This window comes from Pseudohongiella sp. O18, assembly GCF_021729085.1.
Taxonomy (GTDB): domain Bacteria; phylum Pseudomonadota; class Gammaproteobacteria; order Pseudomonadales; family Pseudohongiellaceae; genus Pseudohongiella.
Map to the genome: position 1 here is coordinate 519,042 of NZ_JAJSAR010000001.1, position 230,686 is coordinate 749,727.

The 230,686-nt window shown below is 54.8% G+C and carries 196 protein-coding genes, 1 other RNA gene and 1 pseudogene (2 of these 198 only partly in view); 96 read left to right on the forward strand and 102 right to left on the reverse strand.

Features of this window, described 5'->3' with window-relative positions:
* The 3 genes from ahpC to LVD14_RS02375 all read left to right on the forward strand — a co-directional run.
* Window positions 1–19 carry the final stretch of an alkyl hydroperoxide reductase subunit C gene (gene ahpC, locus LVD14_RS02365; RefSeq protein ID WP_237132429.1) on the forward strand. The gene continues 545 nt to the left of window position 1, outside the view, so the window shows 19 of its 564 coding nt (coding positions 546–564); its start codon lies beyond the left edge, outside the window; its stop codon occupies window positions 17–19.
* A gap of 113 nt (window positions 20–132) precedes the next feature.
* Window positions 133–1,686 carry an alkyl hydroperoxide reductase subunit F gene (ahpF, locus tag LVD14_RS02370; RefSeq protein WP_237132430.1) on the forward strand — a complete coding sequence of 518 codons (1,554 nt, stop codon included), beginning with the start codon at window positions 133–135 and terminating at the stop codon, window positions 1,684–1,686.
* Window positions 1,687–1,690: 4 nt separating this feature from the next.
* Complete coding sequence (locus tag LVD14_RS02375) at window positions 1,691–2,803, forward strand: GGDEF domain-containing protein (protein ID WP_237132431.1); 1,113 nt, start codon at window positions 1,691–1,693, stop codon at window positions 2,801–2,803.
* 69 nt (window positions 2,804–2,872) lie between these two features.
* Here LVD14_RS02375 and LVD14_RS02380 read toward each other — a convergent pair whose 3' ends face one another.
* From LVD14_RS02380 to LVD14_RS02415, 8 genes are all read right to left on the reverse strand, one after another.
* Complete coding sequence (locus tag LVD14_RS02380) at window positions 2,873–3,760, reverse strand: SMP-30/gluconolactonase/LRE family protein (RefSeq protein WP_237132432.1); 888 nt, start codon at window positions 3,758–3,760, stop codon at window positions 2,873–2,875.
* Between the two features lie 26 nt (window positions 3,761–3,786).
* Window positions 3,787–4,515, reverse strand: a complete 729-nt coding sequence (locus LVD14_RS02385; protein WP_237132433.1) for an SDR family oxidoreductase — start codon at window positions 4,513–4,515, stop codon at window positions 3,787–3,789.
* A gap of 132 nt (window positions 4,516–4,647) precedes the next feature.
* A complete protein-coding gene (locus tag LVD14_RS02390; RefSeq protein ID WP_237132434.1) occupies window positions 4,648–6,018 on the reverse strand; it encodes an efflux RND transporter periplasmic adaptor subunit in 1,371 nt (456 codons plus the stop codon).
* A gap of 1 nt (window position 6,019) precedes the next feature.
* Window positions 6,020–9,163 (reverse strand): efflux RND transporter permease subunit, encoded by a 3,144-nt coding sequence (locus LVD14_RS02395; RefSeq protein ID WP_237132435.1) that lies wholly within the window; start codon window positions 9,161–9,163, stop codon window positions 6,020–6,022.
* Window positions 9,164–9,375: 212 nt separating this feature from the next.
* A complete protein-coding gene (locus LVD14_RS02400) occupies window positions 9,376–11,187 on the reverse strand; it encodes an ABC transporter ATP-binding protein (RefSeq protein ID WP_317622690.1) in 1,812 nt (603 codons plus the stop codon).
* Window positions 11,188–11,348: 161 nt separating this feature from the next.
* Window positions 11,349–12,080 carry a class I SAM-dependent methyltransferase gene (locus LVD14_RS02405; RefSeq protein WP_237132437.1) on the reverse strand — a complete coding sequence of 244 codons (732 nt, stop codon included), beginning with the start codon at window positions 12,078–12,080 and terminating at the stop codon, window positions 11,349–11,351.
* Window positions 12,081–12,316: 236 nt separating this feature from the next.
* On the reverse strand, window positions 12,317–12,505 hold the full coding sequence (locus tag LVD14_RS02410) for a hypothetical protein (protein WP_237132438.1): 189 nt from the start codon (window positions 12,503–12,505) through the stop codon (window positions 12,317–12,319).
* A gap of 91 nt (window positions 12,506–12,596) precedes the next feature.
* Window positions 12,597–13,826, reverse strand: coding sequence for an FAD-dependent monooxygenase (locus LVD14_RS02415; protein WP_317622691.1), 1,230 nt, complete (start codon window positions 13,824–13,826; stop codon window positions 12,597–12,599).
* 120 nt (window positions 13,827–13,946) lie between these two features.
* Here LVD14_RS02415 and LVD14_RS02420 point away from each other — a divergent pair, with 120 nt between their 5' ends.
* Both LVD14_RS02420 and LVD14_RS02425 read left to right on the forward strand, forming a co-directional pair.
* Complete coding sequence (locus LVD14_RS02420; RefSeq protein ID WP_237132440.1) at window positions 13,947–14,414, forward strand: MaoC family dehydratase; 468 nt, start codon at window positions 13,947–13,949, stop codon at window positions 14,412–14,414.
* Between the two features lie 68 nt (window positions 14,415–14,482).
* On the forward strand, window positions 14,483–14,923 hold the full coding sequence (locus LVD14_RS02425; protein ID WP_237132441.1) for a DUF1499 domain-containing protein: 441 nt from the start codon (window positions 14,483–14,485) through the stop codon (window positions 14,921–14,923).
* Here the strand turns inward: LVD14_RS02425 and ubiH are convergent.
* Together ubiH and pepP are read right to left on the reverse strand one after the other, a co-directional pair.
* Window positions 14,907–16,136 (reverse strand): 2-octaprenyl-6-methoxyphenyl hydroxylase, encoded by a 1,230-nt coding sequence (ubiH, locus tag LVD14_RS02430; RefSeq protein WP_237132442.1) that lies wholly within the window; start codon window positions 16,134–16,136, stop codon window positions 14,907–14,909. The two genes, LVD14_RS02425 and ubiH, sit on opposite strands and share 17 nt — an antisense overlap.
* Window positions 16,137–16,222: 86 nt before the next feature.
* Window positions 16,223–17,554 (reverse strand): Xaa-Pro aminopeptidase, encoded by a 1,332-nt coding sequence (gene pepP, locus LVD14_RS02435; RefSeq protein WP_237132443.1) that lies wholly within the window; start codon window positions 17,552–17,554, stop codon window positions 16,223–16,225.
* A gap of 113 nt (window positions 17,555–17,667) precedes the next feature.
* On the opposite strand from pepP, the gene LVD14_RS02440 reads away from it, so the two are divergent.
* The 6 genes from LVD14_RS02440 (at window position 17,668) to LVD14_RS02465 (ending at window position 21,837) form a co-directional block, all read left to right on the forward strand.
* Window positions 17,668–17,883 carry a TIGR02449 family protein gene (locus tag LVD14_RS02440; RefSeq protein ID WP_237132444.1) on the forward strand — a complete coding sequence of 72 codons (216 nt, stop codon included), beginning with the start codon at window positions 17,668–17,670 and terminating at the stop codon, window positions 17,881–17,883.
* Window position 17,884: 1 nt separating this feature from the next.
* Window positions 17,885–18,208, forward strand: coding sequence for a cell division protein ZapA (locus LVD14_RS02445; protein WP_237132445.1), 324 nt, complete (start codon window positions 17,885–17,887; stop codon window positions 18,206–18,208).
* A 58-nt stretch (window positions 18,209–18,266) separates the two neighbouring features.
* Window positions 18,267–18,444: non-coding RNA, 6S RNA (gene ssrS / locus LVD14_RS02450), on the forward strand.
* A 23-nt stretch (window positions 18,445–18,467) separates the two neighbouring features.
* Entirely contained in the window at window positions 18,468–19,094 is a 627-nt protein-coding gene (locus tag LVD14_RS02455; RefSeq protein WP_237132446.1) for a 5-formyltetrahydrofolate cyclo-ligase, read from the forward strand.
* A gap of 482 nt (window positions 19,095–19,576) precedes the next feature.
* On the forward strand, window positions 19,577–20,515 hold the full coding sequence (gene imuA / locus LVD14_RS02460; RefSeq protein WP_237132447.1) for a translesion DNA synthesis-associated protein ImuA: 939 nt from the start codon (window positions 19,577–19,579) through the stop codon (window positions 20,513–20,515).
* Window positions 20,509–21,837 carry a hypothetical protein gene (locus LVD14_RS02465; RefSeq protein WP_237132448.1) on the forward strand — a complete coding sequence of 443 codons (1,329 nt, stop codon included), beginning with the start codon at window positions 20,509–20,511 and terminating at the stop codon, window positions 21,835–21,837. The genes imuA and LVD14_RS02465 overlap by 7 nt, the downstream gene beginning before the upstream one ends.
* Window positions 21,838–21,872: 35 nt before the next feature.
* On the opposite strand, the gene LVD14_RS02470 is transcribed toward LVD14_RS02465, so the two are convergent.
* Complete coding sequence (locus tag LVD14_RS02470) at window positions 21,873–23,081, reverse strand: HD-GYP domain-containing protein (RefSeq protein WP_237132449.1); 1,209 nt, start codon at window positions 23,079–23,081, stop codon at window positions 21,873–21,875.
* A gap of 102 nt (window positions 23,082–23,183) precedes the next feature.
* Here LVD14_RS02470 and LVD14_RS02475 point away from each other — a divergent pair, with 102 nt between their 5' ends.
* Entirely contained in the window at window positions 23,184–24,101 is a 918-nt protein-coding gene (locus LVD14_RS02475) for a DMT family transporter (RefSeq protein ID WP_237132450.1), read from the forward strand.
* 18 nt (window positions 24,102–24,119) lie between these two features.
* On the opposite strand, the gene LVD14_RS02480 is transcribed toward LVD14_RS02475, so the two are convergent.
* From LVD14_RS02480 to LVD14_RS02490, 3 genes are all read right to left on the reverse strand, one after another.
* Window positions 24,120–27,341: an error-prone DNA polymerase gene (locus tag LVD14_RS02480; protein WP_237132451.1), complete on the reverse strand. Its 3,222-nt coding sequence runs from the start codon at window positions 27,339–27,341 to the stop codon at window positions 24,120–24,122.
* A 75-nt stretch (window positions 27,342–27,416) separates the two neighbouring features.
* Window positions 27,417–28,292 carry a hypothetical protein gene (locus LVD14_RS02485; protein WP_237132452.1) on the reverse strand — a complete coding sequence of 292 codons (876 nt, stop codon included), beginning with the start codon at window positions 28,290–28,292 and terminating at the stop codon, window positions 27,417–27,419.
* Window positions 28,293–28,329: 37 nt separating this feature from the next.
* Window positions 28,330–29,358 carry a hypothetical protein gene (locus LVD14_RS02490; protein ID WP_237132453.1) on the reverse strand — a complete coding sequence of 343 codons (1,029 nt, stop codon included), beginning with the start codon at window positions 29,356–29,358 and terminating at the stop codon, window positions 28,330–28,332.
* Between the two features lie 383 nt (window positions 29,359–29,741).
* On the opposite strand from LVD14_RS02490, the gene LVD14_RS02495 reads away from it, so the two are divergent.
* The gene (locus LVD14_RS02495) at window positions 29,742–30,728 is read left to right on the forward strand and encodes an LLM class flavin-dependent oxidoreductase (protein ID WP_237132454.1); all 987 of its coding nucleotides are present in this window, start codon (window positions 29,742–29,744) and stop codon (window positions 30,726–30,728) included.
* Here the strand turns inward: LVD14_RS02495 and ovoA are convergent.
* A complete protein-coding gene (ovoA, locus tag LVD14_RS02500) occupies window positions 30,694–33,057 on the reverse strand; it encodes a 5-histidylcysteine sulfoxide synthase (RefSeq protein WP_237132455.1) in 2,364 nt (787 codons plus the stop codon). The two genes, LVD14_RS02495 and ovoA, sit on opposite strands and share 35 nt — an antisense overlap.
* A 77-nt stretch (window positions 33,058–33,134) precedes the next feature.
* On the opposite strand from ovoA, the gene LVD14_RS02505 reads away from it, so the two are divergent.
* Complete coding sequence (locus tag LVD14_RS02505) at window positions 33,135–34,274, forward strand: pyridoxal phosphate-dependent aminotransferase (protein WP_272907153.1); 1,140 nt, start codon at window positions 33,135–33,137, stop codon at window positions 34,272–34,274.
* 4 nt (window positions 34,275–34,278) lie between these two features.
* Complete coding sequence (gene queG / locus LVD14_RS02510; RefSeq protein ID WP_237132456.1) at window positions 34,279–35,340, forward strand: tRNA epoxyqueuosine(34) reductase QueG; 1,062 nt, start codon at window positions 34,279–34,281, stop codon at window positions 35,338–35,340.
* On the opposite strand, the gene orn is transcribed toward queG, so the two are convergent.
* Window positions 35,330–35,872, reverse strand: a complete 543-nt coding sequence (gene orn / locus LVD14_RS02515; protein WP_411268262.1) for an oligoribonuclease — start codon at window positions 35,870–35,872, stop codon at window positions 35,330–35,332. The two genes, queG and orn, sit on opposite strands and share 11 nt — an antisense overlap.
* Window positions 35,873–35,967: 95 nt before the next feature.
* Here orn and rsgA point away from each other — a divergent pair, with 95 nt between their 5' ends.
* Entirely contained in the window at window positions 35,968–36,987 is a 1,020-nt protein-coding gene (gene rsgA, locus LVD14_RS02520; RefSeq protein ID WP_237132458.1) for a small ribosomal subunit biogenesis GTPase RsgA, read from the forward strand.
* 34 nt (window positions 36,988–37,021) lie between these two features.
* Here the strand turns inward: rsgA and motB are convergent, their stop codons facing one another.
* Both motB and motA read right to left on the reverse strand, forming a co-directional pair.
* On the reverse strand, window positions 37,022–37,969 hold the full coding sequence (motB, locus tag LVD14_RS02525) for a flagellar motor protein MotB (RefSeq protein WP_237132459.1): 948 nt from the start codon (window positions 37,967–37,969) through the stop codon (window positions 37,022–37,024).
* 24 nt (window positions 37,970–37,993) lie between these two features.
* On the reverse strand, window positions 37,994–38,845 hold the full coding sequence (gene motA / locus LVD14_RS02530) for a flagellar motor stator protein MotA (protein WP_237132460.1): 852 nt from the start codon (window positions 38,843–38,845) through the stop codon (window positions 37,994–37,996).
* Between the two features lie 166 nt (window positions 38,846–39,011).
* Between motA and asd the strand changes: the two genes are divergently transcribed.
* Entirely contained in the window at window positions 39,012–39,863 is an 852-nt protein-coding gene (gene asd, locus LVD14_RS02535; RefSeq protein ID WP_237132461.1) for an archaetidylserine decarboxylase, read from the forward strand.
* 62 nt (window positions 39,864–39,925) lie between these two features.
* Window positions 39,926–40,243 (forward strand): pyrimidine/purine nucleoside phosphorylase, encoded by a 318-nt coding sequence (locus LVD14_RS02540; protein ID WP_317622178.1) that lies wholly within the window; start codon window positions 39,926–39,928, stop codon window positions 40,241–40,243.
* Between the two features lie 94 nt (window positions 40,244–40,337).
* On the opposite strand, the gene ilvA is transcribed toward LVD14_RS02540, so the two are convergent.
* On the reverse strand, window positions 40,338–41,855 hold the full coding sequence (gene ilvA, locus LVD14_RS02545; protein ID WP_237132462.1) for a threonine ammonia-lyase, biosynthetic: 1,518 nt from the start codon (window positions 41,853–41,855) through the stop codon (window positions 40,338–40,340).
* A gap of 157 nt (window positions 41,856–42,012) precedes the next feature.
* Between ilvA and rpiA the strand changes: the two genes are divergently transcribed.
* The gene (gene rpiA, locus LVD14_RS02550) at window positions 42,013–42,687 is read left to right on the forward strand and encodes a ribose-5-phosphate isomerase RpiA (protein ID WP_237132463.1); all 675 of its coding nucleotides are present in this window, start codon (window positions 42,013–42,015) and stop codon (window positions 42,685–42,687) included.
* Between the two features lie 88 nt (window positions 42,688–42,775).
* On the opposite strand, the gene LVD14_RS02555 is transcribed toward rpiA, so the two are convergent.
* Both LVD14_RS02555 and LVD14_RS02560 read right to left on the reverse strand, forming a co-directional pair.
* On the reverse strand, window positions 42,776–42,985 hold the full coding sequence (locus LVD14_RS02555) for a cold-shock protein (protein WP_237132464.1): 210 nt from the start codon (window positions 42,983–42,985) through the stop codon (window positions 42,776–42,778).
* Window positions 42,986–43,187: 202 nt separating this feature from the next.
* The gene (locus LVD14_RS02560) at window positions 43,188–44,579 is read right to left on the reverse strand and encodes an FAD-binding oxidoreductase (RefSeq protein ID WP_411268263.1); all 1,392 of its coding nucleotides are present in this window, start codon (window positions 44,577–44,579) and stop codon (window positions 43,188–43,190) included.
* A 127-nt stretch (window positions 44,580–44,706) separates the two neighbouring features.
* Between LVD14_RS02560 and serA the strand changes: the two genes are divergently transcribed.
* The gene (serA, locus tag LVD14_RS02565; RefSeq protein ID WP_237132465.1) at window positions 44,707–45,936 is read left to right on the forward strand and encodes a phosphoglycerate dehydrogenase; all 1,230 of its coding nucleotides are present in this window, start codon (window positions 44,707–44,709) and stop codon (window positions 45,934–45,936) included.
* Between the two features lie 98 nt (window positions 45,937–46,034).
* Window positions 46,035–46,763, forward strand: a complete 729-nt coding sequence (locus LVD14_RS02570) for a GAP family protein (RefSeq protein WP_237132466.1) — start codon at window positions 46,035–46,037, stop codon at window positions 46,761–46,763.
* Between the two features lie 148 nt (window positions 46,764–46,911).
* Here LVD14_RS02570 and fba read toward each other — a convergent pair whose 3' ends face one another.
* Genes fba through tkt form a run of 4 tightly spaced genes read right to left on the reverse strand, consistent with a single transcriptional unit; the run spans window position 46,912 to window position 52,262 of the window.
* Entirely contained in the window at window positions 46,912–47,955 is a 1,044-nt protein-coding gene (gene fba, locus LVD14_RS02575) for a class II fructose-bisphosphate aldolase (protein WP_237132467.1), read from the reverse strand.
* Between the two features lie 31 nt (window positions 47,956–47,986).
* Window positions 47,987–49,171, reverse strand: coding sequence for a phosphoglycerate kinase (locus LVD14_RS02580; RefSeq protein WP_237132468.1), 1,185 nt, complete (start codon window positions 49,169–49,171; stop codon window positions 47,987–47,989).
* Between the two features lie 42 nt (window positions 49,172–49,213).
* On the reverse strand, window positions 49,214–50,242 hold the full coding sequence (gene gap / locus LVD14_RS02585) for a type I glyceraldehyde-3-phosphate dehydrogenase (RefSeq protein ID WP_237132469.1): 1,029 nt from the start codon (window positions 50,240–50,242) through the stop codon (window positions 49,214–49,216).
* Between the two features lie 16 nt (window positions 50,243–50,258).
* On the reverse strand, window positions 50,259–52,262 hold the full coding sequence (gene tkt, locus LVD14_RS02590; RefSeq protein WP_237132470.1) for a transketolase: 2,004 nt from the start codon (window positions 52,260–52,262) through the stop codon (window positions 50,259–50,261).
* Between the two features lie 168 nt (window positions 52,263–52,430).
* Between tkt and LVD14_RS02595 the strand changes: the two genes are divergently transcribed.
* The 6 genes from LVD14_RS02595 to LVD14_RS02620 all read left to right on the forward strand — a co-directional run bounded on the left by LVD14_RS02595 (window position 52,431) and on the right by LVD14_RS02620 (window position 58,166).
* The gene (locus tag LVD14_RS02595) at window positions 52,431–53,435 is read left to right on the forward strand and encodes an ArsR/SmtB family transcription factor (RefSeq protein WP_237132471.1); all 1,005 of its coding nucleotides are present in this window, start codon (window positions 52,431–52,433) and stop codon (window positions 53,433–53,435) included.
* A gap of 42 nt (window positions 53,436–53,477) precedes the next feature.
* Window positions 53,478–54,635, forward strand: a complete 1,158-nt coding sequence (metK, locus tag LVD14_RS02600; protein ID WP_237132472.1) for a methionine adenosyltransferase — start codon at window positions 53,478–53,480, stop codon at window positions 54,633–54,635.
* 40 nt (window positions 54,636–54,675) lie between these two features.
* Window positions 54,676–56,055, forward strand: a complete 1,380-nt coding sequence (gene ahcY / locus LVD14_RS02605) for an adenosylhomocysteinase (RefSeq protein ID WP_237132473.1) — start codon at window positions 54,676–54,678, stop codon at window positions 56,053–56,055.
* Window positions 56,056–56,198: 143 nt separating this feature from the next.
* A complete protein-coding gene (gene metF, locus LVD14_RS02610; protein ID WP_237132474.1) occupies window positions 56,199–57,044 on the forward strand; it encodes a methylenetetrahydrofolate reductase [NAD(P)H] in 846 nt (281 codons plus the stop codon).
* Window positions 57,045–57,059: 15 nt separating this feature from the next.
* The gene (locus tag LVD14_RS02615; RefSeq protein WP_237132475.1) at window positions 57,060–57,788 is read left to right on the forward strand and encodes a 16S rRNA (uracil(1498)-N(3))-methyltransferase; all 729 of its coding nucleotides are present in this window, start codon (window positions 57,060–57,062) and stop codon (window positions 57,786–57,788) included.
* 69 nt (window positions 57,789–57,857) lie between these two features.
* The gene (locus LVD14_RS02620) at window positions 57,858–58,166 is read left to right on the forward strand and encodes an antibiotic biosynthesis monooxygenase family protein (RefSeq protein ID WP_237132476.1); all 309 of its coding nucleotides are present in this window, start codon (window positions 57,858–57,860) and stop codon (window positions 58,164–58,166) included.
* A 163-nt stretch (window positions 58,167–58,329) separates the two neighbouring features.
* Here LVD14_RS02620 and LVD14_RS02625 read toward each other — a convergent pair whose 3' ends face one another.
* Window positions 58,330–59,559 carry an ammonium transporter gene (locus LVD14_RS02625; protein WP_272907202.1) on the reverse strand — a complete coding sequence of 410 codons (1,230 nt, stop codon included), beginning with the start codon at window positions 59,557–59,559 and terminating at the stop codon, window positions 58,330–58,332.
* Between the two features lie 67 nt (window positions 59,560–59,626).
* A complete protein-coding gene (glnK, locus tag LVD14_RS02630) occupies window positions 59,627–59,965 on the reverse strand; it encodes a P-II family nitrogen regulator (RefSeq protein ID WP_237132478.1) in 339 nt (112 codons plus the stop codon).
* Window positions 59,966–60,263: 298 nt separating this feature from the next.
* On the opposite strand from glnK, the gene LVD14_RS02635 reads away from it, so the two are divergent.
* Entirely contained in the window at window positions 60,264–60,521 is a 258-nt protein-coding gene (locus tag LVD14_RS02635) for an accessory factor UbiK family protein (RefSeq protein WP_237132479.1), read from the forward strand.
* Here the strand turns inward: LVD14_RS02635 and LVD14_RS02640 are convergent.
* From LVD14_RS02640 to LVD14_RS02655, 4 genes are all read right to left on the reverse strand, one after another.
* Window positions 60,454–62,028, reverse strand: a complete 1,575-nt coding sequence (locus LVD14_RS02640; protein ID WP_237132480.1) for a YifB family Mg chelatase-like AAA ATPase — start codon at window positions 62,026–62,028, stop codon at window positions 60,454–60,456. The genes LVD14_RS02635 and LVD14_RS02640 overlap by 68 nt on opposite strands.
* A gap of 272 nt (window positions 62,029–62,300) precedes the next feature.
* Window positions 62,301–62,831 (reverse strand): hypothetical protein, encoded by a 531-nt coding sequence (locus LVD14_RS02645; protein WP_237132481.1) that lies wholly within the window; start codon window positions 62,829–62,831, stop codon window positions 62,301–62,303.
* Between the two features lie 41 nt (window positions 62,832–62,872).
* A complete protein-coding gene (locus LVD14_RS02650) occupies window positions 62,873–63,433 on the reverse strand; it encodes a hypothetical protein (protein ID WP_237132482.1) in 561 nt (186 codons plus the stop codon).
* Window positions 63,396–65,111, reverse strand: coding sequence for a putative bifunctional diguanylate cyclase/phosphodiesterase (locus LVD14_RS02655; RefSeq protein ID WP_237132483.1), 1,716 nt, complete (start codon window positions 65,109–65,111; stop codon window positions 63,396–63,398). The genes LVD14_RS02650 and LVD14_RS02655 overlap by 38 nt, the downstream gene beginning before the upstream one ends.
* 195 nt (window positions 65,112–65,306) lie before the next feature.
* Here LVD14_RS02655 and rep point away from each other — a divergent pair, with 195 nt between their 5' ends.
* Window positions 65,307–67,334 (forward strand): DNA helicase Rep, encoded by a 2,028-nt coding sequence (gene rep / locus LVD14_RS02660; RefSeq protein WP_237132484.1) that lies wholly within the window; start codon window positions 65,307–65,309, stop codon window positions 67,332–67,334.
* Between the two features lie 80 nt (window positions 67,335–67,414).
* Here the strand turns inward: rep and LVD14_RS02665 are convergent, their stop codons facing one another.
* The 9 genes from LVD14_RS02665 to LVD14_RS02705 all read right to left on the reverse strand — a co-directional run bounded on the left by LVD14_RS02665 (window position 67,415) and on the right by LVD14_RS02705 (window position 79,799).
* Window positions 67,415–67,783, reverse strand: coding sequence for a c-type cytochrome (locus LVD14_RS02665; RefSeq protein ID WP_237132485.1), 369 nt, complete (start codon window positions 67,781–67,783; stop codon window positions 67,415–67,417).
* 85 nt (window positions 67,784–67,868) lie between these two features.
* Entirely contained in the window at window positions 67,869–68,315 is a 447-nt protein-coding gene (locus LVD14_RS02670) for a c-type cytochrome (RefSeq protein ID WP_237132486.1), read from the reverse strand.
* A gap of 144 nt (window positions 68,316–68,459) precedes the next feature.
* Complete coding sequence (locus LVD14_RS02675; RefSeq protein WP_237132487.1) at window positions 68,460–69,152, reverse strand: hypothetical protein; 693 nt, start codon at window positions 69,150–69,152, stop codon at window positions 68,460–68,462.
* 11 nt (window positions 69,153–69,163) lie between these two features.
* Window positions 69,164–69,949 carry a SapC family protein gene (locus LVD14_RS02680; protein ID WP_237132488.1) on the reverse strand — a complete coding sequence of 262 codons (786 nt, stop codon included), beginning with the start codon at window positions 69,947–69,949 and terminating at the stop codon, window positions 69,164–69,166.
* Between the two features lie 94 nt (window positions 69,950–70,043).
* A complete protein-coding gene (locus tag LVD14_RS02685) occupies window positions 70,044–71,579 on the reverse strand; it encodes a class I SAM-dependent methyltransferase (protein WP_237132489.1) in 1,536 nt (511 codons plus the stop codon).
* 146 nt (window positions 71,580–71,725) lie between these two features.
* Window positions 71,726–74,506 (reverse strand): beta strand repeat-containing protein, encoded by a 2,781-nt coding sequence (locus LVD14_RS02690; RefSeq protein ID WP_237132490.1) that lies wholly within the window; start codon window positions 74,504–74,506, stop codon window positions 71,726–71,728.
* Between the two features lie 324 nt (window positions 74,507–74,830).
* On the reverse strand, window positions 74,831–76,285 hold the full coding sequence (locus tag LVD14_RS02695) for a tetratricopeptide repeat protein (RefSeq protein ID WP_237132491.1): 1,455 nt from the start codon (window positions 76,283–76,285) through the stop codon (window positions 74,831–74,833).
* A 71-nt stretch (window positions 76,286–76,356) separates the two neighbouring features.
* Window positions 76,357–78,360, reverse strand: coding sequence for a CHASE2 domain-containing protein (locus LVD14_RS02700; RefSeq protein ID WP_237132492.1), 2,004 nt, complete (start codon window positions 78,358–78,360; stop codon window positions 76,357–76,359).
* Between the two features lie 2 nt (window positions 78,361–78,362).
* Complete coding sequence (locus LVD14_RS02705) at window positions 78,363–79,799, reverse strand: FecR domain-containing protein (protein WP_237133401.1); 1,437 nt, start codon at window positions 79,797–79,799, stop codon at window positions 78,363–78,365.
* A 187-nt stretch (window positions 79,800–79,986) separates the two neighbouring features.
* Between LVD14_RS02705 and LVD14_RS02710 the strand changes: the two genes are divergently transcribed.
* The 4 genes from LVD14_RS02710 to LVD14_RS02725 all read left to right on the forward strand — a co-directional run bounded on the left by LVD14_RS02710 (window position 79,987) and on the right by LVD14_RS02725 (window position 85,424).
* On the forward strand, window positions 79,987–80,688 hold the full coding sequence (locus tag LVD14_RS02710) for a Crp/Fnr family transcriptional regulator (RefSeq protein WP_237132493.1): 702 nt from the start codon (window positions 79,987–79,989) through the stop codon (window positions 80,686–80,688).
* A 147-nt stretch (window positions 80,689–80,835) separates the two neighbouring features.
* Window positions 80,836–82,554: a type I secretion system permease/ATPase gene (locus LVD14_RS02715; protein ID WP_237132494.1), complete on the forward strand. Its 1,719-nt coding sequence runs from the start codon at window positions 80,836–80,838 to the stop codon at window positions 82,552–82,554.
* 124 nt (window positions 82,555–82,678) lie between these two features.
* Window positions 82,679–83,989: an HlyD family type I secretion periplasmic adaptor subunit gene (locus LVD14_RS02720; RefSeq protein WP_237132495.1), complete on the forward strand. Its 1,311-nt coding sequence runs from the start codon at window positions 82,679–82,681 to the stop codon at window positions 83,987–83,989.
* Window positions 83,990–83,996: 7 nt separating this feature from the next.
* The gene (locus LVD14_RS02725; protein ID WP_237132496.1) at window positions 83,997–85,424 is read left to right on the forward strand and encodes a TolC family protein; all 1,428 of its coding nucleotides are present in this window, start codon (window positions 83,997–83,999) and stop codon (window positions 85,422–85,424) included.
* Between the two features lie 21 nt (window positions 85,425–85,445).
* Here LVD14_RS02725 and LVD14_RS02730 read toward each other — a convergent pair whose 3' ends face one another.
* The 9 genes from LVD14_RS02730 to LVD14_RS02770 form a co-directional block, all read right to left on the reverse strand.
* Complete coding sequence (locus LVD14_RS02730; RefSeq protein ID WP_237132497.1) at window positions 85,446–86,921, reverse strand: matrixin family metalloprotease; 1,476 nt, start codon at window positions 86,919–86,921, stop codon at window positions 85,446–85,448.
* Complete coding sequence (locus LVD14_RS02735; RefSeq protein ID WP_237132498.1) at window positions 86,921–87,550, reverse strand: hypothetical protein; 630 nt, start codon at window positions 87,548–87,550, stop codon at window positions 86,921–86,923. Before LVD14_RS02735 ends, LVD14_RS02730 begins: the two co-directional genes overlap by 1 nt.
* 35 nt (window positions 87,551–87,585) lie before the next feature.
* Window positions 87,586–88,461 carry a dTDP-4-dehydrorhamnose reductase gene (rfbD, locus tag LVD14_RS02740; protein WP_237132499.1) on the reverse strand — a complete coding sequence of 292 codons (876 nt, stop codon included), beginning with the start codon at window positions 88,459–88,461 and terminating at the stop codon, window positions 87,586–87,588.
* Window positions 88,461–89,024: a dTDP-4-dehydrorhamnose 3,5-epimerase gene (gene rfbC, locus LVD14_RS02745; RefSeq protein WP_237132500.1), complete on the reverse strand. Its 564-nt coding sequence runs from the start codon at window positions 89,022–89,024 to the stop codon at window positions 88,461–88,463. The genes rfbD and rfbC overlap by 1 nt, the downstream gene beginning before the upstream one ends.
* A gap of 59 nt (window positions 89,025–89,083) precedes the next feature.
* Window positions 89,084–89,983, reverse strand: coding sequence for a glucose-1-phosphate thymidylyltransferase RfbA (rfbA, locus tag LVD14_RS02750; protein ID WP_237132501.1), 900 nt, complete (start codon window positions 89,981–89,983; stop codon window positions 89,084–89,086).
* 4 nt (window positions 89,984–89,987) lie between these two features.
* Window positions 89,988–90,911 carry an NAD-dependent epimerase/dehydratase family protein gene (locus LVD14_RS02755; RefSeq protein WP_237132502.1) on the reverse strand — a complete coding sequence of 308 codons (924 nt, stop codon included), beginning with the start codon at window positions 90,909–90,911 and terminating at the stop codon, window positions 89,988–89,990.
* Entirely contained in the window at window positions 90,908–91,735 is an 828-nt protein-coding gene (locus LVD14_RS02760) for a glycosyltransferase (RefSeq protein WP_237132503.1), read from the reverse strand. The genes LVD14_RS02755 and LVD14_RS02760 overlap by 4 nt, the downstream gene beginning before the upstream one ends.
* A 118-nt stretch (window positions 91,736–91,853) precedes the next feature.
* Window positions 91,854–92,666: a hypothetical protein gene (locus LVD14_RS02765; RefSeq protein WP_237132504.1), complete on the reverse strand. Its 813-nt coding sequence runs from the start codon at window positions 92,664–92,666 to the stop codon at window positions 91,854–91,856.
* 107 nt (window positions 92,667–92,773) lie between these two features.
* Entirely contained in the window at window positions 92,774–93,544 is a 771-nt protein-coding gene (locus tag LVD14_RS02770; RefSeq protein ID WP_237132505.1) for a PIG-L deacetylase family protein, read from the reverse strand.
* 115 nt (window positions 93,545–93,659) lie between these two features.
* Between LVD14_RS02770 and LVD14_RS02775 the strand changes: the two genes are divergently transcribed.
* Together LVD14_RS02775 and LVD14_RS02780 are read left to right on the forward strand one after the other, a co-directional pair.
* Entirely contained in the window at window positions 93,660–94,463 is an 804-nt protein-coding gene (locus LVD14_RS02775) for an ABC transporter permease (protein WP_237132506.1), read from the forward strand.
* Window positions 94,463–95,698: an ABC transporter ATP-binding protein gene (locus LVD14_RS02780; protein ID WP_237132507.1), complete on the forward strand. Its 1,236-nt coding sequence runs from the start codon at window positions 94,463–94,465 to the stop codon at window positions 95,696–95,698. The genes LVD14_RS02775 and LVD14_RS02780 overlap by 1 nt, the downstream gene beginning before the upstream one ends.
* Before the next feature lie 47 nt (window positions 95,699–95,745).
* On the opposite strand, the gene LVD14_RS02785 is transcribed toward LVD14_RS02780, so the two are convergent.
* The 13 genes from LVD14_RS02785 to LVD14_RS02845 all read right to left on the reverse strand — a co-directional run bounded on the left by LVD14_RS02785 (window position 95,746) and on the right by LVD14_RS02845 (window position 109,185).
* Entirely contained in the window at window positions 95,746–96,828 is a 1,083-nt protein-coding gene (locus LVD14_RS02785) for a general secretion pathway protein GspK (protein WP_237132508.1), read from the reverse strand.
* Window positions 96,825–97,496 (reverse strand): prepilin-type N-terminal cleavage/methylation domain-containing protein, encoded by a 672-nt coding sequence (locus LVD14_RS02790; RefSeq protein ID WP_237132509.1) that lies wholly within the window; start codon window positions 97,494–97,496, stop codon window positions 96,825–96,827. The genes LVD14_RS02785 and LVD14_RS02790 overlap by 4 nt, the downstream gene beginning before the upstream one ends.
* An 8-nt stretch (window positions 97,497–97,504) precedes the next feature.
* Window positions 97,505–97,867, reverse strand: a complete 363-nt coding sequence (locus LVD14_RS02795; protein ID WP_237132510.1) for a PilW family protein — start codon at window positions 97,865–97,867, stop codon at window positions 97,505–97,507.
* A 25-nt stretch (window positions 97,868–97,892) separates the two neighbouring features.
* Window positions 97,893–98,396 carry a GspH/FimT family pseudopilin gene (locus tag LVD14_RS02800; protein ID WP_237132511.1) on the reverse strand — a complete coding sequence of 168 codons (504 nt, stop codon included), beginning with the start codon at window positions 98,394–98,396 and terminating at the stop codon, window positions 97,893–97,895.
* Window positions 98,374–98,781, reverse strand: a complete 408-nt coding sequence (gene gspG, locus LVD14_RS02805) for a type II secretion system major pseudopilin GspG (protein WP_237132512.1) — start codon at window positions 98,779–98,781, stop codon at window positions 98,374–98,376. The genes LVD14_RS02800 and gspG overlap by 23 nt, the downstream gene beginning before the upstream one ends.
* A 20-nt stretch (window positions 98,782–98,801) precedes the next feature.
* Entirely contained in the window at window positions 98,802–100,967 is a 2,166-nt protein-coding gene (gene gspD / locus LVD14_RS02810; RefSeq protein ID WP_237132513.1) for a type II secretion system secretin GspD, read from the reverse strand.
* A 71-nt stretch (window positions 100,968–101,038) separates the two neighbouring features.
* Window positions 101,039–102,241 carry a type II secretion system F family protein gene (locus tag LVD14_RS02815; RefSeq protein ID WP_237132514.1) on the reverse strand — a complete coding sequence of 401 codons (1,203 nt, stop codon included), beginning with the start codon at window positions 102,239–102,241 and terminating at the stop codon, window positions 101,039–101,041.
* On the reverse strand, window positions 102,238–103,728 hold the full coding sequence (locus tag LVD14_RS02820; RefSeq protein WP_237132515.1) for a GspE/PulE family protein: 1,491 nt from the start codon (window positions 103,726–103,728) through the stop codon (window positions 102,238–102,240). Before LVD14_RS02820 ends, LVD14_RS02815 begins: the two co-directional genes overlap by 4 nt.
* Entirely contained in the window at window positions 103,728–104,315 is a 588-nt protein-coding gene (gene gspM / locus LVD14_RS02825; RefSeq protein ID WP_237132516.1) for a type II secretion system protein GspM, read from the reverse strand. Before gspM ends, LVD14_RS02820 begins: the two co-directional genes overlap by 1 nt.
* Complete coding sequence (locus LVD14_RS02830; protein WP_237132517.1) at window positions 104,312–105,577, reverse strand: PilN domain-containing protein; 1,266 nt, start codon at window positions 105,575–105,577, stop codon at window positions 104,312–104,314. Before LVD14_RS02830 ends, gspM begins: the two co-directional genes overlap by 4 nt.
* Before the next feature lie 91 nt (window positions 105,578–105,668).
* Entirely contained in the window at window positions 105,669–107,765 is a 2,097-nt protein-coding gene (locus LVD14_RS02835) for a GGDEF domain-containing protein (RefSeq protein WP_237132518.1), read from the reverse strand.
* A gap of 53 nt (window positions 107,766–107,818) precedes the next feature.
* On the reverse strand, window positions 107,819–108,463 hold the full coding sequence (locus LVD14_RS02840) for a thiol:disulfide interchange protein DsbA/DsbL (RefSeq protein ID WP_237132519.1): 645 nt from the start codon (window positions 108,461–108,463) through the stop codon (window positions 107,819–107,821).
* Window positions 108,464–108,573: 110 nt separating this feature from the next.
* Window positions 108,574–109,185, reverse strand: a complete 612-nt coding sequence (locus LVD14_RS02845) for a c-type cytochrome (RefSeq protein ID WP_237132520.1) — start codon at window positions 109,183–109,185, stop codon at window positions 108,574–108,576.
* A 171-nt stretch (window positions 109,186–109,356) separates the two neighbouring features.
* Here LVD14_RS02845 and yihA point away from each other — a divergent pair, with 171 nt between their 5' ends.
* A complete protein-coding gene (yihA, locus tag LVD14_RS02850; RefSeq protein WP_237132521.1) occupies window positions 109,357–109,980 on the forward strand; it encodes a ribosome biogenesis GTP-binding protein YihA/YsxC in 624 nt (207 codons plus the stop codon).
* On the opposite strand, the gene polA is transcribed toward yihA, so the two are convergent.
* On the reverse strand, window positions 109,974–112,745 hold the full coding sequence (gene polA / locus LVD14_RS02855; protein ID WP_237132522.1) for a DNA polymerase I: 2,772 nt from the start codon (window positions 112,743–112,745) through the stop codon (window positions 109,974–109,976). The genes yihA and polA overlap by 7 nt on opposite strands.
* A 137-nt stretch (window positions 112,746–112,882) precedes the next feature.
* On the reverse strand, window positions 112,883–113,815 hold the full coding sequence (locus LVD14_RS02860) for a zinc ABC transporter substrate-binding protein (protein WP_237132523.1): 933 nt from the start codon (window positions 113,813–113,815) through the stop codon (window positions 112,883–112,885).
* A 163-nt stretch (window positions 113,816–113,978) separates the two neighbouring features.
* Between LVD14_RS02860 and znuC the strand changes: the two genes are divergently transcribed.
* Together znuC and znuB are read left to right on the forward strand one after the other, a co-directional pair.
* Complete coding sequence (znuC, locus tag LVD14_RS02865; protein ID WP_237132524.1) at window positions 113,979–114,746, forward strand: zinc ABC transporter ATP-binding protein ZnuC; 768 nt, start codon at window positions 113,979–113,981, stop codon at window positions 114,744–114,746.
* Window positions 114,739–115,527 (forward strand): zinc ABC transporter permease subunit ZnuB, encoded by a 789-nt coding sequence (gene znuB / locus LVD14_RS02870; protein ID WP_237132525.1) that lies wholly within the window; start codon window positions 114,739–114,741, stop codon window positions 115,525–115,527. The genes znuC and znuB overlap by 8 nt, the downstream gene beginning before the upstream one ends.
* On the opposite strand, the gene LVD14_RS02875 is transcribed toward znuB, so the two are convergent.
* Window positions 115,524–116,195, reverse strand: coding sequence for an SCO family protein (locus tag LVD14_RS02875; protein WP_237132526.1), 672 nt, complete (start codon window positions 116,193–116,195; stop codon window positions 115,524–115,526). The genes znuB and LVD14_RS02875 overlap by 4 nt on opposite strands.
* 33 nt (window positions 116,196–116,228) lie before the next feature.
* Window positions 116,229–117,134 carry a heme o synthase gene (cyoE, locus tag LVD14_RS02880; RefSeq protein WP_237132527.1) on the reverse strand — a complete coding sequence of 302 codons (906 nt, stop codon included), beginning with the start codon at window positions 117,132–117,134 and terminating at the stop codon, window positions 116,229–116,231.
* A gap of 305 nt (window positions 117,135–117,439) precedes the next feature.
* On the opposite strand from cyoE, the gene LVD14_RS02885 reads away from it, so the two are divergent.
* The 6 genes from LVD14_RS02885 (at window position 117,440) to LVD14_RS02910 (ending at window position 123,292) form a co-directional block, all read left to right on the forward strand.
* Window positions 117,440–117,979, forward strand: a complete 540-nt coding sequence (locus tag LVD14_RS02885) for a hypothetical protein (RefSeq protein WP_237132528.1) — start codon at window positions 117,440–117,442, stop codon at window positions 117,977–117,979.
* A gap of 329 nt (window positions 117,980–118,308) precedes the next feature.
* Window positions 118,309–119,676, forward strand: coding sequence for a c-type cytochrome (locus LVD14_RS02890; protein ID WP_237132529.1), 1,368 nt, complete (start codon window positions 118,309–118,311; stop codon window positions 119,674–119,676).
* Window positions 119,677–119,746: 70 nt separating this feature from the next.
* Entirely contained in the window at window positions 119,747–121,510 is a 1,764-nt protein-coding gene (locus LVD14_RS02895; RefSeq protein WP_237132530.1) for a cbb3-type cytochrome c oxidase subunit I, read from the forward strand.
* Window positions 121,507–122,139, forward strand: a complete 633-nt coding sequence (locus LVD14_RS02900; RefSeq protein WP_237132531.1) for a cytochrome c oxidase subunit 3 — start codon at window positions 121,507–121,509, stop codon at window positions 122,137–122,139. Before LVD14_RS02895 ends, LVD14_RS02900 begins: the two co-directional genes overlap by 4 nt.
* 55 nt (window positions 122,140–122,194) lie before the next feature.
* Window positions 122,195–122,881: a heme-copper oxidase subunit III family protein gene (locus LVD14_RS02905; protein WP_411268243.1), complete on the forward strand. Its 687-nt coding sequence runs from the start codon at window positions 122,195–122,197 to the stop codon at window positions 122,879–122,881.
* Between the two features lie 60 nt (window positions 122,882–122,941).
* On the forward strand, window positions 122,942–123,292 hold the full coding sequence (locus tag LVD14_RS02910; protein WP_237132532.1) for a cytochrome C oxidase subunit IV family protein: 351 nt from the start codon (window positions 122,942–122,944) through the stop codon (window positions 123,290–123,292).
* Here LVD14_RS02910 and LVD14_RS02915 read toward each other — a convergent pair.
* Window positions 123,289–123,954, reverse strand: a complete 666-nt coding sequence (locus tag LVD14_RS02915) for a hypothetical protein (RefSeq protein WP_237132533.1) — start codon at window positions 123,952–123,954, stop codon at window positions 123,289–123,291. The genes LVD14_RS02910 and LVD14_RS02915 overlap by 4 nt on opposite strands.
* A gap of 1 nt (window position 123,955) precedes the next feature.
* Window positions 123,956–124,627, reverse strand: a complete 672-nt coding sequence (locus tag LVD14_RS02920) for an SURF1 family protein (protein WP_237132534.1) — start codon at window positions 124,625–124,627, stop codon at window positions 123,956–123,958.
* A 99-nt stretch (window positions 124,628–124,726) separates the two neighbouring features.
* Between LVD14_RS02920 and LVD14_RS02925 the strand changes: the two genes are divergently transcribed.
* Window positions 124,727–124,936, forward strand: coding sequence for a DUF2909 domain-containing protein (locus tag LVD14_RS02925; protein WP_237132535.1), 210 nt, complete (start codon window positions 124,727–124,729; stop codon window positions 124,934–124,936).
* 93 nt (window positions 124,937–125,029) lie between these two features.
* Here LVD14_RS02925 and LVD14_RS02930 read toward each other — a convergent pair whose 3' ends face one another.
* The 5 genes from LVD14_RS02930 to LVD14_RS02950 all read right to left on the reverse strand — a co-directional run bounded on the left by LVD14_RS02930 (window position 125,030) and on the right by LVD14_RS02950 (window position 131,783).
* Window positions 125,030–125,956: a cytochrome c oxidase subunit 3 gene (locus tag LVD14_RS02930; RefSeq protein WP_237132536.1), complete on the reverse strand. Its 927-nt coding sequence runs from the start codon at window positions 125,954–125,956 to the stop codon at window positions 125,030–125,032.
* 34 nt (window positions 125,957–125,990) lie between these two features.
* Window positions 125,991–126,557 carry a cytochrome c oxidase assembly protein gene (locus tag LVD14_RS02935; protein WP_237132537.1) on the reverse strand — a complete coding sequence of 189 codons (567 nt, stop codon included), beginning with the start codon at window positions 126,555–126,557 and terminating at the stop codon, window positions 125,991–125,993.
* Window positions 126,558–126,609: 52 nt separating this feature from the next.
* A complete protein-coding gene (ctaD, locus tag LVD14_RS02940; protein WP_237132538.1) occupies window positions 126,610–128,214 on the reverse strand; it encodes a cytochrome c oxidase subunit I in 1,605 nt (534 codons plus the stop codon).
* 5 nt (window positions 128,215–128,219) lie between these two features.
* Complete coding sequence (gene coxB / locus LVD14_RS02945) at window positions 128,220–129,368, reverse strand: cytochrome c oxidase subunit II (protein ID WP_237132539.1); 1,149 nt, start codon at window positions 129,366–129,368, stop codon at window positions 128,220–128,222.
* A gap of 321 nt (window positions 129,369–129,689) precedes the next feature.
* Complete coding sequence (locus LVD14_RS02950; RefSeq protein ID WP_237132540.1) at window positions 129,690–131,783, reverse strand: M3 family metallopeptidase; 2,094 nt, start codon at window positions 131,781–131,783, stop codon at window positions 129,690–129,692.
* 82 nt (window positions 131,784–131,865) lie between these two features.
* Here LVD14_RS02950 and LVD14_RS02955 point away from each other — a divergent pair, with 82 nt between their 5' ends.
* Window positions 131,866–132,402 carry a gamma carbonic anhydrase family protein gene (locus LVD14_RS02955; protein ID WP_237132541.1) on the forward strand — a complete coding sequence of 179 codons (537 nt, stop codon included), beginning with the start codon at window positions 131,866–131,868 and terminating at the stop codon, window positions 132,400–132,402.
* On the opposite strand, the gene aroE is transcribed toward LVD14_RS02955, so the two are convergent.
* The 4 genes from aroE to dprA are packed head-to-tail and all read right to left on the reverse strand — an operon-like array spanning window position 132,381 to window position 135,943.
* Window positions 132,381–133,226, reverse strand: a complete 846-nt coding sequence (gene aroE / locus LVD14_RS02960) for a shikimate dehydrogenase (protein ID WP_317622692.1) — start codon at window positions 133,224–133,226, stop codon at window positions 132,381–132,383. The genes LVD14_RS02955 and aroE overlap by 22 nt on opposite strands.
* Before the next feature lie 15 nt (window positions 133,227–133,241).
* Complete coding sequence (gene hemF / locus LVD14_RS02965; RefSeq protein ID WP_237132543.1) at window positions 133,242–134,180, reverse strand: oxygen-dependent coproporphyrinogen oxidase; 939 nt, start codon at window positions 134,178–134,180, stop codon at window positions 133,242–133,244.
* 22 nt (window positions 134,181–134,202) lie between these two features.
* On the reverse strand, window positions 134,203–134,778 hold the full coding sequence (locus LVD14_RS02970; RefSeq protein WP_237132544.1) for an L-threonylcarbamoyladenylate synthase: 576 nt from the start codon (window positions 134,776–134,778) through the stop codon (window positions 134,203–134,205).
* A 22-nt stretch (window positions 134,779–134,800) separates the two neighbouring features.
* A complete protein-coding gene (dprA, locus tag LVD14_RS02975; protein WP_237132545.1) occupies window positions 134,801–135,943 on the reverse strand; it encodes a DNA-processing protein DprA in 1,143 nt (380 codons plus the stop codon).
* A gap of 154 nt (window positions 135,944–136,097) precedes the next feature.
* Here dprA and def point away from each other — a divergent pair, with 154 nt between their 5' ends.
* The 5 genes from def to LVD14_RS03000 all read left to right on the forward strand — a co-directional run bounded on the left by def (window position 136,098) and on the right by LVD14_RS03000 (window position 141,946).
* Entirely contained in the window at window positions 136,098–136,610 is a 513-nt protein-coding gene (gene def / locus LVD14_RS02980) for a peptide deformylase (protein ID WP_237132546.1), read from the forward strand.
* A gap of 9 nt (window positions 136,611–136,619) precedes the next feature.
* Window positions 136,620–137,630 carry a methionyl-tRNA formyltransferase gene (fmt, locus tag LVD14_RS02985; RefSeq protein ID WP_237132547.1) on the forward strand — a complete coding sequence of 337 codons (1,011 nt, stop codon included), beginning with the start codon at window positions 136,620–136,622 and terminating at the stop codon, window positions 137,628–137,630.
* Entirely contained in the window at window positions 137,627–138,985 is a 1,359-nt protein-coding gene (gene rsmB / locus LVD14_RS02990; protein ID WP_237132548.1) for a 16S rRNA (cytosine(967)-C(5))-methyltransferase RsmB, read from the forward strand. Before fmt ends, rsmB begins: the two co-directional genes overlap by 4 nt.
* A gap of 115 nt (window positions 138,986–139,100) precedes the next feature.
* A complete protein-coding gene (gene trkA, locus LVD14_RS02995; protein ID WP_237132549.1) occupies window positions 139,101–140,474 on the forward strand; it encodes a Trk system potassium transporter TrkA in 1,374 nt (457 codons plus the stop codon).
* 20 nt (window positions 140,475–140,494) lie between these two features.
* Window positions 140,495–141,946, forward strand: coding sequence for a TrkH family potassium uptake protein (locus LVD14_RS03000; RefSeq protein WP_237132550.1), 1,452 nt, complete (start codon window positions 140,495–140,497; stop codon window positions 141,944–141,946).
* A 35-nt stretch (window positions 141,947–141,981) separates the two neighbouring features.
* Here LVD14_RS03000 and LVD14_RS03005 read toward each other — a convergent pair whose 3' ends face one another.
* Window positions 141,982–142,887: a lysophospholipid acyltransferase family protein gene (locus LVD14_RS03005; RefSeq protein ID WP_317622693.1), complete on the reverse strand. Its 906-nt coding sequence runs from the start codon at window positions 142,885–142,887 to the stop codon at window positions 141,982–141,984.
* Between the two features lie 100 nt (window positions 142,888–142,987).
* Here LVD14_RS03005 and glyQ point away from each other — a divergent pair, with 100 nt between their 5' ends.
* From glyQ to LVD14_RS03025, 4 genes are read left to right on the forward strand one after another with little or no spacing between them, the layout of a single operon-like run.
* Window positions 142,988–143,911, forward strand: coding sequence for a glycine--tRNA ligase subunit alpha (gene glyQ / locus LVD14_RS03010; RefSeq protein ID WP_237132552.1), 924 nt, complete (start codon window positions 142,988–142,990; stop codon window positions 143,909–143,911).
* Between the two features lie 24 nt (window positions 143,912–143,935).
* Window positions 143,936–146,014: a glycine--tRNA ligase subunit beta gene (gene glyS, locus LVD14_RS03015; RefSeq protein ID WP_237132553.1), complete on the forward strand. Its 2,079-nt coding sequence runs from the start codon at window positions 143,936–143,938 to the stop codon at window positions 146,012–146,014.
* A 6-nt stretch (window positions 146,015–146,020) separates the two neighbouring features.
* Window positions 146,021–146,575, forward strand: coding sequence for a D-glycero-beta-D-manno-heptose 1,7-bisphosphate 7-phosphatase (gene gmhB / locus LVD14_RS03020; protein ID WP_237132554.1), 555 nt, complete (start codon window positions 146,021–146,023; stop codon window positions 146,573–146,575).
* A 26-nt stretch (window positions 146,576–146,601) separates the two neighbouring features.
* Window positions 146,602–147,318 carry a lysophospholipid acyltransferase family protein gene (locus LVD14_RS03025; RefSeq protein WP_237132555.1) on the forward strand — a complete coding sequence of 239 codons (717 nt, stop codon included), beginning with the start codon at window positions 146,602–146,604 and terminating at the stop codon, window positions 147,316–147,318.
* 35 nt (window positions 147,319–147,353) lie between these two features.
* Here LVD14_RS03025 and gyrB read toward each other — a convergent pair whose 3' ends face one another.
* From gyrB to dnaA, 4 genes are read right to left on the reverse strand one after another with little or no spacing between them, the layout of a single operon-like run.
* A complete protein-coding gene (gene gyrB / locus LVD14_RS03030) occupies window positions 147,354–149,774 on the reverse strand; it encodes a DNA topoisomerase (ATP-hydrolyzing) subunit B (RefSeq protein ID WP_237132556.1) in 2,421 nt (806 codons plus the stop codon).
* A gap of 20 nt (window positions 149,775–149,794) precedes the next feature.
* Complete coding sequence (recF, locus tag LVD14_RS03035) at window positions 149,795–150,934, reverse strand: DNA replication/repair protein RecF (RefSeq protein WP_237132557.1); 1,140 nt, start codon at window positions 150,932–150,934, stop codon at window positions 149,795–149,797.
* 20 nt (window positions 150,935–150,954) lie between these two features.
* The gene (gene dnaN / locus LVD14_RS03040) at window positions 150,955–152,061 is read right to left on the reverse strand and encodes a DNA polymerase III subunit beta (protein WP_237132558.1); all 1,107 of its coding nucleotides are present in this window, start codon (window positions 152,059–152,061) and stop codon (window positions 150,955–150,957) included.
* Window positions 152,062–152,109: 48 nt separating this feature from the next.
* Window positions 152,110–153,690, reverse strand: a complete 1,581-nt coding sequence (gene dnaA / locus LVD14_RS03045) for a chromosomal replication initiator protein DnaA (RefSeq protein ID WP_411268245.1) — start codon at window positions 153,688–153,690, stop codon at window positions 152,110–152,112.
* A 382-nt stretch (window positions 153,691–154,072) separates the two neighbouring features.
* Here dnaA and rpmH point away from each other — a divergent pair, with 382 nt between their 5' ends.
* The 26 genes from rpmH to LVD14_RS03175 all read left to right on the forward strand — a co-directional run bounded on the left by rpmH (window position 154,073) and on the right by LVD14_RS03175 (window position 191,691).
* Window positions 154,073–154,207: a 50S ribosomal protein L34 gene (gene rpmH, locus LVD14_RS03050; RefSeq protein ID WP_237132560.1), complete on the forward strand. Its 135-nt coding sequence runs from the start codon at window positions 154,073–154,075 to the stop codon at window positions 154,205–154,207.
* 21 nt (window positions 154,208–154,228) lie between these two features.
* A complete protein-coding gene (rnpA, locus tag LVD14_RS03055; RefSeq protein WP_237132561.1) occupies window positions 154,229–154,600 on the forward strand; it encodes a ribonuclease P protein component in 372 nt (123 codons plus the stop codon).
* A 13-nt stretch (window positions 154,601–154,613) separates the two neighbouring features.
* The gene (gene yidD, locus LVD14_RS03060; protein WP_411268246.1) at window positions 154,614–154,868 is read left to right on the forward strand and encodes a membrane protein insertion efficiency factor YidD; all 255 of its coding nucleotides are present in this window, start codon (window positions 154,614–154,616) and stop codon (window positions 154,866–154,868) included.
* A 13-nt stretch (window positions 154,869–154,881) separates the two neighbouring features.
* Complete coding sequence (gene yidC, locus LVD14_RS03065) at window positions 154,882–156,600, forward strand: membrane protein insertase YidC (protein WP_237132562.1); 1,719 nt, start codon at window positions 154,882–154,884, stop codon at window positions 156,598–156,600.
* A 5-nt stretch (window positions 156,601–156,605) separates the two neighbouring features.
* Window positions 156,606–158,003: a tRNA uridine-5-carboxymethylaminomethyl(34) synthesis GTPase MnmE gene (mnmE, locus tag LVD14_RS03070; protein ID WP_237132563.1), complete on the forward strand. Its 1,398-nt coding sequence runs from the start codon at window positions 156,606–156,608 to the stop codon at window positions 158,001–158,003.
* A 396-nt stretch (window positions 158,004–158,399) separates the two neighbouring features.
* Entirely contained in the window at window positions 158,400–160,304 is a 1,905-nt protein-coding gene (mnmG, locus tag LVD14_RS03075; RefSeq protein ID WP_237132564.1) for a tRNA uridine-5-carboxymethylaminomethyl(34) synthesis enzyme MnmG, read from the forward strand.
* 40 nt (window positions 160,305–160,344) lie between these two features.
* On the forward strand, window positions 160,345–160,962 hold the full coding sequence (gene rsmG / locus LVD14_RS03080; RefSeq protein ID WP_237133404.1) for a 16S rRNA (guanine(527)-N(7))-methyltransferase RsmG: 618 nt from the start codon (window positions 160,345–160,347) through the stop codon (window positions 160,960–160,962).
* Window positions 160,963–160,982: 20 nt separating this feature from the next.
* Window positions 160,983–161,762 (forward strand): ParA family protein, encoded by a 780-nt coding sequence (locus LVD14_RS03085; protein ID WP_237132565.1) that lies wholly within the window; start codon window positions 160,983–160,985, stop codon window positions 161,760–161,762.
* Between the two features lie 60 nt (window positions 161,763–161,822).
* Window positions 161,823–162,728, forward strand: a complete 906-nt coding sequence (locus LVD14_RS03090) for a ParB/RepB/Spo0J family partition protein (RefSeq protein WP_237132566.1) — start codon at window positions 161,823–161,825, stop codon at window positions 162,726–162,728.
* Window positions 162,729–162,837: 109 nt separating this feature from the next.
* The gene (locus LVD14_RS03095; protein WP_237132567.1) at window positions 162,838–163,224 is read left to right on the forward strand and encodes an ATP synthase subunit I; all 387 of its coding nucleotides are present in this window, start codon (window positions 162,838–162,840) and stop codon (window positions 163,222–163,224) included.
* Window positions 163,225–163,255: 31 nt separating this feature from the next.
* Complete coding sequence (gene atpB, locus LVD14_RS03100) at window positions 163,256–164,119, forward strand: F0F1 ATP synthase subunit A (RefSeq protein ID WP_237132568.1); 864 nt, start codon at window positions 163,256–163,258, stop codon at window positions 164,117–164,119.
* Between the two features lie 70 nt (window positions 164,120–164,189).
* Window positions 164,190–164,435 (forward strand): F0F1 ATP synthase subunit C, encoded by a 246-nt coding sequence (gene atpE / locus LVD14_RS03105; protein WP_058023436.1) that lies wholly within the window; start codon window positions 164,190–164,192, stop codon window positions 164,433–164,435.
* A 55-nt stretch (window positions 164,436–164,490) separates the two neighbouring features.
* Window positions 164,491–164,961 carry a F0F1 ATP synthase subunit B gene (gene atpF / locus LVD14_RS03110; RefSeq protein WP_237132569.1) on the forward strand — a complete coding sequence of 157 codons (471 nt, stop codon included), beginning with the start codon at window positions 164,491–164,493 and terminating at the stop codon, window positions 164,959–164,961.
* Window positions 164,962–164,972: 11 nt separating this feature from the next.
* Complete coding sequence (locus LVD14_RS03115) at window positions 164,973–165,509, forward strand: F0F1 ATP synthase subunit delta (protein ID WP_237132570.1); 537 nt, start codon at window positions 164,973–164,975, stop codon at window positions 165,507–165,509.
* Between the two features lie 25 nt (window positions 165,510–165,534).
* The gene (gene atpA / locus LVD14_RS03120; protein WP_237132571.1) at window positions 165,535–167,079 is read left to right on the forward strand and encodes a F0F1 ATP synthase subunit alpha; all 1,545 of its coding nucleotides are present in this window, start codon (window positions 165,535–165,537) and stop codon (window positions 167,077–167,079) included.
* A gap of 36 nt (window positions 167,080–167,115) precedes the next feature.
* The gene (atpG, locus tag LVD14_RS03125; RefSeq protein ID WP_237132572.1) at window positions 167,116–167,976 is read left to right on the forward strand and encodes a F0F1 ATP synthase subunit gamma; all 861 of its coding nucleotides are present in this window, start codon (window positions 167,116–167,118) and stop codon (window positions 167,974–167,976) included.
* A gap of 63 nt (window positions 167,977–168,039) precedes the next feature.
* Window positions 168,040–169,443 carry a F0F1 ATP synthase subunit beta gene (gene atpD, locus LVD14_RS03130; RefSeq protein ID WP_237132573.1) on the forward strand — a complete coding sequence of 468 codons (1,404 nt, stop codon included), beginning with the start codon at window positions 168,040–168,042 and terminating at the stop codon, window positions 169,441–169,443.
* A 76-nt stretch (window positions 169,444–169,519) separates the two neighbouring features.
* Window positions 169,520–169,933, forward strand: coding sequence for a F0F1 ATP synthase subunit epsilon (locus LVD14_RS03135; protein WP_237132574.1), 414 nt, complete (start codon window positions 169,520–169,522; stop codon window positions 169,931–169,933).
* Between the two features lie 88 nt (window positions 169,934–170,021).
* Window positions 170,022–171,398, forward strand: a complete 1,377-nt coding sequence (glmU, locus tag LVD14_RS03140) for a bifunctional UDP-N-acetylglucosamine diphosphorylase/glucosamine-1-phosphate N-acetyltransferase GlmU (protein WP_237132575.1) — start codon at window positions 170,022–170,024, stop codon at window positions 171,396–171,398.
* Between the two features lie 21 nt (window positions 171,399–171,419).
* The gene (gene glmS / locus LVD14_RS03145) at window positions 171,420–173,255 is read left to right on the forward strand and encodes a glutamine--fructose-6-phosphate transaminase (isomerizing) (RefSeq protein WP_237132576.1); all 1,836 of its coding nucleotides are present in this window, start codon (window positions 171,420–171,422) and stop codon (window positions 173,253–173,255) included.
* A gap of 234 nt (window positions 173,256–173,489) precedes the next feature.
* Window positions 173,490–174,062 (forward strand): RNA polymerase sigma factor, encoded by a 573-nt coding sequence (locus LVD14_RS03150; RefSeq protein WP_237132577.1) that lies wholly within the window; start codon window positions 173,490–173,492, stop codon window positions 174,060–174,062.
* A gap of 32 nt (window positions 174,063–174,094) precedes the next feature.
* On the forward strand, window positions 174,095–174,754 hold the full coding sequence (locus tag LVD14_RS03155) for a hypothetical protein (RefSeq protein WP_237132578.1): 660 nt from the start codon (window positions 174,095–174,097) through the stop codon (window positions 174,752–174,754).
* 175 nt (window positions 174,755–174,929) lie between these two features.
* On the forward strand, window positions 174,930–176,309 hold the full coding sequence (locus LVD14_RS03160; RefSeq protein ID WP_237132579.1) for a peroxidase family protein: 1,380 nt from the start codon (window positions 174,930–174,932) through the stop codon (window positions 176,307–176,309).
* Between the two features lie 29 nt (window positions 176,310–176,338).
* The gene (locus LVD14_RS03165; protein WP_237132580.1) at window positions 176,339–176,863 is read left to right on the forward strand and encodes a hypothetical protein; all 525 of its coding nucleotides are present in this window, start codon (window positions 176,339–176,341) and stop codon (window positions 176,861–176,863) included.
* Window positions 176,860–180,153, forward strand: coding sequence for a CHAT domain-containing tetratricopeptide repeat protein (locus LVD14_RS03170; RefSeq protein ID WP_237132581.1), 3,294 nt, complete (start codon window positions 176,860–176,862; stop codon window positions 180,151–180,153). Before LVD14_RS03165 ends, LVD14_RS03170 begins: the two co-directional genes overlap by 4 nt.
* Window positions 180,154–180,372: 219 nt before the next feature.
* Window positions 180,373–191,691, forward strand: a complete 11,319-nt coding sequence (locus LVD14_RS03175) for a hypothetical protein (RefSeq protein ID WP_237132582.1) — start codon at window positions 180,373–180,375, stop codon at window positions 191,689–191,691.
* 98 nt (window positions 191,692–191,789) lie between these two features.
* On the opposite strand, the gene LVD14_RS03180 is transcribed toward LVD14_RS03175, so the two are convergent.
* A complete protein-coding gene (locus LVD14_RS03180; protein WP_237132583.1) occupies window positions 191,790–192,671 on the reverse strand; it encodes an SIS domain-containing protein in 882 nt (293 codons plus the stop codon).
* Between the two features lie 59 nt (window positions 192,672–192,730).
* Here LVD14_RS03180 and LVD14_RS03185 point away from each other — a divergent pair, with 59 nt between their 5' ends.
* On the forward strand, window positions 192,731–193,891 hold the full coding sequence (locus tag LVD14_RS03185) for a GNAT family N-acetyltransferase (protein ID WP_237132584.1): 1,161 nt from the start codon (window positions 192,731–192,733) through the stop codon (window positions 193,889–193,891).
* Here the strand turns inward: LVD14_RS03185 and LVD14_RS03190 are convergent.
* Genes LVD14_RS03190 through LVD14_RS03200 form a run of 3 tightly spaced genes read right to left on the reverse strand, consistent with a single transcriptional unit; the run spans window position 193,859 to window position 195,980 of the window.
* Window positions 193,859–194,692 (reverse strand): response regulator, encoded by an 834-nt coding sequence (locus LVD14_RS03190; protein ID WP_237132585.1) that lies wholly within the window; start codon window positions 194,690–194,692, stop codon window positions 193,859–193,861. The two genes, LVD14_RS03185 and LVD14_RS03190, sit on opposite strands and share 33 nt — an antisense overlap.
* A gap of 1 nt (window position 194,693) precedes the next feature.
* Window positions 194,694–195,467, reverse strand: coding sequence for a peroxide stress protein YaaA (yaaA, locus tag LVD14_RS03195; protein ID WP_237132586.1), 774 nt, complete (start codon window positions 195,465–195,467; stop codon window positions 194,694–194,696).
* 21 nt (window positions 195,468–195,488) lie between these two features.
* The gene (locus tag LVD14_RS03200; protein ID WP_237132587.1) at window positions 195,489–195,980 is read right to left on the reverse strand and encodes a DUF4265 domain-containing protein; all 492 of its coding nucleotides are present in this window, start codon (window positions 195,978–195,980) and stop codon (window positions 195,489–195,491) included.
* A gap of 61 nt (window positions 195,981–196,041) precedes the next feature.
* Here LVD14_RS03200 and LVD14_RS03205 point away from each other — a divergent pair, with 61 nt between their 5' ends.
* Complete coding sequence (locus LVD14_RS03205; protein WP_237132588.1) at window positions 196,042–196,407, forward strand: hypothetical protein; 366 nt, start codon at window positions 196,042–196,044, stop codon at window positions 196,405–196,407.
* 46 nt (window positions 196,408–196,453) lie between these two features.
* Complete coding sequence (locus LVD14_RS03210) at window positions 196,454–196,849, forward strand: acyl-CoA thioesterase (RefSeq protein WP_237133405.1); 396 nt, start codon at window positions 196,454–196,456, stop codon at window positions 196,847–196,849.
* 77 nt (window positions 196,850–196,926) lie between these two features.
* On the opposite strand, the gene LVD14_RS03215 is transcribed toward LVD14_RS03210, so the two are convergent.
* The gene (locus LVD14_RS03215) at window positions 196,927–198,270 is read right to left on the reverse strand and encodes an L-cystine transporter (protein ID WP_237132589.1); all 1,344 of its coding nucleotides are present in this window, start codon (window positions 198,268–198,270) and stop codon (window positions 196,927–196,929) included.
* 116 nt (window positions 198,271–198,386) lie between these two features.
* Window positions 198,387–200,603 carry a DNA helicase II gene (uvrD, locus tag LVD14_RS03220; RefSeq protein WP_237132590.1) on the reverse strand — a complete coding sequence of 739 codons (2,217 nt, stop codon included), beginning with the start codon at window positions 200,601–200,603 and terminating at the stop codon, window positions 198,387–198,389.
* 135 nt (window positions 200,604–200,738) lie between these two features.
* On the opposite strand from uvrD, the gene LVD14_RS03225 reads away from it, so the two are divergent.
* Complete coding sequence (locus tag LVD14_RS03225) at window positions 200,739–201,926, forward strand: acyl-CoA dehydrogenase (protein ID WP_237132591.1); 1,188 nt, start codon at window positions 200,739–200,741, stop codon at window positions 201,924–201,926.
* Between the two features lie 48 nt (window positions 201,927–201,974).
* Here LVD14_RS03225 and mdoH read toward each other — a convergent pair whose 3' ends face one another.
* Both mdoH and LVD14_RS03235 read right to left on the reverse strand, forming a co-directional pair.
* Entirely contained in the window at window positions 201,975–204,092 is a 2,118-nt protein-coding gene (mdoH, locus tag LVD14_RS03230) for a glucans biosynthesis glucosyltransferase MdoH (protein WP_237132592.1), read from the reverse strand.
* Window positions 204,080–205,690: a glucan biosynthesis protein gene (locus LVD14_RS03235; RefSeq protein WP_237132593.1), complete on the reverse strand. Its 1,611-nt coding sequence runs from the start codon at window positions 205,688–205,690 to the stop codon at window positions 204,080–204,082. The genes mdoH and LVD14_RS03235 overlap by 13 nt, the downstream gene beginning before the upstream one ends.
* Window positions 205,691–206,139: 449 nt before the next feature.
* On the opposite strand from LVD14_RS03235, the gene LVD14_RS03240 reads away from it, so the two are divergent.
* The gene (locus tag LVD14_RS03240; protein ID WP_237132594.1) at window positions 206,140–207,810 is read left to right on the forward strand and encodes a hypothetical protein; all 1,671 of its coding nucleotides are present in this window, start codon (window positions 206,140–206,142) and stop codon (window positions 207,808–207,810) included.
* A complete protein-coding gene (locus tag LVD14_RS03245) occupies window positions 207,810–208,583 on the forward strand; it encodes an FkbM family methyltransferase (protein WP_237132595.1) in 774 nt (257 codons plus the stop codon). The genes LVD14_RS03240 and LVD14_RS03245 overlap by 1 nt, the downstream gene beginning before the upstream one ends.
* Window positions 208,584–208,608: 25 nt before the next feature.
* Here LVD14_RS03245 and LVD14_RS03250 read toward each other — a convergent pair whose 3' ends face one another.
* Complete coding sequence (locus tag LVD14_RS03250) at window positions 208,609–209,454, reverse strand: class I SAM-dependent methyltransferase (protein WP_237132596.1); 846 nt, start codon at window positions 209,452–209,454, stop codon at window positions 208,609–208,611.
* Window positions 209,454–210,515, reverse strand: a complete 1,062-nt coding sequence (locus LVD14_RS03255; RefSeq protein WP_237132597.1) for a glycosyltransferase family 4 protein — start codon at window positions 210,513–210,515, stop codon at window positions 209,454–209,456. Before LVD14_RS03255 ends, LVD14_RS03250 begins: the two co-directional genes overlap by 1 nt.
* Before the next feature lie 122 nt (window positions 210,516–210,637).
* On the opposite strand from LVD14_RS03255, the gene ribA reads away from it, so the two are divergent.
* From ribA to LVD14_RS03275, 4 genes are read left to right on the forward strand one after another with little or no spacing between them, the layout of a single operon-like run.
* A complete protein-coding gene (gene ribA, locus LVD14_RS03260) occupies window positions 210,638–211,261 on the forward strand; it encodes a GTP cyclohydrolase II (protein WP_237132598.1) in 624 nt (207 codons plus the stop codon).
* 4 nt (window positions 211,262–211,265) lie between these two features.
* Complete coding sequence (locus LVD14_RS03265) at window positions 211,266–212,000, forward strand: RibD family protein (protein ID WP_237132599.1); 735 nt, start codon at window positions 211,266–211,268, stop codon at window positions 211,998–212,000.
* Window positions 212,001–212,008: 8 nt separating this feature from the next.
* Entirely contained in the window at window positions 212,009–213,010 is a 1,002-nt protein-coding gene (locus LVD14_RS03270) for a zinc-dependent alcohol dehydrogenase (RefSeq protein WP_237132600.1), read from the forward strand.
* A gap of 53 nt (window positions 213,011–213,063) precedes the next feature.
* A complete protein-coding gene (locus LVD14_RS03275) occupies window positions 213,064–213,444 on the forward strand; it encodes a 6-pyruvoyl trahydropterin synthase family protein (RefSeq protein WP_237132601.1) in 381 nt (126 codons plus the stop codon).
* On the opposite strand, the gene LVD14_RS03280 is transcribed toward LVD14_RS03275, so the two are convergent.
* Both LVD14_RS03280 and LVD14_RS03285 read right to left on the reverse strand, forming a co-directional pair.
* Window positions 213,429–214,484 (reverse strand): lysylphosphatidylglycerol synthase transmembrane domain-containing protein, encoded by a 1,056-nt coding sequence (locus LVD14_RS03280; protein WP_237132602.1) that lies wholly within the window; start codon window positions 214,482–214,484, stop codon window positions 213,429–213,431. The two genes, LVD14_RS03275 and LVD14_RS03280, sit on opposite strands and share 16 nt — an antisense overlap.
* A complete protein-coding gene (locus LVD14_RS03285) occupies window positions 214,481–215,296 on the reverse strand; it encodes a CDP-alcohol phosphatidyltransferase family protein (protein ID WP_237132603.1) in 816 nt (271 codons plus the stop codon). Before LVD14_RS03285 ends, LVD14_RS03280 begins: the two co-directional genes overlap by 4 nt.
* Window positions 215,297–215,556: 260 nt before the next feature.
* Between LVD14_RS03285 and LVD14_RS03290 the strand changes: the two genes are divergently transcribed.
* Window positions 215,557–216,615, forward strand: coding sequence for a hypothetical protein (locus tag LVD14_RS03290; RefSeq protein WP_237132604.1), 1,059 nt, complete (start codon window positions 215,557–215,559; stop codon window positions 216,613–216,615).
* Here LVD14_RS03290 and ubiA read toward each other — a convergent pair.
* The 8 genes and pseudogenes from ubiA to LVD14_RS03330 form a co-directional block, all read right to left on the reverse strand.
* Window positions 216,612–217,496 carry a 4-hydroxybenzoate octaprenyltransferase gene (ubiA, locus tag LVD14_RS03295; RefSeq protein ID WP_237133406.1) on the reverse strand — a complete coding sequence of 295 codons (885 nt, stop codon included), beginning with the start codon at window positions 217,494–217,496 and terminating at the stop codon, window positions 216,612–216,614. The genes LVD14_RS03290 and ubiA overlap by 4 nt on opposite strands.
* 79 nt (window positions 217,497–217,575) lie before the next feature.
* A complete protein-coding gene (locus tag LVD14_RS03300) occupies window positions 217,576–218,877 on the reverse strand; it encodes an HDOD domain-containing protein (RefSeq protein WP_237132605.1) in 1,302 nt (433 codons plus the stop codon).
* The gene (gene recG, locus LVD14_RS03305; RefSeq protein WP_237132606.1) at window positions 218,870–220,960 is read right to left on the reverse strand and encodes an ATP-dependent DNA helicase RecG; all 2,091 of its coding nucleotides are present in this window, start codon (window positions 220,958–220,960) and stop codon (window positions 218,870–218,872) included. The genes LVD14_RS03300 and recG overlap by 8 nt, the downstream gene beginning before the upstream one ends.
* Before the next feature lie 18 nt (window positions 220,961–220,978).
* Window positions 220,979–221,365 (reverse strand): RidA family protein, encoded by a 387-nt coding sequence (locus LVD14_RS03310; protein ID WP_237132607.1) that lies wholly within the window; start codon window positions 221,363–221,365, stop codon window positions 220,979–220,981.
* 102 nt (window positions 221,366–221,467) lie between these two features.
* Window positions 221,468–223,600: pseudogene (gene spoT / locus LVD14_RS03315) on the reverse strand (bifunctional GTP diphosphokinase/guanosine-3',5'-bis pyrophosphate 3'-pyrophosphohydrolase); the annotation flags it as partial.
* A gap of 19 nt (window positions 223,601–223,619) precedes the next feature.
* Entirely contained in the window at window positions 223,620–223,943 is a 324-nt protein-coding gene (gene rpoZ / locus LVD14_RS03320) for a DNA-directed RNA polymerase subunit omega (RefSeq protein WP_237132608.1), read from the reverse strand.
* Window positions 223,944–224,082: 139 nt separating this feature from the next.
* Entirely contained in the window at window positions 224,083–224,700 is a 618-nt protein-coding gene (gene gmk, locus LVD14_RS03325) for a guanylate kinase (RefSeq protein ID WP_237132609.1), read from the reverse strand.
* Window positions 224,701–224,747: 47 nt separating this feature from the next.
* Window positions 224,748–225,722, reverse strand: a complete 975-nt coding sequence (locus LVD14_RS03330; RefSeq protein ID WP_237132610.1) for a hydrogen peroxide-inducible genes activator — start codon at window positions 225,720–225,722, stop codon at window positions 224,748–224,750.
* Window positions 225,723–226,092: 370 nt separating this feature from the next.
* Between LVD14_RS03330 and katG the strand changes: the two genes are divergently transcribed.
* The 4 genes from katG to chrA all read left to right on the forward strand — a co-directional run.
* On the forward strand, window positions 226,093–228,228 hold the full coding sequence (gene katG, locus LVD14_RS03335) for a catalase/peroxidase HPI (protein WP_317622694.1): 2,136 nt from the start codon (window positions 226,093–226,095) through the stop codon (window positions 228,226–228,228).
* Between the two features lie 154 nt (window positions 228,229–228,382).
* Entirely contained in the window at window positions 228,383–229,435 is a 1,053-nt protein-coding gene (gene selD / locus LVD14_RS03340; protein WP_237132612.1) for a selenide, water dikinase SelD, read from the forward strand.
* Window positions 229,419–230,519 carry a tRNA 2-selenouridine(34) synthase MnmH gene (mnmH, locus tag LVD14_RS03345; protein ID WP_237132613.1) on the forward strand — a complete coding sequence of 367 codons (1,101 nt, stop codon included), beginning with the start codon at window positions 229,419–229,421 and terminating at the stop codon, window positions 230,517–230,519. The genes selD and mnmH overlap by 17 nt, the downstream gene beginning before the upstream one ends.
* 33 nt (window positions 230,520–230,552) lie before the next feature.
* Window positions 230,553–230,686 carry the start of a chromate efflux transporter gene (gene chrA, locus LVD14_RS03350; RefSeq protein ID WP_237132614.1) on the forward strand. The gene runs 1,084 nt beyond the window's last position, so only the first 134 of its 1,218 coding nucleotides appear in the window; its start codon is at window positions 230,553–230,555; the stop codon falls past the right edge of the window.

A 230,686-nucleotide genomic window follows, 5' to 3' on the forward strand; every position in this document is an offset into this window, starting at 1 on the left:
CCTGGTAGGTAAAATCTAAAACGCTTTACTGCAGTAAGCCCGAGAGCCCGGGCGGCTATCGTCCGGGCTTTCTTTTGCCCGAAATTTGTGTAAACACTGCCCTTGTGCATTGATTTATCGAGGAAAAACGTGATGTTAGACGCCAACATGAAAGCCCAACTGAAAGCGTATCTGGAGAAAGTCTCCCGGCCTTTCGAGCTGGTCGCGTCGCTTGATGACGGCGCGAAATCAAAGGAGCTGCGCGCACTGCTGCAGGACATCGCATCGCTGAGTCCGCACATCACTGTTCGTGAGGACGGTCAGGATAGCCGACGCCCGTCTTTCAGCCTGCAACGGCCCGATGCCGAGATGCATCTGACGTTCGCCGGCATCCCGATGGGACACGAGTTTACTTCACTGATTCTGGCGCTGCTGCAGACGGGTGGACATCCACCCAAGCTGAGTGAGGAAAAAATCGCCCAGATTAAAGCCATTGACGGTGAATTCGCCTTTGAAACTTATTTCTCGCTGTCCTGTCAAAATTGCCCGGATGTGGTGCAGGCCCTGAATGTGATGGCGGTCTTGAACCCCAATATCAAACATGTGGCCATTGATGGTGCTCTGTTCCAGAAAGAAGTCGAAGAGCGCGAGGTCATGTCTGTCCCCAGCATCTATCTGAACGGTGAGCTGTTCGGACAGGGCCGCATGGGAGTTGATGAGATTCTCGCCAAGATTGATACCGGCGCCGCCAAGCGCGAAGCCGAGAAGCTGGCGAGCAAGGATCCATTTGATGTGTTGATCGTGGGCGGCGGCCCAGCCGGTGCGGCAGCGGCGATTTACGCAGCGCGCAAGGGTATTCGAACCGGTGTCGCGGCTGAGCGCTTTGGCGGTCAGGTACTCGACACCATGGCAATCGAAAACTTCATCTCTGTGCAGGAAACGGAAGGCCCGAAACTGGCGCGACAGCTCGAAGAGCACGTCAAACAGTACCAGGTGGATATCATGAATCTGCAACGCGCGTCGGCTCTGGTGCCTGCCGTTGAACCTGGCGGTTTCCACGAGATCAAATTTGACAATGGTGCATCACTGAAGGCCAAGTCGATCATTATCAGCACTGGCGCACGCTGGCGTGAACTGAATGTGCCGGGGGAGACGGAGTACAAGAACAAGGGTGTGGCGTACTGCCCGCATTGTGACGGCCCCCTGTTCAAGGGCAAGCGTGTCGCTGTTGTCGGCGGCGGCAACTCAGGTATTGAGGCTGCCATCGACCTGGCAGGTCTGGTCGCTCACGTGACGGTGCTGGAATTTGCCGACACGCTCAAGGCAGACGAAGTACTGCAGCGCAAATTGCGCAGCCTGCCCAACGTCAAGGTGATCACCTCGGCGCAGACCACAGAGGTATTGGGCGATGGCAAGAAAGTGACTGGCCTGGTATACAAGGACCGACAAAGCGAGCAATCGCACACTGTGGAGCTGGAAGGTGTTTTTGTGCAGATCGGTTTGCTGCCAAACAGCGAATGGGTCAAGGGCACTTTGAAAACCAGCAAATTTGGAGAGATTGAGATCGACAACCGCGGTGAGACCAATATTCCCGGCGTATTTGCCGCCGGTGATGTGACCACGATACCCTATAAGCAGATTGTTATCGCTATGGGAGAAGGGTCACGGTCAGCACTGAGTGCTTTTGACTACTTGATTCGCCACTGAAGAAATGACCGACAAAAACAGACTGCTGCGGCTGCAAGGGGATATCGAAGAGATTCGCAATCGGCGAGTCCAGCAGTTTGTTCTTGTCTGCATTTTATTGCTTGCAACACTGGCGGTCGTTGCCGTCTTTAGTGGTCAGCTATCGATCACGGTCTACATGACGATCTGCGTGGTTCTATTGTGTGGCACACTGCTACTTTTGCGGCGAGGCCAGACAACGCTGGCCAGCCACCTCATTCTGGCGGTCGCCTTGTATTGTATTTTTCAGAGTATGTGGGACGGCTCCGGTCTGCGCTCTGCCGCGGTGATCGCTTACCCTGCGGTGCTTTTGCTGGCCATGGTCATGGTCGGTCCGCGATCGTTTTACGTTGTCTCTGTCAGCATGTTGTTGTACATCGTCATTCTCAGCGTGGCGACCATGAATGGCTGGCGCACCGGCACAGAAGTCACACGTGGTTATCTGACGATGATTGATCACCTGGCTGTCCTGGCTGCGTCCACTTTCCTGATTCGTGTGCTGGCGTCTGACCTGTTACTCTTGCTGGCGCGATTACGGCAGGAGCTGGTCGATGTAGAGCAGTCCAAGCTGGCTGCAGAGCATCTGGCCAATCATGACAAGCTGACCGGGCTACCCAACCGACGGATGGCAGAGCAATTGTTTGTGGACGTGATTGGTCAGAGCCAGGCTGAGAATGCCAGCGTCGGTTTCGTGTTTGTCGATGTCGACAATTTCAAGCAGATCAATGATTCGATGGGGCATGCACGCGGCGATGCCTTATTGCAGCATGTAACAGAAACCATCACTCAGCAGTTGCGACGTTCGGACAAACTCGTAAGAATTGCTGGCGATGAATTTCTGATTCTTGTCGGGGGCCTGAGAGCGACAGACGACCTCAAACGCGTGCTGGACAAGATAATTCAAGCCGTTGCAACAACAGTTGTTCTTGATGGTGTTTCGATCAAACCCTCAATATCCATGGGTGTGGCAATTGCACCTGAGGATGGAGACGACTTTTCCAGTCTGCTCCACCACGCCGACGTGGCTATGTACAAGGCCAAAGCGGCCGGGCGCGGGCGGTATGAATTCTATCGCACTCCATTGCCAGTGGTGGACTGAGACGGATCTTAACCCGATGGCTCAGACCACCTATATCTGACAGATTCTATTTGTCAGCCTGTTGGTTGCTCAGTACATACCTCTGACATTCATCGGCAAGGCGAACAGGCTTCTGCGTGCGGTGACATAAAGAACATTGCGCTCCGGCCCACCAAAGGTCATATTGGCAGGCGCCAATGGAAACTCAATCACCTGCAGCACCTCTCCTTCCGGACTGTACACCGTGATATTGTTACCACCAGTCAAATACAGATTGCCATGCTCATCCAGTGTGACACCGTCGGAACCCTGCGGGGCAATCAGCCTTTTTCCGCTGATCTGACCGGGGGCATCGATGTTGTAGGCAAAGGTCTGGTTACCCTGATGATCGGCCACGTACAGAGTCTCTCCATCAGCGGTGCCAATAATGCCGTTCGGACGCTGCATGTCGGTAATGATGACTTCCGCTTCTGAAGCTCCAGGCGCCAGGTAATACACGTAGTAACCCGGCTGTGGCAGGTTTGCTTCGCTGCCGTAGCGTGGATCAGTAAAGTAGATGCCACCCTGCGGGTCAATCCACAGATCATTCGGGCTGTTGAAAGGAGCGCCATTGTGCTGATCGATCACTGCCGTGGCATTGCCCTCACTGTCCATTCGGCTGATGCGGCCCGCACCACCCTCGGCGCCGTAGAGCACCCAGTCGGCATCAAAAAACAGACCGTTGTTGCCATTGGTCTGTTCACGAAAGGTCTGCAGCTCGCCATCAACAGTCCACAGATGAATACGGTTGGCAGGGATATCCGAAAAATAAACGTTCCCGGCCTCATCGGCTATCGGACCTTCCGTGAAGGTGAACGTATCGCTCAGTAATTGGATCTGTGCATCTTCGGCGACCAGGCTATCGCTCTGTGCGAAAGCCTGGACACCCACAACGCCAATTGCCAGTACCACTAATGATTGGATAACGCGTGACTTCATAACTGCTTCTCCTTGAATTGGATGGTTCAACCACGGCCCAGAAATGGCTGTCTGGGATCAAGCACGGTGGCATCGATTATGGTGGAGTTCGGCGGCATGCTCAGCATCAGCACTGCCACACGGGCAATATCTGCCACCTGCATTTTGGGCTCATCAACAACAGACTTTGGCGCTTTGTCCCAGATGTCAGTATGTACGTTGCCAGGGTGCAAACAGCTTACCATGATGCCGAGTTCTCGTCCCTCGACCTGCAGCGCACGGGTCATGCCCTGCAGACCGAACTTGCTGGTGGTGTAAGGGACTGAACCGAAACGCGGGGTCTGACTTGAGATACTGCCGATATTGAGAATACGCCCACCGCCGGCATCTTTCATGACACGGAAGGCTTCGCGACTGTAAAGGAAGGCGCCGGTGAGGTTGGTATCCATGACCATCTGGAAATCCTTGGCGCGCAGGTTCTGAATGGCGCCGGCACGGGCAATACCTGCATTGTTGACCACAGCATCGACTTTACCGAACTGTTGCATGGCGAGTTCGAAGACACGCACCGTGTCTTCCTCGCTGGCCACATCAGCGACGCTGCCAGTCAGGGCATCGTGACCGATAGCCTCCAGCGCTTTGTTAACGCTCTCTTCAGAACGGCCGGTGATCAACACTCGGGCACCTTCTGCCAGACAGGCCTCGGCGATGGCTTTACCGATGCCGCGTGTTCCTCCGGTAATGATGATGCCCTGATTGGCCAATAGCTGTGACATTCTCTGTTCCTCCGTAAGCAGACTGACCGTGCCCAGTTGCGGCACGGTCAAGCGTGTTCAGTTTTGACGGAGGACAATACCACGCTGGCACGCCCGGCACTACCAGTGCCAGGGCACCAGCGTGGCCAGTCGTCAGTTGATGCTGCTGACGGCAGCCACACCTGGCTGCAGCGGCGCGCTGTCGGCCAGTGCCGATTCGGTCACCGGATTTACCAGCAAGCCGGTCATGGCAGTGGGCAGTTGAGAAACCATGATCTGGTCGCCCGCGGTCAGGGACTGGGAACGGACCAGTACATGGTAGTTACCCTGCTGATCGATATGTTCACCAACGCGCTCGATCTGCACCGCTTCCAGACGGCTGTGATCAATCCGATAGATGCGGTCGTTGTCATAAATGGCATGCATCGGCACAGCGACAACATCTCGCTCAACCGGCAGACGCACATTCAGGTTTACTACCTCACCCAGTGCCAGTGTGGCATCCGCAGGCACCTTGAAAAAGCCGTCAATGCCGCTCTGTCCGGATTTGACGTTGCCAGCCAGTCCCTTTAATTCCAGTACCTGAGTAGATTGCCCGGTCGCTGATGTGACATCGTTAATTGTCGCAGTCACTACCTGGCCGTTTTGCAGACTGCCACGCAGTTGCGCTGCCATTTCGATTGGCAGTGACGCGCGCACCTGCAGGCGGTCGTAGTCCGCTACCTGCAGCAGCTCACTTCCGACACTGATGCGGTCACCGACCGCAACCCCCAGACTGAGTATGCGGCCATTAAACGGTGCCGCCACCTGAGTATGGCGCAGGTCCAGCTCAGCTCTTGCCAGACTGGCGCGACTTTCTTCCAGTACTGCTTCGGCCTGGGCAATCTGATTGGGGTAGTCAGCCAGTGTTGCCTGATGGCTGGCATGGACCATGGCGCGCTCGGTTGCCTCATGACGAACTTCATCCAGTTGCGCGTCTGCGATCATGCGTTGTGCGTGCAGCGACTCAAACCGCTGCAGCTTTTCTCTGGCAATGCGCAATTGATCTTCATGATGGGTAGCCAGCGTCTCGGCCAATTCGTAGTCGCTGACAACAGATTTCAGACTGGCCTCGGCCCGTCGCTCCGCGGCCTGGGCGGCACGCAGAGCCAGTTCGGCCTCACGCGGATCCAGCTCCAGCAGAACGTCACCTGAATTAACCCAGTCGCCCTCACGGAAGTGAACTGCAGAGACATCGGCGGTCAGGCCGGCACGCAATGTCGCCTGCTGATCGGATTCCAGCCTGCCATACGCCTGTAATGTGGGTGACATGGCTGCTGGCTGTACGACGCTGGCGGCTACCGGCCACTCGCGCTCGGCGCGTTCAACAGGTGCCGCCTCCGGCCCGGTCGCTACCACCAGCGCACTGGTCAGCACAAACATGCCCAGGATCAATACACCCGCGGCTTTAGTGCCAATGTATCTGAATCTGTTGAGCTGACGCCCCCAGAATATCTGTTGCCCGTAGTTGTTATCGCCTTGCATATCAAAGTCCCTCTTTACTTGGCTCGAACACCTGAGCCTGGGTGGCAGGTTTGAGTCTGCCGAGTCTGTTTTTAATGCGTTCAATCATCACAATCAGCGCTGGCACAACCAGCAGCACCAACAAGGTGGCAAATGCCAGACCGAACACCAGCGTTATGGCAATCGGTACCATGTAGATGGCCAGGCTGAACTGTTCGAACATCAGCGGCGACAGGCCTGCCACTGTGGTCAGCGAGGTCAGGCAGACAGCGCGGAAACGTGACAGTGCAGCGCTGCTCACTGCGTCGACCAGTGCTTTGCCGGCTTCCAGTTCCCGGCGCAGGAAACTGACCAGCACGATAGAGTCGTTGACCACCACACCGGTCAGCGCAAAGAATGCCAGCATCGACATCATGCCCAGGTCCACACCCATGACCCAGTGGCCTGCAATTGCACCCGTCAGGCCCAGCGGAATCGCGGTGAGCACTGCCAGTGGCCATACGTATGAAGAGAACGACCAGGCAAGAATCAGGTAGATGAAGATCAGCGTCAACATGCCACCCATCTGCATGGTCTCCAACAGTTGCTGATTGCGCAGGTTATTACCGCCGACATCAGAACTCAGACCGTACCGCTGATTGATCTGTGGTAATACTGTCTCGCGCACGGAGGCCAGTACACGCTCGGCGTTGTTCACCTGACTGTCCACGGAGGCACTGACCATCACTGACATCGACCCGTTGTTATGATTGATGACATCGATACCACGACGGGTGGAAAGATGGGCGACCTGGCGTAATGGAACAACTTCTCCCTGCGGCGTTCGCACCGGGAATTGTCCCAGTGAAGCGATATGGTCACGTTCCTCGTCAGGCAGCATGACCATGACTTCCAGCTCGCTGTTATTCTGGTTGAATATCTGCACGCGGTTGCCATAGTAGGCCGCACGCAGCTGCTGGCCGAGTGAGGCAGTGGTGACGCCAAGTGCCTGACCCTGGGCAGTCAGATCAAAGATCATCTGATCGCGCCCGTAAGGCAGGTTATCAAAGACGTTGCTCACTCCCTCGTAGTTGCTCAGGGCCGCCTGCAGTTCTTCGGAAGCCTGCTTGAGTGTGTTGATGTCGTCCCCTCTAAGAACCAGGGAAATATCCGGCGCACCACCGTTGGCTCCCCCACGCACCTCAAGCAGTACCTGCTCGACATACGGTGGACGTACGACGCGCTGTTGCCATGCATTGACGAACTCCTGTGGTGCGACCTGGTAGACATCTTCCCATGCGTACTCGACACGCATGGAACCGAACTGGGCACCTGACTTGTTCTCCTGGTTGATACGGGCAACATTCTCACGCACGTAGTAACCATTGATGTTGACATTGCCATTCTCACTGTCAGTCTGCTGCATTGACTGTTCCAGGTGTCGCATGAACTCACGTCGCTGCACCTCGGTGGCGTCCATGGTGAAACTGACATTTGCTTCCAGCATCTGCAGACTCATACCCAGCACAAAATTAACGCCCACCCGACCGCCGATCACCAGACTGAAGGCAAGAACCACACAGCCGATTGCGGTCAGCAGCGTAGTGCCAGGTCGCGCCAGCGCCAGGGTGAGCACCGGTTTGTAGTAGCGGTCACGGAATCCAAAGAAAGCAGCATCGAACTTCTGACGGAATTTCGACTTCGGTTTACGACCCATCTGTTTGAAGCTGTGCTTGAGGTGTGCCGGCAGCACGATAAAGCATTCAACCAGAGACGCCACGATGACGCAGAACAGAACCATCGGCATGGTCTGAATGACTGCCCCCATTTCGCCACCAGTGATAAGCAGCGGAACAAAAGCGGCCAGTGTGGTCAGCGACGAAGTCATCACCGGCATGAACATGCGTTTTGCTGCACCAGACGCTGCCTCATCGGGGCTCAGGCCCTGCTCGTGCAGACTGACAGCGTCCTCGCCAACAACAATCGCGTCGTCAACCACAATACCTAGTGCCATGATGAATGTGATCAGGGCGAGAATGTTGATGCTGCCGCCGAACACGTAATAGTAGAGCATGGTTGCGAACAGAAAGCTGACGGGAATACCCACCGTGACCCAGGCCGCAGTACGTGTATTCAGGAACACAAACAGTGTCAGCACAACCAGCACAAGGCCAGACCATGCATTACTGGCGATTACTTCCAGCTGCTCTTTCAGCAGTACCCAGACTTCCTGGTAGGTTTCCACGGTAACGCCATCGGGCAATTGCGGTTGAGTCTGGTCCATCCACTGCTGCAGGATGCGAGCGGACAGCAAAGCATCCGAGTTAGTTACACGATACAGGTTCATTTCGATGGCAGGGCTGCCATCCTTGCTGAGCAAGGGCTGTCCGGCTTTGGCGCGCTTCTCTACCTGGGCGACATCGCCGAGCCGGATCAGCTCACCGGTCTGGGGATTCTGAATCTCCATACGCTCGAATTCATTAATCCCACGGCGCTGATCCAGCCCTCGCAACTGCATTTCACCCTGGCTGCGCGCAACAACACCCGCTGGTACGTCCATGCTGCGATAACGTACTTCACCCGCCAGCGCATCCAGCGTGGTATTCATGGCCAGCAGATCGCGACTGCCTACCTGTATGGCCATTTCTTCTTCCGGCAATCCACTGAACTCAATGCGGTCAACGCCGGCGGCATAGAGTTCGCGCTCGAATCGACGCACCAGTGGTACCAGTTCTGACACACTGGAGCCTCCGGCAACAATCAGGGAGGCAATAGGCTCGTAGGACATACCACGGCGCACCACCATCGGCTCCATGTCGCCTGGCAGATTGCGAATCTGCGCGACGCGATCACTTACGGTCTCGAGCGCCTTGCTCAGGTCTGTGTCAAACATGAACTCGAGTCGAATGTTTGCGCTACCCTGGGTACTGGTGGAGTACATCTGCTGCAGGCCGATCACGGTGCGGACCTGCTGTTCAACCGGCACCACAATCAGTTGTTCAACGTCCTCGGCCGAGGCGCCGGGCCAGTTGGCATTGATAATGACAACCGGCCATTCCACAGATGGGTCAAGCTGGGTATTGATGCGTGTCGATGCCCAGAGCCCGGAGAGGATCATCATGATCATCACCAGGTTGGCTGCCACTTTATGTCGGGTAAAAAGATCGATAATGCCTGTGTTGTTCATTGCTCACTGCCTGTGATTTGTCCAGAACCCGCTGCAAATGAGTGGGTGATAGCATGAGCAATTCACATATCGTGCCAGAATTATAAGCCACTGATATATATTGATTATATTTATCTGAAGAGATGTAAAGAGGCGAGTTAGGCTAAGGATTTTGAAAAAGCTTGGTGAAATTCGCTAACCTGGCTGATTCGCGGAATGCTCCGTGACGGCGTTTACTGGTAGCCTTTGGCCTGCAGTTCGAACAGTGTGGCGTACTGGCCGCCCAGTGCCAGCAGGCTCTCGTGATCACCGCGCTCGAGGATTTGGCCATGCTCCATAACCACGATCTGATCGGCGATACGTACCGTCGAAAATCTGTGGGAAATGATGATCGAGATACGATTGGCGGTCAATTCGCGAAAGTGCGCAAAAATGTCGGCTTCGGCACGCGCGTCGATAGCAGCTGTTGGTTCATCCAGAATCAGCACCTCGGCGCGGCTACGCATAAAGGCACGGCCCAGCGCGATCTTCTGCCACTGCCCGCCTGACAGGTCCTGCCCATCGCGAAACCAGGTACCCAGCTGGGTATCGTACTGGGCGGGCATATGTTTGATGAATTCGGCTGCCAGGCCCTTTTCAGCTGCCTCTTCGATCAACGGCCGATCATTTATAAACTCTTTGTCACCAACACCAATGTTTTCACCAACCTTTAGCTGATAGCGGGCGAAATCCTGAAAAATGACGCCCAGCTTTTCACGCAGTGCGTTGATATCCCACTCCTGCAGATCCAGCCCCTGATACAGAATGCGACCACCTGTTGGTGTGTAGAGCCGCGTCAGCAGTTTGATCAGCGTCGTCTTGCCAGACCCATTCTCACCAACGATGGCCAGACTTTCGCCAGGACGAATATGCAGATCGATGGCATTCAGAGCTGGCCGCTCAGCCCCCGGGTAATGGAAACTGACCTGCTCAAAACGGATTCCATCTTCGGGTTGTGGCCCCTCGGTCCTGTCGCCAGTCGGCTCGGGCACGTTGTGACCCAGGTATTCAGTCAGGTTGGAAAGGTAGAGGTTGTCTTCATACATCCTGTTGATCGACGCCAGGCAACTGGTGACCGCGCCCTGACCCTGACGGAACACCGCAATATACATGGTCATCTGGCCCAGCGTGATGGCACCGGCAACCGCTGCGAACGCGACCCAGCCGTAAGCAAAATAGAAAGCCGCGCTGGCAATCAGGCCCAGCATATAACCCCAAAACCCGCGGCGCAGGACCAGATTGCGATCTTCCTTGTAGATATTCTTGAATATATCTACGTAGCGCTGCAGGAACAGGCGGCCCAGCTGCATCAGCTTGACCTCTTTCACGCCGTCCTCGCGTGTCAGCACCATTTCAAGATAGACCTGCATACGGCGCTCTGAGGATCGACGACGCTGGTTGCGGAATGCTTCACCCGAGTATTTGGCCTCAGCCATAAAGGCGGGCACACCGGCAAAGCTGAGCAGCAGAACCGCCCAGATGGAGAACTGCAGCAGCAGGAAGCCATAACTGATCAGCGAGATTCCATCACGAATCAGATCGAAGGTCGCAATGACCAGGCTCAGTGGGCGGCTGGAGGCCTCTCGTCGTGCGCGCACCAGCTTGTCGTAGTATTCAGAGTCTTCGAAATTGGCCAGCTCCAGCGTCAATGCCTTTTCCAGAATCATCACATTGACTTCGTTGCTCAGCAGGGCGCGCAGGATGGACTGGCACACTGTGTTGATTTTCTGGGCGCCGGTCATCAGCACCACCAGTCCTGCCTCGATCAGCACATATTGCAGGAGCTGGGTCTGCAGCGCATCGCGGGCGGCACCATCGGCCTCAATGGCGGCAACAACGGCGTCAACAATCAGCTGGCCGACCCAGGCAATGGCAGCCGGCAATAGCCCCGCTGCCAGCGTCGCCAGCGCCATGACAATGGTCAGGGCCGGGCTGGCACGCCAGACGATTTCTATTGCGACGCCGCTATAGCGAAACACGGATGCGAAGCGTGTCAGCCACTGCAACGGGCTCAATTTGGGGAGAGATGCTTTCAAACGTCTACTTTTGTTGTTCGTTAAACCAGTCCAAAAACCAGCGGGGTCACAGCCAGCCTGCAGACAGGCTGGCTGTGACCCCGCGATTATACGCTGCTGGCAGCGCTGTTGCTGCCAGTGCCATCAACGCCTCAGGGCTTCATGGCGCGCACAACGATACGGTCGGTATTGCGTCCCAGACTTTGATCAAATGGTCCGGTTGTCCTGGGGTCGTCATCGGCATGCAGCACGTCACTGACACCCGTGATGACAAACCCGGCTTCGGTCACTGCCTGGGCCACTTCATCCAGTGTGATGCGGTGCAGCGATGCATTGTCGGCGCCCACATTGCCGCGGTGATCGATGATACCCAGGATGCCGCCCGACTTGAGCACATCCTTGACGGCAGCCAGCATGGCCTGCGCGGCGGCGGGGTTGCCATTGTACAGATCGTGGAAATTAAGCGCCGTCAGCGCAAAATCCACCGAGCCGGACTCGATACCCAGGCTGTCAAAGCCCTGATTCACGCGCTGCACATTTGGCAGACGATTTCCGGCCAGGCGCTCCTGCACGCCGGCTTCAGTATTACGCATACCCAGGGAGGCCGGGCTGTTTTGCATCAGTACTGTGCCATTGGGCCCCACGGCGTACGACAGGACTTCGGTATACCAGCCTGTTGAGGCCATGATATCGAGCGCGGTCATGCCCTCTTCCAGGCCCAGAAAACTCAGCACAGCCACTGGTTGGCGCGAGGCATCGCGCTCTTTGTCGGCTGCCGGGCGATCGGCACTGTTCAGAGCCTGAGTAAGGCGCGCCTCATCGACGGCATGCACCTGGCCAACAGCCAGCAATGCCACGGTAAACAAACTGACCAGCTTCTTCACAGAAAACCCTCCACAGTCATTATTATTGATGTTGTGCCGACAATTGACGCTGTCTTCGTGGTATCTGCATACGCACTCTCGTCGCCAAATGTCAGAGCAGCGGACAGCATAGGGCAATTTAAGCCAGGAATACAGGAGAACGCGCTCCAGCGGTGGTGAGCGGGAGACGCGGCGGATCCAGAATGAAGGGGTTGTTCAGCTAACGCGGGAGTGGCGGGCTCGCAAGGGCGCACAAATCAGTGCAGTCTGCGCGCCTCCATCAATTCTTCTTCAAAGAGCTTTTTGACGCGCAGCAATTCCTGCATGTCGTTTTCAGAGGTCAGCAGCGGCAGATGGTTCTCAATATCCAGAATGATATTGGTAATACTGCCAGTGTCGAGAGCGCTCAGGTCGACATCAAACGGCCAGGGCGATTCTTGGCTCATGAGAAAATCCTCGGGGGCAATTTAGGCTTACTTAAGGTCATCGTCCGCCGAAGGGGATTCTTTAGAAAATATTGCAATCGATTGGCCGCAATCAGCCCAACGCCTGCCGAATCAGGAACTGTTTGAGGACCGGCAGACGGTCGACGGCGTCCATGCCGGTGTTGCGGAGCCAGCGCACTGGCAGGGGCTGCTCGGCATACAGGCGCTTGAATGCCTCCATCGTCACCATCATGCTCAGGTTGTTGGGCTGGCGACGGCGCTGATAGCGCGACAGAACAATCGGATCTGCCGGCGAACGGCCACTGCGCCGGGCCCGGACCAGCTCTTCTGCCAGGACATGGACGTCTGCCAGACCCAGGTTGGCGCCCTGGCCGGCCAGTGGGTGAATGCTGTGCGCGGCATCACCAACCAGGACCAGCGGACCTTGATGGTAGCGGCGCGCATGCCGCTGGCGCAGCGGAAAACTAAAGCGTTTATCCGTGTGTTGCACAGATCCCAGCCAGTGCTGACTGGCATTGGACAGTGCCTGACAGAAGGCAGCGTCATCCATGGACATCAATGACTCCGCCACAGACGGGATCACCGACCAGACTATGGAGCAATAGCGTTGCGGCGATTGCGGTGCAGCCTGGTCGGCCAGCGGCAGAAATGCCAGCACCCCTTCATCCATGAATATCTGGCGCGCAGTATTGTGGTGTGCCTGCTCTGTGCAAATGGTCGTGACGATTGCCTGATGTTCGTAGTCCCATTCCCGTGTGGCGATGCCGGCCATGCTTCGCAGCGGCGAACTGGCACCGTCCGCAGCAATCACCAGCTCTGTCTGTAAAGTGTCCCCATTGTTCAGCGTCAGCTCAGCCTTCAGAGCTGTCCCGGAATGAGCCACCTGCTGATAGGCAGTGACTGTGACCGGCGCCAGTATCTGCAGGTTTGGGTACTCTGCCATCCGCTGCTGCAGCGCCGACAGCATGATCCGGTTCTCGACGATGTGGCCCAGAGAGTCGGTATGCACATCCCGGGCATCAAAATCGATCTGGCCGGTGCCGTCGGCTTCGCGCACATGCATATGGGTATAGGCGCAGTTGCGCTGGGCCTCGATGGCCGGCCAGACCTGTAACTGCCGGAACAAGCGTTGCGAGGCATGTGTAATGGCACTCACTCGCGGGTCGTAAGACTCAGTGCCCGGCTGCGCTTCCCGCTCAGCTGTCGGCATCTGCGAAGCGTCCAGCAACAGCACATTAACGCCCGCGTCAGCCAGCGCCAGCGCCATGGTGGCACCCACCAGCCCTGCCCCAACGACGGCGATTTCGGTCTCGTGCTGTATGTGACTGTGCGTTTGCTGACTCATTTACGTGCTGCCAAAGATCAGTTGAAGCGGGCTGCATTCTGTTGAATACTGCCGATACTTTACCATCATATGGCAACGCAGGCAGGAGAGAATAATATGTCCGGACAACTGAGCCCGGCAGCAGCCAGGGAGCTGATAGGCACAGAAACTGGTGTCAGTCAGTGGCATACCATCAGCCAGGAACAGGTCAACCAGTTTGCAGATACCACCGGCGATCATCAGTTCATCCATCTGGATGAGGCCCGTGCTGCAGCGGAAACGCCCTTTGGCGGCACCATCGCCCACGGCTATCTGACATTATCCATGCTCAGTATGCTGGGTGCAGAAGCTAACAATGTACGACTTCAGAACACCCGCATCACCATAAACTACGGCCTGGACAAAGTTCGATTCCTGAATCCGGTTCGGGTTGGTTCGCGTATACGTGCACGGTTTGTATTGATGAGCATTGAGGAAAAAAACCCTGGTCAATGGTTGTTAAAGAACCAGGCAACCGTCGAGATAGACGGCCAGCAGAAACCAGCGATGATTGCAGAATCACTGGCGCTGGTCATCACCGGCTGAGCAAGGGGCGCTGTTGCAGGTCAGTTTTCTGATCAGTCGTACCCACTTCACATACAGGAGTATTCGCCATGAGCAGGAATCAGACCAATCACTTTGCGCGAGGCATGCTTATTATGGGACTCTTGACGCTTATTGGCTGTGCCGGCGATCGGCCAGCCGATCTCGGCCCGCTGGATGGTCAGTTGCGGGCCTGCCCGGACTCACCTAATTGCGTGAGCAGTTTTGATACCCGGGACAGTCATGCGATCGAACCCATCAGAGGCACGCCGGAAGCAGTCAAACAGGCATTGAACCAGATGGAGCGCGTGGAGATCATCACAGACTCTGGTGGTTATATACACGCCGAGTTTACCAGCCGCCTGATGGGTTATGTCGATGACGTGGAGTTTCTGGCCAACCCACACGAAGGAGTGGTTCACGTAAGGTCGGCTTCACGCCTTGGCTACAGCGACATGGGTGTCAATCGCGAACGCATTGAGCAGATCCGCTCGCTTATCGCAAACCCATAGCCTGCCGCGCAAACCACTGTTTGGCTGGCGGCATGACGTCCATGAACAGCAGTCCCAGATTGCGGCCCGCCGCCATAGCCGGATTGCGATTGGCAAACAGCCGTGTGGTCAGGTCGCTGAACATGACCGTCAGATTCTGATCGGACTGTTGCGCCTGCAGGTATTGCTCAAGCATCAGGTAGTCGCCAACGGCAGCTGCCCCATGTGTTTCCGCCTGTTCTGCCAGTGCCTGCGCCAGCGCATCAGCATCTCGCAGCGCCAGATTCAGGCCTTGGCCGGCAACCGGGTGCAGTGTATGGGCTACATTGCCAAGCAGTACCAGCCCCGGGCGAATCTGTTCTCTGGCAAGCATCAGTGTCAATGGGTAAAGAGACCTGGCACCAGCACGGGTAAACCGTCCCAGCCTTGTGCCGAACCTCTCCTGCAGTGCATGTAAAAAACCCGCTTCTGGCAATTGAGTGATTGCTGCAGCCTCCTGTTCAGCCACAGTCCACACCAGCGCTCCGCGATGCTCTTGCTCTGTGTCACTTAATGGCAGAACCGCCAGCGGTCCTGTATCTGTAAATCGCTCAAAAGCCAGCCCCTGATGCGGATGTTCGAAGGCGACGTTGCAGATTAAGGCATGCTGTTGATACGGCTTTCGCTCCAGCTGTATACCCAGTTGCGAGCAGATGTCCGAACGGCCACCGTCGGCCAGCACCATTAGCGAGGCATCAATTGTACTGGCAACCTGATCCTGGCCCTGCACCTCGATCTGCATGCCAGTGGCAGTGTGACGAACGCGTTGCACCGAGGCGGGCGAGCATACTTCTATGTCCGGATGTTCAAGCAGGCGTTTGTTGAGCGTCGCTGCCAGGTGCCGGTTCTCGATCACGAATCCCAGCGCCGACACATCGACATCTGTGTTGTGTAATCGTGCGGCTCCAAAATGGCCACGGTCAGAGACGTGAATATCTTTGATAGCACATGCATGAGATGCCAGGTCGTCCCACAATCCGGCCTGTCGATATATGAGATGACTGCCCCAGGACAGGGCCGTGCTGCGCGCATCAAAGTCCGGCTCCCCGGCAGCGGTCGCCAGCGGCATTGCATCGACCAGCAGAATTCGCAGGTTTTGCTGCCGATTCTGGCCGGCCAGCAATAGCGCAAAACTGCCACCCACCAGACCACCACCGATGACCACGACGTCGTAATGTTGATTTTTTTCTGTCACTGCAATCCTGTTCTCCGAGCCTGCTTCGCGTTGGCGATTTCTGCCTGACGGGCACTGTGTCGCCGCTGCAGCACTATGGCTGAGGCCTACTGGCGCCCGGCCATCAGCGCTTCGATTTCTGCTGTGGTTTTGGGTACCGCATGAGTCAATACTCGGTTGCCTTTACGAGTCACCAAAACATCATCTTCGATGCGTATACCGATGCCACGCCACTTTTTGGCGACTTTTTTGTTGTCTGGTGACACATAAATGCCAGGCTCTATGGTAGTAACCATGCCCGCTTCGTAAGGGCGCCACTTATCACCTTTCAGGTAGCTGCCAGCATCATGTACATCAATGCCCAGCCAGTGGCCGGCTCGATGCATATAGAAGTCACGATAGGCGCCGTCCGCAATCAGTTTCTTGACATTGCCCTTCAGCAGACCCAGCTCTACCAGCCCTTCGGTAATCACGCGAACTGTAATATTGTGGGGCTCATCCCAGGCGACACCCGGCTTGATGGCGTCGATCGCCTTAAGTTGCGCCTTCAGCACAATGTCATATAGCGCCTTCTGCTCTTTGCTGAACTTGCCGCTGACCGGGAAGGTGCGCGTGATGTCCGCCGCGTAGTATTCATATTCACAACCGGCATCAATCAGCACCAGATCGCCATCGCGCAGGGGCTTGTTGTTTTCGATGTAGTGCAGAATGCAGGCATTCGCGCCGGCAGCAACAATGCTGTTGTAGGCCGGAAAACGCGCCCCGGAACTGATAAATTCGTGCTGCAGCTCAGCTTCCAGATGATATTCGTACAGACCATCGCGGGCTGCGAGCATGGCTCGGCAGTGCGCTCGAGCCGAAATATCAGCGGCTTTCTGCATCAGTTTGACTTCTGCGGCGTCCTTGAACAGGCGCATTTCATGAACCAGCGGATCCAGCATCTCAAACTGGACCGGCGCGCGCGCACCCTGACGCGTCCGGGCTCGGAGATCATTGACCCACATGGATACCCGGGTATCCAGCGCCGCGTCCTGACCGATGCTGTAATAGACCCGTTCGCTGCCGTCTATCAGTGCCGGCATGCGCTGGTCCAGCTCGCCGATCGGCCAGGCCTCGTCAATATGCAATTGACCGACGGCGGCATCAGGGCCGGTCAGGATACCGCTCCAGATTTCCTTGGTCTTGTCTTTAGGCTGACAGAACAATACGACTTTGTTGCCGGCTGGCCTTTTGATCAGCGCCAGCATGGCCTGATCCTCAACAAAACCACTCAGGTAATAAAAGTCGCTGTGCTGCCGGTAGCTGTACTCGGTGTCATGGCTGCGCGTTTTAAGCGTCGCGGCCGACAGCAGGGCAACACTGTTGTTTTTTAGTTTCTTGAACAAAGCCTGGCGGTGTTTTTTCGCCTGGGCAAATCGCAATTCAGTATCTGCTTTCATGCTGTTTAACTGACTCTGTTGGTGGATGAGGCGAACGAGTTGACCGGCCTGTGCCAGCTCTCTATAGTACAGGCTGTTGTATAAAAAGGCTGCGGCTGCTTGCAGGCACGATCATGAATGACGATCAACTGAACACCCTCGAAGAAAAAATCGATGCTCTGATTGCCTTGTGCGCTGCCATGAAACAGGAGAATCAACTGTTGCGTGCCAGTCAGCATAACTGGCAAACTGAGCGCCAGCAACTCCTCGAGAATAACCGTCAGGCGAAGGCGAGACTGGAGTCAGTCCTCAGCCGTCTGCGGTCCATGGAACAATCCCAGAGCGCCTGATATGTCCAGCAGCCCCGAAGCCTCTAGCACGGTTGTCGTCAAAATCCTCGACCGTGAATACCAGATCAGTTGCCCGCCCTCAGAGCAGGATGCGCTGCTCAAGTCGGCGCGCTATCTGGATGAAAACATGCGCAAAATCAAAGCGCGAGGTACGATTCACGGGCTCGAAAAAATCTCTGTGATGGCAGCCCTGAATATTACTCACGAGCTGATACAAAAAAACCATCAGATCAACACATCCCGCCACGGCAGCGCCCAGAAAATCAAATATCTTGAAGATAAAATCGAGCGCGCACTGCACAATGCCCGGCAGATGGAGCTGTAACAAAAAATCCGCGCTTAACCCTCGATAGGCCTTCCCAACTGCTATATACTGATTCCATAGTCACCTGGGGTATCCGCTAGCTGAAAGTGTTCTTGAGCCGATATTCAATACCCCGGAGGCGCCGACAAGATGTGGTTGTGCATGTCCGCTTGACGGAAAGCCTGAAAGCATCGTTGGCGCCACCACCTGAACCAAAGGGTTCAGGACTATTTCGGCGGCGGTATCTTGGGTGGCTTCCGCATACATCGTAGTCAAGCTTATGCCTGCTGCTTACCAGCCTACCGGTCAATCCGGCACGAAGAATCCTTCCCTGCGAAAGCAACTGCGCCAAAGGCGCCGACAGCTGGACCATTTCACACAACGTCACAATGCCATCCGCCTGACCCATCGCATCAATCGCTCATTGACCTGGCGAGGCAGTCGTCGCATTGCGTTTTACCAGGCCATTGATGGCGAGATTGATCCGGCTGGTCTACTGAAGAAGGCCTGGGCGCAGGGCAAGATCTGTTATCTGCCGGTGCTGCATCCGTTTCACCCGCATCGCCTGGTATTTGTCCGTGTTAGCCGGCACAGCCGTCTGCACCGCAATCGCTGGGGCATTGCTGAGCCGGTTCCGGCAGTTGGCAGAGTTGCCAGTATCAAAAGCCTGGATCTGATTCTGGTCCCGCTGGTGGGCTTTGACAGGCAGGGACATCGCCTGGGCATGGGCAAGGGATTTTACGATCGGGCTCTGTCTTTCAGAGCAGGCAGACGTTTCCCCAGACTGATAGGACTGGGACATATGTGTCAGGAATCAGGAGAGACGCTCAGGCCAGCGCCATGGGATGTCCGCATGGATCAGATTGCAACGCCGCGCTGGTCTTTTGGCCGCTTGTGGCCCTTGTAGTCTGCCACCACCAATTCGCTTGCAGCGGGAGACGCGTATTGCGCTAGAGCAATCCGCTCTGGGCGACACCGCTGACCAGCACGCTCAGTGCAAACAGAAGTACAACAACCATCAACATGTCAGGTTTGCGTTTCATGAGATGTCGTTCTCTAATTATTCTATTTTCCAGTTAATTAAGTTTTATATTTCACAAGCCCAAGTAGAAAATAGGGCTAACGTGCTGAAGGCTAATACAATAATTGGATTGTGACAATCAGCGGCGCAAAATATTTTACATTTCTTTACAAGTGTGACGCCCTCTGTGTGAAATATTTGCTTGCCATACCGCAAACCACTGTATATATTCACAGCAACCACTGTTTATCCATACAGCAGCTGGCTGCAAATCAGACGCAAAGGGTGATATCGGGTTCATAAAACAGAAAACACCTTGGAGCTTATCTGCCGGTCGCAGTCAGACTTTAATCAAGCAGGGCAAGCATATGAGTGACAGCCTGAATAAATTGAGAAGCCAGCAATTTCAGGATCGCGACACGGCTCACAAGCTGGCGTGTGACAAGCTGGTATGTGATGAACTGCCTCATCAACAGCGCGAAGCCATGATTGCCTCTTTATTGAATCAGACACCGGATCTGTGGCGTGCAGGCAGCAAACCAGCCAACCGTCCTGCCAGCTCCCATCACCAGTCTGTCAGCCGACCCGGTACCGGCGATCTGTTTGCTGACAGCGACATGATCCAGGAAGGTCCAGGCACGCACCGTCTGACCAGCCAGGTGCAGGCAGGCAATCAGGCCCGCCCCAATGCACAAACCCTGTCATCCGCGCAGACACGTCTGGAGGGCAAGGCCCAGTCCACCGGTTTTGATGCGCTCGACCGGCTGCTGCCCCGGGGAGGCTGGCCTGAGCGGGGGCTGGTCGAGATGATCTGCCCCCATCAGGGTATTGGTGAGCTGCAGCTGTTGATGCCATTGCTGCGCGAACGCAGTCAGCGCAAGCAGTCCATTCTGTGGATTGCCCCGCCTTATCCGCTGCATGCCCCGGCTCTCAAACAGGCCGGCATCAACCTCAGTAACAGCTTTGTGATTCCACCCCAGACTCAGTGCAACCAGGCTTTGTGGAGTATCGAAAAAGCCCTGCAATCCAGCGAGTGCGGCCTGGTACTGGCATGGCAGAACTGGTTGAGCGCCCGCGTGATCCGGCGTCTGCAGCTGGCCGCCAGTGAAGGCAACACGCTGGGCATACTTTTCCATCAGCGCGCTACATTACATTCTCCTGCCACGCTGCAGCTGCAACTTGGCAGTGCCGTAAGCGATCTGCATGCCAGTCCTGAGTCCAGGGCTCAGCGCAATCTGAATGTCAGCCTGCTCAAGGCGCGCGGCAGTTATCATAAGGGCCAGGCCTCGTTACGTTTGCCATGTTGAAATTACGCCGCGCGGGTGCCGGCGCCCGGCACCTGCGCGGCGGCTCCTCTCTCACCTCTGCACCACCACGCAACCGCCCGGTACTACGCAGCCGCACACTTTGGTATGCCATCCACCACCCTGGCCTTTCGGTACATCAGACGCTGCCCGCAGGATTGCGCATAAGTGATTATGTCTGTGCCGCAGGTGCCGAGACACTGCTGATTGAGATAGGCGGAAGCCTGCGTTATTTTGGTGGTTGGCGACGCCTCCACGAAACGCTTGAGCAGCATCTGGATGAACTGTATCAGCACCAGCCAGAAGTCTATCGAGGCAGCGTTACACCCAGCCCAGCTGCCAGCACCCTGTTGGCCCGTTGCGCTCGGCAGAAAGTCGTGGCGCACAGCAGCGAACTGCGATCAGCGCTCGCTGGAATCACTATCGCAGAGTTACCTTTAGCTGCCAGGTTAAAGGCATCTCTGCAGCGTTGCGGCCTTTTTTATTTGAGGGATATTTGGCGCCTTCCTGCCGCACAGCTTCGCCTGCGTTTCGGACGGGAGCTGAGTGAATACCTGGACCGCCTGCTGGCCCTGCGGCCCGAGCGGCCTCCACGCTGGCAGCCCCCGCCGCAGTTTTCACGCGAGCTATATCCAGAGTATCCGCTGCATAATACTGCGGCGATTGTGCATCACGTTGTGTCACTGTTTGCAGAATACCGGGAGTTCCTGCTGCGCCGGCATCTGTTGTCTGCGCAATTCGACCTCATGCTGCATCTATCGGATGGACAGCAGCTTGCCCTGCCGGTGATAACGCGTTATGCCAGCCGTGACACCAGTCTGTTTCTGGCTTTATTTGAGCTGGCTCTGGAGAAGCATACACTTACTGCTGATGTCATCGGCCTGACCTTGAGCTCAATCAGCCTGCAGCCTTATTCTCCCGATCAACAGGTCAATGGATTGACAGATATGCTCAGTGCTCGCCTTGGCGCTGACAATGTTCTGCGCCTGCAACTTGCCGAAGAGCATGCTCCCGAGTTCAGCAGCGCAACTCAACATTGGCACAGCCCGCCCAGCCTGCTGGCCGACACCTGTGCGTTGTCATACCGGGCACCAGCCTGGTTGCTGCGCCCGGCACAGCGACTGCGACAACTGCACAACCGCCCGATCTATAAAAGCCAACTGACGCTATTGAGCGGTCCACAGCGTATCGAAACCCGCTGGTGGGCAGGCAACAGCATACGTCGTGACTACTATGTCGCGCGTAACCGGCAAGGTTCACAGTTGTGGATCTATCAGGAGCTTGGCAGCACCGGCGACTGGTTTCTGCATGGATTTTTCTGCTGAGCCAGAGCATCTAGCCAAAGAAGCCGAGATAGTTTTTAACCGGCTTCCTGCCAAAGATCATTCAGATAGGGAAAATTCCAGTTCTCCAATGGCTCCCGACATTCGATGGCATCATCCACACTGCTTTTGGAAAGATCCAGTATCTGCTGGGGCAGTGGCAGCTGGGTACGAGTCGAGAAAAACACCTTCACTACAGGTTTCAACAGACTGCCTTCACTTTGAGCGATCACTACCGCAAGGCGCTGGCTTTTCAGACGGACCAGTGAACCAACGGGATAGATACCAACCACTTTGATGAATGCCTGCAGAATTTTGGGATCAAAATGACCTGACCAGGACACCATACGCTGAATGGATTCCGATGGCGGCCAGCCCTTCTTGTAGGGCCGGTCTGACGTAATCGCATCATACACGTCACAAACCGCCGCCATACGTGCAATCACGCTGATCTGGTTGGCTGCCTGACCGTTTGGATAGCCACTTCCGTCAAATTTTTCGTGGTGATGCAGGCACACCTCAATAACTTTGTCATCAACACCACTGGAGCGCTCGAGGATCTCGGCGCCTTTCACCGGGTGTGATTTGACCAGAGCGAACTCCTCGTCGGTAAGCTTCCCCGGCTTATTAAGAATTGCATCCGGCACGGCCATTTTGCCGACATCGTGCAGCAGGCCGGCCATACCCGCAACGTGCACCTTGCCATCATCCAGATTCAATTCTCGCGCCAGCGCAATCATCAGCGCAGACACCGCCACCGAGTGCATATAGGTGTAATTATCTGAGGTTTTTAATCTGGCCAGTGTGATCAACGCTTGTGGCTGACGCGTCACTGAGCTGTTGATCTCTTCTACCACCTGCGCGGCACGAGTCAGCGGCACAGCCTGCCCCATTCTCGCTTCGGAGAACATGGACAAGACTTCGTTCTGTGATTGCTCACACAGGCGCCGGGCATGACGCAGCTCTGACTCAAAGGAAGTTCGTTTTTCCGCCGGCGCCGGCCGCAGTTCCGTGATAGCTGGTTTTTCGCGACTTTCCGGACGTGGGCGAGGTTTGCTATCCGACAGTTTGCTGCGCGAAAGGTCAACAGAAACAGACGGAACGCCAGACGATTTGAGTTTGCTCAAATCCTCCGGATCTTCCAGCAGAAAGTTGGACTTCCAGAATGGATGATGCAGCCAGGACCCGTGGATCTCCACAAGATACATTCCCAGCACGACATCAGCGACGGCAATTTTTTTAATCATACTTTCGGTAACGCTCTCCCATCAGAATGTCATCTTACGATAGTTTTACCCAACTTAGCAGGTGCTAGAATGTTTGCTTACGTAACAAAGAGCTGAAGCCCCATGATTGAGACGCGAGTTGCCTGGCTGCAGATCCACCTGTGTGTGGTCTTATGGGGATTTACGGCCATACTGGGCAAGCTGATCACGCTGCAGGCACTGCCGCTGGTGATCTGGCGCATGGGGCTGGTAGCGGGGGCACTGCTTTTGCTACCCCGGATCTGGCGCGTGTTGAAGACACTGCCGCGGGGTCTGCTGGGTGCCTATACGGGCATTGGTGTGCTAGTGGCACTGCATTGGCTGACCTTCTACGGCGCCATCAAGCTTGCCAACGCCTCCGTTGCTGTTACCTGCATTGCCACCGTCCCGGTTTTTCTGTCTGTCATCGAGCCTATACTGGCTGGGCGGCGCTTCCAGCTACGCGAGTTGCTGCTGGGACTGGTGGTGTTGCCGGGCATCCTGCTGGTCGTCGGTGGCACACCAGAGGCAATGAACCTAGGCATAGCGGTGGGCATTCTGTCGGCCCTGTTTGTGGCTTTATTTGCGTCTCTCAATAAACGTTATGTACTCAAAGCTGACGCGCTCACCGTTACGGCCATTGAAATGGCCAGTGGCTGCCTGTTTCTGGTGATCCTCAGCGTAGCCCTGGGTGCTGCCGATATCAGCGCAATTCAAGGAATCGTGGATGAACCTTCCGCGGTATTCCAGCTGCCTCAGGGCATGGATCTGCTATGGATGCTGGTGCTGGCTATCGGTTGTACCTTGTTGCCGTTTGCACTGTCGCTTATGGCACTGCGACACCTGTCCGCTTACGCCAGCGCTCTGGCCGTGAATCTCGAGCCAATCTATGCCATTGCCCTGGCAGCGCTACTACTGGGCGAACAGCAGGAGGTCAGTGGCGGGTTTTATCTGGGCGCGCTGATCATTATTGCGGCTGTGCTGGCTTATCCTCTGCTGATGCGCCCAAAGCCGCGCTATTGAGCCGCTGGCTGACTGCATTCAGGCAAAATCCCGCGAGCGTACCGGCATACCCTGCAACCAGTGGGACAGATCTACCAGCTGTACCGCGATCACATGCGTCACGCCCTCGCTTTGCTGCAGGTAGCCACTGACACCAATCAGACTGGCTTCATGTACCAGGCGATAGTGACTTTTCAACAGCGAAGGCCATACAACCGTATTAATAAACCCGGTTTCGTCTTCGAGAGTCATGAAGGTGACACCTGATGCGGTCTGTGGCCGTTGACGGCAGGTGACCAGGCCAGCGATCTTGACAGGCTGATGGTCGGTCAGTGTTGCCAGATCCGCGGCCGTCGTCACGTGAAAATGCTGAAGATGTTCACGCCACAGGCTCATCGGATGGCGGCGCAGACTGAGCCCCAGAAACTGGTAGTCGGCATAGATATTCTGTGCTTCGCTGCTACGTGGCAACATCAGCAGCTGTCCGGCGTCGGCGCTCTCCGGCAGAGCCTGTGAATGTTCGGCAAACAGGGGGGGCAGGCTAAGCTCGACTCGCGAATCCCAGAACGCACGATGGCGATCACTGACCAGGCTGCTGAGCGCATCGGCAGCCGCCAGCGCGTCGCGATCGGAGGCGGACAAGGCAGCGCGGCGCAATGCATCTGTCACACTGGTGAAGACCTGCTGCTCGCGCGCCTGTAGCAGTCGTTGTATCGCATTGGCGGAAAGCCCCTTGACCAGGTGCAGCCCCAGCCGGACCGCAAGCTGTCCGGGTTTGTCGCCAACAGGCTGCAGACTGGAGTCATGCTCACTGAACAGCACATCGACCGGCAATACCGTCACCCCGTGGCGCCGGGCATCCTGCACCAGTTGTGAGGCGCCATAAAACCCCATGGGCTGGCTGTTGAGCAGTGCACATAAAAAAGCGGCTGGATGATGACATTTAAGCCAGGCCGAGACATATGCCAGCAAGGCAAAACTGGCCGAATGGGACTCAGGGAAACCGTAATCACCAAAGCCTTTTATCTGCTGATAGATCTGCTCCGCGAAGGTGGTCGCGTAGCCGCGCTCCTGCATGCCCTCAATAAGCCGTTCCCGGAAGGGTTCCAGTCCGCCCTTGCGTTTCCAGGCCGCCATCGCACGCCGCAGCTGGTCTGCCTCACCACCGCTGAAGCCGGCAGCCACCATGGCAATCTGCATGACCTGCTCCTGAAAGATGGGCACACCCAGCGTGCGCTGCAAGACCTGTTGCACCTCAGCACTAGGGTAAGTAACTGCTTCCACACCTTGTCGGCGCCGCAAATAGGGATGCACCATATCACCCTGAATAGGACCGGGCCTGACAATGGCAATCTGCACAACAAGATCGTAATAGTTGCGAGGCCTCAGCCGCGGCAGCATGCTCATCTGTGCGCGTGATTCAATCTGGAATACTCCGACCGTATCTGCCTCGCTGATCATGTCGTAGACCTGGGGATCTTCGGCGGGGACATCGGCCAGAGTCAGCGGCCGGGCGCCCGGCTTGCCGGCCTGCTCATGATTCTGATCAGTGACCTGTTCATTGATCAGCGCCAGGGCTTTGCGTATGGCCGTCAACATGCCCAGCGCCAGCACATCCACCTTGAGCAGACCCAGCGCCTCCAGGTCATCTTTCTCCCACTGGATCACGGTGCGATCAGCCATGGCCGCATTCTCGATCGGCACCAGTTCAGCCAGCCGACCCTCACTGATCACAAAGCCACCCACGTGCTGGGACAAATGCCGGGGGAAACCCGTCAACTGCTCTACCAGGTAAACCAGACGCTCCAGCTGAAACGCCGGTAACTGCGGGTCTTCCAGCGCCACCAGCTCGCCCTGGGAGTTGCTGCGCAGGCAGTTCAGCGCCCAGTCCAGTTCCGTCTCAGTCAGCCCCAGCGCCTTGCCAACGTCCCGGATGGCACTGCGGCGCCGGTAACAGATGACGGTTGCGGCCAGTGCCGCGCGGTGCCGGCCGTATTTCTGGTAGATATACTGGATGACCTCTTCTCGCCGCTCGTGCTCGAAGTCGACATCGATATCCGGCGGCTCATCACGTTCTTTGGACAGAAAGCGCTCAAACAGCAGCTGCATGCGGGCCGGGTCAACCGCAGTAATGCCCAGACAATAACAAACCGCAGAGTTGGCAGCTGACCCGCGACCCTGGCAGAGAATGCCGCGACTTCGAGCAAAGGTCACCAGGTCATGCACCGTCAGAAAAAAGTGCTCGTAACCGAGCTCTGCAATCAGGCCCAGTTCTTTGTCCACCAGTGTCCGGACTGTCTCCGGCACCCCGTCCGGCCAGCGTTCCTGCATGCCTGCCAGTGTCAGCCGCCGCAACCATGCCGCCGGACTGAATCCTTCCGGTACCAGCTCACGTGGGTATTCATAACGCAACTCACCCAGGTCAAACTGGCAGCGGGCAGCAATATGCGTGGTTTCAGCCAACCATTGCGCCGGGTATAGTCGGCCCAGCGTGCCGCGGCTGCGCATGAACTGCTGGGCATTGGGGGGTAGTTTGTAACCCAGATCGGCCAATGGTGTGCGCAGGCGAATGGCCGTCAAGGTATCGCGCAAGGCCCGGCGTATCGGATGATGCATGATCACACCTCCAGCGGCACACACGGGTACCTGACTTTGCTCGGACAGTTGCCGCAGTGCCTCTCGTTTATCGAAATCATCCGCATCCAGATAGAACTGTGCCGCTATCCACAAGCGGCCCGGAAACAGGCCGCGCAGCCACTTCAGAGTCTGATGCGCCGCCACCGGGTCATAGCGATTGAGAAAGGGCTGGGCCGGGGGTACCCATAGCGCCAGGCACCGCGCCGGCAAATGAGTCTCCAGCAACTCACGGGTAAAACTATAGCGTCCCTTGTCTGCCCGACGCCGTGCTTCGCTGATCATCGCAGACAGCTGACCATAGGCGTGGCGATCGGGCGCCAGCAGCACCAGATGCAGGCCGTCATCAGAATGAAACTCACTGCCGACAATCAGCTTGACTGGCGCGGGTTGACCCTGCGGCGTGGCGGAACGTACTGCCGTCCAGGCCCTGACCACACCGGCCACTGAACATTCGTCAGTCAGCGCCAGTGCCTGATAACCCAGCTCAATAGCACGCTCCACAAGCTCTTCCGGAAAAGAGGCAGCGCGCAGAAAACTGTAGTTGCTCAGGCAATGGAGCTCGGCATAGGCCGGTGCTGGGGGCGCAGCCGGCGAGGCCGCGCTCAGTGAGAACGTAGCAGACATAAAAACACCCGATGATTACTGTTTATTTATACAGTATTCACCGGGTGTTATAAATAGCTGATTCAGCTTACCGAATCAGTAAATCGGTGTAACACCATCTCCAATCGGATCGCCCGGGGCACGCAGATGGCCGTAGATCAGCTCTTCCACGAATTCCACGCACTTGAACTCCAGCAGCATGGCATTGTCGTCCTGGTGACGATACAGCTTCATGTTGATGGTCCAGGGCTCTTCGAAGGTGTTCGGATCCGTGATGGTAGCGGAATAGTCAATGGTGTTGGCATCAACCATGGTGTAACGCTCCTGCACGTGCATGTCCCAGCCACTGTGATAATGGCCTGAACGGTCAAACCAGGTGTCAGCGATCTGGCCAGTGACGTCGATCACCAGCGTGTCGCCATCCCATGAGCCATTGTTGTGACCCATCCAGCTGTCTACCTGTGCTTCCAGGTCCGGACGGTCCATGTGCACAATGCGGTCAGCGCCAGCGAACTGGTAGCTGATCAGCGTTGCATCAGGTGCCTGGAAAATCTGGAAAGGATAGGGCAGGTAGGTTGCGCGCGGCACACCTGGCAGTTTGCACTGCGTGGTTGGATCGCGTTGCAGCCAGTTGCGCATATTTTCCTGCTGCTGCTCACGCATGCCATCTTTGTAAGGGATAGTGCCACCCTCGACATAACCCACGCTTGGCGGGAATGCCAGGTGTGCACCAGCTTCCAGAGCCGCCAGGGGACCGTGACGGGCCTCTGCGGGCTCCAGGCTCCAGTTGGCCGCATTCATGGTTTGCCAGATACCATTAAGGTTTGGCTTGCCGTCTGGCGTACGCGGAATCTGCGCACTGCTCATGCCATTTTGTGCCTGTACTTCAGTTGCATCCTGCGCCAGCCAGAAAGCGCTGACTGCGGCGGCAGTGGCTGCCACCGCAAACATCGTCTTGAATTGTGTCTTCATGAAAAACCTTCGTCCAAATTAGCTCACAAACACCAGATCACTGGCGAATCGCACGGTTGTTGTCGTAGTCCCAGGTGCCGTCTTCAACACGCTGACCCTGAAGAATATTGACCATGCCGTAGTTACCTTCGTGACAGGCATACTCGTAAAGCACTTCTTCGCTGCGGAACATCGGGACAACACCGGTAAACTTGTCCTCAAATGCCATAGGATCGATGACGGTGAACTCGTACTCAACAATGTCATCCGCCGTGCGGGTGAACTTCTCAATCAGTGTCTTGTTGGTAGCAACGCCGGTGCCAAAGAAGGTCTGTGACTTGTAGTTGAAGTTTCTGGTCTCAACTACCAGTGAGTCGCCTTCGTAGTAGCCAACTGAGTCGCCAGTCCACTGCGTGATGCTCTCCGGAATGTGCTCATCCTGCAGGCGAACGATACGTGCCTCATGGATCATCTCGTTGAAAATCACCGCGTGATCTTCAGTCTGGAACAGCTGCACGTTGTTGTTGTACATGCTGGGCGTGAACGGCGGGACTGAGTTGAAGCCCAGCAGACAGCGCTCGGAGATACCACGATCTTCGGGGCCATCTTTGCCGATACCGCCGACCGCAACGCGAACGGGACGCTCACCGTCGTAATCCGGCCCAAGGCCACCAAATGCCATTGGCGCGCCCGGTACACGGGCCGGCAGGCGGCCATTCTCCGGGTAAACAATAATCGAAGTCCGCAGATTCACATCCTGGGGCAGATCCTCGATCCAGCCACGGTTGTAACCACCGACGCCACCCTGGTTGGACTGACCATCACTGGCTGCTGCTTCTTCGGCAACGCGGCGGTCGCGCTCCAGTACTTCCTCTTCAGTGTAGAACAGGCGATTGCCGTACTCCGGATTACGCTGCATGGGTGTATTTGAGCTGAAGTTAAATACACCACGCAGATCTGGTTGTCCCCATTCATTGCGCGGTGCTGTGTAGTCATCGGCTGCCATTGTCGATTGCACGGCAGTCAGGGCAAGTCCCCCGGTGACCACCGCTGCAACCGCAGCAGAAAGAATAGTTTGTTTTTTCACATCAATCTCCTCAGAGAAATTTTCGTCAATTGATTCTCAGCGCCTGATTTTTCAACCTAACCGCGATCTAAGGTAAGCTTGTCCTTGCCGTACTGATTCTCGTGCTGCTTTACGTGTCAAATAAGCCAGAGTTATATAGAGATGCTCACGGATCAAGCAGAGTAATCCAGCACCTGGCATTATTCAAGCCTGATGCCGTTAGCCGCGATAACCAGACAGATTTCAGCGTTGGGCAACGCCCAGATATGAGCCCCAGAATCGCACCACCCCTCTGCCACGACAAATGCCTTCCGTGACTATGTTATCGTGCGCGCCTTATCATGACACATGCATGATGATTGAGGACGAATTTCCAACGCACATCCGTACCAGAGGAGACCGTAATGACTGCATACTCATTGCTTGATCTTGCGCCCATCGTACAGGGCAGCAGCGCACGCCAGGCTCTGCTCAATGCGAGGTCACTGGCTCAGGAGGCAGAGAGTTGTGGCTATCGCCGTTTCTGGATGGCAGAGCATCACAATATGACCGGCATTGCCAGCGCGGCTACCGCGGTGGCGCTTGGCTATGTTGCAGAAGGAACGAGCAGAATCAGGGTTGGCTCAGGCGGTATCATGCTGCCCAATCACGCACCACTGATGGTCGCTGAACAATTTGGTACGCTGGCCAGTCTATACCCTGGCCGCATCGACCTGGGACTGGGACGCGCGCCCGGCACAGATTCGCTGACGATGCAGGCCCTGCGCCGCTATCACGACAGTGTTGATCAGTTTCCCAGGGACGTGCAGGAGCTGCAGCATTACTTCAGAGCCGCCCAACCGGATCAGGCAGTCAGGGCGATCCCGGGTGAGGGGCTGGAGGTTCCTTTATGGCTGTTGGGCTCAAGCCTGTTCAGTGCGCAACTGGCCGCCGCTCTGGGGCTGCCGTTTGCGTTTGCATCACATTTTGCACCGGATCACCTGATGCAGGCTCTAGAGCTGTACCGAAGCCGCTTCAGACCTTCAGAACAGCTGGCTGAACCTTACTGTATGGCAGCGGTTCCGCTATACGCGGCAGCCACCGAAGAGCAGGCCCGCCACTTGATGAGTTCTGTACAGCAACAGTTCATTGCCCTGCGACGCGGTACGCCAGGCCCTCTGAAACCGCCAGTCGAGAATATCGACAGACATTTCAGCGAGGCTGAGCTGGCGGCAGCAGGTCACGCGCTGCGCGAGGCCGTCGTCGGCGACCCCGAGCAGGTGCGTGAAGGCATCGCTGCCTTCATCAAACGCACCGGCGTTAACGAGATCATGTTCAGCGCCCATATCTTCGATTTTCAGAAGCGCCTTGAATGCATCAGGATCGGTGCCCGGGCCTGCGCCGCCATATAGACACCTGACTGACGACATACTCGTACTTGCGTCGGTGTTCGCGAATCATGAAGGGCAGATCCTGCTGGTGGAGCAGCTCATATTCGGAAAGCAGGCCACCGAGCTTCTCGAGCGCTGATTCACTGTCCGGTGCATCAAGGAAGTCCTCCGGATGCGTGTACTGCTCCAGCCATGAATTTGGCGACGCCAACACCAGAATGCCATTCTCGGCCACCAGTGAGTGATCACCAACAAACTGTTCAAGGCACGCCGCCGGGTCGGGCAGGCGGCAGAGCAGATTGCTCAGCAACACGGCATCAAACTGTCCTGGCTGGCCCAGACCGGCAGCATCCAGATCACTGGCATCACCCTGCACAAACTGAATCCGTGATCGATCCACGTCGTCCGGGACAGTCGCCAGCAGCTCGGTCCAATGGCGACCGCTCTCGTGCCGTTGATAACGTAGTGACCCCTGCTCTAGCAGATCTTTGGCGGTTCTGATGAACGCCTCACTGTAATCAAGCCCGACGACACGCTGGAAATGACGGGACAATTCCACACTGGCGCGGCCGACTGCACAGCCCAGATCCAGCACGCTGCCGTGGCTGGATGCGTATTCAGCAACCAGTTTTGCCATGGTAGTCATGAACGGCGGTACAGATGGATGACCAATGTTCTGACTTATGCCGGTGTCTCGTTGCTCTGCTTCCGAACCCCAGTGGAACAGGAGATATTGATTGACCAGCGCATCTGTCTCGTAGCGCTGCCCCCCGCCAAGCCCGGCCTGCTCACCCTGCACCATCCGGAATCCAGCATGCTGGAAGAAGTGTGGACGGAAATGAAAACGGGCCCAGACACTGGCTTCATCGCCCGTACTGATGAATGAGCCGCCGAGAATCATCTGATGTTCATCATCAAAACAGGGCGTGCTGAAATCCACGTAGTACGGATGAATCTTGAAGCCCTGTAGCGGGTGGAAGGTATCCTCACACCACTGCCAGACATTGCCAAACACATCGTGAAAGCCCGACGCATTGGCGGCAAAGCTCTCAACGGAAGCCTCGCTGCCCTGCGTCAGATTGAGGTTGAGGCGGGCAACCCCTTTTGCTGACATGACCGGGTCGACCTGCAGGCGATTTTCTTCGCCAGCCTTCCAGTTGCTCAGACCTCGCTGCGATGCGTCGCGCATTGCCACGTGCTCTTTCTCGTGAAGGAGCCGGTAAGGCGATGTAGCGCCGTCCTGTTCAGTGCGCCAGTTGCAGTAAGCTTTGGCTTCATAGAAATTAACGATGGCGGGCCAGTCCCACTGCATCGGGATTTCGTTGAATATCGTTCGCAAACGGTATTGATGAGAACCTACCGGGCCGTCCTGAACCCAGAATGTGGGCCAGCGGGTATTGCGGAATCGGCGCCATTGCCAACCGGCCTCACTCCAGTAGCGCTGCTCCAGGTAGGCGCCCGAGGCCACAAATTCATAGAACTCGCCGTTACTGATCAGGCGTTTACTGGCTCTGAAGGCATCAACTTTGTGTTGCTCGGCACCGTATTCATTGTCCCAGCCAAAGGTAGGCCAATCTGCGGGCTTGCCCAGAGCGACCGTTTTTGCCGCCACTTCCAGCATCGGGTTATCCATCGGATAGTGCAGGCCGGCAACCGGTCTGACAAATCGCTGTGACTGGTCAGCACTGGTCGGCAGGGGTGGCCACTGATCTGGCTGGCGCAAAAATTTCAGCGGCAATTCACGCATCAGCACTGATGAGGTCTCCAGGTGGATTCGCTCGTGCTCAAAACACATGACCAGAGCCCAGCCCGGGCTGTCCTGGGTACATGGCTTGTCAAACGCCGGATGCGTCTCTATCAGATGACTGACAACGGCATAAACCTGTTGCCGGTATTCACGCGCCTCGGCGACAGTCGGCCAGACATCCTGCTCTCCGTCATGCAGGTCATCCCAGCTCATCTCATCGACGCCGGTTTCAAACAGGGCCTCAAAATGCTTGTTGACGGGTTCATCAATCAATCCTGCTACCAGCAGTTTATTGATGTAGAAGCTCACCGGATGAACGTAATAAAAGATCAGTGGATGGCGCGTCTTGTGATACGGGCGCTCAAAGTAGGCCTCATCGCTGACCAGCGCAGAGAACAGGGTCTCGGTCAGGCGCCAGGTGTTCTCAAAGTAGGCCCGAAGCGCCTGACGACCGCCAGACACATTGACCAAGGGCAGGCTGAACGCCCGGCCGTCAGCCCATGCGGGTTCCTGTTGCGGCGCCGCAGACTGTTCATTCATTTCACTATCGGCAAGCTGAGGAGTTCTTTTTGCAGACTTGGTCTGGGCAAAGGCCTGAGTCATCCGTTGTATCCTTATGGCAATTTCTTGAAAGGCGAATTCGTGTAGACTTCGAGCTTCAGTGACATGAGGGCGATCCATTGCGCAGCAAACTTCCCGACGTAGGCACCACCATCTTTACCGTAATGACGAGGATGGCACAGCAGTATCAGGCCATCAACCTGTCACAGGGCTTCCCGGACTTTGACTGCCCGGAGGCCTTGCGTGAGCGCGTTGCATATTATCTCAATCATCGCTGCAACCAGTATGCGCCCATGACCGGTGTCGCCCAGCTGCGCGAGCAGATAGCACTGAAAGTCAACGATCTATACGGCTATCCGGCCGATGCAGATCATGAGATCACGGTTACCTCTGGCGCCACAGAGGCCCTGTTTGATGCCATTCAGGCGACGGTTCAGCGCGATGATGAAGTCATCATGTTTGACCCGGCCTATGATTCCTATGACCCGGCGGTGCGCCTGGCTGGCGGCGTTCCAGTGCACATTCCCCTGACTCAGCCAGACTGGCGGATCGACTGGCAGAGACTGCGCGAATCAATCAACCCGCGCACCCGGCTGATCATTATCAATTCACCACACAATCCCAGTGGCTCGATTCTGACGCGTGCTGACCTCGACGAGCTTGCCGACGTCATTCGCGGGCACGGCATTCTGGTTCTGTCCGACGAAGTCTATGAGCACATGGTGTTCGACGGCCAGCAGCATGAAAGCGTGCTGCGTCACACTGAACTGCGCGAAAAAAGTTTTGCGGTGTTCTCCTTTGGCAAGACCTATCACGCCACTGGCTGGAAGGCTGCCTACTGCGTTGCACCTGCAGCTTTGAGCGCGGAGTTCCGTAAAGTACACCAGTTCGTGACCTTTACATCCACCAGCTTCATACAGTTTGCGATTGCGGATTTCATGCGTGATCACGCTGAACATCACCTGGAGCTGCCGGCATTCTACCAGGGCAAACGTGACACTTTCAGTAAGCTGATTGAGTCATCGAGATTCCGCTTCACGCCATCGGCGGGCACCTATTTTCAGTGTGTGGATTACAGCGCCATCAGCGATGTGCCCGACATGGAATTTGTCCGCTGGCTGTGTCAGGAGAAAGGCGTCGCGACAATTCCGCTGTCGCCGTTCTACGCGCAGGCACCCGACTCTCGCATCATCCGGTTTTGCTTCTGCAAAGACGACGCGACCTTGCAGCAGGCAGCCGAGATTCTCAATCAGCTATAAACCGATGATATCGTCAGAACAATCCCGCCTGCTCCTGTCCCAGATCCGGCAGTGGGCGGCCGAGCTGGGGTTTCAGCAACTGGCGGTCTCAGACATCGACCTGGCTGCCTACCGGCCCCACCTGGAGGCCTGGCTGGCACGCAACTTCCATGGCGAAATGGACTACATGGAACGTCACAAGGACCTGCGCCTGGCCCCCGACCAGCTCCATCCGAACACCATACGTGTTTTGTCAGTGCGCATGGATTACAGCTTTGACAAAGAGCAAACACTCACTCCGATGCGTGATGGGCGCATGGCTTACATCTCGCGTTATGCGCGCGGACGGGACTACCACAAACTGCTGCGCAAACGACTGCAGCAGCTGGCCGAGAAAATCAGCGGTGAGGTCGGCGAGTTTGGATACAGAGCTTTTGTGGATAGCGCACCCGTGCTGGAGCGGGCGCTGGCCGAAAAAGGTGGCCTGGGCTGGATCGGCAAAAACACCATGTTGCTGAACAGGCAGGCGGGCTCGTTTTTTTTCCTGGGCGAGCTCTTCACCGATCTGCCACTGCCCATAGACGAGCCAGTCAGTGCCCACTGTGGCAGCTGTACCGCATGCCTTGACATGTGTCCGACCAGGGCCTTCGTCGGACCCTATCAGCTTGATGCACGTCGCTGCATCTCCTATTTGACCATTGAGCTGAAGGGCGCGATTCCTGAAGAACTGCGGCCACTGATGGGTAATCGGGTGTTTGGCTGCGACGACTGCCAGATTGTGTGTCCCTGGAACAAATTCAGCCGCCTGAGTGAGGAGTCCGACTTCAGGCCACGTCATGGACTGGACAGCAGTGAGCTTAGCGAGCTGTTCCGTTGGACCGAAGCTGAGTTCCTGGAACGTACCACCGGATCCGCGATCCGGCGCACTGGTTACGAGGGCTGGCTGCGCAATCTGGCCGTGGGCCTGGGTAACGCACCGACCAGCCAGAAGATTATTGATGCCCTGCAGTCGCGCGCCCAGCATCCATCGGCGCTGGTGCGCGAGCATGTTGAGTGGGCTTTACGCCAGCACGGCGTTACAGCTTGAAGAAATGTTCGCGGTAGTAACGCAATTCATCGACTGACTCGCGGATATCATCCAGCGCCTGGTGCGTTGTCGCCTTGCTGAAGCCGCCAGGGAGCTCGGGGCGCCAGCGCCGCGCCAGCTCTTTTACTGTGCTGACATCCAGATTCCGGTAGTGAAAGAAGGCCTCCAGCGCTGGCATGTAACGCACCATGAAACGCCGATCCTGATGCACACTGTTGCCGCACATCGGCGAGCTGCGCGGATCAGCGTACTGACTCAGAAACTCTATTGTCTGCCTTTCGGCCTCGGCATCATCAATCGTGCTTTTGCGCACACGTTCCACCAACCCGGAGCCACCATGCGTCCGCTGATTCCATTCATCCATGGCGGCCAGTGCTTCCTCGCTCTGATGGACGGCAATTACCGGCCCTTCAGCCAGCACGTTGAGATCACTGTCGGTAACCAGCGTCGCCACTTCAATGATCCGGTCTGTATCTGGCTCCAGACCTGTCATCTCCATGTCGATCCAGATCAGTGTCTTGGTTTTGTCTATCGATGTCTTGCTTGGTGTGTCAGGCATGAGAGTATTCCATGTATTTTGGAGAGGACAGGTTTCACCGCGCAGCCATTGTAATAGAATGCCAGTCCATGACCAAACGACGCCTTAATCATCAGCAACGCCGCCGTATCGACGCTCAACAATCGCGCCGCGGCAAAACAGCCAGCCGTGACGCCGAGCCAAGTATGACAGGCGAAGAATGCCACGGACTGGTGGTCTGCCACTATGGACAGCAGCTTGATGTAGAAGCGAGCGATGGAGACCAGCAAGGTCAAGTGGTGCGCTGCTTCCAGCGGGCGAATCTGCCACCGCTGGTGACGGGTGACCAGGTGGTCTGGCAGTCGGACGGGGAGGGTGGTGGCGTCATACTGGCCCAGCGTCCGCGTCACAGCGCCATGAGCCGCCCCAACAATCGGGGCGAACTGCGGGCCATCGCCGCCAACGTCGACTGCGTCGTTGTTGTCATTGCACCAGTCCCAGAACCCTTCGGCAATCTGATCGATCGATACCTGGTGGCCATTGAACACCTGGACCTGCAGCCGCTGATACTGCTGAATAAATCGGATCTGCTGGAGTCATCCGGTACCTCAGCCAATGTCTCGGCCCTGCTGGCACACTATCAGCAGATTGGCTATCCAACCCAGCTGGTGTCCTCACGTCGCGAATCGGATATGGAAGCTCTGCGGCAACGACTGTCCGAGCACACTGTTGTGTTCGTCGGGCAGTCCGGCGTGGGCAAATCATCCTTGATTAATGCCCTGCGAGGCGAAGAATCTGACAATCTGGCCGAGGTCGGCGAATTGTCTGTCGGGCACGAGAAAGGCACACACACTACCACCGCAACGCGACTCTACCATCTTCCAGGCAGCGGTGATCTCATCGATTCACCAGGTATTCGGGAATTCGGGCTCTGGCACATTGAGCCTCATTCTCTGGCTTATGGATATGTTGAGTTCCGACCTCACATCGAGCTGTGTCGATTCCGGGACTGCCTGCATGTTCATGAACCGGGCTGTGCGCTGCTGGCAGCTGTAGATGCCGGGCAGGTCAGCGAAGCGCGACTGGCCAGCTATCATCAGGTGCTGGACAGTTTACGGGAAGAGCGTTGAGGTCCTCCCGGCGTGGGGTTATCAGACAGACCGATCAGAAAATTTCCGGCGCATCGCCATCAGGCAGCACCTCATCCGGCGGCGCGACACCGTTAAGCTCTGAGTCACGCGTGCCGTCCTGAATGCGCTGTTCGGCCAGCTCATTCAATACCATGATCACGATACGGCGGTTGGCGGGATCCTCGGGAGCATCATCGTATAAAGGCAGTGACGACCCCATACCAATGATCTGGGCAAAGCGCTCGTATTCGAGTCCACCCTCAACCAGCGCCCGGCGCGCCGAATTGGCTCTGTCAGACGACAGCTCCCAGTTCGTGTATTGACCACCATTATCACCAAAGGGCACGCTGTCTGTGTGCCCATAGATACTGATCTTGTTGGGAACTTCATCGAGAATACCTGCCATCGACCACAGCACCTGCCTGGCGTAGGGCATCATCTCACTCGAGCCCAGCGCAAACAGGGGCCGGTTTTCACGATCAACGATCTGAATACTCAAGCCATCTTCGGTCACTTCCACTGTCGCCGATTCATCGAACCATTCAAATGCCTGATTACCGGCCACCAGATTTTCAACCTGACCTTTTAGGCTTTCCAGCATTTCGACCTGGCGCAGACGCGCCATCTCGATCATCTCCAGATTTTCCAGCTCATTGGAAGCCTCGACGTAGGGTTCTTCGTCGTCGCGGACAACGGCTGGATTCGTGCCCTGGTTTGGCAGCATTAGCGGTGTGCCACCCATATCCAGCACGTAGGGCGTACCGCCGTCACCAGTGCTTGCCAGACTGCGTGGGTCGGAGAAGTAGCCGGCAATGACCATCTTCTCAAGGTCAGTGGTACTTTCGATCAGCCACAACACCAGGAAAAAGGCCATCAGTGCCAGTGCGAAGTCAGCAAACGCGATCTTCCAGGAGCCACCATGATGACCTCCACCGCCTTTCTTGACACGCTTGATGACTATTGTCTGTTCGGACTTTTCCAAAATTCTTACCTGATATCCAAATGATCAACGGCTGCGGATATGCTCTTCCAGTTCGAAGAAGCTGGGGCGATCACCCGAGTACAGCGTTTTACGTGCAAATTCGACGGCAAGTTGCGGCGGCAGGCCATTGGAGGTGGCCACAATTGCAGCTTTTATGCACTCAAACATCTTGATCTCGGCATCCGCCACTTCCTGCAGGCGGTTACTCATCGGCCCAATAAACCCATAGGCCACGAAGATACCGACGAAGGTTCCCACCAGAGCCGCCGCCACACTGGCGCCCAGCGCCTCTGGCGGGCCGCCCAGTTTCTGCATGGTGATCACGATACCGAGAATCGCGGCCACGATGCCAAAGCCTGGCAGGCCATCCGCAATCCGGTGCATTGCATGTGCGGGCTCACTGAGCTCATGCATCTGGGTCTCGATTTCAGTATCAATCATGGCTTCGATTTCGTGCGGGGCCATGTTACTGGTGGTCATGATGCGCAGGTTGTCAGCAAGAAACTCGATGACGCGCTTGTCTTTAAGGATGCTGGGGTATTGCGTAAAAATGCCGCTTTCAGCCGGCGACTCGATGTCGCCCTCGATAGACATCATGCCTTCGCGTCTTGCTTTGTTGAATACATCGAAAAGCAGGCTTAACAGATCCAGATAGACCTTGTCGTTGACTGCCTGCCCGAGAATCGCACGTGGCAGGCGTTTGCCGGTCTCTTTCACCAGGTGCATACTGTTGGCGATCAGGAAGGCACCGAACGCGGCCCCCAGAATAATGATGAACTCCGATGGCTGCCACAGCACACCCAGTACGCCACCATGCATGATATAACCGCCGGCAACACTGGCGCAGACAACCACCACTCCAATTATAAACAACATGACCTGTACGGACTCCTCACGGGATCAAAGCAATCGGCTCGCTTCTATTACATCGGACGCTGGCGCGAAATCATTAATTTCTACAGCCAATGATGCAAACTCGATCACATTCCATTAAGCTTTACCGCCCTTTGGATGCGACCGACGATCTGGCAGTATGGACGCTATGAAAGACACTTTGTTTATATGGTTGCAGCACCTCGTGCCTCAGCATCTGATTTCGCGCCTGGTTGGCAAACTGGCCGCATGTCGCTGGGCACCCGTCAAAAACACCTTTATTCGCTGGTTCTCTCATCGCTATCAGATTGATATGAGCGAGGCCGAGCAATCCGATCCCCTGGCTTTTGATTGCTTCAATGCTTTTTTTACCAGAGCGCTCAAGGCTGACGCCCGGCCTTTGCCTGCGGACGAGCGTCTCATCGTCAGTCCAGCCGACGGGCAGCTGAGTCAATTCGGTGCCATCGAGCACGACCAGCTCCTGCAGGCAAAAGGGCGCCATTTCTCGCTACAGGCCTTACTGGGTGGTGACGCTGCCCTGGCAGAGCAATTCCAGGACGGATCGTTTGCAACAATCTACCTGGCACCACGCGACTATCACCGTTTTCATATGCCCCTGGCGGGCGTATTGCGTGAAACTGTTTACGTGCCGGGGCGTCTTTTCTCAGTCAACAAAGTCACCGCGGAAGGCGTCGATCGGCTGTTCGCCCGCAATGAACGTCTGGTGTGTGTATTTGACACTGACCATGGACCGATGGCGCTGGTGCTGGTCGGTGCAATGATTGTTGCAGGCATCGATACCGTCTGGGCCGGGCAGGCAGCGCCGGCCCGACATGGCCTGCTGCGTACCTCGTACACCGAACACAGCCCGCCTGTCATGCTGGCTCGCGGCGCCGAGGTGGGTCGTTTCAAACTGGGTTCTACCGTGATCGCGGTTTTTGGACCTGGCATGGCGAGCTTCGCAAAGGATATGGATCCAGACCTGACTGTCCGAATGGGTCAGCCGCTGGGCACCGTATAGAACTGATCGATAAGCACTTTTACTGGCTTAACAGCCGTTTTCCCAACATCAATGGAACATTAATGATGAGCAAATTTGAGAATGTAACTGTGGTCAAGGCCGCCAATATCTACTTCGACGGCAATGTGACCAGCCGCATTGTTGAATTCGCCAATGGCGATATTAAGACTCTGGGCATCATGATGCCGGGCGACTACCGCTTCGGCACTGAGAAAAAAGAAATCATGGAGATTCAGGCGGGCGAAGTTGAAGTGCTGCTGCCAGGCGAAGATCTGTGGCGCAAAGTAGGGGCTGGCGACAGCTTTGAAGTACCTGCCAATTCAGCCTTTGACATCAAAGTATTGAGTGTGACCGACTACTGCTGCTCTTACCTGGGTTAACAGCCTTCAGCCGGCTGGCGCAGCATCTGCGTCAGCCGATCCAGGCAACGGCGCAATGCCTGCCGAACAGGTATAAATTCGGGGCACTCAGCTGTCAGGGGCTGCCCAGGAACATGCGATAGGCAATATTCTGCGTTTCGTCCTGCCAGGGGTAATTGATCTCCCGCAGAAATTGCAGAAAGGCTTTGTCATCGGAAGGCGGTACCTGAATTCCCGCCATCACCCGGCCGTAGGCAGCTCCGTGGTTCCTGTAGTGGAACATGGAGATGTTCCAGCGCCCGCCGAGCAAATCGAGGAACTTCATCAGCGCTCCGGGCCGCTCAGGAAATTCAAAGCGAATAACGCGCTCGTTGGCTACCTGATGGCTGCGCCCGCCGACCATGTGGCGGATATGAACTTTGGCGGCTTCGTTGGTGGTCATGTCATGGGCCTTAAGTCCACGTTCTGACAACTCCTTAAGCAGTGCCTGGCGGCCCGATTCGCCGTCGGCGACTTCAACACCGACAAAAATCTGTGCCGCATGAGAGTCACCGTAACGATAGTTGAACTCGGTGATATTGCGTCGCCCCAGAATTTTCGAGAACTCTCTAAAACTGCCGGGCCGTTCATCGATGGTGACAGCCAGCACGGCTTCGCGCGACTCACCCAGCTCTGCGCGCTCAGCGATATGCCGCAGACGATCGAAATTAACATTAGCGCCCGTCACGACAGCCATCAGGGTCTGCCCGTTTACCTGATGCTGCTGCACATACTTTTTGATGCCGGCGATACCCAAAGCCCCTGCAGGCTCAGTGACGGTGCGCGTATCATCAAAGATGTCCTTGATGGCCGCACAGATCTCGTCGGTATTGACCGTGATAACTTCATCAACACACTGGCGCAGAATGCCAAATGTGTTCTTGCCGACCTGATTCACGGCCACACCATCTGCAAACAGGCCAACCTGCGAGAGTTTGACACGACGGCCTGCGGCCATGGCGGCCTTCAGACAGGCAGAGTCCTCTGCTTCAACCGCTATCATGCGGATATCCGGCCGAATGTATTTGATATAGGCAGCCATGCCTGCCATCAGTCCGCCGCCACCGACAGGGACAAACACGGCGTCCAGCGGACCGCTGTGCTGCCGCAGGATTTCCACACCGACGGTACCCTGACCAGCAATGACGGCCTTGTCGTCAAAGGCGTGAACAAAGGTATAACCATGCTTCTGCACCAGTTTCATGGCGTAGTCGGCGGCATCGTTGTAGGTATCACCGTGCAGCAGCACGTCGCCACCGCGGCTGCGCACGGCGTTAATTTTGATGGCAGGTGTGGTCACTGGCATGACAATGATGGTTTTAATGCCCAGCGAAGCGCCAGCCAGTGCAATCCCCTGAGCGTGGTTACCGGCGCTGGCAGCGATTACACCGCGTGCCGCAGCCTCCTCGCTCAATTGTGACATCCGGTTGAAGGCACCGCGCAACTTGAAGCTGAATACGGGTTGCATGTCCTCTCGTTTTAGCATGATGCGGTTCTGCAGTCGTTTGGACAAAGACGCTGCTTCATGCACCGGGCTTTCTATGGCGACGTCGTAAACGCGCGCGGAGAGGATGTCTTTAACGTATTTTTCCATGCTAGTGTCCTACCTGGGGAAGTTCGAATCATTGCCGCGCGACCTGCCCAGTCAGGTCACCCACTGCCGTCATGAATTTGGAAAATGGGAGTGCGAGCGCTATGATTGCCCGCAATCATATCCTTCATCACACAAAACTCCAAAAGAGCGCCGCCCTATGGATCAAAACGAATTAAAGAAAGCGGTGGCCAAGGCGGCCGCCGATTACGTGAAACAGCGACTGGACGACCACACTGTAATTGGTGTTGGAACCGGTTCTACAGCCAATTACTTTATCGATTACCTGGCGGAATTCGGCGACGACATTCGCGCCACGGTTGCCAGCTCTGAAGAAACAGCGCGCCGATTAAAGGCCCATAACATTGAAGTGATGGACCTGAACGCCGCGCCAGAGGTCACTATCTATGTTGATGGTGCCGACGAGGCTAACAAATATCTTCACCTGATCAAGGGCGGCGGCGGCGCTTTGACTCGAGAGAAAATTATCGCCGCTGTCGCCAAAGAGTTTGTCTGTATTGCTGACGGCAGCAAACTGGTGGATGTGCTTGGTACGTTTCCATTGCCGGTAGAAGTCATCCCCATGGCGCGCAGTCATGTCGGTCGCCAGATCGTCAAACTGGGCGGGGATCCGGTCTATCGGGAAGGTTTCGTGACAGACAACGGCAATATCATCATCGATATCCATCATATGGATATCATGGAACCGAGGAAACTTGAGGAACAGCTCAACCAGATCACCGGTGTGGTAACCAATGGTCTGTTTGCTGTGCGACCCGCAGACAAGCTGATTCTGGGCACAAAAGAGGGCCTCAGAACCTTAACCGCCAATTAAAAGCCTTGGTAGTTGTCCTGGTAGGGCCGCCCCGACGCGATGCCGGGAATAAAAAAACGCAGGGTTTTGACGCCCTGCGTTCTTTGTATTACAGAGGAGTGACGTTCTCCGCCTGGGGGCCTTTCTGACCTTGAGTCACTTCCATAGTGACTTTCTGGCCTTCATGCAGCGTTCTTCTTCCAGTACCGTTAATGGCACTAAAATGGACGAATACGTCCTTCCCACCTTCCTGTTCAATGAAGCCGAAGCCTTTTTCATCATTGAACCACTTAACGGTACCTTCTACTTGCTGTGACATATTGCTCTCTTGCTATTTCCAAGGGACTCGGCTGAAGCGGATTCAGACACTTCCCATTATTTATTAACACAGTTGACAACTGTGGCAACTGCTGGAGTCAACACCGACTCCTCAAAGCAGTGTACCGCCTAATTTTGTCGCTGGGAATACAGTTTAGAGCGAAAAAGGGCGAAAACTGTGAAATTGCTCTCAATACTCGTCTCTAGTCGAATATCTTGCCCGGATTCATGATGTTAGCCGGGTCAAACAGTTTCTTGATGCCTTTCATGAATCCCACCTCGCCCTCACTGCGGCTGTACTGCAGATAAGGCTTCTTGAGCAGGCCCACGCCGTGTTCGGCCGACACGCTGCCACCGTACTTTTTTACCGTCTCAAAAATACTGTGACTGACATCGCCACACTGCTGGAAAAAAGCCGTCTTATCCAGATCCTCAGGCTTGAGAATGTTCAGGTGAACATTACCGTCACCAATGTGACCGAACCAGATAATCTCAAAATCAGGGTATCGTGAGTTTACAATTGCATCGACATCCTTGAGAAATGACGGCACTTTGGACACCTGCACGGAGATGTCGTTTTTATATGGCGTAAATCGCGATATTGTTTCCGAGATGTCCTCGCGCAGACGCCACAGATTGGCAGCCTGGCCGGTATTCTGACTCATCGTGCCATCGAGCACCCAGCCCTGCTCCATGCAGTGTTCAAATACACTCATGGCGGTATCCATGACAGCCTCGCTGGTGTTCTCAAACTCAATCAACGCATAGAAGTTACCTTCGGTTTCGAACGGACGCGGCAGACCTTTCTCGGCCATGACATGCTTCAACGCCTTTTCGGAGAAAAACTCGAACGCCGTAATGTCAACTTTGGCACGGAATGCCTGCAGCACATGCATGGCATCTTCCATTTCTTCTACCGCGAGCACCAGTACGGTCGGATCACAGGGCGGGGTGGCCAGCGCCATCGTCAATTCAACGATCAGACCCAGGGTGCCTTCCGAGCCAATAAACAGATGACGCAGATCGTAGCCGGTCGCATTTTTGACCAGCCCGTGATTAAGCTCCAGTAATTCACCTGTTCCGGTGACCACTTTCATGCCCATCACCCAGTCGCGCGTCAGCCCATAGCGAATGACCTTGATACCACCGGCGTTGGTACCGACATTGCCACCAATCTGACTGGAACCGGATGACGCAAAGTCCACTGGATAAAACAGGCCATTCTCTTCAGCAAACTGTTGCAACTGTTCTGTGATCACGCCGGGCTGACAGACGACCTGTCTGTCGACCGGACTGAAATCCAGGATCTTGTTCATACGATCGAAAGCAACCACGACTTCACCATTGGTGGCGACTGCGCCGCCACTCAGTCCGGTGCGTCCGCCGGAGGGAACGATGGCAAACTTCTGCTTGTTGGCGAGTCGGACCAGCGCCTGTACTTCATCTATGGAACCAGGAAAAACGATGGCTGCTGGCGCGGGTTCATAAGCCTTGGTCCAGTCTCTGCCGTAAAGCTGAAGCGATTCATTATCAATCTTTACCCGGTCCGGGCCCACGATTTCTGCCAGTGAGGCGGCGAGAGTCTGCTGCATCAAGCTCATTGCTAAAGTTACCTTGTCAGGAAGTTTCGATCTGAAGAGAGCGTTTATGTTACCGAGGGCGTTTATGGTAACATAGCGCGCCTGAAACTGGCGCCTCCCACAGACGAGAAACCGCATTGTTATGAAACCAACCTCACTGGACAAAAGTAAAATCCGCTTCCTGCTGCTGGAAGGGGTCCACCAAAGTGCTGTCAAAACCCTGCACGAGGCCGGCTACACCAACATTGAGTATCTGAAAACCTCATTGTCGGAAGATGATCTGGTCGAGAAAGTTAAAGACGTGCACTTTATTGGTATTCGCTCGCGCACCCAGCTCACCGCTCGTGTGTTCGAAGCGGCGTCCAAGCTTCAGGCGGTTGGCTGTTTCTGCATCGGCACCAACCAGGTCGACCTGACAGCAGCACTGATCAAGGGCGTACCAGTATTCAATGCACCTTATTCCAATACCCGAAGTGTTGCCGAACTCGTCATTGGCCAAACTATTCTTCTGCTGCGTGGCATTCCTGAGAAGAACGCATTGGCCCACCGTGGCGACTGGCAGAAAGTGGCGACCGGCTCTTATGAAACGCGCGGCAAAAAACTTGGGCTGATTGGTTATGGCAACATCGGCTCACAACTAAGCGTGCTTGCCGAATCAATGGGCATGAAAGTCTACCTGTATGACATCATTACCAAGCTCCCGCTGGGCAATGCCGTTCAGGTAAGCAGCCTCAAAGAGCTGATGGAAACCTGCGACGTCATCAGCCTTCACGTTCCTGAAACCGCACAGACAGCCAACATGATTGGTGCCGAGCAGCTCAGCTGGATGAAAAAGGGCAGCATCCTGATCAACGCCTCACGTGGCACCGTTGTAGATATCGACGCACTGCATGACGCTCTGGAATCTGGCCATCTGGCTGGCGCCGCCATTGATGTATTCCCGGTAGAGCCTCGCTCAAACGAAGAAGAGTTTGTATCGCCGCTGCGCAAGTTCGACAACTGCATTCTGACCCCACATATTGGCGGCAGCACCATGGAAGCACAGGAGAACATCGGCCTGGAAGTTTCTGAGAAACTGATTCGCTACAGCGACAACGGTTCGACCCAGACCTCAGTCAACTTCCCGGAAGTGGCCCTGCCGTCGCATCCGGACATGCACAGACTGTTGCATATTCATGAAAACGTGCCAGGTGTTCTTTCCCAGATCAACTCGGTGTTTTCCGCTGCGGGCATCAACATCCGTTCGCAGTATCTGCAGACCAATGACAAGATTGGTTATGTGGTGATGGATATCGATCGCGAACACAGCGAGATCGCCATGGACAAACTCGTAGGCATCACCGGCACGATTCGCTGCCGCGTACTGTGGTAATCCATCCGGCATAAATCAGAACCGCCAGTCTGGTACTCGCGACCAGACTAGCCGTTCAACCCAGGAAATTCGACGCTATCCACACAGGAGCACAGGCGTTGAGCATCGAACTGATTGTCGTGTTGGCAGGACTGGCGCTGATCGACAGCACCAGCATCGGTACCCTGTTAATTCCAATCTGGCTGCTACTGGACCATCGTCAGATTGATGGCTCACGATTGCTCCTTTATCTGCTGACGATTGGGGGCTTTTACCTGGTTGTCGGACTGACGCTGGCACTGGGTGCCGACTGGCTGCTCGCCGCAGAACCGTCACAGACCGGCTCAGACGCGCAAACGCAACCCGGCATTCTCGATGCCGCCCTGTCTGGTTTGCAGCTGCTGGTAGGCGCTGGGCTGTTCTGGATCAGTTTCCGCTTTGACAGCAGCAAACCCGGTGCTGCAGAACGGGTTGAACGCTGGAAACAGCGAACACACCAGGCCTCCACATCTACCCGGGTATTAATTAGCCTGGCATTGCTGGCGGCACTGGCAGAGGTCGCAACAATGCTTCCCTACCTGGGCGCCATCGCCATGATGACAGCCGCCGACCTGAGCCGTTTCCAGCTTTTGATACTGATGCCCATCTACTGCCTGATCATGATACTGCCGGCGATTGTCCTGCTGTTACTGCGTCAGGCCCTCCACGATCAGATCCAGAGCACGCTGATCAAGGTCGATCAGTGGATCAGCCGTAACGCCGAATCCGCCCTCGGCTGGACACTCGGCATAGCCGGCTTCCTGATCGCCCAGGACGCCATAGGCCGCCTCTACGCCCTCTACACCTAGCTGGCATGATGGCGCGGGAGCCGCGTGACACCATCCATTAGAGGCGTCGCGTGACACAGCTCAATCGAGGCATCGGAGTAGCGGGAAAAGGAGCGAGGAAAACTTGACGAGGACTTTCCCGCTGATCCGGTGCCGGAAGCGCTAAGGCTCAGAGCCCGTACTTACCAGCCATCTCCTCCAGACTGTACACCTTCCCAATCCGATCAATCTGACCCGCCGTCCCGAACGCCTCCAGACGCGCCTTTACGATCCCCTTCATCGCTTTCACAGTCGGTGTCAGGAATTTACGTGGATCGAACTCAGATTTGTTCTCAGCCAGGAACTTGCGCACCGCACCAGTAGATGCCAGACGCAGGTCCGTGTCGATATTGACCTTGCGTACACCGTGCTTGATGCCTTCCTGAATTTCTTCGACCGGCACACCGTAAGTTTCCGGGATCTCACCGCCAAATTCGTTGATCACGGCCAGCCACTCCTGTGGAACCGATGACGAGCCGTGCATGACCAGGTGTGTGTTGGGAATACGGGCGTGAATTTGTTTGATACGCTCAATGGCCAGGATGTCGCCAGTCGGTGGACGTGTGAATTTGTAAGCACCATGACTGGTGCCAACAGCAATCGCCAGAGCATCCACGCCTGTGTCGCTGACGAATTGCGCAGCCTCTTCAGGGTCAGTCAGCATCTGATCGTGGGTCAGCTTGCCTTCCGCACCGATGCCGTCTTCTTCACCTGCCATACCCGTTTCCAGCGAACCCAGGCAGCCAATTTCGCCTTCTACGGACACGCCACAGGCATGTGCCATTTCAACTACGGTACGTGTCACTTTTACGTTGTAGTCATAGTCAGTTGGCGTCTTGCCATCGGTTCCCAGGGAGCCGTCCATCATGACTGAGGAGAACCCAAGCTGGATGGAGCGCTGACACACCGCGGGTGACACACCATGGTCCTGGTGCATGACAATCGGGATATGAGGGAACTCTTCGATGGCAGCCAGAATAAGGTGACGCAGGAAGTTGGAACCGGCATATTTTCGCGCACCGGCCGAAGCCTGCAGAATGACCGGGCTGTGGACTTCGTTCGCTGCCTCCATAATGGCGCGAACCTGTTCCAGATTATTGACGTTGAATGCGGGTACGCCGTAACCATGTTCGGCAGCGTGATCCAGCAACTGCCGCAAACTGATAAGTGCCATAGTAACTTCCTCTTGAAAAGTTTTTAGTAAATTAGTGTTCCAGAACAGCAACCGCCGGCAGCACATCACCCTGAACGAACTCAAGGAATGCACCACCACCGGTGGAAATGTAAGATACCTGATCCGTAATGCCGAACTTGTCGATGGCCTGAATGGTCTCGCCACCACCAGCAATAGAGAATCCCTTGCTGGACGCCACGGCCTCGGCAATTGCCTTGGTGCCATTGGCAAATGTGTCGAACTCAAACACACCAACCGGACCATTCCATATAATGGTTTTCATCTCACCAATGATAGATGCCAATTTCTGTGCAGTCTGCGGACCGATGTCCAGAATCATGTCGTCATCAGCAACATCGCTGACGGACTTGATGGTTCCCTCGGCATCCGCAGAGAATGATTTTGCTACTACCACGTCGACCGGCAGAGGGATCGATGTTTTTTGCATCAGGGCTTTAGCGGTATCTACCAGATCGGTTTCCACCAGTGATTTGCCTACTGGATAGCCTGCTGCCAACAGGAAGGTATTGGCGATACCGCCACCTACGATCAGCTGATCTGTTTTTTCCGCCAGGCTCTCGAGAACCTGCAATTTGCTGGACACTTTGGCGCCACCAACAATGGCCAGCATGGGACGTTCCGGACTCTTCAGGGCCTTGTCGAGCGCGTCCAACTCGGCCGAGAGCAATGGGCCCGCACAGGCCTTGCCGGCAAAACGTGCCACGCCGTGAGTACTTGCCTGCGCGCGGTGCGCTGTGCCAAACGCATCCATGACAAAAATATCGCACAGGCCAGCATAGGCCTGGGCCAGATCGTCGCTATTTTTACCTTCGCCAACATTGATCCGAACATTTTCCAGAAGAACAACTTCACCCTGATCTGGTGTCGCACTAGAAGGACTTTGCAGGTAATCCTGTACCAGCCGCACTGGCACACCCAGCAGCTTCTGCATGTGCTCTGCTACTGGCGCCATAGAAGACTCAGTTTGTTCTGAAATGGGCTTTCCTTCTTCCGGGCGGCCCAGATGGGACATCACAATCACCCTGGCGCCAGCATCCAGCGCCTGGCGAATAGTTGGCAGTGCCGCGACGATACGCGTGTCATTGCCCACAACACCATTTTTGACTGGAACATTCAGATCTTCACGGATCAGTATGCGTTTACCGGCAAGGTCCAGCTCGTGCATCCGTGTAATGGTTTTTGCTGATGATGTCATTTAAATCCTGCTCCTTTGTTCAATTGGATCCAATCGCTTTTTTCACTGCGACTGCAGCCTGATCAGGTTGGCAACATCAAGCATGCGATTGGCATAGGCCCATTCGTTGTCAAACCAGGCAAGCACTTTTATCAGATGTTCGCCGCTCACCCGTGTCTGACTCAGATCCACAATAGCCGATCTTGGGTCATGATTAAAATCACAGGATGCCAGTGGCTCGTCCGTGCAGGCCAACACATTGGGCAATGAACGGCCCGACGCGCTGCGAATGGCATCATTGACCTGTTGCATGCTGGCATGACGCGAAACGGTAACGGTCAGATCAATGGCTGATACATTAACGGTTGGCACACGCATGGCCTGCGCCGAGAAGCGACCATCCAGATGCGGCAGAATTCGGCCGATACCCTTGGCGATCTCTGTATCAACCGGAATGATTGACTGCACCGCGCTGCGTGTTTTGCGCAGGTCCTGGTGATGGTAGGCATCGATGACCGGCTGATCATTCATTGCAGAATGAATGGTTGTTATTACACCGTATTCAACACCGAAAGCCTCGTCGAGACACTGAATCACCGGTACCACACAGTTGGTCGTACAGGAAGCCGCCGATATGATCCGGTGCTCGGACGTCAGCTGCTCGTGATTGATCCCGTAAATGACAGTAGCATCAACATCACTTTGCGCTGGCTGTGAAAACAGCAGCCTGCCGGCACCCTGCTGCAGGTGCTGGGCGGCAGTCGCTCTGTCACTGAAACAGCCACTGCACTCCAGCACCAGATCAACGTCAAGCTCGCGCCAGGGCAGTGTGCCGATCTCGGGATGCGAGAGGACCTTGATGCTCTGACCATTTATATTCATGGTGTCGTTCGCTACAAGTTCCACGTCACCCACAAATCGGCCGTGAGTACTGTCGTAGCGTGTCAGGTGCGTCAGCGTCCGTGCATCCGTCAGGTCATTTACCGCAACGATCTGCATTTCGGGCAGATCGTTACGTTCATACATGGCACGCAGCACACAACGGCCTATGCGGCCATAACCATTAATTGCCAGTCGATACGGCTTGGTCATAGTGCGCCCGGATCCTTCATGCCAACAGTTTTTGTGCGCGGCTGACGATATTCTCTGCTGTAAATCCAAATTCCTTCATTAGTACACCGCCCGGCGCCGATTCACCAAACGTGGTCATGCCTATCACCTCGCCATCAAGGCCGACGTATCTGGACCAGTACTCTACAGCGCCGGCTTCGACGGCCAGGCGTTTGCGAACTGCGTTCGGCAGCACCTGTTCACGGTAAGCCGCATCCTGCTGGTCGAATACGTCTGCCGAAGGCATCGATACCAGGCGTGCCTTCACGCCAGATGCCTGCAGCTCTTTTACAGCATCGCGTGCTACCGATACTTCCGAGCCGGTGGCGATCACGATCAGTTCCGGACTGCCGTCACAGTCTTCCAGCACATAGGCGCCACGAGAGATCAGATCAACCTGCTCAGCGCTGCGTTCCTGATGAGGCAGACCCTGACGGGACAACACCAGAGATGTCGGGCCATCATTTCGCTGCAGCGCACGGGTCCAGGCAACCGCCGTCTCTACTGCGTCACTGGGGCGCCATACCGACATGTTCGGTGTTGTACGCAGGTTGGTCAGCTGTTCGATGGGCTGGTGAGTCGGACCGTCTTCGCCCTGACCGATTGAGTCATGTGTATAGACGTTGATGACGTGCTGCTTCATCAGGGCGCCCATGCGCACGGCATTGCGCGCATATTCCATGAAGATCAGGAAGGTGCCACCGAAGGGAATGAACCCGCCATGTAATGCAATACCGTTCATGATGGCGCTCATGCCGAATTCACGCACACCGTAATAGATGTAGTTGCCATCGTTTTGTTCGCTGATCGGTACACTGCCTTTCCACATGGTCAGGTTGGAGCCTGCCAGGTCTGCGGAACCGCCAAGCAGTTCGGGCAGTATTTCGCTGAACGCAGCGATCATGTTTTGGGATGCCTTGCGTGTCGCCAGGCCTTCACCTTTTTGCTGGCACTGCTGAACCAATTCGCGCGCCTGCTCCTCGAAGTGCCCGGGCAGTTGTCCTTTAAGGCGACGCACCAGCTCCATTGCCAGATCAGGGTAGGCCTCCTCATAACGAACCAGTTTTTCTTTCCAGCGCGTCTCAGCCTGGAAGCCCTTTTCACGGCAGTCCCAATCCTGAAGGATGGCCTGAGGCACCTCAAAGGGCGGGTACTCCCAACCCAGTGCCTTGCGCGTGGCAGCGACCTCGTCAGGGCCCAGCGGGGCTCCGTGCACACCGGCAGTGCCAGCTTTTGCCGGTGAACCAAAGCCGATGACTGTCTTGCAACGAATCAGTGTCGGTCGCTGTGTATCGGCGCGTGCCTCTTCAATCGCCTTTATGATCTGTTCGGCGTCATGTCCGTCAATCGCCAGCACCTGCCAGCCGTAGGATTCGAAGCGTTTGGTGGTGTCGTCGGTGAACCAGCCGTCAACGTCACCGTCGATAGAAATGCCATTGTCATCATAGAAAGCAATCAGCTTGCCCAGGCCCAGCGTGCCGGCCAGCGAGCACACTTCGTGAGAGATACCCTCCATAAGACAGCCATCGCCAGCAAAAACATAGGTGTAGTGGTCGATGATGTCGTGCTCAGGGCGGTTGAATTGGGCGGCCAGTGTTTTCTCGGCAATCGCCATGCCTACGGCATTGGCCAGCCCCTGGCCCAGCGGGCCGGTCGTTGTTTCGACACCGGGTGTATAACCGTATTCAGGGTGGCCCGGCGTCTTGGAATGCAACTGACGGAAATTCTGCAACTCCGACATTGGCAGATCAAAACCACTCAGGTGCAGCAGTGAGTAGATCAGCATCGAGCCGTGACCGTTGGACAATACAAATCGGTCGCGATTTAGCCATTGCGGATTGCGCGGGTTAAATGACAAATAGTCGTTCCAGAGGACTTCCGCGATATCTGCCATACCCATCGGGGCTCCGGGATGCCCGGAATTGGCTTTCTGGACGGCATCCATACTGAGGGCGCGGATGGCATTGGCGCGATCTCTGCGTGAGGTCTGTCGGTTCGACATACGAGCGGGACTCCTGTTGAGGGGCGTATCAAAGCGCGTATTTTCCCGCAGATTGGCTATATTTTCCAGACAAATACGGGGGTGCTGCGGATTCACGCCGGTTTTCAGCAGCAACTCTCTATCAAAATATTTTGATATAGGTCTAAAAGCTGGTATAGTCCGCCGCCTATGAGTGCCAAACTTCAACCAGTACATGCAGATAGCACCAATGCCGAGATCGGAGACGCCGAGGCACTCGCGCGCCTGTTCAAAGCACTGGCAGATCCGTTGCGTCTGGATATTCTGCGCCTGCTGCGCACTGAATCATTCGGCGTTCTGGAACTGAGCCGTATCCTCGACGTGCGGCAGTCGGCACTGAGCCATCATCTGAAAATCCTGGCCCAGGCCGCGCTGGTTTCAACGCGCCGCGAGGGCAACAGCATCTTTTACCGGCGAGCTCTGCTGCTGGTGGATGACCCCGCGTACGATGCCAAAAGAGCGGCATTCGCGGCTCTGGATCAGCTAAGCCTGCGACAGACCCTGAAGGACGGCATCAGCCAGATTCATCACGAGCGATCCGAACAGTCCCTCCTGTTTTTCGAACGCCATGCAGAGCGGTTTCTGGAAAAGCAGGAGCTGGTCGCCGAATACGCGCATTACCGTGAGACACTTGGTGACCTGCTTGACGGCCTTAAATTGTCGAAGAACGCAGCTGTAATGGAAGTGGGGCCTGGCGAAAGCCCGCTGCTCAGCGAGCTGGCCGCTCGATTTGCGAACCTTACAGCGCTCGACAACTCTCTGGAAATGCTCAACAGGGCACGCAACATGCTGTCGCAGCGCAGTGGGCGCAGTGATGTCACTTTCATCCACGGCGACACACAGATTGCACTGACACGCCCTCAGCGTTTCGACCTGATTATTTACAACATGGTACTCCACCACATTCCGTCGCCCCAGGAGACCTTTAAAGACTGCGCCAGTCTTTTGAACAGAGGCGGCACGTTGTTATTGATTGACCTCAGCCATCATGATCAGGATTGGGTCCGCGACTCTTGCGGTGATCTGTGGCTGGGATTTACTGAAGAAGACCTCGACGCCTGGGCCAACGAGGCTGATCTACATTTCGGACAACGCGTATACCTGGGGCTGCGTAATGGTTTTCAGGTGCAGATGCGCACATTTACTAAAAATTAATTTTTTGATCGCTGGACACTGACTGTTTTAAAGGAACTGATTATGACAACACACCTGTTTACTTCCGAATCCGTCTCTGAAGGGCATCCGGACAAAATCGCTGACCAGATATCCGACGCGGTTCTCGACGCACTGCTCAAGCAGGATCCATCGGCTCGCGTGGCCTGTGAAACACTGGTCAAGACTGGCATGGTGATTGTGGCTGGCGAAGTCACAACTGAAGCATATGTGGACCTGGAAGATATCGCCCGCAGAGTGGTCGTTGATATTGGTTACGATCATTCTGACAAGGGCTTTGATGGTCACTCCTGTGCGGTTCTGAACGCCATCGGCAAACAGTCACCGGACATTGCCATGGGTGTCGACGAAACCGACGATCACGAACAGGGTGCTGGCGACCAGGGCCTGATGTTTGGCTACGCCAGCAACGAAACCGATGTACTGATGCCAGCTCCCATCACTTACTCTCACCGACTGGTGAAGCGCCAGGCTGAAGTTCGCAAGAACGGCACGCTGCCCTGGCTGCGACCTGATGCCAAGAGCCAGATCACCTTCCGCTACCAGGATGGCAAGCCGGTTGGTATCGACGCAGTGGTTCTGTCCACACAGCACGCCCCTGAAATTGAGCAGAAGGCGCTGCAGGAAGCGGTGATGGAAGAAATCATCAAACCGGTTCTGCCTGCTGAGTGGCTGGATAAAGACACCAAGTATTTCATCAACCCGACCGGTCGTTTTGTAATTGGCGGTCCATTTGGTGACTGCGGCCTGACCGGCCGCAAGATCATTGTTGACACCTACGGCGGCATGGCTCGTCATGGTGGCGGCGCGTTCTCGGGCAAGGATCCGTCCAAAGTTGACCGCTCAGCTGCATACGCCGCGCGTTATGTTGCCAAAAACATTGTCGCTGCCGGCATCGCCGACCGTTGTGAAGTTCAGGTCTCCTACGCCATTGGTGTCGCCGAGCCGACATCCATCAGTGTAGAAACTTTTGGCACTGGACAGATCAGCAACCAGCGTATCGTTGAGCTGATTCGCGAGCACTTTGAGCTTCGCCCGAAAGGCCTGATCAAGATGCTGGACCTGATTCGTCCGATTTATTTCCCGACAGCTGCCTACGGTCACTTTGGCCGCGAAGATGCTGAGATCACCTGGGAGAAAACGGACAAAGCTGAGGGGTTGCGCGCCGCCGCCGGACTGTAAGTTAACGAATTCACTCAATCGTTTTTATTAAAGGTTTTTTATGAGCACTAACGACTACAAAGTAGCCGATATTTCACTGGCCGAGTACGGCCGCAAGGAAGTAATTCTGGCCCAGGCGGAAATGCCCGCCCTGATGGCACTGCGTGAAAAGTATCGCGCCGAGCAGCCACTGGCCAATGCCAAGATCATTGGCTGTATCCACATGACCATCCAGACTGCCGTGCTGATCGAAACACTGGTCGAGCTGGGTGCCGAGGTGCGCTGGTCCTCCTGTAATATTTTCTCCACGCAGGATCATGCGGCAGCGTACATTGCTTCCAAAGGCATCGCGGTTTATGCATGGAAAGGTCAGACAGTTGAAGAAGGTGACTGGTGTATCGAACAGACCATCCTCAAAGACGGTCAGCCCTGGGATGCCAATATGCTGCTCGACGATGGCGGCGACCTGACAGCCATGGTGCACAACAAGTACCCGCAGATGCTGGATAGGATTCACGGTATCACTGAAGAGACAACAACAGGCGTTCACCGTCTGGTCGAGATGCTGGCTGAAGGTTCGCTGAAGGTGCCGGCCATCAATGTCAACGACTCGGTTACCAAGTCCAAGAACGACAACAAGTACGGCTGCCGTCACAGTCTGAATGACGCGATCAAGCGTGGCACGGACATGTTGCTGTCAGGTCGACACGCGCTGGTCGTCGGCTATGGCGACGTGGGCAAGGGTTCTGCACAGAGCCTGCGCCAGGAAGGCATGATCGTAAAGATCACTGAAATCGATCCTATCTGCGCCATGCAGGCCTGCATGGACGGTTATGAGGTTGTGTCTGCTTACAAGGGCGGCGTGAACACTGGCAAGCTGGAAGACGTGGATGCTGCATTGCTTGGCAAGATCGATCTGATCGTAACCACGACCGGCAACATCGATGTCTGCGACAAGAACATGCTGCAGGCACTGAAAGCAGGTGCAGTGGTCTGTAACATCGGTCACTTCGACAACGAAATCGACACCAAGTACATGCGTGACAACTGGCACTGGGAGGAGGTTAAGCCTCAGGTCCACAAGATCTATCGCGGCGACCTGGAAAAGAATCCGGAAGACTACCTGCTGTTGTTGTCTGAAGGTCGACTGGTTAACCTGGGCAATGCAACCGGCCACCCATCACGCATCATGGATGGATCGTTTGCCAACCAGGTAATCGCCCAGATCCACTTGTACAAGCAGGCTTTTGCCAGCAAATCAGCTGAACAGAAAGCCGAGCTGCTGCGTGTGGAAGTACTGCCCAAGAAACTGGACGAAGAAGTCGCCGCATTGATGGTACTGGGTTTCGGTGGTGTGATCACAAAAATGACACCATCCCAGGCCAAGTACATCGGCGTGAAGGTAGAAGGGCCCTATAAGCCTGACGCCTACAAGTACTGATCTATTGATTAGGAACCAGCTGTATTGCTGAGCTCGCATTAAGGATGACATGTTGCAATTCCTGGTGCGACTCAGCTTAAGCGACGACGTTCCTGGACAGACTGTCAAACCTTGTGAATCTCACAAAGTAACGGATGAAGATAATGGACATCAAAAACCCAGACGCACGTTTCAGTTTTGAATTTTTCCCTCCGCGCACTGACGCGGGAATGGAAAAACTGATGATCGTGCATCAGGAACTCGCCGCCCTGCGCCCGGATTTCTTTTCGGTGACTTACGGGGCGGGCGGGTCCACCAGGGATGGTACCCGGCAGGCGGTTACAAAAATTTCCCATGCGGGTTCGGCCGTCGCGCCTCACCTGTCGTTTGGCGGCTCCAGCAAGGAAGACATCCTGGCCCTGCTGGAGTCCTATCGTGAAATGGGCATCAATCGCCTGGTGGCATTGCGTGGCGACATACCCTCAGGCACCGGCGCGGCATCACAGTATTTTTACGCCAACGAGCTGATAGAGTTTGTACGCGAAAAGACTGGCGATCACTTTCATATTGAAGTGGCCTGCTACCCGGAAATTCATCCGCAATCCGACAGCTACGACAGCGATATTCATTTTTTCAAAAAGAAAGTAGATGCGGGTGCCAACAGCGCGATCACCCAGTATTTCTACAATCCCGATGCCTACTTCTATTTCGTCGACAACTGCGAAAAAGCCGGTATCGAGATTCCGATTGTACCTGGCATCATGCCAATCACCAATTTCACCAGCCTGCAGCGCTTCAGCGTCAATTGTGGCGCAGAGATCCCGCGCTGGATTCGTCAGCGCCTGCAATCCTATGGCGATGATGTGGAAAGCATTCGTGCCTTTGGCGCCGAAGTTGTCCTGCATCTTTGCGAAGATCTGCTGGCAGGCGGTGCGCCCGGACTGCATTTCTACAGCATGAACCAGACTGAACCGGTTCGACAGATCTGGCAACAGCTGGATCTGCGCTGAGGCTCAGGTCTCATCATGCGTCTGTCGCGAATCTACACACCTCAACCCTTGCAAGCAGGGGAACAGCTGCGCCTGGAAGGTGATGCTGCGCACTACCTTGGAAAGGTATTGCGCGCTAAAGTGGGACAGATGGTACGCTTGTTCAACGAGCAGCACGGTGAGTATCTGGCTGAGATTCAGGCGGTTGACAAACGCGGCATTGATCTGCAGCTCAACCCGTCACCAAACTGCCTGCCGGAGTCTCTGTTGCCTGTCCATATCGGACTGGGGCTGTCGCGTGGCGAGCGTATGGACTACGCGATTCAGAAAGCCACCGAGCTGGGGGTCGTTTCGGTCAGTCCTTTGTTCACCGAGCACAGCGAAGTCAAGCTGAGTGACGAACGTGCAGACAAGCGCACGGCACACTGGCAGAAAGTTGCAATCAGTGCCGCCGAGCAGTGCGGTCGCTGTACCGTTCCCACCATACATCCACCCCAGGCGCTAAGCGAATGGCTAAGCGGCGTACCCAGCGGTCAGGGCTTTATTCTTGACCCTGAGGGAAGTCATGGTTTTACCGGCGCAGCACCTGACCAGGTGTTCTTGCTGATTGGTCCTGAAGGTGGCATCAGTTCTGAGGAAATGAAGCTGTCGAAGTCCCAGGGCCTGTTGCCGGTTCGCCTGGGACCCAGAGTACTGCGCACAGAGACTGCTCCGGTCGTGGCGCTGACGGCGCTGCAGCTTCAGTGGGGCGACTTCAGGGACTGATCTCCCACCTTCCTTAAACGCTCCTGTCGCGTTAGGGTGTCACAACGGCACTCAACATGAGGGGACGCCATGAAATATATCTTTGAAGTACACATCAAACCTGGCTACACCGCCGAGCAATATGCTGAGGCATGGGTGCGCGCCAGCGAAATTATTCAGCAGGCTGAAGGTGCGCGCGGCACTGAGTTGCATCGAAAACTGGATGATCCGAATGTGTTGATCGCTATCGCCAGTTGGGACAGCAAGGCGTACCGTGATGCGATGGAGAGGCAGCACAACCGCAAGGTGGCCGAGATTATTCAGGGCGCTGCGCACCTGTGTGACATCCGCCCGCTAGGCGAGTTTGCCGACCCGGACTGGGTGGTTCCACCCCAATAAAAAAAAAGGCCCCTCATGGAGGGGCCGTATAGTGACGACAGAACCGTTGGGGGGTGGTCACTGTCGTGTTCTTTGTTGCCTATTGCAGAAAAACGATTCCTTGCGAGCTTACTGCGTCGTGCAAAAGGGCCGCCGCAAACTGCGCAGCGGCCCTGGTCAAACATTACTTGGTGAATTCCGGGTAGGCTTCCAGGCCACACTCAGAGATATCTACACCGTTGTCTTCTTCCTCTTCAGTCACGCGGATGCCAATGACTGCTTTCAGAGCGATCCAGACGATCAGGCTGGTTACAAATACCCAGACGAAGATGGTCAGGGCGCCGATGATCTGGCCAGAGAAAGATGAGCCGTCGTTAGTGATTGGCACCAGCAGCAGACCCAGCAGACCACAGGTACCGTGAACAGAGATCGCACCAACCGGATCGTCGATCTTGATCTTGTCCAGGAACAGGATGCTGAATACAACCAGTACGCCACCGATACCACCGAAGATGGTTGCCTGCAGCGCAGTCGGAGTAGAAGGCTCCGCAGTGATAGCTACCAGACCAGCCAGCGCGCCGTTCAGCGCCATGGTCAGATCAGCCTTGCCGAACATCAGGCGAGCTGTGATCAGGGCAGCGATAAGACCACCAGCAGCTGCAGCATTGGTGTTCAGGAACACCATGGCGACCGCGTTGGAGTTGGCGACGTCTGCCAGCTTCAGGACAGAACCGCCGTTGAAGCCGAACCAGCCCATCCACAGGATGAAAGTACCAAGCGTTGCCAGCGGCAGGTTGGCGCCAGGAATAGCACGCACTGAACCGTCAGCAGCGTATTTGCCTTTACGAGCACCCAGAATCAGTACACCGGCCAGTGCGGCTGCCGCACCTGCCATGTGAACGATGCCAGAGCCAGCGAAGTCAGAGAAGCCCAGATCACCCAGTGTGAACATGCCAAATACAGCGTTACCGCCCCATGTCCAGGCACCTTCCATCGGGTAGATGAAGCCAGTCATGACTACAGCGAATGCCAGGAAGGCCCACAGCTTCATACGTTCTGCGACTGCACCAGAGACGATGGACATGGCTGTTGCCACAAACACCACCTGGAAGAAGAAGTCAGAAGCGCCAGAGTAAACTGAACCGCCGTCAAAGCCTGCTTCAGCCTTGCTTGCCAGCGCATCAGCAACCAGCGTGTCGCCGCCTTCAATGCCAGTCAGGAAGTAAGTACCGCCGTACATGATCGCGTAACCGCTGATCAGATACATGGTGCACGATACCGCAAACAGCGCCACGTTCTTGGTCAGAATTTCGGTTGTGTTCTTGGAACGGACCAGACCGGCTTCCAGCATAGAGAAGCCTGCCGCCATCCACATTACCAGTGCGCCGCACACCAGAAAGTAGAAGGTGTCCATCGCGTACTGAAGTTCAAAAATTTGGTTTTCCACCTTGATTTCCTCCGATTATGGAATCGACAGCCGCTTATACTGCAGCTTCGCCAGTTTCACCGGTTCTGATGCGAATAACCTGCATCAGGTCCGAAACAAAGATCTTGCCGTCACCGATTTTTCCAGTGTTGGCGGCCTTGGTGATGGCTTCCAGTGTCTGATCCAACAGATCATCGCCGATGGCCACTTCGATCTTCACTTTGGGCAGAAAATCCACCACGTATTCCGCACCACGATACAATTCGGTATGGCCTTTCTGCCGTCCAAAACCTTTGACTTCAGTTACCGTGATCCCCTGAACGCCTATCTCGGACAGTGCCTCGCGGGCATCGTCCAGCTTGAAAGGCTTGATAATCGCCGTTACTAACTTCATGAGTTGCTCCTTTCTTGTTAATACCTGCGCCGCCTATTCAGCCCAGATACACCTGGACCACGTCTATGCATGGCGCGTGCCACATTGGTAATTTGACGTAATATCATGCATCTAGGCGGGCATGGCAGGATCCCGGAATCAATAAAGCACCATTTTGGTGCGCCTTGATTTGCCAATGCACAAAAAGAGGGAGAAACCAGAACGTCCGGTTCACTGACCCGTGATAAGGATTAGCTTTTAGCAGGTGACTTATTTCGGCATAATCCAATTGCAAGTCCTAAGCCGCCGGAGGCCAACCTTGAATCGTAATTTGCTGGATGAACTGACCGAGCGCATCAATCGATTGATGCCGCAGGCTCAGGCCATGGGAGAGGAAGCAAAAGAGGGAATGCGCACCGCGCTGCAGCAGACTTTTGCCAAAATGGATCTGGTGACCCGGGAAGAGTTTGATGCTCAGCAGCGCGCACTGGAGCGTGCGGAACAAAAGCTTATCGAGCTGGAGGCGCAACTGACGGCGCTGGAGCAGCGTGCGGCGAACCCAGGCCACGAAGACTGAGCCCCCTGTAAGAAGCTGCCTCGGCAATGTCTTGCGTTTCAATTTCAGCACGGCCGTCAAGGTCGGCAATCGTCCGGGCCAGCTTGATCAGGCGATGACAGGCCCGCGCCGACAGCTTCATTTTCTCCACCACCTTTTTCAGTAAGGCATCACAGCCAGCAGACAAAGGGCAGATATCGTGTAATTGCCGCGCATTCAGCCGGGCATTCAGGCAGCCAGCTCGCGCGAGCTGCAGTCGGCGGCATCGCTCAATCTGCTGCAGCGTCACGTCGAGGCCGGCTTCAGGCTCAGTATGCGTATTGCGCTGCATCAACTCCTGATAACTCAGGCGCGCAACTTCCACATGCAGATCGATGCGATCCAGCAGTGGGCCTGAGATCTTTTCCAGGTATCGCGCAATGCGATCGGGTGTGCAGCTGCATTGTCGCTCGGAATCCCCGTAGTAGCCGCAAGGACAGGGGTTCATGGCACAGACAAGCAGGAAGTCAGATGGGAATGTTACGCGATAATCCGCCCTGCTGATCGTGATATGCCCGGCTTCCAGCGGTTCGCGCATACTCTCCAGCACATGGCGTTTGAATTCTGTCAGCTCATCCAGAAACAGCACACCTGCGTGCGCTAGCGTCACCTCTCCGGGATTGAGGCTGCGGCCGCCACCCACAATGGCAGCGCTGCTTGCACTGTGATGGGGCGCACGAAAGGGTGGTTCGCCCCATTGCGCCGCCTCAACCGGGTGACCTGCGACTGAGCGGATTGCCGCTACTTCAAGTGAGGAGTCCTCGGGCAAAGTCGGCAACAGTTTTGGCAGGGCGTTGGCCAACAGCGTCTTGCCGGTCCCGGGGGGACCTACCATCAGCAGGTTATGCCCTCCCGCCGCCGAAATCACCAGTGCGCGCTTGGCTTGCTGCTGGCCGCTGATCGCAGAAAGTGGCGAAGCAGTGTTGCGACCTTGATCATTGTGCGAAAGCGACACGGTAGGCAGGGGTTCAAGGCCTGCCCCCGCACCAAAGTGCTGGCAGGCGTCGACCAGCGTTGCTGCGCCATAACAAAGCGCTCCTTTGACCACTGCAGCCTCATCTGCATTGCCAGCCGGGATCAGCACCTCACGTGTGTTGCCACGCGCTGCAATGATTGCCGGCACCACGCCCTGCACACGGCGAATCTCTCCTGACAGCGCCAGCTCACCCAGAATTTCGGTAGACTCAAGACGCCTGGCGGCGATCTGCTCAGAGGCCGCCAGGATGCTCAGCGCAATAGCCAGGTCATAACGCCCGCCGCTTTTGGGTATGTCCGCTGGCGCCAGATTGATGGTGATGCGCCGGGCCGGGAACTCCAGACCGGCATTGATGATGGCACTGCGTACCCGCTCGCGACTCTCCTTCACGGCAGTTTCCGGCAGCCCCACCATGGACAGCGACGGCAGTCCATTGGACAGATGCGTCTCCACTGTCACCAGCGGCGCATCCACACCCTGATTGGCCCGTGTATAAACGACGGACAGCGACATTGATGTCCTCCCTGACGATGTCGGTGTCTGGATATTTCGTGTTTCTTATCGTTGTTATAGTTTACAGGTCAGATGATTGCCCAGTTTGTATGGCAGACTATGTCTTGCGTCAACGGGACAAAGATAACAATCCAGGTAATTTACAAGTATTGAATGAAACATTGAAAAATGCCTCTAGATGTTGCCCTGAGCATTAGGTCTACAACAATAAACGAGCTTGCGCACTATCAATGCTCTCATCTCGTACTACACCCGTTAAAGCAATCTGGATGTCACGACCCCGGATCAACCAGGAACGCTGGCATTTCTCCTTTCGCCACAGCCTCCAATCTGCGCTCCTGTCTTGTCTCCATTTCCACGACTTGCCTGATCTCGTCGACCTGGGGCCCGTGTAGTTGAAGCCAGACAATGTGAGTAACTCCTCCGATATCTTGAGGTTGAAACGGAATACCTTTCGATTCGAATTGCGCTCTGTATTTACTCTTTTTGCGATCATCAAGTATGACCATGGACTCTATAGCGGTATGACTCAGAGCCTCCCCGTAGCTTACTTGCCGGATTATGCCAAGAACAGCCGCGTGGAATTGAAGTGGATATTGCAGTAAACCTTGCTCGTCGAATCTAAACGGTATATTGCTCTGCTCCATCATCTCCATAACTAAACGTTGTTGCGACTCATCGGCTAGCTTAAAACCACTGGCGATATCGCCAGATGGAAAGTTATCCTTTCCGCAGCCGGCGAGCACCATGAACAAGCAGAAGAAGAGCATTCCAGGACTTTTAGTAATCTGCGCTAGATCCATGTGGTATCCAATCTCGAGAAATCATTCTCTCAAAAATCGATCTATACTTCGGCCGTTCGTTTATTCATGAAGTACGCCTGTATGTTGATCGCTATGAAGCAGAGGGCTAAATCCAGAAGTGTAAAGACACCCACATACGAGAGTGCCACTGAAGGCAGCAATAGCAGAGCTGCCGTTATTCTGTTTGTAATGCCAAACAAATACGGTACTAACGCCCACGGTATCCAGATAAGAGTTGCGGCCAGCACTCGGGCCTCTTCCGCGACCAATCCGTTTGACGCAGCTTTGGCCTCGTCTATTTGTGACTGTATATTCGCCAATGCACGTGCAGCTGAGGCTTCAACTTCTTCCAGCGTGTAGATTCGTTCGGTATCAATTACGATCTGAGCGGCACGATTTTGGTATCCTGCGGCAATTGAATCAGCTATGAGCAGAATAACTAAACTGAGACCGGTGGCAAGAAGTGATACTGCCACCAACTTTAATTGCAGAGCTGCCATCTTACCTGAGGAATGATGCAATCTGTTCATTTCCTTTTTTGGATATAGATGCCAATCTATTTGACTACTGATGAAACCTGCCCGGTGTCGGCAGAACTTCATCAAAGCCCTGCCGGCGTTCCAGCTCCAGCATGACCAGCAGGTCGTCGTAGCTGATGGGTTTGCTGAAGTAGTAACCCTGCACCTGATCACACTGGTTTTCGCGCAGGAACTCGACCACATCCTGGGTCTCGGCGCCCTCGGCGATGACGCGCATGTTAAGGCTGTGGGCCAGGCTGATGATAGCCTTGACGATGGTCGCGTCATCCAGACTCTGACAGACGCCGCTGACAAAGCTGCGATCCACTTTGAGGGCGGAGATAGGCAGGCGCTGGATATGTGCGAATGAGGAATAACCGGTACCAAAATCGTCCAGAGAGATGGCGATACCCAGTTTGCTGAGCTCACGCAGGCTCTGGTCGACCGCGCTGCCCTCAATCATCATGGTGGTTTCGGTCAGTTCAAATTCCAGGCGGCCCGGCGCGATGTCATGCTTGCGAATGATGTTGGCGACCGTACGTACAAAATTTTTGTCCTGGAACTGTTTGAATGCCACGTTAACGGCAATCTGGATGTGATCCAGACCACGCGCAGAAAGTTCATTCAGATAGCGGCACGCTGCGTGGATTACCCAGTAGCCCAGTGGTACGATCAGGCCGCTTTCCTCGGCAATACGGATAAAGGCACCTGGCGGCAGCAGACCACGCACCGGATGTTGCCAGCGCACCAGCGCCTCGACACCCACCACGCGATTGCGGCTGATATCAATGCGAGGCTGAAAATGCAGCACAAAGTCTTCTTTACGCAGGCTGCGGCGAATCTCGGACTCCAGCTTCAATTCCTGCTGCGCGGCATCGGTCATTGCGCGGTTGTAGCGCTGCAGCGTGTTGCCTTTTTCCTGTTTGGCGGCCCGCATCGCCATATCGGCCTGTGCAAACAGTGCATCAACAGTAACCAGGCCCGGCTCCTTGATCGCAAGACCAAGACTGACATTCATTTTTACGGCATGTCGTGCCAGCGGGAAGGGCTTGTTCATGGCCTGCAGAATGGCATCGCTACGCTTTAACGCCTCAGCCTCGGCGGAACCGCCAACATGCTGGAAGATGACCGCAAACTCATTCCCACCAATTCGCGCCAGGCGCTGTCCCGTGGCGAGACAGGACTGGATACGCTCAGCGATCAACTGAATCAGTGCATCGCCGGCGCCCTGGCCGTAGGACACGTTGACCTTCTTGAACTGATCGACGTCAATCAGCAACAGCGCCACCTGTGCCTCATCCAGCACGTTGCTCAGAGCGCTGGCAAGTTGCTCTCGCAACTGTTGGCGGTTACTCAGGCCAGTCAGGGGGTCCGTCGCTCGAACCGGCTTATTTATGACGGTGCGACGATTGGCGCCGAAGTGTAGTAATGCGCTGCGCAGCAATGGCACGCTCAGCGCTGCGCGGGGCAGCACTTCAAAATCTCGATGATGGCTGAATTCCGGGCTTTCTTTGTCACTGAGAACGATAAGAGGAAGGGTGATTTTCTGGCGACTGAGCTCCATCAGCAGGCGGGCGGCTACCAACACATCGCTGACCTGGCCCCATATCATCAGGTCGCACTGCGATAGATCGCGCTTGGCCAGAGCTGCGGAATCGGCTGGGCATCTGATCAATTGCCCCGGGATGTCAGCCATGCTCTGCAATAGCTGATCCATCAAGCCAAAATCCGATTCCTGTTCGGAAATAAGTAATATGCGCACTGCGCGGTCACCCTCTAACTCGAGATTACCCCAGAGTCAGTTATCGGCACTGGATCTGGTAACTACAGGTGATCCAGTTCACATATCCAAAAAATAACGAATTCTATCAAATTCCTAAAGCTGAGCCATCTATTAAGGCTCATGAGGTATAATCCCACGCCCCGCGCTTTCTTACACCAAGCAATTTCCAAAATCGTGAACCAGCTCAACTCTAAACAGAAAGAAGCCGTCAAATACATCAGCACGCCATTGCTGGTGCTGGCAGGTGCTGGTAGCGGGAAAACCAGCGTAATTACGCAAAAAATCAGCTATCTGATCCGAGAATGCGGGATCCCCGCACAAAAGATCGTTGCGGTGACATTCACCAATAAAGCCGCACGGGAAATGAATGAGCGTGTTGGGCGACTGCTGAAAGGCACCGATCACAATATGCGCGGGCTGACCATCGCCACTTTCCACCGCCTCGGCCTGACCATTATCCGTCATGAACTCAAGCACCTGGGTCTGAAAAGCGGATTCTCTATTTTCGATGCCCAGGATGCGATGTCTCTGCTTAAAAGCCTGTTGATACAGGGTGCAGAAATTTCCGAAGAGCAACTGCGGCTTATTCAGTGGCAAATATCAGAATGGAAAAACGACCTCTTGCTGCCCCCGCAGGCCATGGATGCAGCGCAGGATGCCGACACCGTATTTGCGGCACGTGTTTACGAGGAGTATCAGCGGCATCTGCGGGCGTTTAATGCTGTCGATTTCGATGACCTTATTCTGTTGCCAGTGACTCTGCTACAGGACCACGACCGGGTGCGTGAACGCTGGCAGAACCGTGTGCACTACATGCTGGTGGACGAATACCAGGACACCAACACCAGTCAGTACCAGCTGGTGAAGCTGCTGGTCGGGCCTCGCAATGGCCTGACCGTGGTGGGCGACGACGATCAGTCCATCTATGCCTGGCGGGGGGCACGTCCGGAGAACATGCTGCTGCTCCAGCAGGACTACCCCAGCCTGAAAGTCGTCAAGCTTGAGCAGAACTACCGCTCCAGCAACATCATCCTTCAGGCAGCCAACACCCTGATCGGTAATAACCCTCACATTTACGAAAAAACGCTGTGGAGTGAGCTGGGGCTGGGCGAGCCCATGCGCGTGCTGGCGGTCTCTGACCAGGACGCTGAAGCTGAACGCATCTGCACTGAGATTCTTACACTATGCGTCCAAAAGCAGCTGAAGTATGGCGACTTTGCCATTCTGTATCGCGGCAATCACCAGGCGCGACTGCTTGAGATCAAATTGCAGGCTCACCAGATTCCCTACCAGCTAAGTGGTGGCACCTCGTTTTTTTCCCGCACCGAAATCAAGGATCTGATGGCCTACCTGCGCCTGCTCATCAATCCTGATGACGACAATGCTTTCCTGCGTATCATCAATACGCCCCGGCGCAAAATTGGCCCCTCCATTCTTGAGGGCCTGGGCACCTACGCCAATGAACGCGGCGTCAGCATGATGGCTGCGATTGACGAAATGGGCCTCGAGCAATATCTGGGCAAACCCAAAACCGAAAAACTGCGCGCCTTCCGCGAGTGGCTGCAGGGCGTTTCCCGACACTGTCATCGCGGCGACCCCATCAAGGCTATCCGCGAAATGATCAGCGATATGGACTACGAAGGCTGGTTGCAACAAAACAGCCCGACACCGAATGCTGCTGAGCGGGCAATCACCAATATCAACCTGCTGCTGGACTCGCTGGCTCGCAGTCTGCAGAACGACGATGAAGCCGAGCAGGATGAAGAAGCGCGGATTGAGGCAGCTATCAACAAGTTGATACTGCGCGACCTGCTGGAGCGTCAGGAAGAGGAAGGCGTGGACAATCAGGTCCAGCTGATGACCCTGCATGCCGCCAAAGGTTTGGAGTTCCCGTGGGTATTCATTATGGGGATGGAAGAGGAACTGTTGCCGCACCGAAACAGTATCGAGAACGACGATATTGAAGAAGAACGCCGGCTGGCCTACGTGGGTATTACCCGGGCAAGACGGGGACTGGTGTTTACGCTAACCAAAAAACGTAAACAGTTCGGTGAAATAGTGCCAACAACTCCCAGCCGTTTCCTGGATGAACTGCCGCAGGACCACCTGCAGTGGGAAGGCCGAGGGGACTCCACACCGGAACAGAAGCGTCAGAAAGGTGAAGCCGCGCTGGCAGGCCTGAAAGCCTTGCTGGAGGGATAAAGGACCGCAGTGCCCAAGCTGAACGTAGGAATTTATACGCAAAAAAAGGCCCCAATGGGGCCTTTTTCATTTAACTCGTCTTACTCAACGCTGTTTTCCAGGATGTAATCCAGAACCAGCGCCAGCTCGTCGTTTGAGCAGGTAAAACACATGCCTTTCGGCGGCATGATGTTGTTGTAACCATTGATGGTGCTTTCCAGCAGCACATCACGGCCTTTCTCAAGGCGCTCTGACCAGTCTTCTGAATTGCCAAAGCGTGGAGCACCAGCGGCGCCGCTGTTGTGGCATGCTGCACAGCTCTGAGTGTAGGTACGTTCAGCGCTGAAGCCTTCAGTAACCTGAGCCAGAGTCAGTGTCTGTTCAGCGGTAGCTGAACCGGTTGCCATGACAGTTGCCAGAACCAGACCAGAAAGTGCAGCACCCGTTTTTACGATATTTCTCAACTTCACGTTTGTTCCCCTCTCGCTTGACGCATTGAATAGGACTATCTGGGCCTATTATCTCCGGTCCAAACTGAACCGCAGATGAACAGGCTTACTCGGCAGACTGGCCGCTCAGGTATTCCACCAGCGACGCGATGTCTTCATCGGAGCAGGTGGTGCACATACCGCGCGGCGGCATGGCGTTGACGCCATTGATGGCATTGGAAACGATTGTCGAAAATCCTGCCTCGCCGACTCTTGATACCCAGTGATCAGCATCGCCGCGACGGGGCGCGCCAGCCATACCTGTGTTGTGGCACATTGCGCAGTATTGATCATAAGTCGTCGCAGGATCAAACGCGGCTGCTGTGGCACCAGATGCTGCAGGAGCACCGCCGGTTGCGCAAGGCTCCCCCGCCAGACAGACTTCACCGACCGGCTGCAGTCGCTGGGCAACCTGCTGTTCGTGTGTCTGTGCAACTACTGCACCGGCGATACCAAGGCCCAGTACCAGCAGACCCATTTTAACTACGCGGGACTTCAAACCCAGATTCAACATGCTTAACTCCTGAACTGATAACTAATAGGTGCTCCGAACAATAGAGACCCGACCACTGACGACAAAACTTTCACCGGGGACGGACACACTCGAACACGGTATTATAGCTGAAGTGCCGCAAGTCGTGCTACTGCGTGAAACTACTCAGTTGTCGCGTCGTACCCCATCGAGGTCCGCTTCAGCGCTGTCTGCCAGCCAGGGAAGGTCCAGGGGCAGGTGCCAGTGGGCTTCATCGCACTTGCTGATCATCAGCTCAATTAATTGATGAACGTTGTCTGCCTTCAACGGGATTGCGAATACCGGAAGATGCTGTCGACGCTCGATCATTGCGTCTGGCATCGGTAATCCTTTGAATGCCAGCAGCAATTGCTGCTGATTTTTGTCGCCGCGTAACTGCACTGTCAATTCGGTTGCCAGGTACAGCTTGCCGCGGAGTGAAGGCTGTGAAGCATCTGAGTCGCTCTGGCCAGCAGTTTTCCCTGGATCCGCGCTGTCATTTTCCGGCGATGTTGCAGACCCCTCCGGCACATCCGATTTCGCCTTCTGAGCCGCCTTGTCAGCCTCGGCTTTGGCCTGCATTGCCTGTTGATGCCCCATACGCAACACTTCCTGCCAATAGACGCTGGGCGTTTTTTCCAGACCTGTGAGCGCCGGCAAGCGATCAACCAATTGCCGCATCACGACCATCACCATCCGCCTGCTTAGCAGCATGTGAACATCGGTGTCGGCCCCGGCCAACTGGGCACGGACGACCAATCGATCCTCCAGCGCGCTGTAGCTAATGGTGAACTGATTGCTCAGCGGAAAGTTTGAATTTTGCGGATGCTGATCTGCCATCTTACCGATGCCTACAGTGAATCAAAGTTGAGCGTGCCGCCATCTCCTTCACCGAACAGACCGTCGAGCTCTGCTGGTGCCTTCTTGGGGTCGGCGTTGCTGTGGAAGTTGGCTCGCTTTATCAATTGATCCATTTGTGCCGTGGAGAACAGTTGAGCATAAGCTAGTGGCAATGCGCCGACATTTCGTAACGCGATCAATTGTTGCGCATCGAGTTCGTTCAATTTGGATTCATTGACCCGGTGAACACCATTAATTGTCAGCGGTGGCTGGTCTTCGCCCCTCGGTATCTCGATCATCCAGGGGTCTATCAGGCCGGCTTCGTCTAAGGCGGCACATGCCTTAAGTGTTTGTTGACGGTTATCTTCACACTGGGTGATGAAATTGACGGTATCCGCTGGTGTTTTTTCAAGTGTCCCGTCATCCTGAAACAGACGGGGAAAAGACTCATCGTCAGTCAGATGGCTTTGATCCACGCAGAATACTTTGTTCCCTTCCGTGTCGTTAAGCACCGCGAATGGGTATGCTCTGAGGCTGGCTGGAATATAGTCACCAAGCCACAGATGGTCGTTGCTTACATACAGGTTGCGGTCGCCACCGACACCAACCAGCGCTATGTATTGATAACTACCATCCTCAGCCTGAACAAAACCGGTGACATGATGTGGCGCGATCCTGGCTATTTCTGCCAACAGGATTGGAACAATCTGCTGGTCCGCAACAAACTCAAACCCTTTGCTGGGTTGCCATCGCTTGTGCAGATGGTCTTTTCTGGAAATTGCTATCCACGAAGTCATAACTAATTGATCCTACTACTGCTGTAAGTGAGAAGCGACGCAATACAGCGACTTTTCAAAAGCCGTGTTGCTTTCAACATCCATTATCTGAGGGTCAAACAATCTGAAGCGCCTTTAGCGCTGGCAATTGTTTCTGGGCAAACTCGTCAGCCTGGCGACTCAGTTCGGCAAGATTGTCCTCTGGTGTTTCCAGAGTTTTGCCGTCTTTAATCAATCGCTGATTTTGACTGCTTAGGACCTGCCACGCGTATTTCGCCCAATCTGCCGGCTGTTTTTGCCCCTCACTGATGGCAGACAGGAAAACCTGATTAAATCTGGGCACCATAATTCCGCCGCCGGTTACCGGACTGGCAAGGAACGAAATATCGTTACTGCCATGAGCGTTTGATCTAAGCTTGGCGTTAATCCTGGCTGTGTGCTTTCTGGCCTTTTGAATGACGGCGTCATCCTGAGCAGGTGCTATGGCGCCTGAAGACGCCAATACCATAGTGGCCTCAATTATTTGAGCAAGACTGATATTGTGCCCGGCCAGATGTTGCTCGACCTCTCCCAGCGTTCGGATTTTATGGTCTGCCATGAAGTCCAGAAACGGTCCGTAAACCGCTTCATTCATGCTGGCCTCACCCAGCGCAGTTTTTACTTTCAGTGAGACTTCCGGGCGATACACAGCCAGTACAATTTTTTGCGCTCTTACAGTCGCGGCAAGTTCCAGCGGATTAAGTCTGCGAGCACCTTTTACCCAGTAGTCTTTCCGAAACTGCTGGTTGACCATGAAGTCCCGAACCGACTCGCGAAACATATTGTCCGGGATCTCTTTCATGAATGCCTGCTGTTCGGCACTCAGATTTATCGAGTCAATGTTCTCCAGGTAGCTGGCCGAACAGGCATAACTTACCTTGGCGGTTTCCAGCCAGTCCGCCATCGTCGAGAAGTGCATGGGATGCCAATCCCGATTGAAATACTCGTGGGCAAGATAATGTCTGCTTTGTTCTTTCAACTTCTTCAGTCGCTCGCCGACGGTCGGATTTGCCCTCGCAAACATCGGATTGGTCGCTATCAGATTCTCCGCAAATTCAATCGCATCATCGATACGTGAAACAATTCCTCGACCTTCAGACCCGATCACCTCTGCATGTTCGGTCATCAAGTGCCGCATAGGCGCAAACGTAGCCCAGCCAGGTAAAGTGTTGTAGCTGATGTATAGAACGCCACCTACTTTGAGTTTGCGTCTGACAAAGTCGACAATAACGGCACGGTTCGCATCCGATATCCAGCTCCAGATACCGTGCAGGCCTATATAGTCGAACTCCGGCAGATCGTCACGATGGGCAAAGTCTTCGAAGGACTCATCGTAGAGTTGTGCATCGGAGCCGGAAATGGAGGCCAGCTCCTGCGCAAACCCAGCTTGTGCCGGGTTGAAGTCCGTACCGTACCAACTGGTAACCGAGGCCGATGCATGCAACGCAGCGCTCAGACCTTGGCCAAAACCCAGCTCGCAGGCTGTTCCGACCTCAGGAAAGACGAGCCCCTTGTTAAGAAATGCCATTTTGACTCTTAACGGGTTCAGCTCGGCGTAGTAGCCAAAAGTGTATCCAATATCGGCTACGTAGCCTGCGCTCCAGTTGCTCACCTGTCATTCTCCTGTCAGTCGAATTCAATAGACGAATCTAAAGAAGCTTACCTTATTTCGTTTGCAAAATTCCAAGATAAAAAAAACCCCCCGCCTTGCGGCGAGGGGTTTTTGTTGCTCAAACTATCCGAGCATTCGCAATTACATTATGCGAATGTCAGGTAGTCAGTAGCTGTGTCAAGCGTAGAACCGGACAGATCCAGAGTACCAGTCAGCTTGATTACCAGGTCGCCAGCTGCCAGACCCGCTGTACCGTCGTTAGCGACGATATAGGTGTCTGAACCGTAGGTGAACCAGGACACTTCGTTAGCTGTATCAGTCAGTGAAGCCAGCGTCAGAGCTGAGTCCAGAGTAGTAACAGCAGCTGTCAGTGTAGTCTTGGCACCCAGTGTTGCAGCAGCCAGAGTGTTACCAGCCAGCAGTTTGATGCTGTCGCCTACTGCGAAGTCAGTGATAGTAACGTTGGTAGCTGTTGCAGCAGTAGCACCAGTAGCAACTGAGGCAGCAACGTCAAACTTGTCGTTACCAGCGCCACCAGTCAGTGTGCCACCTGCAGCAGATGTAGTAATGGTGTCGTTACCGGCACCGCCCACTACTGTGGCTTTGCCAGCCAGAGTGATCACGTCGTTCGCTGAACCGCCAGTTACGGTCAGACCAGCTGTAGCAGCCTGAACGTTGGTGGTGTTGATGGTCAGTACGCCAGTAGCGGCTGAACCGTCGATTGCTGTTACACCAGCAGCTACGCCTGTACCAGGAGCAGTGTCACCAGCTGTTGCAGCGAAGGACAGAGTCAGCGCCTTGCTGCCGCTGGCTGTAACTGTCTTCAGTGTGCTGCCATCGATAGTGATGGTGTTAGTGCCGCTGCTGCCGTTAGAAACAACAGTTACGTTTTCAACGCCATCAGTCTTGACGGTGCCAGCTGCAACGGTGCCAGTTGTACCAGCAAAAGTCACTGTGTATGCATCGCTAGTGCCAGAAGTGCTCTTCAGGCCGATAGTGGTGGTACCAGTGTTGTTGCCAGTAACTGACAGACCTGTAGAAGCTGAAACGTTAGAAACAGTAGCACCACCTGTGCCGCCTGACAGAGTCAGAGAGCTGATGGTAGAACCAGTCATCAGTTCAACGTCCAGAGTCGCTGTAGTAGACAGATCCAGCGCTTCGAAGTTAACGAAACGAGCTGCGTTAGCAGCGTTGATCAGGCCAGCAGCTACCGTGTCATTGCCTTCACCACCGTCGATAGTGGTAGAGGTGCTTGCGGCAACTGAACCGCCATTGACCAGCAGGCTGTCGTCGCCAGCGCCCAGATTGATGGTTGAACCAGCGGCTACAGCACCACCCAGAGTTACTGAGTCGTTACCTGCACCTGATTCAACTGTCAGCTTGGCAGCACCCAGCGTGAAGCTGTCGTTGCCAGTACCGGTTTTAACAGTTGTTACTGTAGCAGCCAGAGTACCCAGAGTCAGAGCAGCAGTTGCAGCTGAACCGTCAACTGAAGTTACTGTGGCAGCAACGCCGTTGTTCAGAGTCAGAGCAGAACCACCAGTGATGGTGATTGACTTGGCTGCAGTGAAGCCAGCGATGTCCAGTGAGTTCTTGGAACCGCCAGAGTTGATGGTCAGCGAGGTTGCCGTGGTGCTGTCAACGTCTGCACCGCCAGCCAGGAAGGCGTTAGTGGCGCTGCCGCTGTTGATACCAGCATTGTTAGCATTGATGGTGAACGCGTGACCACCAGTAGTTGAGTTGCTGATGGTGGTTGTGTAGGTAGCGTTGGTTGCACCAGTCAGGTTCAGAGTAGCCAGTGCACGACCGTCAGCTGCAGCAGCAGCATTCACAGAGTCCAAAGTTACTTCTGTCATGGTGGAGCCATTGTTGTTACCCAACACAGCTGAGTTGTTGTTAATGTCTACGGCACCGCCGCCTTTGACACTAACAGTTGTCGCGCCGTTGCTGTTGACAGTGGTTGCACCAGTGCCAGCAGTAACGTTGATTGCTTTACCGCCAGTGATGGTGGTAGTGGCCGCGCCAGTAACAGTGGTTTTCACGTCAGTTGTAGTGGCTGCAGTTACAGCTGTGTTAGCTGTACCAGCTGCTGCTGAAGTGAAAGAAGTCAGGCCAGTTACGGCAGAAACGTCAACGTTCACGCCACCGTTGGTCTGAAGTTCCATCGCTTCGATGTTGGTGAAGGTCACGCCTGGCAGGCTGAACTGAGCACCCGCTGCAGTTGACGTGTCAGTGATGGCAACAGTGTCGGTGCCAGCGCCGCCATCTACTTTATCCAGACCGCCCAGCACAGCGCTGGTAGCAGTGATGGTTGCACCAAAGGTGTCGTTGCCGGACGTACCGGTCAGGTTGTCGATACCAGTGGTGAAGTTGTAAGTCTGACCAGCAGCTACTTCGCCGTCGATTTCTGCTTTGGCAGCAGTGACGCTGGCAGTTGTTGCGTCAACTTCAGCGACAACTTCCTGCAGAGCGGACAGAGTAGTGGTTGCTTTCTTCTGTACAACAGTGTGGTGGTTTGCCACTTCAACTTTGTTGTTCAGCTGAGCTTTAGCGTTCGCCCAGTTGGTGTCGCTGGCTGGAACAGCTTTCAGTGCAGCAACTGCAGCCAGAACTGTTTCAGAACGTGTCATGCCGTTGTTCAGCATGGTGGTCAGCTCGCCAATCGCGAAAGTGCGAGTAGTGGCTGAAACTGTGCTGCCAAGCAGATTGTCTACGAACTGAGTAGCAAATTCTGTGTTGGACAGGAACGTTGGGTAAATGCTCTTGAATTCTGCAGATGCTGCGAGGCTAGCTGCGATCTGTGCAACGGTGGCACCAGATTCATATGCGGCCGACAGATCAGACAGTACGCCTACACCAGGTGCGGCGTCGAACATGGCTACCACTACGGTAAGCAGTTCGGTACGAGCTTCAGTGCTAATCGCCATTTGTAACTCCTTAAAGTTTATTCCAAATTGTTTTATCCGATTGTGACATGCCTAAAAAGCAAATGACCGCATATCGGCTGTGCCAAGAATACTCAAGTAAAGCAAATTTGCCTGTGACCGGAGTCACACAACAGAAAATAAGCCCAACCAAGCTTTTGCATCCTGACCAATCACACTTGAGCCACATGAATATGAGTCACAAGCGGACGTGCGCAGGGATATTAACCTGATGACCGGCGGCTTGGCAACGCCCTGAAAAGGATTTTTCTTAAGTTTGTGCTGTAAGCGGCTATTTTTGTTAGCTATATGGCTAGTTGGCAAGCCTTAGAAGGTGTGCGTGAAGCCGAATTCAAGCGTGGTATCGACGCTGCGGAACAGTTCGAGATTGCTGCGCTGTTTCTGATGATAGAAGTTCATCAGTAACTGTGTGTCAGCCGACAGCGGGTGATTGTACTGAATCAGCAAATAGCTGCGGCGCACTTTCCTTCGTGCATTGTCTTCAAGCAGCGGGCTATAGCCAGTCTGGTCCATCATCTCGGTGTGGTTGATCTGACTCATCAGCGAGCCCTTCAAGGGGCTTCCGTCAGGGAGCTGAAGACGCCAGTCCAGATTGAACTGCCAGCCAAGTCGGCTACCGCCAGAGCGCCGGTTACGAATAGGATCGTTGTACAGCGCACTGAATTCCGGGGTCCATTGTTGCTGGCCAATATTTGTATCGCGAATACAGTTAAGGCCCATTGATGCCTTGCTTTCAATTGCGTTCAGCGAGCTTTGGTTGTGAAACAGCTGGTGCTGGGCAGCAGCGGCCGAGTAGGGGCGACATCTCGCGAACTGGAAAGACGGCATGTAGCGGCCACCAACTTCTGCTGCTGTATAAAGAGGTGTGCCACCAAACATCAGATGGCTGATACCTGCCACAGCCTGCCAGCTGTGAACGGCATTGGGCTTGATGAAGGCATATCGCGCGTCGAACTGCAGCATGTCAGAGGCTGCATCGTCGCTGACCCGGCCCCGCAACTCCGCGACCACATTGTGTTGGTGTTCAGGGGCCAGCTGCCGGTATCGCATACCCAGACGTCCGTTTAGATAAGGTCCTTCTTTCGGCTGAAATTCCGGGTTCAGTGGCAGTGTGACGTCTTCGCCCGACAGGGTCAGCGTGATGTCACTTGGCGAGGGCGCGCCATTCAGGTTGTTGTCATAACCCAGCAGCAGATCACCATGCCATTGCGTCTGTCGGGTCAGACCCTGCCACTGCTGCTGGCGTTGCTGCAAAGATGGCGCCAGGTCCTCTGGCAGATCTTCCCGCCCCAGAATCTGGCGATTCATGGCCAGAGCCGAGAACAGATCGCCGCGCAAATACAGCGCCTGCGCATAGTCAATCTGCGCACCACCATTGTTGGGGTCCAGCAGCAATGCCCGCTCGAGCGATTCCAACGCGGAATTCAAATTGCCGGTATTGAGCTGTGCGGCTCCCAGCAGTGCAAAGTACGAGGTCTCCTGAAGACAACGTGGCAACAGAGGTAACAGCTGCGCCTGAAGGTCATCCCAGTCCTGAGCGGACCAACCGGGATCGGCAGACAAATTATAGTAGGGCGTCAGATCAGGGCAGGTTTGCGAGCCCAATAGCTGACCGGCGCCAGCAGTTTGCGAGCCGGTATCTGTCTGGGCATATGAAAGTCCTGAAAAGGCCAGGAACACCCCTGCCAGACCCAGACTGTAGCGAATGCTTTTTATTTTTGAGGGGTGTTTTGACATGCGGGCAATTATGGTGAATCGCATGCGCGCAGGCAATAAGAAGACTGGTTAATTGTTTTAAGTGAGATAAGCAAAAGGTAGCGCGGTCTGCCGGTTTACGGTTTGCCGCCCGAAACCACCTTGAGGTTGAGCTGGTCCTGCCGCGCACGACGCTGGGTAGCCTCATCATTCGCCGGCGCAAACAGGGTGTGCGGAATACGCAGACCGTCCAGCAGGTAGCTGCCCTGGGATTCAGGCTTGAGGTCGGACAGCTGACGGGCAACGCACTCGCCCATCAGGATTGGTTGTGCCAGTTCAGCAGTCAGTTCCTGGATACGCAGCGTGATGGTCACCGTGTCACCCAGCAGTGTATGACTGCGGCGATGGGCCGGCCCGATGGAACCTACCAGAGCGGGGCCCTGTTCAATACCTATGCCCAGCGCCAGTGGTTCCAGACCTGCAGGTGGTGTTTGTGGCATGTCTTTATGGATGCTTTCCTGCATTTGCTTTGCAGCTGCCAGAGCGGCATGTGCAGCGCGCTCGTTCTGACCATCCCAGACCGCCAGGACGCTATCACCCTTGAACTCCTGAATGCGCCCACCATGGCGCGCAACAATCTCTGCAGATTTGCTGAAGAAGAAATGCAGAATAGCTGCTGATTCCTCTGGCGGACGCGCTTCGCCAAAAGCAGAGAAATTGCGAAGATCGGCGCTCAACAGTGTTACGTCGCAGCGACGTGCATTGATGCTCGAGCTGGGCAGACTGTAGGCGATTTCGCGAGCGATATCGCTGGGCAGGTAGCTGTTCAGGTTTCCAAATACGCGGGTACGTTCGACACGCACACGTGCCTGTTCCAGCAACAGCAGTGCACTGGCGGCAAGTATGCTGAACAGTGCAGGCGCAACCCAGCCCAACCAGATTTCATAGGCTGCCAGCAATTGCCAGTGCAATGCCAATGCGATCACCGGCATCAGAACTGCCGCTGCGGGCAGGCCATAGGCCGCCATACGCTCGCGGGCACTGGCCAGGCCATAAAGGGCAAGGGCAAACAGCACCGCCATCAGGCCCAGCAGCATGTCGGCGCTGCGAGGTGTGTAAGGCATTGTGGTATCCAGCAGGCTGCCAATCAGACGCGCCTGAAGTTCTACACCGGGTGTCGCGCCACTATATGGCGTGGGCACAATATCACCCATGCCAAACGCGGTACCGCCAATCAACACCCAGGCGTTTTGCAGCATCCCGGCAGGGTAGTTACCGTTAATAACATCAATCGCTGAAATAGCCTGAAAATTTTCTGGACGGTCTTTGTATGAGATTCGCAGATTGCCGTCCTGGTCCAGAGGAATATCCAATCCAGGATAGGCATTCAGTCGCATGATCTGTTCGGGCGCCAGCCAGCTGTCACCCTGGGTGATAGACGCCTGCCAGCTTCCAGCCGTTGTTGCCTGCAACAGTGCGCTAATCGCCAATGCTGGATAAGTCTGACCGTCAACGCAGATAACGGCAGGAACATTTCGAACAGAGCCATCGCTGGCGACAATAGGTGCAATGTGGCCCTTTGGAAGACTGGCGAAGCCAGCGTGGTTGGCAACAAAGCTTCCTGTTTGTGTCGCTGTAGCATCACAGGCGACCCCCTGCATCGGATGAGTCATCTGACCGGTCTGTACATCGGGCTGATTCTGTCCGGGTAGCACTGGCACCTGCGCCAATACAGCGCCCGGTGACGCCTGCAGCGCGGCAATCAATATGTCATCCCCCGAACGAGGTTCCGGGTAAACCACATCGTGTATCTGTAGCTGCACGCCAGCAGCATTCAGCGCACTGACCAGCCGCGCCATATCATCTCGGGCCCATGGCCACGGACCAATCTCGGCAATACTTCGCTCATCAATGGCGACAATCGTAATACGTTCTTCGAGCTGGTCGTCAGCCGACATTACCCAGCCCTGAGCACCGAGCCTTTCCTGGAGAATCTGCAAGGGTGCGGAAAACAGTGTCATCAGCAACAATGTCATTACTGCCGCAAGCGCCAGCATCAGCAGACGTCCACGCATGGGCATCAGCCGTGCGGCGACGTTGAGCGGGTTATAGACGGTTATCAGATGACGTAGCGTTTGCATGATCAGCGTTTGTTCCACAAGGTCAGCCCGTGGATACCACCGGTTTGCAATTGCTGTTCGAAAAAGTAACTGGCCTCTTTGCCATCCAGACTGACAGCTCCCGCCATGGTAGCGGGCTCCGGGCCTGTCCGGTTGTGGAAGATGCCTGTCTCACTGATGAGGCCATTGGCCACAAAGTCCACACTGCCTGTGAGGCTGTGCTTCATGTTCAGCTCAGTCGAAAACTGACGGGTATTGAAGTCAATGTCGAACTTGCCACCCGTTACAGCCATCGCCACTATTCCAGTGCCGGAGTTGTAATAGGCCTGAGCGCTGCTTAGCTCAAAGCTCACCGGACCCAGCCCGGCATCTACGCGGTCGCGCCCGTTACTGTCACGGAAAAGTCGATACTCGCCGAGGCCGACCATCCAGTCACGACCTTCCTGGGCAAGTTCAAACGGGGCAGTAATGCGCTCAAGGTCGCCCTTGCCACTTCCGTAGCGCCCCCAGATCAGGTTGTTCTGTTTCAGTTGCTCGGTGGCAATCGCGACAGCAGGCGTGAAATTGGTATCGGCAACTGTGGGTGGCGTCACCGGAGGAGTAACTGGTGGCGTTGTCGGCTTTGCCACATTGGCAACTTCCTGCTTGACTCGCTGTGAGGTCACGTTTTCCAGGTAAACTTCGGTGCCGGCGGTCTTGTCATCGGCATTGGCTTCGGACGCCGCAATGGCCTGACTCACTTCTTCCCGCATCATGCCGGGCTCTCGCTCGACAGTTGCTGGCATGATTTGCGGGGCGGTCGTACTGCCATCCAGCTCCAGCATCTGCATTGAAGTGCCAGTCAGCTCGACTGCATTCGCCAGACAGGGTCCAAAAGCATCCGCGGTGCAATCCGCGGAAAATGGCGCCATCACAATGGTACCTTCGTTAACCTGCGCCCGAACCGCAACACTGGACGCGTTCACAACAAAGTCTGTGCCGCGCACACCAATGGCAGCGATGGGCGTATTCAGGCGGAAACGCTCTCGGGCAGCTGTGGCCCCATGACCGGATATGGATCGGGTGACACCTTCCTCCAGATTCAGTTTGATACTGGAGCTGGCCGGCTGATCAGGGTTGTAATCGTAACGCACAATTTCCAGCCGGCTGTCAGGCCTTACGCTCACCAGTGCCTGATCGACAAAGCGGATGTGCACATGCCCATTGGCAGCCGTGTGGATACGGTCACTTGCCACGATAATTGACCCTGGCACAGCAGCTGAGCGACGGCCGTCGGCGTGCTCAATATAGGCGTTTCCCAGCACCAGGCTGACTTCACCCACCGGCTCGACTGTCTCCAGCTGGGCATGGGCAAGTGTCGATCCGGCAGCCAAAGCAGTGGTCATCGTGACCGCCACTGCGAGCGTTCTGGCTCGCAATGTCAGAGATGTCATCATTCTGTAAACTGGCTGTGGTGTCATAGTGCTCAATTTTGAACTCCTGGATCCAGAGTCTGGTCCATCATTAGCACAAAGCTTATCTCAAGCGGCCGTCCCGGTAAGTGACCGCAGTCACACGTTTGCTATTCCAACATGCCTTACTATAATGGCCCGGCAGCGCTGTCCAAAGGAATGTCAACAACCAGCGCACCATACCGGAATTTTTCGCATGCTGGTTACACCTGAGCTTCTCGGCACATTTCCCAGCTTAAAGCCGTTACCTTTGCCGCTGTTGCAGCAGCTTGCACAGCAGTCAACGGTTCAGCGTTTTGCCCGTCGCGGCGTTGTACTCAAAGCTGGTGTACGCGAGGAGTCGGTGTGCTTTTTGTTTGAAGGTCGCTTACAGGGCGTAGATTTTACCATTGATGGGCGCGAAGTGGGTCTGTACTTCGTGGAACCCGGTGACTTTTGCGGTGAGCTGGGCATGTTTGACGATGGCCCACAGCCTGAACACGTCATTGCACTGACATCAGCGATGGTTGTGTTTGTGCCTCTGGCCAGCCTGCGACAGGTAACCCGTGAGCACGCTGTGCTGTTGCAGCGCATGGGGGAGCGTCTGGCAGCGCGGGTTCGTCAGATGACCAGGCAGCGATCATTGCTGGGTCTGCCTAACGTCGGCCAGCGCGTTTGCTGCCAATTGTGGATGCTGATTCCTGAATCCGGTCGCAGCGAAGGCAATCAGACGATTATCAGAAACCCGCCGACTCACATGGAGATAGCCATCATGTTGAGCCTGAGCCGGGAAAGTGTCAGCCGCGTGTTTCAGTTGCTGCAGGCACGTGAAATTGTCAAACGCGACGGACCAGGCGCTCTGATTGTGCACGATCTGGTGACTCTGCAAAGACTGGCAGAAGGCGCAGAAGAGCTGTAAGGCGCTGGTTCTCGTGAAAATAGTCGCTGAGGCGGCCATGATATAATCGCCGCGAATACGCTGCGGGGGTTGAAACAAGCAATGTTTCACCCCACCTAGTCTATTCGCACCCAACGGACACCATGCACTGACGGCAAGCATCTCTTAATGGACACATCGAAAAAAACAAACACTTACAAAGAATTAAACGAATCGCTGAAGAGCATTCGTCACTACTTCATTTATGCCGGCTTATTCAGCGCCGCCGTCAACATACTGATGCTGACACCCATCATCTACATGTTGCAGGTGTACGATCGGGTGATTTCCAGTGGCAGCGTATCGACGCTGACCATGCTCACTTTGCTCATGGTGGGTCTGATGCTGGCTATGGGCGGTTTCGAGTGGGTACGATCCATGATTCTGATCGCCGCCAGCAACCGGATCGAACAGCAGCTGAGACGACGCGTATTCAACGCGTCTTTTACTCACGCGCTGCTTAGCGGTTCAGGCGCCAGCGGCGGCCAACCCCTGAACGACCTGTCCAGTTTAAGGCAGTTTTTGACTGGTAACGGCCTGTTCGCGTTTTTTGATGCACCGTGGTTCCCAATCTATGTCGCTTTGATGTTCGTCTTCCATCCGCTCTTTGGAGTGGTGGCCATCCTGGCCGGTATCGTCATGGTGCTGCTTGCCTGGATCAACGAAGCTGTAACAACACGCAAGCTGAAGGATGCCAATACCAAAGCTAACCGGGTGAACAATCAGGTCAATGGCAGCCTGCGCAATGCCGAAGTCATCGCCGCCATGGGTATGACAGATGACATCAGACGTCAGCAGGAAAAGCAGTCAAACGAAGTTCTGGTATTGCAAACCGACGCCAGTCGTTCTGCGGGCGCGCTGACCAGTATCTCCAAGTCTTTCCGGCTGATTGTGCAGTCCCTGATTCTGGGCCTTGGTGCCTGGCTGGCGCTGCGCCAGGAAATCTCGCCCGGTATGATGATTGCCGGTTCGCTGTTGCTCGGTCGCGCACTGGCTCCCATCGACATGCTGGTTTCCACATGGAAGGGATTTTCAGTGGCTCGCGCCCAGTACGAACGTCTTGGGCAGCTGCTGGAGAGGATTCCTCCCGAGGCAGAGCACATGCCGTTGCCGCCACCGCAGGGCGACCTGTCTCTTGAGCAGGTCACTGTTGCGCCGCCGGGCACACGAGTCCCTGTTGTCCGCGGCGTTACGCTGCAGTTGGCGGCTGGTGAGGCTCTGGGCATTGTAGGTCCCAGCGCGTCTGGCAAATCAACGCTGGCACGAGCGGTTCTGGGTATCTGGCCGGTCATGGCGGGCAAGGTAAGGCTGGACGGCGCTGACATCGCTGGCTGGGATCGCGGCCTGCTTGGTCCTCATATAGGTTATCTGCCACAGGATATCGAGCTGTTTGACGGCAGCATATCCGACAATATCTGTCGATTCGGTGAAGCCGATGCCGAGCGCATCGTGGAGGCTGCCAGACTGGCCGGCGTTCATGAGCTGATTCTGCGCCTACCGGATGGTTACGACACAGTTATTGGCGGATCCAGCGGCGGCCTGTCGGGCGGACAGCGACAGCGAATAGGTCTGGCACGCGCAGTTTATGGCAATCCCCGATTACTGGTGCTTGACGAGCCCAACTCCAATCTGGACGACCAGGGCGAGAAAGAGCTGGTTTCTGCCATTCAGCGCATCAAGGCTGGCGGTTGCACAATTATTGTCATATCACACCGCACCATGGTCCTGCATAGCATGGACAAGCTGCTGGTGATGAAAGAGGGGGCTGCTCTGAGCTTCGGTCCCAAAGACGAGGTGCTTGCCAGCCTGATGGGACAATCGGAACAGCGCCGGGCCGGTAATGCCTGATCGGTAGTTCACGTTAGAAAACCTGACGCCCAGGCGATAACAGGCATCAAATACGACAGCAGCAACTGTCGAACGAAATATCATCCAGGAGATTTGTCTGGGCACCGCCCAGCAGAGAGTGAACGTGGAAAAGCAGACTACTGATAACGATTTTCAGATTGACACCAGCATGGATGCGCCACGGCGTATTGGCTTACTGATATTCTTTTTGGTGTTCGGAGTATTTGGCCTGTGGGCTGCCTTTGCACCACTGGACGGCGCCGCCCATGCTACCGGTCATGTAACGGTGCGCTCCAACAAGCAGCTGGTGCAACATCTTGAAGGCGGCATCGTCGCAGACATCCTGGCGCGCAACGGTGATGTTGTCGAGGCCGGCGAACCCCTGCTGGTTCTGGATGACACACAATCCCGTGCACAGCTGCAGATTGCCAACTCCCAGTATGTGGCCCTCAAGGCACTTGAGGCTCGTCTGATCGCTGAGCGCGACGAACTTGATGCCATTCAGTTCCCTGCAGAACTCTCATCTCTTGATGCCAATGCACAAGCAGAGATGCTGTCCCAGACCCAGATTTTTCGGACGCGTAAAGCCTCTCTGGAAGGAAGCATTGAGGTTCTGGAGCAACGTATTGAGCAATTGCAGTCGCAATTGCGTGGACTGCGCGCTTTGCAGGAAAGCAAACAGGACCTGGCTGATTCTTTCGATGAAGAGCTGAACGATGTACGGGCTCTGCTTGAAGAAGGTTTTGCCGACAAGAACCGCCTTCGCGAACTGGAACGCAACGCGGCGCAGTTGCGCGGAGAGGCTGCCGAGCTGACGGCAAACATTTCGTCAGCAGAAATTCAGATAGGTGAGACACGTCTGGAAATCCTGCAGCAACGTCGTCAATTCCAGAATGAAGTAGCCAATCAGCTGGCGGAGACTCAGACGAATCTAAAAGACGTAACCGAACGCATCGGAGCATTGCGCGATGTCGTCAACCGTACCGTTATAAAGGCGCCTGTAACCGGAATCGTCAATGGCCTGCAGGTTCATACTATTGGTGGGGTCATCCCACCGCGTACCGAAATTGCTGATATCGTTCCGCAGTCCGATGAGCTGATCGTTGAGGCACAGGTCTCACCGATTGACATTGATCGTGTCGACATAGGCCAGGAAGCTACCATTCGATTCTCCAGCTTCAGCAGTTCGGTACCCAATATTTTTGGCCGGGTGATCCATATTTCCGCTGACAGCTTTACTGACCAGCGCACTGGGATGACGTATTACACTGCTCGTATCGAGGTCACACCAGAAGGCTTGCAAGACCTGGGCGACCTGACGCTAATTCCCGGCATGCCTGCAGAAGTGTTTATTGCCACCGGCTCCAGAACCTTCCTGCAGTATCTGACCAAACCCATCACCAATGCGCTGGCGCGCAGCTTCATAGAAGATTGATTGGCATATGAGCAGCAACGACCAGATGTCTGATATCCAGCACACTCCTCGACGCTCGAGCCCACTGTTGGTGCATGCCATCTGTGGTGTTTTGGCTCTGGCAGGTTCAATGGGCTCACTGGCCCAGAGTGACAACCAGCAGGAGACCGAGGAGCTGGCATCGCTGATGCAGCGCCATGACGGCGTGGGGCGAACCCTGGAAGACTTTTTTGTTGCATCAATGGAGTTCAGCCCGCGCCTAGAAATTGCTGAAGAGCAGATGAACATTGGCACGGCGCGTCGCGAAGCGGCCAATGGTCAGCTATTCCCGCAGGTATCGGCCTCTGCCAGCATTTCAGACAACCGCCAGGAGCGCACCGGCGGCGCTCCCGTTGACTATAGAGGCGAGCGCTATGCCGTTCAGCTTCGCCAGGTACTGTTTGACTGGCGAGTCTTTGCACGACGCGGGCAGGCCTATGCGGTAGAAAACCAGTACGAAGCCCTGTACTACGCAGAACTGGCGGCGCATCTGTCTGATGTGGCAGAAAGATATTTTGATGTGCTGCAGGCCCAGGATGCACTGGAGTCCAGCAGGGCCGAGCTGGAAGCGGTTAATAACCAGCTCGCTCAGATTGAACGCATGCATGACCTGCAGATGGTTCAGGTTACTGATCTTTATCAGGCACAGGCACAGGCCTCCGCGGTGGCAGCCGAACAGGTGTATTTGAGCAGTGAACTTGAACTGGCAAAAGAAGCTCTCCGATCTGCAACCGGCCTGGCTGTAGGTGAGCTTTATACGCTGCAGGACACCACCGAATTGCCGCAGATAGACGGTAGTCTGGAAGAGTGGGTCAGCCGCGCCCGCGCCAACAGCCACCAGATTCAGGCTCGCCAGTATGCCGTAGAGGCGGCTGATGAGCGCGTTTCAGAGCGACGTGGCAACTACATGCCACAGGTAAGTCTGGTCCTGCAACAGCAGCGTTCAGACCTGGGCTTTGATAACACGCCAATGGCTCGCACGGACACCGGCTATGTTGGTCTGGATGTGTCTATCCCGCTGTTCGCAGGCGGCAGCAATCGCGCTGCGGTCCGAGAAGCGATAAGCCAGCAGAATATCGCACGCAACGAGCTTCGCCAGGTGCATCTGGATGTCAGTGAGCAGACTCGTTTTGCATTCCTGCGGCTGCAGGCAGCAGAGCGCCAGATTCGTGCAGCAGAGGCATTGCTGGAATCGCGCGAACTGTCGGCACGTGCCCGGCGCAGAGGTTTTGAACTTGGCACCGTAACAACGGTGGATGTGCTTGAATCCGTCCGCGATCAGTTTGTTGCGGAGCGCGATCTCCAGCAGATTCGTTATGATTACATCCGCCTCTTATTGAACCTGCAGCGTGACGCCGGCACACTGAGCCCGGACGACCTGATTGATATCAGTTCACGCCTGCAGCCCAGCGAATAACAGTTTTTCCCGAGACAATAATCACTCCACCAGCAGATTGATTGGCTGCTGGTGGAAGTAGAGTTCATTCGGGTTGCTGTCGACGCCGTAACCAATCAGGAAGTCGATGTCGATGGTGCTTACTCCAATATCTCTTGCCACAAACTGCTTGAGAATGTCGATGGATTCCACAGCCTGCAGTGTCCTGCGTTCAAAGACTGGCACCAGCTCCAGGTCTGGTCGATATCCGACAAAATCACCATTCGGGTGTTTGACCAGAATCTCACCCTCAGGTGTGATACCTGCCACCACCACAAATCCGGGCTGACCCCGGTGGTTCGGGTCCACAGTGATTTCGCCTTTAACATCGAATCGCTCCGTTGAGCTCACTCTATTGATATACGTCTGCCCATTGTTGCGCGTGACACCACCGCGAAACAAAGCGTTAACCTGCCCCCCCTGAAAACTCTGCCTGCCATTCAGGGTCAGCATGGATGGGCTTTCATAGGTGACTGACATGCGGTAGTTGCCGGTATTGGTTTCACCACAGGGCGGGCGCGTATTATTACTGTAGGTGTTGACCAGGATTGCGTACTCGCCGGCCGGAAGATTGGCAGTGACACGCGGTCGACAGGCGCCTGCACTGTTTTCGTCTATCTCCAGCACATCCAGTTTCATATCGGCAAGCAGCAAGACACTGTCGAGTCCACCACTCGTAATAGTGTCAAGTGTCACCCTCATTGGCTGATCGACCTGCAATGTGTAGACATCGACATAACTGTCGTCGGATCCACCCTGTTGCAGATCCTGTATCAGGCAGTCACCCACGTTGAGATCTCCGTAGACCCAGCCGAATGTTACAGGGCGGTTCTCACAGTTGCTTATGCCACTGTAAAGAACATTGACTCCTTCGATGTCATCCTGTTGCAAAGTAAAGGTATTGCCGATTGAGGGATTCATGATGGCCAGGGCGGTATTCTCGTGCGCCAGCCCCATCACGTGACCCAGCTCATGCAGTGCCACACGGCGGAAGTCAACGACTCGGTCAACGCGTTGATTGCCATCATAGGTGTCAAATGGCACATTCGAGTTAAACACAATATCAGCTTCGACAAGATCGGCTGAGCCCAGCGTATTGAACTCGGTAAAGAACACCGTCACAGCTATTGTCTGACTATTAAACTGGCGACCACAAATGGTACTGCCAAACGCAGCTCCATTTCTGAAGTCAGGTGGCTGCCCGGACCCAGTCTGCCCAACGCACGGATCCAGAAAGTCAGGAACAATATTGAAGGTAAAGGCAGTCTGATTGGTCCACGATTCAGCTGCCTCCCGATAAGCCTGTGCCCATGGCACGCCGCTGGCAGACACGCCCGGGATACCGGTATAGATTGTCGTCCTGGCGCCAGGCCATTTATTCCCCAGAGGATCAAACTCATAGGCGGTGGCAGACATGATCAGCAGTCCGCTGGCAGACAGCAGCACCAGGGCCGCCAGCGCTTGTTGTATCTTGCGCATCAGGGAGTCCCTCCGCTGCTGTCTCTGGCAATATCACGAATGCGTGCCTTGAACGCCCCTGGTGTCATGGGCAGCGCATTGCCGTTTAGACCCTGCACCTGCACACCTCGCGCAGTTCCCTCATGCGGAAGAATGATAAGAGGGGACTGATTGCCTGCCTCCAAAGCGGTGACTGACTGCCCATCTGCCGTTGTGACCTGTGCAGCGGAACTTTCGCCCTTGATAAGATAGTGTCCCTGCGTCCAGCCAACCAGCGGATGAACCTGTGAGTCATTCAGGGAGTGAACAAAATAGATACCAGTTTCACCGACCTCGGGGACCTGCATTTCCGACACTGTCATCTGCAGGTTGCCAACACGGCCGCCCAGGAAGCTCAGTTCAATGGCATCACCGGCATAGCTGCCCTTGATGACTTCATCAACGCGAAACTGAACGTAGGTACTTATGCTGCGTGGCCCTGTCTGACGGGATTCCACTGCAAGAACCTCACCCTGGAAGATCAGCGCTGCGGTGTCAACGACCTGCTCAAAGCGCATCTGTTCAATCGTTGTTGCTGTGCTGAATGTTGAGAGTAACAACAGGCCTAACGATAACAGGAGTTGACGCAGGCGGATTGTGAGTAGTGACACGTTAAATTACCTCCTGCAGGGGAAAGTCTTGTGTGCTAGGCCATTGCGGCAATGACATCGACCAGTTCATGCCGCCAGTGTCGGGGCGACACGTCCAGGACAGCCAGCGTCTGTGACTTGTCGAGCACACTGTAAGGTGGGCGTTTGGCTGGCGTTGGGTAGTCGCTCGCCGGAATCGCCGCTATTGGTATTCGTTTGTCCAACAGGCCTGCCTTGACTGCCTCGTCCTGAATCGCAACAGCAAAATCGTACCAGCTCGCAACACCGGCGTCGCTCCAGTGCAGAGTGCCGACTGGCCGTATCTGCAGCGCCGATTCGATGCAACGCGCCAGACCCCATGTCGAGGACGGCGTGCCAATCTGGTCTGTTACTACTTTAAGAACGTCTCGGTCAGCCATTAATTTCAACATGGTCTTAAGAAAATTCCGGCCGAACTGCGAATAAACCCACGAAGTTCTCAGAACCAGGCTGTGTTTTGGCGCCAGATAACGAACATGCAGCTCTCCTTCGAGCTTGGTGCGCCCATAGATGCTCAATGGGTCCGTCTGATCGTCTGGTGTGTAGGGGCGGTGATTGCGCCCGCTGAATACAAAGTCGGTCGATATCTGCAGCAGCCAGGTATCATTCTCGGCCGCCCATCGTGCCAGGTTTTTGGGACCGGTTGCATTTGCGGCACGCGCGACCAGGTCATCTGTCTCTGCAGCATCGACGGCTGTATAGGCTGCCGCGTTGATGATGGCGTCTGGCTTGATATCCGTCAGATGCCTGCGCAAGGCGGTTTCATCACTGATATCCAGCTCCGCATGTGTTATCGGAATGATCTGATAACGTTCGGCCGACAGGTACTGCTGCAGGGTCTGCCCCAGCTGGCCGCCGGCGCCAGTTAAAGCGACTTTAAGTGGCTGGCTCATCAGGAACCCTGCTTTTGATATTTGGGAGCATCGGTAAAGCTCAGCGCCTTGCTGTCCTTGCCCGACAGTACCGGTTCACCCGCGCCAGCCACCAACGGCCATTTTATTCCCAGTGCCGGGTCGTTCCACATCAGACTGAACTCATCTTCAGGAGCATAATAATCGGTACACTTGTACACCATTTCGGCACTGTCGCTGATCACATAGAACCCATGTGCAAAACCAGGCGGCACCCAAAGCTGGTGTTTGTTGTCTGCGGACAGAACACAACCCACGCTTTGCCCAAAGGTCGGAGAGCCCTCGCGCATATCCACAGCCACGTCATAGATTTCACCCGACACCACGCGCACCAGTTTGCCCTGGGGCTGGCGGAGCTGATAGTGCAGACCGCGCAGAATGCCCTGCGCTGACTTGCTGTGGTTGTCCTGTACAAATCTCAGCCCAGGCAGCAGTTCATCGAAGATAGACTGTCGAAACGTTTCCATAAAAAAGCCGCGGTGATCACCAAAAACAGCCGGTTCCAGCAGCAGGACATCAGGAATATGTGTAGGGGTTACTTTCATTGCGTTGCCTTGTTGATGCAGTTTGGCTGACGATATTTTTTGGCGCTGTTCTGGGACACTCAGTCGCGAATCAGATTCAACAGGTACTGTCCATAGCCGCTCTTGGCCAGCGGCGCCGCCAGCGCGCGCAGCTGAGTAGCGTCAATGTATCCGTTGCTGTACGCGATCTCTTCCGGACAGGCAATTTTTAATCCCTGCCGCTCTTCCAGTACCCGAATAAAGTTTGCCGCATCGAGCAGGGACTGGACTGTGCCGGTATCAAGCCATGCCGTACCACGATTAAAAAGCTCTACCTGGAGCTGACCGCGGGAAAGATAGGTTTTGTTGACGTCCGTAATCTCCAGCTCGCCACGGGCGGAGGGCTTGATTGTCTTGGCGATCTCCACGACTTCGTTATCGTACAGATACAGGCCTGTAACTGCGTAGTTGGACTTGGGTTTTGCCGGCTTTTCTTCCAGATCGATTGCGGTATTGTTTTCATCCAGAGCGACAACACCATAGCGCTCCGGATCGTTTACATAGTAAGCAAATACAGTGGCACCCGATTTCTGCTGCACCGCACGCTGCAGTTTTTCTTCGAGTGAATTGCCGTAGAAAATATTGTCGCCAAGTATCAGGCACACACTGTCATTGCCAATAAATTCTTCACCGATCAAAAAAGCCTGGGCCAGTCCATCTGGACTGGGCTGCACCGCATACTGCAGATTGATTCCCCAGCGGCTGCCGTCACCCAGCAGATGCTCGTATAGATGCAGGTCAGCCGGCGTGGTAATGATCAGGATGTCGCGGATACCAGCCTGCATCAGTGTGCAGAGCGGGTAATAGATCATCGGTTTGTCATAAACAGGCATCAGCTGCTTGCTGACCGAAATGGTCATTGGGTGCAGACGGGTACCCGTGCCGCCAGCCAGAATTATTCCCTTGGTTGTATGTGTCGATGTCGGCACAGACTGAGTCATGGTTCTATCCTTGTGACGTTGCACTGTCAGCGATGATGGACGGCAGTAACTGGTAGAAAGTCAAACGCGGATTATAGCCCAGTTCTTGACGACTTGCTGAGCCGTCAACGTGATTCGGGCGTGATAGCGCACGCCAGGTGCGAAGCCCGGGAGCATTGCGCAGTGGCAGCAGCCTACCCGCCACTTCCAGCAGCAGTGCGCCAGCGAAAAACAGCCACCTGGGCGTGGCAAACGTCGCGGGCGGCTTGCCAAGCGCGTCTCGCATGGCCTGCTCAATACCCTTGATCGTGTAATGCTGATCATCAGAAACCGCATATACTGGCGCGCGGGAGGGAACCGAACGCTCAAGCGCAGCGGCTGCCAGCACCAGCACCTGACACAGATCCTGAACGCCGATCAACGAAATTGCCTGCTGAAAGTCCGGCAGAGGAGGCATCACACCCTTCTGGATCAGCCTGAGCAGGCTCATCAGATTGCCTTTCATGCCAACCCCATACACGCTGGCTGGTCTGATGATGGTCACAGCAATCCTGCCCTGCTCATGGGCAGCCATCAGCTGCTGTTCGGCCTGAAATTTGGCATCTCCGTATGCAGTGCGCGGCTGGTCATGGGCGGGATCAGCCAGAATGCTGCTGACATACACGAATCGTGAAACACCAGCCTCGATGGCGGCCTCCAGCAGATTGACCGTCCCTTCGACGTTGGTCTGATAGATCAGTTGCGTCCGCGCATGATTCACGTGCGCATAGGCGGCAAGGTGGTAGATGCAATCAACCCCCTTCACCACGGTGACCAGTGATTCGGGACGGGTCAGGTCCTGAGTCGGACGCTGCAGTACACTGACAGCATCACCCTGAGACTGCAGCATGGGCACCAGGTGTCGCCCCACAAATCCGCTACCGCCTGTCACCAGCACGCGAGAGCTCATGTCCAGCGCCAGCCGTGCGTGTTAAAAAATCGCAGCGCTGAGCGCCCGAACATGCCGATGTGTCGCAGGCCTTTTTTGGCACTGTTGCCACCCAGGTGCGTGATTCGCATTCCCGGCAGATAGGTCAGGCTGCCCAGGCGATGCGCTCGAAGCGCCAGATCGAAGTCTTCGAAGTACAGGAAATAGCGCGGATCAAAACCATTCAGTGATTTGAGCGTTGTCAGCCTGAACAGCATGAAACAGCCACTGATAACGGGAATGTCCTCGCTGGGCCGGTCGTCGGGGAGGTCCTGCATGTCGTAGTGCGCCAGTCGCTCGTGGAAGCGCTGCTTGACTGCCTCCGGCGCAAAGCCGCGCAGCAGAAAGTCGAGCACGCTGGGGTAGCGTTTGCAGGCAGAGGCTGAGCCTCCATGACCGTCACTGATTGATGGCGCCACTGCGACTGTGCGCTGATGCGACTGCAGCCAGGCGACACCGACACAGAGCGTGTCCGGCTGCACAATCACGTCCGGATTCAGAATCAGGTACAGGTCGTTTCCGGCGTCAGCCAGTTGCTGTGCATGCGACAGCCCAAGATTGTGACCGCGACCGTAACCCAGATTGCCATGACCGGTGATCAGCTCCCCCTCCAGCCCAGTCTCACGCCACCCATCCAGCACATCACGCAAGGGCATGACATTACTGTCGGAATCTCCGTTATCGATGAGATACAGCTGACAGGCAGAAAGGTGCCGCTGCTGCAATGCCTGCTGGGCGGCTGTTGCCAGTGACTGCAGCGTCTGCCGCAATACCTGCGTATCCAGGGTATGAACAACAATCGACACACAGAGTCTGGGAGGGCGGCTCTGGCTCACGTCGCGCGAAATCTCAATGGGGACAGGGAATCTGCAGTGAGAACCGTTGCATCAGCCGTCACCAGGCTAGTGTTTTCTGGTCGGCGTGTCACTGGGAATTTGGCTCCGCAGGCACTATCCGGTCGCCGAAGGGAGTGCGCACCAGACGGGCTCCCTCGGGTACATCGGCCGGGTCGATACGACGCGGCCGGAATCTCGATTCTTCGGTTCGGCGGACGGCTGCGTCCGGGTCACTGCGCTCTCTGGCAGCACGCAGGGCTGCGGCAAACGGGTTTTCCGGCTGCTCCTCAGCACTATCTTCACTACGTCGATCACGGCGACCGCCTCTGTCTTCAGATGACTCCTCCGCTGATTGCGCCGGTGCCTGGGTCGCTATTGGAGCGGCTGTTGCCAGCTGCAGGCGGGATACGTTGCTACCCACGCAGGTGACACCTTCATCGGGATCTGCATAACAGGAGTTGCCTGCGGGATGCTGAATTATCAACTGGCGATTGGCCACTTCATCCACAAAGTGGCCGGGATAGCCGGGGATCTCTGCGCGCGCGTCCATCGACCCGCTCGACTCGTCCGGCAGCGGAACCACCAGGGTTTCTCCGTTCTGCAGGCGCAGGCGCACCTGACGCTTGCTGCCAAACTGGCTGGTACCGACCAGGGTAAACTGTGGTCCACCGCTGCGTGATGTCGTGTCAGGCGCGGGGGCAGGGGAGTCTGCTGCAGAAGCGCTTGCCTCGATCGGCTCAAACAGGCGAAGCAGTTCGTTGCTCGTCGGCGATGCTGTAGCCGACTGTTGACCGGCCACGGAGTCCGGCGTCAGGTCTGTAAACAGTTCCGTTTCCTGGGCGTGAGCATGCACAGCGCTGATCAGCGCCGCCAGCATCATCATTAGGGCCCTCAGCATCATTCTGACTCCTGTCAGCGAACTGACTGTCCGGGTACATCATGACCGCCCCGGACCAAGCGGTACTTGAACATTGTTACGTTAACGGCTTTTTTATTTGTCGTGCAAGCTTACGGTTTAGTTTGCCCACGTTCAAAATATCTGGCTACTGCCTGCTGGGTCAATGCCTCCAGAGACTCTGTCAGCATGCCCGGATCATATCGATTAAACGACTCGACATACTTCACCTCCGCACTCATGGAGAAGGTTCGCGCCTTGTTCAGGGCCAGAATCAGTTCAGGATAGTTATTCTGGCTGTTCTGGCTGGCGTAGACAGCCATGGCCTGCTGCTTGGCCTTGATGGTCGAGGTGATATCAATCAGCCGGTTAACGGGGCTCTGTACACTGATCTCATAGGACCATACCTCAGGCAGATGACCACGCCAGGCGCGCAGCTGCAAGCGCTGCACGGCTGCCCAGACCAGCTGCGCGGTGACCCGATGGTCAGGGTGGAGCTCCAGTACGCCGGGGAAAAATACCGTGGCTGCCTGCAGATCGATCAGCGCGCCAGCGATCTGCTCTACCACCACATCGTCCATCTTCAGACCCCGGTCCGCATGATCCCAGGTCTGCACGCTGCTGACGCCGAGTACATCGCAGGCCTGCTGCACTTCCGTTTTGCGCTGCGCCACCAGGGCCTGCTGGTCATCAGGATTGGTGGCACCGCCCAGCGCGCCATCTGTCAATACTATGACATGAGTCGCCATACCCTGCAGCGCAGCAAGGCGCAGCGCCCCACCCATGCCAAAGGTTTCATCGTCGGCATGCGGCGCAAAAACAACCCAGGGCGCCGGCGGCAGATCGGATACGTGAAAGGGGACCAATATGTTTTCAGGATTCATGGCGCGGATTGTAGGCGGTTTTGCCGGTTTTTTTTAGCGTTTTGTGGAGATTGAGGCGCTTTCGTGGTTAAATCTGCGCCCTTCTGGAGTGAAATTATCATCGTTGATTGCTGCTATGACATCTAGCCTGCTGCGTCAGTGGACATTGTCTCCCATTCGCCACTTCCGGCTGTTCCATCAGTTCGTGCGACAGGAATTCAGCGGCCAGTTCGCCGGCTCGCTGGGTGGCTTCCTGTGGCTGTTTGTTACGCCCATCGTCAATATCATCATTTATTCATTCGTGTTCAGTGTGGTTTTTCGTGCGCCCATGCCGGAAAACTTTGGTGACGTGCCTTTTGTCATTTTCCTGATGATTGGTTATCTGCCCTGGTTCGCCTTCGCCGATGCGATGGGTCGCTCAAGCGGGCTGCTGCTGGACAAAGCCCCGCTGATCACCAAGGTCATGTTCCCGGTGCAGCTGATTCCCATGGTTGGCACACTGGTCCCTTACCTGGTCCATGGCATCGCCATTTTTGTATTCCTGGTGTATCTGGCCACGCAGGGATATCTGCAGATGGCCTGGCTTTGGCTGCCGGTAGCCTTCGTGTTGCAGTTCATGTTTACCATCGGCCTGGTCGCCATCCTGTCCGCCTTCTGTGTGTTCCTGCGTGATATCCAGCAGCTTGTGGCTCTGATGCTGACTGCGTGGTTTTTCCTGACGCCGATCATTTATCCTCTGTCGCTGCTGCCCGAGCAGGTGCGGCCGCTGATGATGTTGAATCCCATGCACAGCTTTGTGCAGTTCTATCGCGAAGCGATTCTACTGGGCGATTTTTCTGCCATCCATTTCCAGGTGATGGTGGTATCGGCCGTGCTGAGCTACCTGCTGGGCGGCTGGCTGTTCATGAGAATAAAACACGCTTTTGGTGACGTTTTGTAATGCACAGTATTTCGGTCAACAATCTGAACAAGGATTTTCGCATCTACGCACGGCCGCAGGATCGCCTGCTGGAGTTGTTGCTGCGCCAGCCTCGTCACCGCGTATTTCATGTTTTGCAGGATGTTTCTTTTGATGTCATGGAAGGCAAGAGCCTTGGCATCATTGGTGACAATGGCGCGGGCAAGTCGACCCTGATGAAGCTGTTGGTTGGCACCCTGCAACCGAGCAGTGGGACCGTACACACCAAAGGTCAGGTCGCAGCCCTGCTGGAGCTGGGTGCAGGCTTTCATCCGGAATTCTCCGGCCGTCGCAATATCTATCTTAATGCCTCGCTGCTGGGTGTCCCGGATGACGATATCGCTGCGCTGGAAGAAGACATCATAGAGTTTTCCGAGCTGCGGGACTTCATTGATCGCCCTGTCAAAACCTACTCCTCCGGCATGTATGTTCGACTCGCGTTTTCTATCGCGACGATGGTCAGACCGGATGTGCTGGTGATTGACGAGGCGCTAGCAGTTGGCGACATCGCGTTTCAACGCAAGTGTGTGCAGCGCATGAATGAGTTTCGCGCACAGAACAAAAGCATGGTGTTCTGCAGTCACTCCATGTATCACGTACAGGAACTCTGTGACACGGCTATCTGGCTGGAAAAAGGCCGTATACGCGAAATGGGCCAGAGTGAAGAAATCGTCGCGCGCTATGAAGACTACTGCAACAGCCGGCGTTCCTACACCAAGGCTGAAGAACAGGCCAAAGCGCTCGAATCAGAAAGCTCCGCCGTAAAGGCTGAGCAGGCAGAGAAAGACAAGACGCCCAAGGACGCCCGCATCATCCATACCGTGGTGCGCAATACCGATGGCGAGATCATCGACACTGTTGAGCCCCTTCAGGAAGTCATTCTGGAATTGCAGGCCGAGATACTGAACGACAACAGCATCTGCTATTTCGGCTTCGCCTTGATGAAGGATCTGGACGAGGTTATTTCCGCCTATCTGGGAACTGACCGACCCGACGTCGAGCATGGTCCATTCCGCAAAGGCGAAATTATCACCGTGCAATTGCGCCTTGATGCCATGGCATTACGGGTCGGAAACTTCCATGTGCTGGGTGGTATCAATGACGCAAGTGGACTGCTCTGGTACGAAACAAAACTCAGCAAGGAAATCACGGTAAAAACAAGCAAAGGGCTGGGTGTCTTTGTCATGAAGTCGGAATGGAAGGTCGAGCACAACTAAACGTTGTTGTGCTCTGAACGAAGCGCGGCGCTCTGCTCACTGTTATTTTAATCCACTCGCAGCAGGCCAGGCGGCAACTCCGCTCTGGGCGGCGCCGTGTCCGGCAATATGGCGTAAGGGTCAACGTGACGCACTCGCGCGCGCTGATTAAAGCTTTCGACCTGCATGATCTGCATGTAGCCCTGGCGAACCGGATCCTCAACCGCTGATATGTCCTCGTCTGTCCTCTGGGATTCCTGCTCCGCATTGGCAGTTTCGGCCGCCGGGTAGACGTATACCGAATATATACTGGAGGCTGTAAAACCCAGCCAGGGTGACAGTTCTACCATATTCTCAAGTGGAATCAGGGCACCAACTTCACGCATGGTTCGCAGGTCCCGGTGCTGTCGATAAGCAATAATCTGCTCGGCCAGTTCCTCTTCCATGCCAGGAAGTAACATCAGGGCTTCCCGTGTTGCCATGTTGGGATTAACCACTGCCTCATTGCCATAAACAGTAAACGCAGCCTCCAGATTGACACCCTCGAAAAGCTCGGCGAAACCTCTTATCAGCAGAATCTCGTCGACTGATTCCAGATCAGGACTGTTGCGTGGCGTGTAAGGGGGATCCAGCGTCTGATAATACTCAGCCTCGGCACCGCCAGGAGTTATCAATTCGTTGAGATCGGTCCAGTCATTCCAGGCCGCCAGTAGTTCCTGCACCTGGCGTGGGTCAAAGTCAGGACCCAGTTGCGTTTCGATTATCTGCTGCAACCGTCGTACTTCAATTCGATTGAGATTAATTTTTCCTGCATGGTCATAAATCCGCACCACCATGTTTTCGGGGGCAGGGTAGTGCAGGGAGAGCGGCTGACCATTAAAGCGATATGTCGACATCCGCACCTCACCCCAGTCGTTGAGCACTGGCTCTTCGTCCAGCGGCAAGGGCATGCGCTCCAGCATCAACTCCATCTCAGCCTGGTTCATGGCTGTCATGATATCCGCGTAATCGCTGACACCTTCTTTATGCCGTAACGCAGTTGTGGCTCCCAGGCGAATATTGGTCGCCAGCACGGTGACCAGCACGGTCAACACCACCGACGTCCACAGCACCATGATGAGCACCGCGCCCCGTTGCGAATTCGGCATCATGGTATCAGCTCCAGATTGGGACGAATGCTGCGATGCTGCCGCGCATTGACCGGCGCCACAATATCCAGCGTCTCCACGTTCCGGTCGTCGATGGGTTCCAGATGTATATGGACAGCAAACGGCAACACACTGAACGTGAAAGCAGGCCAGTCTTCACGCCACAGACGGTCGAACTCGAGATCCTCATACAGATATTGAAAGCTCGCGCGGTAGCCTGGCAAAAGCAGTCGCGGCTCGGCATCATCCAGCCGGGCCGTCGGATCATCACTGAGTGCTGGCGCAAGTTGCAGATAGACTCCCTCATCACCACGCCAGAAAAGACGCCAGGCAGTCAGGCCATCCCTCCTCTCAGGGGACACTGTTGACACCCAGGAAAGCTGGTCGGATTCACCTTCAAAATAGACATGGCGCCCCAGTGTTTCGGGGTCGCGGTAGCTGTGCGGAAAAGCACCCTGCAGCGCGCGCTCCAGTTGCAGTATCGCAATTGATTCGTCCAGATTGTCTTCCAGTGTCGAAGCATTATTGTCCCAGTCACGCACAACTGAAAACATACCCGCCGTCAGCATGGTCATCAATGTCGCTGTCAGTGCCAGCGCCAGGATGATTTCCAGCAGCGTGAAACCACGCTGCTGATGTAATGGGTTTGCTTGTTGCTGGATTCGATTCACGTTGCTTGTCACCGTGGCAGATCAGAACGTAGCCAGCGGACGCCTTCGATCTGCTCACCAGTTTCCGGGTCCACCATTCGGTAGGTTTCCAGAAGATCATACATGGGCGCTGTCCGTCGTAGAGGATCTTCCAGCTCATCTACTGGCGAAACATCAAATTCGTCTTCAATAACAGATTCGATGTCACGAAATTGATTATCGAGCAGAGCAAAGTTGATGTTGGCTCGCGCCTGAACGGTATCACTTAAACTGCTCTGCGCACGACCAGCCAACTGCTTGCTGCCGGCAGCCAGAGTAAAAAGTCCCCCCAGCACCATTGCCGTGATGGTCAGCGCAACCAGCACTTCCAGCAGTGTAAATCCGTGCTGCACTGTTTGTACTGAGACTGTAGGCCGCCTATTCGTCATTTTCATCAAGACGCTCTACTCGCCCTGAAAAGGGGTCAATTGAAAGTTTTAAGCGACGGGAATCCTGCGAGAATTCGAGCGTGCCGCCAGAGCTGCCTCCCTCTGGAAAGAACTCGATGCTGAGCTGTTCATGCACGGGGGACTGGCGGCCGGTACTATCTGTAAAAGCCAGCGCGGTTTCGACAGAGACCCAGCGCCCCACCACCGATGGGTCGTCAGCCTCAGGTTCATCCGGGCCATTGCTGTTGCCTGCATCCGGCGGGTTAACGATAAACTCCACCCGGGTCGTCCCGCCCTGGACCACCGCCATGCGTCTGGCATGATTCAACAGACCCGTTGCCTCACGTACCTGTGCGTTGAACCCCGGAGAATCGAGTGAACTGATACCGGGGCCGATCAGCATGGCCATCATGGCCGCAATACCCAGCACAAGCAGGAGTTCTAGCAGAGTAAAACCGCGCTGAGTATCATTAGTCCCCAATATCAGCGTCATTGTCTTCGCCACCCGGCGCGCCGTCAGCACCGTAGGAAATCAGGCTGAAGTCCCGACCGCTCGACTCATAAACATAGGCATTACCCCAGGGATCCACGGGTACATCACCACGCAGGTAGGGGCCGTTCCATGTGGAGCGCCCGCTGTCGTTCTCGATCAGTCCCTCCAGCTCATCCGGATACTGACCTATATCCAGTCGATAGGCATCCAGTGCACTGGTCAGTGAGGAGATCTGCGACAGCGCCGCATCACGACGAGCGCCATCCGCCTGGTTAAACAGATTCGGGGCAACCATGACCGCCAGCATTCCCAGTATCGCCATGACGATCAGCAGTTCGATAATGGTGAAGCCGCGGGCTTGCTTGATGCTTTTAACCTTGTTCATATCAATTCCTCTGCCTGTATTCAGATATCTTCCAGCATTTCTGCCGCGAGTTCAAAACGGTTGAGTATTTCCTGATAGCGACTGTTGGTCTGGTTGTTCAAATTGATCATCTCCGGTCGCAGTACGATAAACAGCTCAGTCCGCTCGTTGTTGTCCTGCTGATAGCTGAACAGCCGTCCCAGGCCAGGCACCCGATTCAGGTAGGGGACACCGGTATTCAGCTGGTCGTTGGTGTTCTGGATAAGGCCTCCGAGCACAACATTTTCGCCGTCACGGACAACGACCGAAGTTTCAATTTCCTGATTCTGGAAGATCGGATTCTGATTGATGCCTGCGGAACCAGAAACAGACGACAGCTCCTGACGTATTGTCAGATTAACTACACCCTCCTCATTGATGCGGGGCGTGATCTGCAGTTCGATACCTGTTGGTCGGTACTGGATATTGGTCGTGGATCCGCCGACTCCTATCGTTTCACCCAACTGCACAGGCACCTCGGCGCCAATACGAATCAGGCCTTCCTGATTATTGATCACCGTCAAAGAGGGTCTGGCCAGCAGCCGCACATCGTTGTTGATTGCTATGGCTTCCAGCGTCGCTTCAACCCTGGCCGCGCCATCAAGAAAGGCCCGGTTGAACAGCAATCCACCCAGTCCACCGGAACCATCCTGATTGCGGGAAGGCAGAAACTCGGTTCGCACCCGTGTTGCCGTACCATCAGCATTCTCGAGCACGCGCGACCAGTCAACTCCAAATGAGGTTTCATCCGTCAGCACAATCTGTGCGATCGCCGCATTGATCATGACCTGCAGCGGTGCGGTGTCCAGTTGACTGATGGTGGTCAACAACTGTCGATAGTCTCGCGGATTGGCACGAATCAGCAGGCTGTTGGTGGGTTCATCAGCAACAATGCTGACGCGCAGATTGGCCGACACGGCCATGTTGCCAGCATTTGAAGAAGCGGGCCCAGACACTTGCGCCTGCTGTGTTGCAACCTGCTCGCCCTGCTCATTGATAATGATGACAGGCTCGGGCCTGGCGGCCTCATCGTCATCGTCGCCCGCAGGGCGCTGCTCTTCTTCATCCAGGCGAAATACCTCACTGAGGGTTTCTGCCAGCTCGACGGCGTTCAGATTCTTGACGCGATACTGAAACAGCTGCTCAGACTGTTCTTCCCGATCGGCATCCAGAATACGAATCCAGCGCGCCAGCTCTTCAAAACCGCGAGCGGCCGGTGCGGTCACCAGCAGCGCATTGATGCGCTCAAGCCCCTTGACCTGATAGGAGGGATTTTCGCCTTCTATCATCGTCAGTATTTCTGTCAGTTCCTGGGCTACATCTGACGCCAGCGCATTACTGAGTGGATAGAGCTGCAGGCCCTGATTCTGGAATGGATCATCATCTACGACCACCAGGAGCTCATTGATACGCACCAGCTGAGATCGCGTGGCAGTAATCGCGAGCGTATTGCTGTTGGAAATACGGACAATGCTGTTTTCTTCGTCAAGAATCGGTGAGAGTATGTTGGTGGCGCTGGCCGCAGAGACATAACGCAGCGGTGTAATCTGCATGATCTGCGCGGCAGTCCCCTGATCAAGTGAGTCGGGCGTGGCAATCTCGACCGGGACATTATCGGTGCCAGATCTTGCGTACCAGACATTGCCGACCTGCTCCAGTATGATGCCATGATTGCGAGTCAGTAATCTGATTAGAGGCCAAACATCATCATAAGTTAGCGGCCGGCTTTCAGCAGTACGCAAACTGACTCTGACATCTATTGACGGATCGATGATGATAGACAGATCCAGTGCGTCAGCGAGCTCTTCCAGCACTTCACGCAGATCAGCCTGTTCATAGTTCAGTGCTACAGTATTCTGGTCTGGCGGATTGACCGGAGAGGGAACCGACTCAAGCCGATTCGAAACAGACACCTGGCGCCCATCCCGATTGATTTCATCAATGAGTGCCTGCCTTTCTGCCGCAGCCTGTTCGGCAGACGGCATATTTCCAAGCATCTGGGGCGCGCTCTGGCTTGTCGCTTGTCCAGCTGTGGATCCTGAGGTGGTGTTTTGATTCTGGCCACCCGAACGACTGTCACTCGAATCGATACCAGCACATGAAGCCAGTCCGACTGCCAGACTGAGAGCCACTGTGCGCACGGTGAACTGTCGTAAGCTTATATTCACTTTCTGTCTCTCCTTGTGCCAGACACCGTTCTGCTCTGGCTGCTCACAATATTGGCGATTTTGTCTGACTGTCAGAATTCCACCGCGTTCATGCTGAATACCGCAGACAACATCGTAATGGTGATTCCACCGACAGCGATGCCCAGTATCAATATCAATCCCGGTTGCAATGCTGCAACCAGTCTCGCCATCTGATTCTTTACGTTCTGGTCAAAAGTCTCTGCTGTTTGTACCAGGATGCTGCCTGTGCGCCCTGACTCTTCCCCTACCGCAACCAGCTGGTGCAGTAATGTCGGGAAAGCCCCGGCCCGTTCAAGTGCAATACCAAGTCCACTGCCGCCACGTACGTCTTCTTCCACACGATGCAGTAATCGGCTGAGTTCGGTATTGCCAACAACCTCTCTGGAAACCCGTAGCGCGCGAATCAATGGAATGCCAGCGCCCAGCAGTGCGCCAAGCGTGCGCGCGAACACGGCGCACTCCCGATAAAGCAACAGCTTGCCCATTAGCGGTACTCGTAGCAGCAGGGCGTCCTTGCGCAGTTTGCGTTGTGGATCACGGTCCTGCATCAGCCACCAGTACACAAGCGCCACTACTCCCACTATCAGTAGCCAGCCATAACTTTTGATGAAATCGCTCAGCGCCAGCAGAAATGCGGCCGACGCCGGCACCTCAGTCCCCGCGTCTTCAAACATGACTGCGAATTGAGGTATGACAAACACCAGCAATAAGAATACAGATATGATGCCAGTGATGAGCAGCACAATCGGGTAAACCATGGCGGACACTATCGCCTGGCGATTCTTTGCACTGGTCTCCAGAAAATCGGCCAGACCCGGCAGCAGTTTGTGCAGTATGCCGCCTTCTTCACCGGCGCGGACAATATTGATATACATTTTTGAGAACACATCGGGCCGCTGCTCCATGGCGTCGGCCAGGCTCCTGCCTTCCTTCACGTCTTTGCGCATGGCCATGACCAGTTGCTGCATGGCCAGTGACTCGGTAATGCCTTCCAGCAACCGCAGCGCCTTGTCCAGCGGCACGCGAGCCTCTGTCAGTGTGCGCAGGCCGTTTGTGAAATCCAGCACATCACTGGCGCGAATTTTTTTGCCGCGCCGACGATCGGTGTTTTTCTCGGCCACTGCTTCAAGCTTTACCGGGATCAACTGGCGGCCCTGTAGCACGCGGACGGCATCACGTTCGGATTCAGCTGACAGCTGACCCGACTGAACATTGCCACTGGCATCACAGGCCTGGTAGTTGAAATTCATCATAGCCCACTGACCGCCCCGGCGCGCGTCACACGTACCACCTCTTCAGGTGTGGTGAGTCCGGCCGCCAGTTTCTCCAGCGCGTCTTCACGCAATGTCTTCATTCCTTCGGCAATGGCCTGCTCCCTAATGACATTGGCGTCCGAGCCCACTGCGATCTCATGACGAATGGCGTCGGACATGACCAGTAATTCATAAAGGCCGATTCGACCCCGGTAGCCAGTGCCACCGCATCGCTCACAACCCTGGCCTTTGCGGGCCATTGGATAGTCTGCGGTATCAACTTTAAGCACTGCGGCTTCATCAGCTGTCAATTCATGTGGCTGCCCGCAGTCAGGACAGATGCGCCGCACCAGACGCTGGGCCTGGACGCAGAGCAGACTGGAGCTGATCAGATAGCCTTCCACACCCATGTCCTGCAATCGCGTAATGGCGCCAGCCGCATCGTTGGTATGCAGGGTTGAAAAGACAAGGTGACCTGTCAGCGCCGACTCAATCGCAATCTCTGCGGTTTCATGGTCGCGGATTTCACCGACCATGATGACATCAGGGTCCTGACGGACAATGGAGCGCAGACCGGCCGCAAAATTCAAGCCGATAGCGGCATTGGCCTGAATCTGTGTGATGCCTTCCATTTGATACTCTACCGGGTCTTCCACGGTGATAATCTTGGTGGTCTGGTCATTGATCTTTTCAAGCGTGGCGTAGAGTGTTGTGGTCTTGCCGCTACCGGTAGGACCTGTGATCAGTATCATGCCGTGAGGTTGATTAATCAGGCTCTGATAGCTGCGCAGGATATTCTCTGGCATACCCAACTGCTGAAGGCTGACTGCCGTGTCACTGCGATCAAGGATACGCAAAACGATCGACTCGCCGTGCACGCCGGGCAGGGTTGAGACACGCATGTCGAGATGTTTGCTGCCCAGTTTGTAATCGATGCGCCCATCCTGCGGCAGGCGTTTTTCGCCAATGTCCAGGCGCGCCATCAATTTCAGTCGCGACGCAACAGCGGTGGTGATTTTTACAGGCAGACGCTCGATGCGATGCATGATGCCGTCAACGCGGCATCTGACTTCCAGATGTTCTTCATTAGGCTCGAAGTGGATGTCACTGGCATTAATATCGAGGGCACGTGCAAACAGGTGATTGACCAGACGAATGATGGGTGCTTCGGAAGCTAGATCCTTCAGCTCTTCATCATCCTCATAGCCGGAAACAAATACGTCATCGTTGCCAGTTTCAATATTCGGTGACAATTCTGCGCGCCAGTGGCGGATCAGCCGGCGAACTTCTTCAGCGCCAGCTTCGCGGAATGACACTTCTGCCTGCATGACAAACCGGATCTGGTGTCGTAGCTCGATGTCAGGCGCCACCTCACACAGTAATACATGCGTCTGACTGAAATCATGCGCCGGTACGATGCCGGCGGGCTCAAGCAGTTGGCTGAAAACCGGCAGTGACAGGGCAGGGTGCTGTTGAGTCTGAGCCATTACTCTGACCCCCCGGCATTATTCTGTCGACTGAAACCGACCACCGTGATGTCGCCGATGAACTGATTACGCGCACGGCGCATGCTAAAGTCCTGCACGGCCAGATACGGCCTGGACTGTTCGAGCACGCGCAGAAAATTCATGATGGATTGCTGATTGTCCATCACGAATGACAGACTCTGTTCCAGTTTTATCCAGTCACCACTGCTTTCGGTTTCTGCCAGCTCTGTCGATGTGATGTTTATGCCGGACTGTGTGGCATGCTGGCGTATCAGACGCTGTATGGACGCTGTCAGCATCGGAGCCGTGCCGGACTCAAACAGCATGTCATCCAGTCGCTCACGCTGTTCGTTGGTCTGTGCTGCTCGGGCCTGCCATTGCTCAGTCTCTTCCAGCAGGCGTTGTTCACGTTCGATATCGGTAAGCAGCTGTTCAATCTGTACAGAGCGATCCTGGTACATTGACTGCAGGGCTGGTATGCCATTGCTCAGCACAAGCAATAATGCAACGGCCAGCGCCAGTCGTAGAATATTGCGCTCCCTGTTATTCAGCGGCCGGCTGTTTAATGGGCGAAACTTACTGATCACCTTGCCTCCGGAAAGTACCATTCCTGATAGGCTGGAAAGTTTACATCCGCCAATCTGAGATCAATGTAGTAATTTTGATTGCTTGTGGCTCGCGCAAAATCCACTTCCGTAAACATGGGGTTCTGTTCCAGTGCCTCAAGCAGGTTTTGCGGGTCCTCACTTTGACCTTCGAGACTGATGTAGCCTGCCTCGATCTCGATGGACGTCAAGTAGCCGGGAGTGACGATCTGCTGCAGGGTTATCAGCACATCCTGCAGATTTTGCCTTGGGAACTCCGAAAGCACGCCCCATTGTGATTCAAAGTCACGCACGGTGGCCTGTGCCTCACGTGCCGGTTGCGATTGCTGCCGCAGGGTGTCCAGTCGTGACTCCAGGCGGCTGATCTGAAAGGTCTGAAACAGAAATGGCAACAACACTAATGCAGCCACACCGGCTGCCAGTGTTGACAGAGTTGTGCGCCGTTTGCCTTTCGTGAATCGGCGCCTGGCCGCCATTGCCGAAGGCGGATTCATCATGAAAGGCGCCAGGTGCTTTTCCAGCGTGCCGTCTGCCGCTTTGTTGATTGCTGCCAGACAGCTACTGGCATCGCTCACGTAAAGGACTGGCCCGGTAGAATATTTCTTCAGCAGCTCTTCCCATTCCCGCTGGTAGGCATCCTCAGCAAGGTCCTGTGTACGAGTCTGCACAAATGCTTTCAATTGTCCGCCAGTTTTCGCAACCAGAGCCGTATCCCGTCCATCCTGGTCGACAACTACAGCTCCCTCGTCTGCGATCAGTCCCATGGCCAGGGCGCGGGGTGTGACGGCCGACAGAAACAGGGACTGAGCCGCAAATGCCTTAAACAGTGCCTCGAGCTTTTGTTCCGGCATCCAGAGCGCCAGCACCGGGTTCTCAGTATCAACAGCAAGGGCCAGAGGCTCCTCGAAGGCGGGCAGCATGCTCGTGCCCTGCAGCTTCAAAGCGGAACGAAGGGCATCCGGTGCCAGACCCGGCAGACTCACAGCAGTAGTGATAAAACCTGAAGGTGGCAGCAGCAGGAGTATATTGGCCGCGGCATCATCCTCGTGGATCAGCTCGCGCGCGGCTGCGGCGAGTTCATCAGGGTCTGATGCGTCATTGACAGACTGACTGCGGCCGTCGGATACAAGGTACACCCCGTCCTCATGCAGCATGAGCAGCGTATTGATATTTTTCAGCAATGCATCGCCGGTGTGCTGGCGGCCCCACGCACGCAGTGTTTCCAGAAGCTCATCGAGGCCCATCGGGCAGTCCCTGTTGTTATTTACCCATTATCTGACGCAAAACGGCAGCAGAAAGTTTGCTGGCAAGATGTTATCAGTTTGGCAGGGGTATTCAACGAGGACGAATGACCCGGTTTCGACCAGACTGCTTGGCCTGGTAGAGGGACTGGTCCGCACGGTCGAACAGTGTCTCGGGGGTGTCGTCGCGCTGTGCCGGAACTACGCCGATAGACACCGTAATTTCCACTTTCTCTTCGCGAAAATGAAATGGAATCGCGCTGATCGCCTCACGCAGCCGATTGAGCGTGTATTCTGCGTCAGGCGGGCGGATATCAGGCAGCAGAATGACAAACTCTTCACCGCCGTAACGGGCCACAAAATCCTGCTCGCGCAGGCGAGCGGCGATCTCTCGAGCGATGATCTTCAGCACCTTGTCGCCAGCCAGATGACCGAAACTGTCATTGATGTTCTTGAAATGATCAACGTCCAGCACCGCCAGGCAGAGGGCGCGATCCTCCTGCTGACTTGGCCGGTCCGGCTGTCGCTGCCATTGGCCCAGCAAAACACGAATGCGCTCGTTGTAGGCACTACGGTTTGGCAATTCTGTCAGTGTATCAGTGGCCGCCGCTGATTGCTGCCGCGACAGGTGCACGCGTAATTCGCGTGACTCGGACTCCAGCGCGGCAATACGCTCTATCAGGTCACCCATTTCCTGCGTCGCTTCTGTGTGCTCACGACTCCGCTGGTGCTTGAACCCGTCCAGAGACTTCAGGATGCCATCAATCTGCGACTGTACCGATTGCCGCAGACCTGTGATGTCCAGAGAGTCATTCTGCACGGCCCGCGCGATATCTTCGACCTGTCCACGCACCTGAGAGTCCATCTCTGCGTCGCTTTCTGCACTGCTGACAGCCTGCGCTTTTGCATTATCGACAAACGCCTGAACCTGGGCGAGGCTTTCCGTAACATCGCTTAAAAATGTCTGAAACTCGGTACGCTGTTGATCTGCCGCTGTTCGCAGGATATGCAGTATCTCCTCCAGTACAGCGACAAAATCGTACCAGTTGAGACCTTTTAGAATATTGCGGCGCACGGCATCGACGATGGAATAAGACTCGGAGCTGATGTGGATGGCTTCCAGAATTCTCAGCAGGATAGGTTCCACATGGCCGGCAATATAAGAAAACGCTGGCTCAGACAGTCCGGAGCGATCGCGTACCAGTTCTCCCTCTATGCTGGCGTCGTCTTCCTCTTCTACGACGACTTCTGCCTGAACCTGCAGGTGAAGAGCATGGTCACGCTCGCGGTAACCATCCTGTTGAGCATTGGCGCCATTGGCAGTTGTACTTGAATCTGAGGGCTCATGGTCAGCTTGTGCCTGCAGACCATCGCTTTGCAGTTTAACTGCAGAGCCGTTAGCAGCCGCCGCCGCGCTATTCTGCTGTCTCTGCGTTTCCTGCGACTGACTGGTTTTGTGCATCGGTGCACTTTGCTGCGCTTGAAGGCTGTCATCCAGCTGAAGGGCTTCGTCACGGCTGCCAGCTCCCGATTCCTGGCCGTCAAGCGCATTGCTCACGATCTCGCCCGAAGGCGGCTCGGTGCTGGCATTAGTATCTGATGAGTCACTGCTGCCAAACATCCGTTTCCAGAAACCTGCTGACTGGCCAGAATCGTCTCCGCGAGCTGCCTGCTCACGCTTCTGTTCCTGCTCAATCATCGACTGCACGGCTTCGCGCAGAATATCAATAAACTGACGTATCAGGCCGGCATGTTGCTGTGTGTCATCAAGGCGCGCGGAGAGATTCTGGGAGAATTTCCTGAGTTGTCGACGGGTGGTTTTCGGCAGGGGTAGCTTGTCCAGCTCGGCTATGCTGCTGACAAAGGCCTGCTGCAATGCCACATTACTGGCGTTTTTTTCATTGTCGAGTCGAATAATCGACTTCTCGATCTGCTCTAGCAGCAACTCAAGTCCGACTTCCCGGTCATCATTTCGGAGGGTTTTTCGTAGTTCAGCCAGCTGACGATCCAGCTGCGGGGCATGACCATCGCCTGCCAGGCTGACACCCAGCAGGCCACGGCGCAAAAGCTTGATACGACTGTTGAGCAGCTTTTCACGCTGCTCCTGGTCTTCCAGCGCATCCAGAAACTTGCGTTTCCAGCGCTGCGCCTCGTCGCCGCCATTGTCATTGCCATAGTTGTGCTGTGGCATGTTTCAGTATCCAGAGAGTGGCCTTGAATACCTGAGGCGACCTGTCAATCGAATTACTGGGCGCTGCGCTCCTGTTCAACCAGGTAGTCAACGATGGCCAGCATGTCCTGCTGTGTGCGGACAGCTTCATTGGTCGTAACCAGATATTTGCCGTTAACAATCACGTTAGGTGTGCTGCGAATCTGGTAGTCAGACATTTTGCTTTCTGCCTGATTCACTTTAGTGCGCACCTGGAACGAGTTGAATGCCCGCGAGAATGCTTCTTCGTCCACGCCATGGGCGGCAAACAGTTCAGCCAGCTGGCGCTCATTTTGCAAGCGATTGCGTTGCAGATTAATGGCATCAAAGATCGGTCCATGTACTGTATCGACCACACCAAGGTTTTCTGCAGTGTAATAGGCCTGAGCGTGAATCTTCATCAGGTCGTTCCAGATGGCAGGGAAGCGCAGATAGTCTACGTCTTCAGGGGCGTTTTCGGCCCAGTGATCAACCAGGGGCTGAAAGCGGAAACAGTGGCCACAGCCATACCAGAACACTTCGAGCACTTCGATCTTATCCGCATCATTGGTGCGGACCGGCGCTGGCAGGGTTTCATAGTGGGTGCCGTCTACATAAAGAGCGGGCTGCGCCCAGACAGCAGAGGCCAGCAGACTCAGAACACTGGCGGTGATGGTGGCTTTCAGGAACTGCTTGATCATATCCTACTCCACATTGTTATCAGAGGTAGTCGGTACTTTAGGGATCGTTACTGTAACACCGATTAGAGCGCCTGCCGCCTTAATAAGGGCTGAACAGGCGCAATTTCGTCTTAGTTCAGGCCTGAGATGTAGCTGGACAGCGCTTCGATTTCGCGGTCAGTCAGACGCTCGGAGACATTACGCATCGGCATGGCGTCACCATCGTTGGTGCGATCACCGGCGCGGAAGGCCTTCATTTGCGATTCGATGTAGGCTGCGTGCTGGCCACCCAGGGCCGGGAATCCAGCCTGTGCCACACCACTGCCGTCAGGTGCATGACACGCCGAGCAGGCAGCAACACCCAGGTCAGCAATACCAGCACGGTAAATCTGCGCGCCCAGCTCGATCAATTCGGGGTCAGCACCAGCAAGGGTGATCTCCTGTGATGCGTAGAAAGCAGCGATATCTTCCAGATCCTGGTCGCTCATGTTGTCGAGCAGGCCTGTCATCAGCGGCACTTCGCGGGCACCTGATTTGATGTCTCGCAGCTGCTTGAGAGTGTAGCGCTCACCTTGGCCGGCCAGTTTGGGGTTGGAGCTGATTTCACTGTTGCCATCAGCGCCGTGACAGGCAGCACATACAGCGACTTTTTGCTCGCCGGCAGCGGCATCGCCATCAGCGTTGGCAGTCAGGCTGGCGCCAGCCATCAGCAAAGATGCCAGGGTAAATACTAATCTTTTCATGGATTGTCGAAGTTCCTGAACAGTTATAAATTCGGATGAGTCATGCGGCGGGAGAGTATAGCACAGCTGCCGTTATTGTGTACGACCATCATGGAATCTGCCTGTCTTCTGGATACGAGGCGCGGCGGAATTGCTGGCTCAGTATCGGTTCTGCCGGTAGAATGCCGCTCCATGAACTATCAAGCCGCCCAATTTGAAATAAGTGCCGCCAAGCTGCGCGACTGTCCGACCGACAGCGTGGCCGAGGTCGCATTCGCCGGCCGCTCCAATGCTGGCAAATCAAGCGCGATTAATACGCTGACGCGCCAGGGACAGCTGGCCCGTACCAGCAAAACCCCCGGCAGAACACAGCTTATCAACTATTTCAGGGTTGATCAGGGGCGATATCTGGTGGACCTGCCCGGCTATGGTTACGCCAAAGTACCGCTGAAAGTGAAGGACGACTGGCAGGTCCACCTGGAACACTACCTGAACGCCCGCGAGCCGCTGTTGGGACTGATACTGGTTACCGACATACGCCACGTGTTCAAGGATTTTGACCTGATGATGATCGACTGGGCACGGCAGAACCAGTTGCCTCTGCATGTTCTGCTGACCAAATCAGACAAACTCAAGCGCGGCGCCATTCAGGAAGCACTGATGAAGGCACGCAAAGAGCTGGAAGGCATGGCCGATGCCAGTGTTCAGGCGTTTTCATCGCTGAAGCGGCAAGGCGTAGACATTCTGAGCCAGCGCCTTGACGGCTGGCTGGAACCGGCCGACGAAGCGCCAGCCGAGCCTGCCGTCGATCAGTGAGCCTGATCCCAGTTTTCACCGACACCGACATCAACCACCAGCGGCACGTCCAGTGACGCAGCGCTGACCATACGAAATCGCACTCCCTCTGTCAGCAAATCCACGTCCGCTTCTGCGACCTCAAAAATCAATTCGTCATGCACCTGAAGGACCAGCCTGGCGTCGAGAACGCCAGTCTGCAACCAGTGATCTATATCAACCATCGCCTGCTTGATAATGTCCGCGGCGGTTCCCTGCATGGGTGCATTGATCGCGGTGCGCTGGGCAGCCTTGCGCAGCATCCCGTTGCCTGCCTTGATGTCTGGCAGATACAGCCGTCGACCGAACAGGGTCTCCACATAGCCTTTTTCCTCGGCCAGTTCCCGGGTGCGCTCCATGTATTCCAGGACGCCGGGGTAGCGTTCAAAGTAACGGTCAACATAAAGCTGGGCATCGTGACGGTCGATTCCCAGTTGCCGCGCCAGGCCAAACGCTGACATGCCATAGATCAGGCCAAAGTTGATGGCCTTGGCGCGCCGCCGCTGCTCGCCAGTGACGTCGTCCACGCTCACCCCAAAGACTTCGGCAGCAGTTGCCCGATGTACATCCTGAGCATTGGCAAATGCGGTTACCAGACCCTTGTCCTGGGACAGATGCGCCATGATGCGCAGCTCGACTTGTGAGTAGTCAGCTGCTACCAGTCGGTAACCCGGAGCCGCGATGAAGGCCTGACGGATTTTGCGCCCCTCGGTGCTGCGTATCGGAATATTCTGCAGGTTGGGCTCTGTTGATGACAGTCGCCCTGTGGCCGCTACCGCCTGCTGAAATGTCGAATGGATACGGCGGGTGCTGCGGTTTATCTGCAGCGGCAGCTTTTCTGTGTAGGTTGATTTCAGTTTACTGAGCCCGCGATGCTCCATGATCATATTGGGCAGGTCGTACTCCAGCGCCAGCTCCTGCAACACGGCCTCGGCCGTGGAGGGCTGCCCCTTGGGCGTCTTTTTCAGCACCGGCAGATTCATTTTTTCGTAAAGCACGGTCTGCAGCTGTTTCGGCGAACCCAGGTTAAAGGTCTCTCCGGCTTCCTTGTAGACCTGCTCCTCGAGCTCTGCCAGGCGCTCAGACAGTGCAGCTGACTGTTCGTGCAGCCGCTCCGGATCAACCGCAATACCGGTTCGTTCCATGCGTTGCAGAACCGGGCTCAGCGCCAGTTCAAAGTATCGATAAAGTCCCCATAGCTCACCAGTGCTTTCCAGCACGGCCTGCAATTTGTGGCGAAGCCGGAACGTCATGTCGGCGCGCGGCGCCAGCCAGTCAAGCGCGGCCTGCGGATCGCACTGACTGACCGGGAGTTTGTTTCGGCCCGAGCCGAGCAGGGCATCCAGCGACTTCAGCGACTGCTGCAGGTAGTAGTGACTGACATCTTCCAGGCTGTGATTGTTGGCCACCGAGTTCAAGACGTAAGAAGCCAGATGCGTGTCGAATCGCCAGCCTCGGACTGCTATGTCATGATTCTGCATCAGATGAGCCAGACGTTTGCTGTCGTGTGCCACTTTGTGGATTGAGGGATCCTGCAGGACTGGTTTGAGCAACTGCAGACATTCCCGCCGATCGAGATTGGATGCTGACTCAAGGCTGTCGTGGGCGAGGGGCAGATATACTGCCTGACCTGGCTCCCAGCTGAAGGCCAGTCCGATGACCTGGGCAGACATGAAGTGCTCATTAGCATCAAACAACGCAGCCACCGCGAATTGACCTGCGGATTTGATCGCCCCGATGGTGCTTTTCAGAGCCTCAGTGTCCGCCAGTAACTCGTAATCCTGTCGCGAGGTCTCCAGCTTACTCAGATCAGGCCCATCGTTCTCGGCAGGGTCGGTAACTCCCAGATCTTCACGCACGGCAGCCAGCTGCTCGGAGGAGACCTCTACACCCTGTGATTCCAGCTCCTTGGTCCAGGTCTTGAATTCGAATTCACTGAACAGCGCCATCAGCTGCGTCTGGTCCGGCTCTTCGGGGATCAGCTCACTGATGGAAATATCCAGGGACACATCCAGTTTAATGGTGGCCAGCTCGTAGGACAGACGCAACTGTTCGATGTTATCTCGCAGCTTTTCGCCGATCTTGCCGCCAATTTTGTCGGCGTTTTCAATAATGGCATCCATGGATCCGTATTCCTGCAGCCATTTCACCGCAGTCTTTGGCCCGACCCCTGGTACACCCGGTATGTTGTCTACCTTGTCGCCCGTCAACGCGAGAAAGTCGACTATTCGCTCTGGTGGCAGGCTGAACTTTTTGTTGACCCCTTCAATATCAAGCCGCTCATTCGTCATTGTATTGATCAGCGTGACGTGACCACTTACTAACTGGGCGAGGTCTTTATCGCCGGTAGATACCAGTGTCTCCCGTTGCTGTGTGGTCGCCTGACAGGCCAGGGTACCGATTACATCATCGGCTTCAACATCCGGGATCACCAGCAGCGGCAGACCCATGGCTTTGATGATGTGGTGGATCGGCTCGATCTGACTGCGCAGCTCATCGGGCATTGGTGGGCGATGCGCTTTATATTCTTTGTAGATCTCATTACGAAAGGTGTCGCCCTTGGCGTCAAACACAACAGCAATGGGGCTTTCCGGATACTCTTTCTGGAGACTGCGAATCATGCTGATGACGCCCTTTATGGCGCCAGTCGGCTGGCCTTTGCTGCTGACCAGAGGCGGCAGGGCGTGATACGCCCGGAAAAGATACGAAGATCCGTCAATGAGGATTAGAGGGCTGACTGATGTCATGGCGTGGGACGTCCGCTGTGCTTGGCAGGCGGTTGAAAAACTATCTCGGCTTTGGCTTCCTGCGTCGCTCTACCTCCTGCATCCATGCAGTCGTACGTTGCCAATGCCTTGATTACGTTTTTCAGCCGCCTTTTTGGTTAGTTTGATGAAACCTGACACCGCTTGAAGGCATTGGCAAGGTTTTCCATCAAGTTTACATAAGCCCGGGGGCCGGAGGTCAAGGCCTGTCCCGTGGTATCTGCCTGAATACGGTTGACCGGCTGATTGCCAAGCAGTGTATTCACGGTGCTGGCCTGCGCCGTGACATCTTCCAGTACGCAGGTCAGCGGACGCTCTTCAATGGCTCTGCGAACCGCCAGCATGTGGCGCACACCTGGCTGAAGCTCCTCGCTCTCCACAAATACCAGCTGATGACTCAGGTTGAACTGGCGCTCAAAATACTGGAAGGCGTTGTGATACACCGCATAATCCGTGCTTTGCAACGGCATCAGATCGGCCTTAAGACGGTCTCTCAGAGAGATCAGCTGTTGTGAAAAGCTGGCCAGATTATGCTGGTAACGACCTGCATTGACTGGGTCGAGAGCAGACAGTTTGCTCACCATGGCCTGGGCAATCAACAATGCATTGTCCGTATCCAGCCAGATGTGAGGGTCGATGCTGTGACCCTGCTTGTGTTGATGACCTGCATGGTCACCCTGCTGCGGAATGAGGATTTCGACATTGTCGTGTTCGTCGTATCCGGCGTGATGCACTGTCAGGCCCGGCAGGGCGAGCACTTCAACAGTTTCAGTGTCTCGTTCGGCGAGAGTGTCTGCCAGCCAGGTTTCCAGTTCCGGACCCACCCAGACCAGCAGATTGGCCGTGCTGATGGCGCGAACAGTGGAGGGTTTCATGACAAAGTGGTGATAGGATTGATTGGCAGGAATCAGCACCGCCGGCTCTGAAACACCATCGGTAACCGCATGGGCGATCAGTTGCAGTGGCTTGATACTGGTAACAACGGTAACCTGCGCCGCTGCGACATGGCTGAGCATCAGTGTAAGACTGACTGCCAGAATCGTTCGTAACATTGGGATCATCTGTCATCAAAAGAAATGCTATCATATACCATTTTGCGCGAAAGCTCCATCATCACCCTTCCGCGTGCCGGTATCCTGCAGTTGGTGCAGATGTCAGCCAAGGGCCTGAATTAAATGATCGATGCAGCCGCCATGGGTAGTTCAAGGATTTCATATGAGCCATGAAACATTAGTTGAAGCCAGGGATGTAAGCCTCAGCCTGGGTGGCCGAAAAATTCTGGATCGTGTGAATCTGACACTGAGCAAGGGCAAGCTCCTGACACTGATTGGTCCGAATGGCGCCGGCAAAACCACACTGGTAAGAATCGTGCTGGGGCTGATGCAGGGAGAATCGGGAAAGCTGGTGCGCAAACCCGGTCTGCGCATTGGTTATATGCCGCAGAAAGTATTTGTCGAACCCACCCTGCCTCTGACCGTCGAACGCTTTATCCAGCTCGGCGCTCGCGGACTGAAAGTGGTCGCGGCCAACAAGGTGCTGGACGAGGTCAAAGTAGGGCACTTGCTCAGACAACAGGTTTCCGCGCTGTCCGGTGGGGAAATGCAGCGCGTTCTGCTGGCGCGCGCTCTAAGCCACTCGCCAGATCTGCTGGTGCTTGATGAGCCGGCCCAGGGCGTCGACATTAATGGACAGACGGAGCTGTACGAACTGATCAACACCATTCGTGAGCGGCACCATTGCGGAGTGATGATGGTGTCTCATGACCTGCACCTGGTCATGGCCGCCACCGACGAAGTCATCTGTCTGAACCAGCACATATGCTGTCATGGCAAACCTGAACATGTGAGCAATGATCCGGCCTACCTGGCGCTATTCGGCAAGAGACAGGCAGCCACACTGGCAGTTTATACTCACCACCACAACCATGATCACGATATCGCTGGCGATGTCATCAAGCCAAAGGACGGCCACCGCCATGTATGATTTTATCATTTACGCCGTTATCGCCGGGCTTCTGATAGCCGCGCTCGCAGGGCCGCTGGGATGCTTTGTAGTCTGGCGCCGCATGTCCTACTTTGGCGATACCCTGGCGCATTCGTCGCTGCTCGGTGTTGCTCTGGCCATTGTCGCCAGTATCAACCTGCAGCTTGCCATCATTATCAGCTGCGCCGTGTTTGCGGCGATTCTGCTGCTGCTGGAAAAAAGGCAGATGCTTGCCACTGATACACTGCTAGGCATCATCGCCCACAGCACGCTGGCTTTCGGCCTGCTGATTCTGTCACTGTCGGACATGGTGCAGGTGAATCTGATGGCGTTTCTGTTCGGCGACCTGCTGACCATTACGCAACAGGATCTTATCTGGATAGTCGCTACCTGCGTGGTGCTGGCGGGGCTTCTGTATCACTTCTGGGGAGAGTTCCTGGCGCTTACCGTTCATAAAGAGCTGGCCATCGTCGAAGGTCTGCCAGTAGAACGGCTTTATGCACTGCTGGTGCTGATGATTGCGATGCTGATCGCAGTGGCCATGAAAATCGTGGGTGTTCTGCTGATCACTTCCTTGCTCATCATTCCGGCCGCTGCCGCCAGACGACTGGCCAGCACGCCGGAACAGATGGCACTCGGCGCCGCAATAATCGGCTGCCTCGCCGTGGCAGGCGGTGTCACGCTGTCGTTCTATCTGGACACACCGGCAGGCCCTTCGATTGTAGCCTGCGCATGTGTTTGCTTCCTGCTTATTTACGCCCGTCCGGTAACGCGCGTTTAAAGCGTGTTGCGGATGATCCGGTAGGTTTCGCTGATCTGGTCCCGCTTGATATTCGGCTCCAGGAAACCGCGGTAGCGGCCCTCAGGATCAATCAGCAGGATGTTGCCGCTGTGGTCAACCATAAAGTTTTGTGGCTGACCTCCATCCGGCGCTGGCACCGGCATGATTCCATGCGCAATAAAAAGCTCGCTGGCCAGTTGTGATACCTGGCGATACTCTCCATTGAGACCCAGAAAATCCTCATGGTAGGCCTGCATGAAGTCTGCGATTTTTGCGGTGTCGTCACGGAAGGGGTCAACACTGATCATGACCACTTGTGTGTCATCCTGCAGGGGGTCACCTTCCAGATCATTATAGAAGCCAGTCAGCTCAAACATGGTCAGAGGGCAGATATCGGGACAGTTGGTGAAACCAAAAAACACCATGGTCCAGTTGCCTTGCAGAGACTCCTCTGTGAAAGGCTGACCGTAGTGATCTACCAGGTCAAACTCACTGATGGCCACAGGCGCTTCATAAATCATCGCGCCCATCTCACGCAGCTCTTCTGCAGAAACCTGCTCCTGCTGAGCTGAGCGATTGTTATCAGCGTACCGTGCATAGGTCATGTAAAAAACGATAACCACCCAGACAAGGCACAGAATGAGGGTCAGTTTTACGCCTTTTTTCATAATTTACTGCCTGCTATGAAAAGTTTGCGAAAGTCAGATCGTGATGTAGTGATCAAGCAAAAGAACCGGAAACAGCACCATCAGATAGATGATGGAGTATTTGAAAGTATCCATGGCCGTTGATGGCTTGGGCCGGAACATCAGCAGCAGCGACCAGATCAGGAAGCCAACGCCGAGGACCACTGCGGCAAGCAGATAGAGCAGACCACTCATGCCAATCAGCCAGGGGAGGATGCTGACCAGCAACAGGATAATGGTGTAGAGAATAATGTGGATCTTGGTGAGATGTTCGCCATGGGTGACAGGCAGCATGGGGATGCCCGTCTTGGCGTACTCATCCTTGCGGTATATGGCCAGCGCCCAGAAGTGCGGTGGCGTCCAGGCAAAGATGATCAGCACCAGAATCAATGCACCGGGCTCAATGGTGCCGGTCACTGCGGCCCAGCCAAGCAGGGGGGGCATGGCGCCTGACAGGCCGCCGATGACAATGTTCTGGGGTGTTGCACGCTTCAGGTAACCGGTGTAGATGAAGGCATAACCAATAAAAGAAGCCAGCGTCAGCCAGGCGCTCAGCGGGTTGACCCAGATCAGCATGATCGCCATGCCGGCTATGCCAATGATCGCTGCAAACCAGGCGGCCTGCCGCGGAGCAACACGACCCTGCGGCATGGGGCGGTTGATGGTTCGGCGCATGACAGCGTCAACCTTACGGTCGATCAGGTGGTTAACCACGGCGCCGGAGCCGGCAACCAGCGCAATGCCGATATTGCCGAGTATCAGGATGTCCAGCGGCACCATGCCAGGCACCGCCAGAAACATGCCAACCAGGGAGGTCAGAATCATCAACATGACCACCCGCGGCTTGCACATTTCATAATAGTCGCGCCAGCTTGCGGTCTGATTGTGCGTCAGTTCTGTCACGGAGATCTCTCTCTGCATACACCTGCGCCACGGACTTCGGGCGGGCATGTCTACTGTGAATTTATCGGGGGTTGGCTATTGTAACGTAAATCAGTCTGCGATAGAAAAAACAAGACAAATTATTTTTGGAGGAGTAAATTGATATTGAGAGCGGCCCGAAAGGTCAAGTCCGCTACTCAAGGGAAATGGCCCCAAGCCGACCCAGCAAGACCGGCAGCAGGGTCTCAGTCTGTTGATTTAGTGTCATCTGAAATTGCGGAGCAGGTGTATACAAGACTGATAGATGTACAAAGAAGCGATCCAAAAACAGAAGGAGAAGCTAAATGAGATGTATCTATTATTTGTCACCCACCCTCAAAAGCACCCATCAGATCTCAGACGATCTGCACTCCATCGGCGTGGATGACTGGTTTCTGCATATCCACAGCAAGGACGAGAGCGGGCTGGTCAAAGAGCATCTTCACTCGAGCAATTATTTTGAAACCCTGGACTTTATTCGCGAAGGATTCATAGGCGCTGGAATTGGCTTTGTCGCGGGCCTGGTGTTTGCCGGTCTGATCGGCATGACAGATCCCTTTGCGGTATCCATCCCCTGGTACGCCTTTGCGGCCATCGTGTTTCTGGTCACCTGTTTTGGTGCCTGGGTAGGCGGCCTGACTGGTGTGATGAATGAGAACAAAAAGATCGCTCACTTCCACGACGATATTAAAGCTGGCAAGTATCTTGTTCTGATTTACGCGAAGGAAAAGCAGGTCAAGAAAGTGCAGGAGATGATGACCAACAAGCATCCCGAGGCACAACTTGCCGCTATTGACCCTCACTTCCTGAACCCATTTGCAGACCTGCAGATGGTCCGTGCCTGATTGCTTCACAGCAGTTGTTGCACAGACTAAAACAATACTATACGATCCAAAGGGATGGTGGTTTACCCCGCCATCCCCGCTTGAATGTTTGATGTAACAAGTACGATGTAACACCGTTGAGTACCCGTCCGAAAGATAACAAGAAAGGGAGGGACCCGCGTTGTGAACGGCATTTGTTTTCACGTTCGATGTCAACGACGTAACCAGGACATTCACCACCCGATGCTGCTGCCTGTGCAGTGCATCCGGCCTTTTATTTTTATCTTTCGCTGTACAGTTGCTGTATCCACTGTTGTCCGTGCTCGCACTTTCACAAGGATATCCCGCGTATGGCTATTGCAGTTGTTCTCGTCCTGTTGGTCGTTGGCTCCGTCGTCTTTCACTTTGCCAGTCCGTGGTGGTTTACTGAAATCGCCTCAAACTGGGCAAACATCGACTTCACGGTTAATCTCACTTTCTGGGTAACCGGCTTTGTATTCATAGCCGTAAACCTTTTCCTGGCCTATAGTGTCTATCAGTATCGCCAACGCAAGGGCGAGGCCAGCAAGGCTGTATATGAGCCGGAAAATGCCCGCCTTGAGACTGGCCTGACAGTTATTACCACACTGGGCGTTGCTGCATTGCTGGCGCCAGGTCTGTTTGTTTGGGCCCAGTTTGTTACCGTCCCGGAAGAAGCCAGCGAATTCGAAGCCTTCGCGTCACAGTGGCAATGGTCCTTCCGTTACCCTGGCGCTGATGGCCAGCTTGGCACTGCCGATATCCAGCACATTACTGAAACCAACCCCTGGGGCATCAACCCTGACGATCCGAACGGGCAGGATGATGTGGTGGTCAAAAAGCCCTACATGGCGCTTCCGCTTAACGAGCCGGCCAAAGTCCTGCTCCGCTCTCGAGATGTACTGCATAACTACACCGTACCCCATTTCCGCGTGAAGATGGACATGGTGCCGGGTATGGTTTCTTACATGTGGCTGGAACCAACCCGTACAGGTGTCTTTGATATCCTCTGCGAGCAATACTGCGGGCTTGGTCACCACATCATGCGCGGCCGGGTTGAAATCATGGAACCGGGCGATTTCCAGAGCTGGCTTGCTGATCAGCCCACTTTTGCCGAAACCCAGGCGCAACCGGCTGCCGACGTCGCGGCAGGCCAGCAGTCATACATGGTCTGCGCCAGCTGCCATGGGCAGAACGGCGAAGGCAACCGTGCCCTGAATGCGCCAGCACTGGCGGGATTGCAGCCCTGGTACATTGAACGCCAACTGCGCTACTACTCTGAAGGGGTGCGTGGCGCCAATCCGGAAGACACCACTGGCCAGTCCATGGCCCCCATGGCAAATATGGTCAACTCTGATACAGCAAGACGTAATGTGGCGGCGTACATCCAAACCCTTTCCGGTAACGACTCTGCCCAGACCACCATCAGCGGCGATATCGATCGTGGCGCACGCATCTACAGTGCCAACTGTGCGGCCTGCCATGGTGACGACGGCCGCGGCAGCTGGGCAACGGACGCACCTGCACTGGCGGGTATGGACGACTGGTACCTTGCGCTGCAGCTGGAAAAATACCGCAGCGGCATTCGCGGCCAGCACCGTGATGACGATTATGGTTACCAGATGACATCGATGGTGAAGGCGATGCGCACAGAAGAACAGCAGAATGACGTCATTGCCTATATCAATTCGCTGCGCTGAGAGACCGGGCAGGACTTTAAAACAATAATTTGAATAGCTGGACAGGGTTCTACACCCGGAGGATGTTTACATGGCATACGTACCATTGGCCGACCAGGACGATCCGCACGCCCTGCATGATCCGCACAGTTTCATCACAAAATATGTCTGGAGCCAGGATCACAAGGTAATCGCGATTCAGTACGGCGGCACTGCCATCTTTGTCGGATTGATCGCATTGGGGCTCTCGATCCTGATGCGCTTGCAGCTGGGTTTCCCTGACTCGATCAGCTGGATAGATCCTGCCTTTTATTATCAGGCCGTGACCATGCACGGCATGATCATGGTGGTATATCTGTTGACGGCCCTGTTCCTGGGCGGTTTTGGCAATTACCTGATTCCTCTGATGTGTGGCACCCGGGACATGGTGTTTCCGTTCCTCAACATGCTTAGCTTCTGGTTCTATCTGCTGTCAGTGATCATTCTTCTGGCAAGCTTCTTTGTGACGGGAGGGCCGGCGGGTGCTGGCTGGACCCTTTATGCGCCGCAGTCGATAACGGCCGGTACGCCGGGTTCTGGCGGCGGCATGCTTTTGATGCTGATCTCCCTCGCCGTGTTTATCGTGGCCTTCACGATGGGCGGTCTCAACTATGTGACCACCATCCTCCAGGCGCGTACCCGTGGCATGACACTGATGCGTATGCCGCTTTCCATCTGGGGCATCTTTACGGCGACAGTTCTCGGTCTGTTCGCCTTCCCGGCACTGTTGGTCAGCGCAATCATGCTTGGCTTTGACCTGGTGCTCGGTACCAGCTTCTTCATGCCAGCTATGATGCAGTTGGGAGAGCAGTCAACTCAGGATGGCGGCAGCCCGATTCTCTTCCAGCATCTGTTCTGGTTCTTCGGGCACCCGGAAGTGTACATCGTGGCACTCCCTGCATTCGGCCTGGTGTCCGATGTGATCGCAACCCATGCCCGCAAGAACATCTTTGGATACCGCATGATGGTCTGGGCGATTATTGCCATCGGTGGCCTCAGCTTCCTGGTCTGGGCTCACCACATGTATGTCAGCGGCATGAACCCATATTTTGGTTTCTTCTTCGCGACCACTACCCTGATCATCGCAGTACCCACCGCATTGAAAGTCTACAACTGGGTACTGACACTGTGGCAGGGCAATATAAGACTCAATACGCCCATGCTGTTCGCCATTGGCTTTATTTTTACCTTTGTCCACGGGGGCCTGACCGGACTGTTCCTGGGCAATGTGATTATTGACGTACCACTTGCCGACACCTACTTTGTGGTCGCTCACTTCCACATGGTGATGGGTGTGTCTCCAGTGCTGGTGCTGTATGCAGCCCTGTATCACTGGTATCCAAAAATGACCGGCCGCATGTACAACGAGACAATGGGTAAAGTCCATTTCTGGTGTACTTTCCTTGGCACTTACGCCATTTATCTGCCCATGCACTACCTGGGGTTCCTGGGTGTTCCGCGCCGCTACTACGAGATGGGCAATACTGATTTTGTGCCTGCAACCGCTCAGGCGCTTAACGCCAACATCACCATCGCTGCGATTTTCGTAGCCACGGCTCAGGTGCTGTTCTTCATCAACATCTTTATGAGCCTGCGCAAAGAGAAAGACGCCGGTGGCAATCCCTGGGGCGCCACCACTCTCGAGTGGCAGACACCTGACACCCCTCCCAAGCATGGCAACTGGGGTCCGGAACTGCCAACCGTTTATCGCTGGGCCTATGACTACAGCGTGCCGGGCGCCAAACAGGACTTCATCCCCCAGAACGAACCGGGAGAGGAATACGAGAAGACCTTTCATACGCGAGGTCACTCATGAGTTTGTATCGTCAAGTTACTGAGAAACCCTGGAATCAGGTAGGTCTGCCAGATGGTATAGAGGCGCGGCCTACTTTCCAGGTACCCGACCAGAAAGTGGCACTGGTGCTGTTTGTAATCGTGGCATGCGTGCTGTTCTCCTTGCTGACTGTTTCGTATTACCTGCGAATTGCCTGGGGTGCAGGCGACTGGGTGCCAGTGTCAGAACCTGCCACGCTATGGGTCAATACCGGCGTTTTGGTGGCATGTAGTGCGGTGTTGCAGTGGTCATTGATACAGGCACGACGCCAGGAGGCTATTCGACTGACATCAATGGCGGGACTTTTGTTCGTGGCGGGTGGCTTACTGACGCTGGTATTTATTGCAGGTCAGTACACTGCATGGCAAATCCTGATAGGGGGCGGTTATACGCTACAGAGCAACCCGGCCAACGCCTTCTTTTACCTGTTGACGGGGGTTCACATACTGCACCTGGCCGGAGGTTTATGGGTTTGGACCAAAGCGCTGTTTCATATGAGCAGCGGTGCGAAAGCCGGCGACAGCCGCCTGAGTATCGAGCTTTGTACCTGGTACTGGCACTTCCTGCTGTTGGTCTGGTTTGGCCTGTTTTACGTGCTATCAACCACCTGATGCAACCGATGTGGATCTTAAAAAAGAATAATTGGACTACAGAAAGGAAATTAACATGAGTCAGAGCGAGGCAGTAGCCAACGGCAGCCCGACAGCAGGGGGCATGACTGGCTTTGTACAGGACTGGAAGTCTGACAAACAGACTTATCAGGTACCCTGGGGCAAGGCCATGATGTGGATCTTCCTGGTCAGTGATACCTTCATTTTCTCCTGCTTCCTGGTCGGGTACATGACCGTGCGGATATCGACCGCAGACCCATGGCCACTTGCCACGGAAGTTTTTGCATTGTCCTTTTTCGGCAGTGACCCGATTCCTCTCATTCTGATCGCCATCATGACCTTTGTGCTGATTACCAGTAGCGGCACGATGGCGCTGGCAGTGAACTTCGGCTATCGGCGCGACAAGCGCAAGACCGTCATGTTCATGTTGTTTACCGCCGCACTGGGTGCCACGTTTGTGGGTATGCAAGCTTACGAATGGTCAAAACTGATTGGCTATGGGGTCAGGCCCTGGAGTAATCCCTGGGGTGCGGAACAGTTCGGGTCGGTTTTCTACATGATCACAGGCTTTCACGGTCTCCACGTTTCAGCCGGGGTCATATACCTTTTGATTATCGCTCGCAAAGTAGCGCGCGGCGATTATGACAAGAAAGGCTACGAAATTGTCGAGATCACTGGACTTTACTGGCACTTCGTTGACCTGGTCTGGGTGTTTATTTTCGCCTTCTTCTACTTATTGTGAGTTGGTGTTTGACGAAATTGACCCTGAACATATTCTGAAAACAATCTGAGGAGCCTGGTTATGGCATCTGAAGCAGGACAACAACACCCGCTGGGGATTTATTACAAGATCTGGATTTTGCTGTTTGTGCTGAGTTTGTTCAGCTACATGGTCGACTACCTGGATGTGCAGGGCGTTATGCGCTGGACACTGGTATTACTTTTTATGGCGTTGAAGGCCGGATTCATCTTAGCCATCTTTATGCATGTAAAGTGGGAGCGGATGGCATTGGTCATGACCATTCTTGGTCCGCCAATAGTATTGTTGCTGTTGATCTTCTTTATGGCAGTAGAGGGCAATTATACAGAGTCGGCCCGTGTCCAGTACCTGGGGCATGACGCCAACCAGGCACCGGCGCACGTTGAACATTAACCAAGGCTGGAATGACGGAGCAGTTTTTCCAGATCGGTTTTGATATCGTCGATCCCGTGGGTACTGTCGTAATACATCATGACATTGCCCACCGGATCGACAAAAAAGATGTAGTTGTCGTCTGACAGATTCAATTCCACACCTTTAGCGGCCAGATTGTTCTCTACGCTGGTCTCATCTGCAAACGCCACCCCCATGCTGGGGAACTCGGCACGAAAATGATCTCGACTTTCCTGGCTCAACGGCGACATATTCGCAGCCAGGTCACCTGCCTCAAGGTAGTAGCGCCTTACTCGCGGCGTATTCTTATTCAGCGTGATGTGCATTTGCCGAAGTAAATGAATGCGCTCCCGGCAGGATGCATCACAGTCCTGAGTGTTTACGAATACGATATGCCAGGGTTGCGGCTCATAATCATCATCGCTTTCCAGCTCAGCCACCAGTTCGTCAAATGACCGAAAAACAGGATTACCTGCCGCGTCGAGCATGGCCAGATCGGTGATGTCGGCTGGTGGATTTATCAGATTACCTTTATTGACAGTTCCGCCAAAAAATCCGGACTCAGACGCTGAGCGAAATGCGAATGTTGCCATTGTGATCGGAACAAATGCGATCAGCAGCAAAAATGCGAGTTTAAGTTTGGTACGAGTCATTTGTTGCATATCAGCTCTCCGAACGTCTGAAACTGAACATTAAATATAGGACGATGAGCACCGCTGCCATCAGGAACCACTGGATAGCGTAACCACGATGCACACCGGGTCGTGTATTTATGGCCTGCCAATTTGGCTGCAGGAGTCCTGGTGAGCCGGTCTCCAGTCTAACGCTATAGGGCAGCAGATCCTGGCCAAGCACTTCGGCTGAGCTCGGCAAATCAATTTTCTGGACGACCTGTGGCCAGGAATCCGTGTAGATATCTTCGGCAAACATCATCAATTCGCCATCTGGCACATAGATCACCGCATTTATCGTCACCAGGCCTTCCGGCGCACTGACACTGGGAAGCTCCTGCCGTGTGCGGCCCTGCGGCACCCACCCCCGATTGACCAGAAGCACTCCATAGTCAGTGTCGAATGGTGTCAGTACCTCATAACCCACCTGAGAGTCATATATCCGGTTGTCGAGGTAGAACTGCCGGCGCCCGTCAAATCGTCCAGTCGCCTGAACACGGGTCCAGCCAAGATCCTGCTGAAGCCAGTCTACCCTGTCCAGCGTGACTGGCGCTTCCAGCAGACGCTGCTCATACTGGTTCTGCAGATCAATCTTCTGCTGTTCGCGCGACAACTGCCAGAAGCCCAGTGTTAGCAGCAAAGGGAACAGCAGGGCAGTGAACACTGTGAGTTTCCAGTTTATTCGAAACAAGCCAACCTCAATCTATGCTGCTATTATGGTTTTCCAATATTTGAACTTTACGGAATCCTTCAGAGGACCACTATGTTACAAGCTGCTATTGTTGTTTTGCTGATCGGCATTTTGATCAGTCTGGCTGCCGGATTTTATTTTTTCTACAAAGACCAGGGTAGATCCAAGCGTGTTATGTATGCTTTGGGTGTACGCGTAACGATGGCGGTAATTTTGATGGTCCTGGTTTTTTACGGACTTAGTACTGGCCAGCTGAATCTACAGACCCCCTGGAACCTCTGACACTTTCACAATTAAAAACCTTCTCAAAAAAAGACGGCCCGCATAAGCGAGCCGTCCCTGGTCATATGTCACTGAATGACGACCGATTGATGTTTACAGCAAGTAAACAAAGATAAACAGACCTACCCAGACCACGTCAACGAAGTGCCAGTACCAGGCAGCTGCTTCGAATCCAAAGTGGTCATTCGGCTTGAAATGGCCCTTCAGGCAACGCAGCAGCATGACGATCAGGATGAACGTACCCAGCGTCACGTGGAAGCCGTGGAAACCCGTGAGCAGGAAGAACGTAGAACCGTAGATGCCGGAATCCAGGGTAATGCCGTAGTGTCCATAGGCTTCTACATATTCCAGCGCCTGCAATGCCAGGAACAGGATACCCAGAGCTACTGTCACAAACATCCACTGGAGCAGACGCTTGCGGTTTTCTGCCTTCAGCGCAACGTGCGCATAGTGCAGAGTCACCGATGAAGTAATCAGGATGACCGTGTTCCAGAAGGGCAGGTAGCCAGCGAAGAAGCTCACGCTCCACTCTTTGACGTTCAATCCTTCGTGCGGGTTAGTAAACAGTGTGGGATCCGGGTTGACGACCAGCGGCCACGCAGCCTGGAATTCCGGCCACAGTACTTCACCCGCCAGACCCTTCTCGCCTTCACCGCCGAGCCACGGCACTGCCAGTGTCCGGATGTAGAACAGGGCGCCGAAGAATGCCGCGAAGAACATCACCTCAGAAAAAATGAACCATGCCATACCCCAGACGTATGAGCGCTTGAGCTGGTCATTGTTCAAACCGGCGTGGTTTTCACGAATCACTGTGGCGAACCACTGGAAAATGATGAAGGACAGCAACAGGAATCCGGCCAGGGCTATCCAGGTGGACACCGCTACAGAATCACCCGCAGACACGTCATTCAACACGCTGCCTAAGCCAAATACCATGAAGAACAAACCAATCGATGCAAAGAACGGATACTTGGTCTGTTCCGGTACGTAATACACACTATGGGAGCTTTCGCTGGCCATCTTATCTCTCCAGAAATAACAATATTATTCTCGTTTACCTGCTGGCTACTGCCGCTGTCTTACTTTTTTCCGTGATGTCGTACAGCGTATAGGACAAGGTCAGTTTGGTGATCTCTTCCGGCAGCCTGGGGTCAACAAAAAAGCGCAGTGCCATGTCGACCGTTTCACCAGCCTGCAAAGGCTGTTCTGCAAAACAGAAGCATTCAATCTTGTTCAGATGGCCTGCTGCTGCGTTGGGCGCCACACTCGGAATCGCCTGTCCTACCATCAAGGTGTCTCGTGGATTGCTGACACGGTAATGAACTACATGAACCTCACCTGGCTTGACGCGCATCTGATTGACAGAGGGCTTGAACTCCCAGCCCATCTCGACGTTCTGGTGCGCAATGAACTGCACCGTTACTTCGCGATCTTCTTCAATCAGCTGACCGGCTTCCGCAACTTCCACGCGTCCGCCAGTCTTGCCGTTTAAACCTGTGATGTCACAAATCACGTCATACAGAGGTACCAGAGCAAATCCAAATGCAAACATACCTACCACGGCAAACAACAATTTTACGGCTAGTTTCTTGTTATTACCTTTCGCTACGTTCTTGGTCATCTCATCTACTCCGGTACAACTACATCGTAAATTTGACAGTACCTCTTTGCCCTTACTGAGCCTTGATCAGGCTGGGGTCAGGCGGCGTTTCAAAGGTGTGGTATGGCGCCGGAGACGGCACAGTCCATTCCAGACCCTGAGCACCTTCCCAGACCTGGGCAGTTGCTTTTTTGCCACCGCGGATACACTTGATGACAACCAGCAGCAGAATCAGCTGCGAGAAGCCAAACAGGAATGCACCGACACTGGAGATCCAGTTGAAGTTGGCAAACTGCAGCGCGTAGTCCGGGATACGGCGGGGCATACCAGCCAGACCCAGGAAGTGCTGCGGGAAGAACAGCAGGTTTACACCGACAAACGACATCCAGAAGTGCAGCTTACCCAGTGTCTCGTCGTACATGTAGCCGGTCCACTTAGGCAACCAGTAGTAGGCGGCCGCCATCAGCGAGAATACTGCGCCTGGTACCAGTACGTAGTGGAAGTGGGCAACAACGAAGTAAGTATCGTGATACTGGAAGTCAGCCGGGGTAATCGCCAGCATGACGCCAGTGAAACCACCGATGGTGAACAGCACTACGAACGCGATTGCAAACAGCATTGGCGTTTCAAAGGTCATGGCACCGCGGAACATGGTGGCAACCCAGTTAAACACCTTCACTCCTGTCGGAACGGCGATCAGCATGGTGGCGTACATGAAGAACAGCTGGCCAGCCAGAGGCATGCCGACGGTAAACATGTGGTGCGCCCATACAATGAAGGACAGGAAAGCAATTGACGCAGTTGCGTATACCATTGAGTCGTAGCCGAACAGACGCTTACGGGCGAAGGTCGGGATGATCGCAGACACGATACCGAATGCCGGCAGAATCATGATGTAAACTTCAGGGTGACCGAAGAACCAGAACAGATGTTGGAACAGTACCGGGTCACCACCGCCAGCCGCGTTAAAGAAGCTGGTACCGAAGTGGATGTCGAACAGCATCATGGTAACCACACCCGCCAGAACCGGCATAACCGCGATCAGCAGGTAGGCAGTGATCAGCCAGGTCCATACGAACAGTGGCATTTTCATCAGGGTCATGCCAGGCGCACGCATGTTCAGAATGGTCGCGATCACGTTGATCGCACCCATGATGGACGATGCACCCATGATATGGACGGCAAAGATGAAGTAAGTCACTGAATCGGGAGCATAGGTCGTCGACAGCGGTGCGTAGAACGTCCAGCCGAAGTTGGGACCACCGCCTTCCATGAACAGGGTGGACACCATCAGCGTGAACGCAAATGGCAGAATCCAGAAACTCCAGTTGTTCATGCGTGGCAACGCCATATCAGGCGCACCAATCATCAACGGAATCATCCAGTTGGCCAGGCCCACGAACGCTGGCATGACCGCACCGAATACCATGACCAGACCATGCATGGTGGTCATCTGGTTGAAGAAGTTAGGCTCTACGAATTGCAGGCCAGGCTGGAACAGCTCTGCGCGGATTACGAGAGCAAAAGTACCGCCCAACAGAAACATCGCAAAGCTGAACCACAGGTACAGAGTACCGATGTCTTTGTGGTTGGTTGTGAACAGCCACCGGGAAATTCCCTTGGCAGGACCATGGTGATGGTCGTGATCATGTGCGTGATCGATAGCAGCGCTACTCATGGCGTTTACTGTCCCCCTACTATGAATTCGTTGACTTCAGCGGGCTGAACCATGTCACCTGACTGATTGCCGAAGGCATTGCGCACGTAGGTGATGATGGAGGCGAGCTCAATCGGATTTAATTGACGACCGTAAGCAGCCATGGCTGTGCCAGGAACACCATTGACCAGTGTGTCCATGGTCACGCCGATGTCACCGGTTGCCTTGGCGCTACCTGCCAGTGCAGGGAATGCAGGTGGCATGCCCTGGCCATTGGCCTGGTGACAGGCGACGCAGTTGCGGCTGTAGATCTCTGCGCCTTCTGCCATGGCTTCGTCCATGCTCAGTGCAGCGTTGGTCAACTCGGCAACCTGCAGCGCCTGCTGCTGTTGTTCGGCGTACCAGGCTTCAAAGTCGGCCGGTTCAAGCACGTGAACTTCGATAGGCATGAAACCATGTTCCATACCGCAAAGCTCGGCGCACTGACCACGATAGATGCCAGGCTCTTCCACGATTACCCAGGACTCATTGATGAAGCCGGGGATAGTGTCTTTCTTGATGGCAAATTCAGGCACCCACCACGCGTGCAGCACGTCCGCGGCAGTCATCAGGAAACGCACTTTGGTGTTGGATGGGATAACCAGCGGGTTGTCGACTTCGAGCAGATAGTTTTCGCCCTTGTCGATTGAATTGCTGATTTCTTCACGGGATGTTGCCAGCGAGCTGAAGAAAGAAACTTCTTCGGCATTCGGATCATCGTCCATGTAGCGATATTCCCAACGCCACTGGTAGCCGATGATCTGAACATCAAGTTCGGATTCGGACGCGTCGTAAGCTGCGGTCAGCACCCGTGTTGCCGGGATGGCCATCGCGATAAGAATCAGGAAGGGGACCAGTGTCCAGACGATTTCCACTTTCGTGCTTTCGTGGAAAGTTGCCGGTTTGGCACCTTTGGATTTGCGATGGTTGATGATGGACCAGAAAAGAACCCCGAAAACAACTACCCCGATGGCGATCATCCACCAGAAGATTGTCATGTGCAGGTCATAGGTCTCGCGACTGATTTGGGTTACGCCCCTGGGCATATTGAGTTCCCAGGCTGCATGCGCACCAGCGCTCCACATAAGCAGAGTGCCGAAGGCAAGGCTTAACCACAGCTTTGCTTTGGACAACATTCGCCGTGTCTCCGTATAGTAAGAAAAGGCTGTTTCTACGTTTTAGATGTATTTATTGTTTTGATTTCAGACGCTCCACTTGCGCTGACTTGTGTAACCCCTTGCGTGACCCAGGACCCGGACGTGACGTTCCCTTGACGTATCAAAGGCTGTAACCGGAGCAGATTTTGGGCAGGATTTTCAGGTGCAAATTAAAGCGCCGGGCATTATAAAAAATTTTTTCTTCAATTGCCATGAAATCCGGCCAACATTTGACACGTTGTTGGCCTTCCATGCGCCGGGCAATATAGACGTCTTTGCCACCCAAATCCCTGCGTTAGATCAACTAATCCTTTGATTTCCGGGCCTGTCGAGCCCTTCCTGCCTCAGAAGAGCTGACATATCCGGCTCTCTGCCCATAAAATCTTTAAACAGGGTCAGTGCACTCGCACCACCACCTTTTGACAATATTTTGTCAAGAAAGCTCTCCCCTACATCCGGATTGAGAACGCCAGACTCGTTGAAGCGTGAGAATACGTCTGCTGATAACACCTCAGCCCATTTGTAACTGTAGTATCCAGCCGAGTAGCCACCAGCGAATATATGCGAGAAGCTGTTTTGAAAGCGGTTATAGTCTGGAACCGGATAGACTGAGGTTTTCGTTCGCGTCGCGCTCAACACTTCAGCAATAAAGTCGCTTTCGTCTGAACAGGGAGTCTGGTGCAGTATGAAGTCGAACAGTGCGAACTCCAGCTGACGCACGGATCTCATGCCTGACTGGAAGTTCTTGGCGGCAATCATTTTCTCCAGCTGGACGTCCGGCAGAGCTTCACCTGTCTGATAGTGGCCGGAGATCATGGCGATAGCCCGACTGTCCCAGCACCAGTTTTCCATCAGCTGGCTGGGAAGTTCAACGGCATCCCATTCGACGCCACTGATACCCGAACTGCCAAGATACGGCTCTCGTGTCAGCATGTGGTGCAATCCGTGACCAAACTCATGAAACAGAGTGGTCACATCATTGTGCGTCAGCAGCGCTGGCTGACTGGCAGTCGCAGGCGCAAAGTTACAAACCAGGTAAGCAACCGGGAGTTGTCGCGATACGACCGCATCTCCGTTGAAAATGACACGATGGTTGCGACAATCCGCCATCCACGCTCCACCTCGCTTGCCTTCTCGGGTATACAGATCCAGGTAAAAGCGGGCAAGCACCTCACCGTCGCGTAGAATCGAGTAGAACTCAACATCCTGATGCCAGACGCTGGCATCGGTGTCCCTGGAAATCTGCACGCCATAAAGTGTCTCAACAATCTGGAACAGGCCCGCCTTGACCTTTTCCGCAGGGAACCAGGAGCGCAGCTCTTCCTGTGAAATGTCATAACACTCTTTGCGCAGCTTCTCGCTGAAATACGTTATGTCCCAGGCATTCAGCGAAGTCACACCGAAGCGTTCCTCGGCGAACTCACAAAGTTCCTGATACTCGCGCTCGGCTGCCGGACGGCTGTAATGGATCAGATCACCAAGAAACTGATTTACCCGCTCCACCGAGTTGGCCATCTTGCGGGCCACGGATACTTCGGCGTAGTTGGAGAATCCGAGGATCTTTGCTTTTTCCTCTCTCAACTTGAGAATTTCCAGCATGATTGGCTGATTATCGAGACTTTTATCGCCAAATTCAGCCGCTCGGGTGGTGTAAGCCTGATATACCTCCTGGCGTAGCTCTGCATTGTCGGCGTAGGACATCACTGCGTAGTAAGACGGGAAATCCAGAGTCAGCAGAAACCCCTTTTTCCCTTTTTGTGTCGCTGCTTCTTCTGCGGCACTGATGGCGGCCTCAGGCATACCAGACAGGATTTCCCTGTCTTCCACCAGCTTGCTCCATGCTCTGGTAGCATCGAGCACATTGTTGCCAAACTGATTACTTAATTCGCTTAATCGGTTTTGTATATCAGCGAACCGCTTTTTGCTGTCGCCGGAAAGATTGACACCCGACAGTTCGAAGTCCAGCAGGCTGTCTTTTAATATCTTGCGTTGCGATGCATTCAGGGACAGTGCCTCAGCCGCCTCGTAGAGCGCCTTTACGCGCTGGTAAAGCGCTTCGCTTTGACCCAGCGCGGAGTAGTACTCCGAAATCAATGGCTGACAGTCGGTGTAGGCCTGCCTGATTTCAGGCGTATTCATTACGCTGTTGAGGTGGCTGGCAGTTGACCACACTTTGCCAATCCTGTCGTCCAGCTCATCCAGCACTCCCATTAATGAATCCCAGGCAGGATCTGTTAACAACGAGTTGTCGGCCTCGAGGGATTTCAGCGTGTCTCGATTATCCGCCAGAACCTGTCGAACGGCCGGCTCGATATGTTCCGCGCGGATGGTGGCAAAATCCGGCAGTCGATCAAAGGCAAGCAAAGGATTCTGATTGGCACTCGATGCAGGCATCCAGAAAAACTCCTGTCTGGGTAGTAAGAAAAACGGCTCTCATCATATCATTGTCGCAAGCCATTGCCGAAAAGGAAGCTTTATGAGCATCAGACGCTTCGAGTCCCACGAACCACAGCTTGGAAACCGCGTTTTTGTCGATGAGACCGCTGTTGTAATCGGTCAGGTAGAAATAGGCGATGATTCTTCTGTCTGGCCTATGACAACCATCCGCGGCGACATTCACAGCATTCGCATCGGCGCCCGCAGCAGCATCCAGGATGGCTCGGTTGTACATGTGACCCACGATGGGCCCTTTAACCCAGGCGGTTTCCCATGCTCTGTGGGGAGCGATGTCACCGTTGGCCACAAAGTAATGCTTCATGGCTGCACGATACACGATCGCGTCCTTGTCGGCATGGGTGCAACCATCATGGATGGGGCCGTTATCGAAAGCGATGTGATCATAGGCGCCGGCAGCCTGGTTCCTCCCGGCAAAACTCTGGAAAGCGGCTACCTGTATGTTGGCACTCCGGTGAAGCAGGCTCGCAAACTGACCGAGCAGGAAAAATCCTTTTTCCTTTACACGGCTAAGAAGTATTGCGAGCTAAAGGACCGCTATTTGGCCAGCAAGGCGTGAAGTGCCGCAATAACGGGCTGTGTCTCCGGCTGGACACCGCGCCAGATGCGGAATGATTCGGCAGCCTGCTCAACCAGCATACCACTGCCATCCAGCGCCAGCAGCGCACCACTCTCGCGTGCCCATTGCTGAAACACCGTCCCGCCCGGGGCGTAGACCATGTCATAACAACCCGTAGCGGCTGATATCAGCCAGCCTGGCAATGCCGGCATCTCTCCTTGCAGGCCCGCAGAACTGCCATTGATCAGCCAGTCCGGCGCAGGAGTTCGATCTGGCGACGGCTGGCCCTGCAGCTGCTCCAGGCTCAGCACCCTGAGTGGATACTGCGAACTGAAATCCTCAGCCATCGACGCGGCACGCGCCAGTGTGCGATTGACGATGGTAATCGAAGCGGGCCTGGCTGCGATCAATGGCGGCAACACACCGCGCACGGCACCGCCGGCACCAATTATCATGATGTTTGCACCTGCCAGTTTGCCGCCGTGGTTCTTTTCGATGTCGCGAACCATACCGGTACCATCGGTATTGTCGCCAGCGAGTCGCCCGTCGGCTAATTGGTAGAGCGTGTTTACAGCGCCAGCCAGCTCTGCATTTGGGGCAAGCCAGTCGACCAGTCGCCAGGCGGTTTCTTTGTGCGGCACAGTCACGTTCAGCCCTTTGCCGCCCTCAGCAAAGAACTTGTGAACACCGGCCACAAAATTCTCCGGTGACAGTTCGAGGCGGTCGTAAGACAGCCGTTCGCCAGTCTGCTCGGCAAACTGTGCATGAATGAAGGGGGATTTGCTGTGCGCAACCGGATAGCCGGTTACCGCGTATCGATCAATATCGGCCATCAGTTCCTACACCCAATCCCGAGCGCCCAGGAATTCTGTGTAGAGGCGCTCCTCTTCAGTGCCTGGGGCAGGGTGCCAGTCATAAATCCAGCTCACCTCAGGAGGCAAAGACATAAGTATGGATTCAACGCGACCCAATCCGGACTGAAGACCAAACAGGGTACCGCGGTCGAACACCAGATTGAACTCTACATAACGACCACGCCGGTAGCGCTGGAATTGTTTGTGTTCGGCGGCAAACGGCACGTACATGCGCGCTTCCACGATGGGTGCATAGGCTTCCATATAACTATTGGCAATATCCTGTACCATCGCAAATGTGTCTTCAAAAGACTTTTCATTAAAGTCATCAAAGAACAGGCCACCAACTCCGCGAGTTTCTTTCCGGTGCGGCAGATAAAAATAATCGTCGCACTCTTTCTTGAATCTTGGATACAGGTCTTCACCATGCGCGTCACAGGCGCTTTTTGCCGTTCGGTGCCAATGCCGACAATCCTCTTCATTGCCATAGTACGGTGTCAGGTCATAACCGCCCCCGAACCACCAGACCGGAGACTTGTTGTCGTCTTCAGCGATAAAGAACCTAAAGTTGGCATGAGAGGTCGGAATAAACGGGTTGTCCGGGTGTATGACCAGTGACACACCCATGGCCTGAAAGCGTCTTCCAGCCAGTTCGGGCCGACTTGCTGTGGCCGAGGGAGGAAGCGCATCACCGTAGACATGGGAAAAGTTTACGCCGCCTTTTTCAAAGACTTTACCGGCGCTGATGACGCGGGTTATACCACTGCCACCTTTGTCACGCTGCCAGGAGTCCTCGTGAAAGCGCGCCTGCCCATCCAGTGCTTCCAGCCGTTCGCAAATGTTGTCCTGCAAAGTCAGCAGGAAAGTTTTGACCGCCTCGGTATTTACCTGTTGGTCTGCTTGTTCGTTTGATTGATCAACCATGACCAGATCTCCTCTTTAAATGTCAGGCGGCGCGCATGACCTGGCCTGTCGCCAGATCAATAATCTGCGATGGCTTGCTGGCACCCCCCAGTGACCCGGGCAGCACATAATCCAGTTGCGCCCCGAGTTGCTGCTCTAACAATACTCTTGAACGAATCGCCGGCCTGCCGGCCAGATTGGCCGAGGTCGAAACCACCGGGCCACCGAATTGCCTGCACAATTGCTGGACCAAAGGGTGGCTGCTGACACGCAGCGCAACAGACGGGTGATCTCCTTTTATCCACCACGGCACCACATCCTGCGAGTCCCGCACCAGATAGGTAACCGGGCCTGACTTCGCCTGCCCGGACCAGCCTTTTTTCAGCACATCCAGTTGCTCAGTGGGCAGCGCCGATAAAATGAAATCCAGCTGCTCAATTGTTGCGGCGACGAGAATCATACCTTTTTCAACAGGCCGGCGTTTGATCTGCAACAAACGCAGCGTGGCCTGCTGTGAGAATGGATCGCAACCCAGGCCCCAGACCGCCTCGGTCGGGTAGGCGATGACCCCCGCGGATGACAGCACCCTGCAGGCTTTGTCTACAGCCAGTCTTTTCATAGCGTTTTCTCGGCTTGATTGTTCATCGGTTTATAAACCACTTACCTGCCTGTTTGCAGATGTGTCCAGACAACTCCAACTGAAGCAGCTTCAGGTTCAGCGACGACAGGGGCAACTGTGAATGACTCATTAGCGCATCACTGGTAACACCATCGTCTGCAATTAGCCGTAGTAAGTCTGTACAGCCATTGGGAACCGACACAGCTTTATCAGAAACTGCGTTTCCTGGAATTTCTTTGGTCTGCAGCTCCAGCTGACCCTGAACCATCGGGGCAAGCTGCTCAATGATATCTGTGGCATTTTCCGCCAGTGTGGCGCCTTGGCGCAACAGGCTATGACATCCCCTGCTGCCCGGTGTGTTGACCGAGCCGGGCACCGCGAACACATGGCGTCCCTGCTCAAGAGCAAGGCGCGCGGTAATAAGCGAGCCACTTCTCAGCGTCGCCTCTATCACACATACGGCAAGACTCAGTCCGCTGATAATCCGATTGCGCTGGGGAAAATGAAAGGCGTCTGGTGGTGAATGCAGCGGAAACTCAGAGATAACAGCTCCTCTACCAGCGCCATGACTGATACTGGACGCGAGTTCGGCATTTGCCTTTGGATATATAGTATTCAGCCCGTTGCCCAATACGGCAATGGTTGGTTTGTCCTGTATCACGCTCGCCATATGTGCGGCCGTATCGATACCGCTGGCCAGACCACTTACCACCGTAAATCCGGCGCGCCCAAGATCCCTGCTTATTCGGCCCGCCAGGTCTCTGCCATACCGGCTACAGTTACGGCTGCCGACCAGCGCAATGCAGGGCTGGCAAAAAATGCCTGGATCACCGCGAACAAACAGTACCGGCGGCGGGTCTGGCAGCTCGCGCAGTAGCGCTGGATAGCGATGGTCATCGAACAATACAAGACTGTGCTCATCCTGTTGCCTCCACCTCAGGGTCTGTTCGAGCGCCTGTCTTGCCCGCGAATTCGAATCTCTTGCAGTTTGTATGCGCTGGATAACGTCATCATCCAGCTTGAGTTGCTGCAGGCTGTCTACTGGCAATTCCAGCGCGCCTCTGGCGCTGCCGGCCCTGGCCAGCAATCGGTGCATGCGATTGGCGTGGCTTTCCAGGGCATGGTAGAGCAGAAGGTAGCTTTCCAGATCTGTGCAGGACATCATCGTTTACCTCCGTGTATGACGTCTGAGGATGCGCATCCCGGCGCATCGCCTGTGCTACAATTCGCAATAATCTGCAAATCATCAAGGTCCTTTAGCGTTTATGGCACAGCTTGTGCGCTGCTGCCGAAACGATAATGTCTTTTCGGAGTGAACTATGGCCAAACTCGAAATCCTGGAGTTTCCCGATCCGCGGCTGCGTACCGTGGCGGAGCCAATTGATACATTTGACGAAGCACTCAGTCAGCTGATTGATGACATGTTCGAGACCATGTATGAGGCGCCCGGCATTGGCCTCGCCGCAACTCAGGTCAATGTGCACAAACAGCTGATTGTGATTGATATTTCCGAGGACAAAAGCGAGCCGCTGGTTTTCATCAACCCGGCCATCAAGGTGCTGGACGATGAGCTTGCCGAATACGATGAGGGCTGTCTTTCGGTGCCTGGTTTTTACGAAACTGTCAGCCGGCCACGACAGGTCAAGATCAATGCGCTGGATCGGCACGGCGAGGCTTTTGAAATGGTGTCTGACGGCCTTCTGGCCACTTGTATCCAGCACGAGATGGACCATCTCAATGGCAAACTGTTTGTTGATTACCTGAGTAATCTGAAACGGCAACGCATTCGCAGCAAACTCGAAAAAGCCCACAAACTGGCGGCGAACGGCTGATCCCATCTCATGTCAAAACTCAAACTGGTGTTCGCCGGCACACCGGCGTTCGCCGCCGGTCACCTGCAGGCATTGATTGATGCTGGCCACAACATTGTGGCCGTATATACTCAACCCGATCGTGCCGCAGGACGGGGCAAGAAACTGCAGCCCAGCCCGGTCAAACAGGTTGCCCAACAGCACCAGCTGCCTGTGTTTCAGCCGGCCTCACTTAAAGATGCTGATGCGCAACGGGAGCTGTCAGCTCTGAATGCTGATCTTATGGTTGTTGTGGCCTATGGCCTGCTGTTGCCCCAGGCAGTTCTCGACCTCCCGCGGCTCGGCTGCATCAATGTGCATGCTTCACTTTTGCCGCGCTGGCGCGGTGCGGCGCCAATAGAGCGTGCCATTCTCGCTGGCGACAAACAGTCTGGCGTCACCATCATGCAAATGGACGCTGGTCTCGATACCGGAGCCATGATCCACAAAATTGAGACGCCCATTTCTGACGCAGACGATCGTCAGACCCTTGAAAACCGCCTTGCCGTGCTGGGTTGCCAGGCTCTGATACATACGCTGGCAAATTTCGATTCATTGGCGTCCAGCGCTGAGCCTCAAACCGATGATGGCACGACGTATGCGCGCAAGCTGGACAAGTCAGAGGCCCTGATAGACTGGAACCAGACCGCGGAAGAAATTAACCGCTGCATCCGTGCCGGTATTGGCAGAAATCCAGCCTACACTTTCATAAATGGCGAGCGTATAAGGTTCATCCGTGCACAGGTGCTAAGTGGCAAACAGAATCAGTCGCCTGGCACGATCCTCGGCACGGTCGATCTGACTTGCGAGGATTCACCGACCGGCACCACTCAGGGCCAGAGCCTCAAATCGCTGCGTATCGCCTGTCGTGATGGCGAGCTGGCGCTTCAGCAGGTTCAGCTACCCGGCAAGAACGTCATGTCTGTAACCGATCTTTTGAATGCTCGACGCGCCATGTTTGAACCCGGCAAGCAGTTCTCCAGCATCGAGACTCCCTCGTGACGCCCGCCCAGATTCGGGCTCAGGCGGCCACAATTCTGGCGAGCCTGGTAAAACAGCAAGGCTCTCTGGCCAGCCTGCTGCCTAAACCGGGTGAGGGGACAGAATCAGCAGATGGTCAGGCACTGCTCAGGGAGTTGTGTTTCGGTACCTGTCGCTGGTTTTTCCAGTTGGAGAGCCAATTGGCTGGCCTGCTCGACAAACCTATACGACGCAAAGACGCAGACATTCACTGCCTGTTGCTGATCGGTCTGTATCAACTGCAGCACCTCCGGTTGCCGGATTATGCTGCCATCAATGAGACCGTCAATGCCGCTGTCACCCTGAAAAAAGTCTGGGCCAAACGCTTGATCAACGGGGTATTGAGACAATGGCAGCGCCAGCAGCATAAGACTGACGATACCGGCTCGCTGCTTGATGATGCGGCAGCACTCGCTGACTCCTATCCAGTCTGGCTCCGCTCGGCCATCACGCAGGCCTGGCCTGACAGATTTAGCGAGGTGCTGAAGCAGGGCAATGTGCATCCGCCAATGACCCTCCGGGTCAATCTCTCAAAAATTTCCCGTGACGCGTATCTTGAGCAGTTGGCAGGGCAGGGCATAAGTGCTTCAGCGGGCAAGCTTTCCGACAGCGCCATCTATCTTGAAAAAGCGTTGTCTGTCCATGCGCTCCCTGGTTTCGCAGAAGGATGGGTAAGCATTCAGGATGAGGCATCTCAATTGATCCCAGCATTACTGGCACCACAACCGGGCGATCATCTGCTTGATGCCTGCGCGGCACCCGGTGGCAAGACAGCGCACCTGCTGGAATCACAGCCGGAGTTGGCATCATTGCTGGCACTGGACAGTGACAGTCGCCGGCTGCAGCGTGTCCACCAGAATCTGCAGCGCCTTCAGCTGCACGAGGCACCGGTCACAGTTGTTTGCGCAGATGCAGGCCAACCCGACTCATGGTGGAGTGGTGATCAATTTGACCGGATTCTGCTCGATGCTCCCTGTTCAGCAACAGGAGTCATCCGCCGCCAACCCGACATTAAGGTTTTGCGTAAATCAGAGCATATAGATCAGTTGCTGAATCTTCAGGCCCGGCTTCTTGACGCCATGTGGCTATGTCTTGCGCCGGGTGGCGTGATGCTTTACACAACCTGCTCAATTCTTCCGGCAGAAAACGCTCAACAGGTTGAGTCCTTTTTGGAGCGCACCCCAGACGCCGAATGTCTGCCCCTGTTGACAGAACATCACGGGGAGCCTTGGGCAGCTGATTGTGAAACCCCGGGACGCCGGTTTGGTCGACAGCTGTTGCCAAGCGATGGTGGGCCCGACGGTTTTTATTATGCATTGCTGAAAAAACAACAATAGTGCACTGAAAATATGCCTAATGGCTTGTATCTGGTTGGTACCCGCCGGATAATTTGACGGCAGCGGCACCATCCGGACGCAGACGAAGGATCAAGGCGCAGGAGCCTGCTTTTACATGAAAATAATTATTCTGGGCTGCAATGCGGTCAGTGCCTCACTGGCTGAAAACCTGGCAAGCGAAAATACCGATATCACCCTGGTTGACCCGGATGCAGAAGCCCTGCGGGAACTCAAGGACAGACTGGACATCGGTATCGCACAGGGCTGGCCTTCGCACCCCGATGTGTTGCGGGCCGCCGGCGCCGACGACGCCGACATGATCATCGCCGTGACAGAAAACGATGAGATCAATATGGTCGCCTGCCAGATTGCGTTTTCTGTTTTTAAAACCCCCAAAAAGATCTGTCGCCTGCGCTCGGCGTCATATATTGCCCAGGATGACCTGTTCCGTCCTGACGCCATACCGCTCGATGTTGTCATCAGCCCGGAATTGCTGGTTTCGAACTATATCCGCCGCCTGATTGAGCTGCCCGGCTCGCTGCAGGTTCTCGATTTTGCTGATGGCAATGCCCAGCTGGTCGCGGTTCGTGCCTACTACGGTGGGCCGCTGGTCGGTCAAGAGATCCGCTTTCTGCGAGAGCACATGCCCAATGTGGATGCTCGTGTGGCGGCTATTTTCCGCCGCAACCGCGCCATTACCCCTGAAGGTTCTACCGTCATCGAAGCCGACGACGAAGTCTTTTTTATCGCAGCTCCCAAAAACATTAAAGCAGTCATCAGCGAACTGCGCCGTATGGACCGACCTTACAAACGCCTGATCATCGCTGGTGGCGGCAATATCGGCGCGCGCCTGGCCTCAGCGCTGGAGGAGCGTTACCAGGTTAAAGTGATTGAGCACAATCCGGATCGCTGCGCCTATCTGTCCGAGTTTCTTAATAGGGCTGTCGTCCTGAATGGTATTTCCTCTGACAAAAAGCTGTTACAGGAAGAGGGTATCGCGGATACCGATGTTTTCCTGGCCCTGACCAATGACGATGAGGCAAATATCATGTCGTCATTGCTGGCGAAACGCCTCGGGGCGCGCAAGGTCATGTGTCTTATCAGCAACCCGGCTTATGTGGACCTGGTGCAGGGCGGTGAAATCGATATCGCAATCTCACCTCAGCAGGCATCGATTGGCAGTCTGCTGACTCACATTCGTAAAGGTGACATTGTTAATGTGCATTCACTACGCCGGGGTGCCGCAGAAGCGCTGGAGGCAATCGCGCACGGTGACAGCCAGTCGTCTAAAGTAGTGGGTCGTGCTATTGAAGATATCGATCTGCCTCAGGGTACGACCATAGGTGCTATCGTTCGGGACGAAGAGGTGCTGATTGCCCATGACGATATTGTGATTGAACCCGAAGACCACGTCATTTTGTTCCTCACCGACAAGAAACGCATTCCTGAAGTAGAGCGTCTTTTTGCTGTTGGATTTGCCTTTTTCTGATCTGGAGTTAAGCACTTACTATGCATTTTGCCGTTGTTGCCCGCATACTTGGTGTTTTGCTGATGCTTTTCAGCATGCTGGCCAATCTGCCCTCCATACTGGTCTCTTTTCTGTATGGGGACGGCGAAGTGAGCTCGTTCTGGACCTCCGCCATGATCACCTTTGCGACCGGGTTTACCCTCTGGCTGGTGACGCTTCGCTCCAAGAAAGAGCTACGCACCCGTGATGGCTTCCTGGTAGTGACGTTGTTCTGGACAGTATTGAGCACTTTCGGCGCATTACCCTTCCTTTTCTCGCTGGATGTCCGGCTTTCTGTGACAGACGCGATTTTCGAATCTTTTTCAGGGCTCACGACCACAGGTGCAACCGTCATTACCGGGCTTGATGTGCTTCCCAAGTCCATACTGTTTTACCGGGCACAGCTACAGTGGTTGGGCGGTATGGGTATCGTTGCCCTTGCGGTGGCCGTACTGCCCATGCTGGGTATCGGTGGTATGCAGCTTTATCGGGCAGAAAGCCCGGGGCCCGTGAAAAACGACAACCTGGTTCCCCGCCTAGCAGAAACTGCCAAGGCACTGTGGTACATCTATCTTGGATTGACCGTGACCTGCGCGCTTGCTTACTGGGCGGCAGGCATGAATCTTTTCGACGCTATCTGTCACAGCTTCACAACTGTTGCAATTGGTGGCTTCTCCAACTATGACGCCAGTATCGGGTATTTTGACAGCAATATCGTGAATCTTATTGCCGTCGCATTCATGTTCCTGGCGGGTATAAACTTCGCATTGCACTTCACCGCCTGGCAGCGGCGCAGCCTGATTCAATACGTTCGCGACCCGGAGACGAAGTTCTACACGGTAGTCCTGGTCGGGATTGCCTTGTTCACGATTATCGTTTTGTATGCCACAGAAACATACGACATGCAGAACTCGTTTATCCACGGGCTGTTTCAGACTGTTTCTATAGCGACCACAACCGGTTATACAACAGCTGACTTCAACGCCTGGCCATATGCATTGCCGTATTTGTTGATCTACGCCTCCATTATCGGCGCCTGCGCAGGCTCTACCGGTGGCGGTATGAAGGTAATCCGGATACTGCTGATCTTTAAGCAGGGTATTCGTGAGGTTAAACGGCTGATTCACCCTAACGCCATTATTTCAGTCAAGCTGGGCCGGAGAATGGTGCCTGATCGTGTAATCGAATCAGTCTGGGGTTTCTTCGCTGTCTACGTGATGGTGTACATGGCACTGCTCATCATGCTGCTTGCCATGGGTATGGAGGTGTTGACCGCATTCAGTGCCGTAGGCGCCAGCCTCAATAATCTTGGGCCAGGCCTCGAGGGCGTTGCGGCCAACTATGCCAATATTTCCGACCCGGCCAAGTGGGTACTTTGCCTGGCCATGTTGCTGGGGCGTCTTGAGATCTTCACACTGCTGGTGCTGTTCCTGCCGATGTTCTGGCGGCGCTGAGGCACGGGATAACCAACTGCGGGTCTTCTTCGGGCCTAATAGAATCGCTCGCTTTCGTCGTCCGGTCGCTTGCGATAACGTTTGTAGCTCCACTGGTATTGGCTGGGCAAAGCACGAATACAACGCTCTACCGAGCGATTCATGGCTGCCGCCGCAGAAGCCGAATCTGCCTCATAAATCCCATTATCGGCCGGTTCAAATACCACGTGATATCCACGACCGCCGGACAGCCTCTCCGCGTAAGCAAAAATTACCTGTGAGCCAGTTCGGCTGGCAAGTTTAGGCACCAGCGTCATGGTGTAGGCCTGAATGCCGAACAACGGGGCAAAAACACCTCCCTCGTTCCTGGGCTGCTGATCAGGCAGGATGCCCGTGGCACCGCCCTGCAACAAAGCTTTATTGAGACGCACGACACCCTGACGGTCGGTGGCGACCAACTCGGCGCCGGCCTTGGCTCTTGAACCAGCGACAAGCGCGTTAAGCCCCTTTATTTTTGGTGGTTTGTACAGTGTCGTAAGAGGACCTAGTGTGGAAACGTAAAGTCCCAGCGCCTCCCAGCTGCCCAGATGTGGTGACGCGTAGATGATGCCCTTACCGCTGGCCTGAGCTTTTTCGACATGCTCCATTCCGTCAACGCTGACAATCAAGCGCAGAACGTGATCAATGGACCGGCACCACATATGGCCGAGCTCAAGGCCTGTCTTTATCGTTTCCTTGATGCTCTCTCTGGCAAGTTTTTGCGTTTGTTCAGCGCTCAGCTCGGGGAATACCCGCTGCAGATTGATCAACGTGACTCGCCTGGTTTCTGTCGGCAGCATATACACGACTGTGCCAATGGCATTACCAATCATATGCAAGGCCGGCAGTGGGAGCCACGCCAGTATGTTCAAGGCGAATTTGATAATCGCAGTCTTCAGGGTGTCGATAGGAGTGCTCTCCAGAGCTTGTTCAGAGTTAAAACCATCATTTTAGCGCAGTGGATATTAACTGCCTAATCCCGCATAATTGCGCCTTTTCAACCGTTTTACATTGGGGTGAGACTTGTCTGACGTTACAACCTTCCAGGGCCTGATTCTGGCGCTTCAGGACTTCTGGGCGAAGCAGGGCTGTGTGGTGTTACAGCCGCTGGACCTCGAAGTGGGTGCGGGCACCTTCCATCCGGCTACGTTTTTGCGAGCGATCGGCCCGGAAAGCTGGCGCACGGCTTACGTTCAGCCCAGCCGCCGCCCGACTGATGGTCGTTATGGCGAGAACCCGAACCGATTGCAGCACTACTACCAGTTTCAGGTGATTCTGAAGCCTTCGCCGCCAGATATCCAGGATCTGTACGTTGCCTCTCTGAAACATCTCGGCATTGACCCACAGGTTCACGATATTCGCTTTGTTGAAGACAATTGGGAGTCGCCAACGCTGGGTGCCTGGGGTCTGGGCTGGGAAGTCTGGCTGAACGGCATGGAAGTTACACAGTTTACCTATTTCCAGCAGGTAGGTGGCCTGGAGTGTTTCCCGGTCAGTGGCGAGATTACCTATGGGCTTGAGCGAATCGCCATGTATCTTCAGGGTGTGGACAGCCTCTATGACCTGGTCTGGACGCGTGGGCCGGAAGGAGATGTGACTTACGGCGACGTATTCCATCAAAATGAAGTTGAAATGTCCGCTTATAACTTCGAACACGCCAATGTTGATGCATTGTTCCGCAACTTTGATGAGTGCGAAGCTGCGTGTAGCTCACTGATTGAAAAAGGCCTGGCTCTGCCTGCTTATGAGCAGGTGCTGAAAGCCTCGCATTATTTCAACCTGCTTGATGCCAGACAGGCAATTTCGGTAACCGAGCGTCAGCGTTTTATTCTGCGTGTCCGTACCCTGTCTCGTCAGGTTGCAGAGGCGTACTACGAAAGCCGTCGCAAACTTGGGTTCCCGCTGGCGCCAGAAGCGCTGCGGCAGGCCGCGTTAAATACCCAGTAATTTACCCAACCGATTGCAGCTATCATGACCGAAAAACATTTTTTAGTAGAAGTAGGGTGTGCCGAGCTTCCGCCGAAGGCGCTCAAAGGACTTTCCGATGCTTTCACAAGCGGCGTTGAAGCGGGCCTCTCCGCAGCCGGCTTGAGCTTCGCAAAAGTAGTGCCGTTTGTCAGTCCGCGTCGACTTGCTATTCGCGTCGAAGATCTTGCCACCCGACAGAACGACGTGGCGCTGGAAAAGTTCGGACCAGCGGTCAAGGCAGCTTTTGACAAGGATGGGAACCCCACGCCAGCAGCGCAGGGTTTTGCCAGAGGCTGTGGTGTCAGCGTAGCAGATCTGGAGCGGGACACCCGCGATGGTGTTGAAAAGCTTGTGTATCGCGCCACCCAGAAAGGTGCCGACACTGCAACACTGTTACCGGGCATCGTCCAGCAGTCCCTGGGAAAGCTGCCGATTCCAAGGAAAATGCGCTGGGGCAGTACACGCGACGAATTCGTCCGGCCGGTATACTGGCTGGTTATGCTGTTTGGTGATGATGTGGTTGAGACCGAGTTGTTCGGCATCAGCAGTGATCGTGTCACCTATGGTCATCGCTTCCATTGCCCACAGCCAATCACGCTGACTTCTGCCGAGAGCTATGAGCAGCAATTGCTGAAACCCGGCCATGTCATCGCTGACTACGCGCAACGACGTCAGACTGTGGAGTCGTTGATTTCTGAACAGGGTAAAGCGCTTGATGCGGAGGTCATTATCGACTCAGATCTGCTGGATGAAGTAACCAGCATGGTGGAGTGGCCTGTTGCGCTGACCGGCAAGTTTGACGAGCACTTTCTGTCAGTTCCTCCTGAAGCATTGATCTCGTCGATGAAGAATCACCAGAAGACGTTCTATGTGCTGGATAAGCAGGGTAAGATGCTGCCTTATTTTGTTGCGGTAGCGAACCTGCACAGCAAAGATCCGGCGCAGGTTATCGCTGGCAATGAGCGTGTCATCCGACCCCGCCTGGCAGACGCAGCTTTTTTCTACGAAACCGATCGCAAGCAGCCGCTGGCGTCACGCCTGCCACAGCTCGGCAATATCGTGTTTCAGCAACAGCTTGGCACGGTTGAACAGAAGTCTCGTCGTGTTGCCGAACTGGCGGTGTCCATAGCGCGTGAACTCGGGTTTGAGCCAGAGTCATCAGAACGCGCGGCACTACTGGCCAAGTGCGATCTATTGACGAACATGGTCGGTGAGTTTCCCGAGTTACAGGGAACCATGGGTTACTACTATGCTCTGCATGATGGGGAACCAGAGTCTGTCGCCCTGGCGATCACCGAACAGTATCAACCCAGATTCTCGGGCGACGCTGTGCCTTCAAGCGATACCGGTGCTGTACTGGCTGTAGCAGAAAAACTCGACACTATCTGTGGTCTGTTTGTTATCGGACAGCCCCCGACTGGTTCCAAAGATCCTTTTGCGCTTCGGCGAGCGGCATTAGGTGCTCTGCGCATACTGGTGGAAAAGTCTCTGGATCTGAACCTTGCCCAAGCGATCAAGCAATCACTCGCCAGTTATGAGGCGCAGGGTGTAAGCGTTGCCGGTGAAACCGGCAGCCAGGTATTTGAGTTTATGCTGGAGCGGTTCCGGGCCTGGTATCTCGGCGAAGGCGTATCGACAGAAGTCTTCCAGGCCGTGATGGAATTGAAGCCCGAAAGACCGCTGGACTTTGCGATGCGAGTTAACGCGGTTCAAAGGTTTTCGCAACTGCCTGAAAGCGCTGCACTGGCAGCGGCCAACAAGCGTGTCTCCAATATTCTGCAGAAAGAAAAGCAGCAGCAAACCGAAGTTGACCAGGCTCTCCTGTCAGAAACCGCTGAAAAGGATCTGGCACAAGCAGTTGCTGAAATGCGTGGTGTTGTCGAGCCACTCTTCGAGAAGCGTGAATATACGCAGGGTCTTGAAAAGCTGGCCGCGATGCGACCTGTAGTTGATGCATTCTTTGATCAGGTACTGGTGATGGCAGACGATGACGCAGTTCGCCAGAACCGGCTGGCTTTGCTGTCTGAACTCCGTGCCCTGTTTTTGAAGGTTGCGGATATCTCCAGCCTGCACCGAAGCTGACAGACCATGACTCCCGGGGGAGCCAGACTGATAATCCTCGACCGAGATGGTGTCATCAACGAGGACTCAGATGCTTTTATCAAGTCGGTCGCTGAATGTGTGCCTGTTGCTGGCAGCATTAACGCTATTGCCAGACTGAGCCAGGCTGGATACACAGTTGCAGTTGCCACTAATCAGTCTGGCGTTGCGCGGGGACTGCTGTCAGAAACAACACTGTCACAAATTCATGATTATTTATCAGGGTTGGTAGAAAGAGCAGGCGGACGTATCGCGGGTTTTTTTTATTGTCCCCATGGACCTGATTCGAACTGTAGTTGCCGAAAACCTAAGCCTGGTCTTTTGTATCAGATTCGAGACAAATACGGCATTGAGATCTCTGGCGTTCCGGTCGTTGGCGACAGCCTGAGAGATCTTCAGGCAGCACTGACGGCTGGCTGCACCCCTGTTCTGGTTCGTAGCGGAAAAGGTGAACGCACTTTAGCATCGGGCTTGCCTTCCGAACTTGCAGATTGTGCCCGGTTTACCGACCTGGCCGCCTTTGTTGACAATCTATTAAATTAACTGCCACAGGAAGTTGGCCTTCCGATATGTTCATGAAGTTCAGATCCTCACTGTTTTTCCTCGGCTATGCGACACTGACTTTTATAATCTCGTCTCTGGTCATTTTGCTGTTCTGGATTCTACCGCCAAAGCGTCGCTTCTATCTGTACGCCCTCTGGTGTCGCCTGGTGCTGGCCTGGCTGAGACTCAGCTGTGGTATCAGCTACAACATCCGGGGCCTGGAACACATACCCGACCACCCGGTCGTAGTTCAAAGTAATCACCAGAGTACCTGGGAGACGATCTTCCTGTATCAGTTGTTCACACCCGTTTGTCCCATCCTGAAGAAGGAGCTATTGGACATTCCATTCTGGGGATGGGCACTACGGCTGCAGCAACCGATTGCTATTGACCGCAGCAAACCACGAGAGGCTGGCAAGTCCTTACTATTGCAGGGAGCGGCACGGATAAAGGATGGTTTGTCGATTTTGGTGTTTCCTGAGGGGACCCGAGCACGCACTGGCGCACTGGGAAAATTCTCTAGAGGCGGGGCGCAGTTGGCGGTTGCGACCGGCACGCCCATCATTCCCGTACTGCACAACGCGGGTTACTGCTGGCCAGCTGGCACGACACTCAAGAAGCCTGGCTGTATTGAGGTGCTGATAGGACCGCCTATTGCAGTCGATGGTAAAACGGCAAAAGAAGTAGCGGCCGAGTTTGATTTGTGGATGAACACAAACAAATCGGCCGTTGGTCTGCAGTAAGACCAACGGCCGACGTTTGTCAGGCGACTTCTTACTTAGATATCCAGGTTCTGGACAGCCAGCGCGTTGGTTTCGATGAAGTCTCTTCGCGGATCCACCTGGTCACCCATCAAGGTTGTGAATAGCTGGTCGGCACCAATCGCATCTTCGATTGTAACTTGCAGCATACGACGGCTCTCAGGATCCATCGTGGTTTCCCAAAGCTGATCTGGATTCATCTCACCCAGCCCCTTGTAGCGCTGTAGATAATGTCCCTTCATCGCATCATCGGTCAGCCACTTCAATGCTTCGCTAAATGATTGAATTTCCTGTGTTTTTTCGCCTCGCCTAACGTAGGCACCCGTTTCTATCAAGCCATTGAGCATTTCACCCAGGCGATTCAGAGCCCGGTATTCACCTGATCCGAAAAAGTCTTTGCTGAAGCGATAGTCACGAATAAGACCGTGCAGGCTGTGGCGAACCTGTGGCAGGAAGACATGCCGCTCTGGGTCTTCATAGGCCTGAACATAGTAGTTCTGGGCCGTTTTGGGGTGGAGTGATTCCATCGATTGCCACAACTGCTTAAGCCAATTGGTCACGCCTTCTTCTGTATAATCGTCGCTGGTCAACACTGGCGTAAAGACCATCGCTTCAAGTATTTCAGAAGGGTAGAGACGTTCCAGGCGTTTGATCATCGCGTAGGTGGAATTGTACTGCTTAACCATCGCTTCCAGGGCATCCCCGGAGATAGCGGGTGCGTCTTTATTTACATGGAGAGCCGCACCATCCAAGGCTATTTGCGTCTGATAGCGCGCCAGTTCGTCGTCATCCTTCAAGTACTGTTCTTGTTTACCCTTACGAACTTTATACAAGGGCGGCTGTGCAATATAGACATAGCCACGCTCTACCAGCTCTCGCATTTGACGGAAGAAGAAGGTCAGTAGCAGTGTTCTGATGTGGGAGCCGTCAACGTCGGCGTCCGTCATGATGATGATGCGGTGGTAGCGCAAACTGTCTGGAGAAAACTCATCCTTACCAATTCCGCAACCCAGCGCCTTGATCAAAGTGCCAATCTCAGCAGAGCTCAACATTTTGTCGAAACGTGCTTTTTCGACGTTCAGAATCTTGCCCTTAAGCGGAAGGATGGCCTGGTTTTTACGGTTTCGTCCCTGTTTCGCTGATCCACCCGCAGAGTCACCCTCCACGATGTATATTTCTGAAAGAGCTGGGTCTTTTTCCTGACAGTCAGCCAATTTGCCTGGCAATCCGGCCATGTCCAGAGCGCCCTTACGGCGTGTCATTTCTCTTGCCTTTCGCGCTGCCTCACGGGCCCTGGCAGCATCGATCATTTTCCCAACAATTTGTTTGGCTTCATTGGGGTTTTCGAGCAGAAAGTCAGTGAAATGGGAGACCATCTCCTGCTCTACTGCGGTTTTAACTTCAGATGAAACGAGTTTGTCTTTAGTTTGGGATGAAAACTTCGGGTCTGGTACTTTGACAGAGATAACAGCCGTAAGGCCTTCACGTGCGTCATCGCCCGTGGTCGTGACCTCTTTCCCTTTTTTGGCTGCGACTTCTTTGTCAATATAGGTTTTTAGTACGCGTGTCAGTGCACCGCGGAAGCCGGCCATGTGCGTACCGCCATCTCGCTGTGGGATATTATTGGTGTAGGGAAAAATATTTTCCTGGTATGTGTCATTCCACTGTAGCGCTATCTCTACACTTATACCGTCTTCCGGCCGTTCTTTCTGGAAGTGAAATATCTTGTTGATGGGAGTCTTGTTGGTGTTCAGGTATTCAACAAATGCTCTCAGGCCACCATCGTACTTGTAGGTATCTTTTTTGCCACTACGCTCGTCAAAAAGGTTGATGGTTACGCCGGCATTCAAAAAAGCCAGCTCACGAAGTTTTTTGGCGAGAATATCGTAGTGGAATTCGATGTTCTTGAAGGTCGCAGCAGAAGGCTTAAAGAAAGTCTCAGTGCCAGTGATATTGGTGTCGCCTACAACCTTAAGCGGGGCCTGGGGTACACCGTGCACGTAGTACTGCTCATGAACTTTGCCGCCACGGCGGATTGTCAGCTTCAATTCTTCAGAGAGTGCATTAACAACCGAAACACCGACGCCATGGAGTCCACCCGACACTTTGTAGCTATTGTCGTCAAACTTTCCGCCGGCATGCAGGACGGTCATGATCACCTCTGCTGCAGAAACCCCTTCAGAATGCATTTCAGTAGGAATACCACGCCCGTTGTCCGAGACACTAATTGCCTCACCGACATGTACTGTGACATTGATTGCATCACAGTGTCCTGCCAGTGCCTCATCAATGGAGTTGTCGACTAGCTCGAATACCATGTGGTGCAGGCCTGTACCATCCTCTGTATCACCGATATACATCCCTGGTCTTTTTCTTACGGCGTCCAGTCCCTTCAGGACTTTGATGCTGGACGAATCGTAGGTTGATTCCTTAGTCATTCTGTTCTCCGCGTTGGGGTTCAAGCCGGGTGTATTTTACCATGTTCCACGTGGAACTTCCCCGGCTCACTTGAGCATATTTGTCTAAAGTCCGGCAGATCAGCAGGATCGATAGCTGTAAGAAAGCACTGCGCGCCAGTAGCAGCAAGTAGACTTAAAACTTTACTCTGATTTTCGCGGTCGAGTTCCGCAGCAAGGTCGTCAACGAGGTATATGCAATTGTCGCTCTGACGCAACTCATCGGTCGAGTGACTTCGATAAAGCAGTCTACCAACCGCCAGCTTCAGACTGCAAACCATTAATTTTAACTGGCCCCGGCTAAAGACCTCCGAAACTTTACCTCGACCGGGCATAGTCAATGTAAAGTCTCCTCTATGCGGGCCAGACATAGTCATACCGTAGCGTATATCTCTGGCACGTGATACCGACATAGCCTCTAACAGCCCTATCTCGTCATCCCAGCCTCGCTTGTAGTCGAAGTCTAGCTGGAACCCGGGCATCAGATTTTCGAGCGTTTCAATCAACACTGGTCTCAAAGTTTCGAGGAACTCGTTTCGGCCAAAATGGATTGCTTCACCATGGCTGGCAGCTTCTTTCTCCCAGATTTCTATCTGCGATAAAAATTCCCTGCCGTAGGGTCTGTCACCCGCTTCCTTGATTTGGCGAAGTAGGGCGTTCCGTTGCGTGACTGCCCGCCTATATGCCCGCCAGGAACTCAGAAAGGAATGTTCCACGTGGAACATAGCCCAATCAAGAAAACGCCTTCGCCCTTTGGCAGGGCCTTCTAACAGAGCCAGACTATCCGTATTTATTACTTGCAAAGGCAAGAGCTCTGCTACGTGTTGCCAGTTTTTCTGGTTTTCACCAAAGGCACGCAACTCAGTCCTTCCTTGACGAGACTTTGTCAAACCAATCCCGCCATGCTCAAAACCCGCAATATTGGAAAACACCAACAACTCAGATTCTTCCGTATTTACCAGTGGTGCGATCTTATGAGTACGAAAAGATCGGCCTACGCTCAGCACATGGATGCTCTCGAGAAGACTCGTTTTACCACTGCCGTTTTTACCGAAAATGAGATTAAAACCAGGGGAGGGGGACAGATCGACCGACAACAAATTCCTGAATCGGTCGACCTTATGGCGAACAATAATGGTCATGTCAGACCAGGGAAGGCGGATTAAAGACGCATTGGCATAACAACATACAGGGCATCAGACGCCGAAACAGCTTCAACCAGGGCACTGCTGTTTGAATCCGCCAAGGTAAACTTGACCTTGTCGCTATCAAGAACATTAAGGACGTCCAGGAGGTAACTCACGTTGAAACCAATCTCAAGCGTTTCACCCTGATACTCGATACCAACCGTATCCTCAGCTTCCTCCTGCTCTGGATTATTTGCCACCACCTTCAGCTCATCATTATTGAACTGAAGATGCACGCCACGATACTTCTCGTTAGAAAGAATGGACGCGCGATTAAAAGCCTGCCTTAACTCTGAGCGATCCCCAAGAACAACTTTGTCGCCACCCTTGGGTAGGACACGCTGATAATCAGGGAACTTTCCGTCGACAAGCTTGGAGGTAAAGGTGAAGTCAGTAAGCTTTACTCTTACGTGACTGAGACCAAACATCAGAACCAATTGATCCTCTTCTGGCTCTGACAGCAATCGGGATAGTTCGAGCACACCTTTGCGGGGCACAATAATCTGCTGTAGTTCTTCAACACCCGTCTCCACACCACTGGTGTGCATTGCGAGCCTGTGTCCATCGGTCGCAACCACTCTGAACCAGGATGGACCAACCTCAAACAGCATCCCGTTAAGATAGTACCGAACATCCTGTTGAGCCATTGCGAATGCACAGGAATCGATCAATGACTTTAACTCACTTCCCTGAAGCCGCAGCTCAAAGGTACCGGGCTCATCGCTGGTGACAGGAAAATCTGTAGCTGGCAGGGTGGCGAGCGTAAAGCGACTACGCCCGGCTTTAACAACAAATTTGTTGTCGTCCACAGAGAAACCTAACTCGGAATTATCCGGAAGTGACTTGCAGATATCGAGCAGCTTGCGGCCCGGAACGGTAACTTCCCCGTCACTAGAACCGTCGTTAACACGAACCCTGCCGATCAACTCGACCTCAAGATCAGTACCGGTAATTTCAAGGACGCCGCTCTTCAAAGTAAGAAGTACATTCGCTAACACCGGAAGAGTATGGCGACGTTCGACCACGCCAGCTGCGAGCTGCAGTGGCTTCAGAATTGCTTCCCTGGTAATCGTAAATTGCATAGTCCTATCTCTGCTTCTACTGTGGGGGTTTCGACCAACAAACCACAATTATGTGGTCAGTGCTCTCAACAGGTTATTATAATCTTCTGCCAGATCCTGCGAACTACCACGCAAATTCTTCACTTGTTTGCACGCATGCAAAACAGTGGTGTGGTCTCGACCACCAAAGGCCTCACCAATCTCAGGCAAACTATGATTAGTCAGCTCTTTCGCCAGACTCATGGCAATCTGCCTGGGTCTGGCAACTGAACGGCTGCGTCGCTTGGAAAGCATGTCCGACATCTTGATCTTATAGTATTCCGCAACCGAACGCTGAATGTTATCAATAGAGACCAATTTATCATGCAGTGCAAACAGATCCCTTAGTGCCTCTCGGACCAGATCAAGATCAATCCTGCGATTCACAAAATTTGCGTGAATAATCACTTTCTTAAGAGCGCCTTCCAGCTCGCGTACATGAGAGCGCAGTCTCTGAGCTATAAACATGGCAGCATCTCCAGGAAGCTCAACGTTACTCTGGGCTGCTTTATTTATCAGAATAGCGGCTCGGGTCTCAAGCTCGGGTGGCTCGACCGCCACACTCAAACCCCAACCAAAACGAGACTTCAACCTTTCCTCTAAGCCATTGATTTCTTTATGATATCTATCGCTAGTCAGAATAATCTGCTGTCCACCCTCCAATAGTGCATTGAAAGTGTGGAAAAACTCCTCCTGGGAACGCTCTTTGCCCGCAAAAAACTGAATGTCATCAATCAGCAATGCATCAACTGTTCGATAGTAGCGCTTGAACTCATTGATCGCATTCAACTGCAGTGCTGTAACCATCGTCGCAACAAAAGTCTCTGAATGCAGATACACCACTTTGGCATCTGGTTTGCGCGCTAAAAGATAATTTCCGATCGCGTGCATAAGGTGGGTTTTACCCAAACCTACACCACCGTATATAAAGAGGGGGTTGTAAGCGCCACCGGGATTCTCTGCTACCTGCAAGGCAGCCGCACGCGCGAGCTGGTTCGACTTACCCTCAATAAAATTCTCGAAGGTGTTATCACGATTCAGGGAGCCCTTGTGACGAAGCTTACCCTCAATGATCTGCTCCATCCTGTGTGAGCCGCCAGCGCTTTTCCCGGGCCTGCGGTCACGTGGCGGAACCTGCTTCCGACCATTACCAGTATTCTGGTTACCAAAGCCTGTAGGACTGCCCTTCAGGGCATCTCCGTCCAACAGCGCTTTTGGAGACTCTACCTCAGGAAGTACCAGCTTTCTGGCTGTAGGGGACGAACGTGACAATGCTGTACTTGTCACCACGCCACCTGAACCACCTTCTGTAGATGATGCAGAATGTGAATGAGAAGGATGAGACTGAGCTTGCTGTCTGCCGGCTCCCACTTCGACGCTCACGTCCAACGCTTCATTTCCGCCATAGCGTCTTACCAACTCACAAATGCGGGAATAGAACTTGTCTTTAACCCAATCCTGCACAAATCGATTAGGAGCAAAAAGCGTTAAGCCGTTAGGAGAACTTTCTGCTTGTAGAGGTCGGATCCAGGTGTTGAACTGCTGCGACGGTAACTCATCCCGGAGATTGTCAACGCATTGTTGCCAGGTTGCTTGTTGCACGACTTTCACTGCCCTGTAGTCTGTTATTGTAGAACTGCTGTCTGAATAGGAAAAGAATTCTACCCTGCCAATACACAGTTATCCACACCTGAACACATTAAATCACTATATTTGCATAAAGTTTTTATACTATATTTTTCAACCACTTAACATTCCATAATGTAAAATAAAGGCCACAACACAGAGAATAAAAAATAATGCTGGTGTACAGTTATGCACAGGATAAGCTGTGGATAAGTTGTGACTAAACAGGGTATAACAAACCTGAACTATCATCGGGCAAAAAAGCACTGTTTTTGCAACAAGTTACTTGCAACGCCACATCAATCCCTATAAAATTCGCGCTCTTCGATTTACCGAACCAATTTACAGAATTACCTGGAAGACCATTATGAAAAGAACTTTTCAACCCAGCGTTTTGAAGCGTGCTCGCAGTCACGGTTTTCGTGCTCGCATGGCCACCCGCGGTGGTCGTCTGGTTATCAAGCGTCGTCGTGCACGAGGCCGCGCTAAACTGTCTGCCTGATGGTTCTGACCCGGGCCGCATGTGACCAGCAAAGGTTTTGGCAAACAACTGCGGCTTCTGACTGCGTCTGACTTCAAACAGGTATTTGATCAGGCGCAGTACAAAATCTCCTGCTCTCAATTTCTGATACTGGCCATAGATAATGGGCTTTCAGAACCCCGACTGGGCCAGGTGATTGCCAGAAAGAACATTCGACTGGCTGTTCAACGTAATCGAATCAAACGGTTGGTGCGCGAATCCTTTCGCCACCGTCAGCAATTGCTCAGCGGTCTGGATATCGTTATTCTGGCCAGACGCGGTCTGGATTCAACAGAGAATCCAGAGCTTTCAGAGCTGCTGGAGAAACTGTGGCAAGATCTTATCCGACGACGCAACCGCAAGGCCGCACGCTAACGGGTAATTCTTAATGCTGGCAAAGATCGCTATCAAATTGATCTCTGTTTATCAGTGCACTCTGAGTCTGCTGATAGGCAACCAATGCCGATTCTACCCCTCCTGCTCACACTACACCCAAGATGCCATTGTCACTCATGGTCTGGCTAAAGGGTGTATGATGGGCGCCAAACGAATTCTGCGTTGCCATCCCTGGCATCCGGGGGGCTATGACCCAGTCCCTGGCTGTCATCATCCAGCAGATAATTCCAACACCTCAACCAAATAAGTAGCTTTCGCACATGGATTACATTAAATACGCATTACTTGCCGGTCTGGCCGCTGTTTCCTACTTGTTGTTGCTGGAATGGCAACGTGATTACCCACCGATTGATTCGCGCCTCGAAACTACTGCAGTTGAATCAACACCAGCTAATTCGGAAGCAGGTAATGCTGTAGCACTGGAAGATGTACCGGATGTGCCTAGTAACAACAGTGACGATATCCCGGAAGTCAGTTCAGCCGTTGCCACTACAGACACTGTAAGCAGCCAAAACAACGATCAGGACAGTCTTGTCACCGTGACAACCGATGTGTTGAACGTCACTATCAATCGTCGCGGCGGAGATATTGTTTTTGTTTCCCTGCCTGAACACGCGACTGAAATCGACCGTCCCGAAGACCCCTTTGTGCTACTGGAATCAAGCGGCAATCGCAATTACGTCGCTCAAAGTGGCCTGATTGGTGCCAACGGTATCGATGGTGGAACCCAGCGTCCCCTCTATTCTGTTTCCAGCTCTGACTTTTCTCTCAGCCCGAACCAGGAAACTTTGCAGGTGGATTTGACGCTGACTGATGAGAACGGTGTCGAAGTAACAAAGCGCTTTACTTTTCGACGTGGCGACTACCTGATTGATATCGCCTACCTGATAGACAACCCAACGCAGGCTCCCTGGCGTGCGAACATGTTTGGTCAGATCAAGCGCGGCAATTATGAAGATCCAACTCAGGGCAGCGGCTTTGGTATGGCAAGCTATCTCGGTTTTGCTACCACAACCAGCGAAGATAACTACCTGAAGATTCCATTCGACGAGATCACAGGCAACCGCCCTGCATACGACATACAGGGCGGCTGGGTCGCCCTGAGTCAGCATTACTTTATCTCAGTGTTCGTCCCGCCACAGGACATGAGCAATACCTACTCGTTCCGACGCAATGCGCAGGGCGAGTTTATCGGCGGCTTCACCAGCCCGCAGTTTGAAGTGCCCGCCAATAGCAGTGGTACTCAACAGGTCCAATTCTACGCCGGCCCCAAAGATCAGTACCGACTTGGTGAAATCGCACCGTGGCTGGATCGCACCATCGACTACGGCTGGTTATGGTTTGTAGCGTCACCCATCTATTGGCTGCTGACACAGATCAATGACGTGATCGGCAACTATGGCTGGTCAATCCTTATCCTTACCCTGATCGTTAAAGCCGTGTTCTTCAAACTGTCGGCGACCAGTTATCGCTCCATGGCGAACATGCGTCGTGTCATGCCGAAAATGAACCAGTTAAAAGAGCGTTACGGTGATGACAAGATGAAGCTCCAGAAAGCTACCATGGAGCTCTACAAAAAAGAGAAGATCAACCCGTTCGGCGGCTGCCTTCCGATGCTCGTCCAGATGCCGGTGTTTATCGCTCTGTACTGGGTATTGCTGGAAGGTGTAGAGCTGCGTCATGCACCCTGGATCCTGTGGATTAATGACCTGTCCGTGATGGACCCTTATTTTGTGCTGCCACTGCTGATGGGTGCGTCGATGTATGTTCAATTTATGTTGAACCCGACACCTCAGGATCCTACCCAGGCCAAAATCATGAAGTTCATGCCAGTTGTCATGACTGTGTTCTTCCTGTGGTTCCCGGCAGGACTGGTACTGTACTGGCTTGCCAACAGCGTGCTCGGTATTGCCCAGCAGTGGTATATCACACGCAAGATTGATGCTGAGTACGCCGCCAAGGAAGCTGCGCGCAGCTGATCAATATGCTGAGCGCATCGGACACAGATACCATATGCGCAATCGCCACCCCGCCAGGACGCAGCGGGGTGGGTATTGTGCGGGTATCAGGTCCGGGCTGTCTGGCGATTGCAGCCAGGGTACTAAAATTCTCTCCAACTCCGCGTCACGCTCATTACTGTCCTTTTTACAACGTCGATGATTCTGTCCTGGATCAGGGCATAGCACTGTTTTTCCCTGGTCCCAATTCCTTCACAGGAGAAGACGTCCTGGAACTTCAGGGCCATGGCGGTTTTTATGTCCTCGATGCCTTACTGCAGACTTTGCTTCAGTCGGGCGCCCGCCTGGCACGACCGGGTGAGTTCACCGAGAGGGCGTTTCTGAACGACAAACTCGATCTTGCTCAGGCTGAAGCCATCGCCGATCTGATCGACTCCAGCTCTGCCGAAGCCGCTCGTAGCGCCATGCGAACCTTGCAGGGAGAGTTTTCCAGACTGATCGATTCGCTGGCCGACAAAATCGTTAACCTTCGTGTCTACCTTGAAGCCGCTATCGACTTTACCGATGAGGAAATCGATTTCCTGTCAGAAGGACGCATCGGAGAAAAGTTGTCAGAGGTCAACCTGCAACTCGATCAGATCATGGTACAGGCACGTCAGGGCGCTTTAATCAGGGAGGGTATGGCGGTCGTCATCGTTGGCAAACCCAACGCAGGCAAATCGAGTCTGCTGAACGCTCTGGCTGGCAAAGACAGCGCCATTGTCACTGATATCGAAGGCACAACCCGAGACGTGTTGAGCGAACAGATCCATATTGATGGCATGCCGCTGCATATTACCGACACGGCTGGTCTTCGCGACAGCAATGATCCGGTAGAACAGGAGGGCATCAGGCGGGCCATGAAGGCTCTGGAGCAGGCTGACCGCGTTTTACTGATGGTCGACAGCAGCAGGGAAAACGTGGATAACAGCAACCTGTTTGATTACCTGAACAACACAATCCTTTCTCCCCTGTTGCCTGCTGTCGACAGCGCACGACTGACAATCATTCAGAATAAAGCTGACCTGACAGGGCTGGCAGCTGAACGAATCAATCCGGACGATGCACGACAGGCCACCATTATCCGCCTGGCCGCCAAGCAACGTCAGGGCATCGAACTGCTTCAACAACACCTTAAAGACTGTATGGGCTTCCAGGCAGCAGGAGAGGGTGGTTTTATCGCCAGACGTCGACATCTGGACGCCCTCAATAAAGCACAGCAATGCCTGCAACAGGCAATCTGGCAACTGGAACATCACGGGGCTGCAGAGTTGGTCGCCGAAGATTTGCGGCATGCCCACCAGCATCTGGGTGAAATCACGGGTGCGTTTACCACAGATGACCTGCTCGGCAAGATTTTTTCCAGCTTTTGCATAGGAAAATAATTGCTGTCAGTAAGGTGGCCGAAAACTGTGTATAACCTTAATATTTCTGTGAATAACTTTTTGATAAAAATTTCCTTTTTTTAAGCCTGTGGACAAACATCGCTTTAGCCAACAGCTTTACCACCTGGTGCAACCAGCTTGAACATAGCTTGTGAAGAGACTTATACAACTATCAGGTCTTTGTTTTATATAGATAATTTTTGGTTCTCAACAGAAATATCGCTAGTCATTAATAACAACAATATCAATTCTTTATTTATCTATTAACTAAATAGATTATTTTAGTAATCAGTATTGTGAATAATATTTGCTTGTGGATTATTTTCGCCGCTAGCCCTTTAAATTTGTATTTGAGCGCTTATACTTAGCGACCCTTTTCCGGTAACTGAAGACCTTATGGACTTTTCCAAACGCTATGATGTGATCGTGGTAGGTGGCGGACATGCTGGCACCGAGGCAGCCCTGGCGGCAGCCCGTTCCGGCGCGCAAACCCTGTTGCTGACACACAACATCGAAACGCTGGGCCAGATGTCCTGTAATCCCGCCATCGGCGGTATTGGCAAGAGCCACCTTGTGCGTGAAATCGACGCGCTGGGTGGAGCGATGGCGCGCGCTACAGACCGGGCAGGTATCCAGTTTCGGGTACTCAACAGCAGTAAAGGACCCGCTGTGCGGGCCACTCGGGCGCAGGCTGATCGCGTGTTGTACAAGGCCGCTATCCGAAGCATGCTTGAGCAACAGGAAAATCTGGATATTTTTCAACAGGCTGCCGACGACCTGATCATCAACGGTGAGCAGGTTGACGGCGTGATTACGCAGATGGGCGTGCGTTTTCATGCGCCAACGGTGGTACTGACAACAGGCACATTTCTGGGCGGTAAAATACATATTGGCCTGGAAAATTCTGCTGGAGGTCGAGCCGGGGATCCGCCTTCGATCAGACTGGCTGACCGTTTACGGGAGTTACCATTCAATGTGGGGCGGTTGAAAACTGGAACGCCACCACGAATCGATGCCCGTTCAGTTGATTTCTCCGTCATGCAGGCTCAGCCAGGCGATACGCCACTACCGGTCATGTCCTTCATGGGCTCAGTAGAAGATCACCCGCAACAGATCAACTGCTACATCACGGCTACCAATGAGCAATGTCATGACATTATCCGCAGTGGCCTTGATCGTTCCCCGATGTATACCGGCGTTATTGAAGGGCTGGGCCCGCGCTACTGCCCGTCCATTGAAGACAAAGTCATGCGTTTTGCCGACAAAACCTCTCACCAGATTTTTGTCGAACCGGAAGGACTGACCACCAACGAACTGTATCCCAATGGCATTTCCACCAGCCTGCCATTTGATGTGCAGCTGCGAATGGTGCGTCAGATCAAGGGTTTCGAGAACGCACATATAACGCGACCCGGTTACGCTATCGAGTACGACTTCTTTGACCCGCGTGATCTTAACTATTCGCTGGAAACAAAATTTATCAAAGGCCTGTACTTCGCAGGCCAGATCAATGGCACAACAGGTTACGAAGAAGCTGGCGCGCAGGGTCTGCTGGCCGGCATCAATGCCGCCAGAGCAGCGCAAGGGATGGAAAGCTGGTGTCCACGGCGCGACCAGGCCTACATTGGTGTGCTGGTAGATGACCTGATCAGCCTGGGAACCAATGAACCATATCGCATGTTTACCAGCCGCGCTGAGTATCGGCTGATGCTGCGTGAAGACAATGCTGACCTTCGCCTGACGGAAGCCGGACGCGAGATGGGGCTGATCGACGATCAGCGCTGGGAAGCCTTCTGCCGCAAACAGGAGGGGATCCGGGATGAGCTGGCGCGACTGAAGTCCACCTGGATTCAACCGGGTACTGACAAGGCGCAGGCAGTTGATCCGCTGCTGGAGAAACCGATCGCCCGTGAATTCAGTCTTTCAGACCTGCTGGCGCGTCCCGATGTCACTTACCGGGGGCTGGCCGATGTGCTGGTTGAAACCAGTGCGGCCATGCCGGATCTTGATCCTCATGTTGCTGAGCAGGTTGAAATTCAGCTCAAGTACCAGGGCTACATAAACCGTCAGCAGGGCGAGATTGAAAAACTCAAGCGCCAGGAGAATACTCCGCTGCCAGCAGATCTGGACTACCAGCGTATGGATGGTCTTTCCAATGAGTTGAAACAGAAGTTGTTGGCTGCCCGGCCGGAATCGATAGCACGTGCTGCGCGTATTCCCGGCATGACACCAGCAGCTGTGTCACTGCTGTTGATTCACCTGAAGAAGTATCAGGCGGTGAGAGACAAGCAACGTGCCTGACAAACAACTGCTGGCTCTGCTGCAGCGGGGCCAGGAAGAAATGCAGCTGGGCTTGTCTGAGTCACAGTGTCAACAACTGATTGCATATGTTGAGTTGCTCGACAAATGGAACAAGGCGTTTAACCTTTCAGCCATCCGTGACCCACAACAGATGGTATCTCGTCATCTGCTGGACAGTCTGACCCTGCTTCCACGCCTGCGTTACCTCCAGCAACAGAGCATTGAACAGCTGGTCCTTCTGGATGTCGGCACCGGTGGCGGATTGCCGGGAATCCCACTTTCTATCGCCTTGCCGGAAATGGCTTTTTATCTGTTGGACAGCAATGGAAAAAAGACCCGTTTTCTGTTCCAGACGGTAACAGCCCTGTCCCTTGGCAACGTCACGGTCGAGAACTGTCGCATCGAAAGCTACCAATGTGCCAAGCAAATTGATATTGTCGTCAGTCGAGCGTTTTCTTCGCTGTCTGATTTTGCCGCTGGCTGCCAGCATTTGTGTCAGCCTCATACCCGGCTACTGGCCATGAAGGGAGTTTATCCCGAAAGTGAACTGGCGGAACTGTCTGCCGACTGGCAGGTAGTGGCAAGCCAGCCGCTGTCGGTGCCTGGCTGCGAGGGTGAACGACAACTAATTGAATTGATGCAGAACCCGACGATCTGACACTCACGCAGGTGACGCAGGTGACAAAAATACTGGCAATCGCCAACCAGAAAGGTGGCGTAGGAAAAACAACCACTTCGGTCAATCTGGCTGCATCCCTGCAGGCTACCAAACGCAAAGTACTGCTGGTCGACATGGACCCTCAGGGCAACGCCACTATGGGAAGTGGTGTAGATAAAGCAGAGCTGGAATACTCCGTTTACGATGTGCTGATCGGCGAGGCCGATTTTGATCAGGCCAGAGTGACTGCGCCAGAGGCAGGCTTTGATATGTTGCCGGCGAACGGCGATCTGGTGGCTGCCGAGATAGAGTTGCTGGAGTTGAACGAGCGAGAAAGTCGTCTCAAGAATCTGCTGGCAAAGGTTCAGGACCGTTATCACTTCATCGTTATAGACTGCCCGCCATCGCTCAACATGTTGACCCTCAACGCGCTTGTGGCAGCGCAGGGCGTCATCATCCCTATGCAGTGTGAATACTATGCGCTGGAGGGGCTTTCTGCATTGATGGACACCATCGCGGCGGTCAGTGAGACACACAACCCGCAGCTCAAGGTCGAAGGAATTCTGCGAACCATGTACGATCCGCGCAATAAATTGACCACAGAAGTGTCCGGTCAATTATTCGACCATTTTGGTGATCGTGTCTATCGCACCGTGGTACCACGTAATGTCAGGCTGGCAGAGGCGCCAAGTTATGGCATGCCGGTACTTCAGTACGACAGGCAGTCGCGCGGAGCAATCGCCTATCTGGCGCTTGCCGGAGAGATGCTGCGACGAAATGAGCAGCAGGCGATCGCCTGATTGAACAATCAAGAATTTGACTGAGCTGAGGCAGCCAGTAGAAGCAATCAAGGAACAAGCATGTCAGGAAAGAAGAAACTGGGCCGTGGACTGGACAAATTGCTGGGGGGAGCTACAACCGTCAGACGTGATGCGACACCAGATGTCAGCGACGCGAAGACCCTTACCCCGGGTGAGACCCTTACCGACCAGACTCTCCGTCACCTGCCTGTTGATCTGATCCAGCGCGGCAAGTACCAACCGCGCACCGATATGCATCAGGAAGCCCTGCAGGAGCTGGCGGAATCGATCAAGGCGCAGGGCGTCATGCAGCCAATCGTGGTTCGCCCGATTTCAGATGACAAGTTCGAGATCATTGCTGGCGAACGCCGCTGGCGTGCCACGCAACTGGCGGGGCTGGATACCATCCCCGCTGTGATCAGACTGGTTGGCGACGAATCAGCCATCGCCATGGCGCTGATAGAAAACATCCAGCGTGAAAACCTAAACCCGATTGAAGAAGCCACCGCGCTGAAGCGCCTGCAGGAAGAGTTTAATCTGACACAGCAGGAAGTGGCAGACGCAGTCGGCAAATCTCGTACAACAGTGACCAATCTATTGCGACTGATGTCACTGACCCCGGATGTCCGCCTGATGCTTGAACGTGGCGACCTGGAAATGGGACACGCCCGGGCATTGCTGGCGCTGACCGACGACGCGCAGAGTGATGCCGCCAAAACGGTCACAGGCAAAGGTTTATCTGTACGCCAGACTGAAGAGCTGGTGCGCCGACTGAGCACGGAACCAAATAAGCCGAAACCCGAGCCGCAGCGCGAAGATCCGGACATCAAGCGTCTGGAAGAAAGCCTGTCAGAGCGCGTGGGCGCGCGTGTACAGATTCAGCATGGTCCCAAAGGTGCAGGCAAAGTGACGCTGCGTTACAACAGCCTGGATGAATTGGACGGAATTCTGGCACATATTAAGTAATTAGCTGCGATTGGCGTGTTGATACTGTGCACCAAAATACCTATAATGCGCACCTCTAAAGGGGAACGGACGCCAAGAACAAGAGAGCTTTTGACGACCAGTGACAGACATGTCAACGATAAAAGCTCCTCCCATATATAAAGTTGCAGCCTTCCAGCTGTTGTTTTTGTTGCTAATCAGTGCTTTAGCAGCGATTCTGGCTGGCTGGGTCAGTGCGTATTCATTACTGATCGGTGGTTTGATTTCTTTGATACCGGGCACGCTGTTTGCGAGTCGGGTTTTCAAGTACCGGGGCGCGAGAGCGGCCCAAATGATCGCGCGAGAGGTTTACCGCGGTGAGGCCATAAAACTGGTACTTTCTGCGGCGGGTTTTGCACTTAGCTTTATATACGTAGAACCCTTGAATGTAGTGGCTTTATTTTCAGGATTTGTTCTGGTTTATCTGGCCGGCGTCGTATTGTTTGCACGCCTGATCAGGTCGCCGGACAACTCGTAAAATCGGCGAACTGACAAGTACATAACGACTCATGGCAGAATCAAACTCAGCAGGCTTCACCCTGCCCGAATACGAAAACGGCGCCGAATACATCGGCCACCACCTGGGATTCCTGAAGTACGGTCAGTTGCCGGATGGCAGCTGGGGCTTCGCGCACAGCGTTGAAGAAGCCAACGCAATGGGGTTCTGGTCAATCCATGTCGACTCGATGCTGATGTCCATCCTGTTGGGCGTCATCTTTATGGGACTGTTCTATTTTGTCAGTCGCAAAGCCACTTCGGGTGTTCCCACTGGCCTGCAAAACGGCGTGGAGTTCCTGGTGGAGATGGTACAAGGCACCATCAAGAACACCTTCTTCGGCAAAAACAATCTGATCGGTCCGCTGTCTCTGACCATTTTCTGCTGGATTTTCATGATGAACCTGATGGATCTGGTACCAGTGGACTGGATTCCACTGCTGGCTCAGGTCATCGCGCAGGACAGCCACCTTTATTTTAAGGCTGTACCGACCACCGACATCAATATCACAGCCGGTTTTGCGATCAGCGTATTTATTCTGGTCATCTTCTATAGCATCAAAATCAAGGGTATGGGCGGATTCCTGGGTGAATTCGCATTCCACCCCTTTGGCAAGTGGGCGCTGCCGTTGAACCTGGTAATGGAAATTCCCAGCTTCCTGGCAAAACCGGTCTCACTGGCACTGCGACTCTACGGCAACCTGTTTGCCGGTGAAATGATCTTCCTGGTAATTGCACTGGTTGGCTGGTTCCAGCTGCCGTTGCACTTCGCCTGGGCTGTGTTCCACATCCTGATCATCACGCTGCAGGCGTATCTGTTCATGATGTTGACCATTGTTTATCTGAACCAGGCTCATACCAAGCCAGAGGCTCATTAAACGCTTTTAGTTAGACCTTTAAGATCAGCAATACCTTTAGATAAACCTTTAGTGAAACTTGGAGAAAAAAATGGAAACTATTCAGGCATTTTCAGTAATCGCAATTGCCCTCATCTTCGGTCTGTGTGGTGCTGGCACCGCGGTTGCTTTCGGTAACCTGGGTGGCAAGTTGATTGAGAGCTCAGCACGTCAGCCAGAACTGGCGCCAAAACTGCAGGTTCAGTTCTTCCTGGTTGCTGGTTTCGTCGACGTAATCTCCATCATCGGTGTCGGTATCTCCTTCGTGTTCCTGTTCGCCAACCCGTTCCTGGGTTAATCGAACGCTTGAAAAGAGTTTCAAGCCACGCGACTACTGACGCAGAGGTAAAAACATGAATCTTAACGCAACCATAATCGGCCAAACGATTGCCTTTGCCGTGTTCGTATGGTTCTGCCTGAAGTATGTGTGGCCTCCGATCACACAGGCTCTGGCAGAGCGGCAGAAGAAAATCGCCGAGGGTCTGGAAGCGGCGGATCGTGCCCAGCGTGATCTGAGCCTGGCTCAGAACAAGGCGGCCGATGATCTGCGCGAAGCCAAGATCAAAAGCGCCGAAATCATCGATATGGCCAACAAGCGCGCCAACCAGATCGTTGATGAAGCCAAAGAAAAAGCACGTGACGAAGGGCAGCGCCTGATAGCTGGCGCCAAAGCTGAAATCGAAATGGAAGTTCAGCGCGCCAAAGAAGAATTGCGTGCACAAGTCGCAGCCATTGCCATTGCGGGTGCCGAGAAGATTCTCGAAAGCTCAGTGGACAAGGCTGCCAACGAAGAGCTGGTTAAGAAACTCGCTTCTGAGTTATAGGCGAATAAACGATGGCAGAGTCAATTACATTAGCCCGGCCCTATGCCAAAGCAGCATTTGAAGTTGCCTTGGCAGACAAGGCACTGGCGCAGTGGTCAGAAATGTTGACCACATTGGCCGCAGTCAGCGCCGACGCCAAAGTCAGCAGCCTGTTGAAAAACCCGGCACTGACTGCAAAGCAGCAATCCGATGCCCTGCTGGAGATCTGCGGTGACGCAATCTCTGACAAAGGTCAGAACATGATCAAACTGCTGGCTGAAAACCGCCGGTTGGGCCTGGTGGTCCAGATCAGACAGATCTTTGAGGTATTCAAAGCGGCCCAGGAAAAGAGCATCGATGTAGATGTTGCCACTGCGTTCGAGCTGAGTGACGCGCTGGTGGAGCAATTGACACAGGCATTGCAGAAACGCCTGGATCGTCAGGTCAAATTGCACGCCCATGTCGATCAGCGACTGATCGGAGGCGCCGTTATTCGAGCAGGTGATACTGTCATCGACAATTCTGTTCGAGGAAAACTGAACAAATTAGCCGAATCATTGAGTTCCTAGACCACCTGGGAATGAGGGAAAAAGCATGCAACAACTGAATCCGTCAGAAATCAGTGAAATTATCAAGCAGAGAATCAACAGTCTCGACGTTTCTGTGCAGGCCAAAAACGAAGGTACTATTGTCAGCGTTTCTGACGGTATCGTACGTATTCATGGTCTCGAAGACGTCATGTACGGTGAGATGATCGAATTCGATGGTGGCCTGTTCGGTATGGCACTCAACCTGGAGCGTGACTCCGTGGGTGCAGTCGTACTGGGCGACTATCAGGGTCTGGCAGAAGGCCAGTCCTGCCGTTGTACCGGTCGTATTCTGGAAGTACCGGTCGGACCGGAAATGGAAGGACGAGTCGTTGATGCGCTGGGTAACCCCATCGACGGTAAAGGTGCAATTGACGCTAAACTGACCGCACCGGTAGAAAAAGTGGCACCTGGTGTAATTGCACGTAAGTCAGTTGACCAGCCAGTACAGACCGGTCTCAAGGCAATCGACTCAATGGTACCAATTGGTCGCGGACAGCGTGAGCTGATCATCGGTGACCGTCAGGTAGGTAAAACTGCGGTAGCCGTTGACGCCATCATCAACCAGAAGGGCAAAGGCGTTAAGTGTATCTACGTCGCGATTGGCCAGAAGCAGTCATCTATTGCCAACGTGGTAAGCAAGCTGGAAGAGCACGGCGCGATGGAGTACACCATCGTTGTTGCGGCATCAGCATCTGATCCAGCCTCTATGCAATACCTGGCACCTTACTCTGGTTGTTCCATGGGCGAGTACTATCGCGACCGTGGCCAGGACGCTCTGATCATCTATGATGACTTGACCAAACAGGCCTGGGCCTATCGTCAAATCTCTCTGCTGTTGCGTCGTCCGCCGGGCCGTGAAGCCTATCCTGGTGACGTTTTCTACTTGCACTCACGTCTGCTGGAACGCGCATCGCGCGTGAATGCCGAGTACGTAGAACAGTTCACTAATGGCGAAGTCAAAGGCCAGACCGGCTCACTGACTGCACTGCCAATTATTGAAACGCAAGCTGGTGACGTATCTGCCTTCGTTCCGACCAACGTGATTTCCATCACCGACGGTCAGATCTTCCTGGAGACCGACCTGTTCAACGCGGGTATTCGTCCTGCGATCAACGCGGGTCTGTCCGTATCCCGGGTAGGCGGTGCGGCCCAGACCAAGATCATCAAAAAGCTCGGTGGTGGTATCCGTATCGCACTGGCTCAGTATCGCGAACTGGCGGCGTTCGCCCAGTTTGCATCAGATCTGGACGAAGCAACCCGCGCCCAGCTGGAACACGGTCAGCGCGTAACCGAGCTGATGAAGCAGAGCCAGTACACACCGCTGTCAGTTGCGGAAATGGGTCTGGTACTGTTTGCGGCCAACGAAGGCTTCCTGAAGGATGTAGAGCTTCAGAAAGTTGTTGCCTTCGAGAAAGCACTGCTGTCTTACGCTAACAGCCAGCACGCAGAACTGCTTGCCAGCATCAACCAGAAACCAGACTACAACGACGAGATTGCTGCCAAGTTCAAGGCTTTGATCGAGCAGTTCAAATCAACTCAGACTTGGTAAGACCAGGACCTGGATAGATAAGGTAGGCGGTGAATTATGGCTGGTGGTAAAGAGATTCGAGGCAAGATCTCCAGCATTAACAATACGCAAAAGATTACCAGCGCCATGGAAATGGTGGCTGCATCCAAAATGCGTAAGGCGCAGGACCGTATGGCCGTAGGTAAACCTTACGCCACACATATCCGGAATGTAATCGGACATGTTGCCAACGCGAATCCGGAGTATCGTCACGTCTATTTCACCAACCGTGAAGTAAAGCGTGTTGCCTACATCGTTGTGTCCACAGACCGCGGCTTGTGCGGCGGTCTGAACATCAACGCATTCAAGGCAACCGTCAAGGATGTGGCTGAATGGCGTAAACAGAATGTCGAAGTGGAGTTCTGTGCAGTTGGCGCCAAGGCAGCGGCCTTCTTCAACAGCTACGGTGGCAAGGTGGTTGCTTCGGTTCGTGGCCTGGGTGATGCACCCGAGCTCAACCAGGTAATCGGTGCCGTTAAGGTGATGCTGGACAAGTTTGAAAATGGTGAAATTGACCGGCTTTACCTGGTCAGCAACCAGTTCGTCAATACAATGACTCAGAAACCTGTTGTTGCTCAGCTGCTTCCGCTGGAAGCATCCGACGACTCTGAACTGAAGCATCATTGGGACTACATCTACGAACCTCAGGCCGAAGCGCTGCTGAATGGCCTGTTGACGCGCTACCTGGAAACTCAGGTGTATCAGGCAGTCGTGGAAAATATTGCCAGTGAACAGGCAGCGCGAATGATCGCGATGAAGAACGCAACTGAAAATGCCGGTGAGCTGATCGAGAAACTGGGCCTGATCTACAACAAGGCACGTCAGGCATCGATCACGCAGGAGCTGTCGGAAATCGTCGGTGGCGCAGCAGCGGTTTAAGGCTCACAGCATAATCAGTCATTAACAGAATTGAAGATCAGGAAAATTTAAGAGGAACCGGACATGAGTAGCGGTCGTATCGTACAAATTATCGGTGCAGTTATCGACGTACAATTCCCTCGGGAAGAAGTACCTCGTATCTATGATGCACTGTCCGTCGAAGGCGGCGAAATCACACTTGAGGTGCAGCAGCAGTTGGGCGACGGCATCGTACGTACCATCGCGATGGGCAGTACCGAAGGTCTGCGTCGTGGACTGGATGTGACCAATACAAAGGCGCCCGTTTCAGTACCAGTTGGTAAAGAAACACTGGGCCGTATCATGGACGTACTGGGTCGCCCGATCGATGAGCGCGGCGACATCGGTGAACAGGAGCGTATGCCCATTCACCGTAAGGCTCCTGCTTACGACGAGCTGTCAGCATCCAATGAACTGCTGGAAACAGGCATCAAGGTTATCGACCTGATCTGTCCGTTTGCCAAAGGTGGTAAGGTTGGTCTGTTCGGTGGTGCCGGTGTTGGTAAGACCGTTAACATGATGGAGCTGATCAACAACATCGCCAAGGCTCACTCTGGTCTGTCAGTATTCGCGGGTGTGGGTGAGCGTACTCGTGAAGGTAACGACTTCTATCACGAAATGCAGGAATCCAAGGTTATCGACATGGATGACCTGACCAACTCCAAAGTGGCGATGGTTTACGGCCAGATGAATGAGCCGCCCGGTAACCGTCTGCGTGTGGCACTGACTGGTCTGACCATGGCTGAAAAATTCCGTGACGAAGGTCGTGACGTTCTGTTCTTCGTCGACAACATCTACCGTTATACACTGGCCGGTACTGAAGTATCTGCACTGTTGGGCCGTATGCCTTCAGCGGTAGGTTACCAGCCAACACTGGCGGAAGAGATGGGTGTACTGCAGGAGCGTATTACTTCCACCAAGACCGGTTCCATCACGTCAATCCAGGCCGTTTACGTACCTGCGGACGACTTGACTGACCCGTCACCAGCCACCACGTTCGCTCACTTGGACGCAACCGTGGTACTGTCACGTTCCATCGCCGAGCTGGGTATCTACCCGGCGATTGACCCCCTGGACTCCACATCCCGTCAGCTGGATCCGCTGGTTATCGGTCAGGAGCACTATGAAGTAGCGCGTGGTGTGCAGTCAGTTCTGCAGCGTTACAAAGAACTGAAAGACATCATCGCGATTCTGGGTATGGACGAACTGTCTGAAGAAGACAAGCAGATCGTTGCCCGTGCTCGTAAGATTCAGCGCTTCCTGTCTCAGCCATTCTTCGTGGCAGAAGTATTTACCAACACACCCGGTAAATACGTATCTCTGAAAGACACGATTGCTGGCTTTAAAGGAATCCTGAACGGCGATTACGATCACATTCCGGAGCAGGCCTTCAACATGGTCGGCACCATCGAAGAAGCCGTGGAAAAAGCAGCCAAGCTCAAAGGCTGATGCCAAACCGGGCCCAGGCAGCAGGAAACCGCTGCCTGGCGGTAAGCCCTGACAGCGTTGCAAAGAGATAAAGATTATGGCGATGACTATGCATTGTGACATCGTAAGTGCAGAAAAACAGATTTTCTCCGGCCTGGTAGAAATGGTAGTAGCTACCGGTACCCTGGGTGATCTGGGTGTGGCCCCAGGCCATGCGCCACTGCTGACCGAACTGATTCCTGGCCCGGTGCGTTGTGTACTGCGCGATGGCGGCGAGGAAATCTATTACGTGTCCGGAGGCTATCTGGAAGTTCAGGCTGGCACTGTAACAGTTCTGGCCGATACCGCAATTCGCGCCGGAGACGTTGACGAAGCTGCGGCTCAGCAGGCAATCGAAGACGTACAGAAAGCCATTGCAAACAAGGACTCAGAGTTCGAGTACTCACGCGCTGCAACACAACTGGCAGAAGCAGTTGCTCAATTGCGTGCCTTGAAGCAGCTGAAGAAGTAATAGATATCACCTGGACGACCTTGTCTAACGGGGTCGAATCACGGTAAAAAGGGTAGCCACAGTGCTACCCTTTTTTTTGGATCGAAAAATGACTACAGATGTGATTGTGCTGGCGGCGGGTAAGGGTACCCGCATGTACTCCGACAAACCAAAAGTATTACACGAGCTTGCCGGGCGACCCATGCTGACACATGTACTGCATGCCGCCAAACAACTTCAGGCACGCAAAACCTGTGTCGTCACAGGCTTTCAATCAGACCTGATCAGAAACCACTATGCCTCAGCCAATGATGTTGGCAATCTCGTCTGGGTCACTCAATCAGAACAGTTGGGTACAGGACACGCCGTCATGCAGGCAATTCCGGAACTGGATGATGATGACTCTATAGTGCTGGTTTTGTATGGTGATGTCCCTCTGGTAAAACCTGAGAGCTTACAGGGATTAACCGAGCTGGCGATCGAGCACGGCATTGCAGTACTTACACTGCAAACTGATGATCCCTTCGGACTGGGACGAATCCTCCGTGATGACAACGGCCATGTCATTGGTATCGTCGAAGAAAAAGACGCTAGCCCGCAGCAGCGTCAAATCAAGGAAATCAATACCGGTATCATGGCATTTCGCGCCGCTCTCTTAAAATCAGGTCTGCAACAGTTGACGACTGATAACGCTCAGGGTGAATACTATCTTACTGACACAGTCGCCATTGCCAATTCCGCTGGCGTTACTATCGCCGCCCTGCAAACCAACGACGCACCGCAGGTACAGGGAGTCAACAACCGACTGCAACTGGCCGAACTAGAACGAACCTATCAGATTCGCAAGGCGCGTGAACTTGCGTTGTCTGGCGTTACCATCATGGACCTGAACCGTCTGGATATTCGTGGCGACGTCAGCATAGGCCGCGACTCATCAATCGATATCAATGTCATTCTGCAGGGCAAGGTGCGTATCGGTGATAATGTTGTTATAGGTCCCAATGTAACAATCATTGATAGCGACATCGGCGACAATGTGCATATTCTGGCTAACAGCCATATCGAATCAGCAAGAATACAGGACGATTGCCACGTCGGACCCTTCGCACGGCTTCGCCCTGGAACAGAACTTGGAGTAAGCAGCAAAATAGGTAACTTTGTTGAGACCAAAAAAGCGATACTTGGCACTGGTAGCAAAGTAAACCACCTCAGTTATATTGGTGACTCAGAAATTGGTGACCAGGTAAACGTTGGCGCCGGTACCATCACCTGCAACTATGATGGTGTAAACAAGGCTAAAACCGTTATAAAAGACGGTGCATTCATTGGTTCGAATACGGCATTGGTTGCGCCTGTTGCCGTCGGCAGACAGGCAACTGTCGCCGCAGGATCCGTCATAACCTCTGACGTACCGGATAACGATCTGGCTGTTGCCAGAGGCCGACAGAAGAATATCAGCGGCTGGAAGCGGCCAGTTAAAAAATAAATCGGAAATCAGGAGTTAATTATGTGCGGTATTGTTGGTGCTGTGGCTCAGCGTGATGTTATCGGCATTCTACTGGAGGGCCTGAAACGCCTTGAATACCGTGGATATGATTCCGCAGGTGTCGCTATTATTGAAAAAGGCGCATCTGACATTACTACTATCAAAGCGGTCGGCAAGGTAAAAGAGCTGGTCGACAAAGTCGGGAACAGTGGGGTAAAAGGCCGAACCGGAATCGCGCACACACGTTGGGCCACTCATGGCGTACCGAGTGAAAAGAATGCACACCCGCACATTTCAGGTAGTGGTCTGGCGCTGGTTCACAACGGAATTATCGAGAACCACAACGAACTTCGTAACGAACTGAAAGAGGCAGGTTACAACTTTGCCTCCGACACAGATACAGAAGTCGTCGTGCATCTGTTACATCAGCTTATGTCCGAGTCCGAAATGGATCTTCTGACTGCCGTGCAAAAAATTGTTCCCCGCCTGCACGGTGCGTACGGTCTGTGCGTGGTGAGTGCCAATGAGCCAGAGACCCTGATAGTCGCTCGTAGCGGTAGTCCCCTGGTAATCGGTTGCGGTATTGGCGAGAATTTCGTGGCATCGGATCCACTGGCTCTAGGCCAGGTGACTGACAGATTCATCTATCTGGAAGAACACGATGTCGCTGAAATCAAACGCGACAGCATTAGAATATTCAGTGGAGACAAACCGATTGATCGAAAGGTCACCCGTATCAGAAGTGAAATCGATGAAATAGAAAAAGGTGAGTTCGGACATTTCATGCTCAAAGAAATTTACGAGCAACCGGCAGTCATCAAAAATACGCTGAGTGGCCGTATCAGTGACCGGCATGTGCTGGAGGAAGCCTTCGGCGTCAAGGCGCGGGAAATATTCGACCAGGTAGATAACGTTCAGATAGTTGCCTGTGGTACCAGCTCTCATGCCGGTCTAATTACAAAGTACTGGCTGGAAGAGATTGCCAAACTGCCCTGTCAGGTGGATATCGCCAGTGATTATCGCTATCGGCCTATAGTGGTTCGACCAGGAACGCTGTTTGTTACCATTTCGCAGTCAGGTGAAACAGCGGACACATTGGCCGCGCTGCGTTATGCCAAAGAGCTTCCTTACGTCGCCAGACTGGCCATTTGCAACGTTGCGACCAGTTCGCTGGTGCGCGAGTCCGATTTCTCATTGCTGACCATGGCTGGTCGAGAGATTGGGGTGGCATCAACAAAAGCCTTTACGACGCAGCTTGTGGCATTGTTCCTGCTTTCATTGGTGCTGGGTCGTCGTAATGGCCTAAGTGAGGCTGAAGAAGCCGACTATGTCAAAGATCTGAAAGAGCTGCCAGAGCTCATTAAAAATGTGTTGAAACAAGATAAAGCCATTCAGCAGCTTTCCATCAATTTTGCAGACAAACATCATGCTCTGTTCCTAGGACGCGGCGCGCAATACCCGGTTGCGAAAGAAGGGGCACTTAAACTGAAAGAAATCTCCTACATTCACGCCGAAGCCTACCCGGCAGGTGAGCTAAAACATGGACCACTGGCGTTGGTTGACGACAAGATGCCAGTGGTTGCCGTCGCCCCGAATGACGAGTTGCTCGGCAAACTTAAAGGCAACCTGGCAGAGGTCAGCGCGCGCGGCGGCAAGCTGTTTGTAATTGCGGATGAGTCCGCTGGCTTTGACGATGAACGCGAGTACAAGTTGATCAGATTGCCGGCCGTGCCTGATGCACTTGCTCCCATCGTATACACCGTCCCGCTGCAGCTGTTGTCCTATCATGTGGCCATCCTTAAAGGCACAGATGTGGATCACCCCCGAAATCTCGCCAAATCGGTGACAGTTGAATAATACATCTTTGCCTTCCTAGCCATTTGGCTAATTGTTTTTGTTTCGCTCTGAGACATCTCGGTATCTGGTGACAGTACTGGTAGAGCGAAACAAAAACATACCTTCCGAGGCATGGCTTTTGTGACGATCGTATCGTAACATCGGGAGTTCCTACCTGCTTTAACCAATTGTTATTGTTTGGATAAAGTAGGCTGATGGCCATAGCCATTGTACAACCACCTGGTGGACCGATACGTGCAATCTAACCGAGATAGCGCTGAAGAAATAGCCACGGCCATTAGCCGAGGAGACAGCCAGGCAGAAGCTCTGCTGGTTGAGCGGTATTATCGGATAGTGTTGTATATACTGAAAAAACGGGTTCAGGATGAAAACCAGGCGCGCGACCTTTGTCAGGAGACGTTTCGCATTACGCTTGAACGCTTGCGGGCAGAACCACTAGCGGAGCCTGATAAATTACCCGCATTTCTGCACAGTGTAGCTATAAAGCTATGCATCGCCGACGGACGAAAGGCGGCCAGAAGACAGACTTATGCGGACAGCGACTTTATTGACCAGTTTGCTGACCAGAATTCGGACCAGTTTGCACAGCTAGACCGTGAGAGAGCAGCGGCTGCCGTCAGGGCACTTCTCGACGAACTGGAAAACGAGCGCGATCAGAGGATACTGAAGCGCTATTACATAGATGAACTGGACAAACAGATTATCTGCGACGAACTGTCGTTGAGTCACCGTCACTTCGACAAGGTGATATCAAGGGCAAGAACTCGTTTCAAAGAGCTGATTGAGACCAGAGGCCAGATTAGTTAGCCGGCGTCAGTCAGTCCAGGAGGGTAGCGAGCATGCTTGATGAAAAAAGCAATGTTCGAGATGAGATGATTGACTCGTACCTGCGTGACACACTGCCCGATGAGGAGCGTGCAAAGGTAGAACTGTGGATGCTGGAAGATCCGCAGTTCCACGAGCAGGTCCGTCAGGCAGAGCTCATGCTGACCTCATTCAGTCAGCTGGAAAATTCCGCATCAGCATCAATTCACCCGATAAAATCCGAAACTCCGCATGAAACACGCACATCTTTTAAACAATGGATAGCGCAACCAATGTCGATGGCGGCAACGGTGCTACTCGCTGTAGCAACTACCCTGCTGATCCGCGGAGAGAGTCAGCTAACCGACGGCGTATCGCTATCCAATGGGCTCGCCTTGAACGCAGTAACCACACTGCAGTCAACCCGCAGCGCGGGTACTGAAATTCAACTAAGTGGCGACACGCAATTACTTCAGATTGATGTTGGCATTAGCCTTGACGATGCGCCGTACCAGGTAGTGCTTACTCATGAAGACGGAAATCCACGCTTTGAGTTTCAGCTGCATGCAGATGCCAACGGAATGGTCCGGCTCCTGACGCCCGCAGAGCTTGAAGGTCGTTATCTGCTGAGCGTGCAGCAATCAGGCAGTAGTGGCCAATCGGAACAAGCTTACCTGCTCGAATTCAACGGATAGTCCTAACTAACTCTCCCTATGGGCCAGGAGTGCTGCCATGGAACTAGTGCGAGGTCTTAATGAAAAAGGGCAATTCAAGACCTTACCTGATGGCGTAAAACTCTACACGCTGTTTAACAACAAAGTTCCGCAGGCAGACTTTGACGTCACTGATTTGCGCAAACTGGGTGCCGCGATGCGGGACCTGCAGGCCTCCAATGTGTCAGCAATGGCTGGCTATACCTATCTTGGACAGTTTCTGGCTCATGACCTGAGTCGACTGCGAATTGAGGGCCACAATAAGACGGTCAAATCGTTCACCACCGACATCCTGCGCAGCGATGTCAGTTCCGTACTGGATCTCAGCAGTGTTTACGATGGTGCTATAGCTGGCAGTTTGATGAGGAAAACCGGCAGCGCCTTTATGGCCCTTGGCGATGCGCAGGTTTCTGATGGGCCCGACATTGTAGGTTACGACCTGCCTCGCAACGGCTTGCGTGCCTGTATCGGCGATGACCGTAATGACGAAAATCTAATCGTTTCCCAGCTGCACGTTCAGTTCCTGAAACTTCATAATTTCTTTGTCAGGGAAATCAGCCACGATAGCCCGGAGCTTGGTACTGAATTGCTTTTCGAGGCAGCCAGAGAACAGGTCATACTCCACTATCAAGAGGTTATTCTTCATGATTTCCTGTATGAAATTCTCCACCCGGCAGTTTGGAAAGCCATAATCCTTGAGAACAAACATATACTGTGGGACCCGGACCCTTCAGAGCCAGCAGTATTGCCGGTTGAATACAGCGCCGCTGCCGGCAGGTTTGGGCACGCCATGGTACAGAACAACTATAACCTTAATGCAGTGACCAGTGTCAGTGTGTCAGAACTTTTTGAGATGACCGGTGAGGGCCGCTTTGGTGGCAAGTACCAGCGGATGCCGGCAACCCACTTAGTAGACTGGCGGCTGTTCTTTGACTTTCCAAAACACAATACGCGGGGCTTGCCAACGCGAAACAAGGCATTACGAATCTCGCCACGAGTTCGCGTCGATCTGATCAATACACAGTCGTTGCCTGTACCAGAGGAGAGCAACCTGGCTACCCGAAATCTGCTCCGGGGATTGCAGATGCGACTCAGCTCTGGCCAGGCGACAGTTAATCACCTACTCAATAACTATCAAGCCCGGTTACTTGAGCTGGAAATTCCGATCTGTTTGCTTAATAGAGATCAACTTAACCTTAATAAGCCAGGTTTTTCGCAACATGTTCTGGATAGCTGCAGTCCGGCACTGAGTACTCATACACCACTTTGGTACTACGTGTTGGCCGAAGCGTGTGTGGAAACATTTGAAGGGATCGGCAAGCTGGGGCCGCTAGGAAGTCTGATTGTAGCAGAATCTATCCGTGGGCTACTGCAGCTGGACCGAGATTCAATAATGTATAAAACGCGCCGACAAGACATCGCCCCCAGCAAGAATATTGCAAATCTCCCAGGGAGAAAGTTTTTGCAAATGAGTGATCTGTTACTTGCAGCCAACAACAGTATCTCAGATCCGACTAGTTTCATAATAAGGCAGTAGCTCCGTTTCAACGTAAAGAGGAATAAAAAATGTCAGTTAATGATTTCTGGATGGACATTCAAAATAGTGAGTGGCACTCGGTTGGAGGAAGCACTGTAAGAAACAAACAGTTCAACCCTTTTTCTGATGATGATTGGCGCGCGGGTCTGGTACGAGACAACGAACCTTATTACCCACCGAGTGGGGTACACATAAAAATAAAAAGCCAGGAAGAGACTCGCGGCGAATACTCCGTCGACCACCACGGTAAACCGGAGCAGGTACCGGCAACAAAGCTTAGAACCTTTACGCTGGAAATTTCCGGGGACGACTTTCTGGGGAAAGAAGCACTGAGTGCTGCGAGGTTTCTGGTTGTTGGTGATCATGCCATCTCCTCGCCGCTGACACTTAGCAGCACCAAGTCAGTTGTGGTGCTTGTGCGTTTGTATACTGCTTCAGACGGAAAGCAGGTCATGGTCAATGAGCTGATCTGGTCGGTGCAATACGATAAGACACCCGGAAGCACCAAGACTTTCTACGACATCCAGAAGTGGTTTTGCTGCAGGTATCCATGAAATCTGGTGCAATAAAATGCGCAGTTTGCGCACTGCTGTTCTTCAGTAGTCAGGCACAAGCACAGTGCCGATCTGAAGATGACAGATTTCGCGCGGAGCATCTGGTCGAGGTACCTGCAGGTGGATTGCTGCTCGGCATTGAGCCCGGCGCTGAATCACTATTGATAGAGCTGCAGGGGCCACAGCAGTCACTCAATTATGCAAGCCCTGCGGGACCTGCGTTAGAGCACTTTATTGTCCTGGGCAGTGAACTTCAAAACGAGTCTTATACGGTTTGTGTGTATGCGCGTTATCCTCACTCCAGCCCGAGTACACTGCACCTGTATGACATGCCCCTGCGCAGCATCCCTGCCAGTGAAATTGAGTTGCGCACAAGTATGTCCGAGGCCTATGGTTTTTGGGCAGATGATACCTTCCAGTCACGGGACGAAGCCGTGCAGATATTTGCCAATGTTGCAGCGGCAGCCAGGTCAGTCTCTGAAGATCTGATGAGAGATGCTTTGTTGATGATGGCAAAAGCGCAACTACGTCAGGCAGACTTTATAAATGCACTGGACACGCTGTCGGAAATCATCGCCGTACCTGGTGACCCAATAGAAGACTATAAAACCACGTGGGCAACGGGTGAGGCCAGGCTGCGCCTGAATGATCTGGCTGGCGCCATTGAATCGCTGCAAAGTGCTGCGAACAGTATCGTAAAGATCCCCGCAGAATTCTCAGACAGGTCGTCGCGCGATCTGGTTGATATTCGCATACTGCTTGCGGAGGCTCTGTTGGCAGCCAGACAAATCGAACAGGCGGAAGAGCAGATTAGCCTGGCGGCAGAGATGGCCGGCGAGGAGTCGCGCCTGATCGGACGCCTGCATGACGTTATGGGCTTCCTGGCAATCCGACGGAGTGAACAGCCCGGGTTGGCATTGGCTGAGCAGCGCCAACATCTGTCGGAGGCAATCGACATTATGCTGGCCGGTAGAATCTATTCTGGAGAAGCTGCTGATCCTGTGCCGATGGCAGCATTCGAAAACAATCTGGGATTCGTCTACGACCGGTTGGGGGAGTATCGCCGCGCGCTTATACACTATCGCAATATACTGGATACGGTTGATCCCGCCGAACATCCTCTCGTGTATCGTTTCGCGTATTCAAACCTGGGTCGGCTGTACCAGGTCACAGCCGACTACGATCGATCTGAAAGTTACTATCGTCAATCGATCGCTTTCTCCGAGAGCTCCAGCGGAGCTATTTCCACCACACGTTGTGCACTTGGTGCAACACTTCGATTGAGCGGCGATATAGATAGCGCATTGATCGAGCAGACTATGTGTCAGCGTCAGGCGGAGGCAACGGGAAATCAGAGAGCCATGATTCTCGCGCGGTATGAGCTCGCTGAAAGTTACCTGGCCCAGGGCGATCATGAGCGGGCCTGGCAAAACGTAGAATGGGCCTGGCAGCAACGGCAGACTGACATCAGCCCGGCTCTGCGCGCCCGCATAATGAGACTCTACGCCTGGTTATTACAGCGCAGAGGTAGTGGCGCTCAGGCATGGGCTACGATTAACGAGTTACTTGTCGAACAGGATGATGATCAGACACGTCTCGATAAGGCTGACAGAATCGAAAACCTGGCCATGGCCATGAACCTCAGCCTGGAACAGGGAGACATGGCACGGGCTGAACCTTATGGATTAATGGCAATTGATCTGATCGAATCCCAATATGAGCAATTTGAGTCCGAACGACTCGGTCCTGCCTGGGGAGCGCGGACGCACAGGATATTTGTTCAGTTGGCAGAAGCGTATTTAAAGCAGTACCTTGAAAACGGTGAAGCGCAACTGCTGGAGAAAGCGTTCGCAATCACAGAGCGCTCACGGGCCGCGACCCTGCGTCAGCAGTTTGCAGGACATCAGCTACAGGGCAACAAGACTGGATCTGGCAGCAGCCAGGGGGATGATCCAATCAGTCGATCCGCAGAGAAAGCACAGATAAATGCCATTAGCCGAATTGCCAATGAGATTGCCAATACAAATGCGGCAGCCAGGATCGATAGCTCAAACATAAGTCTACCCGCCAACTACTATCATCATCAGGACGTGCTGAGTTTGCATCGATTGCAGGGAGTAATGGGCATGCCCCTGCCTCCTGCAATGACGCTTGCGGAGATACAGTCCAGAATCGAACCCAATCAGGCAGCTCTGTACTACCTGATAACCGACTCAGACAACTACGTATTCACGCTGACTGATGAAACACTGACAGTCACTCAATTGGAAAATCTTGAGTCGATCGGGCTGCTGGATACTGTGCGGGAACAACTGGCACATCCTGACGCGTCGCCCTACATGGCGCTGGCAGACCTCTCCGGGCATTTGCTTGGAGGTATCTCACAACTGCAAGATAAAACAGAGCTGTTGATAGTGCCGCACGGTGCTTTACACCGAATGCCATTTGCTGCACTGCCGATACCAGGCAAGCCAGGGTACACGCCATTGATTTCCCAATACACGGTTCAAATTCTGCCATCATTAACCGCCTTCCTGATGGACAAGCCGCTTAACGCCAGCAACACGCAGCTTGATGTTGCTGTGTTTGCCGATCCGGTATTCGACAGGGATCAATTGACACAACTTGTCGCGACGCTCGATACCGCAGAGCCATCCGAACTGAGGGGTTGGTCTGACAGTCTGCAGAGGCTTCCGAACACGGCAACTGAGGCAAATAATCTCACAGCGCTTTTTGGCGATGACAGGACACAGCTTTTTACTGGTCAACGTGCCTCGCGAGGCAACCTGGCACGTGATGATGTCCGGAATGCCAAAGTCCTGCACATAGCGACACATGGCTACTTTAATGCTGACAATGAGGACAATGTCGGTCTGGGGCTGTCAGTCATCGATGAGAACGGCAACCCGGACACTGGCTTTGTTACATTACCAGAACTGTTTTCATACAGGTTCAACAACGAACTTATTGTTGTCAGCGGTTGTGATACGGCCATGGGCCGGGAGCTGGCAGGCGAAGGCATGATGGGTCTGACACGTGGTTTTATCGCGCAGGGCGCCAGACACGTGATTTCGACCTTATGGCCAGTGTCAGACCGGGCGTCGGCGGAATTCATGGCCATTTTTTACCGCCATCTTCACCAGACTGGACATGTGGCCGATGCGCTAAAATCGGCACAATTGGAGCTTCAGCAGAATCCGAATTACCGCGCTCCATTCTACTGGGCTGCCTATGTTCTTACGTCAACACATCAAGACCCGCAGCTTCGATTTACGCCCACCACGCAATAAGTGCCAAGCCCCTCCTTTGGGTACCAGTGACACCCCAGAAATATCACGCAAAAAAGCAATTTCTTTTCGTTTTGACTGAGACATTGACTGCTGTCACGACAGAGACCTCCTGAGCAGACCCACAAAGTCTGCACGCAGCTTTTTGGACCCATCCACCGGGTCAATCCAAACACTGGATCGAATCAGATAAGTCGCCATTCAGAATCAGGAATCTGTGTCATGACAATAACAGCAGCCCTTCAATCAGCACAATTGCAGTCAGTTTCTGGTGAGGCCACGAACGACCGGCGCCGAAGTGATGACAAACGCATCTCTGCAATGGCGGTCCTGGCAATCAGCCTTTTTCTGGGCTTGGGCCAAATTGGTAACGCGGCTGCACAGTCTGACACACGGGCCGTCCTTGAGGCACTGTACAACGCCACCGGCGGCGCCAACTGGTCCAACAACACCGGCTGGCTGGGTGAAGCGGGCACCGAGTGTGACTGGTTTGGTGTGCAGTGTGACCAGCAAGGTGCTCTGACAGGCCTGAATCTGGCCAACAACAGCCTGACCGGTGAGTTGCCGGCAGCGCTGTGGAGCGCCTCAACGCTGCAGTTCCTGAGCCTGCACAGCAACAATCTCTCCGGCGCACTGCCCGATGCGCAAACCTTTGCAGCCCTGACCCAACTGGGCAGCCTGGATCTGGGGGGCAATGATTACACTGGTTCTCTGCCGGCCGGTGTCGGCAGTGCCAGCAACCTGCGTAATCTGTTCCTGTGGGGTAACCAGTTCAGCGGATCGATTCCGGCAGAGTGGGCCAACCTGACATTGTTGGAGAACCTGTCGGTGGGTGGCAACAACACCCTCAGTGGGTCAATCCCGACCTTCCTGGGCAGCCTGAGCAATCTGGTACAACTGGACCTGGCCTACAACGCCTTCACTGGCGCGGTCCCGGCCGAGCTGGCAAATCTGGGCAATGCGACCTCGATCAACCTTCGCAGTAACCAGCTCAGCGGCGCGGTGCCCCAGGCCATCCTGGATAAACTGGATGTGATCAATCTGTGGGCCAACCCTCAGCTGACCGGCCTGACGCTGGGCAGTGAGGCCGCCTGTGATAACCAGACGGCTCTGACAGTAGGCGTGCGAGCAAATGGTGAGCTGACCCCATTTACTGACTGCTACTTCGAAGAAGACAACATCGTGGCGGACTTCTTCAGTCTGGATCTGAGTGGCGAATCAGGCACGACCTTGCTCAACGTACAGGCCTATTCCGATCACTACTACCCACACGTAGGTGTGCTGGACAGCAACAGTTACGAAGGTCTGGATATCGTGGATACCCAGGTCCAGCAAAATGGCCTGTCATTTGAGGTAGCGCTGCCACCGGGGCAGTATGTGCTGTACATCCATGGTGGCACTTACCAGCCACAGAATGTAGCGGCAACTGGCACCTACTGGCTGGAGGCAACACTGACTAACGAGCTTCAGTCAGGATGTCTTGATTTCAACAACACCTGGGTGACCAAGGGTGTTGAGCTTGGTGGTTCAATCAGCAGCGACGACTGCCTGGATGAATTCGGTGATCCGGATCGTCTGTTCGACTCCTACGCCATCTGGCTGGAGCAAGGCGACTCAGTAACCGTGACGCTGGAGGCTGAGATTGCCACCCAGCTCCTCAGCTTCAGTGATTCTGCGTTTATTGCGGGAACACCAAACACCGCCGCTGGCGTAAAACACGGGCTGACGGTCACCGCGACCGATCGCGGCTGGCACCGCTTTGCGCCATACACTACCAACAACAACCCGACCGAGACCGGCGCCTACACCATTCGTTTCATTGAAACGCCAGTCTTTGGCGACACGCAGGCCTGTACGCAGAACCTGCCGGGCATTGCACTGGGTGGTTCGGCCAACGGCTCACTGAACAGTGAGACCGACTGTTTGCACTTCAATCGGCTGAGTGACAGATATGTTCTGACGCTGAGTGAGTCGACACTGTTTCGGATGGATGTGACAACGGATGGTTTTAACCCGCTCATCGGGCTGTTTAGAGCGGGCAACGCTGATCTCCTGCTGGGCAATCGCTCCAGCGCGAGCACCAGTGTCAGTCTCGAACTCTTCCTTGCGCCGGGTCAGTACTGGCTGTTCGTCAGCAGTGCACAGCAGGTGCTGGACACCGCACCACAAGGCACCTATTCACTGAATGTCGGCGCTGCTCTGCCGTTGTCCCAGATGCAGACCACCGGCTGTGCGGGTGGCAATACCCGTCTCGTGATTGATGGTACCACTGCGCTGACCGGCGAGGTTGCAGCAGGCGACTGCCAGGACAGTAACTCTACTGTCGGTATTGAAGCTGGCAGTCCAGAATACGATGGTTACCAGCTGGTATTACCAGAAGGCGCACCCGAGATTCAAATGAATCTTGAAGCTGCTTTCCCCGCGCGCTTGAGTGTCTGGCGCGCTGGCCAGTTTGTTCAGTTCTGGGACGTCGCAGCCGGACAGAGCACTCAGCAATCGTTGACTACCGCTGGCTCGTATCAGATCTACGTGCTTGGCCAGCAGGGGCCGAACTCTCAAAGTGGCGCTGACCGCGGCACATATTCACTGACGCTGACACCACAGGTGGGAGATGCGCAGGCATGCAGCACACTGTCCAGTATATCCCTGGACAGCAGCACGGATGGCTTGCTGGACCGAAACGACGATTGTTTCCAGAATGGTCGACTGATTGACCGCTATTCACTGACCTTGACTGAAACCACATTGTTCCGGGTCTCACAGATCAACAATCAGTTTGCACCGTTTACCGGTATTTACAATGCAGACGGCAGCCGTCTGTTGGGAAGTCGTTTGGCGCAGACCAATGTCTACACTGAATACCTGCTGCCGGCGGGCCAGTATCAGGTTTTTGCCAGCAGTCGATTTACCGATGCACTGATACCTCCGGCTGGCAGCTATACGTTGCAGATCAGTGCCGCATTGCCAATGAGCGACCTGCAGACTAACTCATTGTACGGACCAACCAGGTTGATTCCTGAAGGGAGTGTCGAAGCGGCGCTTACTAACACAGACTCTGTCGACCCTGTTATTCAGGATGGTGTGACGCGCTACATTGATGGTTACAGTTTTGCAGTACCGGCGGGAGAAACCATTACGGCGACGCTTGACGCCAGCTTCCTTTACCGATTTGTAAAGTGGGCCGGTACGTCTTTCTCTGAATTGACACTGGACGAAACCGATATTCAGATAGATGCCGCGAATGTCTCTGCCAGCAAAGTGCTTACGGGCCCTGCCAACTATCTACTGTACATATTGGGTAATGCGGAGGCAGTGACAGGCTCATACACGCTGAGTTTTGCTTCAGGTGTAGGTACTACTGCGCAGTACGACGCTCTGCTTGCCCTGTACAATGCAACCGGTGGCGCCAACTGGACCAACAATGCTGGATGGCTCGGAGCTGCGGGTACCGAGTGTAGCTGGCACGGTATCAGTTGTCAGAACGGAGTCGTGACCCAGATTGATCTGGGCGGCAACAACCTGGTGGGAACACTGCCATCAGAGCTGGGCTCGTTAACCAGCCTGACAGGCCTTTGGTTATGGGATAACCGCCTTGAAGGAGCTGTTCCGGCTTCGCTGGGCAATCTGGTCAACCTGACCCACCTGGATCTGTCTTATAACCTGCTGACAGGACAGGTGCCGGCTTCGCTTGCCAATCTGACCAACGCGCAAAGCATCAATTTGCGTAATAACCTGCTCAGTGGCGATGTCCCTCAGGCGGTGCTGGATACAGGCATCGTCAATCTGTGGGGCAATATTGCGCTGAACCTGGCTAAAGGTGATCCGGCTGCCTGTGCGGTGGACGATCAGTTAGTGGTGGGCGGTTCGGTCGCTGGTGAGCTGTCTCCGTTCACTGACTGCTATGTGGAAAGCGAGAATGTGATGGCTGATTTCTATCAGCTTGACCTCAGTGCCGCGCAAGGCACCACGCTGGTTCGCATCGAAGGTGACTCGCAGTTCTTCTGGCCACACATGGGCATCATCGGGGCAGAAGGTCTGGGCGATCGTGATATTGTGGAACGTCAGGTCGGTGAGCCACCTTTTGCCTTCGAGGCTGCGCTGGCCCCGGGTGAGTACACTATCTACTTCCACGGTGGAGAGTATACCGGCGACAAGAATGCCAATGTTCCTGCAACCGGTTCGTACTCCTTAAGTGTCACGGCCATCAATGAGCTGCAGGTCGGCTGTCGTGAGTTCAACAACACCTGGGTGACCAAGGGTGTTGAGCTTGGTGGTTCAATCAGCAGCGACGACTGCCTGGATGACTTTAATGAGCCACACCGCCTGTTTGACTCCTATGCCATTTGGCTGGAGCAGGGCGAGTCAGTGACCGTAGCGCTGGAAGCCGACATCGATACCCAGATCCTCAGCTTCAATGAAGCTGGGTTTATCACGGCGTCCTTCGGCCCGGCTAACATCAAACACGGTGTGACGGTTACAGCGACCAGCAGTGGCTGGCACCGCTTCGCCCCGTACACCACCAACAACAACCCGACCGAGACCGGTGCCTACACCATCCGCTTTATTGAGCCACCGGTGTTTGGGAATGCTCAGGCCTGTTCGACAAACATTCCTGACCTGGCGCTGGGAGGTAATGTCAGTGGAGCTCTGAACAACGATACGGACTGTTTCGAGTTTGGTCGCCTGCGTGATTACTACCGCCTGAACATCAGTGAGCCGACGCTTTTGAGAGCGGAAGTGCAAACAGATGAAACTACCGGCTACATGCCGATGCTTGGCATCACTCGCGCATGGGACTCATCCATGCTGCTTGGCAGTCGAGTTGCTGTAAACAACACTGTAACTCTTGAGATGTTCCTGGCCCCTGGCCAGTACTGGCTGTTTGCCTCCAGTCGCTTCACGGCACTGGACACAGCAATCGAGGGTAACTACACCCTGAACCTCAGTCAGGCCTTGCCCATCGATCAGATGCAGACCGGCGGCTGTACGGCCGGTGATACCCGTCTGGTGCTTGGCGGCCCGCTGGTGATAGACGGCCAGGTGGGTGAGGGTGACTGTATCGACAGCAGCCAGTTCGGTGAACAGGCCGGCTTCCCCGAGAGAGACTCGTATCAACTGGTTGTGCCCGAAGGCGCTCTGCCGGTGCAGGTCGATCTGCAGGCGAGCTTCAATGCCCGTCTGGCGGTCTGGCGTAACGGTCAGCCTCTGGCTACCCCGACCGTCGATGAGCAGGGTCAGGCCAGCTATACGATTAACGGAGCGGGCTCCTACCAGATCAACGTGCTGGGCCAGCTTGGACCAGATTCACAAAGCGGGGCGGATAGGGGCAGCTACCAGCTGGCCATCACACCGCTGATAGGTAATGAGGCAGCGTGTAGCAACGTCCCGACTATCAACCTGAGTGACAGCATTAACAGCACCCTGGATCGACTGACGGATTGCTACCGCAACGGTCGGATGGTTGACCGTTATCTGCTGGAACTGGAAGAGACCACACTGTTCCGTGTGCAGCAGAGCAGTCAGGGCTTTGCGCCGCTGACAGGTGTCATGGCGGCAGAGGATCAGTCGCGCATATTCGGCACGCGGCTAAACACCGCACCAGTGAATGGCGTATTCAATGTCTACACCGAGTACCTGTTGCCGGCCGGCCAGTACTGGGTATTCGCCAGCAGCGTCCAGACCGATGGCCTGATGCCCCCGGTGGGCAGCTACACGCTGAACCTCAGCCTGGCGCTGCCGATCAGTGACATCCAGAGCAATCCGCAGTTCGGTCCGACCCGACTGGTGCCGCAGGGCACCATCGAGGGTACGCTGAGCAACACCGATGCGATGGATCTGTTTGCCGCCACAGCAGAGCAGCAACGCTACCTGGATGCCTACAGCTTTGCGGTAGCAGAGAACGAGCGCATCACGGTGACACTGCAGGCGGGTTATCCGATCCTGCTGTCGAAGTGGCAGGGTACCAACTTCTCCAACCTGCAGTATGTGGAGGCTCAGCCTGCGGCGGCCAACACAGCGGTCAGCTATGAGCTTGAAGGTCCCGCCAACTACATCATGTATGTGATCGGCAATGCCGATGGGGTGACCGGACCTTACACCATAAGCTTTGATGATGGCAGCACAACTGCGGCCGCGACTCGCGCGGTACTGCAGGCTGTTTATGACGCAACTAATGGCGCCACTTGGACCAACAATACCAACTGGCTGAGCACGGAGGTTGCCCCCTGCGACTGGTTCGGTGTGCACTGTAATCAGCAGGGTGTGCTGATCGGTCTGGAACTGCCCAACAACAATCTGACCGGTGAATTGCCCGGTGCGTTGTGGAATACGACATCACTACAGTTCCTCACACTGAGGGAAAATAACCTCAGCGGCTCCTTCCCTGATGCTGAGACTTTCGCGGCCCTGACTCAGCTGAGCGGGCTGGACCTGGGAGGTAACGACTACAGTGGTGGATTGCCCACCAGCCTTGGCAGTGCAGGCAATCTGACCAACCTGTTTCTGTGGGGTAACCAGTTCAGCGGTTCGATCCCGACCGAGTGGGCAAATCTGATTGAGCTGCGGTACCTGAATCTGGGTAGCAACGGCTCGCTTAGTGGATCACTACCGGCCTTCCTCGGTGATTTGGTGAATCTGCAGGATCTGGATCTGTCCTATAACGCCTTCACTGGAGAGATTCCGGCGCAACTGGCTAATCTCAGTAATGCGACGTCGATTAACCTACGCAGCAACCAGCTCAGCGGCGCAGTACCGCCAGCTGTACTGGATCTGGGCGTCGTGAACCTGTGGGCGAATCCTGGGCTGACTGGTCTGGCGCTGGGCAGTCCTGCAGCCTGCGACAACCAGGCTGCGCTGACCGTAGGCCAGCGCGTCACGGGCGAACTGACCCCGTTCACCGACTGCTACTTTGAAGAAGACAACATCATGGCTGACTTCTTCAGTCTGGATCTGAGTGGGGAAACCGGCACCACGTTGCTGCGTGTTGATGCCTACTCTGATTACTTCTACCCGCACGTCGGTGTTCTGGACAGCGACAGCTATGAAGGGCTGGATATTGTTGATACCCAGATCCAGCAGAATGGACTGACGTTTGAAGTGGCCCTGCCACCGGGTGAGTATGTGCTGTACATGCACGGTGGTACCTACCAGCCACAGAACGTGCCGGCTACTGGGGCCTACTGGCTGCAGACCACACGGGTCAACGAGCTGCAGAGTGACTGCCGTGACTTCAACAACACCTGGGTGAGCAAGGGCGTTGAGCTCAGCGGTGCGATCGGCAGCGACGACTGCCTGGACGAGTTTGGAGATCCGGATCGTCTGTTTGACTCCTATGCATTGTGGCTGGAAGAAGGTGAATCGGTCACGGTTACCATGGAAGCGGAGATTGCCTCACAGATCCTCAGCTTCAACCAGTCTGGCTTTATTGCGAGCTCGCCGTTTACGCCGGCCAACACCAAACACGGTGTGACGGTTACAGCGACCAGCAGTGGCTGGCACCGCTTTGCCCCGTATACCACCAACAACAACCCGACCGAGACCGGCGCCTACACCATCCGCTTTGTTGAGACGCCAGTCTTTGGCGACGGGCAGGCCTGTACACAGAACCTGCCAGGTATCGCACTGGGTGGCTCGGCCAATGGCTCACTGAACAGCGACACCGACTGCTTCAACCTGAGTCGCCTCTCCGATCGTTATGTGTTGAACATAAGCGAGCCGACACTGTTGCGCGCTCAGATGCAGACCGATGGCTTTATGCCAATGATTGGTCTGTACCGCGCCTTTAATACAGACGTGATGCTCGGCAATCGCGTTGGTATCACCGATACAACCACCCTTGAGATGTACCTGGCCCCTGGCCAGTACTGGCTGTTTGCCTCCAGTCGCTTCACTGCGCTGGATGAGGCCATCGAGGGTAACTACACCCTTAACCTGAGTCAGGCCTTGCCGATCGATCAGATGCAGACCGGCGGATGTACGGCAGGCGACACCCGTCTGGTGCTCGGCGGCCCGCTGATGATTGAAGGTGAGGTGGGTGAGGGCGACTGTATCGACGGCAGCCAGTTTGGCGAGGCGAACGGCTTCCCCGAGCGAGACTCGTATCAACTGGTTGTGCCCGAAGGCGCTCTGCCGGTGCAGGTCGATCTGCAGGCGAGCTTCAATGCCCGTCTGGCAGTCTGGCGTAACGGTCAGATCCTGCAGGCCAATGAGGTCAGTGCCGGTGGCAATACCAGCTACACGATCAACGGAGCAGGCTCCTACCAGATCAACGTGCTGGGTCAGCTTGGACCAGATTCACAAAGCGGGGCGGATAGGGGCAGCTACCAGCTGGCCATCACACCGCTGGTCGGCAATGAAACCGCGTGCGGCAATGTGCCGACCATCTACCTCGGTGACAGCGTCAACGGCACCCTGGACCGATTGACGGACTGCTACCGCAACGGCCGGATGACCGATCGGTACCTGCTGGAACTGGAAGAGACCACACTGTTCCGTGTGCAGCAGAGCAGTCAGGGCTTCGCACCACTGACTGGTGTCATGGCGGCGGAGGATCAATCCCGGATATTCGGCACGCGGCTAAACACCGCACCAGTGAATGGCGTATTCAATGTCTACACCGAGTATCTGTTGCCAGCGGGCCAGTACTGGGTATTCGCCAGCAGCGTGCAGGCTGATGGTCTGCTGCCACCGGTGGGCAGCTACACGCTGACTCTCAGCGCCGCGCTGCCGATCAGTGATATCCAGAGCAATCCGCAGTTCGGTCCGACCCGCCTGGTGCCGCAGGGCACCATCAATGGCGAGCTGAGCAACACCGATGCGATGGATCTGTTTGCCGCCACTGCAGAGCAGCAGCGCTATCTTGATGCTTACAGCTTTGCGGTAGCAGAGAACGAGCAAATCACGGTGACCCTGCAGGCGGGTTATCCGATCCTGTTGTCGAAGTGGCAGGGTACCAACTTCTCGAATCTGCAGAATGTGGAGGCACGGCCTGCGGCGGCCAACACAGCGGCCAGCTATGAGCTGGAAGGTCCCGCCAACTACATCATGTATGTGATCGGCAATGCCGATGGGGTGACCGGACCTTACACCATAAGCTTTGATACAGAGCTGATACTTCCCTACGTGGCGCCAGCTGGAACAGACGCAACGATCACCTTGAATGAGGATCAGGTGTATGCCTTCAGTTCGAATGACTTTGGATTCTCTGACGAGGATGAGAATGCCTTCATCTCTGTGCGGATCAGCAGTTTGCCCACCGCCGGCAATCTGACGCTGAACGGCACCGCCATCACAGAAGGCCAGGAAATTGATGTGACGAACTTGTCTCAACTGGCCTTCAGACCTGCGCCCAATGCGTCAGGTGATAGCTACGCGACGTTCACATTCCAGGTACGTGATAACGGACTGGATTTGATCACTGGCCGCGATGGCAGCATCGATCTTGATCCAAACCCCAACACGATTCAAGTGAACGTAACCCCGGTTAACGATGCGCCGCTTGGTTCAGGAAACAATGTCACACTCAACGCAATCAGCGCAGTTACTTTCTCGGAGGCTGATTTCGGTTTCAGCGATCCTGATGACAGTCCTGCGAATACTCTGCTGGCAGTGAGAATTGTTGGGCTGCCAAACGCGGGATCACTGTTGCTGGCAGGCAATCCTGTCACGTCCGGGCAAGTCATCCCCGCGACCGAGTTAACGGATTTGAGCTACGAACCGCCAGCCGAACTTGTCAGCCCATTCCTGGTCGCCTTCACTTACCAGGTGCAGGACAACGGAGGGACTGCCAATGGTGGCGTTGATACTGATGCGACTGCGCGAAGCTTTAGTATCGCTGTAGTAATCGAGCCACCAGTTACGCCCCCGCCAACAACGGGTGGTGGCGGTACGCCTGCACCGACCCCTACGCCTGAGCAGGTTGCTGATGAGATCAATAATCTGGATAACGATCTGCAGGTTATCGAGTCTGTTGTCGTCCAGCCAGGCCAGCCGGTGAGCCAGGAAGTGGTCAGTCAGGTGGGTAGTGCACTTGAGCGTACTAACACGCTGGCACAGCAAGTAACAACGGCCCTGCCAGCTGGCACAGAAGGTGTAAATCTGGCGCTCAATGCCCTGAACACCATGTCTCGTACGTTGACTGCCTCTGCGGCGGTGTCAGCGGGTGGTGGCACTGTATCCAACACGGCGGCAACCAGCTCGATCAATAGTGTTGCGACGGTACTTAATGCTCTTAGTACACGTACTCAGAGCATCACTGCTGAGCAGCGCGCAACAGTTCAGTCACTGGCTTCATCAACGGTAAGCAACTCCAGTAACCTGATTCGTGCTGGCAGCACCAACGACGAGCTGGTGTCGATGGTTGCAGCGACCAGTGCGGTCATCAATGCGGCATCGGCTGCTGGTGGTACCTTGACGACAGAATTGGTCGCTCAGGCGGAAGCTCTTGTCACCAAGGCTGTCAAAACAGGTATTTCGTCGATTGCTCCTGGAATCAACGTTGAAGATCCGGTGCAGGTTGGAAATCTCTTGCGCACCAATCCACAGGCCCTCGAATTCGCCATCGACGCGTCTGTGGCGGTCAAGTCGCGAATCCAGACAGACAACACTGCTGTTCAACAAGAGCTGGCAAGCAGGGGGCTGGATACAGCTGCCAGTGAGCGCCTGACCAATGTGCTGACGGCGGTATCCAACCCTGATGGGGTCACTGTAGCCGGCTCTACGGCCAGCGAAGTTCTGTTGTCGGCCCTCGTGCAGTTCCTGACGGGTGGTTCACAGGCACTGGTTACTGAGGATGGACGGATCGTCATGGCATTGAACACCGGTGGTATCGAGCTAACGGTTGATGCACTGACGGGTACTCTAATGATCAAGGCGCCTGGAGAAACTTACTCTGCAGCTGTGGTCAATACCCGCATCGTCTCATCCAGCGTGCCAGAGGGTCTGTCTTTCATGCGCGATGGTCGGGCATTGATCGTGGCCAATGGTGTCGCCATGGAGCTGGCGCCGATTGCGGTCGATCTGGTCGGGTTTACAAGCCTTGTCGAAGGCGCTGGCTATGAGATGAATCTGCGCGAACGAGGAGCCGTTCATGTCACGCTGGGTGCAAACGATACCTTCGTTGGCGTGTTTGCGTACGACAATCTGGCCAATACTTCTGGAAGCTGTGGCGCCAGTACGCTGACAGATCCGGCCGGGGAACCCAACTCAGCCGGATACGCCTTCGGTGTGAAGTGCAGCAATGGCGTCACACAGAAAATTGTACCGTTTGTCCATGATCCTGTGTTCTATCGCTCTGTCACAGATTACGGATTGACGCTGACGACAGACCGTAACACCGGCATCATTACTATCCCGAATGTTGGGGTATACAAACCTGGTTACTTTGTCAGCAAGCTGAGCAGTGCGCAGCAGCAGTTCCTGGCAACGAACAAGGATGCACGCGGTGTTGCTTTCGAGTTCAGGGACTTGAACGGAGATGGACGTGGTGACGTCGTGTTCTACACGGCAGCCGGGGCTCAGCACCTCTACCATGTGGCGCCTTGAGTACCTTGAAATGAGTCTTGGCATGGATGCCAGATAGCAGGGAAATGCGGCAGGGACGAATAATGGGCCAGGGATGGCCCGCCTCCTGACTGTGTGGTCTACAGCAGATCTGGCCCGCCACCAACGCCGGGCTTCTGTGTTCGCAGCGCCTTCAGGCTCTTGTTGATGCGTTTCAGATAATCCTTCAACAGGTCTTTTCGCAGACGGGCCACACCCATCGCCAACACATCAATCACCAGCAGGTGGGCTATCCGGGATGATACCGGCGTAAACACCTGCAGGTCCTCTTCCATATTCACAAAAATCGGTATGGTGCACAGCTTGATCAATGGTGTGTCCTGGGGTGCCAGGCCGATGACCGTGGCCCCGGCTTCCAGGGCCAGCTCCACACTCTGAATCAGGGCTTTGGTTCGGCCAGACTGAGATATCGCGACAATCACATCGCTTTCGCTTAATGACAGAGCGGACATATGCTGAATATGTGGGTCTGTGTACGCCGCACTGGACAGTTGCAGCCTGAAGAACTTGTGCTGCGCATCTGATGCCACTGAGCCGGAGGCGCCAAAGCCGTAGAATTCGACACGCTTGGCCTGATTGATGGCAATGATGGCCGCTTCCAGCGCGGCTGGGTCCAGCTCGTCGCGGACTGCGATCAGGGAGCCAATCGTGGAGTCAAACACCTTATGGCTCAGGTCAGCAACGGTATCCGAATCATCAACCGAGAACTGCGAATAGCTGCTGTTCGCACCAAGATGCTGGGCCAGTTGTAACTTGAAGGACTGGAACCCATCAAAGTCCAGCGCCCGACAAAAGCGGACCACCGTCGGCTCGCTGACATCTGCGTGCGCGGCAACATCCATGATACGCATGGTCAGCACCGCGGCCGCATTATCCACGACAAAATCCGCCACCTTGCGTTCTGACTTGCGCAGAGATTCGCGTCTATCCTTGATTTTTGTGATCAGATTCTGGGCGTCCACCGCTGCCTTCCTGTTACACTGCAGTGAGAAACTATAGCAGGAAGGGGGTTGCCAAGACAGTGCGAGTTCGTCTGGGACAGCGCATGCAGGACATCAGCGCTACATCATGGAATGCATTGGCTGGGGGTGCTGGTCCATTCCTGAGGCATGAATTTCTGGCGGCGCTGGAGGCCAGTGACTCAGTGGCACGCTCTACCGGCTGGCAACCTTATCATGTCACGGTGCACGACCATGATGAATTGATTGCAGCGATGCCCCTGTACGTCAAGCACCACTCTTACGGCGAATATGTATTCGACTGGTCCTGGGCCGATGCCTATCGTCGTTACGGCAAGCCATACTACCCGAAACTGTTGACGGCAATCCCGTTCACACCCAGCCAGGGCTCTCGCCTGCTGGTGAAGGATGCACAAGTACAAAGCAAAGTATTGCCGTTGCTTGTGGATACGATAAGAGGGTATACACAGCAAGGCGAGTTCAGTTCCTGGCATCTGCTGTTTCCACACCCTGATGATGCAGATGGGCTTGATCAGACTGGCCTCATCCGGCGTGAGGGTTGTCAGTACCATTGGCATAATCGAGGTTATGATTCATTTGACGATTTTCTCGCCCAGTTCAGTTCGCGCAAACGAAAGAATCTGCGCAAAGAGCGTCTGTCCATCAATGATCAGGGATTGAGTTTTCACCGAATTCACGGCACCGATATTGATCAGCACACCTGGGATATTTTTTATCGCTTTTATCAGAATACCTACCAGATTCGGGGTCAGCACGGTTATCTGACGCGCGACTTCTTCTCTCGTCTTGCCAGTCAGATGCCCGAGAATGTCCTGCTCATCATGGTGAAACACCGTGATCGATACGTCGCTGGCGCGCTATTCCTTTACGATGAGCACTCACTGTTTGGACGCTATTGGGGTTGTGAGGCAGATTTTCACAATCTGCATTTCGAAACATGTTACTACCAGGGCATTGAGTTCTGTATTGAAAAGGGGCTGACACTTTTCGACGCGGGAGCCCAGGGTGAACACAAACTACGCCGTGGGTTTGAACCGGTGCGCACGCTGTCATATCACTGGATAGAAGATCCGGCATTCAGACACGCAATCGCCGACTATTGTCAGCAAGAGTCGCTCCACGTCACGGAGTTTATCGACTCTGCTGAAACGTATCTTCCGTTCAAAAAATCACTGACCGTCGACGATCAGTTCACCAAGTAATTTACGCTGCTCATTGTCCGGGTCAACAAAGCGCACCAGAAGATTGACGAACTCCGAGTCGGGCCTTTTTTCAACCGCTGCGCAACTGTGTACGTAGGCTTTTAGTCCGGTGATGCTGCCTGCTGCCTGATTGCCAGGAGACAGTGTCAGCGTCAGTGACTCAAACACACCTGGATGTACATCGGCTCGTTTGGTTACCATCAATGCTTCGTCGATACTGATAGCTTTTATCATGCATCGAAGCTCCTGGTCACGCCAGTGAATTATACCGGTACCCTTGATGCGAGGCTTCTCTGGTTTGCCACTGGTCAGCGCCGCCGCCGAGCCTCCGGCCAGCGGGTCTTTGCCGCTGAGAATCTCAACAGAACTGAAGGGGCCAGATTTACCACTTTGGCTGGGTTCGGCGTTTGGTTTTGGCAGCTTGCCTGAGCGAACCAGAGACTTGCGGACTTTCTGTAACAGCTCTTCGGGTGTGAAAGGCTTGCCAAGATAGTCAGAGACACCAGCCTGTACCGCGCGCATGATATTGTCTTTGCCGCCCAGGCTGGTGATCATTATGAAAGGAATAGATGCCAGCTTCTCCTCTGCACGTACCCATTGCAACAGCTCCTCACCACTCATGCCCGGCATTTCCCAGTCGCTGAGAATCAGGTCGACGGGTTGCCTGGCCAGAATGGATTGTGCTTTTCGCCCATCCGACGCTTCCATGATTTCGCATTGTGGAAGATATTTGCGAATGGTCCGCTTTATCAGGTCCCGGATGAAACTGGCGTCGTCGCAAAGCAGAATGCGGATCTTCATATCAGGCCTGCTTTCTCAAAAAGACGGGTGACTTTTCACTGGAGTCCTTTTCACTGTATCGGTAACCTGCCACATCAAAGTCCAGTAGAGCTGACCTGCTCCGTACCCGATTTTTTATTACCCATGAAGCCATCATGCCGCGAGCCTTCTTGGCGTAGAAGCTGATTATTTTGTACTGACCATTTTTGTAATCTTTAAAAACCGGGCTGACAACAGGAGCGCACAGCTTTTTGGGGCTGACCGACTTAAAGTATTCATTCGAGGCCAGATTGAGCAGGAACGGGTTTTTCTGTTCGGCCAAAAGAGAGTTCAGGTGCTCTGTCAGTGTGTCACCCCAGAATTGATACAAAGACTCGAATTTTCCATGCTTGAGCGCGGTACCCATTTCCAGACGATAAGGCTGCATCAGATCAAGCGGCCGGAGCAGGCCGTAAAGACCTGACAGGATACGGACATGATTCTGCGCGAATGTCAGATCGCGTTTGTTGAGTGACTGTACGTCCAGCCCAATGTACACATCACCCGTGAAGGCGAAAATGGCCGGTCGTGCGTTGTCTTCGTTAAACGGAAGTTGCCAGTTAAGATTGCGCTGAAAATTCAGTTCGCCCAGCTTTGGGCTGATGTGCATCAATTTTGACAGATCATCAGGTGAATACTTGCGCAGCGTTTTCACCAGTTTGGCCGACGCATCCAGAAACTCGGGTTGAGTCACCGTCAGTTTAGGTGTGGTTGACTCAAAATCGAGAGATTTTGCTGGTGATAAAACCAATAACATATAAAGCCTCTATTGCGACCACTACACTGAGCTGGCGAGATCCTGCCACCAGTTCAGTGGCGTCTGGCCATCCTCAGGGTCGTAAACATTGCCATAGTACCAGACACTTTCCGGAAAGCGCTTCAGCACGGCTGTAATGACTTCTTCAATCTTCTTGAAGCCAATCGACACATGCACACTGTAAATCAGCACGCCCGGACTGCAGACGTCGCGGGTACCATCAATGAGCTCAATCTCAGGTGTCAGGGCCTGATCCAGCTCCGCTATGTTATGCTTACTGAAAACACGGATACTCAGATTACCGCTGTGTTCAAGTAATTCGTATCCACCTGTGTTATCGGCCGGATAACGGATTAGATCACCGGAAGCGAGTCCGCGAACGAAAACAGGCGACTTCTCCAGCCGGAACTGATCGGGGTGTCCCTCGACAGCAATAGCTGAGACCTGTTCCACCACAGGGTCATTATTATCGTTATAGCCTGCGATTACCGGGAGCTGTTGCGTCTGGCTCATGTTATGCCCTGGTGCCTGAAATATGTCTGAACAAAAACGCCATTGTAACGCGTGAGCTACCATGCTGGTACTGTTTGAAAGGATCGTACAGCGCAGTCGCTGGTTTAAAGGCCCCGCCTTTGTGGCGCTGGCCGCGATGTTGGCAGTATGCGCCTGGGTGCTGGTATGGGCTCCGATGCCGGTGCAGGATCAGTGGCTGATACCGATAATTGTCCTGACACTCTGGCTGCTGCTCTGTGCCTCGACGATAACTGTATTTACCAATGTTCCCCTGAATGACTATCAAAATCTGGGCTGGACAGGCAAAATACGCCGCAAACTGGCCAGGTTCCTTTTTCATTTGCTTGCCTGGTTCATGCTAATAATCAGTCTGGCCTTGCTGGTAGTCAGTTTTCAGCTGCTGATGGCCTGGTTTAGAGGGCCCTGAACAAAACCAATAACAGGAGTACAACGTGGGCCTGATCGACGACGATATGGATAAAGATCCCGTTCCGGCAGGGGAACTTGCCCTGCAGACCCTGGCCATGCCGAGGGATACCAACGCCAATGGCGACATATTCGGTGGCTGGCTGGTCTCGCAGATGGACCTTGCCGCGGGGATTGCCACCAAACAGGTGACCCGTGGCCGATCTGCTACGGTTGCGATCAAAAATGTGGAGTTTCTGGCGCCTGTCAGCGTCGGTTCGGTGGTCAGCTGTTATGCCGAGGTGCTGGAGATTGGCCGTAGCTCGATGCACATCAACATTGAAGTGTGGATATCGAACTCGCTGACTCAGGAAGCACAGCGCAAGGTGGCAGAGGGATTGTTCATTTTTGTGGCCATCGATGACAATGGCCGCACACGCCGCATTACGCCGCCCAACCAGTAGTTGGTAAAGGGCCCAGAGGTATTTACCTTCGTAAATCCTTCAGGCCCTTTGGGTCCTCCGTCGCCTTTACCGTAGGCTTAAACGCCTTCCTTGATAAATGTGCTGGTGATTTTACCGCTGGTCATGGCGCCACTGACATTCAGTGCAGTGCGGCCCATATCTATCAGCGGTTCAATTGAAATCAGCAGTGCGGCCAGCTCAACCGGCAGACCCATGGCTGGCAACACGATCAGTGCGGCAAATGTTGCACCGCCACCAACACCGGCGACACCAAACGAACTGATAGTGATAATGCCGATCAGTGACAGAATAAAGCCAATGTCCATCGGGTTGATGCCGACCGTCGGAGCGGCCATCACAGCAAGCATGGCCGGGTAGATGCCGGCACAGCCATTCTGGCCAATGGTGGCGCCAAACGATGCGGACAGACTGGCAATCGACGGTGGTACCTTCAGCTCATCTACCTGCGTGCGGATATTCAACGGAATGGTAGCTGCGGAACTGCGCGTGGCGAATGCAAAGGTCAGCACCGGCCAGATCTTGCGGTAGAACTCGGCCGGATTATTACCCGTCAGGCTGAGCAGCAATCCATGCACGCCGAACATGATGCCCAGTGCAATGTAAGACGCCACAACAAAACCAATCAGATTCAGGATGTCGCTGCCATTGGAGCCCGCTACCACATAGGTCACCAGCGACAGGATGCCATAAGGTGTCAGACCCATGATCATCTTCACCAGACGCATCACAATGGCCTGAATGGTTTCCGTACCACCCTTGATGCGATCGCTGTATTCGGGCTTCTCGCGGCTGACCAGCAGTGCCGCCAGACCAAACAGCATGCCGAAGATAACTACGGCAATAATGGATGTACTGCGTGCTTCGGTCAGGTCACGGAAGATGTTGGTAGGGATGAAATTGACGATGACCTGGGCGAAAGTCAGGCCTTCCACCATGGGGGCCCGTGACTCCAGGAATTCCACCCGCGCCGCCTCGCGCGCACCACCGACCATGCCCTCAGCGGTCAGTCCGAACAGGTTGGTGACCACGATACCGACAATCGCGGCAATCATCGTGGTGAAGACCAGAATACCAATGACTGAACCGCCAATTTTACCCAGTGCGGCTACCTCATGCAGACGCACCACTGCCGCAATCATGGTGACAAGCACCAGCGGGATGATAATCATGCGCAGCAATGCGACATATATATCGCCAGGCAGATCCGTCCAGGTGAGTGTGGGACGGATTTCATCGATATTGCCGCCATGAATGATCTGCAGGAACAGACCAAACACCACACCCATGGCAAGCGCTATGAAGACCTGTTTGGCAAGACTGGTATCGGGTCGGCGCAGTTTGTACAGGGCGTACAGCAGGGCCACGAAGATGATGATACCGAGCACGTTTAACATGGACATGGAGGATCTCCCGTTATTATTGTCCCACTTGTTTTTGTTCCACTCTTATAGCGCGTAAGCTACTGCCCTAGCAAACATTTTGCCAGAGACGAAGGCAACTGAGTGCGTTGCCATCATCAAATAGGTTCAAGACGCGCGTAGGCAAGTACCAGCCACTTGCTGCCTACTTCGGTGAAATTCACCTGGACGCGTGCATTATTGCCACTGCCCTCGTAATTCAGGACCACGCCTTCGCCAAACTTGCCGTGACGCACACGCTGGCCCAGGGTGATGTTGGTCTGAGGCACCGCGGCACCGCCGTAAAGACTGCTCGATGAGGCCCGTGGCGCGACTGCCGGGCGCTGGATGGTGGTTTTCATCCGTACCGGCTCAATCAATTCCTGCGGCAATTCGCGGATAAACCGGGATGGCCGGCAGATGTTGACATCCCCGTGCATTCGCCGCGATTCAGCGCAGGTCAGATACAGCTTTTCCATGGCGCGGGTGATGCCGACGTAGCAGAGCCGGCGTTCTTCCTCCACGCCGGTCAGGTTTTCCATCGACATTTTGTGCGGGAACAGGCCTTCTTCCATACCGGCGAGAAACACCAGCGGGAACTCCAGGCCTTTGGCGCTGTGCAGAGTCATCATCTGCACGGCATCGTCTGATTCTGAAGCCTGCGCCTCGCCAGCGTCCAGCGCCGCCTGATCCAGGAACGAGGCAAGTACGTCGCTGGTCAGCGCCAGTGGGTCATCACTCTCGTCGAGCCCGGAACTTTGCGCCTGCCAGTCTTCGGCAAAGCTGCGTGTGGCACTGATCAGTTCGTCCAGGTTTTCCAGTCGACCCTGGGCTTTATCACCGCCTTCTTTCTGGTGATGTTCAATCAGGCCGCTCTGCTTGATGACATGAGCGACTTTTTCGCCCAGTTCCAGCGGATGACAGTTTTCATCCATGTCATCAATCAAACGCATGAATGCCTGCACGGCTGCCGCCGCACGAGCAGGCAACAGTTTATGGTCGAGACTGCGCTGACAGGCCTGCCATAGGGACGACCCGTCATTGCGCGCCAGTTCCCGCAGGCTGTCCAGCGTACGCGCACCAATGCCGCGCGTCGGTACATTGATGACACGCTCCATGGCAGTATCGTCATGACGATTAACCGTCAGGCGCAGATAGGCCAGCGCGTTGCGGATTTCCAGCCGGTCGTAAAAGCGCTGGCCGCCATAGATGCGATAGGGCATGGATACCCGCAGCAGGGCTTCTTCCAGCTCGCGGGACTGGGCGTTGGAGCGGTACAGGACTGCTGCATCACTGAGGCGATGTCCGGTGTTCAGCCAGTCCTGCAGCCGATCCACAATGAATCTGGCTTCGTCTTGCTCGTTGAACGCCTCGTAAAGCGAAATGGCTTCGCCTTCGCGGTCCTCCGTCCACAGCTCTTTGCCCAGCCGGCCCTGGTTGTTGGCAATCAGGTGGTTGGCTGCCTTGAGGATGGTGGAAGTCGAGCGGTAGTTGCGCTCCAGCCGGATGATGTCAGCGCCGGTAAAATCCTTGTTGAACTGCTGGATGTTTTCGATGCGGGCACCGCGCCAGCCGTAAATCGACTGATCATCGTCGCCAACCACCATCAGGTGATTATTGCCGCCGGCCAGCACTCGCAGCCAGGCGTACTGCACGGCGTTAGTGTCCTGGAACTCATCGACCAGAATATGGCTGAAGCGGCGCTGATAGTGGTCCAGCAGGCCGGGATTGTTCAGCCACAGCTCGTGGGCGCGAAGCAGGATTTCAGCAAAGTCCACCATGCCTCCGCGCTGACAGGCCTCTTCATAGGCGGTATAAACCGTGAGCATGGTGCGGGTGAACTCGTCACCATAGTGTTCTATGTTGGCGGCGCGCAGACCTTCGTCTTTCTGTGCGTTGATGTACCACTGCACCTGGCGCGGGGGCCATTTGTCCTCGTTAATGCCCAGCGCCTTGCTCAGACGCTTTATCAGCCGAAGCTGGTCATCACTGTCCAGGATCTGGAAGTTCTCAGGCAGATTGGCTTCACGCCAGTGTTGGCGCAGCAGCCGGTGCGCCAGGCCATGAAAAGTGCCGACCCACATGCCGCCGATCGGGCGCTCCAACAGCTCTTCGATACGGCTGCGCATTTCGCGGGCGGCCTTGTTGGTAAATGTAACGGCGAGAATGCCAAAAGGCGATACGCCCTCCACCTGCATCAGCCAGGCGATGCGATGGACCAGCACGCGGGTCTTGCCGCTGCCGGCGCCAGCCAGTACCAGCATACTGCCAGGGGGAGCGGAGACAGCCCGGCGTTGCTCGTCGTTCAAGGAATCTAGTAAGTGGGATACGTCCATAACCGCTTATTGTAGCAGCCTGATTAAAGCATGGCTGTGATATTTATCCTTTTGCCCACTACGCCTTGCTGATAAAATACCGATCCTTTGCTCGATAAAAGACACCCATTTAGCTAGCTGAATCAGGAGTAGATTATGTCTGCAAAATCAGACAACGCACCGTTTGACTGGAAAGATCCGTTTTTGCTGGAACAGATGCTGACCGAAGAAGAGCGCATGATTCGTGATACCGCGCGTCAGTACTGTCAGGAAAAACTGCTGCCGAGGGTGCGTGACGCGTATCGCAATGAGCAGACTGATCCTGAAATTTTCCGCGAGATGGGCGCACTGGGCCTGCTGGGCCCAGCACTGGACGGCTACGGTTGCACCGGCACCAACTATGTGAGCTATGGTCTGGTGGCTCGTGAAGTGGAGCGCGTCGACTCAGGCTACCGCTCAATGTTCAGCGTACAGTCCTCGCTGGTCATGCACCCGATCCACGCTTTCGGCAGCGAAGAGCAGAAGCAGAAGTATCTGCCCAAACTGGCAAGCGGCGAGTTCATCGGCTGTTTTGGTCTGACCGAGCCGGACCACGGATCCGATCCGGGTGGCATGGTGACTCGCGCCCGCACAGTCGAGGGTGGCTACAAACTCAGTGGCGCCAAAAACTGGATTTCCAACTCACCCATCGCCGATGTGTTCATCGTCTGGGCCAAGAATGATGATGGCGTGATCAAGGGTTTCATCCTGGACAAGGGCATGGCCGGCCTGTCAGCACCCAAGATTGAAGGCAAGCTGGCGCTGCGTGCGTCCATCACCGGTGAAATCGTCATGGACGAAGTGTTTGTGCCGGAAGAGAACATGCTGCCTCACGTTGAAGGCCTGAAAGGTCCGTTCAGCTGTCTGAACTCTGCGCGTCTGGGTATCGCCTGGGGTGCCCTGGGTGCTGCAGAGACCTGCTGGCACGCGGCTCATGACTACGTCATGGATCGCAAGCAGTTCGGTCGACCATTGGCTGCCAATCAGCTGATCCAGAAAAAGCTGGCTGTAATGCAGACGGAGATTTCGCTGGCACTGCTGGGCTGCCTGCAGGCCACTCGTCTGAAGGACGAAGGCAAACTGGGTATTCCGCTGATTTCTCTGCTTAAGCGCAATTCATGTCTGAAGGCGCTGGACGTGGCACGAGAAGCGCGCGACATGCTGGGCGGCAATGGTATCTCTGATGAATATCCGGTCATGCGCCACATGCAGAACCTGGAAGTGGTCAATACCTACGAAGGCACTCAGGATATTCACGCTCTGATTCTGGGCCGTGCCCAGACAGGCATCCAGGCGTTCTTCTAAGCTTGAATGAGTCGGAGGGCTTTGGCCTGCTGAATCCCTCCGGGCTCACTAAGCAACACCCTCATTGCTGCCTTGCTGAGCCAGCTTTGCCAGCAGACCGAATAACGCAGTGTCGTTAAGCAGCGCCATTTTTTCCCGGCGATTCATCCAAGCCAGAACCTCCGATACATCCGCAGCATCACTGAGTTTGAGCCTGGCGCCGGCGGCATCCATGTCCGGATCTCCGCGGCGTTTGACCGGACGCTCTCCGGCCAGATTGAAATGGCGGGACGCCTTTTCGCTGTCCGTTAACAGCAGCGGAACGTCCACGGCATCCACCACATTCTGGAACTCTTCCCGGTAGCGATCACGGTCGTTAATTTCCGGCGCAGAGGACACCTCTTCAGGAATCCGCAGCAGCCCCAGCCAGGCCAGCATTCGCGCAAAGCTTTTGCTGCCGCTGAGCGCTGACAGAGGGATCGACAGTACCAGGCCAGTAATAATTGGCAGCATCCAGTAAAGTAGCGGGTTTTGCAGCAACACCAGGCCTGCCAGCACGCTAATGCCGACCAGGGTGTGAAACCAGTGGTGCTTGAACAGCAGGCCCCAGTCGGTGCCATGGGTATCGCGCTGCTGAGTTGACCAGCCCGAATCCTTGCCACGAATTATTTCCCAGACCTGGCGGCTGTGAATCATCATAAATATGGGCGCAAAAAGTATCGAAAAGAACAGCTCAAGTGCCGCACTCAGTGTCAGCCGGATGGGCCCCATGGCACTGCGAACATCGCGCCGGAACAGGCCAGCCAGGTATCCCAGTAACTTGGGTAACAGCAGCACCGACATGGTGAACACAAACAGCATGATCATGCGCTGTGAGTCAAATACTGGCCAGTGGGGGAATAGCTGAAAGTCGTCAGTGAAGTATTCAAAGCCCTGGGTTGCAATCTGTGCACTGATCAATAGGCCCACTGTCATCATGGCCAGCCATAGCGGCGATGCGATATAGCTCATCACGCCGATCAACATGTGCATGCGATTGGGCCAGCGCATGCCTCGTGTCGGAATCACGCCCAGATGCTGGATATTCCCCTGAGCCCAGCGTCTGTCCCGCACCGCAGAATCCAGCAGGGTAGGCGGGCTTTCCTCCCAGGAACCTGTCTGTGCCGGCATCATGCGAACTGACCAGCCCGCTCGGCGAATCAGCGCTGCCTCCACGAAATCGTGTGACATGATATGACCACCAAATGGTCGTGGCCCGGACATGACGGGCAGTCCTGCCGCACTGGCGAAGGCAGAGACACGAATAATGGCATTGTGGCCCCAGTAATTACCGTCATCACCCTGCCAGGCGGTCATACCATGCGCGACGACGGGTCCGTACAGCGTGCCAGCAAATTGCTGCAGACGGGCGAACAGCGTCTTGCCGGCGTAGAGTCGTGGCAAGGTCTGCAAAATCCCACAGCCAGGATCCGCATCCATTTCCCTGACCATGAAAGTCAGGGTGTCGGCTGCAATCAGGCTGTCTGCGTCAAGCACGATCATATAGTCGTACCGAGCCCCCCAGCGGGTCACGAAATCCTGCACATTACCGGCCTTGCGCGCTGTGTTCATGTAGCGGCGCCGATACCAGACCGAAATGCGCCCTTGAAGGCGCTCGCGCAGCATGTCCACCGCAGCCGTTTCTTTGACCCACACATCCGGGTCGGTGGAATCAGAAATAATGAAAATCTCAAACCAGTGTTGTTGCTGTCTGGTGATCAATGCTTCAGCCATGGCCAATAATGCGGAGCAGGTGGCGGCAGGATCTTCGTTGTAGACTGGCATCAGCAAAGCGGTCTTGCCACGCGGCTGGGCGCCTGAACTGGCAGCGGCCTTGGGGTGGCCAAAAAACAGTCCGGCTATGGCGCCGGTTGCAGCCAATGCGATCCAGCCAAAGGTCAGCAGGTACAGGACCAGTAACAACCACTGCAGTCGGGTCACATCGCTGACCGAGATAATCAGATACATCTGGTAGCCGGCGTAGGCGGTTAGCGCCAACGCCCCAGGAAACGTGATCAGTCTGGCCAGAAAGGTTGCCAGAGACTGCCAGCGAAATTGAACCTGCGGAGCAACCTTCAGATTCTGCGCTGGCATGTCCAGCGGCGCCGGCTGGGGTGTGGCGCCAACAATTTCCCTTATTGAGTCCATCTATATATCCAGGTTTCGCCCCACTGTTTATCATTGACGTGCAGAGTCACGCGTAATTCCATCAGATCGGCACGGCCCGGGTCGATCCTGATAAAGGCGCGATACTGACCCGTCGCCTGGACCAGCGTACCACTTGTGTCGATCAGGGTACCGGCGCTATTCGTGACACGTATCTCGACGGCGTCGGAATCCGTGATGACATTGGGAATCGTGTCACCACCTGCGTAGTCGATTACAAATACCATGTCATCGCCATTTATCGACTGACCGCGGCTGGTGTCGGTAATCCGCCCCACCTCCAGCTCATACGGGCCAACCGGGCCCCAGTGCATGCGATACCGGTAATCATACTGGTTGCCGGGTTGCAGACTGTCTTCGGGCTGCCAGTAAGCCACGATGTTGTCGTGAACTTCCTGCGGTGTGGGAATCTCAACCAGAACCACCTCACCAACGCCCCAGTTTTCCAATGGCTCTATCCACAGCGAGGTGCGCTTGTCATAGCGAGCTTCGCTGTCGTTAAAATCTTCGAACTGATTGTGACGCTGCATCAATCCAAAGCCTTTGAGAGAGGACGATGCGGAGGATACAAACGATGAAGACTGCAGGCGCCGCGGGTTGGCCAGCGGGCGCCATATCTGCTCGCCGTTCTGCATCATGATCTGCAGCCCGTCGGAATCATGCACCGCCCGGCGGTAATCGTCATAGCGACTGCGGTTGGTGTCGTCAAACATGAACATGGAGGTCAGCGGTGCGATGCCGTAGTGCGTCATTTCCTCACGGGGGAAGAGAGAGGCCTCTACGTCCATGACGGTCGAATCGCCCGGCCGTATATCAAATCGGAAGGCACCGGTGGTTGATGGGCTGTCGAGCAGAGCGTGGATCACAATCTTCTCAGCACCCACCTCCGGCCGCTCTATCCAGAAATCCGTGAAATAAGGGAACTCCTCACCTTCCGGGCGGGCGGTATTGATCGCCATGCCGCGCGCTGAAAGCCCATAGAACTGGTCCTTGGCCGTGCCCCGAAAGTAGCTGGCACCCTGGAAAACCAGGAACTCCTCGAAGCGATCGGGTGTATTGATCGGGTGATATACGCGGAAACCCGAGTAACCCTGAGCGTCAAAGTTCTGTACGTCGCTGATGCCTTCCTCATACCGGAATATGTCGGTGGTGTAGAGCACCTGACGCGATACACCGCCCACTACCAGATTGATATTGACGGGGGTGGTGTACAAAAAACCCGGGTGGAAAAGATCGAGCGTAAAATTCCTATCCTGTCGTGCCCAGATAGCCGCATACGGATCGAAAGAAATGCGTCGATACTCGTCATAGTCGAGTTCGTTAAGTGGATTGTCCTCATCAAGTGCCGGCAGTTCGAAAGGCTGCTCAGCCAGTGATCGTGCGTGTTCAAGCAGCCACTGGCGACTGAATCGATGTGTAAGACGCTCTGGTTCTGCCGAGGCGGTGCTGGCGGCAGTGCCGGTCGGGCTGGTGGCTCCTGACGGCTGTGACTGCGTCAGTACCGGCGCTGCAAAAACCAGAACGACCGTACAAATGAGCGCGGTCAATATGGCGTAAGCGGGGGACTTTCTGATAACCATTTACTTTCCTCAAAATTTCCCTGAATCCTCAAGACAGACCAGTACTGTAGATACTGTTTAAATCGCTATCGGGATCATTGGATGTTTGGAAGGCAGGCGTATACACTGGGGCTGGGAGCGATCGATCAGTACTGATCGACATCATCCATGCACAACTGCAGGGCACACCGCATACCTTTCGGCAACGATCCTTTGACCAATTCAGTCCCAGCCATGGTGGCTGGATCAGTCATTGTGTACCTTTTAACCCACAGTCATAGTTGCGACCATCATACAGCCGGTAAGTTCCGCGCGTAAGTCCCGCGCAAAAATATTTTTTCTATCGATTGCTCCGAAAACCCTGCTATTGTTGAGTCTGACGTCGGCAATCGGTCCAGGCTGGGCTACACTGCGTATACCAACACGAGCTCTTACTTCTCTTTTATCTAGCGACAGGCCCGGATTCGATCTTGCGTTTTACTCTTCGCACTTCCCCATTTGCTCATTACGCGATGACGATCTCGGCGTTCGCTGTGCTGTTCCTCGCACTGGTTCTACCCAATCGCCTGGACTGGATATCACCAGCAGCTTTCACGATGTTTCCGCTGGAGCTGATCCTCATCGGGATACTCCTGCTTGCTCCCGGGCGTAGCGGCACCGTGCTTCGAATCCTGCTGTCAGTTCTGCTGGGCCTGAGTCTGGTACTCAGAGGGGCTGACCTGGCGACTCACGAGATGTTCGCCCGGCCGTTTAATCTTATTTTTGATGGGCATCTGCTGGCCGATGGCAGTCGCTTGTTGACTGGAGTGCTGGGAAGCGTCGCTGCTGTTGCTGTCGGTATTTTGCTGGCATTGATGGTCGCCCTGCTTTGTGTGCTGGCATTTCTGGTGCTTGGTCGCATACAGCAGACCTTGCGAATAAAACCCAGGCTGTCCGGCGTGACTCTGCTAGTGCTGCTGACTGCCTGGTGCGCGCTTGACACATTCAGGTGGGTGGAGCGGCCACGAACCGACGCCTACGCCTGGCATCAGCTAAGACTGCACGCCGAAGATACCTGGCGAAGCTGGCAGGACATTCAGGAATTTGCGGCCACCGTCGGTGTCGATGAGTGGTCTGACCGTCTCGGTGATCAGCTGTTTGATCGCTTGCGTGGTAAAGATGTGCTGGTGATTTTTGCTGAGTCCTACGGGCGCATGCTGCTTGAACGAGAGCCGTTTGCCGACCAGATGCGTGATGCATTGTTGCAATCCGAAACGGTGCTGCGTGACGATGGATTTGAAATGCAGAGCGCATTTCTGACGGCACCTACCGTCGGTGGCCTTAGCTGGCTGGCGCATGCGTCCGCACTCGCAGGCACCTGGATCGACAGCGAGACTCGTTACAAAAGTCTGGTCATGAGCGAGCGAGCCACGCTAAACCGATTGTTCAGAGACGCAGGCTGGCGAACCGTCGCCGCGATGCCGGCAATCAGCATGGCCTGGCCTGAGGGTCAGTATTATGGCTACGATCACATTTATGATGCACACAATTTTGGATATCGGGGATTACCTTTCAATTGGGTGACCATGCCCGATCAATATGTCCTGTCTGCATTACATGAGCGGGAACTCAGTGAGCAGGTGCGTCCCCCAGTCATGGCCGAGGTCGCACTGATCTCCTCGCATGCACCATGGACTCCGGTGGCGCAGCTGGTGCCCTGGGCAAAGGTTGGCGATGGGCGCATTTTTGACCAGCAGGCCCAGGCCGGTCCGACACCAGAGGAAGTCTGGCAGAATGTTGAATCAATCCGCGATCACTATCGACGCTCGATTGAGTACATGCTGGAATCCGTAGTTTCTTACGTAAAACATTATGGAAACGACAATCTCGTTGTTCTGCTTTTGGGCGATCACCCGCCTGCGCCTTTAGTATCAGGTGATCCGGAAGGACGTGATGTCCCTGTGCATCTGATCGCGCGAGATCCGGCCGTATTCGAGGCTGTATCGCAGTGGCGCTGGCAGCCAGGAATGCTGCCGGACGAGAACGCGCCGGTATGGCGTATGGATCAACTGCGAGATAGATTTGTAGACGCCTTCTCCAGCACCCGTTTGCCTCTGGAAAAAACGGGCTCTGGCGGATCAACAGCAACAGGAGCCAGGTAATGCAGACGCAAGCTAATACGACTTCCCTGGCGACCCGGCTGCGCGAGCGATGGGGGCTGACAAGATCTTTACTGATGTACTACGGCATTCCGGGACGTCAGGCACGGATGCGAAACTTCTACAGGCAGTTCATATCACCGGGCGATCTGTGTTTCGACATCGGGGCGCATGTTGGCAATCGGCTTAAGGCGTGGCAGGCACTGGGTGCACGCTCCGTTGCCGTGGAGCCACAGCCGTTGCTGATGCAGACCCTACAAAGCCGCTACGCCAGCGCAGAGGACATTGATCTCGTGGCCCAGGCGATTGGTGCGCAGCCAGGTGAGGCAACGCTGCACATCAGCACTCAGACGCCGACTGTGACAACCATGTCCCAGGAATGGATAACACAGGTAAAACAGGACGCCTCATTCGAGCGTGTTAAATGGGATCGTCAGCTTGTGGTGCCGGTAATCACGCTGGACCAGCTGATTGCCGCAAAAGGCGAGCCGGTGTTCTGCAAAATTGACGTGGAAGGATTTGAGCTGCAGGTCCTGCAGGGATTATCGCGCCCGCTTCGCAGCCTGTCGTTTGAGTACATCCCTGCAGCAATATCGATGGCGACCGATTGCATTAATCGCCTCGAAGAGCTCGGCAACTATGAGTACAACCTGGCACCTGGTGAGTCACATCGACTACGCTATGATCAATGGCTTGCGGCTGACGATATGCGACAGCAGCTGAAGAACATTAGCCAGGGCAGTGGCGATGTCTACGCCAGGCTGCGCACTCGCTGATTGCTGACCTGTACACGGCTACCCTCTACCTGCTCACGTGCTGCGGAAGCGCCAACAGATCCATGTGTCCCACACTGCAGCTGCCGGTATGTACATTGGCCAGGCGAAAGTTTATCCATTCCTGCAGTTCTGCCTGCTCAATTGACGACTGCACCGCATTGGCGATGCCATGTATCAGCTCGGTCATCAGTTGAGTGTCACCAGCAGTGCCATGATTGCCGCGCAGCAGCCACGGACTGCTTGCCGATAACACAGTGTAGCCGGCAGCGGTCAACACCTGAGTGAGGCAGGCGGAGGCATGTGGGCCGAGTGCCGGACCAAAGCCTTTATCCCGGCGCTGGTCCTGATTAAAAGCCTGTAACACTGTCATATCCAGCTTGTGAGCCGGAGTCCAGCGAGTAATGCCGTCATAGTTCAGTGCTGTATACACGGCGATCGGATGAGTCTGGCTGGCAATGGAGGCGACCAGGGATTCAATAAACTCAGCGGACACAAGGTCAAACAGTGCTGACGCGGTTAACAGATTTATATCGCTGAGGGAGAGATGCTCTGGCTGAGCCAGATCTGCCACCCGGGTTTCCAGGCTGTGCCCGGCTCCGTAACGTTCAGACGCCACGCTCAGCAGGTCGGCATCGTGGTCAATCAGACGCCAGGCATATCGACCGGTTTCAATGCCGCCTGCGGCGAATGCGCGCAGCGTGGATCCGGTACCCGAACCGAGGTCTGCAATCATGGGCTGCTGCCTGTCGCGAGACTGCTCAGACGACGACTGATCCAGCCACTGCTGGGCACGTGCCAGCAGTGCAACATCACGCGCACGCAGGTCTGCAGCCTCACGTAAATCGAGCCAGTCGACACTGAACCCGGCCATTAGTAATCACTCCTGTTTGCCAACTCTTCAGTTAAGTTCAGCACCAGCATTGCGCTGTCCCTCCAGCCAGGCAGTGCCAGGGCTGCCTGCCTCGCGCCGCGCTGTAAGGCCTGTCGCCGCGAGCTGTCGGTAAGCACCTCGCGCAAGGCGGCGGCAAGCGCCTCTGCGTCATCGGCAGGTACCAGAATGCCAGCAGACGCTGGCACAACATCGGGGACAGCTCCGGCGCGCGCTGCGATGACCGGTAAACCCGCTGCCAGCGCCTCAGCAAAGACCATTCCATAGCCCTCAAATCTTGATGGCAGCACAAACAGATCAGCCTGCTGATATTCGGGCTGCAGATTTTCCACTGATCCGACGAAATCAATACGCCGGGCCAGCTGCTCTTGGTTCACTTGTGCTTTCAATTGCTGGGCCCACTCCCGGTCGAAATGGTCGCCGCCGACGAAACGTGCCTGCCACGGCAGATCCTTCAGTGCGCCGAGTGACTCAATCAGCACATCATGCGCTTTACGGCGAGTCAGTGAGGCAACCGTCAACAGGCGGGGAGGATTACCAGTACAGGGGGCGAATTCGCTTCGATCAGTGCCGGGGCAGGCCACCAGGATGCTGTTTGTGTCGAGATCGAACTGATTGCGCAATATTTCTGCGGTATGAGGACTGGTGACAACTGTCGCACGAGCGCAATGCAGAGAGCGCTTTTCGGAGTGATGCAGGGCGTCCTGCTGCGCAGCACTCAGACCCGCCTCAAGTGATAATGGATGATGACACAGGGCAATCAGGCTCAGCCGCCTGGCGTGGCGACTGACAATCTGATCCATGACGCCCATTGCCAGGCCATCAATCATGACCTGGGCGCCATCGGGGATAGCTGAAAGTTTCTGCTCAGCATCAACAAGCGCGTCTTTATCTGGTGTCGGAAAGCGGTCCGACAGCGCAATCGGAATGACCTGTTTGCCAAGCGTACGCAGCTCACTGATCAATCGCCGATCATAGTGATAGCCGCCAGTGGGTGTGCCGAGATCTCCAGGGAAAACAAAGTAGAGGGGCAGGGTGCTCACAGCTGATTTGATCCGTTCCAATGCAACAGTCGTAATCTAATTAACAGTCAGACCACCTTACCACGGCGCTGACCCGGAAACTGCAAGTTTCAGTCAAAACAGTCAATCTAGAAGAGCGTGCCATGAGCAAACAATCGCTATCCGTCACCCGCAAAGTCTGCGCCAGAATTCCTACCGACCACGGCGACTTTCAATTGTGTCACTTCGCCAACACCCTGGACGATAAAGAGCACCTTGCCCTCTACATGGGCAATCCGGCTTCGGTCGATCCGGTGCTGGTCCGTGTCCACTCTGAGTGTTTCACCGGTGATGTGCTGGGGTCGCGGCGATGTGACTGTGGTGAACAACTCGACCGGGCGATGGCCATGATTGCTGAGGCTGGCACCGGCGTGATTCTCTATCTGCGACAGGAAGGCCGCGGCATCGGTTTGCCAGATAAACTGCGCGCCTACAATCTGCAGGATCAGGGGTACGATACAGTTGATGCCAACCTGATGCTGGGTCATGTGGCAGATGGACGCGATTACTCACTGGCGGCCTTGATGCTGCAGGATCTGGGAGTGCGTTCAGTGCGATTGATGACCAATAACCCCGCCAAGATCGATGCACTGACTACGGCTGGCGTTAACATAGCCGAGCGCGTGTCGCTGCAGATCCCCGCCAACAACGACAATTTCGATTACCTGTTGACCAAAGCCCAGCGAATGGCTCATCTTTTGCCACTGAGTTCCCTAAACAGTCAGTGACTTCATGAATTTCAATCAACGCCTCGAGCAATGGTTGGTCGACGCACAGCAGGCTTTTCACCAGAGCACGGGGCGCATTGAACAGCGCCCGCATGTCACTCTGAGCTATGCGCAGAGCTGGGATGGCAGTATTACGACCGGACCTGGCGAAACGCTCGCCTTGAGCAGCCCTGAAGGACTGCGCATGACACACCAGCTGCGCAGCCTGCACGATGGCATCCTGGTAGGCATTGGTACCGTTCTGGCTGACAACCCACGTCTAAATGTCCGCGAGTGGACCGGCAATGACCCACAGCCAATTGTGCTCGACAGCCAGCTGAGACTGCCGCCCAGCAGCAGGCTTTGCCAGAATGGCAGTAATGGAAAACGACCTTGCTGGGTGTTGACCACACAGCAGGCGGAAGCAAAGCGAGAGGGCTGTGATCTGATTGTGACACCCGGTGACGGTGAGGGGCATGTTGATCTCACACAAGCCATGCAGGCACTCTATCAGCGCGGAATCAGAACATTGATGGTTGAAGGTGGTGCTGCTGTCATTACGGCATTTTTGCGCACACGTCTGGCAGACGCCGTGGTATTGACGGTGGCGCCTGTGCTTGTTGGCGGTTACAACGCGATTGGCAGACTGGCTGATCCTGCTAAGGTGAACTTTCCGCATATCACACCTCTGCAAAGCGAACAGCTCGGGGATGAAATGATAGTCTGGGGCAAATTGAAGTATCGCGCGGAGGCAGCATGAGCGCGGGCATGGCAAGCACAACCCAGCTCTGGTTCACTGCGCCAAAACAGATAGAGCTGCGCAAGGTGAGTCTGCCAGCACCCACGGCAAATCAGGTGCTGGTCAGGACACTGTATTCCGCCATCAGCGCTGGCACCGAGCTGCTGGCCTATCGTGGACAGCTGCCGGCAGACCTGGCGCTGGACAGCACGCTGGAATCCCTGCAGCAGCACACCAGCTATCCAATGCAGTACGGTTATGCCTGTGTTGGAGAAATTGTAAAAGTGGGTTCCGGACTAGATGCAGAGTGGGCAGGGCGCCAGGTGTTTTCATTTCAGCCTCACGCCAGTCACTTTCTGACCGACACACAAAATCTGCAGCTCGTGCCCGACGATATACCGGCCAGGGCCGCCGCTTTTCTTCCCAACACCGAAACCGCCGTCAATCTGGTTCAGGATGGTGCGCCCGTGATGGGGGAGCGCGTAGTTGTTCTTGGACAGGGTGTTGTCGGACTGTTACTGACGGCTCTGCTGGCCAAGCATCCACTGGCTGAGTTGATAGTTGTAGAGGGTCGCGCTGAGCGGCAGGCCCTTGCCAAACAGCTGGGTGCGCATCGGGTCGTGCACCCGGATGAGGCTGCTGCTCAGATCAGTGATGCAGATCTGATCTATGAAGTCAGTGGGCAGCCCGCTGCACTGGATACAGCTGTCGCTGTTAGTGGCTACAGCAGCCGCATCGTGATTGGCAGCTGGTACGGCAACAAAGAAGCGTCCATCAATCTGGGCGGCGCCGCGCACCGCAACCGGCTGCAATTGATTACCAGTCAGGTCAGCACGGTGGCGCCTGCTCTGACTGGTCGCTGGGACAAGCAGCGACGTTTCGAACTGGCCTGGCAGATGATTCGAGAGTGCGACCCGCAGCGACTGATCAGCCATGTCGAGCCGATACAGGATGCCGGGTCTGTGTATCAGCAATTGGATGAGGAAATACTGAGTGTGGTCCAGGCACTGTTCGAGTACCCGGATTCATAAGCAGGAATGCCCGCCAGCTAAAGGCGCGCCAACAAACAGCAACAGGAATTACTATGTATACCGTAGCCGTAACACGTGATTTTATCGCCAACCATTACTTGATCGGGGGCGACTGGGGATCCGAAAACAGTCCGCACGCACATCACTATGTCGCCGAAGTCCGCATCGAAAGCGACACGCTGAATCAGCATGGATACCTGGTGGACATCGTCGAAATTGAAGCGGCACTCGATGATATTGTCACCTACTTTCGCGACAGCATGCTGAATGACAAACCGGAGTTCGCCGGACTGAATCCCAGTATTGAACATTTCAGCCGAATACTGGTTGAGAAGCTGATGCCGGAAATAACGCCGCCGGGCAAAGGTGTTCTGACCGTTAAACTCTGGGAAAACGAAACCTGCTGGGCCGCGTACCGTCAGTCCTTTGCCTGACGGCGACCACCCAGGCTGCCCAGGCACAGCAGACCGATAATCAGTACCACGGCATCGCGAAGTCGTATTAGAGCAATCAGTGTGGCTGCCGCGGCAATGGGCATCCCCAGCAGACTGAATGACCAAAGCAGCGATGCTTCGATGGTACCAATGCCACCTGGCACTGGCAGTAGCATGGCGAGTCGCATGCCCACCATGATCATGACGAGATTTAGAAAGTCGGGTTGAACACCCAGCATTCGCAGCAGCACAAAAAGCTCCAGCAGCAGCATGGCCCAGCCGAACAGTGATAGCAGCAGTGCGACCCAGAGTTTCAGGCGTTGCTCTTTGAGAGCGCCGCGTAATAAATTCACCATCGCAGACCAGCCACCGGAGCTGGTCTGAGCCTGCGGGTCTTCGGGCCGCGCCTGAAGATCCGCAGTCGGATGAACATCATCGCTGTTGCGAGCCTGACGCCAGCGCTGTGCCAGTGGCCTGAATCGATCCGCCAGCCATTGTGGATGTCGTATGATCACTGCCGCGGCCAGCAACATGCCACTTAGTACAAACACCAGTACCAGAGATATCTGCAGCCATTCTCCGGCGGGCAAAAGCGTTGTACCCAGCAGCACCAATACACCGGCGAGCAGCACGGCAAAATTGCTACCCATCTCTACAAAGCGATCCATTCCCAGCATGGCCACTGCTTTGTGTAGCGGTAAGTCGAATCTTGTTTTGAGCCAGTAGAGCTGCAAGGGCTCGCCACCAAAGTGTGGACCGGGTGTAATAAAGCTGACTGCACTGCCGGCCTGCCGTAGACGAAACAGGTCCGGCAACCACATGGGTGCCGAAAGCGCACGGCCCAGAATCTGCCAGCGCTTGACTGCCAGATAGAGAATGACAACATTAATGGATACCCACAGCAGCCAGTCACGCCAGCGCAGCCTGCTGATCCCGTCGCCAATGTCACGCAGTGGCAGCTGCCATAATGCATACCCGGCCAGCGTCAGCGCCAGGACCCAAAGCAGCACGGTCAGATATCGCCACTGAGCTTTTGTCATGAGGCATTCTCAACTGAGGCGCCGCGTCGCCCACTCACGGCCAGCCAGTCACGCCAGAAACCAATCAACAGTGGGATCATGAAGAGCACACCAAGCACCTGCGTAACACCGCCAGGAATCGGCGGCCACAGCGCGGTCGCCACCAGGCCCATTTGCCAGCCTGCCAGTTGGCGGCGCAGCTGACTGGGTGGCAGCGGGTATACAGCTTTGCCGTGCTGACGACGCCAGCGCAGCCCCCAGACAAACAGATAATAGGCAATGCTGACCAGCAGATAGCTGACATGCAGCTTGCCGGTGATCACCGCCAGCACTGGCGCGACCAGCAAGCCCAGCGCATCCAGTGTGGTATCCAGCTCGGCACCCAGCCTCGACACCTGCTGCTGGCGCCGGGCCAGCACACCGTCCAGTGCATCTCCAATGGCGGCTGCGGTATAGGCGACAGCGGGAATGTACAGCAGCGCGGTCGGTAGTGACAGGAGCAGGGCGGGCATCAGAAAGCCTGCTGTCACGGCGATCAAGAGTCCGCGTATCAGGGTCACACAGCTGCCGTGTCCGAGTGACGCATAAAGTACGTCGCTGTTTGCCGGGTGATTTAAATGCAATCGCTGCTGGCCTTGTCGCCACACATAAAACCAGACTGGCAGAGCAAGCGTCAGCCACATCAGCGCGAGCTCACTTGAAAGCGACAATGCCAGGCTGAGTGCGCATAAGGCAATCAGCACACAACCCAGGACGGCAATGTAGCGCAGCTGGCGTACCAGAGATTGCGGTAAGTCACGGGTGGTTGCAGAATTTTTCGGGTTGGCAGCCAACAGAGCACGTCCAGTTTGTCAGTTTGTGTAGTCAGTATACGCTGCCGGTATTGCAAGGGACCACCAAATGACGCAGTGGTCAGACCAACGTAAAAAACGATAGTTTCAGCCAAGTTTGGCGTCTTTCGCATACAAAGTCTGTATATTGAGGTCGTTAGCAATGCCAAAAGCCACAACCAATGGGTAATTGAAAATAAGGAACAAATCCAGAATAGTATTAAAACTCAATAAAAATGAGATCAGTATAAGGAGCGTCAATCATGCACAGGACCGCGCGACACGCTTTACTCGCAGCCATCACCAGCCTGCTGTTCACCACGCAGGCCGCTTCCCAGGAAATAGAAGGTGACATACCCGCCGACCTCGCCAGAGCATTGCTGGGCGAGAATCAGCCGTTTGAAATTCGCTTTTTCGAAGGCCTGCCTGAGCAATTTCCGGAGATAGAATTGCCAGCGGATTCAGCGCTGCTGGGTTCAGTCGACATGGTCAATTCCCAGCGTGTGGTATTGCAGGTGACCGGGGACGGCATAGCGCAACGGACGCAGCTCACAAACGAGCTGGAAGCGCTCGGTTATCTGATGATCACGCAACCCCACCGGATGCCGCCGCAACAGCGTGGGTTTGTGGCCCAGATGCCAATACCGCCCGGTATGCCGATTCAGCTTTGCCATAACGATCTCGGCATGCTGACACTTCGCATAGGCAATATGGGCGCTGTTGTGACGGCCAGTTCGAGAGGCGACACATGGATCGCGGATGCTGGGCGCACATCCTACACGCCTTTCGTAGTCGCCGAGCGCAATCTTCATATGGCTTCGAACGCATCGCCAGCAGCTGCCATGGACAGCCTTCTATACATTACTCAAACGAATACGCCGTTTCGACCATTTGCTTCCACGCCGGGTGGTCAGAGCTGTGAGCAGTATCAGGCGCAGATGCAGGCACGCGGCGTGCCGGGCGGCTTTCCATCCATCAATATACAGGAGCATATGCCGCGCATAGAGCTGCCCGCCGAGGCCACCACGGAGGGCCCAGGTGGTCCATCAATGCAAAGCTTTGGTGGTTCTGCCTATACCACTGAATCGCGCATTCAGGTCAGCCTTGTCTGGCCATTGGACGAGCTGCTGGAACATCTTGCTGAGCAGATCGATGAACAGGGCTGGCAACGCGATCATCAAGCCACAGGCGCTGTCTCAGGATCGGTGGTGTGGACACGCGAGGTCGACGAGCTGAATCTGCTTGGCACCCTGCGAGCCCTGCGGCTGGGCGACGATGAATTTGAACTGGTGTTCAGTCTGCAGAGCATGCCGCGGGATTAAACACCCAGCACCACCCCAACAAACACGGCCAGCCCGACCCAGTGATTGTTCAGGAAGGCCTTGAAACAGGCATCGGCCTGCCGGTCGCGAATCAGCCAGTGCTGGTAGACCAGTAATGCGGCAGCGACCAGCAGGCTCAGGTAGTACCAGAAGGACAGCGCAAACTGCTGGCCGGCCAAAACCAGCGCCAGCATGAACATGCCCTGCAGCATGCCGATCATGACGCGGTCGGCGTCGCCAAACAGGATGGCAGTCGATTTGACGCCGATCTTGAGGTCGTACTCTCTGTCCACCATGGCGTACTCGGTATCGTAGGCAACCGTCCAAAGGCAGTTGGCAACGTACAGCAGCCAGGCATTTGGTGGTGGCAGCTCACCGGTCTGGGCCGTGAATGCCATCAGAATGCCCCAGGAAAATGCCATGCCCAGTACGACCTGCGGCAGGTGGGTGTAACGCTTCATGAAGGGGTAGATGGCCGTCAGCACAACGGCGCCAATGGACATCATGATGGTGAGTGAATTGAGCGTCAGCAACAGCAGAAACGCCAGCAGGCAAAGGCCGACAAAGCAATAAAGCGCCTCTTTGCGGGTGATCTGGCCCGTTACAATCGCCCGGTTCTCGGTGCGCAATACGTCGCCGTCTATATTCGCATCGGCATAATCATTGATGCAGCAGCCAGCCGAACGCATGATCCAGGTGCCCAGCGTGAACACGATAATCAGTTTCCAGTCTGGCCAGCCATCGGCGGCCAGCCACAAGGCGCCAAGTGTCGGCCATAACAGCAGGTAGGTGCCAATCGGACGATTCAGGCGGGTCAGCAGAACAAAGGCCGGCCAGCGTGCGTGCAGACGTGGGGCATGGCGGCGCGCGAGCTGGTCAATAAACTGGAAAACGGACTGTCGGGCATTCTTTAGCAAAACGGAGACATCTCCTTTCACAGCGGCGGCTGTTGTTGGGTGCTCACAGAGTCATCTGCTCGGCAATCAGAGCAATGTCTTCTGAGGCCACCAGCTTGGCGACAAGCTCCCGACAGCGCTCGGGATTCAGTTCGCGGCGGTCGAACATCTCATCCGGAATCGGGTCAGTTGGTGCATCACCAATGCTATGTTCGCGCAACAGGCGCGTCGCGATAAACACCAGATTGGCATATTCAGCATGCTCTCCCTGATAGTCGGCATCCTGCTGATGACGAAGCGCGGTGCAGACTTCTTCCGGCATGTTCCAGGCCTGCATCAGCCAGGCACTGATCTGCTCGCGGCAGATACCAACCAGATGCTTTTCGATAGCGACGTGACTGATGTTGGGATTGGCTTCGGTGTAGCGACAAATACGGCTGAAATGCGGTGGGAACGTATGTGCCAGTACCAGGTAACCAAAATTGTGCAACAGCCCGGCCAGGTATATCAGGCCCTGGCGTGGGCGGACTCGCGCTGGCATCAGACGTGACAGTGCCTCTACTGTGGTGGCGCAATAGGCTGCCTGCAGCCAGTAAGGTGTCAGGCCATCAGAGCCGTCCTTGGGTAGACTGACCGTTCTTCCCAGGATCAGGCCTACCGCCAGATTACTGACCAGATCAAATCCCAGTACGCGCACGATGGCATCCTGGACGGAGCGGATCTTGCCCGGTGCGGCATAATAGGGTGACGAGGCCCAGCTCACAACCTGCGCGGCCAGGCTGGGATCTGATTCGACAATATTGGTCAGATCGGTCACCGAGGCGTTGGGGTTGGCACGCAGCTGCATGATGCGGTCAGCAGTAGGCGACAGCGGCGGGATTTCCAGGGTGTCATCAAGTCGCTGACGAATACGCAGTGACGTAAAATTGCGCAACGAGTCATTGATCTGCTCTGGATCCTGGTCAGCGTCTGGGAGCGAGTGGTCAAGTTCAGCGGCAGCTATGGTGATATCAACATGGCGAATGCTCATGCGTTGCTCCAGCAGACCATCGCGAACCTGCTGCAAGGTCATGCCATCCGCGTCTACCACCAGGTCACCACATGCTGCCAGGGATTGATCGACCCAGGTGGGCAGAGCAAAGAACTGCCGTGACTTGTCCAGAGGTACCAATTGGCGCATTTTGCTGGCGCGCAGGATTTGTGCACTTGGCATAGGATTCAGATCGCGGCCGCTGTTGGTCTGCAACCTGCCCAGCTCCAGCATTGAGTCGGTGGGCACCAGGCACTGCGCAATGACACCCTGTTCGTCGTGCACAAGCACACATCGCACGGGTAGTGAGTTTTTCATCGATCCAGATTCAGACATTACCGTACAGTTCCCTGTCCCCCAGCCAGCGATCAACCAGCGGGGCGATATGTGATGGATAGGCGACTTCAATTTGGTCAGCCGCCAATTTTACCGGATCAAGCAATTGAGCGTCACGTGACAAATCGGCAACGCGAAAGCTCATCAGGCCTGTCTGCTGCGTCCCCAGGACCTGTCCGGGGCCGCGTAATGCCAGGTCCTGCTCGGCGATGTAAAAGCCATCGTTACTGTCGCGCATAATGCCCAGACGCTGCTTGCCTTGCAAGGACAGTGGTGGCTGATAGAGCAACAGGCAGTGGCTGGCCTTTGCACCACGCCCGACACGGCCGCGCAACTGATGCAATTGGGCCAGCCCCAGGCGCTCGGGATTTTCTATGATCATCAGGCTGGCATTAGGCACGTCAACACCCACTTCGATAACGGTCGTCGCCACCAACAGGTGAGTGTCTCCGCGTTTGAAGGCATCCATCACCTCACTCTTTTCCGAGGGCTTCATGCGACCGTGCACCAGCCCGACTTTGAGGTCCGGCAGTTGCTCCTGCAGCGTCTGCCAGGTAGCCTCGGCTGCCTGACACTGCAGCGCCTCCGACTCTTCGATCAGCGTGCAGACCCAGTAGGCCTGGCTGCCAGCACGACAGGCATCGTGGATACGTTCGATAACGTCATCGCGACGGCTGTTGGCGATGACCACCGTATTGACGGGCGTACGACCGGGCGGTAGCTCGTCAATGATGCTGCATTCAAGGTCAGCATAGGCGCTCATGGCCAGCGTGCGAGGGATGGGCGTTGCCGTCATCACCAGTTGGTGAGGCAGCGTCTGCCCGTCATTGCCTTTTTCACGCAGTGCCAGGCGCTGGTGAACACCAAAGCGATGCTGTTCATCTATGATAACCAACCCCAGTCGCTGGAAGCGCACTTCATCCTGAAACAGGGCGTGGGTTCCGACAATGACCCGCGCATTGCCGTCAGCAAGCTGCTGCAGTACCTGCTGGCGCTGCCTGCCTTTGACTTTGCCACTGAGCCAGCCAACCTGAATGCCCAGTGGCGCAAGCCAGGCGGAAAAGTTTGCGTAGTGCTGCTCGGCCAGAATCTCGGTAGGAGCCATGATGGCTGCCTGGTAACCACTGTCCACGGCCTGCAATGCTGCCAGCGCGGCGACAACCGTCTTGCCGGAGCCCACATCGCCCTGCAACAGACGCAGCATTGGCTCTGTCTGACAAAGATCGGCATTGATCTCGTCACTGACGCGCTGCTGGGCATGGGTCAGTCTGAACGGCAGGCGCTTGGTGAACTGTGCTCGCAAAACCGGCTTGCCGGTCAGATCCGGTGCCAATTGATGGCTGCTTTGCTGCCGCAGTCGTCGCAGGCAAAGCCGGTGACTGAGCAGTTCTTCGAAGGCCAGTCGCTGTTGTGCCGGGTGGGTGCCCTCCAGCAGAGCAGCAACAGGGGCCGAGGTCGGAGGATGATGCAGATACTGCAGGGCTGCCGGGAGTGACGGGTACTTGAATACTGCCAGTATGTCTGCGGGAACCCAGTCGACCAGCGCGTCGGACTCATTGAGCATGGCCAGCGCCTGATCGATCAATGCCCGCAGGCGAACCTGCTGTAAACCCTCAGTAGCTGGATAAATCGGCGTCAACCTGTCCGCGACCGGTATTGTCTCGCCAGCTTTCAGAACCTGATATTCCGGGTGGTATAGTTCCGGGCCGCGCTTGCCGGCGCGGACTTCGCCGTAGCAGCGGATGCGATTGCCGGTGGCGAGCATGTTTTTCTGAGCGGCGCTGAAGTGGAAGAAGCGCAGACTGATCAGGCCGGTGTCGTCTTTGATGCGACACACCAGGCTTCGCCGGCGGCCGAATTCAACATCGCTGCCAACAATCTCGGCCTCCAGCATGACGTCCTGGCCCAGTCGAATCTGACCGATGGAAGCTATACGTGTCCGATCCTGATAGCGAAGCGGCAGATGGAATAACAGGTCCTGTACACTGCTGATGTGCAGGGCTGCCAGGCGCTCCACCAGACGCGGCCCAACGCCTTTCAGGCAGTTGACCGGTCGTTCGCTGAGCGGCGTTGCTGGCGGCATCGTCCGTGATTCCAGATGTCAGCCCACTTGCATGATGGCTTCGATTTCAACCAGTGCGCCGCGAGGCAGAGCGGAAACCTGTATGGTGGCGCGCGCCGGATAGGGTTTCTGAAAATACTGCTCCATGGTGGCATTAACAACGCCAAACTCGGCCAGATCAATCATGTAGATGGTCAGCTTTACGCAGTCGTCGAGGCTGCCGCCTGCTTCCGAAGCCACGGCCGAGAGATTTTTCAGTACTTGATGGGCCTGGGCTTCAACCCCACCCTGGACGATCTCCATGGTCGCCGGATCCAGGGGTATCTGGCCAGACATGAACACCAGGTTGCCGCTACGGATGGCCTGGGAGTAGGGACCAATGGCAGCTGGCGCGCGAGGAGAGGTAATGGCTTCTTTCTGAGTCATGTTGGTGTCCGTTATCTAAAAAGGAGTAAGTAGTTACTCTCCGGCTTTCCTGAGTAAAGATTCAGGTGCGATGCTGCTCTTGATGGGCCTGACAAGTTTTTTGCTCTTGACCCTGGCGACCTTGCTGACGGGTTTTATCAGGCGAATGTGCTTCATGACGCGGGCCAGGTGGACCCGGTTTTTCACGGTCAGCAGCAGATTGACGATACTGAATCGCGCATCACGTTCGACCGTGCTGATACGTTCGATATTTGCCTCTTTACTGGTGATGGCGGTGGCAAGTTTGGCAATAATACCGCGCTCATTTTCCAGTTCCACGCGAATCTCGACCGAAAACTCGCCCTCAACATCGGGATCCCAGCGTACCGGTACAACTTTATCGGGCTGCTGACGGATCTCGGCAATATTGTTGCAGCTGTCCATGTGAATCACCATGCCGCGCCCGGAGCTGATATGAGCAACGATGGGGTCGCCCGGGATCGGGTAACAGCACTTGGCGTAACTCATCACCATGCCTTCGGAGCCGCGAATGGCCAGCGAGGCCTGGCGGGCCTCCTTCTTGTTCTTGGGGCCGGGCGTCGCGACTACTGGCTGCTCTGGCAGCAGCTTCTGCGCGACGATATGGGCCATGCGGTTGCCCAGGCCTATGTCACTGAGGAGGTCATCCAGCGATTCGAGATTGAATTCCTGCATGGCAGTCTGAATACGTTCGGGTGTCAGCTTGTCCAGCTGGGCGCCATGACCAGCCAGAATCTTGTTGAGCAGCCGCCGGCCCAGCGCAATAGACTCAGACTGTCGCTGGTTTTTCAGAAAGTGGCGGATGTTGCTGCGTGCCTTGCCCGTGACAACAAAACTCAGCCAGGCCGGGTTGGGCTGGGCACCTGGTGTGGTGATGATTTCCACGGTCTGGCCACTTTCCAGCGGCTCACTCAAGGGCGCGAGACGACGGCTGATGCGGCAGGCCACGCAGGAGTTGCCGACGTCGGTATGGACAGCATAGGCAAAGTCCACGGCGGTTGAACCGGCCGGTAACTCCATGATGCGCCCTTTGGGCGTAAATACATAAATCTCGTCCGGGAACAGGTCAATCTTGACGTTCTCGATAAATTCCAGCGAGTTGCCCGCATTCTTCTGCATCTCAAGCAGGCCGTTGATCCACTGTCGGGCGCGGATATGCGCATTGCTGGGAGTGTCATCGGATGACTTGTACAGCCAGTGCGCCGCGATGCCGTTGTTGGCCATCGCTTCCATCTCCTCGGTGCGGATCTGTATCTCGATCGGCACGCCATGCATTCCAAACAGTGTGGTGTGCAGGGACTGGTAGCCATTGGCTTTGGGAATGGCAATATAATCTTTGAACCGGCCTGGAACAGGTTTGAACAGGTTGTGAACAGCGCCTAAAACTCGATAACACGTGTCAACTGAGTCAACCACTATACGAAACGCGTAGACGTCCATGATTTCCGAGAAGGATTTACGCTTGGTGCGCATTTTCTCGTAGATGCTGTACAGGTGCTTCTCGCGGCCGAACACGCGGGCCGACATGCCCTCGCGCTCGAGGCAGGCCTCAACAGCACTCTGAATCTGTTTGACGATTTCTTTACGGTTGCCGCGAATGGATTTGACGGCGGCGTCGATGCGGCGCGCGCGCATCGGGTACAGTGCCTCAAAACCCAGCTCCTCAAATTCGACGCGCACTGCGTTCATACCCAGGCGATTGGCGATCGGCGCGTAGATATCCAGCGTTTCCTTGGCGATACGGCGGCGCTTTTCAGGGCTCAGCACTTCCAGGGTACGCATGTTGTGCAGGCGGTCTGCCAGTTTGACCAGGATGACACGCAGGTCTCGGGCCATGGCCAGCGCCATTTTCTGGAAGTTTTCGGCCTGCGCCTCGGCGTGGCTGCTGAAATGAATCTTGTTGAGCTTGGATACCCCATCCACCATGTCGGCGACAGTTTCACCGAACTGGCTCTTGATAGCCGTCTTGCTGATGCCGGTATCTTCGATCACGTCATGCAGCATGGCGGCCATCAGGCTTTGATGGTCCATATGCATGTCGCTGAGGATGCCGGCTACGGCCAGAGGATGTGTCACGTAGGGTTCGCCGCTGCGGCGGAACTGACCATCGTGCGCCTGTTCAGCATAGAAATATGCCCGGCGCACGTGGTTGACCTGTTCGGAGGCCAGATAACCTGAGAGGTTGCTGGCCAGTGAGTCGATTGTAGTAAGGGACACTAGCCGACTCCTTGACGCCTTACTCGTCGTCGTTCAGTGACTCGTCGGCAGCCTGCTCAGCTTCTGGTTCAGCCACAATCGCGCCCATCATGGCGGCAGTAGCGTCCAGTTCGGCTTCGGGGACTTCACGGGCAGGTGCGGGACGAGAGTGAAGAATGCTCGAATCAACGTGACCTTCGGCGATTTCGCGCAGTGCGATCACAGTTGGTTTGTCGTTGTCTTCCGGTACCATTGGATCTTTGCCGCCAGTTTGCAGCTGACGAGCGCGTTTGCTGGAGATCATTACCAGCTGGAAGCGATTGTCGACTTTATCCAGACAATCTTCGACAGTAATTCGGGCCATAGCGATCAACCTGTTTCAAAAAATATTTGGGAAATTTGGCGGCTGTTATTCAACCAGACCAGATATGATACTGAAAACCTTCAGACAATGCATGTGTCAGCGCATAAAAAAGACGCAAACAACCCACTTCTTGTCGCTATCAGGTCAGCAAATCTGCCAGAAGTTGGCGATTGTTGTGCTGCTGGCGAGTCTGTTCCAGGCGCACCGCGCGGAAAACGGCACGTAAATCGTCAAGTGCCCGGTCAAAGTCTTCGTTGATAATCAGATAGTCAGCATCGCCATAGTGCGATATTTCGTCGCGGGCCTGCTGCATTCTGCCAGCGATAGTTGCCTCATCGTCCTGCGCGCGTGACGTCAGCCGTTGCTCCAGCGTCGCCAGAGATGGCGGCAGGATAAAAATACTTTTCAGCGGGCTGATTCGTTCACGCACTTGAGCCGCGCCCTGCCAGTCGATCTCGAGAATCACATCACGGCCAGCGTCAAGCTGCTCCTGCACCCAGTGTTCAGAGGTACCGTAGAGGTTACCGAACACTTCCGCAGACTCCAGGAATACGCCACGCTCTCGCATCGCGACAAAGGTATCGCGATCCACAAAGTGGTAGTTGACCCCATCCTGTTCGCCCGGGCGGCGGGCTCGGGTGGTATGGGAGACAGACACACAGATGCGTGGGTCGTTGTCTTTAAGAAGCGCGTTGACCAGGCTGGTCTTGCCGGCGCCGGAGGGTGCAGAAATTGTAAACAGGGTACCGTGGGCCATGGATTGGTGTCAGAGTGAAAAGATGACTGGGATGCCGCGAACTATAGTCAAACCGCTGCAGGGTGTCCACTTCCTGACCTGATCAGATCTCCTTCCTGTTCGGATGCCGGACCAGCAGCGTCAGGCTCATTAAGCTTGCGTACCATGTCGCCAAAGAGTCGAAACTCCGAGGCCCGCGGCGATTTGTGTCGCCACATGAGACCTATGGAGCGATGAACATTGGTGTCATTCAGCCGGCGAACACAAATATTGGTGCCGCTCAGGATCTGTTTGTCCACCGCCATCCTGGGAATCAGCGTGATCCCGATTCGGCTGGCGACCATTTGCACAATGGTATTAAGGCTGGTGGCGTGATAGGGAACACTGACATCCTTCAGGCTGAGACGGCATGCCTCCAGCGCGTGGTCGCGTAAACAGTGACCATCCTCGAGTAGTAATAACTCACTCCCCGCCAGATCCTGCGTGCAGATACTTGGGCGTTCCGTCAGGGGGTGAGAGGGGTCACAGGCCAACAGAAATTCGTCGTAGAAAAGGTGTTCGGTTTCTACCCGCTCAGCCCGGTAGGGCAGCGCCAGCAAGAGCAGATCCAGCTCACCCGTCTCCAGGGCGCGTGTCAGGTGTTCGCTGAGATCCTCCCGGATGAACAGCTTGAAATCAGGATACCGGTCGCGCAGCTCGCCCAGCAAATCGGGTAGTACATAAGGTGCAATGGTCGGTATGACCCCTATGCGCATCTCTCCGGAAAAGGGTGTACGGGAGGCATCGGCCGCTGCCATCAGATCCTCGACATCGCTCAGAATCCGCTCGCCGCGGGCAATGATTTCTTCGCCGATGCGGGTAATGATGATGGATTTGTGTGTACGTTCTACCAGGCTGACGCCCAGATTGGACTCCAGCTCCTGCAGCGCCGTGCTGAGAGTGGACTGCGATACATGGCAGGCCTGTGCTGCTTTGCCAAAGTGCAGGTGTTCGCCGATGGCGCATAGATAACGTAACTGTCGGAGGGTGGGCTGATGTGACATTGGTTTCTGTCCTTGATGACCGGTTGCTTTGCAGAATGGACGATCGCTGGTGAAAGTGTAAGTGCATCTGGTTTCGCGACTCGATCAATTTTTCCGATCAACCCTGCGAACACAATCAATTATACAGATCATAATCGATTTTTCTAATATTGTCGGGCTAATCAGCACGTGGCGAGTTATCGCCTGGCTTTATGCGGTTAGCCGCATACACAGTGCTGTCCCAACAAGCTGAACATCATATGTCACACAAGGGGGTTTTATGATCAAGAAAACATTGCCGTACGCGATTGCAGCGGTTATTGCGTCGGCTACCATGCTGCCAGTATCTGCCCAGGACGTCCCGGCTGCCAACGAGACGGCGCCAAGTCAAATGGGCACCCAGCGCACCATCCACGACTGGTGGCCAGAGATGCTGGATCTGCGACCGCTGCGTCAGCACGACCCGGCATCCAATCCACTCGGTGAAGATTTTGACTACGCTGACGCCTTCGCTCAGATCGACCTCGACACACTCAAGCAGGAAATTGAAGAGGTGATGACCACCTCGCAGGACTGGTGGCCAGCAGACTACGGTCACTATGGCCCTTTTTTCATCCGCATGGCATGGCACAGCGCCGGTACCTACCGAGAAGCCGACGGTCGTGGCGGTGCAGGTGGCGGACAGCAGCGCTTTGAACCACTGAACAGCTGGCCGGATAACGCCAACCTGGATAAGGCCCGTCGCCTGTTATGGCCAATCAAGCAGAAATACGGTGCCAGCCTGTCCTGGGCAGACCTGATGGTCCTGACCGGTAATGTTGCTCTGGAATCAATGGGCTTTGAGACTTTCGGATTTGCCGGTGGTCGTGAAGACGACTGGGAGCCCGACATGGTGTACTGGGGCCCGGAAACCGAATGGCTGGCCGATGAACGCCACAGCGGCGATCGTGATCTGGCCAACCCTCTGGCAGCCGTTCAGATGGGTCTGATTTACGTAAACCCTGAAGGCCCGGGTGGAAACCCTGATCCGCTGTTGGCTGCGCAGGATATCCGCCAGACCTTCGGTCGCATGGCGATGAACGACGAAGAGACAGTTGCGCTTATCGCGGGCGGTCACACTTTCGGTAAGGCACACGGCGCCGTTTCCGCAGACTGTGTTGGAGTGGAGCCAGCAGCTGCAGATATGGAAGAGCAGGGCTTCGGCTGGACTAACGAATGTGGCGCCGGTAACGGTGAAGACACTTTTACCAGTGGTCTGGAAGGTGCATGGACAGTTACGCCAGCACAATGGTCGCAAAACTTCTTCCAGAACCTGTTCGGTTACGAGTGGGAACAGACGCGCAGCCCCGCCGGTGCCATCCAGTGGCAGCCCGCAGGTGGTGCGGCAGCCAATCTGGTGCCTGATGCCCACAATCCTAATGAGCGCCATGCGCCGATGATGCTTACCACTGACCTGGCCCTGAAAGAAGATCCGGCATACCGAGAAATCTCAATGCGTTTCATGGAAGATCCGCAGGCATTTGAGGATGCATTTGCACGCGCCTGGTTCAAACTGACGCATCGTGACATGGGTCCGCGAGCCCGCTATGTCGGCAGCGATGTACCGGAAGAAGTACTGTCATGGCAGGATCCCATCCCTGAGGTCGACTACCAGACCATCAACGATCGCGATATCCGTGCGCTCAAGTCAGATATTCTCGATTCAGGTCTGACCGTGCCGGAACTGGTTCGTACCGCCTGGGCAGCTGCTGCCAGCTATCGCGGTTCTGACATGCGTGGTGGTGCCAATGGTGGCCGCCTGCGTCTGGCACCGCAGAACAGCTGGGAAGTGAATAACCCTGCCGAGCTGAACCGCGTGCTGGATACGCTGGCCGGCATTCAGGCCGAGTTCAACGACTCACAACGTCGACGTCAGGTATCCATGGCGGACCTGATTGTGCTGGGCGGTGCAGCTGCAATCGAGAAAGCCGCTGTTGATGCCGGTTACGAGGTGCAGGTGCCGTTTGTGCCAGGTCGGGCTGATGCCAGCCAGGAAATGACAGATGTGCAGTCCTTTGCCGTACTGGAGCCGACCGCTGATGGTTTCCGTAACTACTTTGGCCCGAATGCCTATCGCTCGCCCGCAGAAATGCTGGTGGACAAGGCCAATCTGCTGACCCTGACAGTGCCAGAAATGACGGTTCTGGTGGGTGGCATGCGTGCCCTGGATGCAAACACAGGTGGTATCGGTCATGGCGTGTTTACCGATCAGCCCGGGACGCTGAGCAATGACTTCTTTGTAAATCTGCTGGATATGTCTACGGCATGGCAGAAGTCTTCGACTGAAGGGCTGTACGAAGGTCGCGACCGCGCCACCGGCGAACTGAAGTGGACTGCCACTCCGGTTGACCTGGCATTCGGTTCCAACACCGAACTGCGGGCTCTGGCAGAGTTCTACGCCGCAGCTGATGGCGAAGAGCGATTCGTAAACGACTTTGTAGACGCGTGGACCAAGGTGATGACCCTGGACCGCTTCGATCTGCAGTAATCTGACAGGCTGCATCGCTACAGTGACCGACGGTTACTGATCGGTTAGCGATGCAACTGTTTGGGGGGGAAAGCCCCGGGGTAACACCCGGGGCTTTTTTTTGCCTGCTATAATGCTGCCGCATAAACAGATCATGTTCACCAAGGAGTTCCTGATGGCTGACCGCAGCGTCCGCTTGACTGCCTACAGCCACGGCGCCGGATGTGGCTGCAAAATTGCGCCAGCTGTGCTGGATCGTATTCTGGCCACACAACGTCAATTTATGACAGACCCCGCGCTGCTGGTTGGTAACAGCTCAAAAGATGATGCAGCCGCCTACGATCTGGGTGACGGGCAGGTCATTCTCAGCACCACCGATTTCTTCATGCCAATTGTTGACGACCCATTCGACTTTGGGCGGATCGCTGCTACCAATGCCATCAGCGATATCTATGCGATGGGCGGACGGCCTCTGATGGCGATTGCCATTCTGGGCTGGCCACTGGACAAGCTGGCACCAGAAATAGCCGGGGAAGTCGTCGATGGTGGACGGCAGGCATGTTCTGATGCGGGCATGGTGCTGGCTGGGGGGCACAGTATTGATTGCCCGGAGCCGGTATTCGGGCTGGCAGTGACGGGTCTGGTCAGTCGTGAGCATTTGAAGCAGAACAATACGGCTCAGGCCGGCGATGTTCTCTACCTGACGAAACGGCTGGGCATTGGTGTGCTGACGACCGCCCAGAAGCAGGGAAAACTGCGACCTGAGCACGCCACACTGGCTCGCGACACTATGTGCCAGATGAATTCAGCTGGTCAGCATCTGGCGCAGCTGCCCGGAATCACAGCCATGACCGACGTCACCGGGTTCGGATTGATGGGGCATTTGCTGGAAATGTGTGAGGGCAGCGGGGTGGACGCCCTGATTGATGTCGCGCAGGTTTCGGCACTGGAACCGGTGGCCGAGTACATCAGCCTGGGATGCATACCCGGTGGTACACAGCGAAATTTTGCCAGCTATGGCCAGCGGCTCGGCCCGATGACTGACGCTCAACGAGCGCTGCTGTGCGATCCGCAAACCAGTGGCGGTCTGCTGCTCGCGGTCAGGCCCGAGCATACAGCAAATGTCGAGCAGGTACTGCGCGAACAGGGCATTGAGGATTCATTGATCAGACCAATAGGCGAGCTCGTCAGCTCTCGCGAAGAGGCGATCCGTGTCCGGTTGCGTTGATGCACGTCCAGACACTGACGACTATCGGTCACTTTTTCTGGGTGACCTGCCCCTGATTGATACACGAGCCCCAGTTGAGTTCGAGCACGGGGCGTTTCCTTCAGCCGTAAACCTGCCGCTGATGACAAATGACGAGCGTGCCCAGGTCGGCACCTGCTACAAGGCACAGGGTCAAAAGGCGGCCATTGCCCTGGGACATCAACTGGTCAACGGGGTAGTCAAGCAGGCGCGCGTTGAGCAGTGGCTGAGTTTTGCCCGGCAACATCCTGGTGGCTATCTGTACTGCTTTCGGGGCGGGCTGCGGTCACAGATCTGTCAGCAGTGGCTGGCCGAGGCCGGGCTTCAATATCCTCGCGTTGTTGGCGGTTACAAAGCCATGCGGCGGTTTCTGCTGCTGGAACTGGAGCGCTATTGCACACAGGGCTCCCTGATAATCCTGGCAGGCCACACCGGAGCGGCCAAGACAGAGCTTCTCAAACATGTGCCCATGGCGGTCGACCTGGAGCATCATGCCAATCATCGTGGCAGCGCATTCGGCAAGCGGCCGGATGGCCAGCCAGCGCAGATCGACTTCGAAAATGCTGTCATCATCGACATGCTCAAAAAATGTCACCAGGCGCCAGGACTACCTGTTGTGCTGGAGGACGAAAGTCGTCTGATAGGGCGCTGTTCATTGCCGCCGGTGCTGCGTGATGCCATGGCCAAAGCGCCAGTCGTGCTGCTGGAGGCAGACCTGGAGTCACGCACTGAACACTCCTGGGAGAATTACATTCTACGCAAATCCACCGAATGGCTGGAGGTGGCAGGCGCCGAGCAGGGCTTTGACTGTTTTGTAGAGGATCTGCGCGAAGCGTTGTCCAGAATCCGCAAACGCCTGGGCGGTGACCGGTATGCGGAGATTGGTCGTATGCTGGAAGACGCTATTGATGCCCATCGGCGTGGCGACGCCAGCCAGCACAAGTTGTGGATACGCCGGTTGCTGGAGGATTACTACGATCCCATGTACCAGTGGCAATGGCAGCGCCATGACTCACGCGTCATGTTCCGTGGTAATTTCACAGACGTTTTAAACTACCTGCGTTAAGGTCCCACCTACCCACAGACGACGGAGCTGACAATGACGACGCCTGTATCAGAAGCTGAAACAAGAAAAAGCAGCACATGGGAAGTGTTCCGTGTCTTTCTGCGGCTGGGACTGACCTCTTTCGGCGGGCCTGTTGCGCACCTGGGATATTTTCGTGAGGAATTTGT

Excerpts from the sequence above, each read along its gene's own strand:
- LVD14_RS02835 (WP_237132518.1), bottom strand. The coding sequence starts at position 107,765 with ATGCCACAGCACAACTATGGCAATGACAATGGCGGCGACGAGGCGCAG.
- rfbD (WP_237132499.1), bottom strand. The coding sequence starts at position 88,461 with ATGAGCCAGCCACTTAAAGTCGCTTTAACTGGCGCCGGCGGCCAGCTG.
- LVD14_RS03160 (WP_237132579.1), top strand. The coding sequence starts at position 174,930 with ATGCGGGACCTGCAGGCCTCCAATGTGTCAGCAATGGCTGGCTATACC.
- LVD14_RS03225 (WP_237132591.1), top strand. The coding sequence starts at position 200,739 with ATGTCTGCAAAATCAGACAACGCACCGTTTGACTGGAAAGATCCGTTT.
- yaaA (WP_237132586.1), bottom strand. The coding sequence starts at position 195,467 with ATGTTATTGGTTTTATCACCAGCAAAATCTCTCGATTTTGAGTCAACC.
- selD (WP_237132612.1), top strand. The coding sequence starts at position 228,383 with ATGGCTGACCGCAGCGTCCGCTTGACTGCCTACAGCCACGGCGCCGGA.
- metF (WP_237132474.1), top strand. The coding sequence starts at position 56,199 with ATGGACATCAAAAACCCAGACGCACGTTTCAGTTTTGAATTTTTCCCT.
- LVD14_RS03155 (WP_237132578.1), top strand. The coding sequence starts at position 174,095 with ATGCTTGATGAAAAAAGCAATGTTCGAGATGAGATGATTGACTCGTAC.
- rpmH (WP_237132560.1), top strand. The coding sequence starts at position 154,073 with ATGAAAAGAACTTTTCAACCCAGCGTTTTGAAGCGTGCTCGCAGTCAC.
- LVD14_RS03300 (WP_237132605.1), bottom strand. The coding sequence starts at position 218,877 with ATGTCTGAATCTGGATCGATGAAAAACTCACTACCCGTGCGATGTGTG.
- LVD14_RS03245 (WP_237132595.1), top strand. The coding sequence starts at position 207,810 with ATGCAGACGCAAGCTAATACGACTTCCCTGGCGACCCGGCTGCGCGAG.
- LVD14_RS03165 (WP_237132580.1), top strand. The coding sequence starts at position 176,339 with ATGTCAGTTAATGATTTCTGGATGGACATTCAAAATAGTGAGTGGCAC.
- LVD14_RS02385 (WP_237132433.1), bottom strand. The coding sequence starts at position 4,515 with ATGTCACAGCTATTGGCCAATCAGGGCATCATCATTACCGGAGGAACA.
- fmt (WP_237132547.1), top strand. The coding sequence starts at position 136,620 with ATGTCAAAACTCAAACTGGTGTTCGCCGGCACACCGGCGTTCGCCGCC.
- gap (WP_237132469.1), bottom strand. The coding sequence starts at position 50,242 with ATGACCAAGCCGTATCGACTGGCAATTAATGGTTATGGCCGCATAGGC.
- glmU (WP_237132575.1), top strand. The coding sequence starts at position 170,022 with ATGACTACAGATGTGATTGTGCTGGCGGCGGGTAAGGGTACCCGCATG.
- LVD14_RS02580 (WP_237132468.1), bottom strand. The coding sequence starts at position 49,171 with ATGACATCATCAGCAAAAACCATTACACGGATGCACGAGCTGGACCTT.
- polA (WP_237132522.1), bottom strand. The coding sequence starts at position 112,745 with ATGACATCAGTCAGCCCTCTAATCCTCATTGACGGATCTTCGTATCTT.
- rsmG (WP_237133404.1), top strand. The coding sequence starts at position 160,345 with ATGCAGCTGGGCTTGTCTGAGTCACAGTGTCAACAACTGATTGCATAT.
- dnaN (WP_237132558.1), bottom strand. The coding sequence starts at position 152,061 with ATGCAATTTACGATTACCAGGGAAGCAATTCTGAAGCCACTGCAGCTC.
- LVD14_RS02455 (WP_237132446.1), top strand. The coding sequence starts at position 18,468 with ATGCCTGCTGCTTACCAGCCTACCGGTCAATCCGGCACGAAGAATCCT.
- LVD14_RS02820 (WP_237132515.1), bottom strand. The coding sequence starts at position 103,728 with ATGGCTCAGACTCAACAGCACCCTGCCCTGTCACTGCCGGTTTTCAGC.
- LVD14_RS02615 (WP_237132475.1), top strand. The coding sequence starts at position 57,060 with ATGCGTCTGTCGCGAATCTACACACCTCAACCCTTGCAAGCAGGGGAA.
- LVD14_RS02555 (WP_237132464.1), bottom strand. The coding sequence starts at position 42,985 with ATGTCACAGCAAGTAGAAGGTACCGTTAAGTGGTTCAATGATGAAAAA.
- ahcY (WP_237132473.1), top strand. The coding sequence starts at position 54,676 with ATGAGCACTAACGACTACAAAGTAGCCGATATTTCACTGGCCGAGTAC.
- LVD14_RS02445 (WP_237132445.1), top strand. The coding sequence starts at position 17,885 with ATGTCCAGCAGCCCCGAAGCCTCTAGCACGGTTGTCGTCAAAATCCTC.
- glmS (WP_237132576.1), top strand. The coding sequence starts at position 171,420 with ATGTGCGGTATTGTTGGTGCTGTGGCTCAGCGTGATGTTATCGGCATT.
- LVD14_RS02690 (WP_237132490.1), bottom strand. The coding sequence starts at position 74,506 with ATGGCGATTAGCACTGAAGCTCGTACCGAACTGCTTACCGTAGTGGTA.
- LVD14_RS02390 (WP_237132434.1), bottom strand. The coding sequence starts at position 6,018 with ATGCAAGGCGATAACAACTACGGGCAACAGATATTCTGGGGGCGTCAG.
- atpB (WP_237132568.1), top strand. The coding sequence starts at position 163,256 with ATGGCAGAATCAAACTCAGCAGGCTTCACCCTGCCCGAATACGAAAAC.
- LVD14_RS02925 (WP_237132535.1), top strand. The coding sequence starts at position 124,727 with ATGTTACAAGCTGCTATTGTTGTTTTGCTGATCGGCATTTTGATCAGT.
- znuC (WP_237132524.1), top strand. The coding sequence starts at position 113,979 with ATGAGCCATGAAACATTAGTTGAAGCCAGGGATGTAAGCCTCAGCCTG.
- LVD14_RS02440 (WP_237132444.1), top strand. The coding sequence starts at position 17,668 with ATGAATGACGATCAACTGAACACCCTCGAAGAAAAAATCGATGCTCTG.
- LVD14_RS02895 (WP_237132530.1), top strand. The coding sequence starts at position 119,747 with ATGGCATACGTACCATTGGCCGACCAGGACGATCCGCACGCCCTGCAT.
- LVD14_RS02900 (WP_237132531.1), top strand. The coding sequence starts at position 121,507 with ATGAGTTTGTATCGTCAAGTTACTGAGAAACCCTGGAATCAGGTAGGT.
- mnmG (WP_237132564.1), top strand. The coding sequence starts at position 158,400 with ATGGACTTTTCCAAACGCTATGATGTGATCGTGGTAGGTGGCGGACAT.
- LVD14_RS03095 (WP_237132567.1), top strand. The coding sequence starts at position 162,838 with ATGTCAACGATAAAAGCTCCTCCCATATATAAAGTTGCAGCCTTCCAG.
- def (WP_237132546.1), top strand. The coding sequence starts at position 136,098 with ATGGCCAAACTCGAAATCCTGGAGTTTCCCGATCCGCGGCTGCGTACC.
- LVD14_RS02970 (WP_237132544.1), bottom strand. The coding sequence starts at position 134,778 with ATGAAAAGACTGGCTGTAGACAAAGCCTGCAGGGTGCTGTCATCCGCG.
- LVD14_RS02840 (WP_237132519.1), bottom strand. The coding sequence starts at position 108,463 with ATGATCAAGCAGTTCCTGAAAGCCACCATCACCGCCAGTGTTCTGAGT.
- uvrD (WP_237132590.1), bottom strand. The coding sequence starts at position 200,603 with ATGGACGTATCCCACTTACTAGATTCCTTGAACGACGAGCAACGCCGG.
- LVD14_RS02700 (WP_237132492.1), bottom strand. The coding sequence starts at position 78,360 with ATGCAAACGCTACGTCATCTGATAACCGTCTATAACCCGCTCAACGTC.
- ribA (WP_237132598.1), top strand. The coding sequence starts at position 210,638 with ATGAGCAAACAATCGCTATCCGTCACCCGCAAAGTCTGCGCCAGAATT.
- hemF (WP_237132543.1), bottom strand. The coding sequence starts at position 134,180 with ATGGTTGATCAATCAAACGAACAAGCAGACCAACAGGTAAATACCGAG.
- LVD14_RS03250 (WP_237132596.1), bottom strand. The coding sequence starts at position 209,454 with ATGGCCGGGTTCAGTGTCGACTGGCTCGATTTACGTGAGGCTGCAGAC.
- LVD14_RS03235 (WP_237132593.1), bottom strand. The coding sequence starts at position 205,690 with ATGGTTATCAGAAAGTCCCCCGCTTACGCCATATTGACCGCGCTCATT.
- LVD14_RS02890 (WP_237132529.1), top strand. The coding sequence starts at position 118,309 with ATGGCTATTGCAGTTGTTCTCGTCCTGTTGGTCGTTGGCTCCGTCGTC.
- LVD14_RS02930 (WP_237132536.1), bottom strand. The coding sequence starts at position 125,956 with ATGGCCAGCGAAAGCTCCCATAGTGTGTATTACGTACCGGAACAGACC.
- motA (WP_237132460.1), bottom strand. The coding sequence starts at position 38,845 with ATGTTGTTTATAATTGGAGTGGTGGTTGTCTGCGCCAGTGTTGCCGGC.
- LVD14_RS02755 (WP_237132502.1), bottom strand. The coding sequence starts at position 90,911 with ATGAGCTCTCGCGTGCTGGTGACAGGCGGTAGCGGATTTGTGGGGCGA.
- LVD14_RS02395 (WP_237132435.1), bottom strand. The coding sequence starts at position 9,163 with ATGAACAACACAGGCATTATCGATCTTTTTACCCGACATAAAGTGGCA.
- rfbA (WP_237132501.1), bottom strand. The coding sequence starts at position 89,983 with ATGACTCAGTCTGTGCCGACATCGACACATACAACCAAGGGAATAATT.
- LVD14_RS02765 (WP_237132504.1), bottom strand. The coding sequence starts at position 92,666 with ATGATGCTGAGGGCCCTAATGATGATGCTGGCGGCGCTGATCAGCGCT.
- atpA (WP_237132571.1), top strand. The coding sequence starts at position 165,535 with ATGCAACAACTGAATCCGTCAGAAATCAGTGAAATTATCAAGCAGAGA.
- LVD14_RS02465 (WP_237132448.1), top strand. The coding sequence starts at position 20,509 with ATGTTGAAATTACGCCGCGCGGGTGCCGGCGCCCGGCACCTGCGCGGC.
- yihA (WP_237132521.1), top strand. The coding sequence starts at position 109,357 with ATGAACTATCAAGCCGCCCAATTTGAAATAAGTGCCGCCAAGCTGCGC.
- tkt (WP_237132470.1), bottom strand. The coding sequence starts at position 52,262 with ATGTCGAACCGACAGACCTCACGCAGAGATCGCGCCAATGCCATCCGC.
- katG (WP_317622694.1), top strand. The coding sequence starts at position 226,093 with ATGGGCACCCAGCGCACCATCCACGACTGGTGGCCAGAGATGCTGGAT.
- LVD14_RS02650 (WP_237132482.1), bottom strand. The coding sequence starts at position 63,433 with ATGAAGTTCTGCCGACACCGGGCAGGTTTCATCAGTAGTCAAATAGAT.
- LVD14_RS02860 (WP_237132523.1), bottom strand. The coding sequence starts at position 113,815 with ATGTTACGAACGATTCTGGCAGTCAGTCTTACACTGATGCTCAGCCAT.
- LVD14_RS02625 (WP_272907202.1), bottom strand. The coding sequence starts at position 59,559 with ATGGACACCTTCTACTTTCTGGTGTGCGGCGCACTGGTAATGTGGATG.
- LVD14_RS02905 (WP_411268243.1), top strand. The coding sequence starts at position 122,195 with ATGAGTCAGAGCGAGGCAGTAGCCAACGGCAGCCCGACAGCAGGGGGC.
- LVD14_RS02800 (WP_237132511.1), bottom strand. The coding sequence starts at position 98,396 with ATGACGCTGATATTGGGGACTAATGATACTCAGCGCGGTTTTACTCTG.
- LVD14_RS03000 (WP_237132550.1), top strand. The coding sequence starts at position 140,495 with ATGCATTTTGCCGTTGTTGCCCGCATACTTGGTGTTTTGCTGATGCTT.
- fba (WP_237132467.1), bottom strand. The coding sequence starts at position 47,955 with ATGGCACTTATCAGTTTGCGGCAGTTGCTGGATCACGCTGCCGAACAT.
- LVD14_RS02695 (WP_237132491.1), bottom strand. The coding sequence starts at position 76,285 with ATGCGATTCACCATAATTGCCCGCATGTCAAAACACCCCTCAAAAATA.
- LVD14_RS02830 (WP_237132517.1), bottom strand. The coding sequence starts at position 105,577 with ATGGGCCTCGATGAGCTTCTGGAAACACTGCGTGCGTGGGGCCGCCAG.
- yidD (WP_411268246.1), top strand. The coding sequence starts at position 154,614 with ATGCTGGCAAAGATCGCTATCAAATTGATCTCTGTTTATCAGTGCACT.
- LVD14_RS02680 (WP_237132488.1), bottom strand. The coding sequence starts at position 69,949 with ATGACTTCGTGGATAGCAATTTCCAGAAAAGACCATCTGCACAAGCGA.
- LVD14_RS02475 (WP_237132450.1), top strand. The coding sequence starts at position 23,184 with ATGATTGAGACGCGAGTTGCCTGGCTGCAGATCCACCTGTGTGTGGTC.
- LVD14_RS03275 (WP_237132601.1), top strand. The coding sequence starts at position 213,064 with ATGTATACCGTAGCCGTAACACGTGATTTTATCGCCAACCATTACTTG.
- LVD14_RS02775 (WP_237132506.1), top strand. The coding sequence starts at position 93,660 with ATGACATCTAGCCTGCTGCGTCAGTGGACATTGTCTCCCATTCGCCAC.
- queG (WP_237132456.1), top strand. The coding sequence starts at position 34,279 with ATGATATCGTCAGAACAATCCCGCCTGCTCCTGTCCCAGATCCGGCAG.
- trkA (WP_237132549.1), top strand. The coding sequence starts at position 139,101 with ATGAAAATAATTATTCTGGGCTGCAATGCGGTCAGTGCCTCACTGGCT.
- LVD14_RS02645 (WP_237132481.1), bottom strand. The coding sequence starts at position 62,831 with ATGGATCTAGCGCAGATTACTAAAAGTCCTGGAATGCTCTTCTTCTGC.
- imuA (WP_237132447.1), top strand. The coding sequence starts at position 19,577 with ATGAGTGACAGCCTGAATAAATTGAGAAGCCAGCAATTTCAGGATCGC.
- LVD14_RS03210 (WP_237133405.1), top strand. The coding sequence starts at position 196,454 with ATGGATAAAGATCCCGTTCCGGCAGGGGAACTTGCCCTGCAGACCCTG.
- LVD14_RS02955 (WP_237132541.1), top strand. The coding sequence starts at position 131,866 with ATGAGCATCAGACGCTTCGAGTCCCACGAACCACAGCTTGGAAACCGC.
- LVD14_RS02620 (WP_237132476.1), top strand. The coding sequence starts at position 57,858 with ATGAAATATATCTTTGAAGTACACATCAAACCTGGCTACACCGCCGAG.
- LVD14_RS02725 (WP_237132496.1), top strand. The coding sequence starts at position 83,997 with ATGAGCAGCAACGACCAGATGTCTGATATCCAGCACACTCCTCGACGC.
- LVD14_RS02640 (WP_237132480.1), bottom strand. The coding sequence starts at position 62,028 with ATGTCGCTGTCCGTCGTTTATACACGGGCCAATCAGGGTGTGGATGCG.
- pepP (WP_237132443.1), bottom strand. The coding sequence starts at position 17,554 with ATGAAAGCAGATACTGAATTGCGATTTGCCCAGGCGAAAAAACACCGC.
- LVD14_RS03090 (WP_237132566.1), top strand. The coding sequence starts at position 161,823 with ATGTCAGGAAAGAAGAAACTGGGCCGTGGACTGGACAAATTGCTGGGG.
- LVD14_RS02815 (WP_237132514.1), bottom strand. The coding sequence starts at position 102,241 with ATGATGAATTTCAACTACCAGGCCTGTGATGCCAGTGGCAATGTTCAG.
- LVD14_RS02380 (WP_237132432.1), bottom strand. The coding sequence starts at position 3,760 with ATGAAGTCACGCGTTATCCAATCATTAGTGGTACTGGCAATTGGCGTT.
- LVD14_RS02410 (WP_237132438.1), bottom strand. The coding sequence starts at position 12,505 with ATGAGCCAAGAATCGCCCTGGCCGTTTGATGTCGACCTGAGCGCTCTC.
- LVD14_RS02915 (WP_237132533.1), bottom strand. The coding sequence starts at position 123,954 with ATGCAACAAATGACTCGTACCAAACTTAAACTCGCATTTTTGCTGCTG.
- asd (WP_237132461.1), top strand. The coding sequence starts at position 39,012 with ATGAAAGACACTTTGTTTATATGGTTGCAGCACCTCGTGCCTCAGCAT.
- atpD (WP_237132573.1), top strand. The coding sequence starts at position 168,040 with ATGAGTAGCGGTCGTATCGTACAAATTATCGGTGCAGTTATCGACGTA.
- atpE (WP_058023436.1), top strand. The coding sequence starts at position 164,190 with ATGGAAACTATTCAGGCATTTTCAGTAATCGCAATTGCCCTCATCTTC.
- LVD14_RS02375 (WP_237132431.1), top strand. The coding sequence starts at position 1,691 with ATGACCGACAAAAACAGACTGCTGCGGCTGCAAGGGGATATCGAAGAG.
- serA (WP_237132465.1), top strand. The coding sequence starts at position 44,707 with ATGAAACCAACCTCACTGGACAAAAGTAAAATCCGCTTCCTGCTGCTG.
- metK (WP_237132472.1), top strand. The coding sequence starts at position 53,478 with ATGACAACACACCTGTTTACTTCCGAATCCGTCTCTGAAGGGCATCCG.
- gmhB (WP_237132554.1), top strand. The coding sequence starts at position 146,021 with ATGACTCCCGGGGGAGCCAGACTGATAATCCTCGACCGAGATGGTGTC.
- LVD14_RS02595 (WP_237132471.1), top strand. The coding sequence starts at position 52,431 with ATGAGTGCCAAACTTCAACCAGTACATGCAGATAGCACCAATGCCGAG.
- atpG (WP_237132572.1), top strand. The coding sequence starts at position 167,116 with ATGGCTGGTGGTAAAGAGATTCGAGGCAAGATCTCCAGCATTAACAAT.
- gmk (WP_237132609.1), bottom strand. The coding sequence starts at position 224,700 with ATGGCCCACGGTACCCTGTTTACAATTTCTGCACCCTCCGGCGCCGGC.
- LVD14_RS02885 (WP_237132528.1), top strand. The coding sequence starts at position 117,440 with ATGAGATGTATCTATTATTTGTCACCCACCCTCAAAAGCACCCATCAG.
- LVD14_RS02770 (WP_237132505.1), bottom strand. The coding sequence starts at position 93,544 with ATGAATCCTGAAAACATATTGGTCCCCTTTCACGTATCCGATCTGCCG.
- LVD14_RS02705 (WP_237133401.1), bottom strand. The coding sequence starts at position 79,799 with ATGACACCACAGCCAGTTTACAGAATGATGACATCTCTGACATTGCGA.
- rpiA (WP_237132463.1), top strand. The coding sequence starts at position 42,013 with ATGGATCAAAACGAATTAAAGAAAGCGGTGGCCAAGGCGGCCGCCGAT.
- LVD14_RS03270 (WP_237132600.1), top strand. The coding sequence starts at position 212,009 with ATGGCAAGCACAACCCAGCTCTGGTTCACTGCGCCAAAACAGATAGAG.
- LVD14_RS03215 (WP_237132589.1), bottom strand. The coding sequence starts at position 198,270 with ATGTCCATGTTAAACGTGCTCGGTATCATCATCTTCGTGGCCCTGCTG.
- LVD14_RS02710 (WP_237132493.1), top strand. The coding sequence starts at position 79,987 with ATGCTGGTTACACCTGAGCTTCTCGGCACATTTCCCAGCTTAAAGCCG.
- LVD14_RS02670 (WP_237132486.1), bottom strand. The coding sequence starts at position 68,315 with ATGTTGAATCTGGGTTTGAAGTCCCGCGTAGTTAAAATGGGTCTGCTG.
- LVD14_RS02480 (WP_237132451.1), bottom strand. The coding sequence starts at position 27,341 with ATGTCTGCTACGTTCTCACTGAGCGCGGCCTCGCCGGCTGCGCCCCCA.
- yidC (WP_237132562.1), top strand. The coding sequence starts at position 154,882 with ATGGATTACATTAAATACGCATTACTTGCCGGTCTGGCCGCTGTTTCC.
- cyoE (WP_237132527.1), bottom strand. The coding sequence starts at position 117,134 with ATGCAGAGAGAGATCTCCGTGACAGAACTGACGCACAATCAGACCGCA.
- LVD14_RS02785 (WP_237132508.1), bottom strand. The coding sequence starts at position 96,828 with ATGATGCCGAATTCGCAACGGGGCGCGGTGCTCATCATGGTGCTGTGG.
- LVD14_RS03190 (WP_237132585.1), bottom strand. The coding sequence starts at position 194,692 with ATGAAGATCCGCATTCTGCTTTGCGACGACGCCAGTTTCATCCGGGAC.
- rfbC (WP_237132500.1), bottom strand. The coding sequence starts at position 89,024 with ATGAAAGTAACCCCTACACATATTCCTGATGTCCTGCTGCTGGAACCG.
- gspG (WP_237132512.1), bottom strand. The coding sequence starts at position 98,781 with ATGAACAAGGTTAAAAGCATCAAGCAAGCCCGCGGCTTCACCATTATC.
- mdoH (WP_237132592.1), bottom strand. The coding sequence starts at position 204,092 with ATGGACTCAATAAGGGAAATTGTTGGCGCCACACCCCAGCCGGCGCCG.
- LVD14_RS02935 (WP_237132537.1), bottom strand. The coding sequence starts at position 126,557 with ATGACCAAGAACGTAGCGAAAGGTAATAACAAGAAACTAGCCGTAAAA.
- ahpF (WP_237132430.1), top strand. The coding sequence starts at position 133 with ATGTTAGACGCCAACATGAAAGCCCAACTGAAAGCGTATCTGGAGAAA.
- ilvA (WP_237132462.1), bottom strand. The coding sequence starts at position 41,855 with ATGGAAAAATACGTTAAAGACATCCTCTCCGCGCGCGTTTACGACGTC.
- LVD14_RS03200 (WP_237132587.1), bottom strand. The coding sequence starts at position 195,980 with ATGAGCCAGACGCAACAGCTCCCGGTAATCGCAGGCTATAACGATAAT.
- ctaD (WP_237132538.1), bottom strand. The coding sequence starts at position 128,214 with ATGAGTAGCGCTGCTATCGATCACGCACATGATCACGACCATCACCAT.
- LVD14_RS03025 (WP_237132555.1), top strand. The coding sequence starts at position 146,602 with ATGTTCATGAAGTTCAGATCCTCACTGTTTTTCCTCGGCTATGCGACA.
- LVD14_RS03265 (WP_237132599.1), top strand. The coding sequence starts at position 211,266 with ATGAATTTCAATCAACGCCTCGAGCAATGGTTGGTCGACGCACAGCAG.
- recG (WP_237132606.1), bottom strand. The coding sequence starts at position 220,960 with ATGCCGCCAGCAACGCCGCTCAGCGAACGACCGGTCAACTGCCTGAAA.
- LVD14_RS03290 (WP_237132604.1), top strand. The coding sequence starts at position 215,557 with ATGCACAGGACCGCGCGACACGCTTTACTCGCAGCCATCACCAGCCTG.
- LVD14_RS03205 (WP_237132588.1), top strand. The coding sequence starts at position 196,042 with ATGCTGGTACTGTTTGAAAGGATCGTACAGCGCAGTCGCTGGTTTAAA.
- gyrB (WP_237132556.1), bottom strand. The coding sequence starts at position 149,774 with ATGACTAAGGAATCAACCTACGATTCGTCCAGCATCAAAGTCCTGAAG.
- LVD14_RS02950 (WP_237132540.1), bottom strand. The coding sequence starts at position 131,783 with ATGCCTGCATCGAGTGCCAATCAGAATCCTTTGCTTGCCTTTGATCGA.
- glnK (WP_237132478.1), bottom strand. The coding sequence starts at position 59,965 with ATGAAGTTAGTAACGGCGATTATCAAGCCTTTCAAGCTGGACGATGCC.
- znuB (WP_237132525.1), top strand. The coding sequence starts at position 114,739 with ATGTATGATTTTATCATTTACGCCGTTATCGCCGGGCTTCTGATAGCC.
- LVD14_RS02910 (WP_237132532.1), top strand. The coding sequence starts at position 122,942 with ATGGCATCTGAAGCAGGACAACAACACCCGCTGGGGATTTATTACAAG.
- LVD14_RS03330 (WP_237132610.1), bottom strand. The coding sequence starts at position 225,722 with ATGTCACATCAGCCCACCCTCCGACAGTTACGTTATCTATGCGCCATC.
- rpoZ (WP_237132608.1), bottom strand. The coding sequence starts at position 223,943 with ATGGCCCGAATTACTGTCGAAGATTGTCTGGATAAAGTCGACAATCGC.
- LVD14_RS02780 (WP_237132507.1), top strand. The coding sequence starts at position 94,463 with ATGCACAGTATTTCGGTCAACAATCTGAACAAGGATTTTCGCATCTAC.
- LVD14_RS02675 (WP_237132487.1), bottom strand. The coding sequence starts at position 69,152 with ATGGCAGATCAGCATCCGCAAAATTCAAACTTTCCGCTGAGCAATCAG.
- LVD14_RS03310 (WP_237132607.1), bottom strand. The coding sequence starts at position 221,365 with ATGACTCAGAAAGAAGCCATTACCTCTCCTCGCGCGCCAGCTGCCATT.
- glyS (WP_237132553.1), top strand. The coding sequence starts at position 143,936 with ATGACCGAAAAACATTTTTTAGTAGAAGTAGGGTGTGCCGAGCTTCCG.
- coxB (WP_237132539.1), bottom strand. The coding sequence starts at position 129,368 with ATGTTGTCCAAAGCAAAGCTGTGGTTAAGCCTTGCCTTCGGCACTCTG.
- LVD14_RS02485 (WP_237132452.1), bottom strand. The coding sequence starts at position 28,292 with ATGAAGACACAATTCAAGACGATGTTTGCGGTGGCAGCCACTGCCGCC.
- LVD14_RS02715 (WP_237132494.1), top strand. The coding sequence starts at position 80,836 with ATGGACACATCGAAAAAAACAAACACTTACAAAGAATTAAACGAATCG.
- LVD14_RS02540 (WP_317622178.1), top strand. The coding sequence starts at position 39,926 with ATGATGAGCAAATTTGAGAATGTAACTGTGGTCAAGGCCGCCAATATC.
- recF (WP_237132557.1), bottom strand. The coding sequence starts at position 150,934 with ATGACCATTATTGTTCGCCATAAGGTCGACCGATTCAGGAATTTGTTG.
- LVD14_RS02425 (WP_237132441.1), top strand. The coding sequence starts at position 14,483 with ATGAGCAGGAATCAGACCAATCACTTTGCGCGAGGCATGCTTATTATG.
- mnmE (WP_237132563.1), top strand. The coding sequence starts at position 156,606 with ATGCTGAGCGCATCGGACACAGATACCATATGCGCAATCGCCACCCCG.
- ovoA (WP_237132455.1), bottom strand. The coding sequence starts at position 33,057 with ATGACTCAGGCCTTTGCCCAGACCAAGTCTGCAAAAAGAACTCCTCAG.
- LVD14_RS03135 (WP_237132574.1), top strand. The coding sequence starts at position 169,520 with ATGGCGATGACTATGCATTGTGACATCGTAAGTGCAGAAAAACAGATT.
- LVD14_RS02845 (WP_237132520.1), bottom strand. The coding sequence starts at position 109,185 with ATGAAAAGATTAGTATTTACCCTGGCATCTTTGCTGATGGCTGGCGCC.
- LVD14_RS03115 (WP_237132570.1), top strand. The coding sequence starts at position 164,973 with ATGGCAGAGTCAATTACATTAGCCCGGCCCTATGCCAAAGCAGCATTT.
- LVD14_RS02420 (WP_237132440.1), top strand. The coding sequence starts at position 13,947 with ATGTCCGGACAACTGAGCCCGGCAGCAGCCAGGGAGCTGATAGGCACA.
- LVD14_RS03280 (WP_237132602.1), bottom strand. The coding sequence starts at position 214,484 with ATGACAAAAGCTCAGTGGCGATATCTGACCGTGCTGCTTTGGGTCCTG.
- LVD14_RS02875 (WP_237132526.1), bottom strand. The coding sequence starts at position 116,195 with ATGAAAAAAGGCGTAAAACTGACCCTCATTCTGTGCCTTGTCTGGGTG.
- dprA (WP_237132545.1), bottom strand. The coding sequence starts at position 135,943 with ATGATGTCCTGCACAGATCTGGAAAGCTACCTTCTGCTCTACCATGCC.
- atpF (WP_237132569.1), top strand. The coding sequence starts at position 164,491 with ATGAATCTTAACGCAACCATAATCGGCCAAACGATTGCCTTTGCCGTG.
- LVD14_RS02730 (WP_237132497.1), bottom strand. The coding sequence starts at position 86,921 with ATGCGCAAGATACAACAAGCGCTGGCGGCCCTGGTGCTGCTGTCTGCC.
- rsgA (WP_237132458.1), top strand. The coding sequence starts at position 35,968 with ATGACCAAACGACGCCTTAATCATCAGCAACGCCGCCGTATCGACGCT.
- LVD14_RS02470 (WP_237132449.1), bottom strand. The coding sequence starts at position 23,081 with ATGATTAAAAAAATTGCCGTCGCTGATGTCGTGCTGGGAATGTATCTT.
- LVD14_RS03175 (WP_237132582.1), top strand. The coding sequence starts at position 180,373 with ATGACAATAACAGCAGCCCTTCAATCAGCACAATTGCAGTCAGTTTCT.
- LVD14_RS02495 (WP_237132454.1), top strand. The coding sequence starts at position 29,742 with ATGACTGCATACTCATTGCTTGATCTTGCGCCCATCGTACAGGGCAGC.
- LVD14_RS03170 (WP_237132581.1), top strand. The coding sequence starts at position 176,860 with ATGAAATCTGGTGCAATAAAATGCGCAGTTTGCGCACTGCTGTTCTTC.